Here is a 230686-nt window from a genome sequence, read left to right as displayed (position 1 = left end):
TTGCAACAAATGGCTATACGACAAGGTCCGAATAAGCGTGATATAAAAATAATCTAATGGTTCTAATGGAACTACATCATAAATACCTTTATGAATATAAGCCTGATATTGCTGAGCTTGGTAGTCCTCAGGTTGCAATAACAAAACAGGTAAATGTGGTTGCTCAGATGCTTGAATAAGGGAGAGGGTTTGTTCAATTTTTAGGTCATAAGCACGGCCAAAAATAATAGCATCCCAAGGCGTATTTAACTGTTTTTCGAAACTTTTTAGATCATCAAGTAATAAAGCATGGACTTGATAATTATTCCCCAATAATAAATTTAAAATCTGGTTATAACGTAGCTGGTTGTCATCAATAATGAGTAAACGTGTTTCGGTACGTTTTAACTTTTTAGACAATAAAGAGTTTCTCACTTTAGTGCTTCCCATAAATCTTGACTGCTAGAGTTGCTATTCTTTTTCATCATGAACTGATCAAGCAGATTTTGTTGCTGCTCATTGAGTAGTTCGAAATGAAATTGAATAAAACTTTGAGTAATGAGTTGTGCTTTGAGTAGATACACTTTGATTTCTTCTGTCCCCAATCGTAAATGAATTGTTTGTTGCTCTCTAAAAATTTGTGACCCCGGTAAAATCAGCGTGTTTTGTATTTCTTCTAGGTTTTGTGTTTGTAGTAATAGTGCTGGATGATAATTGCGAGTATGACGCTCAGCTTGAATATGCACTGCACAAGGGAACATGGCCTGTGACAAAATCTCGAGACCTAACTCTAGAGATTTTTCTGTCGACTGTTTAATCCAGCGGATTACGCCACCACGCCATTGTCCATGCAAAGTTTCTTTAACTAAAATATATTCACCGGTTCTAAGGTTTTTCGGTGCTTCCCCAGACCATTTAATACGATATCCATTGACACTAATATCGAGAACAGTAGTTTGATAAATTGTTTTGCTTTCACGACTTAAGCGTTGATAGGAGCTTGTTTGTTGTTCTTTTTTCTCTAAATTTGATAAAACTTTAGACTCACTTTGTAAGTTGTAGTTATTGTTAAGTTGTAGCGTTTCTTCGAAGTTCTTTGCTTTTGAGAGATAGAAATGAGCTGTACTTAAACCAAAACAAATTTGGAGTTCGGCATTATATTCATAACGTTCATGACGACGTTGAGCCGTAGTGCCTAAAATAGTTTGAACATGAAACTTTAAAGCTGGGCTTAAATAAAACTTTTCATTTTTGGAAATATATTGCGCATTTTTATGCATGGTTGCAGTGACATGTTCAAGCAAAGCTTGGGTGCCTATAAAAATGCTTGGGCTAAAGTTAGAGCTGCGTTTAGTGTTATAGACTGGTGGATGGTCTTTACTTGGGTCGACCACATATTTCGTTAATGCTGTATCTTTTGGCAAAATATGAATCATTCTTGCCCAGTCAAAACTACATTGAAATAATGCCTGAATTTCGGACTGGCGAATTTGGTTCGTATTTAAAATATCGAGCAAAATCAGTTGGGCATAAGCTTGAGTAATATTCGCTAGAGGGTGGTGTATCCCCTGAATATGATTAATATTTACCAGATGATATTTATGTTGAACCGCGGTTTCATAGAGGTGATGTGCAATTAACCATTGCCCTTTGACCGGTTCGCTATAAAGCATGTGCTGTTGATATAAGAGACTGGTTAATTGTTGTAGGGCATGAAAAGTCGATAAAGTACGTGCCGTTTGCAAATTCTTTTTTTGTTTATAGGCAAACAGTGAAAACTTTTGATGCTGCAATTGCTCATGGCTATTTTGCGCAATATTTAAATAAATACTGGCGAAATAACAACGGAGCAACATTGCCAATTCAATAATATGTTCGTTGCGGTCTGTACTAATCACACCTTGGTTAAAAAAGTTTTTTTCTAGACTTGCAAGAACATTGTTAATAGTGGGGTGAAGCGTTTGTATAAGATCAAAACGTAAGGTTTCACTACATTTTAATTCATTGAGCTCTAAAATAGCGGTGAATAATGCTTTGGATGTATCGCCAAGTTGCATAATAGAAAGGGTAGTGACCCATTCGTTAAGATCTTTAATATTGGCTTCACAAAAGCTTAACCGTTCACGAGTGAGTGCGGTTTGATTGTGAAAAATGTCCGATAGTGCATTATTCATCATCACTTATTATATAACTCAAAATGTTGTAGCCCCAAAAAGCGGTGTTTTATTCTTTTCGCCCGCAATTTCCCTGACGAGTTTAGGAACCAAATACCCCGGTAGGTTCGCTAACACATCACGATATATATCATCTATCTCAGATGGTATTAAATCAAAATGTTGTGCACCTTTTACTTTATCTAAAACATGTAAGTAATAAGGCATAACGCGAGCTTCAAATAAACGATAACTTAAATCAATTAATGTTTGAGCAGAATCATTAACGCCTTTAAGCAATACCGCCTGATTAAGTACAGTAATGTGCTCGGCAGATAACTGCAACAATTTTGAACAGGTAAAGTCATCGAGTTCAGAAGCGTGGTTTGAGTGTACCACCAGAATAATACGCAGCCTACTGTTTTTTAATAAAGAAATAAGCTGTTCGTCGATACGGTTTGGAATAACAATTGGAACTCGTGAATGAATTCTCAGAATCTTAATTTGTTTGAGAGATGATAAACGTTCTAGCCAAAGTGCTAATTTACGGTTAGAAAGCGTAAGGGGGTCTCCACCACTCAAAATGATTTCATTAATATTGGGATTCGCTTCAATATAATTTTTAATATTTAGCCAATCGTCATTTTTCGGTAAATTTTCTTGATAGGGAAAATGGCGACGGAAGCAATAACGGCAATGTACGGCACAAGCACCCGTCAACGTCAGTAAAAAACGTGATTTATATTTATGTAAAACACCTGGTAATTGATTTGCTGCTTCTTCACCTAAAGGATCGGTTACAAATTCAGGATGTTCTTCGAGTTCTAAGTGATGCGGTAAAACCTGTAGCAAAAGCGGGTCAAACGGGTCTTGAGCGTTCATTTTTCCGACGAACGCGCGAGGAACACGTAATTTAAACTGTTCAGAAGCCAGAATCGCACCTGATAATAGCTGATCGGTGGATAACTCGAGTAGGTTTAGCAACTCCAAAGGATCTGTAATAAGGTCACTCAGTTGCGATTGCCAGTTTTGCTCTTGGTATAAATAGTTTATCATTTGACACGATTAAGATAATGCAACAACGCATTATATCGCATAGTTGACTTGTTAAGTTTGGAGTGTGCCAGTCATGGCCAATTATTCTACAAATGATTTCAAGCCGGGCCTTAAGGTCATGCTTGACAGTAACCCATGTTCAATCATGGAAAATGAATACGTAAAGCCAGGTAAAGGTCAAGCGTTCAACCGCGTAAAATTACGTAACCTTAGAACTGGTAAAGTTTTAGAAAAAACTTTTAAGTCTGGCGATACTGTAGAAGCGGCTGACATCGTAGAAGTAGAAATGGACTACTTATACAATGATGGCGAGCTTTGGAACTTCATGGATCCTGTAACTTTTGAGCAAATCGCTGCAGACAAAACTGCAATGGGCGATGCAGCTAAATGGTTAAAAGATGATTCAAATGAAAAATGTACTATTATGTTGTTCAACGGCGTGCCTTTAACTGTAAGCGCACCGAACTTCGTAGTATTAAAAATTGTTGAAACTGATCCAGGTGTACGCGGTGATACATCTGGCGGTGGCGGTAAACCAGCTAAGCTTGAAACAGGTGCGGTTGTTCGTGTTCCGTTATTTGTTCAGCAAGAAGATAGCGTTCGTGTAGATACTCGTACTGGCGATTATTTAGAGCGTGCATAATAGTTAAAAAATAAACTATTATCGAAGGGATGATGTAAATCATCCCTTTTTTTATGCGAAAGTATAAGAGGAAAAAAATTAAAGGAGGAGTAGAGTCACAAGGATTAGTCGAGAACAGTACATAACAATATAAAAATGCTGTAGTTATTTATTGAGAGGTTAAGAATGGACACAATGCAAGCGAAATCTACGCTTCCCTCCAAGCTGGTCTGGAGCCTAGTGGCAATTATAGGTGCAATTTCTTTTGGGATGCTGGCACTCAGTCGTGGTGAACATGTCAATGCGGTTTGGCTTGTACTGGCTGCAGCATGTGTATATAGCATCGCATATCGATTTTATAGTCTATTTATTGCAACTAAAGTATTTGAATTAAACCCAAGACGTTTAACCCCAGCACATCGTTTAGCCGATGGTCTGGATTATGTTCCCACCAATAAATATGTGCTTTTCGGTCACCACTTTGCGGCAATTGCTGGAGCGGGGCCATTGGTCGGACCAATTTTGGCCGCACAAATGGGTTTTTTACCAGGCACCCTCTGGCTACTGGTCGGTGTGGTTGTCGCTGGTGCAGTACAAGACTTTTTAGTTCTATTTATTTCAACACGCCGAGATGGTCGTTCGCTCGGTGAAATGGCGAAACAGGAACTGGGTTCTTTTGCTGGTATTGTTGTAATGCTTGGCGCGCTTGGGGTAATGATTATTATCCTTGCGGTATTGGCTTTAGTTGTGGTTAAAGCACTTGCCCATAGCCCATGGGGTGTTTTTACTATTGCAGCGACTATTCCAATTGCGCTGTTTATGGGCGTTTACATGCGATTTATTCGCCCGGGACGTATTGCAGAAGTTTCTATCATTGGCTTTGTCTTAATGATGCTTGCAATTGTTTATGGTGGACATGTTGCAGCAGATCCTTACTGGGGTGAGTTTTTCACCTTAACTGGAACACAGCTCACTTGGTGTTTAATTATTTATGGTTTCATTGCTTCAGTATTACCCGTTTGGTTACTGTTAGCACCACGTGATTACCTATCAACTTTCCTTAAAATTGGTGTCATTCTAGGTTTAGCAGTCGGTATTATCATTGCATTACCTGAGTTGAAAATGCCAGCAGTGACTCATTTTATTGATGGTACTGGTCCTGTTTTCTCAGGTAGTTTATTTCCATTCCTATTTATTACCATTGCTTGTGGTGCCATTTCAGGTTTCCATGCCCTTGTATCAAGTGGTACAACGCCAAAACTTATTGATAACGAAGCTGATATTCGCGTGATTGGTTATGGCGGCATGCTCATGGAGTCTTTCGTCGGCATTATGGCGATGATCTGTGCAACTGTCTTAGACCCAGGTGTGTACTTTGCAATTAATGCGCCTGCGGCTGTACTGGGTACAACTGTAGAAACGGCGGCAGAAGCTGTTCGTAATTTAGGCTTTGTGGTTACTCCTGAAATGCTTACATTGTTAGCTCAAGAAGTCGGAGAAACTTCGATTTTATCGCGTACGGGTGGTGCGCCTACCTTTGCGATTGGTATGGCACATATCATTTCGGAAATTTTCAATAGCCGTTCAATGATGGCTTTCTGGTATCACTTTGCTATTTTGTTTGAAGCATTATTCATTTTAACTGCTGTTGATGCGGGAACTCGTGCTTGTCGTTTTATGGTGCAAGACACAGTGGGGATTGTTATTCCTGCGGTTAAAACTTCAGGTTCATTCATTGGTAATTTAGTAGGAACAGCCGTTGCGGTAGGTGGATGGGGCTTCTTCGTCTATCAAGGTGTAATTGACCCATTAGGCGGTGTTAACTCTTTATGGCCTCTGTTTGGTGTTGGTAACCAAATGTTGGCTTCGATGGCACTCATTTTGGGTACAGTCATTTTGTTTAAAATGAAGAAAGAAAAGTATGTTTGGGTGACAATCTTCCCAACAATTTTCTTATTCGTGACTTGTATGACAGCAGGATGGCAAAAGATTTTCCACGAAAATCCAAAGATTGGTTTCTTAGCGCAGGCACATAAGTTTTCTGATGCAATTGCTCGTGGTGAAATTCTTAAACCAGCCAAAACTATTGCTGAGATGCAAAACATTGTGATGTCGAATCAGATCAATGCTGCGCTTTGTGGCTTCTTTATGATTGTATCGATTGTCATGATTATTGCGTCAATTGGTATTGTACGCCGTGCTTTGGCAAGTCCAACACCGACTGCAAACGAAGCACCTGCGGTATATGCTGATCCGGAAGTGGTAACCCCACGAGGAGAGTAAAGATGAATTTTAAATTTGCAAAAAATGGAACGGTCATTATTGCGAAAATCATCAAAATGACAGTGCTTTCGCAAAAAGAGCTATTACTTTCTCCAAAGAATTGGTCTCGTATTGCCACGCTGTGGCAGCGTTTGCAGCAAAGCTTTCGACTCATGGTTGGTGTTCCAGATTATCAAACTTATCTGGAGCACATGAAGGCTCATCATCCTGATTTAACACCAATGGATGCTAAGACTTTCTATCGTTATTGTGTTGATGTGCGTTATCCATCGGCAGGCGGTACTTTGAAGAAATGTCCTTGTTAAGTTGAGAGTTAAATTCAGCTAAACAAAAACGGTATGTGGTTAAACCCTGTACCGTTTTTGTTTTTGGGAAAATGAAAAAAAGTTTGCTTAAAGTCTGCTCATTTGTATTTTTTTCAATTGAAAATCACTTGTTTTGCTTTTGAAAAATGAATATTATGCTCTCCATTCTAGGTGTATAGCTCAGTTGGTTAGAGCGCTACGTTGACATCGTAGAGGTCTCCAGTTCGAGTCTGGATATACCTACCAAGACATTAAAGTCATATAAGCTCGAATAGCTTATATGATTGAAAAAGCCCTAAACTATAATGGTTTAGGGCTTTTTCATTACTTTGTATAAAAGGGTTTGAAATATAGCGATAAATTGAAGCCTATAAATTTACTAATACATTCCTAATTCACAAAACCCCCATACCCCCAAAATTTCCCATCTTTATAAACCCCTCTTAAACAATCACTTATTCATTATTTATTCTTACTTTTTAATGATCTAATTTAAAACAAATGTCATTTTGTGTGCTTGACTGCTAAAGGGCAGAGCACTATCCTTTGCCTGCTGGCCACATTGCCAGTCGGTTTTGACAGACCGTTTCACTCACACATCAGAGCTATTCCATCTGAGGAACAGTTTTGTGTGTACTCTCGTTCCCTCCCGTAGCGGTAGGACGGGAGAGGGACACCTATGGTGTGCTAGTTGAGTGACTAGTCTGTCAACCCTTTTCCGTTCTGCCACCATAATTCTTAATTAATGCTCTGGCAGAACTCCCTATAAAAAGGAGTTGGCTTTGTACATTCTTAATTTCTTGGCAACCTTTGCCAAAAGCTATAACGACACGACTTAAACTTTTAAAGCAGTTTGATCATCTAAAGATTTTCAGGCTTTAAATCATTTCGTCTAAAAACTTAATCAACAATGAAACTTGAGATGTGCCACGCACAGTCTTCACGGGCTTTGCTATGCCTTTTTTTCTCCCAAAAAGAGTAGCGGCTTTTATATCTCATTTATATACAACAAAAATTTAATTTATAACGGTAAAACTATGCCACATTCAGATCTCTCATTTCGTGCTTTAAGCGTGCTTCATACCTCTCGATATCTTTTTAATAAATATGGCTTTCACAAAGTTGGGGTGGACCGAATTATTGAATCTTCAAAAACGCCTAAAGCAACTTTTTATAATTATTTTCACTCAAAAGAACGCCTCATTGAAATGAGTCTAACTTTTCAAAAAGATGGGCTTAAACATGAGGTGCTTTCCATTATTAATGTTCAAAAAAATTTAACCGTAATTGAAAAATTTCGCAAAATTTATTACCTACACGCTGACTTAGAGGGACTTTACCATTTGCCATTTAAAGCTATTTTTGAAATTGCGAAAACACATCCAAAGGCGTATCAGGTGGTCGTTGAATATCGAAACTGGTTTATTAATGAAATCTATAATTTGCTTTTAACCACCAATGTCAATGCTGCAAAACAAGATGCATACATGTTCTTGTTTGTGATTGATGGGGCCATGGTTCAACTTCTAGACCCCAACAAACCAGATGAAAGGGAGAGGTTACTTGAGCATTTTTTGCTGGGGTTTATTTAATCCAAATAAAATTTTATAGAAATAAGAACTATTTAAGTACCTCCGTGTCATAAGGGTTTTAGTTTTTTTCAAATATTCATCTAGTAAAGCTACGTAAAATAAAAATGTTTAATTTTCTACTTTAAAAGTAATTTTTAGGTTGATGGTAATAAAAAAGGGGATATATCCCCCCCCTTTTTTAATCATTGTTTTTACCAAGATGAATCAAATTGAATACCGAAATTAAAATTATGGCTAGTTATTCTTTTGAAAATTGATGGTTATTAGATATTGAACAAATGCAGAATTGTAAATACGAATAAAACTAAATTGTCCTATTGTATACAGTAACTGTCCGAATAAGGAATAAAAAGAAAATATAATCATAATATTTTAAAGTTTTGATTAGGTAGGATTCTCTTGAATAAAAAATTCCATAAAGAAAAAGTTGTATTTAAGTACCCCATTGAAAATAATGCATGTTTTCTTTTTACTTCTTCTTATGAGTTGTTTGGGCTAATACGTAAAGCTACTAAGGAAGAAGAATTATTAGGTACGAGGATGGATGAATTTAAAAATATTGATGAATATTGGTTGGATGAATTTAGAATTAATAAATAATATATACAAGATATAAAGTCATATTTTTGTTCTGAATTTTCATAGAAGTTCAAATTTTTTAAATATTTAGGACGATTTTTATATTTAAATGGACATGTTGTTATTACTAATATAAATGAGATCAGGAGAAATGGTAACTAAAATAAGGGTAGAAATATTAATATTCTTGAATATAACTACTTATTTGTGAGAAATTTCACATAATAGGTGGCATGTACGAATGTTAATTTCTTTGCTACTCTTTTTATCGAGGACATCCCAAGAGCCTCACTTTGATTAGTTCTAGAAATAAGAACAGCACCTAAGAGCTTTCAGGCATTCTTAGGTGTTTTTTTTTATAAAGGTAAGTAATCTTCATCTATTAGTATTTTTAATATTTGTCCTTTTTAAACCTATATTTGTCCACTCTGAATTAAAAATATTGAATATAATTTTATATATTGTTGAATTTTATACATTTTTTAAGTTATATTTTAATGTGGGTGTAGGTTGAATATGAATTTCTATTCTTTTGCAATGTTTTTTTATATTATTATTCTCATAGTATCAGTTGTACTATCGGTAATATGGTTTTTAAGTCAAAAAGATAATCCATATTTAAGTTTATTTGATAAGCTTCTCATTCTAATATTTAGTCCGATTATATCATTAATACTATATTCATTTATACTTGTCATATATAGTTATTTTTTTGAAAGATCTTTTTAATAATTACTGTTTCGATATTTTTGTGGTGAATAACCTGTCCAACTTTTAAATGATTTACTGAAACTAGTACTGCTTTTAAAGCCTAGTTGATAGGCTACCTGTTTGAAATTTAGCTTTGTCATAGTTAGTAAGGTAATTGCCTTTTTTATTTTATACTCAGTAACTAAATTTCTAAATGTTTCCCCTTCAGCTTTTAGCTTTCTTCTAAGTGTACGAGGATGCATATTTAGCTGGTTAGCTAATGTTTCTTCATTAGGAAGATCATTTCCAGATTGATTAAAAATAAAATTAATTTTATTTTTTAGTTCACTGTCTGTTTTTTGAATTGCTTTTGAAAGTTCTAAAAAATGTAAAATTTTTTCTTCAATTATAGAAAAACTTATAGGATCCAATTTTTCCGTAAGTTTAGATCTTGACACCCCAAAAGAAATTCTATTTTCATTTGAATTATAAATTATTTCACAATTGAAATATTCTTTGTAGTAGTTTGGCTCTGCAGGAGGGGCAAATGTTACATAGATTTTTTTAGGATAATCAATAAAAGGAACTAAAGTTTTAACAATATTTAATAGTTGACTTAAGTGATATTCTACAGAAAAAATATAACCATCCTCATTAGTGAATTGGAATAGTAATGGTTCAATGGTAAAATAAAAATGCCGATCAAAGAACATTTCGATCTTTGCAAATGGAAAAGTATGTGTTTGATGGTCTATAATAAACTGTAATGCTAAAAGATAATTAGGTTGTATTAATGCTCCTAGTTCTAGTATCCATAATTGAGATAAATTAACTTCCCCCATATCTAAGGCAAGATTTTTCAATTTAAGTTTTATACAGTAATTAATTAAATATTTTGATAAATTGTTATTAAAGTCTAAGTCAAAATTTAACTCACGACAAATAGAGCCACATATTTTTTCATAATAGTAGTTATCAATAAAATTGTTTTGTAATAGATATTCACAAATTATACATGCATGCTTAGTTCGTGTAACCATAATTAAACTAAATACTACCAAGTCAATATTTAATAATAGTTATATCTTATAGAAAGTTATATGTTCTTTCTTTTTCATTTGATGCTTGATTGGGACATTTTTATGCCTAATATGGTCTGTATATAATATATTTATTGGTTTATTTATTTATAATTTTATGTTTTTTATTATATGTATTGGTATTTTGTATTTTAAAAATGTAAAATATAAAGTAAATTTAATAAAAATAACTAAAATATTTAAAAAATAATATTTATCTTTAATTTATAACTTATTTTTTCAACAAGTATAGATAAATTTTATGTGAAAAATAACATAAATTGTTTTTTGATTTTTATTAAATTGACTGGTAATTTTAAAGCTGAAAGTATCCCCAAGTACTTTCAGGTATTTGGTTTAAGTGGAACTTACCATTAGTTGAGCCACCTAAGGCTATTATAAAATATTCTTAGGTTTTTTAATTTTTTGCTTTTATTTGAGTTTTGTAGATGAATTTGTTTAGTCCTGCTAAAAAGCTTAGAAACGTTTATTTTCGTTTTGGAGAGCATGAGTTTATTTTACTATCAGTTTTTATTTTTTCAGCTTATAAACAAAATTGGAATTCTAATCAAATTAATAAAGTTTTAAAAGAAGCTAGAAAGTCAGATTATAATCATTTGATCAATACACTAAGAACTCATTCACTAAAATGAATTTAAATTTAAAATTTATTTACTCTTAAATTAAATTGGTTGTAGTAATTTAACTAATATATTATTTTTAATATTAATCTAAATAACCGATTTTAAATTTTTTACTTTATTTTAAGAAGTAATCGATATCTTTGAATTTAACAGGCATTTACTAAAAAACTTCTTATTTTGTAGCCTGTAATATTAGCTAGTGCATCTGCTAGTAAATAGTAGTCATGAGTAAAATAATTAATAGTTTTTTGATAGTTATCATAAAAATTAATAATATTATCTAGTCTAAATCTTGTGCAGCATGTTATAAACTCCTATTTAGTATCTTATGTGATCTAAAATAGTAATTTTGATAATAGTATATGAATTTTATGATTGGTATTTTATATTTAAAAATATTTAATCAATTTGGGAAAATTAAGTATTACAGAAAATAACCCTGTATTGAATTGTTGTTATAACCTGGCAATTAATTAGGAATCTTAATGATGCAAATACTCAAGTAATCGGTTTGTTAGTTTTTAAAACTTAATCAAGTTGCATTACATGGAATGTTCAAAACTTCTATTTTTATTTTAAAGGATTTTCTTTCTAAGTCCTCAGGTCCTCACTTAAAAATGCATTAGTAATAAGACCTCTGAAAGATTATAAGTTATCTTTCAGAGGTCTATTTTAAATATTAATTAACGTATTAGACTTACCAAGATGACTCTAGTTGAATACCGAAATTGGAACCATGGCTAGTGTTATAGAAACTACTATCCGGATAAATTGAGTCTCTCAACTTCTGCTCATCATCATTCCAGAAGGCGTAGGTATAGTATAAACGCAACTCAGGTCGGTCATAAAAACCTGTTCCCTTCATTGACCACGTTGGAGCAATCGTCAGTTTGGTTAAGTTACGGTTTTGATTGTTACTATCTATCTGGTCAAATCCAATTTCTGTTGAAATCTTGAAGTGATCCTGCACGACATAAGCAACACGTGAACCTATCGAGAACCATTCACTATCATCCTGATTTTTGAATTGATCCTTTTGGTAGAGGAACTGTGTCTGACCATTAAACTTCTTATTGTCAGTTTCCCAATCCAGAACTTCAATGAATCGTAGTGATGAATTATCACGGTCAAGCTCAGGATTACCGGTATAACTTAACCCCATTCCGGCACCTTCACCATATTGCAGCGCAACTGTATTCTTACCATTGAGAACGTTCGAAGTTACATTCTGAAGGGTTAATGCCCAACCTGTATGATCTCCGTCTACAATCGATAAACCAGTGTTGAGCTTGTTTGTACTGTTAAGCTCGATACCTTTAACAGTGAAGTCATGTCGATTAATGTATTCCTTCTGGAATAAATTATCCTTTCTGGAAAAAACATAACTTAAAGACAGGTCATTCACTTTATAGTCATCAATACCAAATCCTGTTCCACTTTGGTTCCAGTAAAAGAAATCTGACATGTTGATATCATTACGATTGTAATAACGTCGACCTACCCAGAAATTACCACCATTTAGAAAGGAAACATTAGTCCAATCTAAATAAATTTGAGGCAGGCGAGTAAAACCATTTTCACCATTAAATGTTAAGGCTTGACCGTATTGGTTATAAAATGCTGCCATAGCATTAATATTAATTTTGGAGTTGTCTGAAAGGGTCAATAAATTTTGAGAAGCAGCAAGCTCTCCATATTGCTCACATTCATTTCCTAAACGATATTTGGATGGTGCACCAGTGAGTTGAAAACACTCTTGTGTTTTTCCATTGTCAGTTACCCCCATTCCGGTACGGAAGTAGCCGCTAAAATCAGCAGCAGAAGCAATCTGAGATAATACAAAAACTGTTGTTCCAACAATCCATGGGGTTCTTTTCATTTAAAATTCCTTTTTTTAAGCATGTGTTTATCTAACCCCACTTATAAATTAAGTAGGGTTGGATAGAGGGATGACACGGGGTTTACTTAATTCGGATTAGTTCCGTTATAAGCATTCTGTAGCAAATGACGGATCGCATTCTTCTCGATAGGTTCCGGGTTCCAGTATGGGTTTGCTAAAGCAATATCCGTTGCTTTATCCAAATCCGGTTCTGTTAAACCTAATAATGCGAGAGAAGTTGGACCGTCAAGGTCTTTTATAAGATTAAACAAGGCATTTGCTGCCGTACTACCAGCGGGAGCGTTTAAAGCTCTTTTAATACGTTGCATTGCTTCTGGCGTAGCTTTCTCGTTATAAGCAATAGCATGAGGGAGGACTACAGTATGGGTTGGGGCATGTGGCAAGTTAAAGCTTCCACCTAATGTATGGCAAAGCTTATGATGAATAGCCATTCCGACATTACCTAAAACATACCCACATAACCATGCTCCATATAGGCATAAACTTCTTGCCTCAATATCCTGAGCATTATTTTTTAATTTACGTAGGCCTTCGGCTAAAGCGCGTATACCTTCTTCAGCCAAGAGTGACATAATAGGATTACCATTCTGGGCGTATAAACCTTCAGCAGCATGTGCAATCGCATTAATACCACTAGTAATTGACATCTCTAGTGGAAGAGTTAATGTCAACTCAGGGTCATAGATGACTGTTTTAGGAAGGACACGAGGATCTTTCCCTGTTTTCTTGATGCCATTTTCAGTAATTCCATAAACTGGAGTCATTTCTGATCCAGCATAAGTAGTAGGAATTGCTAAAATAGGTAGATCATATTCTAAAGCAATAGCTTTACCTAAACCGGTTGTAGAGCCACCACCAACGGCAATAGCACAGTCAGCCCCTAATTCTTTAGCTACTTCTCGAGCTTCTTTAGCTGATTCAATGGGTACATGCATGACAGCTTTTGAATAAATACCTACTGAAACATCACCTAGAATTGAAGAGATTTTTTCGGCTAATTCAACTTGTTCCGGAGTACATAAAACTAAAGCTTTTTTTGCACCCAGAAGCTCAATCTCTCTTTGCAAAAATTTGATAGAACCAGCACCAAAAATTACTCTGCTCTGAGGAATATCATAGATAAAATCAGTATTCATAATAGGCTCGCTTAAGGTAAAGGGGTAGGCTGGTATGCGTAAAATAGCCATTCGTTATTTTCTTTTTTCCAAATAGCTAGAGATTTATTTCTAAGTGTTTTTTCAACAGTGCCAGCGATAAGTTCTGAATGCATTTCACCAAAAACTAATGCTAGATCACCAAAAACTTTAATTTTACTAACGGGGTGGGTGATCCATTTGTAATCATAAAAACCACCAAATAATTTATTTAGGTATGATTCTCTAGTATCTGTTACACCACTAGTATGTGTATAAGTCATATCTGGGTGAGCCAATTTTGCAAAATCTTCATATCGTTTCTCAACGATAGCTTTGAATCTCTCATCTTCCAGACGTTTAATTAAAATATCGTCCATATCAATTACATTTCGTTATAAAACATAATTTCATCCTAACGATTTTTTTTATTTTAAAAATACTGATTTGGAAAAATATATTTTCATTATTGGAAGAATAAAAATAAGGCAGTTTTTTATTTTAATAAGAGTCCAATATTTAAAATTAAATTTTTAAATCTCATTTAAATAAACATAAGTATCCTATTCCGAATAAATACAGAATAGGATACTTATTTATAAATTATTAACTTACTTTTTCAATAATCAAAGCAATCCCTTGGCCTACACCAATACACATTGAACATAAGGCATAACGACCGCCTGTTTGCTCAAGCTGGTTTAAGGCTGTGGTCACTAGACGTGCACCTGATGCACCCAACGGATGACCCAAAGCAATCGCACCACCGTTTGGATTGACCTTGTCAGAATCATCTGGCAAACCTAAATCACGGGTCACAGCTAAAGCCTGTGCAGCAAAAGCTTCGTTAAGCTCAATCACATCCATCTGATCTAAAGTCAGATTGGCTTGTTTAAGTAATTTTTTAATGGCTGGCGCTGGAGCAAAACCCATAATGCGGGGTTCTACACCCACTGCGGTTGAAGCAATGATCTTGGCACGTGGTTTTAGATTGTAAGCTTGAACAGCCTCATCAGAAGCAATGAGTAGAGCTGCGGCACCATCGTTAATGCCCGAAGCATTACCCGCAGTGACAGAACCATCTGCTTTAACCACTGGTTTAAGTTTGCTTAAAGCTTCAATCGTAGTTGATGCACGTGGATGTTCATCGGTATCAATCACAACAGCATCCCCCTTACGCTGAGGGATTTCAACTGCCACGATTTCTTTAGAAAAAAAGCCTTTGGCTTGCGCGCTTGCGGTGCGTTGTTGGCTCGCCAAGGCAAACTGGTCCTGATCTGCACGATTCACGTTGAACTGTTCAGCTACGTTCTCGGCAGTCTGGGGCATGGTGTCTACACCATATAATTCTTTAAGTTTAGGGTTAATGAAACGCCAGCCCATGGTGGTGTCTTCAATCTTCTGGCTACGACCAAAAGCACTGTCAGACTTACCCATCACATAAGGTGCACGACTCATGCTTTCTACACCACCTGCAATCACCAAGTTAGCTTCGCCTGCTTTAATGGCACGGGCAGCAATGGCAATCGCATCGAGTGATGAACCACACAAACGGTTAATGGTGGTTGCTGGAACCTGATACGGTAAACCAGCAAGCAGTGCTGACATACGGCTGACATTACGGTTGTCTTCACCGGCTTGGTTGGCACAGCCATAGATCACATCATCGACCTGTTCCCAATCTACATTCGGGTTACGTTGCATTAGTGCTTTAATCGGCACAGCACCAAGGTCATCGGCACGGACAGGGGCAAGACCACCGGCATAACGGCCGAATGGAGTACGGATGGCATCGATGATATAAGCGTTTTTCATTCTTACATTTCCATTTTGAAATCTGTTGCTGTCATTGCCACAAATGATGGGTTTATCCATTCTTCCTTTGCATAGGCAATGCCTCACTTTTGACAGGGCAAAAGTGACAAAACCCTTTGTTACTCAGACACAACATCCCTGTTGTGCTGAGCAACAAGGCGACATCCATGTCGCCACCTCGTATCCACTAGCAGTTTGCTATCGTGACAGGTGACATGGATGTCACTCGTTGGACAGGGAGGCAAGGAAGCCTCCTCTGTTCAACATAGATTTTTGTTACTTTTCATCTTTGAAAAGTAAGGTATTGCCTATACAAAAGGCTTTTGAATATCAATGTAATTCAAGGCCGTGATGCTATTTATTAACTGTAGCGATTAGATCATTTACAAACTTAAACCGTTGCATCAATCAAAGTTGCACCCGTTAAATCTTGTAACTCTTCAAAGCTAAGACCTTCCACTTTCTCAAGCACCTTTAAACCATCGGTGGTCACATAAATCACACACAGGTCCGTGTAAATACGGTCCACACAGTGCTTACCCGTTACAGGATAAGTTAGCTCGGCAACAATCTTCGGTTCACCTTGCTTGGTCACGTGGTCCGTGGTAATAAATACTTTCTTGGCACCCACTGCCAAATCCATTGCACCACCCACCGCAGGAATCGCATTTGGCGCACCGGTATGCCAGTTCGCCAAATCACCATTGGCTGCAACCTGAAAAGCACCCAGCACTGCAATATCAAGATGACCGCCACGCATCATCGCAAATGAGTCGCCATGGTGGAAAAAGCTACCGCCTTCAAGCATGGTCACAAACTCTTTACCTGCATTAATCAGCTCAGGGTCTTCTTCACCTGCCGCTGGCGGTGGGCCAAAAGCCAGTAAACCATTTTCAGAATGAAGGAAAATATCTTTGTCATTAGGTAAATAGCTTGCGATCTTGGTTGGTAAGCCAATACCCAAGTTCACATAGGCACCATCTGGAATGTCTTGTGCCACACGTTTTGCAATCTGGTCACGGCTGAGTTTCTGGTAGCTCATGTTATTTCTCCTTATTGCTTATTGTGCGGGCTGTACTTGTACAACATGCTGTACAAAGATACCCGGGGTAATGATGTGCTCTGGATCTAGTCCACCTAACTCAACTACCTCAGAAACCTGAACAATGGTGACATCAGCAGCCATGGCCATGATCGGACCAAAGTTACGTGCAGATTTACGGTAAACCAGATTGCCCCAACGGTCGCCCTTGTAAGCTTTAATCAAGGCAAAGTCAGCCTTGATTGGATATTCGAGTACGTAGTCTTTACCATCAATCTCACGGGTTTCTTTGCCTTCAGCTAAAAGTGTTCCAAAGCCTGTTGGGGTAAACACAGCCCCAAGCCCCATACCGGCTGCCTGAATACGGCAAGCCAGATTACCTTGCGGTACCACTTCAAGCTCGACCTTTCCGGCACGGTACAATTCATCAAACACATAAGAGTCAGACTGACGAGGGAAAGAACAGATTACTTTTTTAACTGAACCAGCTTTAAGCAGTTTAGCCAGACCATAATCGCCATTACCGGCGTTATTGCTGACAATAGTTAGGCCTTTAACACCCAGTTCAATCAGTCCGTCAATGAGTTCAGCGGGTTGTCCTGCGGTACCAAAACCACCAATCAGGATGGTTGCACCATCTTTAATCTGCGATAGGGCACTTTCAATTGATGTACTAATCTTGTTAATCATTCTCTTAGTTAACCTTTTGTTTATTTAGAACAAAGTCAAAATTCAAGGTATAAAATGGTGTGTACTGGAAATTGCCATTTGGGTCTAAGCCTTCTTCATGGCGTACCCATTTTGCAATTAATGAGGAACGAACACCAAAGACAGCATCTGAATCTAAATATTCACCATCTTCTTTAAAAACATGGGTTACTAAACGTTCATAATTAGGTGCAGTAATCATGAAATGAAGATGGGCAGGTCTCCAAGGGTGGCGATTGAGTGCTTCAAGCATTTTTCCTACAGGACCATCATGTGGAATTGGATAGGCTTCAGGAACGATAGTTTGGAAATAATAATGTCCTTGAGTATCTGCTTTTAAAACAGCTCTTCCTTGATATGCCTGTAAATTTTCTTTCTGGACATCATAATATCCATCATCATCGGCCTGCCAAACTTCAATAACGGCATTGGGGATAGGTTCTCCATCTATTCCTTGGATATTTCCACTTACAAACCAAGGAGTACCATTAACACCTTCACTAATATTTGAACCAAGTTCTAATTGAGGAGCATTTTGTACATGGAATGGACCAAATACAGTAGCTTCTGTACAACCTATAGGTTTTTTATGATTTTGAGCTATAACTAGAGTTGATAAACCTAATGTATCTGAAAGCAAGATGAATTCTTGTCGTGTTGAGCTGCAAATTTGACCTACATCAGTTAAAAATTTTATCCCAATTTCCCATTCTTCTTCCGTAAGCTCAACTTCACGGGCAAACGAGTGTAAATGCTTTACAAGTGAATGCATTATGTCTTTCAGACGTTCATTTGATGATGATGAGTTGCGTTCTATGACAGCTTGCGTGATTGTTCTTTCATCTAAATTTTTCATCAACTTTTTTCCATAAGTAAGATAGCTTTTTCCATTTTTCTCATGCTAAGCTGACATAAAATGAAATAAAATATCACGAAGGAAAATCTTTATTTCATTTTAGGAATAATTGAAGGTGAGGATATGGACCGTCTTACAAGTATGGAGTTATTTGTTGCAGTCGCTGAATTAGGCACATTAAATAAGGCAGCAGAAAAACTTGAGATTTCGAATGCTGCTGCAACGCGCCATATTACTGCTTTAGAAACTAGATTGAATGTTCGGCTTATTGAAAGAAGCACAAGACGCCTAGCGTTAACTAATATTGGCATTGAATACTACAAAAAATGTAAATCATTTTTAGCTGAATTAGATCAAAGTGAAGCTGAAATTACATCATCTGCAGTTGAACCAGAAGGTACCGTTACAATTACCTCCTCGGTCTCATTTGCCATTATGCATATAGCTCCTTTAATACCTAAATTCAACAAGTTATATCCAAAAATTAAAATAAATATAATTGGTGCAAATCGATACTATGACATTATTGATAGTAATATTGATATTGCAATTCGTACTCGAGAGTTTGAACCTGATTCTAATTTAACAATAAGAAAACTTGCTACAACGCACCGGATCCTTGCTGCATCATATGACTATATAAAAAAAAGAGGAAAGCCAAAAACCATTGAAGAATTAGCTGATCACGATATTCTTCTCTATAGTCATGCTCATAACCCTAAAAATTTATGTTTTCAAAAGGGGGATGAAGTAAAAACTTTTGCGACAAATCCGCTTCTTGAAACAAATGACGGGCAAATAGTTCGAGCTGCAGCTTTGTGTGGCTCGGGTATTCTAATTCAGCCTCTTTATATTATTTATCAAGATATTGTCGAAGGCCGTTTAATTCCTATTTTGACAGATTGGAAGCTACCTGAGTTAACGGTAAATATAGCCTTCCAAAGTCGCCAATTTATGCCTATCAAAAATCGCTTATTTATTGACTTCTTGATGGAAGACTTTAAGACTAAGGAATATGAAAGATACTGGAATAGTGTTCAGTAAGTATCTGATTAAACTTGTTAATTAATATTTTCTCCTTTAATAGGGAAAAGATTATTTCAAAGATGAAATAATCTTTTCCCGAAAAGCGCTTTATACCTATAAAAGAAAAAGATAACTTGCACTCATTAGGAGTATTAATGATTTTACAGGAGTTAAACCGTGCAAAAAGATAAGTTGAAAGTTGCTCTACTTGGTATTACTCATCCTCATACATCTGGACGCGTCAAAGCTTTACAAAGACGTAGTGACATTGAGATCTATGGAGCAGCTGATCACAGTGAGCTTTTAAAGCCATTTTGTGATGCATTAAACGTTAATATTACTACGAAAGAAGAAATTTTAAATAATCCTGAAATTGATATTGTTTTAGTGCATTCAAAAAGTTATGAGATGGCTGATTTAACTATTGAAGCATTAAAAAAAGGAAAAGCTGTCCTTGTTGAAAAACCAGCAGGTCGTGGTGTTCAAGATACACAGCGCATTGTTGATGCTGTAGATGAATATAATGGTTTTGTTCAGGTTGGTTATTGTTGGAGATTTGCTCCTTCAATCAATGCCATGCAAGAATGTTTATCTCAACAAAAGATTGGTAAAGTTCTACAAGTGCGTGCTCATGCTGGTTGTTCACATAATGAAGCTGAAACAGCACATATGAGACAACCTGGTGATCTTGGTGGTGCTTTCTTTGTGATTGGTTGTCACTTATTTGATCGAGTACTTCACCATTTCGGAATGCCTAAATCTGTGAATGCCCGTATTACCAAATTTAATGGTTTTAAAGGTGATGAATCTAGAGAAGATGCTGCAGGTGCTATCCTCAATTACGATGATAAAATTGTAGTTGTAGATTTTATGTCTTGGGACGTTCTACCTTGGACTGAAAGTTGGGATATGACAGCTTATGGTACGGAAGGTATTATGTCATCACGCTCTCTACCTTCTTCTTATAAGCTTTATCAAACAGGTAAAGTTGAAGGAACGACAGAAGGGTGGACTGAGTGGCATGAAACCAGTTTCCCTGAGATATGGGCTACTAAGAAAACTGAATATTCACCAGACATTGCAGAAATTGGTAACCCAATTTACTTTGATCGTGAATTAAATGCTTTTCTTGATTCTTATCTTAATAAGAAACCTTCACAGGTACCAGCTTCACAAGCTCATAATATTTCGATTCTACTTGCTGCATTATTTGATTCTGCAGGAAAGAGTGGCGTTGAAGTTTTTATCTAAAATAATATCTTTTAAAAAGCAGCTATTTATAGCTGCTTTTTTATTTCATTTATGAAAATCTTATTTTCCAACTTAATAATATAATCTTCAAAAATATTATTCTATATTGAAAGAGAGCTTTAAATGGAATTAAAAGATTTAAATGGAATATATCAATGATTTAGAAAATAGCAGAAATAAACGTCATAAAATAGCAATTTGGTACTCAATTGGATTATCTGCTATTGCTGGTCTCTTATATGGTACAGATTTAGGCGTTATTTCAGGAGCTTTACCTCTATTACATAAAGAATTTCAACTAACTCCTCTTTTGGAAGGTTGGATTGTTGGTTCCTTAATGGGAGGGGCTGTATTAGGTGCTTTAGTTGCTGGACAAATATCAAAAATATATGGCAGAAAAAATGCAATTTTAATCTCAGCGATTATTTTTCTAGCTGGAGTTTTATCTGTTGTTCTTGCCCAGTCTATAAATATTTTGATAATAGGCAGGGTTTTATTAGGAATAGGAGTAGGCATATCCTCTTTCGCAGCTCCACTTTATGTATCTGAAATTGCTCCAAAAGAAACAAGAGGAAAGGCGATTTCTGTATTTGATTTTATGATTTCATTTGGAATTCTAGCTACCTTCTTCTGTAACTGGCTCTTTAGTTATTTAGAAAGTTGGAGAGCTATGTTTGCTGTACTTTTTATACCGGGTATTTTATTACTTTTAGGTACGCTGATAGTACCTAAAAGTCCACGATGGTTGGCTTTACAAGGTCGAGATCAAGATGCTTTGGCTGTACTAAAGAAAATCAGAGCAACCGACCAGGAAGCATTATTAGAACTAAAAGATATTCATGAAAATATTTTAAAATCAGGACGTAGTAAAGGATTTAATTTCTTTCTTAATAACAGGAATTTTAGACGTTCAGTAGGGTTGGGTATTACTTTACAAGCGATGGGACAATTTACAGGCATTAGTATTGTATTAGTTTTTGCACCAAAACTATTTGAATTAGCTGGTTTTGTGGGACTTCAGAACCAGTTGTTATCTACAGTTTTACTTGGGGTTGTGAAAGTAATTTCTAATATTGTCGCTTTTATGATTATTGATAAGTGTGGACGAAAACCCATGCTATATGGCGGTTTTAGCGCAATTGCAGTTGGCTTGGGATTAGTTGCCTATAGTCTATTCAATACAATTCCTATATTTGCGTTACTTGGATTAATTCTATTTATGATCGGATTTTCATTTTCAGGTGGGCCGGTTGTATGGACACTGAGTTCAGAGATACAACCATTACAAGGCCGTGATTTCGGTGTTACCTGTTCAACATTAACGAATTGGTTATTAAATATGTTTTTAGGCACATATTTTTTAGTAGCTGCTGCAAAGTTTGGCGCAGGTGAAACTTTTGCCTTTTTGGCAGTCTTAAACTTTTTATTTCTTATATTCTTTTACTACTTCGTACCAGAAACTAAAAATATTCCTTTGGAATATATTGAGAAAAATTTATTAGAGGGGAAAAAATTAAGAGATTTAGGAAAAAGCGCGGACGGTTCTGTCTGAGTTTATATGATGATCAATAAATATCTCCACCATAGATAAAGGGAAGTTAACTATGTATCAAGAAGTTAGAGTTTTGGCTAAATTGGCTATAGAGCCAGAACAAATTGAGAAAGTAATTCATGCATTTAAATTACTTATGAATGAGACTAGAAAAGAATCGGGTTGTTTACAATATGATTTGCACCAAGAAGTACATGATCCTGCTACTTTGATAATTTTTGAAAGATGGAAAACTGAAGCAGCTCTTGAAGGACATTTAAAAACAGCACATTTCATGTCATGTTTTAATAAGGTAGGTGAGCTTATTAAATATAATGAAACACGGATCATGAAAAAACTTTAATCTTGGAAGTAGAGTTTTGATTTAGATATTTAAGATAATATTTTTGAACTTAAATTTAGAACTAGATGCTTTTAATATTAAAAGCATCTAGTTCAATAAGATGAAAAGAAAAACTATATTTTTGTTTGAGTTTTTTCAACAAAGAAAGCAATAAAAATAATGATTAGACCGCCTAAACTTAAAATAGACCCAATTTGAATTGGTGCCAACCAGCCTAGATTATGAGTTAATACCCAACCTCCTAAATACGCACCTATAGCATTAGCTAAATTAAAAGCAGAATGGTTAAGAGATGCTGCTAAACTTTGAGCCTCACCTGCAACTTCCATCAAACGCATTTGAAGCGTACTTGCTAAGCCAATTACAGTCATGCCTATCAGAAATAAGCCAATAAGTGCGGTATAGATATGATCCATCATAAAGCTTACTAACAGGAAGGTAATTACTGAACTGATTAGAACTCCTATAATTGTTTTATTTAAGTTTTTATCTGCAAAATGTCCTGCTACTAATCCTCCAATAACCATCCCCACGCCCCATACAGCAAGTGCGAACGGAACAACTGTAATATCAGCATGAGTATATTCGGTTAAAATTGGGGAAATGTAGCTATAAACTGAAAACATACCACCAAAGCCAACAGCACCTACTGCAAGCGTTAACCATATATTTATATTCTTAAGACCAGCTAATTCATTTCGTACACTAGCTGTATCATGAACTGGAATATGAGGAACAAAGACGATAATTGCGATTAAAGTTAAGAATGCAATAATTGCAGAAAACTCGAAACCTGAACGCCAGCCAAATTTTTGACCAATCCATGTAGCTAGCGGAACTCCAATAACAGTAGCTATAGTAAGCCCCATCATCATTAAAGCCACTGCTGTAGAGCGACGATTAGGGTTAGCAAGCTGAGCAGCAACTAGTGCTCCTACACCAAAGTAAGCTCCATGAGGAAGTCCTGCAATAAATCGGGATAATAAAACTGTTTCAGGAGTGTTAGCTAAAGCAGTAGCGGCGTTTGCAATACCATAGAACAACATGAGTACTAGTAATATTTTTTTACGAGGAACTTGTGCACAAGAGATAGCTATAATTGGAGCACCAATTACAACACCTAAAGCGTATGCACTAATAAAATTACCCGCATCAGGAATAGATACATGTAAATCTTTAGCAATTTCCTGTATTAAACCCATGGCTACAAACTCAGTTGTACCAATACAGAATCCACCCATTGCTAGCGCTAGGATAACTCCAAATAACGAATAAGTGCGTGATAAACTAGAATTAGATGTCATAATTAAAAAACATAAAGTAGGTTTTATTTTACAGATAAAAAAAGACCTAAGAAGAGAATCTTAGATCTTTTAAAAGCTCAAATTAAATTAACTATAGAAGTCAAAACCAGTTGTTAAACCAGCATCTGCCATAAGATCAGCACCTAGTAATGCGCTTGAACCTGAAGACAATAAGAATAGAATGGTTTTTGCAACATCATCAACTTCTAAAATTTGACCATATGGTTGGCGATTTGCACGTTTAGGGTGGAAAGTTGGATCATTTACAGAGTCAACATGACGTTTAAATAAACCTGCCATCATTGGTCCAGGACTCACGATATTTACTTTTATGCCATCACGAGCATAGTCAAGAGAGGTTGTACGTGCCAATTCGCGTACGGCTGCTTTTGATGCAGAATAAATTGGTAAACCTTGTTCTCCAAATGTTGCACAGATACTACCGATTAAAACGATACTACCTTGTTTATTTGGAAGCATTAAAGGCAATGCTGCTTGAAGGGCTTGGATTGTACCTAAGATATTTACATCGAAAACTTTTTTGATACGGTCTGGTGTCACATCAAGAATACGGTCAACATCTGTAATTGCCGCGCACGGTACTAAACCGACATGTTTAAAATTACCTGCTTTTACTGCTTCGGTAAGTGCAGTCCAAGATTCAGGGTTGGTAATATCCCCTTGGAAATGTTCATAATGATCTAATGCATCCAAAGCTGCTGTTTTTGCTGCAATATCAAGACCAAAAACTTTTACATTAGATTGAGTTAATGCGATTGCCATCGCTTCACCAAGACCTGAAGATGTTCCAGTAAGAATTACTGCTTCAGGTAAATCAAATGCAATTTGTTGGTATAGGCTCATTTATAAAACTCCGTTTTTAATTAGATATAGGCCAGAAAGTTTTTTTATTCCTGTATTTTTATATTAGATAAAAAAAACTATTAATGAAGAACATAAATTAAAAACAGTTTTTCTAAAATAAAATTAAAAGTTTTTATTAAATATATAGATGTTTATAAAATATTTAATATTAAAGTAATTTGATTGTATTTATTATAAAAAACCCCAAAATATTATTTGGGGTTTGATTATATTAAGCAGTTACATCGTTAAATGCATTGATTGTTGTTTCATACGCATTTTTTGCCATTTCATCAAGACTTAAAATACGATGATCTTGTGAAATAAGTTCAACACCATAATAAGGTTGGTTGAACCCAGCCTTTTTGATTTCATTCAAGAAGAGGGGGATATCAAAAGAACCCTGACCACAGAGTTTGCGATGATGAGTAGAGTCGTTAAATAAGTCTCCTTGAACTTCATCAGCAGCATCGTTTAGTTCAACAGATTTAATAAGATGAGCTGGAACTGTTCTGATTTTTTCAAAATCAATATTACCTCGAGCCAGATGCCAGATATCTAAACATAAGCCACCATTAGCATCACCTGTGTCAACAACTTTTAAGCCATCTTCAAGAGTTGCTAAGCGTGAGAAAGGCATAATTTCTAAAGCTACATTTGCATTAACTTGAGCAACTTCTTTACATAATTTTGAAAACTCTTCAGACATTCTTTCTAATGAGTTAGGAGAGTTTTCAAATGGTCGTGCTCCAATTTTAAGGTTGCACATACCTAACTCTGCACCTAGCTCAATCATTTTTGAGCGTTCATAATCAGAAACTTTTCTAGCCTCACCATCAAGATACCAATCAAGTAAAATCTCAAGTTCAAAGTATTTAATATCATTATCTTTAAATAATTGGCGAATAGTTGCTGCACTATTCTTTTCTAAATTTGCTTGAAGATCATTTAAAACTAAGCCAATACCTTTCCATCCTGCTTTAGATGCAGCTTCTACACGTTGTTGTAATGAAAATGGGCTAATTTCTGTTGGAGCACCTGGGTATACGTTTCCAGCCAATGTCCAGTATGCAGCTAGTAAATCTGGTTTGTTCATGAGATTTTCCTTTAATTCATGTGTTGAAAAAGATTATTTAAAATTAACGTGTTTATAACCGGTAAGGTCTTGAGTGACTGCACACCAGCAGATGAGGGCATAACAGATAGCAGGAACAATGAATGCTGTTGAAATACTTGTGATATCTGAGAGATAACCCATAACAAGTGGTAGGATTGCACCGCCTACAAACATCGTAACCATGAGTGATGCTGCCATCTGAGATTTTTTCCCAAGACCACGAACACCCATTGAGAAGATCGTTGGATACAGAGTTGATTTGAATAAGAAGAGACAGATGAGCACAACTACAGAGATATAGTCATAACCCAACATTACGAATAAGCAACCTAGAACACAGACTGAACTATTAAAAATTTGAAGTTTTCTAGGGTCTACACGCTTCATAATGAAGATACCCAAGAAGCGGCCAGACATATAACAGAACATTGCCATTGATAAGAAGTAAGCTGCTTTACTTGGAGTAATTCCGTGCCAATGCTCGATCACATAGTTAATGAAAAAAGCACCGATACCAAAATGGGCTCCGTTATAGCAAAACTGAGAAAGCATAGCTTTACGAACATTCTTAATTTTTAATAAAGGAATATTTTCGTAAACAGTATCTTCAGGACGAGGAGCAATACTGTTCTCATCTTCTTTATTCGTTTCTGGTAACTTGATCGAAATAATATATACAACGACACACAACACTAGAATGGAAAGTACAGCATAAGTCATCGTTGCAGGTTCTACATAGAAGCCTCCAACAGTTCCAGCTGGAATAAAAAATACGGCACCACCTACTAAAGGTCCACACATACCACCCATGCCGCCAAATGCCTGCGCCATAGTTAAACGGCGAGTCGCATCTTTAGGATCACCCAATTTAGTAGCATATAAATTACAAACAATTTCTAAGCAGGCCAAACCAGTTGCTAAAATAAAAATCGCAGTTAAAAAAGCTGAGAATGTTCCAATTTGTGCTGCAGGAACAAAGCCCATACAACCAATTGCGAACAGCAATAATCCCACGATAATTGAGTTTTTATAGCCATATCTCTTCATAAGCAATCCTACTGGAATTGCAGAGAGGAAATAAGCACCTAAATAAGCTGTTTGGACAAATGCAGATTGGCCATGTGAAATGTGGAAAACATCCTGAAAATGCTTATTCAGTACATCTAGTAGAGTATGTGAGAACGCCCACATGAAATTGAAAGCTGTAACGATGATCATCGTTGCTTTTAATGTAATTACTTTCTTTTTCATTGGCGTAACTGTAATTTTACTTAAACTCGCATCCATTGCTAGTTTCCTTGTAAATGATAAATAGCTTCTCAAAGAAGTATGTAGTGAACATACTTCCTGAGCTATTTAAATAAGTCGTTAGGAACCTTATTCTTAAATAAGAAATAACTTATGCAGCAAGCGACTTTGATGGACCTTCTGGATTTACGGTAATAGCTTTATTACTTTCTACTGATTCCATTGCACAAACTGCTAGATAGAGGGCTTGAAGTCCGTCGAATAAATTAGTCGGGAATTCTTTTCTTTCCACAAGACTAGAGACAAAAGCATTAAATTCATTTCTATATGAACTGGTATAGCGTTCTAGAAAGAAATTTAATAAAGGTTTTTGTGAGCTTGTGAATTCTTGAGTATATTTTTTCAGAGTTGAAGGGCGATGATTTTGGGTTTTTAATAACCCTTGAGAACCTAATACTTCAATACGTTGATCGTATCCATAAACTGCTTCACGGCAGTTATTAATAATACATTGCTTACCAGATTTAGTTTTCAAGGTAATACTGCAAGTATCATAGTCATTAATAGTAGCTAATTCTTCGTCTACTAAACGGCTTGCTGTAGCAAAGATCTCAATTGGTTCTTCACCAAGAATATGACGAGCTGTATCGAAGTCATGAATTGTCATATCTTTAAAGATGCCGCCAGATGTCTTCATATATTCAACTGGCTGCATTCCAGGGTCACGACTTGTAATGATAACTTGGCGAATCTCACCGATTTCATTATTCAAAATCGCTTCTTTAATCGCAATTGTATCTTCATCAAAACGGCGGTTAAAAGCTAACATTACTTTGCCATTATAACTTTGGATTTCTTGCACAGCCGCAATTGAGCGTTCAAAATCTAAATCAATTGGCTTTTCGCAAAGAACTGGTTTTTTACGTTTTACTGCATGCAACATTAAGTCGACATGTAAATCTGTTGCGGTTGCAATAACTACGGCGTCAACGTCGTCTCTATCAATTGCTTCATAATAGTCATAACATGCTTCACAGTTAAGTTCATTAACAAGCTTTTCTACACCTTCTTTCCATGGATCTGCAATGAGTTTAAGTTCACATTGCGAATTAAGAAAAGCGCTTTTAGAATGAATTTGAGCAATACGTCCTGCGCCTAAAATAGCAACTCTTAACATTTCTTACTTCCTTTTAGAAAATAGGTAATCATGAAAAAATACCCTTGTTGATAATTAGGGTATACAAGCGGTTTTTGAAAAAGAATAGCTATTTCTAAAAACACTTTTTCATTTTTGAAATTACCAGATGGTGATCCATTAACATTTTTATAGTTAGATTAAAACCCCTTTATTTTTCCAAATAATGCAAAAGACATTTTCCATTTTGACATTTTTTTCCAATTTTGACGCTCCTATACTCCAGATCAATTGATAAGAACCATCCCCAACAAGTAAATGTTGGAAAAAATTGATGAATGAGTAAGTGCGACAGGAAGGTCGTAAGTATAAAGGAGAAATAAATTAGGGAACTTTCTCAAAGATCTAAATGAATATGTAGTTGGTAAAAAAAGTCTTAAAGGATCCATTTGGATACTTCTGACAAACTAATTTCAAGCAGTCATGCAGATTGTTGAATGGAATTCAAAAATATCTGCAGATAAAAATTGTGCTTAAAAGCTAAAGGAAATTTACAATGAATATGTATAAAACTCTAACCACTTCTGTAGCAACTATTGCTTTAGCAGCATTTGCTAATTGTACTTATGCCGCAGGTGAGTTAATTGGTATCGCTATGCCAAACAAAACAGAAGCCCGCTGGATTATGGATGGGAATAATATCGTTAATAATCTTAAAGCTAAAGGCTATAAGACGGATTTACAGTATTCAACTTATGATGTGCCAACTCAGATTTCTCAGATTGAAAATATGATTACGGCAGGCGTTAAAGTCCTGATTATTGCGCCAGTTGATGGTGCGACAGTATCTAATGTGCTACGTAAAGCAAAACAAAAAGGTATCACTGTAATTTCATATGATAAATTGATATTGAAAACCAAGGATGTTGATTATTATGCAACTTTTGATAATTTTCAGGTCGGTGCACTTCAAGGTGTCTCAATTGTCAAGAAACTTGGATTAGACAAAGGTAAAGGACCATTTAATATTGAGCTTTTTGCTGGTTCTCTTGATGACAATAATGCTCATAAATATTATGCAGGTGCGATGTCTGTATTGAATCCATATATCGCCAAAGGCAAGTTGGTGGTACGCAGTAAACAAACTGATATTAACAAAGTCGCAATTCTACAATTTGATGGTGCAAAAGCCCAAGCTCGTATGGATAACTTGCTCAGTGCTTTTTACAGTGGCAATCATGTAGATGCTGTTTTAGCACCCAATGATAATATTGCAACAGGTATTATCTCTTCAGTCAAAGGTGTTGGCTATGGTCGTCCTAATCAGCCAATGCCTGTAATCACAGGACAAGATGCTCAGATTGCGAATATCAAAGCGATTATCCGTGGCGATCAGGCATCAACTGTATTTAAAGATACTCGTCTATTAGCCAAAGCAGCTGCTGATATGGTCGATGCAATTGTCACACGTAAATCTGTTCCTATAAATGATACAAAATCTTATAACAATGGCGCCAAAGTTGTGCCGACTTATTTAGCAAAGCCAGTTCTAGTTGATAAAACTAACTGGAATGCAGCACTTGTAACATCTGGTTATTACAAAGCAAATCAACTGAAATAGGCCTTTAGAGCATTGCTCACTTCAGTTTTTTCATAAAGAAAATAAGTTCTGAATATGGATAAATGCTGGTCAGAATTCTGACCAGTAGAGGATTACTGTATGGAAACAATACTTGAAATGCGAGGCATTAAGAAGTGTTTCGGGCGGGTTCAAGCTCTAAGTCATGTAGATATGATTGTCAAAAAGGGGGAAATTCACGCAATTTGTGGTGAAAATGGAGCAGGTAAATCGACTTTAATGAAGGTACTAAGTGGCGTATACCCTCATGGTTCTTTTGATGGAAAAATTATATATCAAGGTGAAGAGCAAAAGTTTTCGAGTATTCACGATAGTGAGATGAGGGGAATTATTATTATTCACCAGGAACTAGCTCTAGTACCTATGCTATCCATTACAGAAAATATATTTCTAGGTAATGAACAGTCTAAATTGGGTGTTATTGACTGGAACACTTCCTATAAGAAAACCAAACAAGTACTGGCTAAGGTCGGGCTAACAGACTCTCCAGATTGTTTAATTGGTGATCTTGGAGTAGGCAAACAGCAGCTAGTGGAAATAGCAAAAGCTTTATCTAAAGAAGTCAAACTATTGATATTAGATGAGCCAACAGCAAGCTTAAATGACAATGATAGTGATCGTTTATTAACACTTTTATTAGAACTGAAAGCTCAAGGCGTCACTTCAATTATTATCTCTCACAAACTTAATGAAATATCTAGAGTAGCCGATAGTATCACGATCATACGTGATGGTGCCTCTGTAGATTATCTAAATTGCCGTGAAGAAGAAGTAAGTGAGGATCGGATCATCAAGGCAATGGTTGGCCGTGAAATGGAGGACCGTTATCCGAAGAGAACACCAAATATTGGTGAAGTTTTATTTGAAGTTAAGGATTGGCGTGTAGATCATCCAAACCATGCATCACGTGAAGTAATTAAAGGCATCAATATAAAAGCGCGTAGGGGAGAGATTGTCGGAATTGCAGGTTTAATGGGGTCAGGCCGAACTGAGCTAGCAATGAGTATATTTGGAAAATCCTACGGTAAAAATATACGAGGCACAGTTTCTATCCATGGCAAACAAATAGATGCTTCTACTGTACGTAAGGCAATTAATAATGGCTTAGCTTATGTGACCGAAGATCGAAAAGGTTATGGATTATTACTTGAAGAAAGCATTAAGAAAAATACTTCTTTAGCAAACCTTTCCGGAATTTCCGAGCATTTAGTGGTTAATGATCATCAAGAAACCAATATTGCCAAAGAGTTCCGTAACAAACTTCGGATTAGAAGTGCAGATGTAGAACAGCATACAGGTAATTTGTCGGGTGGAAATCAGCAAAAGGTAGTCATTAGCAAGTGGTTGTTTACTGCACCTGACGTTCTAATTTTAGATGAACCTACACGTGGGGTTGATGTAGGTGCGAAGTATGAAATCTATACGATTATTGATCAGGTAGCCCAAGAGGGCAAATGTATTGTCATGATTTCTTCTGAGATGCCTGAGCTTTTAGGTATGTGTGATCGGATATATGTCATGAATGAAGGAAAGATTGTTGGTGAGTTTCTAGCTAAAGATGCAAGTCAAGAAGCCATTATGCGATCTATTATGAAAAATGGAGTTAATTAAAATGAGCAATATCAATAGCGCAGAAATCTCGAATAATACTAATGGCAGTGGAAACAAAAAATTCAACACAAATTTTCTGGCACAAGGATTACGGGAATATGGTCTATTATGTGCCTTAATTATCATTGTGACCTTTTTCCAATTTGCTACAAATAATGTTTTGCTACAACCATTGAACCTAACAAATTTAATCTTGCAGAATAGTTATATTGTCATCATGGCACTTGGTATGTTGATGGTGATTGTAAGTGGACAAATTGATCTTTCGGTGGGTTCAGTCGTTGGATTTATTGGAGCGTTAGCGGCTACCCTAATGGTCACTCGTGGTATGCCGTTTGTACCTGCAATGCTTATTTGTATTCTTGTTGGTGCTGCAATAGGTGCTATTCAAGGGTATTGGGTAGCTTATTGGAAAGTACCTTCATTTATTGTCACACTAGCTGGGATGCTTGTCTTTAGAGGATTAACATTAATTTCTCTTGATGGTCAATCTGTTGGACCATTTGAAGACGGCTTTAATATCATTAGCTCTGGTTTCATTCCTGATTTCTTTGGTATTGAGGGAGTACATGTCACCTCACTTTTATTGGGACTTGTAGTAAGCATAGCCTTTTTTTACATTGAGTTTCGCCAACGTCGTCAAGCTACATTACATGGTATTAATAATGGTTCGATGACTCTTTTTATAGTGAAAAATTTAGTTCTAACTGCTGTTATTATTGCATTTTCTTACTTACTTGCCTTATATCAAGGTATGCCTATTGTTTTGATCATCATGGGGGTTTTAGTAGCACTTTATACCTTTATTATGAATAAAACGACTATCGGCCGTCGTATCTATGCAGTTGGTGGGAATGCAAAAGCAGCTAAACTTTCAGGAATAAACACTGAACGTGTAATTTTCTTTTCCTTTGTAAATATGGGGGTGTTGGCAGCATTTGCAGGGCTTATTTTTGCAGCTCGTTTGAATAGTGCTACCCCATCAGGCGGCTATGGTTTTGAACTAGATGTGATCGCAGCTTGTTTTATTGGTGGAGCTTCTGCTTCTGGCGGTGTCGGTAAAGTTTTTGCTGTGGTAATTGGTGCATTTATCATGGGCGTTATGAACAATGGTATGTCTATTATGGGCATTGGTGTTGATTACCAACAAGTTATTAAAGGCTTAGTTTTATTAGGTGCGGTACTGATCGACGTCTATACAAAGAATAAAGGTTAAGTTGTAACCTCTGAATTATGTAACCTTTCATTCTTTTTGAAAGGTTACGCTCTAAAAGCCTTGCCCCATAAGGCTGTAACCTCAGTAACCTTTGTAACCTCTAAAATTTAGCTAATTCTTAATTAGAGTGGGAAAATAGGTATTGATATAAAGCTACAGCAAAGACAGTAGGAATATTTTTGTATCATGACTTGTATCATTAATATTGTATAATTTTTTAAATATTTAATTATCAGTATCTTGTGATTTTGTTTGGTATTGGATATACCTACCAAGATTTATCAAAGACTTATAAGCGAATCAGCGGCTTGTAGGTCTTTTTTTATGCCTGTTTCTTATTGAATTTCTAATGTAAAATTGGGAAAAAGCTCCAAAAATGCCAAATATGTAGGCAGAGCTGCGACAATTCTGCGACTTAGATCTGATGTAGTATAAGTATTAAATTTATGAGCGTGTTTATATAAATGCGTGAATATTCTTATTCTAATGGACACCAAATTTCACAAACGAACAGAGAGTCGTATCTAACTTGGACACTTTAAATGGGAATAACAACTCAATTTCGTATAAGCGCCATTATGTTAAATAGTAAAGCTACACGAAATGGCACATATGATGTAAATATGAATAGAATTGGAGATTGAATACTGTGTTTGAAAATTTTAATAGAAATATAACTTTTTTAGGTGAAGAGATATATGACCCTAATTCATTTATAGGTTTGTGGCTCGATGACGGTGTTTGGTCTGATCTTGAATACTGGAAATTAGAAAAGGATTTATTAAGTATCAATTTTCATTATCCAAAGAATACAACGATTCCTCGAAATATTTTATGGGGTGTTATGAGGATCACGCAATTAATGATTGTTCCTGATTGGGATAATTTTTCTATTTTTAAAGAACATGAATTATATACACTAGATGAAGATTGGGGAATTCCAACTATTTTTGATAGATATGAAAGATTTAAATATTTATTAGGAATTTTATTTACTGATGAGACAGATCTAGATGACATAAATTTTGGATATAGTTTCAAAGCTAATTAGAAGTATTAACATAATACACGTTATACTTAATACTTTAAATTTTTCTTTAAGTATCAATACTTTAGTAAAATTCGTTCTAGGTTTAGTGCACTGGAACGGCTTTTTAGTGATTTTCATGTTATACGGTCAATAAATAATCAAAGTTCCACGGTGTTATGTAGTCTCATTAAACCCGAAAACAGAAAAAAATATTCAGATGAAATAAGAATAAATGTCCAAGTAGTTATTGATTGTGTAGGGTGGTACTTATTAAGTTTTGAGCACAACTTATTGATAAGCACTCAGAATCCAGAACATCAGCTTTTTATAAATAAAATAAATATATATATTAGAAAACTTGATTAATTTTATTTTTCGTATACAATGAACATAACTAGAAAAAGTCATGTTTGGTAAATCTTCTCTAAGTACCGCAGTATTAGTCATAATCCTTCGTTTTTTTTAGATTTTAAGCTCCATTCTTTATTATTTCGATGTTACTCATAACCAATAAACTGGTTTAAATTTAAAAAAAATAGGATTTATTATGTCTAATTCAAATATCATGAAAGGTACTGTTAAGTGGTTTAACGAAGCTAAAGGTTTCGGTTTTATCCAACCAGAATCAGGACCAGACGTTTTTGCTCATTTTAGCGAAATCACTAGCTCGGGTTTCAAAACTCTTGCTGAAGGTCAACGTGTTGAATTCAGTGTTACACAAGGCCAAAAAGGCCCAAATGCTGTAAATATTGTTGCTCTATAAATAATTATAAGCACTAATAAATAAAAGCACTAATGGGTGCTTTTATTTGGTTTTAAATTAATTTTAAAGTTTTTTAAGATTATAAGTAAGTTTTAATTTAGGATATAAATTGTTAAAAATAAATGATTTAATTGCAAAATCTAAAAATGGTACAGAAATTCTAGTGTCTTTAATTCCTCTAAATAGAATACAAAATACACGTGAAGGTTTTAAAACTGTTGAAGTTGGGAAAAGAGTTCTTCTTTCCTCTGGAATTGAAGTTGATTTAAATTTAGATGGGCGTACCTTTTATGCCTCTATAAATCAACTATTTAAATTAAATGATAAGGTTTGTTAAAAAATCAATTTGCTATTGGATATTTAGGTAGATCCATTATTTCTGCCATAATTTTATTAGGATATCGTAATGCTTAAACAAAATATCAGTGTTAAAGACCAGTTCGGAATTAAATATGCCATTCAGGCAACCGTAGATAATTATTTTGCTAATACTCAATGTTTTTCTAATTTAAAGTACATTACAGTTGAAGGCGAAGACATACGTCCGAGTTTCGAAATGTTTTTCCAAAGTACTTTAAGTGATAAAATTTTTAAAATTGATAAAATAAATTAATGTATCAATGCAGTACATTTAACGCGGCAGGATAGAGTTCTTCTAAGAATTTAATAATAAAGTGTAGGTGGTGAAAGCCACACTACCGCATTTCTATCCCCCAAACCCCACTTTTATAAACCCAAAATTAACAATAACTTATTCGTTAGATATACCTAACAAGACATTAAAGTCATATAAACTCAAATAGTTTTATATGACTGAAAAAGCCCTAAACTCTAATGGTTTAGGGCTTTTTTATTGCTTTATATAACGATATTTGAATAGATATATTTTTTCTTTGGAGCAAATATTAGTATTAGGTAAACACCACTGATGATCAGAATGAAACCAATAAAATAGCTAATACATTACACTCTTATATACATCGTTCATGTGGCATAGCTATCTACCTCATAAGTAGGAGAGGTAAAGTTGATAGAAGTATTCTGAATTCAAATACTATGGGGATAGACTAATTTTTGTGCTTATGGTCCCCCTTATCATAGGGAGTAATATCTTATTGATTATTAATGCTCTTGATTTTTATATTTTGATCAATGATAGTGAGCTATAGGTGTTAGTGCTTCTATATAAGAATAATATTTTCATATCAAGGAGATATGGATGAGTTCACATGAGATTGGTCGTCAAAAAATGTCAGCAATGACATTGGGTGCTTTAGGTGTAGTTTTTGGGGATATTGGTACTAGCCCGCTTTACGCTTTTACCCAATGTTTTCATACATCACATAATGTTCCTATAAATGAGGCGAATGTTCTAGGCATTTTATCATTGATTTTTTGGGCACTGATGATCGTGGTTTCCTTGAAATTTAGTATGTTAATTATGCGTGCTGATAATCATGGTGAGGGTGGCATCTTAGCATTATTAGCTCTTAACATGCACAATAAGCAAATTGGGCCTAAAGTACGCTTTGGATTAATTACAATTGGTTTGTTTGGTGCTTCATTATTTTTCGGTGATGGCATTATTACCCCAGCCATTTCAGTATTGTCAGCAGTAGAGGGATTGTCCGTAGCAACCCCAATTTTTACACCGTATGTGATACCAATTACGATTGTGATTCTAATTGGATTATTTATGATTCAGAAAAAGGGAACTGGATCAGTAGGCCGTTTTTTTGGACCTATCATGCTACTCTGGTTTTTCTCAATAGGTTTTATTGGCCTATCTCACATTATCAAGAACCCTTTTATCTTGAATATGCTTAATCCGTATTGGGCTCTTCCTTTCATTGAAAATAACCCTGTGACTGCATTTGTAGTTATGGGAGCAGTTGTATTGACGATTACAGGTGGAGAGGCGTTATATGCGGATATGGGCCATTTTGGTCGTAAGCCAATTCAATTGGCTTGGTTTTTTGTTGCGTTACCATGCTTGGTATTAAACTATGCTGGACAAGGGGCATTGATTCTGCAAAACCCGCAGGCCATCGATAATACTTTTTTCATGATGGTACCTAAAATAGCATTATATCCTATGATTGCTTTAGCAACTGCTGCGACAGTAATTGCCTCTCAGGCAGTTATTTCAGGTGTATTTTCTATGGCACGTCAAGCTATCCAATTAGGTTATTTACCACGTTTTGCTATTGATCATACTTCTGAATCTGAAATTGGTCAGATTTATATACCAGCATTGAACTGGATGTTGCTTGGTATGATTATTAGTTTAGTACTTATGTTTCAATCTAGTGCTAGTCTAGGCTCTGCTTATGGAATTGCAGTAACTTTGACTATGTTTTGTGACACTATTCTAGTTGCTTTCATCATGTATCACTTATGGAAATGGCCTTCGTGGGTCATGTTATTAATTGCGATACCTTTGCTAATTCCAGATCTCCTCTTTATTGCTTCAACTTCACTAAAAATTGTAGATGGTGGTTGGTTCCCATTAATGATGGGTGCAATCACTTTTATAATTATGACAACATGGCGCCGTGGACGTGAATTGCTACTGAGCAAGTTGCAAAGTGACACTTTGCCATTAGATTTATTTATTCAGAGCTTGCAGTCTAGTGTTTATATGGTGAGTGGAACGGCTGTATTTATGACAAGTAGTCCAAAAGTTGTTCCTCATGCTTTATTACATAATTTAAAACATAATAAAATACTTCATGAACGTAATATTTTGATCACCATGAATACTCGTGACATTCCATATGTAGATGAATCAGAACGTATTGATGTTGAAGTATTAGATGAGCATTTTTTATGTGTCGCTGCTTATTATGGATTTAAAGAGCAGCCAAATGCACCTCAAGCATTAGAGCAGGCTTTAACTAAGTTGAATCAACCATATAACATTATGGACACGAGTTTTTTTGTATCACGTGAACGTGTAATTTATACCGTAGGTGATGGTATTGTTCCATGGCGTGAAAAACTATTCATTTCTATGCAACTTAATACGAGTCCTGCTAGTGATTTCTTCCAGATACCATCTAACCGAGTGGTGGAAATGGGGAGTCAAGTAGAGATTTAGGGATGCCTTGATTGATTTTATATATGCGGAAATAAGAGGCTTTTTAAAGGCTTAAATCTAGAAGATTTAAGCCTTTTGTTTTCATTATTTAAAAAGCCCCAAATTATCAGGGCTTTTTAATTTAGTTTTCAATTTCTAAATCATACATTCTTTTCAATGAAGCCTTTAATTTTTCATCTTTAGTATCGGCAATGTACATTTGCATTTTTTGCTTGTACTCGGGATGACCTCCCTTGTATTTCGCAAATAAGTATGAGAACTCGCCTAGTTTGTAGTTTGGGTCTGTTTTGTTTTCTGGTTTGTCTAGTTCGACTTTTAGAACACCTGCTACATTGTCATAGCACTTATTAATCAAAGTAGCTTCTTTCTTTTGCAGTGTTAGTAATTGGCATCTAAATGTAAGCCTTGCTGTATCATTTGGTCTGTCTGTAAGTTGCTTATCATTTAATGCGTGTGCCTTGTCATAGTCATTCAAAATCATATAAATATTCATTTGAAGTAGTTCACGTTTACGCTTGTCCGTGATTTTATCGACCTCGGGAAGTATTTCCCGCATGTGCTTCTGTAAGACTTTTATATCTGCCATAGAGTATTTTTCAACATACTCATTATGTTTATCAATGATTTTTTGATCTTCGGCAGAAACCTTCTGAACCATATTTTCTTGTGGTGTTTTTGTACTGTCTTTAGTGGAATTTGATGCTTTGCTACAAGCAGTAACTCCAAATACAGAAATGAGAACAATAGTACTGATTAATTTTCTATTCATGATTTATATTTTGAAGCCGAAGTTAATATAAAAGAGAGCTTAGTAAGAAGCATTTGGATTTGAGGGAAATTATTTTAAAAAGCCCTAAATAATTAGGGCTTTTTTATTACTCACTTTCGACAATCGTCTTCACCGAGTTCATCTTTAGTATATCCCTCATTTAGTTTTTTTAACCATGTTGATTGCTTGGCATCCACCCAAGCATAAACTTTCTGATAATCAACTTGAGACTGAGGGGATAAGTCTTTTTTGTAATGCTGAAGAAACTTAGTTGTCCAACAAAGTTTATTTAGTTGAGCTAAGGAAAGGCTTTCTTCAATTACAAAGTTATTTCCAATTTCTTTTTCAAGCTCGCTTAAAAAACCTGCTTTCGTTAAAGTGGTATACAGCAAAGCATTTGTAACTTTATTCTTTTCGGATGCTATAGCATTTTTATAGACTGGTTGATCCATAATCAGCATATTTACTGCGCCACGGGTTGAATTAATAACATCTTCTCTATAATTTTTAACTTGTGTGTTTGCACAACCATTCATGAAAAGCATAAACAGAGGGGTGCAGATAAATTTAATATAAGTTCTGTTTGCTAACATTATTAGGATCTCTATTGTATTGTCTGTTTTTTACATCGAAAGCCCTGAATAATCAGGGCTTTTTTAATCTAGTTTTCAACTTCTACATTATAAATTGTCGTAAAAGACGCCTTTAATTTTTCATCTTTAGTATCTGCAATGTACTTTTGTATTTTTTGCTTATATTCCAGATGACCAGCTTTGTACTTAGCAAGTAGGTATGTAAACTCGCCCTGCTTATAATCAGGATTTGTCTTGTTTTCTGGCTTATCTAGCTCTACTTTTAAAACTTCCGCTGCCTTGTCAAAGCATTGAGAAATTACTTGCTTATCTTTTTGCTGCAACGTAAAAATCTGGCACTTAGAGATATATAAAGCAGGATTATCGGGATGTTCTTTAATTTGATTAGCATTTAATGCAAGAGCTTTATCATAATCTTGCAACGTCATGTAGATATTCATCTGCATAAATTCGCGTTTGTTTTTATCCGAGATTTTGCTAACTTCTGGCAATACTTCTTTCATCTTTTTTTGAAATTCTTCAAAGTTACCTTCACGGTAGTATTTAAAGTAGCTTTCATATTTATCAATGATTTTCTGATCTTCGGCAGAAACCTTCTTGACCACTTTCTGTTGGGGCTCTTTTTTTACATCTTTTGCTGAGTCTGTAGCGTTACCACAAGCGCTAGTAAGTGCCGCAGTACAAATAATGGAAAGTAATAAAATGTTCTTCATGCTTTACGTCTTGATGCCGAGGTTATTGTGAATGTATGGGTTTTATAGGCTGGATTCGGAACCACTTTACCATTGTCAAACTTGCCCTCAAAACTTAGTTGAAGCTCAACGGTTATAACCTCTAAATCGGGGGCAGGTAGCGTAATGTTACAACTCCCGACAGGATGTCTATCATTTTCTGTGTTCCAGAAACCTTTACCAACTTTTAGAGCGATAGGGCTACAGATTGGTTGTTTATTCTTAAACAGTCGTACTGTGCCGCTTGTAAAGATTTGTGCATCTGCTTTTAACGAAGGTGGAAAAAGAGTAGCTGTTATAAAAAGATTTCTTTTTTGAATTTTATATGACACTTCAAAAGAACAAGCCCCTGACATCGCTTGCATCGCAATACCAAATATACTTGCTTTATCTTGGTCATACGGCAATAGAAAGTTTTTAAATTCGACAATCTCGGTCTTCGTATTATCAATATAATAATTTTCGTACTCATCTTTAACAAAGCTGTCTATAGTTTGTTGCTGACTTTGAGCCATTGGTGCCGAACTCGATTTTGCAGATGATCCAGCACCACCGCCATTATCCTGAACAACTAAATTTTGTTGCGGAAGTAGCTTACAGCCACAGGACAGGGAGTCACCAACACGCGCCGCCATTTTGCCAAAAATATTCATGCACGGATCACCCGATACAATAGTGGCTACTAATTTATGCGTAGGGCAGGTGGCTTTATCACCTGTGCAAGCTACAGCTTTCCCATCAATTAGAAATAATGAGTTTCCGCTAATTACTTTGCCGCCGCCTGTAGTCGGGCAACCTATGGTTATATAGGGTGTAGCCAAATTATTATTCCTTGTTATTTTCATGAATTGGGCGAATGATAGCAAAGAAAAATATACAGATCTGTCTATTTTTTAGAAAAAAGTATGTGACCTCTAAAATATTCCTCCTTTATAAACCCCACTTAAACAATCACTTATTTATTATTTAGCCTTACTTTGTTAATGATCTAATTTAAAACAAATGTCATTTTGTGTGCTTGACTGCAACAGAGTTGGGCACTATTCTTTGCCTGCTGGCCACATTGCCAGGCAGTTTTGACAGACTGCTCATGAACTTCCGCATCAGAGTTATTCTTTCTGAGGTATAACTTTGTGTGGTGACTACTCGTCCCTTTCCCGTAGCGGTAGGACGGGAGAGGGACACCCTCGGGTGTGCTAGTCTGAGTTCATGCTAGTCTGTCAACCTTCTTCCGTTCTGCCACCATAATTCTATAAATGTCTGGCAGAACTCCCTATAAAAAGGAGTTGGCTTTGCACATCCATTATTTCTTGGCAGCCTTTGCCAAAAGCTATAACGACACAACTTAAATCATCTTTGAACAGCTTGATAACCTTTAGGGTTTTCAGGCCTTAAGTCATTACGGCTCAAAAACTTAGCATCAACAATAAAACTTGAGATGTGCCAAGCACAGTCTTTATAGGCTTTGCTGTGCCTTTTTTCTCCCAGAAAAGGTACAGGCTTTTTATATCTCTTTTACATACAACAAAAATTTAACTTATAAGGGTAAAACTATGCCAAATTTAATTCTCCCAACGCGTGCCATAGAAGTTGTTAATACATCAATTCATTTGTTTCACCATCACGGATTTCATACCGTTGGAATCGACAGAATTATGAGAGAAACAGCAGTGGCAAAAATGACGTTTTATAACTACTTTCACTCTAAAGAGCGGTTTATTGAAATCTGTTTGATCGTGCAAAAAGAGCGATTGAAAGAAAAGGTAATTTCAATTGCTGAGAACCTCAATCATACGAGCGTAATGGATAAACTGAAGCAACTCTATTTCTTACACACCGATTTAGAAGGGCTGTATTACTTATTATTTAAGGCAATTTTTGAAACGAAACTGACCTATCCAAAAGCCTATACAACCGCTGTGAGGTATCGAACGTGGCTCACCAATGAAATCTATAGTCAGCTTAGATTGCTAAAAACAAATGCTTCCTTTCAAGATGCCAAACTATTTGTATATATGATTGAAGGCGCAATTATTCAGCTTTTAGATTCGAATAAGCCTGACGAGAGGGAAAGGATGCTAGATTGTTTTTTGATAGGGTTAACTTGCAATTCATAAAAACTACATTATATTTAATGGGTTATATGATTTAAAAAGGCCCTAAATTATACTAATTTAGGGCCTTTTTATCGCTTTATAGAAACTCATTAATGAGATCAATTTTAGTATCATTGTATATATGGTGCTCTTTCATTGAGCGCCTTTAATGATAGTTCGAGAAATTTTCTTTTAGTGAGTTTAAAAAAAGCTGTACCTTTTTTGGAATTTTTTCGTTGTAAGGTGTAGTAGCGTAAAAATAAACTTGAGAAGAAAACAGATTATCTGAACAATTGACAATAGTGTGACTCTCTTCATATTTTTTTACTAAAAAATCAGGTGCAAATAAAATACCTTGATTGTTTTTACAGAAATCTAAAAGTATATCGATGTTGTTGCAGATTAACTGCGGTGTTGATTTAATCAAATTGTTTCTTAAATCTTCTTTTGAATATAATAAAATATTATGTTTTTTTAGATCTTCTGGATTTTTGGGTTTGCCATGTTTTTCTAAGTATTTGGTTGTTGCATAGAAATTTATTTTACATGCATTTAAAATAAAAAAGTGATCTTCTTTGATGTCCTCTTTGATTTTTAGAATTAAATCAAATTTATGTTCATTAATATCGCTCAAATTGTCCGAAAATATAAGTTCAATTTCTATATTTGGATATTGTATTAAAAAATTGGAAATAATATCTGAAAAACCCATTTGGATAAAAACATGCGGCACATTAATTTTTAAGATACCTTCGGGGTATTTTTGATCATACATGAAATCATTAGCAGCCAACTCTAGTTCTTTGGTAATCACTTTGCATCGTTGATAAAACTTTTCACCTGAGAGAGTTAGATCCATTTTTCTTGTGTTTCTAACAAATAAAGAGGTACTAAATAGGCTTTCTAAATGGAATATTCTTTTTGAGACTTGATCTCTAGTAATACCTAAATTTCGAGACGCATTACTAAAATTTCCATTTTCTACAACACTGATGAAAGTATTAATACAGTCTAGTTTATCCATTGAACTTTAACGAGGCAAATTGGTGTTTTGCTAAACTATATTAGGATTTTTTAGTTAAGCAATCATTGTATCCTTAGAGAATACAGTTTGTATTTAAATAGGGATCTAGTGATTTACGTTTATTTTTGATTTCATATAAGCAGTCTTCTTCGGTAGGTGTGCTTAATGATTAATAAAAGAGATAATTATTAAAAATATTTCATTTAAAATAATAATTTTAAAATTTAAAGATTTAAAAGTAACTATTTGTACTTGTTTTTAAGTTGTAGGTTTATATTTAATTTTCAATTTTATTAATGCTCAAGTAACCAGACGTTCAAGTATTAAAAATATTGAATATAGTTGAGATAAATAGATGAGCTACTTAATCAATAATAACCCGCAGTGGGTAAGACGAATTTTATCAACTCCTTGGTTACTGCCAGTTTTAAGACTTGCTTTAGTTTCGGCCTATTTAGTGGGTGGTATTAACAAGTTAATAGCGTTTCCTATGGCTGTAGCGGAACAAGCGAGCTTTGGTTTACAACCTGCTTGGCTTTGGGCTGCTACAGCGATTTTTATTGAAATTGCAGGTTCATTTTCTGTGATTTTTAATCGCTTTATGTGGTTAGGCGCGGGCGCATTGGGCTGTCTGACTGCCGTGGCGATGCTTGTTGCAAACGATTTTTGGAATCATACAGGCCCAACATTTTTCAGCACGTTTAATAGCTTCTTTGAACACCTTGGTCTCATCGCTGCTCTAGTTATTGTGACCATCCTTTCTAATCAACAAACGAAGTAACAATAAGCGATAGCATCCAATTTAAACAGGAGCGTTTTATGCGTAAATCATTATCAGCTTTACTTTTAAGCACAATGTTAGTGGGCACCAATGTTGCCTTTGTTCCTCAAGTTTTAGCCAAAACAACAACGAGTATAAAAACTGAAGCACCGGGTGTAGCTGCTCAATACGATACAACACATGTGTATGTTAACCCCGAAGACTTTGATAAATTTACCGATAGCTTGGTCGCAACATTTGGGGGCACCAAATCAAAACAAGGTGTTTTTCAGGTGACTCCAACCCCAAGCCAGACCATGTCTCAGCTTGTATTGACCCCAGTTGGCACAGTGTCTGTATTTGGTTTTAAAACCCCAATTCCATATCCTTTTGGTTTGGAAAGAACAGGTTACTTAGTGAAAGATATGGATGCAGCCATACAGTCTGCTAAAGCCAACGGTGCAGATGTGATTGTTGATGCATTTCCTGATCCGATCGGGCGTGATGCGGTCATCCAGTGGCCAGGTGGCGTGAATATGCAGCTTTATTGGCACACCACTAAACCTAGCTATAACAAATTAGAAACTGTTCCAGAAAATCGTATTTATATTTCAAAACAGAGTGCTGACTCTTTTGTTAAAAAGTTCGTCAATTTCTCTCATGGCAAAGTAGTTTCAGATAATCCGAAGGCGGCTGGTGTGGAAATTGGACGTCCAAATGAAACTTATAGACGTATTCGCATTGAATCTGATTTCGGCAAAATGGCTGTTTTCGTAACTGATGGACATCTTCCTTATCCATATGGGCACGATATGACGGGTTATGAAGTCAAAAACTTATCCGACACTTTAGATAAAGCGACAAAAGCTGGTGCGACAGTTCTGGTCAATGCCTATAAATCAGAGGGACGTGAGGCAGCGATGGTACAGTTCCCTGGTGGTTATATTGCCGAAATTCATGCATCTATAAAGTAATTTATTGCCTTAATTATTGATAGAAACCAACACTCATATTGTCTAGGGGCAATGTGAGTGTAAAAGACTAAGTCTCTGCAATGACCTACTTATTACCACGGATACCAATATGGCCCAGCATATTTCTGTTGATAGAAAATATCGAATTAAGTGCTCAGAAACTTACCTTAAAATAATTAAAATGAGTTTATTAATGACGGGTAGTTTATTTTTTTATGAATTTGCTCATGCAGAAAAAGAAGTTTCAAATACAAATGCATGTCCAACTCGTCCAAAGATTTCAACGAATCGTTGGCAAGAAAATTGGGATGTTTTAAAAAATCCGTGTGTACCAAAGAAAATAGGGGATGATTTTAAATATATTCCTTTTGGGGATCATAATTATTTGTCATTAGGGGCAAATATTCGTGAACGTTTTGAAATCAATAATAATGCGAGATTTGGCAGTGGAAATAATCCAGCAGACAGCTATTTAATTCAACGGCTACAAGTTCATGCCGATGCACGTATTGGCGATCATTTACAATTATTTACTCAGCTAAGTGATGCACGCGCGTTTGATAAAAAGAATATTAGTAGTACAGATCAAAATAGACTAGATGTAGAACAAGCTTTTATTGCGTGGGTAAGTCCTCTAAATAATGGAACTTTTAAATTTAGGGTAGGCCGCCAAGAGATGGCTTTTGACTTACAGCGTTTTATTTCAAATCGCGAAGGTCCGAATGTGCGGCAAGCTTTTGATGGAATCTGGTCGGGTTATGAATATGGTGAATGGAGAGTTTTAGGTTATCTCACAAGACCTGTTCAGATTGAAAAAGATTCAACTTTTAATGACCACTCAAAAAGCAATTTAAGTTTTAGCGGTTTTCGCGTAGATAAGCAAAATGTGTGGGGAGGTGAGTTATCGGGTTACTACTCGCGTTATGAACGGGATAATGCTTCATTTCCAAGCGTGAAGGGTAATGAAGTTCGAGACTTATACGATTTTCGTCATATGGGTAAAAAGAATAATATTGACTGGGATGTTGAGGGGATGCTTCAGCATGGAAGGATTGGAGCGCAATCTATTCAGGCATGGGGGCTTAGTAGCATTACAGGATACACTTTTGCTGAACAGTCATGGTCTCCGCGTTTAGGTGTCCAGTTTGATATTGCCACAGGCGATAAAAACGCCAATGATAATCAACTCAATACCTTTAACCAGCTCTTTGCAAACGGGTCATATTTTACTTTGGCGGGTTACAGTGGCTACAGCAATATTATTCATATAAAAACCTCTCTGACACTTAAGCCTTCAGATAAACTCACCCTATTAAGTGCAATCGGTCTTCAGTGGCGTGAAACCACCAATGATGCAGTTTATTTCCAAGGCAATAACAGCATGGCGAACACAGCAGGGCAAGGTTCAAGCTGGACGGGTGCATATATTCAACTTAGAGCAGACCAAAAAATAAATTCGAATCTGTCTGTGGCTGCCGAAGGGGTTCACTTTGAGGTTGGAGATACCATTAAGAGGGCTGGTGGGAAGGATGCAAATTATCTAGGACTTGAACTTAAATATGGGTGGTAAAATATGAACACAGATCTGATGCAAACTAAAATTGGTCACTATCAAAATTTAAACATTGAAATCGTGACTTGGGACTGTACCACGGCCGAGGTTGAGCTTTCCTGTGCTTGTATTTTTGAACATGAAATGAATAAAAGTTCTTTTTCGGGCGGGTTGGCACATTTAAATGATGCTCTAAATGGCAGACTATGTGAAATACGGAAAAATAACTGGTTTAGTGCGAAACTCAATGACTCTCTTTTAATAAATCAAACGCCTTCAACCATACAGGCAACTAAAGTTCTGCTTATAGGCATGGGAGCGCCAGAAGATTTCACGTTAGAGCGAATCGAGACTGCGATAAAAAGTGTTGTAAGAACAGCGCATCAATTGGAGCTCAAAAGTGTGGCATTTGCACCGAGTCTTTTAGATACAGGTCTGAATCCTCCCACTGGTTTAAATGAACTGATGCTAAGAAGTTTAAGAGAAGAATTAGACAAACATCATCAGCTTTATTTGCAAAAATTAGTCAAAAAATCTGAAATTGAAAAATGGGTATTTGATGCGGGTTTTCAAAATTATGATGCTAAGGCTGAGCAATATATCGCGTCTTTTGCTAAAGTTTTTACTCAAGATTAATTTATGTTTGAAAAAAGAGTTTGGTAAAGTGGCATAAAAATAAACACGTTTTTAATTTAACTGCATCAACCTGAATGATGCAGTTAATTAATAAATATTAAGAAATTTCTAAAATTTTTTGGGCGATATATAAATCTTGGATCGATAACCCTGAACTATCATAAACTGTGATTTGTTCCTGAGACTGTCTACCTTGAGCGTTTGCTAGAAGCACATCACCTATATTGATTAAAGTTGCAGACTCAGGTGCATGTTGAAACTCACCAATGAGTTTAGATTGGACATTCAGGTCACAAAATAAACCGCTATGTGAAAATAACTTTGGTGGAAGTTCTTGCTTGCCTTGTTTATCTGAACCCATAGATGAAATATGAGTGCCAGCTTTGACCCATTCCGCTTTAAAAAGCGGAGTGTGGGAGGAGGTTGCGGTCACAATAATATCAGCGTGTTCACAGGCTTCTTTTGCACTCATAATTTGAAGCTTAACCCCTAATGGTTTGAGGTCTTCTGCCATTTGTTCAGCTTTACTTTGGTTGCGTCCCACTATCAAAATTTGTTCGAGATTTCTAATTCTTACTAAAGCCTCACACTCATATTTGGCCTGATTTCCTGTACCAAATATGGCTAATATTTTTGAATCTTTTCTTGCCAATATATGGGTAGCAACAGCATTAGAAGCTGCTGTACGAAATGCATTAACTTTGCCTGCTTCGATAGCTGCCGCCATTTTTCCATTGGCTTGATTAAATAATAAAATGAGTGCGTTATGCCGAGGTAAACCATGTTTAGGATTATCTTCCCAAAAAGAACCGACTTTAAGACCAGCTAAGTGCTGAGTAGCAGATGATTTAACACTAAACGTATTTTTTGTATCAGATGCTTGACCATGAACCACAGGAAAACTTTTAGTATCTGGTTGAGTTGCAGCAATTAAAGCTTGGTAAATTGCATCATAAGCGAGTTCATGATTGATAAGAGCAGAAGATTCAGACTCAGAAATAAATCTCATCACCATCTCCAAAAGTTTATTTAAATTAAGACACGAACACGTCGAGAGACGAGTAGCATGTAATGCCTATCTATGACGTATTAACTGAACTCATAGATAGGCACTAACTTTTATTAAGCAGATAAAAACTCTACATATTTAGAAATATCGACATTGCCACCACTAATAATGATGCCTATACGTTTGCCTTTTAACTCATGCTTTAAATTACGTGCAGCAGCAAATCCGAGACATCCTGTCGGTTCAACCACCATTTTCATTCTTTCAGCAAAGAACTTCATACAGCTAATGAGTTCTTCGTCTTCTACTGTCAAAATGTCATCTACATTCTTCTGAATAATAGGAAATGTTAATTTGCCTACACTTTGAAGTTGAGCACCATCGGCAATTGTTTTAGGTATATCAATCTGAACAATTTCTCCTTTTCTAAAAGACATTTGTCCATCATTTCCTAGGGCAGGTTCAACACCATATATTTTACAGTTCGGAGAGAGCTGGCGAGCAGACAGGGCAGAACCTGCCAATAAACCACCGCCCCCTAAACATACAAACAGGTAATCTAATTCACCTACTTCTTCAAATAGCTCTTTGGCAACCGTTCCTTGACCTGCAATTACATGAGGATGGTCATAAGATGGAATGAGTGTCAGGCCATTTTTTTCAGCTATTTCTTTTCCAATTTGTTCCCGACTTTCTGTATAACGGTCGTATTCAACAATAGCGGCGCCGTATTCACGCGTTGCTGCCATTTTTGCGGCAGGTGCATCTTGCGGCATAACGATTATGGCTGGAATACCAAGAATCTTTGATGACAGCGCAATAGATTGCGCATGATTTCCCGAAGAGAAAGTGACCACACCCGCTTTTTTTTGAGCTTCACTAAATTGTAAAAGTGCATTCATTGCACCACGAAATTTGAAAGCGCCAACACGCTGAAAATTTTCACATTTAAAGAATACTTCTGCTCCAAATTCATTGTTAACAGTACGTGAAGTTAAAACAGGGGTTTTATTTACAAACTCTTTTATGCGTTCAGCAGCGGCTGCGACATCTTCATAAGTGGGAAGGGTTAAATTTTTCATAATTAAACCTAATTCTATTCAATGTGTTTGGGTGCAAGATTTCGTATTGCTTAAGGAATACACAATATATTGACCTTGTTTAGATAAAATATATATATTTAGATAAAATGTCTAATTTTATTTTCTAATGCGATAACAATGAGATATAAGATTTTGATTTACATTAAGTTTAAAATTAGATAAAAAGTCTAAATTGCTATTTGCATACTTTACTCTAGGGTTTGAAATAGTAAGTAAGTCATTAGGAGGAAATAAATTGGGAAATCGTGATAAACATTTACTCACACAGCTAGATACAATCGCAAAGGGGTTAAGTGAAACGCTATCTCCTTTTTGTGAAGTTGTCGTCCATGACTTAACAAATCCTGAGCATGCCATACTTTCCATACACAATAACTTATCTGGCCGAAAAGTAGGAGATCCAGCAACCGAGTTAGGGCTGGCGAGAATCATGTCTCCAGAATTTCCAAATCTTATTTCAAACTATGCAAACCAGTTTGCGGATGGGCGTCCCGCAAAAAGCACGTCTATTGGTATTAAAGATGAAGAGGGCCAGTATGTGGCCGCTTTATGTATGAATATTGACTTAACCCTATTTAGAGGGATGCAAAGCGCTTTAGAGCATTTTACTAAAATTGAAACGGATAACATTATTGAAAACTTGGAACCAAATGGGACTGAAGCAATCCGAAAATATATTGATCAATTTGCCTCAAAACATGCAACTACACCACGTATGTTAAAACTCAATGAGAGAAAACAATTAATACATGAATTAAAGAATAATGGCTTATTAGAAATTAAAAAGGCTGTAGAGACAGTTGCTCAACATTTAGGTATATCAAGAGCGAGCGCTTATTTGTATGTAAAGGAAACTTAATAGATTTTTTAAAAATTTATAAAATTAGAAAAGTTTGTTTTAAGCTGTATTGAAATGGGTGTTGAGTAACTTTTGTGCTTTCTGGAAGGTTGCTCATCCATTTTTGTTTTGAAAGTTTTATCTTATTTATCAAAAAACAACTTGTTTATTCAGCAGGGTTTATTTAAGTATTTTAAAATTTTAGCTTTTAAAGCTATAAAGTAATTTTTAACTCATAACTTGAGTAATATAAAAAACCCTCCTAAAAGGAGGGTTATAACTTAAATGAAAGGTTTAATATATTTATCTACAACATATATAGAGCCTTTTTTACTTAAATGCCCATAGTCAAGTTGAAGTAAATCATCACCATCATTTGTTTCACAAAAATATTTATTTTCATGAAAATCACACATTTGTTTAATAAGTGATATATATTTAACATCTTTAATGTTAAGTGCTTTAACAGTTTGCTCAGCTTTAATATCATCTTCTATAATTTTTAGATCCAATCCATTGTCATTAATTCTAGAATGTGTATAGAAGTTGGCATCCTTGATCTTAACTTTTGGTAATGATGGATGCCATTGAGGAACAGCACCTACTATAATGATTTTCTCAACACCATAGCTGTTAAGCATTTTTATTATTGAATTCCAATCAGATTTATCATGCTCATTTTGTTGTGCAATTATAACATAATCTGGCTTAAGTGCTTTTATGTTTTCTAAAGCTAACTTATTTGCTTGACTACATGCTTGTTTAAGTTCACCAGTTAATTCCGTTGGTTCAGTTAAGGATGCTTTGCAACCAGATGAACCAATTTGATTGAATGCATAATTTGGAAATGTTGATCTTAAGCCTAAAGATAAAGCTTGAGAGTGTGAATCTCCCCATAAAAATATGGATTTTACGTTATGCTTGGCGCTTAAACATGAAGAATCAATGTTAGTTTTACCACTATTTATGAGGTTAGAATAAACATCACACTGTAACATATATGCTTTATCAATATTTTTATGCTCATTTAAATATTTTTCTACAATTAATGCTTGTGGTGTATTTGCAGCATATCTTATCTTAAGATTAGCTCCCTGTGTTAAAAAAATGAAAGTAGATATCGCAACTATTGATGTACAAGAAGATATAATAATTAAGTTTGGTTTTAGAATTGATTTTCCTTTTAATTTATTCCCAATATATTTTTCAATATATTTTCCAGAAAGATATCCAAGTAAAATTGAGGCAAAAACTCCTAATACTATAAATACTATATTATTTTGTTGACCTTTATGAAACATCCAAAAAACAATTGGCCAATGCCATAAATAGATAGAATAAGATGATGTTCCTAGAAATTGAGCAAATCTATTGTTTGTGAGAATAGATTCTTGGTTCTGTGTATATAAAATTAATGCCGTACCAATAGTTGGTACTAAAGTGTACAAACTTGACCAAGGTGTCTGCGAATTGAATAAATATAAAGATGAAATTACAAGTATAAACCCAGTTATTTCTAAAAGATATTTTGTTGCTTTACTGATATTGGGTTTTGGGATGAAGTATAAAAATCCTCCTAAAACCATCTCCCAAGCTCGCGTTGGCAATAAAAAGAAGGATGCTGAAGGACGACTTCCAGATATATAATATGCCAATGCCAGTGAAATCAAAAACAATCCAATTAATGAGTATATGGTCTTGTTTTTTAATAATTTAAAACTAATGATTAGGAAAATTGGTAATAATAAATAAAACTGCCATTCAACAGATAATGACCAAGTATGCAATAATAATTTTTCATGTGAATCTACGTCAAAGTAGCCCGATTCACGCCAGTAAATTATATTTGAAATAAAAAATAAACTGGCAATTATATGCTTGCTTAATGACCTAAAGTCAGTTGGTATTAATTCTAACCAGCCGATTACAAGTAAAAACGCACACAATACAGCAAGTGCAGGAATAATACGGATAGCTCGATTGGTGTAGAATTGTAAAATAGAGAAGTTATCTTTTTTTAAACCATCCATAATGATTTTTGTCATTAAAAAACCGGATATAACAAAAAAGACATCAACACCTATAAATCCACCAGTAAATCCGAATATACCAAAGTGGAATAGAACTACGAAAGCAACCGCATAGGCACGTAATCCATTTATATCAAATCTAAAATTCATTATTAAAATTTCTTAACTTATTTGGTGTGAATTCTAATCAAGAATCATTTCATTATGCAATAAATTTAGATCACTTCATGAAATAAAATTATGATTAATGAAACTAGCCAATATATAGAGCTGTAGTGTAATTTTTTATTTAAATATATTAATTTAGTAGATTGTTATTAGGCATTATTAGGCATTATTAGGCATTATTAGGCATTATTAGGCATTATAGGCATTATTAGGCATTATTAGGCATTATTAGGCATTATTAGGCATTATTAGGCATTATTAGGCATTATTAGGCATTATTAAGTATCGGACTGTTTTTTTAAATTGCTTTTCTCAACAATCGAAAAAATTATACATCATCTGGCGAGCATGATTATTCATCTTCATCCACTCATCATCTTCAGACTCGAACAGCTATGATAGCGGCGGTGGAGGAGATTAAAAAAGCCCTTCTGTGAAAAGGGCTTTTGATTGATTTAAGGTAAGTCAAACCAAATGAATTGGCTATCTTCAAGTGCTTGAATTATTGCTTTCTCTTCAAATACTAAAGCATCACCCGCTTTGACTTCTTGATCACCAATACGGATCACACCTGAAATAACGTGGACATAGTTCACTTTTTTAACGGTGTCTACATTTAACTCACGCCCTTTTTCTAGTACTGCAGATTTCACTTCTGCATTTTGACGAATGTGCATAGGTGCATTTGCATCAGGACCTGCAATTAAATGCCATTTGTTTGGGTCTTTACGTGGGTCAAGATTAATTTGTTGGTAATTAGGCTCAGCATCTCTTACATTTGGAATAATCCAGATTTGTAATAAATGTACAGGTGTATCAGTGTTGTTGATTTCACTGTGTGCAACACCTGTGCCGGCACTCATGAGTTGCCATTCACCTGCTTTAATCTGGCCTTCATTTCCCATGGTGTCACGGTGTGAAATCGCACCATCTAGCACACAGGTTAAGATTTCCATATTGTCATGTGAGTGTGTACCAAAACCATTATGAGCATCAATTCTGTCGTCATTAATCACACGTAGTGCGCTAACACCCATATATTTAGGATCGTACCAACTACCAAATGAAAAGCTATGATAAGACTCTAACCAACCTGCTTTAACGTGTCCACGATCTTCACTACGATGTACGTAAGCATTCATGATTCTATCTCCCAAATTTTTTATTTATCTCTTGATAAATATATTAGAACTATAGAAGACGTGAAAAAATACGTTAACTGCAACATGTCGTTGCGTAATTGATATGATTGTAGTGTTTTTTTATTTATCTATGCATTTTTGATGATTAAAAAACCTGCCACAAGGGCAGGTTTTTTAAAGAATATATTGATTATTCAAGGAATTTAACAGTCACGCCTGCACGTACTTTATTTCCTAAATCGTTAGCATCCCAGTTAGTTAAACGGATACAACCATGTGATGCTGTTTTAGAAATTAAAGATGGGTTTGGAGTACCGTGAATACCGAATGATTTTTTGCTTAAACCAATCCAGATATTACCGACAGGAGCGTTAGGACCTGGTGGTAAAGAAAGTGGTTTTAAGTTTTTACCTTGTACGAAGTTCGAAGGTGAATAGCTGTACCAAGGGTTACGAGCAACACCAACTACCTTGTAAGTACCGGCCGGAGAAGGCGTATCAGTACTGCCAATTGTTGCAGGAAAGGAGCCTACCATTTGATTACGGCTGTTGAATAAATACAACTGCTTCGCACCTTTATGCGCAATAATCAAGTGAATATCTTCTGGTAAGTCATTGCGCACATTTGGCACAATAATCTTTTCGCCTACTTTTTTAAATGTAGCTTTTGGATTTAATTTTTTTAAGAAAGTTTCATCAATATGGAACTTTTCGCCCAACATTTCGGTAACACGAGTGTAGTACAAACCTTTCATTTTGGCTTGTAATGCATAGTCAGAAGGAATTGACTCGGCATATGGACCTTTTAAGTCAGCATCAGAAATAGTGTATTCAATAAATGCTGGCTTGGTTTGTTTAGCAACTAATGCATCCCAAGTTTCTTTGGTCAGGTCACCAGTAGGTGATAAACCATTCATTTGCTGGAATGATGCAATCGCTTTTAGCGTATTTTTACCACTCATTCCGTCAATTGCGCCTGGTGATGCATGTGCATTATTAAGCATCACATGTGCACGTGCATAGACTGGAAGTTGGCCTTTACCAATATTTTCAGACCATTCTGCCGAGTTTAAGCCATCTAATGTCCATGAAGCAGCAGACACTTGTGCAGTCTTAGACGTTGTTGTGCTTTTAGCAGTTGTTGGTGTAGACGCAGCAATACCAGACTCGGCATTTGGGTCTTCTGTTTTCTGCAAATTCTGTAATGTTGTTGACGCTCGATTTAGATCATTTTGTTCTTGAGCAGTAATTTGTGTTGGAGCTTGAGCTTGTACAGTTGAAGCTGCATCTACTGCTAGAGGATCAATCGGATCTTCTACAGGAGCTGATACCTTTTTAGGGTTCAGGGGTTGCTCAGTTGTTGAAGCAGCAAAAGCAACATTAGCAATAATACAACTTAAACTCATAGCGAGTAATGAGCGAACAAACATGTAATTCAACCTTAAGAATTTTCATATAAGCAATAGGGGGATTGATCTGTTCTTGAAGTGCAAAAAATCACCAATAACTCATTTATATGAGTCCAAGATTGGTAATTTAGTGATTAAAAGAATATCAATGACCCCAATGTAACATGTTGCAAGTATTGCAGAAAACCTCGCAGCTTGCAGTAGACTTTTGTGTAAATATGCATTTTTTAGTAGATTGACAAGTTTTTTGTATGAAATTGAAATTATAAAAATGCCTCTGTTTTTGATATGATGCTGCCACATAAAGAAGATAGAGATTGGTAATGACGACTTTGAAAAATGATCGTTTCCTCCGTGCTTTGTTACGCGAACCTGTAGATACCACGCCGGTATGGATGATGCGTCAAGCAGGGCGTTATTTGCCTGAATATCGTGAAACCCGTTCAAAAGCAGGCGACTTCCTATCTTTATGTAAAAATACAGAGTTTGCCTGTGAAGTAACTTTACAACCTTTGCGTCGCTATGATTTAGATGCAGCAATTTTATTTTCAGATATTTTAACAATTCCAGATGCACTGGGTTTAGGTCTTTATTTTGAAACAGGTGAAGGACCAAAATTCCATAAAACAGTACGTACCGAACAAGATGTTGCTAATTTACCTAAGTTAAATGCAAAAGTAGATCTTGATTATGTGATGAATGCTGTAAGCACGATTCGTTCTGCTTTAGGGGGGCAAGTTCCACTGATTGGTTTCTCTGGTAGCCCTTGGACTTTAGCAACCTATATGGTTGAGGGTGGTTCAAGTAAAGAATTTCGTTTTACCAAGCACATGATGTATGCACAACCTGAAGTTTTGCATGCCTTACTTGACCATTTAGCAGATTCAGTCATTGACTATTTAAACGCTCAAATTGATGCAGGTGCTCAGGCAATCCAGATTTTTGATAGCTGGGGCGGGGCATTGGCTCACCGCGAATATGTCGAATTCTCTTTGAACTACATGAATAAAATCATTGCAGGTTTGCAACGTGAGAAAGATGGCCGACGTATTCCGATTATTGTGTTCACAAAAGGTGGTGGTCAATGGTTAGAGCCAATGATTAGCACTGGTGCAGACGCTTTAGGGTTAGATTGGACTACGCCATTAAATACAGCTCGCACTACGGTGGCTGGGCGTGTAGCTCTACAAGGAAATCTTGATCCTGCTGTTTTATATGGTTCGGCTGCTTCAATTGAAAAAGCAGTGAAAGCGATGTTAGATGATGCTTACGCAAATGGTGAAAAGACAGGTTACATTGCTAACTTGGGCCATGGGATTACTCAGTGGGTAGATCCTGTTCAACCAAAAATCTTTGTAGATACAGTACATGAGTATAGTGCTAAATATCTAGGATGATTTTTGTGCAACATCTAAATTTACCATTTCAATTTATCATTAAGGCTGTTTCGGCAGCCTTGTTTGGTATTTTGCTTTTAATTGCTTTCGCTCTAACAGCGCCGATGGGAAGCCATGAATATATGGGTTTTTATCGTTATGACTATTTACTCATATATGCAGTACTGATCCAGATCTGTTTGCTCTATTTAAAACTGGAGTCGTGGGCTGAAGCCAAAGTGATTGCTTTGTTTCACGTTATGGCGATGGTCATGGAAATCTTTTTGACGCATCCGGGTATTGCTTCATGGCAATACCCGCAGCCTGCTGTATTTAAAATCATTACGGTGCCTTTATTTGCAGGCTTTATGTATTCGGCTGTAGGTAGCTTCTTCGCACGGTCAATACGACTGTTTCAAGTTTCTTTTGAAAAGCTTCCAAGTTTTGGAAGTATGCTTTTATTGGCACTTTTCTCATATATAAACTTTATGAGCAAATTTTTTGTCCCAGATATTCGCTATATTTTATTTGCGATTAGTATTTTAATTTTTTGGAAAACAAAAATTTATTTTCAATTAAATCAACATAAATTTAAAATCCCGATGTTGCCTGTATTATCTACCCTCGCTTTTCTGATCTGGATTGCTGAAAATATAAGTACATTTTATAAAATCTGGCTTTATCCAAGTCAGGTCAATGCTTGGCATATGGTGGGTTGGGGCAAGCTAGGATCATGGTATTTATTATTAATTTTGAGCCTAGTGCTAGTGCTTAAAATATTAGGTAACAGAGATCATAAAGGTAACTGGAATTTAAGATAATTTTTCTTTTGCACTTTTTATCATATTGTTTATTTTTTAATTGCTAAATCACAGCCTTCTCGTTATCTTTAATATGGTGTAATGAGAATTACACATAACAATACAACACATAAGAAACAATCAATAATGATTTTTGGAGATATACAACTATGTTAAAAAAATTAGCTTTAGCTGCTTTATTAGCAGCTGGTTCAAGTGTTGCAATGGCTGACAATGATGTGGGCTGTGGTGCAGGTACACAAGTATGGGCTGGCAAAAAAGGAGTAGCGCCTAAAATTCTTGCTGCAACAACAAATGGTATTTTTACTAACCAATTATTAGGGATCACTTTCGGTACTTTAGGCTGCCGTCAAGGCGGAACAGTAACAGCGCAAGTTGTAACATTCACAAATGAAAATGCAGAAGCTTTAGCACGTGATATGGCAGTAGGCCAAGGTGAAAGCCTGAATGTACTTGCTGAGTTAATGCAAATTAAACCTCAAGATAAAGACCGTTTCTTTAAAGTTTCAAAAGCAAACTTTGGTGAAATCTATTCAGCAAATAACCAAAACACACTTCAAGTTTTAGCATCATTGCAAACTGTAATGGCTAAAGACGACGTTTTAAAAGCTTACGTATAAGTTTGAAACTGAAAACCCTGTCGTATGGCAGGGTTTTTCTTATATTTTAATGATAAAAATTGATGAGCTTAATGAAGTCAGTTGTTTTAGTTTTTGCCTCTTTGGCAGTTAATATTGCGTATTCAGCAGAAATAAATCCATCTATTCAAAAATATCGGTCAATTGCAGAACAAAAAAAATTAGATCAAGACATTACATGGCAACGGCTCATGTATGCCAATAAAAATCAGAGAAGTGATGTAACTTATCCAGGTTATTTCCTATCTGAACATGGAAAAAATAATTTAAAAGAAGAGCTTAAGGCTGACATTTCTGCATTATTTACGCCTGCTCAAGATAATCAATCTATTCGTTGTAAGTTTCCAGCGCGCAGCCAATGGCTCCTACAAAAAGTAGGTATTCAAGAAAATGAATTACCTCAAGTAAAATGTTCAGAATTTGAAAATTGGATTGGGCAAATTAAGCCTTATAAAGCGACATTAATTTATGCGACTGATTTTATGGGCAATCCAAGCTCGATGTTTGGTCATACTTTATTGCGTTTAGATCCAAAAGATCAGCAACAACTAAATTTAGTCTCTTACGCCGTAAACTATGCTGCAACAGTGGCAGGTAATGATAACTGGTCATACGCATGGAAAGGTTTAACAGGGCAATATCCAGGTGAATATTCGCTGATGCCTTATTATCGTAAGGTAAAAGAGTACGGTGATTTTGAAAGTCGAGATTTATGGGAATATGAACTTAATTTATCGCCTGAAGAAACGCGTTTTGTAGTCGCTCATATTTGGGAAATGCAACATGTGAGTTTCCCTTATTATTTTGTGAGTGATAACTGTGCTTATCGATTATTAGGATTAGTCGATTTAGTAAAGCCTAAATCTAACTTACAAGAGAAATTTACTTATGCTTCCATTCCCATGGAAACCATTAAATCGATGCAGCAACAAGGGCTGACCAAAGCTCCTGTATACCGGCCTGCTTTAGAAACCCAGCTATTGGCCCAAGCCCATCAGCATGGTGCCTCGTTAGCAAAAGTGGCTCATCAAATTGCGATGATGCCCATTCAGCAATCTTCTCAGATTTTAAAAACATTTAGTGAGCAAGATCAGGCTAAGATTTTAGAGATGGCTTACGATGATTTATATCTTCAATTTACGAGTCGTAAAATAGAAGAAAGTGTTGCTCAGCCACAGTTACGTCAACTTTTAGCGCTAAGAAGTCAGATTGATTTAGACAAACAACGTCAAGAGCCTAAGCGTCCTCAAAAAGAGCCAACACAAGGTCATAATGCACGTAATATTTCATTGAAAGCAGGTGAGGTTCAAGGAAACAAGTTTATCGAACTTGGTCATCGGCAAGCCTATCATGACTTAATAGATCCTCAAGGGGGGTACCGTGCTGGTACTCAACTACTATTCTTAAATGGTAATGCGCAGTGGCGTAATGATCATTTAAAACTAGAACATCTTGATGTGTTGGAAGTCAATTCCTATAACCCGATACAACCTTTTAAAATCCCTCTGAGTTGGGGATTTAACTTAGGCTGGCGTCAGGAAGCGATTCATGATGGAAATTTTAGCGATGAAAAACAACATGGTGTAGCGAATTTTAATGCTCAGGTCGGCTACAGCCTTGCAGACTATGAGCGCAAACATATTTGCTATGGGCAAGTACAAACCTACGTACAAGCAGGTTCAAATCTAGATAAGGGATGGCGTGTGGGAGTAGGCCCGACTTTAGGGTGTATGAATCAATGGTTTGATCGACTTAACTCTGTGGTGCAAATTGAATTGCCATATTGGGAAGACCAAAATCAATGGAATTTAAGAGTAAATACCCAGTGGCAATATGTGATTAATAGTAATAATGCCATTCGATTAAACTGGGATTATGAACAACAAAATCATCAAGACTGGATGAAATCAAGTCTAGGGTATGTTTGGTTCTTTTAAATAGTCTTTCGAATTAGAAAAAGCGAGAAATGAATGAGAACATTTCTCGCTTTTTTGTTTTAAGAAAAGATTATTTCTTTATTGCATTCAGCACTGCATAAGCTGCTTTAATACGCTCTTCATTTGGAATGCGTTTATTGGTTAGCATGACTAAACCGATATTCTGCTTTGGAATAAAGACAACATACGTTCCAAAACCATTGGTTGAACCCGTTTTGTGATAGATCTTAACGGAAGGTTCTTTTGAAATAGCAGTGACTTTATTTGATTTCATCACAATTTGTTCAGAATTACTGTCTAATAAAGTTTGTAAAGGTGCTGGATAAGAGAATTCTTCCCAACCTAATGCTTGATACATCGTGCCGACTTGGTAGAAACCTTTGTGAGTTTCATTAATTGCGCGTTGGATATCGGTTGGATATTTTTGTGGATTTAAATTGGCGTTAATAAAGCTCAGCATATCTGGTAAGGTGGATTTAACACCGTAAGCAGGGGCATCTAATGGTCCTGGGGTAACTCGAATTGGCTGATTTTCTTGGTTATAACCAAATGCATAGTTTTGCATTTGATTTTTAGGCACATTCACATAACTTTGTTTTAAATGAAGAGCCGGAAAAATTGTATTTTCTAAGACCTGATCAAAAGGTTTATTCATAGACAAAGCTATAACCTTTCCAAACAATCCAATACTTGGGTTTGAGTATTGTCTATATTCACCGATCGGATTTTTAGGTTTCCACTCTTTGAAAAAATTTAAAACTTGTGAGTCTGTTTGCACTTCATCTGGGAATTGTAAGGCGAGGTTCCCACTGGTATAAGTTGCAAGCTGGAGTAAGGTAACTCGGTCTATAGGTGTGTTTTTTAACTCTTTCCAATATTTTCCGGGCGTATCTTCAAAAGAAATTGTTCCTTTTGTTTTCGCATATCCACCTGCTGTAGCAGTAAATAATTTACTGACTGAACCTAGTTCAAAAATCGTATTGCTATTTACTGTTTGCTTGTCTTGAACAGATCTTAAACCATAATACATTTCATACTTTTTATTATTTTGAATGACACCAACGGCCATACCGGGAACATTATATTTTTCTAATAATGGTTTAAAGTTTTGATCTACCAGTTTTTTGATCTCTTGTTCTTTTGGGGTATTTGTATTGTCCGCATAAATTGAGGTATTAAAAATAAAAAGAGAAGGAAGAAGTAAATAGGAAATTTTTTGGAATCGCATGATTAACTCATAAATCATTTTAAAATGAAGATGGGTACTTTTATAACAAAAATCACATGATTTAATTGTTATGTTTTATAGAATTAGTAAAGAATTAAGATATAAAAAAGCCCAATAATTGGGCTTTTTATTTGTCATTAAAGATGACTTAGTAACTCTCAGGTACAGCACTCAAGAACTCACGACGTGCCTCTTTATCAGTTTTAAAATCTCCGATAAATGAAACGGTACGTGTGGTTGACTCTTGTTTACCTACACCGCGCATCATCATACACATATGTGCTGAATCGATAACTACGGCTACACCGCGTGCTCCAGTCACTTCTGACACAGCTTCTGCGATTTGCTGAGTCAAATTTTCCTGAATTTGCAAACGACGTGCAAACATTTCGGTAATACGTGCAAATTTGGATAAGCCAAGAACTTTGCCTTCTGGTAGATAGGCAACATGGACACGGCCATAGAATGGAAGGAGATGATGTTCGCAAAGCGAATAAAATTCAATATTCTTCACCAATACCATTTCATGGTTATCTGATGGGAAAACAGCATTATTGGTGACTTCTTCTAAAGTTTTACTATAGCCAGAAGTTAAATATGAAAAAGCTTTAGCCGCACGCACAGGCGTATCTTTAAGGCCGGGACGATTAAGATCTTCCCCGACGGCAGTCAGAATATTTGCGTACGATTGCTGCATAGACATAAGAATGTTCACTTACACTGGTTGAACAAAACGGCATTCTATCAGAAAACTATAAAAAGTCTGAATTCTGTAGAAAATGCCGATTATTGTTGGTACTTGGGATTTTTTTCTGCGCGTTTAAGCAGTACGAGAACGGCGCCTGTGCCACCTTGATTTTCTGGAGCACTCACAAAAGCCAAAACATCACGATGTTGGCGCAACCACCCGTTAACATAGGTTTTTAAAACTGCTTCAGGACCTTTGCCGTGTACGATCTTGATGACATTTTGATTTTCATCTTTTGCCATCTGGATAATTTGTAAAACTGCGTCACGTGCTTGTTCAATTGTACAGCCGTGCAAATCTACGGCTTCAAACCAACGTATTTTCCCAGCTTTTAAATCTTCAAAAACTTTATGCTGAAGGGTAGCAATGCGATAGCTTAATGTTGCTTGGCTTGCGACAGGATTTAACGCAGCTTGGGTATCTGATAACTCTGCATGTTCGGTATCACGGCCACCTTCGGCAGCTGCGCGTTTAGCTAATGTTTGAGCATCAACTTTTCTGGCGCGAGTTGGTTTGACATCAGCAACATTACTATTATTGATGCGTTTAACACCTGCAACAGCTTGTTGAAACAGATTTGTATCTTCCAATTCTTCAGAAACAGCCTGAGATTGTTTGACCTCAGGCTGATTTGCGATTTTGCTTGAATGAGGATTGGAGATTTGCTTTTTAAATTGCTTCAATAACTTTTGTTGCTCTTTAGAAAGCGTTGAATCTTTATTACTCATATATCTTCATTAAACCGTTTGAGGTTGCCCAAAAAGGGCGGTAAAGGCTTGATCTGGTCTTGGCTGTTTCATAAAACTTTCGCCAACCAAGAATGTGTGAATATCGTGTTCTTGCATCATACGAACATCATCTGGAGTGGCAATACCACTTTCAGTTACAAGTAAACGTGAAGATGGAAGCAAGTTTTTCAAACGAATAGATGTTTTTAAATCTACATCAAAGGTTTTTAAATTACGGTTATTCACACCTAATAAACATTGCTCAGATAACTTTAAAGCGCGTTCCAGTTCTTCTTCGTCATGAACTTCAACCAATACATCAAGTTGATGTTCAAATGCAGTCTTAGACATTTCTTCGAGTTGTTGATCTGACAAAGATGCAACAATCAATAAAATACAGTCAGCATGTAAAGCACGTGCTTCAACTACATTATATGGATCGATCAGAAAGTCTTTACGCAAAGCAGGTAACGCGCAGTGGCTTCGAGCAATGGCAATATTTTCATCTGCACCCTGAAAGAAATCAACATCAGTAAGTACAGATAAACATGCTGCTCCAGCTTGTTCGTATTGTGCGGCAATTTCGGCAGGATTGAAATCTGCACGAATAATACCTTTCGATGGAGACGCTTTTTTAATTTCAGCAATCACGGCAGGGCGCTTGTGCTGTAAAGCATTGGCGAATCCTCGTACTGGCGTCGCAGCTTTAGCAAGTTCTTCAACGTCTTGCAAATTACGTTGTTTTAAACGCGCAGCAAGTTCCTCATGTTTACGGTCAACAATTTTACCTAAAATGGTATTTTGAATATTAATCATGAGAAATCCTTAATCTGCCTGAGACTGTTTTAATGCTTTGGTAAATTCAGCCAAAACACTCATTTTCTCTAAGGCTTGTCCGCCATAGATAATATCTTGCGCGAATGTAACAGCTTGAGCATAAGTTTTGGTAATGCCAGCCACATAAATTCCTGCACCCGCATTGAGTGCAATCATATTTGCTGCTTTTTCGCCAATGTCAGTTTTATTTTTGCCTAATGCATCTTTAATCAGTTTTAAACTGGCAGCAGCATCTGCGACGACCAAACCGTTTAAAGTTTGTGATTCAATACCGACATCTTCAGGGTTGAGTGTCCATTCAGTAACTTCGCCATCTTTCAATTCTGCCACCGCAGTAGGAGCAGCAAGGCTAATTTCATCGAGTCCATCTCTTGAATGAACAACCATGACATGTTCTGCACCCAGTTGTTTCATGACCTCGGCAATAGGGCGGCAAAGTTCATCTGAAAACACACCAATCACAAAACGTTTTACTCCAGCCGGATTGGTCAGTGGGCCGAGTAAATTGAAAATGCTTCGAATGCCAAGCTCACGACGTGGGCCAGCAGCGTATTTCATCGCTTTATGATGGTTTGGTGCAAACAAGAAACCCACACCCATTTCACGGATACAGCGTTCGGTTTGTTGCATATCTAAATCAAGATGAATACCTGCTTGCTCAAGTAGGTCAGATGAACCTGATTTACTTGAAACGCCACGGTTACCATGTTTTGCAATGGTTGCGCCTGCTGCTGCAATTACAAAGCTAGACGCTGTAGACACGTTAAATAAATTTTGACCATCGCCGCCAGTACCCACAATATCAACTAAATGGTTGATATCACTCACATCAATTTTGATCGCAAATTCACGCATGACACGTGCGGCCGCCGTCATTTCGTCAATGCTTTCACCTTTCATGCGTAGGCCCATCATTAAAGCACCAATTTGTGCTTCGGTTGCTTCACCTTGCATGATGCTGCGCATAATTTCTTCCATTTGAGGCTGAGTCAAATGAATGTTCTTGGTAATGTGGTTGAGCGCCTGTTGGATATTCATAGTCATGATTTACAGCATTAATGATTAAAATTTTTAGGTGAAGTTGATCAAGAGTGGGAGGTTCGGCCTATTGCGTTCCATGATTCACTAGCTACAGGGAGCTATGTTAGCAGAAAATAACCAAAGATTTTTGTAGTTCCTTAAGAGTTTTAAAATTTTTGCTAGTTTACTGCGTTGGTTTTATTCATAAATACAATTTATTTAATGAAAAAGGTTTTAGTTTGTTGTGAGTTTTTATGATAAATAATTAACCATTTGGTATATCTTAATCATCAATATATCTAGAAAAAAAGCGTATAAATCAAGCAAATAAAAATGGATATAGTAGGGCGATCTTTATTATATCTATCAATAAATATGTATTTAAATAACTCGAAATATCTAGGAGCTTTAAGAAATAAACGCTCATTTATTTTTGTATTTGTTGCATTGCTTCATCCATTAGAAAGCTACGCAGAAGAAGCTGTTGAACAATCACAAAACCAAACTAAACCAGATAAAGTGGTCCGCGTTGCTGTGACAGGTTCAAGGATTTCAAAAGCACAAAAAGATGGTCCGACCAGTGTGACTGTGATTACCGCAGCTGATATTGAAAAACAAGGTTTTAGTAATGCATTTGATGCACTCAATAACCTGACGCAGAACACAGGTTTTGTACAAGGTGCAGATTATGGAAATACTTTTACACCTGCAGCTAACGCCATTAGTTTACGTGGCTTAGGGCCGAACCACACTTTGACTTTGATTAATGGACATCGAGTTGCAGACTATCCTGTACCGTATGATGGTTCTGTCAACTTCGTTAATTTAGCCAATATTCCAACTGCCATTATTGACCGTATTGAAATATTAAACGGTGGTGCCTCTGCAATTTATGGTTCGGATGCAATTGCGGGCGTTGTAAATATTATTCTGAAAAAGAAAACAGACGGCACACAATTTAATATCAAGGCAGGTGGAACCAAAGAAGGCGGTGAAAATTTACGTTTACAACTGAGTGGCAGTAAAACTTTAGATAAACTCAATCTCGTTTATGGGGTTGAACTCAGTGGCCGTGAGCCGATATGGGCAGCCGATCGAGATTTTATGTCGAGCCGAACACGTTTGGGTGAGAAGCCTGACACAGTTGTAGGCCGAAAAAATGCCAATACGGGTAAATATCTTTCAATTGGAGGGTGTGAGGCCTTTAATGGTTTATTTAAGGGCTCGGTAAATAATATAGGGCAAGCAGGTGCAGACAATTGTGCCAGTGGTTTGGCACGACCAACCTATTGGACTGTTCAAACCCAAAACCGCAGTCAAAATGGTTATCTCGGTTTAGATTATGAGTTAAATGATAAAACTCAATTATTTGCCGATGTTTTAATTGGTGCCAATCAAATCGAAAATAATACCCGTGGTCCGACATGGACTTCTTTAGGTGCATCGAGTGGTTATTTCCTCAATCAAGATTCAGGCAATTATGAAATTTGGAATCGCCGTTTTGCACCTGAAGAATTAGGTGGGGTAGAGCGCGTAAATAAAAAGTGGAAAGAGCTTTCTTCTAACTTAAATTTCGGAATTCGAGGCGATATTGGCGAGACGAGCTGGCGTTATGAGGCGGCCTATAATGGTTCCATTTATACCAGTGACCTAAGCCGCCAAGGCTTATTACGTTCGAGTGTCGATGAATATTTCTTAGGTCAGCAACTTGGTACAGATGCAGATGGTATTCCTATTTATTCGCCTCGCTTAGATCGTTTAAGTCGACCACTCACAGCAAGTGAATTTGAAAGTATTTCGGGCACAACAAAAGAAAAAGATAAGTCGTGGGCGCAAAGTTTAACCTTAAGCGCGAATGGTGACGTATTTAAGTTACCTGCAGGAACGGCCAAACTTGCGACTGTGGCCGAAATTGGGCGTCAAGGCTTTTCGATTAAGCCAGATCAGGCACTTGAAAATGGTGAGTATTACAATGCAAGTTCTAGTGGTGAATATGGGGGAACACGGACCCGCCAAGCACTCGGTGCCGAATTATTCTTACCTTTAGCAAAGCCCTTAAATTTAACGCTGTCAGGGCGTTATGACCGTTATGCTTTGTCAGAAAACAGTATTGATAAGCTAACTTTTGGTTCAGGTCTAGAGTTTAGGCCCCATCCGACTTTATTGGTGCGCGGTAACTACGCGACTAGTTTTCGTGCACCAGATATGAACTATCTGTTTTTAAATAAGCAAAAAGGTTATTTCCCAAGTACTACCGATTATTTACGTTGTAGTCAAACGGGACAAGCTTTAGATAAATGTAGCTTTAAAGATTATTCACCTGGGGCAAACTATACTTTAACTGGAAACAAAGAGCTAAAACCTGAAGAGGGTAAATCTTATGGTGCAGGTTTTGTTTGGTCACCCACCAATAAATTTGATATCAGTGTCGATTACTGGGATATCAAAATTGATAATCTTGTGACAAATTTAAGTGATGACAAAATTCTACGTTTAGAAGCAGATTGTCGTTTAGGCAACCAAGATATTAACTCTGCTGCCTGTATTGATGCCTTGGCTCGCGTAGAGCGTAACCCTGCAAATGCAGTTGTCGATCCGAATGTGATTAAGAATATTAATATTGTTCCGATTAATGCTGCATCAGATCATACCCGTGGGATTGATTTCACTAGCAGATGGCGCTGGAAAACAGAAAGTTTGGGTAACTTCTTATGGACGGTGAACTATAGCCGTGTACTAGAACATGAATATCAACAATCAAAAGACGGTGAGAAAGATGACTATTTAAAAGATTTAACCATTCCTGATTGGCGTGACCGTTTTAATACCAGTCTAAGCTGGAGTTTCGGAGATTGGGCGTCAACAGTATTAGTTAATCGTTATGGCAAAATTCCAAACGGTGACCAAACTGTTTACTTAAGTCCAACGTATTTGGTGAACTGGAGTGGTACTTATCAAATCTCTCCAAAAGCCTCTGCTTCAATCATTATTAATAACTTGTTTGACAAAGTGAAACGAGATGACACAGGTGGTTGGCCGTATTATCCGGTAGGATCATATTCACCATTCGGCCGTCAAGGTTGGTTGGAGTTTAACTATAAATTCTAAGAATGATGTGTGGATGCAGCAAAGTGGTACAGCATTTGCTGCATCTTTTTATTTAAAACTACAGAGGATAAAACCCCTTATGCTGGTCAAGCCTTCATTTAAAAAAAGATTGCTACTTACAACATTATTATCTTTATCAGCAACGCAGATTTTTGCGTCTAATAACAGTGAACAAGTCCCGATTGGTAAATTACCCGAATGGGTCGTACCCGAATCTTATGATTTAGATTTTAAGATTGATCCCTCACAAAAAGGCTATACCGGTAAAACCACTATTCATTTAAAACTGGCTCAAGCTACAGATCACATCTGGATTCATGGTAAATCTTTGACGGTGAAAGATGTGAGTATCACGTCGGCAGAGGGCGTCAAAACCACGGCAAAATATGAGCAAGCCTCCGAGATCGATGGGGTAAGTAAAATTAAATTTGCCAAGACTTTGCCCGCAGGCCAGTATCAACTCGTTCTAGATTTTAATGCGGCATATGACCAACAGCTCGATGGTATTTATAAAATCCAGTTTGAAGGTAAACCCTATGTGATGACTCAAATGGAAGCGATTAGTGCACGCCAGTCATTTCCGTCATTTGATGAGCCACGTTTTAAAACGCCGTTTAATATTCGTTTGACGATTCCAAGCAAATATTCAGGCTTCGCCAATACCCAGCAAACATCTGTGCAAGCAGACAAATCGGGTTGGAAAACGCTAAGCTTTGCACAAACCAAACCACTGCCAACTTATTTACTTGCATTGGCTGTCGGACCGTGGCAATTACAAAAAGGGCCTGATATTGGGTCTACTTCATGGCGTAAGCAGCCGATCCAGTTACGTGGCATTGCACCCGATGCTAAAGCTGAAAAAATGCAGCATGCCTTATCTGAAACACCAGCCATTTTAAAAACTTTAGAAGATTATTTTGCCTTTGGTTATCCATTTGACAAGCTAGATTTACTTGCAGCACCAGACTTCGCAGCGGGAGCCATGGAAAACCCAGGGCTTATTACTTTTAGAGACTATCTAATGTTGTTAGATAAGGACTCACCAGTCTCTTTTGTACAAAATTCATTTAATGTCAATGCACATGAGCTGGCGCATCAATGGTTCGGTGATGTCGTCACGATGCCGTGGTGGGATGATCTGTGGCTCAATGAATCCTTTGCCACATGGATGCAAAGTAAAATCACTCAAAAATTACATCCCGAGTTTAATGCTAACTTAGAACGTATTGCGGATACCGCAGATGCCATGAAAAGTGATAGCTTGGTGAGTGTACGTCGTATTCGTCAGCCCATTTTAAGCAATGCCGATATTCAAACAGCTTTTGATGGCATCACTTATCAAAAAGGTGCGGCTGTTTTAAATATGTTTGAAAGCTATTTAGGCGAAGAAAAATTCAAACAAGGTGTACGCAATTATATTAATAAGCACCAATATGGTAATGCGACAGCCAATGATTTAATTAGTGCTTTAGCAGAGCAGTCTGAGCAAGGTGAACGTTTTGCCAAAGCGATGAAAAGTTTCCTTGACCAACCTGGTGTACCTTTACTCAATACTTCACTACAGCAAGAAGGCAATAAAGTCTTTTTAAATGTGAAACAAAGCCGTTATTTACCTGTGGGTTCAAAAGGAGATGCAAGAAGCTTATGGGGAGTTCCGTTATGTGTGCGTTATGAAGTTCCAAATGCAGGCAGTAAAGTTCAGTGTGAACTGGTAGACCAAGCAGAAGCCAAAATTGAACTCAAAGGTGCCAGCCTTGGCAGTTGGTATATTCCAAATGCAAATGCGGCGGGATATTACCAATTTAGTTTGCCTCAAAAAGAATTTGCTCGTCTGACTGCTGCTACAGAAAAGCTTTCTAATACTGAACAGTTGGCTTATGCCTATGCAATTTCCGCCGCATTTAACCATGGCGATATTAATTTATTGGCTGTAGTAGATGCTGCGAAGAAATTTGCTAATTCGAATAGCCGACAAATTAGTACTGCGTTGTTTTTTCAGTTAAGTGCCATTCATCGTCATGTATTGAAAACAGAAGTTGAACGTGAACATTTTAGAAAAGTTTTGGCAAATTTATATTTACCTAAATTAAATCAGTTGGGTTATGTAAGCAAAACAGGGGAATCAGCCGAAGACAGTTTATGGCGTAGTGAGTTGGTTAAGTTTCTTGCTTTAGATATCCAAGTTCCAGAAGTCCGCACACAACTATTAAAACAATCAGATGCTCTCTTTGCTCAAAAGCAGCTTAACTTTGCGCAAGTAACACCTGAATTATTACCCACCATTTTAGCTGTACGTGTACAAGAAAAAGGCCAACCTGCTTTTGACCGTTTATCTGGAGAGTTACAACGTGTGACTCAACCGACACAGCGTCTTGCGATTCTTACGGCACTAGGTTCAGCAAATCAAGAAGCAACACGCCAACAAGCACGTCAGTTAATTTTGAACCCGCGTGTTAAAGTCGGTGAGGTTCGTACCGTGGTTAACTCGATCAATAAATATGGAGATGAGCAAGGTGGCTTGTGGTCTTGGTTTAAAGTAAATCATGATGCCGTTTTTGATCGTTTAGGTAAATCTTCGGCTGGGCGTTTCCCTGCTATGTTTAGTGGGGCGGCATGTACACAACAACAAGCGACACAGTTAAATGATTTTTTTGCACCACGAACTAAAGAGTTGGTCGGTGTAGAAAGGGGATTGAAACAAACCAAAGAGCGTATTCAACTCTGCGAATCTTTGGTGGCTAAACAAGATGGATCGATTGTGCAACAGTTAAAGCTGTAATTGATTTAGCCATAAAAAAAGCCAACTCATTGCAGTTGGCTTTTTTATTTAGGTTACTTATCAAATCATTCTTAAAACAACTTATTCGAGGCTACCTTATGCGTAGATGTCTAAAAAGTTCTTAAAGATTTGATGGCCATGTTGACTCAAGATTGATTCTGGGTGGAACTGCACACCTTCAACAGGCAATGTCTTATGTTTAACACCCATAATTTCTTCCATTGAGCCATCTGCTTCATTGGTCCAACATGTTACTTCAAGGCAATCAGGCAGTGTTTGCTGATCAATCACCAAAGAGTGATAACGAGTTGCTGAGAATGGGCTAGGAAGATTACTGAAAATACCTTTATTGCTATGGTACATATCAGATAAACGTCCGTGCATAACCGTTTTGGCTCTTACAATGTTTCCGCCAAAAGCTTGCCCAATACTTTGATGCCCTAAACACACGCCAAGCAAAGGAATTTTTCCGGCAAAGTGATTAATTGCAGGAATGGAAATACCTGCTTCACTTGGAGAGCAAGGGCCAGGACCAATCACAAGATATTTCGGTTGCCATCGTTCAATATCCTCTAATGTGACTTGATCATTGCGAACAACTTTTACTTCCTGATTCAACTCGCCAAAATATTGGACGATGTTGTAGGTAAAAGAGTCGTAATTGTCGATCATTAGAAGCATTTTAGATTCAACTCGCTAATAAGTAAGGGAATTTTATTTTGATGTGGTTTTGATACTCAATTTGGTACTCAAGATTGAAAAAGTACTCATGTATAAAATAAAGCCACCTCAATAGGTGGCTACTATATCAGAATTTTTATATTCTTCGACTTTATCTTTTACAGAGGAAGTGCACCCACATACATACTTATAAATTAGTTAGTTGGTTATTAAAATATAGATGAGGTTAAAAGCGAGTTTTCAATATGTAGAGCAAGTCCTTGCCCTGTGTGACACGAATGTAGTTATAGATCAAATGAGATGGTGATCGATTAAAGGTAGTATATGATGTTAAATAAACAAGGTAAGATGACAAAACTTATTGTTAGTTTTTTCATATTCTTAACTGGATGTAACTTATCCGCTAACACTAATTTGTCCCCAAAGAAAATCTATGAGCTAGATTTAACTGATCAGGGAATTAGTCCTGAAGGTGGTGGGATTGAATTGAAAAAAGAGAAAAATTATTGTTCTCTTATATTGAGCCTTTATGAAGAATCTGGACAAGAAAAATATAAGTTCAATTTCAAGAAGGATAGTTTGATTAATACAAATTATCTAAAATACAGATATGAGAATGGCTTAATAGAAGCTAATGATGAATTAGATGATCTCATTGCTGATGATAGTAAAAAATCAAATAAAGGCGTTATGGAATTAATCGCCAATAAATCATTTGTTGGAAACAAAGATAAAAATATTACAAAAGAATTTGAATTTTATAAGAAAAAAATTCCTAAAAGTTTATTGGACAAAGAATGTAATTAAATGGAAAAATAATAAACAGATTAGAATAGATATTTAATATGCTTTCTAATTCTTTACATATCTTAATAGAGCTTAAGTCAAAGCCTTGAATCTTTCAAAGCTTTGACTTGGTTTAACGCTATTAAATATTTAAATAGCTCGAGTGTTATAAATCAGCCAGTCTAAAACTTCTCCAGACAAATGTTCAGCTAGTCTGTCTTGAACAGTTTGATGGTAGTGGTTTAGCCAATCTTTCTCTTCCTTAGTTAGCATATCAACAACGATACAATCTAAATGGATTGGGCAAAGTGTGAGCGTTTCAAACTCTAAAAAATCACCGTAGGTTTTTTCAAATCCAGCATGAAGACAGTTTGCAACGAGGTTCTCAATGCGAATACCGTATTTACCTTCATGATAAAGTCCCGGTTCATTGGAAAGAATCATTCCTTCGCGTAATTTGCTGTAGGCATGAACAGGTGCGTAATAAGAAAGAACTTGCGGACCTTCATGTACATTAAGCGCAAAGCCTACGCCGTGCCCAGTTCCATGACGATAATCTAGACCTTGTTGCCATAAAGTATGTCGACAAATTGAATCGAGCAGAGGTGCTGCTAAACCTTCTGGATAAATGGTTCTAGCTAAAGCAATATGGCATTTTAAAACCAAAGTATAATCACGTTTTTGTTCTATCGTTGGCGTACCCACTGGAACAACACGAGTAATATCAGTTGTTCCATCGGCATACTGACCGCCAGAGTCAATCAGCAATAAACCATCGCCTTCAATAAATGAGTAGTGCTCTTCAGTTGCACGGTAGTGCGGTAATGCTCCATTGGCATTAAAGCCGGCAATTGTTGAAAAACTTGGCCCTATAAAGTTGTCTTGTTGAGCACGGAAGGCTGTAATCTTTTCATCAATTGTCAATTCTGAAATGCATTCACCATGATGAAGTGCTTTGTCTAACCAATGGAAAAAGTGGCAGAGTGCAACCCCATCTTTAAGCATGGCATTTCGTATATGAGCAATTTCGCTGGCATGTTTACGCGATTTTAAAAGTGTACTTGGATTGATGTCATGTACAGTCTGAATATCATTTGCGATGACTTGTTCATGAAAAATCGATACTTTAGCCGGATCTAAAAGTACAGAAGCATCAGAAAGATTGGCTAAAAACTTAGCTGTATCTTCGTAGTGGCATATTTCAATACCATCGGCTGCGAAAGCTTGTTGAGTGTTTCTATCAACTTTGTCAGCATCAATAAAAAGAACAGTTTTTGTTGCACTGACATATAAATGTGAGAGGAACACAGGGTTATATTCTACATCTTTCCCACGTGCATTTAAGATCCAAGCAATATCATCTAAAGATGAAATGAAGTGGCCTTTAATATTTTTACTATTTAAAGCTTCACGAATAGCCTGAATTTTCTCTTTACGAGATAGGGCATTTAATCCATTAGTCATTAAATAGATTTTTTGTGAAGGAAGTTCAGGGCGATCAGCCCAAATAGCGTCAATTAAATCTTGTTGGGTTTCGAGTTTGTAGCTTTTAAGTCTTGCAGTATGCTCAAGAGCTTTAAATTGTTGAATGGATAATGTCTGTCCATTTACCCCAATCACTGATCCCGCTGCCAAGTTCTGTTCAATCCATGCCAAATGTGTTGAAGACTCATCGCTCGTTAGTTTTTGAAGCTCAAAGCCTGTTCCTACAAGTTGTTGTTCGGCTTGTACCCAATAGCGCCCATCGGCCCATAGGCCTGCAAAGCTTTGAGTCACTACTAGTGTTCCAACAGAGCCACTAAACCCGCTGAGCCACTGTCTTGCTTTCCAGTAATCTGGTAAATATTCTGACATGTGAGGATCGGCACTCATGACAACTAATGCATCAATTTGTTGATTGCGCATCATTTCGCGAAGTTTCTCAAGTTTTTCTGGAACAGTTAAAATGCTCATATGGTTTCCAATTCAGGTTGAACTTTACTGGTACTTTTATTCATTAATCTATTGATAGGTTTCTTTAATAAAAATAACACGATTGCGCCAATCACTAACGCTAAAACACATCGCATAAAGAGGGTAGGTAAATGATTAATACCATCTGCCGATACGTGCCCGCCAATTAAACCAGCAATGAGATTACCCAAAGCTGAACCTGTAAACCATAGACCCATAATTTGACTACGGATGACATCAGGTGCAAGTTTAGTCATAGTTGATAAGCCAATTGGGCTTAGACAAAGTTCTCCGATAGTAAGTAGAAATAAAGTACCGACTAACCAGAATGGTGAAACTAATCCACCTGCAATAGCAAAACGGCTTGCAAGTGACATTAATAAGAAACCACCTGCAGCGAATAACAGCGCAATAATAAATTTGCTGATATAGCTTGGGTCTTTATTTACCTTACCTAGTCTAGCCCAAAGCCAAGCTGCAACCGGAGCAAAAACAATAATAAACAGAGCATTGATTGATTCAAACCATACAGTTGGGATCTCAAACCCGAAAACGATACGGTCCGTATAATCTTGTGCAAATAGAGTAAAAGTTGTGGGTTTTTGTTCAAAAGCTGACCAGAATAGGGCAGATGCTGCTAATAAAACGAAGCAAATAATAATTTTGAATTTATCATGCTGCTCTAAATTCAGGAAAAGGAGTAAATATGCAAAGTAAGCAATAATTCCAATGCAAATTACGACTGTTAGATAAGTGGCTACCGCGACCGGATTAATATGGATTACGCCAAAGAAAGTTAATGCAATAACTGCTGCAACAGCGAATAAAAAGCTAAATACAATTTTAGGCGCATTTTTATTTTCTACCATAGGTCTATTGCAGTTATCAGTTTCTTCACGCAATTCATTAAAATTTTGGAGCTGCGGGACAGCCAAAAAGCGGAAAATTAATAAAGCAATTAGCATCCCAATGCCACCAATCCCAAAGCCTAAGTGCCAGCCATAATCGCGAGCTAATAGACCTGTAATAAGCGGGGCAATAAACGAGCCCATATTAATTCCCATATAAAAAATGGAGAAGCCGGCATCTCGTCTACTATCTTGTGCTTTGTATAAAGTTCCTACAATAACTGAAATACAGGTTTTAAATAAACCTGATCCAAGAACAATAAGAACTAGACCGAAATAAAAAAAGAATTGATCAAAAATGGTAGTGAGGGCAATAGATAAATGACCTAGTGCAATAATAATAGAACCGTACCAGACAGAACGTGCTTGACCTAACCAGTTATCAGCAATCCATCCACCTAAAACAGTCATTAAATACATAGAACCAGCAAATAAGCCAACAATTGCTGCTGCGGTTGGTCGATCAAGTGCTAAACCACCGTCATTTACCATTGCGACCATGTAAAGAACAAGTAAAGGCCGAATTCCATAATAAGAAAATCTTTCCCAAAGCTCTGTAAAAAATAAAGTTTTTAATGGTTTTGGATGGCCGAAAAAAGCTTTGTCATATTGTTCGAGTTCATGCTTCATTTCAAATCCTTTGAACATATTTGTAGTTTAAAAAAACAAAACTTTTAGTTTGTTTAGTTATAAAAAAAAGTTATGTTTTATTTTTTAGATTTTTTTAATTTTAAAAGCAAGTTTGTCATGTATAAAAAAGGTATATACCAAAAGGTAAAAAATAAAAAACTAGCAATGATATTGGAAGCAAATTAAAACAATAGAAGGGAGTTGCACCAAAGCTGACCAAAAACCTATGACATAAAGAGACTTCAGTCAGGCAAAATTAGATTTTTTAACAGATTTAAGCGTCTCTTTTGACATAAGTAAAAATAATTTCATAAAACCTCGGTATTTTAATGGATGAGGCATGAGGTGATAGATGACTTAGTTTATTCTTTTCATTCATTGCAATAAGAATGTCAGCTTGCTATATAAGAAAGTATTATGATCATGAATTGCTGTTAGATATTGATGCAGTGAATTATATTGGCGCAACAATTTTGCACTAAATTGGGGCGATTGTGAGCCATTCATATATGCCATAATTTGAAAATGTCTGAATATGGTGCATTTAACTATGCAAACAGTATAATGGGTTCAGGACAAGGGACCTAAATCATCGATAGTTATAAGCAATTCAATGTTTTAGGTAAGTCTTATAAAGTTGGTATGAGAATTGCTTTATATATACCAGCAATTAACACGCACTTAACAAGTGCAACAAAATTTCATTGGAGCAAAATGAGCATGGCGAACAAGGTCCTTCAACTCATACAAGAAAGTGGCGCAAAATGGGTCGATTTTCGCTTTACTGATACTAAGGGTAAAGAACAGCACGTAACTTACCCAGCTGATTCTATTGATGAAGATACTTTTGAAGACGGTAAAATGTTTGATGGTTCTTCAATCGCTGGTTGGAAAGGCATTGAAGCATCTGACATGATTTTACGTCCAGATGCAGAAACTGGTTTTGTTGACCCGTTCTTTGCTGAGCCAACTGTAGTTGTGACTTGTGACGTTATTGAACCTTCAACTGGTCAAGGTTATGAGCGTGACCCACGTTCGATTGCTCGCCGTGCAGAAGAATACTTAAAATCTACAGGTATCGGTGATACTGCATTCTTTGGTCCAGAACCAGAATTCTTTGTATTTGACGAAGTGAAGTGGGACATCGATATGTCTGGCGCTCGTCATACATTAATCGCTGAAGAAGCTGCTTGGTCTACTGGTAAAGACTACGAGTCTGGTAACTCTGGTCACCGTCCACGTGTTAAAGGCGGTTACTTCCCAGTTCCTCCAGTTGATTCTTCACAAGATATGCGTGCAGAAATGTGTGCAAAAATCGAAGACATCATGGGCCCAGGTCGTGTAGAAGTACATCACCACGAAGTTGCATCTTGCCAGTTAGAAATTGGTGTGAGCTTTAATACACTTGTACGTAAAGCTGACGAAGTTCAACAGTTCAAATATGCTGTTTGGAACGTTGCGCACCAATATGCAAAAACTGCTACCTTTATGCCTAAACCAATGGTAGGTGATAACGGTTCTGGTATGCACGTTCATATGTCTATCTCTAAAGATGGCAAGAACTTGTTTGCTGGTGATGAATATGCAGGCCTTTCTGAAATGGCGTTGTACTTCATCGGTGGTGTGATCAAGCACGCTCGGGCATTGAATGCAATTACAAACCCATCTACAAACTCATACAAGCGTTTGGTTCCTCACTTCGAAGCACCAATTATGCTTGCTTACTCAGCGCGTAACCGTTCTGCGTCTATCCGTATTCCATACGTTTCTAGCCCTAAAGGTAAGCGTATCGAAGCTCGTTTCCCAGACCCAATGATGAACCCGTACTTAGGTTTCGCTGCATTGTTAATGGCTGGTATCGACGGTATCCAAAACAAGATCCATCCGGGCGAAGCTGCTGATAAGAACTTGTACGATCTTCCTCCAGAAGAAGAAGCAAAAATCCCAACAGTTGCACATAGCTTAGACATGGCTCTTGAAGCACTTCAAGCAGATCACGAATTCTTGTTAAAAGGCGGCGTGTTCACTAAAGAAATGCTTGATGCATATATCGAACTTAAAACTGAAGATGTACGTCGTCTTAACACGACTACTCACCCAGTTGAGTTTGATATGTACTACAGCTTGTAATACATATTTTCATAAAAAAGCCTGCATAAGCAGGCTTTTTTATTGCTTGGAATGTTGATTGAATTCTCTACGTTTTTTATCAAAAAATTGGGGTAAACTAGGTGCGAGTTTTCATGTGAGCAGATTATGCGTAAACGGCAGCCAGTACTTAAACAGGAAAAGAATTTAAATCCTGAGTTGAAAACATGGTTGTATGCGTCTGGTTCACTGACCCAACAATTAACTGAACTTGGTGGTGGGCAGTTTAGTGTAAAGCCTTTTAAAGAACATTTTCAGCGTTTAACTTTTGCAGATAGCCAATGGATGAAGATGTCTCATGCCCATACCTCATGGGTCAGAGAGACTTATTTGTATGGCAGTGAAGCAGAACCTTGGGTCAAAGCAAAAAGTATTTTTCCAATTCAAAGCTTACAAAAAAAAGCACGTATATTTCAGCACATTGGTTCTACACCCATTGGCTTTTTTTTATTTCAAAGAACAACACCACTTTGTGACCGCCGTGTCATTCGTTTGCCAGAAGGGTGGACGAGACAAAGTTGCTATACTTGGCATGGTTGTAAATTTATTGTTCAGGAAACCTTCCTACCAGCTTTTGAAGCTTTTTTATATCAGCAGCACGACAAGGAATTACGATGACGACTGCAACAAGCATAACATGGCGCCAGCGCTTAGAAGCTTATTATTATCTATGTCGATTTGATAAGCCAATTGGTACTGAACTGGTTTTTTGGCCAACCATGTGGGCGCTTTGGATTGCAGCAGAGGGAATGCCACCTCTACATATTCTTTTGGCGATGGTATTAGGTACAATTTTTATGCGTGCCGCTGGTTGCGCAATTAATGATTTTGCAGACCGTAAAGTAGATGCCCATGTTGAGCGGACAAAAACACGTCCTTTGGCAACAGGGGTAATTAGTCCAAAAGAAGCGGTGTATGTATTTTTAGCACTAGTATTTGCCAGTGCTTGTACGCTGTTCTTTTTACCTATAGCAACATTTTACTGTGCATTAGGAGGGTTGGTTTTAGCATTTGTATATCCTTTCATGAAACGTTATACCCATTTGCCACAAGTGGTTTTAGGTATGGCATTTTCTTGGGGAATTCCAATGTCATTTACTGCAATGGGTAAGCCTTTAGATATGACGTGCTGGCTTCTTTATTTTGGTAATCTGGCCTGGACAGTGGCTTATGATACTCAATATGCAATTACAGACCGTGAATATGATTTAAAGATTGGTGTGAAATCTACCGCTATTCTTTTTGGTCGATATGACATTCAGATTATTGCGCTTTTACAGGCAACCAGCCTTGTTTTGATTGGTGCTGCGCTATATTTAGAAAATATCTTATTTCCATGGGCGATCATCGCTTTAATTATTGTTGCATTCGATTTTATATATCAAACAATTAAAACCAAAGACCGCAACCCTCAGGTTTGTTTCTGGGCATTCCGTCACAATCGCTGGGTTGGATTAATCATTTTTCTAGGAATATTTTTAAATTTCATATAGTAAAAATGACCATGAGGTTGAAAAGTGTTCTATGCAGAGCACTTTTTTTATGTCTTAATATTTGTGCATAAAAATTATGCGGAATAAATAACACATAAAAAGGACATTCTATGAAACGGTCAAAAATTGCTTTAGCTATAACATTATCAGTTTCAGCATTATTTCTTACAGCGTGTAATGATAACAATGACGATTATACTGGGATAGATTCAAATAAAACCTTTTTGTCTGAAAGTAATTACGCTATTGATCAAGTTGATAATGCTTCATCGATCAAAGTCATGACTTATAACATGACAAATGTTCAAGGAAAAACAGCCACTGCTACCGCGATGGTATTGTTTCCAAAAGCAACGCAACCTAAAGATGGTTATCGAGTGGTTGTGTGGGAACATGGAACTGTTGGAGTGGGTGACGGTTGTGCACCAAGTAAAAATACAATTAATCCACGATTTAAAATTCTAGCTGAAAGTTTGTTAGCTGCGGGTTATGTAATTGTGGCACCAGATTATGAGGGTTTAGGTACACCAGGAGTGCATCCTTACTTAAACTTATCAAGTGAAGCAAAATCTGCACTAGCGGCAGTCAAAGCAGCAAAAGACCATTATGGTAACCAATTAAAAGGTGATTGGATGTCAATTGGCCAGTCACAAGGTGGGCATGCATCATTGGGCACTGCTGAATTTGCCAATACGGATGCAAGTTATAAAGGAGCGGTAGCGGGGGCACCGGCATCTAGCTTGGGCACAATCATTCAAATTTATATTGATCCTGCAATGAATCAAGACAGTGGCTATAAGCTTAGTAAATTAGATCAGGCAATTGCAGTACGCAGGCAGATTGATGCAGCGATAGCTGCAGGACAAATGTCTCCAAATGATCCAATGGCGCTTGCTGTACCAACAATTGATAAAACGGCAGATGGTTATGCCGAATTGCTAGCATATGCTGCCTTTGCAAGTGCAGGGATTAAGGCACAACAACCAAATTATGATATGAAGTCAATCTTTACCTCAGGAGCGGCTGACATTGCTGAATTGGCTTATGGTCGTACAGGAGATGATGGTGCATGTTTAAGTTATTCTGCACCTGATACTGCAAATGGCCTACAAGAGAAATTTAAAGCGGGAATCTTAGCTTTCTTGGCAGATCCTACACACCAAATTGCGCAATACGGTATTGATCTGAATAAATTCAAAGCAGATCAAGTTGTTCAAAATTTCTTGACAGCGACTCAACCCGCGACAAATGCTACAGCCGAGAAAGTTATTAAAGCACCTGTATTTATTATTCAAGGTGAAAAAGATCAGGCAGTATTGCCTGTAGTAACGCAAGCCTTATTCGCAAATATGAAAGCGAATGCTTTAAAGTTTTTCCCTCAAGCAGCCTACGATAAGGGTTATAACTTAACAATTGTACCGAATGCGATTCATACACAAGCAATCGTATGTCAAAATGCAAATGCTGTAGATTTTATTCAAACTAATATGTCAGCAGGTACCGGTATTGTGCTAACTGATGCGCAGAAAGATGCTAGCCAAAGTCCTCACTGTACAGGCAAATTCTGAGTTTTATTTACTTAACTAGACGTTATCTTAAGAAAAGAGCCTCTTTATAGTGGCTCTTTTTTTGTTATATTGTTACGCATCTTAAAATTGATACCGTTTGAGTTTAAATCACTTATGAACCAGCAACCTGTTGAGAAAAAATCTATTCCTTGGTTATTAATGGGATTAGGTTTACTTATTCCTTTTCTGATTATTGGAATACTTTTCTTGGCTGCAAAGAGTGATGCTAAGACTAAAAAAAAATATGAGCAGCAACGTATAGAAATGGCAAAACGAATAGCTGAAAAAGAAGCGGCAAATTCTGAAAAAAAAATAAAAGCTGTCTTTAATTAATGAATATCCTTTTGTAGCTGACGTACAGTCGGGATATTTGTATAACGTCTTACTATGTAACCTGCTTCTGTGAGCATTTGATCACGAATACGATCTTCTTCCGCTTTTTCAAGATGGGAAGGGTCATCTAGCTCAATAATGGCAATCACTTCCATCTTTTCGTTAAGCACAACAAAGTCGGTAACTTTTCGGTTGAACTGGCTACGAATTTTGTAGTCCTTACTGGTAATTAAAGCGCTAAAAGCCACTTGTGCTAAAACATGATAACTTGGAAAACTTTGTTTTAAGCGGATAAACATTTGAGTTTCAAAGTTGGTAATGACAGGACGAGCAAAGAATTTTTGTTTTGGAAATAAGTAGGGACGAAAACAAACAAGAAGAAAAATGCAGGTGCTTACGCAACCTAAAACTATAAAAAATAAATGACTCGATTCGAACATGTGAAGGCATCATACAAATAAAAACCCACTCATGATGAGTGGGTTTTTAAGAATCTTGGCTCTCCAACCTGGGCTCGAACCAGGGACCTGCGGATTAACAGTCCGTCGCTCTACCGACTGAGCTATTGGAGAATCTGGAAAAGGATTTTAGGCAGGAAAGGGTGTAAGGTCAAGGGTTAATAAAAGAATTAGTATGAATATCTAATCGTTTGGTTTAAAAATATTCGAAACATTGATTTTATTAAAAATAATAGAAAAGTATTAAATGACGGGAAAAGAAAAAGCCCACAATAGATGTGGGCTTTTAGAATCTTGGCTCTCCCACCTGGGCTCGAACCAGGGACCTGCGGATTAACAGTCCGTCGCTCTACCGACTGAGCTATGGGAGATTAGTAGATGGCTCTCCAACCTGGGCTCGAACCAGGGACCTGCGGATTAACAGTCCGTCGCTCTACCGACTGAGCTATTGGAGAATCTGATGCGCATTTTATGGATGAAATCTAAAAGCGTCAATAAGAATATTAAAGAAAATGAATCGTTTGCTTGATTAATATGCTTTTAAGGTACTAAAAATAAAAAAACCACCCAAAATAGGGTGGTTTTTTTATAAAGAAATAAAATTATTTCTCTACGCCTGCTGGTTGGCCTGCAAGTTTTGCATTTGCATAGTCCCAGTTCACAAGGCTTTCTAAGAAAGTTGCGATGTATTTAGGACGTAAGTTACGGAAATCGATGTAGTAAGCATGTTCCCATACGTCAATTGTTAATACAGCAACTTGACCGTGTGCAAGTGGAGTGTCTGCATTCGAAGTTTTAGTAATAGATAATTTACCGTTTACTTCATCAGCAACTAACCAAGCCCAACCTGAACCGAATTGAGTAGTTGCAGCAGCAGCAAATTCTTCTGCAAATTTTTCGTAGCTACCAAAAGCTTCTTCAATTTTAGCAGCGATTGCGCCAGTAGGCTTGCCACCACCATTTGGTTTCATAGAATTCCAATAGAATGTATGGTTCCAAACTTGAGCAGCATTGTTGAAAATACCAGCTTTAGATGCATCACCAGCTGTTGCTTTAATGATTTCTTCTAAAGTTTTACCTTCAAGGTCAGTTCCTTTGATTAAGTTGTTTAAGTTAACAACATAGGTATTGTGGTGTTTGTCGTGGTGGTATTCTAAAGTTTCTTTACTAATATGTGGCGCTAAATCATCATAGCCATATGGAAGTGCAGGTAAAGTAATGGTTGTCATGTTCCTATTCCTTGCATTTGCTGGGTTATACAATTAAGTGGCTCTATTGTAAATGATTCTGTTCACAATAGGGCATCGTTTTAAAGAACTATACACAATAAAGATCTAATTAATACGCATAACACAGATTGAAAAAAAGACTTAATTAAATCGGATTATTCAATTCAAAATATTCGGTTTCAATTGCAAACTGCTTTGAAATTGCTTGTGCTAAACGTTGAACTCCATAGCGTTCGGTTGCATGATGACCACAAGCAAAATAATGAACCCCTAATTCTTTTGCTTCATAAAAAGTTCGTTCACTGACTTCGCCTGAAATATACGCATCACAGTTTTGCAAAGCTGCTTTAGCAATAAAATCTTGAGCACCACCCGTACAAAATCCTACTTTTTGAATGCTTTCTTTTTCGGCTGGCAAATGAATTACTTTAAAATCAAAACAGTCTTGTAGTTTTGCCTTAAAATCTTCAACAGAAAGAGCTTGTTCTAAATATCCAATATTACCAATTGGATGTTTTTCGGCTAAATCGAGTGGTTCTAAATGTTGCAAGTTTAATTTTTCTGCAATCGCTACATTGTTGCCCAAAGTTGGATGTGCGTCTAAAGGTAGGTGGTAAGCGACTAAAGAAATATTATTTTGAATTAATTTTTTGATGCGGTTGCCGCGCATTCCTGTAATTGGGTAAGGTTCGCCTTTCCAAAAATAACCATGATGTACAAGTAGTAGATCGGCATGCTGCGTAATCGCTGCATCAATCGCATCTTCGGAAGAAGTAACCGCACAAACGATACGTTTTACTTCAGTTGAACCTTCAATTTGCAGGCCATTCGGTGCGTAATCTTTAAACTCTGCTGCTTTTAAGGTTTGGTCGCACCACTGAATAATTTCATGCAAATTCGCCATGATATGTCCTGAATTGAGTAGTAAATAATTGCTAAAGCTATAGAAACATATTTTGTTGTGTAACTAAAGCTAGACAAATCTTTTTTGAGTTTTTTATGTATATCGATATATTTAATTTAAAATGCTTAACTGAAAACTCTTTTTGTTCAATATATTAATTTAATTAAAAACTTCTTTGCGTAGAGGATATGAACGTGCGCCGCACCTTTACATGGTTACCTTGGGTGTTACTTATTATTGTAATTGCCAGTTTTATTGCATGGCAAAAATACCATCAGCCGAAACCAACTGTTGCAGTTGATGGGGTGCAAATGCCTGCCGAAAAAGTTGAACCATTGGTTGATACTTCACGAGCAGGTAGGGTGGTGTCTTATAGTGCTGCGGTAAAAGTTGCAGCACCGGCAGTTGTTAATATTTTTACGACCCAGAAAGTTAAACAAAATCATCCATTGTTAAGTGATCCAGTATTCCGCGAATTTTTTGGAAATCAGGTTCCTGAACAACAACAGCAAAATGAAAATAGTTTAGGCTCAGGGGTTATTGTTCGTGCTGATGGCTATATTCTTACCAATAATCATGTGATTGCTCAGGCCGACCAAATTGTAGTTGCATTACGTGACGGACGCCGTGCGGAAGCAACTATCGTTGGAACTGATCCTGACACAGACTTGGCAGTCATTAAAATCGATTTAGATAAATTACCCGTGTTGCCATTTAAGCTCAGTGGTAATGAAGTGGGGGATGTTGTCTTGGCGATTGGTAATCCATTCGGAGTAGGACAAACGGTAACTCAAGGGATTGTTTCCGCAACAGGTCGCTCAGATTTAGGTATTAATACCTATGAAGATTTCATTCAAACAGATGCTGCAATTAACCCAGGTAACTCAGGTGGGGCATTAATTGATGTTGCTGGTAACCTAATCGGGGTAAACACTGCTATTTTCTCGCAGTCAGGTGGCTCTTTAGGAATTGGTTTTGCAATTCCAGCTAAAATTTGCCAACAAGTATTAAATTCAATTTTGAAAGATGGTCGCGTTGTACGTGGATGGTTGGGCATTAGTTTAGTGCCGCCTAAACAAGAAGATGTATTGGCACCTAAACAACAAATTGGTGTGGTTGTTGCGGATGTTCTGAAAAGTGGACCAGCAGCTTCAGCGGGTATTAAAGTGGGAGATAAAATTGTTCAGGTAAATAATGAACAAATCACTTCGGCATCCCATTTGATTAATTATGTTGCATTACAAGCGCCTAATAGTGAAATTAATGTGCTGGTTGAGCGAGCTGGGAAGCAAGAAAAGTTTGTGGTAACAGTTGGGGAAAGAAAAAACCAAAATACTCAATCTCAATATATACCGCTGCCTAAACAATAAAGATAAAAAAGCCTCGTAATGAGGCTTTTTTGTTGGCTTAAATTAAGAATGAGTGAGGGTTTGATATTGGTGTTTGAATTCAGTTAAGGCATCAATACGATATTGAATTAACATTTCACCAATTTCAGCACCCTTAATGTTCTCAGGTAAATCATGAACTTTAATAGAGCGGACCACTTGCATCGCATCTAGCATGTACTGAGCTTGAGGATAGGGACGATTTTCTAAACCTAGTCTTCCTTTAGCATCGCATTCACATGCCTGTACAAAAGCTTCCACTCTCTCAGGACGACGCAACACATCAAGACGCTGTAATAAACGCCATACAGTTCCGGGTTTTAACGACATAATCTGATGACATTTTAAGTGCTCTTTGCACACCGATAAGGCCAACTGTCGAGTTTGAGTAGGAACTTTTAAACGTTCACATAATGCAGTAACTGGTTTCACGCCACGTTCCTCATGCATGATGTGGCGAGGAAGTTCGTTCACTGGAGTTAATGCTTTACCCAAATCATGTACTAAAACAGCAAACCGAACATCAAGGGAGTAGTTTGACTTACAAGCTTGTTGTAAAGACATTAGGGTATGTATGCCGCAGTCTACTTCCGGATGATATTCAGGTCGCTGTGGTACACCAAACAATGCGTCAATTTCAGGAAAAAGATGTTTTAAAGCACCGCAATCACGTAGTGTCTGAAAATACACATCTGCATGATCTTCTAAAAGTGCACGGGAAGTTTCTTTCCATACCCGCTCTGGTGTTAATGCATCGAGTTCACCTGATTCAGCCATAGTCTGCATGAGCTGTAATGTTTCAGCGGCAATATGAAAGCCATAGCAAGAATAGCGAGCTGCAAAACGAGCGACACGTAAAACACGTAATGGATCTTCAGCAAAGGCATCTGAAACATGGCGTAAGGTTTTATTTTCTAAATCAGCTTGTCCGCCGTATGGGTCATATATATTTCCATCTTGATCCATTGCAATGGCATTGATGGTTAAATCACGGCGAATTAAATCTTCTTCTAAACTGACTGTGGTATCAGTAAAAAATTGAAACCCATGATATCCCTTACCGGACTTTCGTTCAGTTCGCGCAAGTGCATATTCTTCTTTAGTTTCAGGATGAAGAAACACAGGAAAATCTTTCCCTACAGGTTGAAAACCTTGGGCGAGCATATGTTCAGGTGTTGCTCCGACCACAACATAATCTTTTTCTTGATAGGGATGCCCAAGTAGAGAATCTCGGACGGCACCGCCTACTAAATACACTTGCATGAAAAAACCTCTATTCTTCAAGCAATCATGCTACAGAATAGAGGTTTTCTCAAGTCATTAGAGGGGCTTTTCGTAAAAAGCAGTTTCTAAATTAATTTTCTTGTTGTTGGATTTCAGCAACAGTTAAAGCTGTCATATTAATAAGACGGCGAGTAGTCGCAGTCGGAGTTAAAATATGAACAGGTTTAGCAGCACCTAGTAAAATTGGCCCAATAGTAACGTTGTTACCAGAAGTCGCTTTCAACAAGTTAAATGAAATGTTTGCTGCATCAAGATTTGGCATGATAAGCAAGTTTGCAGAACCTTTGAAACGTGAACCTGGGAATGCAAATTGACGAATATTTTCATCTAATGCTGCATCACCATGCATTTCACCTTCAACTTCAAGTTCAGGAGCTTGTTCAGATAAAATGCGGTAAACTTCACGCATTTTTTGAGCGCTTGAATCTGTTTGATCGCTACCAAAACTTGAATGAGAAAGTAATGCTACGCGTGGAGTAATACCAAAACGACGTACTTCTTCAGCAGCTAAAATTGTCATTTCAGCAAGTTGTTCAGCAGTCGGGTTAGTGTTTACATAGGTATCTGCAATAAACAAATTGCGATCTTCAAGCATTAGTGCATTTAGCGTAAAGAAGTTATTCATACCTTCTTTAAGACCGATGACATTGCGTACAAAGTCAAGGTGAATGTTATAGCTACTGTAAGTACCACATAACATACCGTCTGCTTTACCAAATTTAACCAGTAAAGATGCAATTAAAGTTGAACGGCGACGAGCTTCACGTTGAGCATATTCAACAGTAATGCCTTTGCGTTGCATTGTTTGATAGTAATCTTTCCAAAACTCTTCATACATCGGGTTTTGTTCTTGATCAACAATTTCAATATTTACGCCATGTTGTAAACGTAGGCCTAATTTTTTGATGTTTGCCTCAATTACAGCAGTACGACCTACTAAAATTGGTTTCGCTAAATCTTCATCAACAGCAATTTGTACTGCACGTAATACGCGCTCATCTTCACCTTCCGCATATGCAATACGCTTTGGATCAGCTTTTGCTTGAGCAAAAATTGGTTTCATCAAGAACGCAGAGTTATATACAAACTCAGACAATTTTTGACGATATACAGCGAAATCTTCGATAGGACGAGTTGCTACGCCTGAATCCATTGCAGCTTTAGCAACTGCTGGTGCAATTTCTAAAATTAAACGTTGATCAAGAGGGCGTGGAATTAGATAGTCACGACCAAATGAAGCAGATTTTTCACCGTATGTTGCTGCATCAGCTTCTACATGAGCCATACGCGCAATTGCATGTACACATGCAATTTTCATGTCTTCATTAATGGTAGTTGCACCAACGTCAAGTGCACCACGGAAAATGTATGGGAAACATAATGCGTTGTTTACTTGGTTTGGATAGTCAGAACGACCAGTTGCCATAATGACATCAGAGCGTACTTCATGTGCATGTTCAGGTAAAATTTCTGGATCTGGGTTTGCCAAAGCAAAAATAATAGGGTTCTCAGCCATCTGTTTCACCATTTCTTTGGTGAGAATACCAGCAGCAGAAAGACCCAAGAACATATCAGCACCACTCATTACTTCATGAAGCTGAGATGCTGTAATATCTTGAACATAACGTTTTTTAGATTCATCTAAGCCTTCACGCGAAGTCGTTAATAGACCACGAGAATCGGCAACAATAATATTTTCTTTTTTAGCACCAAGCGCACAGAGCAAGTCTAAACATGAAAGTGCTGCTGCACCTGCACCTGAAGCTACGATTTTGATTTCATCAATTTTCTTATTTACAAGTTGCAATGCATTGAGCAAAGCTGAACCTACAATAATACTTGTACCATGTTGATCGTCATGGAATACAGGAATTTTCATGCGTTCACGAAGTTTCTTTTCAATATAGAAACATTCTGGTGCTTTAATGTCTTCGAGGTTGATACCACCGAAAGTTGGCTCAAGAGAGGCTACAATATCTACAATTTTATCTGGATCGTTTTCTGCAATTTCGATGTCAAATACATCTACACCAGCAAACTTCTTGAAGAGAACGCCTTTACCTTCCATTACAGGTTTAGAAGCCAATGGGCCAATATTACCTAAACCAAGAACGGCTGTACCGTTAGTTACTACAGCAACCAAGTTTCCGCGTGCAGTATATTTAGCAGCAGTTGAAGGATCACGTTCAATCTCTAAACATGGCGCAGCAACGCCTGGTGAGTAGGCTAGAGCCAAATCTCGTTGGTTGACAAGTTGCTTACTTGGGGTGACGCTGATTTTCCCTGGATTTGGGTATTCGTGGTAATTTAAAGCGGCCTGTTTTAAAGATTGATCGTCCATCTGAGTCTCTATTTGATACAAAAAAGCAAACTAGTCAAATCACTCATTCAGGGAGAAGGCAACTCTATTCTTTTACTATGCTTAATTTTTTACCAATTAAGAGAATAGTAGACGAATTGCCAATAGCCCTGTAGTGAGCTAAATGCTAAAGAATATAACACTACTTCTTTATTTCTCACAGTCAAAAAAGCTCATTTTTGGAAAAAGCGCTATATGTAAAATAGTCTGTTAGAGCAATTAAGAAATAGGCGGATTGGTTTGTAGATAAGGGATAACCTGTTCAGGAGGGATTGGGCGACTAAAGAAATAGCCTTGTAAAAAATCACATTGCTGTTTTTGTAGGTAGATCACTTGTTCTTTTGTTTCTACACCCTCAGCAACCAATTTGAGCCCCATGCTTTTACCCATGGCGATCATGGCATTTACTATGGCTTCTTGTTTGTGATCACCAATTTTAGAAATAAAGGCACGATCAATTTTTAATACATCAATAGGATATTCTGTTAGATAAGCTAAAGATGAATAGCCTGTGCCAAAGTCATCAAGAGCAATTGAAATATCTCTTTGTTTTATAGCATGCAATAAGGTCTTTACATTGTCTGTATTATCTAAGAGTGCAGACTCAGTAATTTCAAGCTCAAGGTCTGCACCATCTATATGATATTTCTGTAAAATTTCATCAATATCATTGAGTAATAAGCCTCGATGTATTTGCTGGGCAACAATATTTACCGAGACTTGAATATTTGTGTAGTGTTGAGATTTCCACTCTTGGAGTTGTTTCCCTACTTTATCTAAAACGACTTTGCCAATGTCTGAAATTAGGCTACTACGTTCGGCAAAAGGGATAAACATATTTGGCATAACTAATCCCTTTTCAGGGTGTTGCCAACGAATTAATGCTTCAAAACCTATAACTGATTGATCGTTTAGATTAATTTTGGGTTGGTAATAAACTACAAATTCATCATTTTGAATAGCTTTACGTAATTCTTGTTCTAAATCGGCAGTTTTATATGCATGGTCTGTTTTATTAGAATAGTAAGAAATGGTATTGCCTCCTAAGCGTTTTGCTTCTGAAAGTGCTTGTTCAGCATGATTGTTGAGATGATCAATTTGTCGACCATGCTCTGGAAAACATGCTACACCAATAGATGCAGTAATAAAATATTCTTGATTATCAATGTAAAAGGGTGCATTAAGTGCTTGTAAAATATTCTGGCAATATTGTTCAATATTTGGATGAATTGGAGAAATTTCATAAATAATTGCAAAATCATCACCATTTAAATAGGCAACCAACATTGCATTGATATTGATTAAGCGCAATCGCTGCGCAAACTGTTTAAGTAGTTCATCACCACTATCATTATTTAAAAATTCATTAAAAGCTCGAAAACGGTCAATATTAACGCGTATTAGGGCTAAATTTTTAATGTTATATGAGGGGTTTACCAGATATTGATGTAGTTGATTGTAGTAGTAAAGACGATTAGGCAAGTGGGTGAGACTATCGTAATTTTTTAAATAAGATAAGTGTTGCTCTTGGCGTTTTTGTTCAGTGAGATCCCGTGCAAATCCAATATAATTTGTGATCTGATTAAATTCATCTTTGACTACATTGATATGTAGCCATAAATATACGCCTTTGCCTGAAGTAAATTTTTCATCAAATTGACCTATATACTCTCCCGTCTCAAGAAGCTGCTGTGTAATTGAGCTATGAAATTGCTGTTGTTGCTCTTTTTGGTTAATTGCAATGCTAAATAATTCTTTATTTAATAATTCTGGTTTAGAAAAGCCGGTTAATTTTTCATAGTAAGGATTAATATCAATGTAGTTCAGACGGTCATCTAAAATAAATATCCCTTCTGCTGCTTGCTCAAGCACAATTGCCGATAGTCTTAAATGCTCCTGATCTTTTTTTTCTTGATGTATATTTCGGGTCATTCCAACCATACGAAGCGCTTTTTGTGTTTTTGGATCTCGAGTAATAACTCTTCCTACATCGTGAATCCATCGCCATGAACCATCTTGACGTAAAATCCTGAAATTTATATTAAAATGATCTGTAATTCCTTCTAGATGTTGCTTTAAGCGCTCATCAAAAAGTTTTTTATCACTTGGATGTATACGTTCTAAAATGGTATTGAGGTGAATAACTGTTGTTTGAGACTGCTTTTGTTGATCAAAAAAAGTAATTTCTAATTTTTGATTTTCAATGTCCCAGTCCCATGGTCGAATTCCAGCAGTTTCATGAGCAAAAGCTAAATTGTAATGATGGCTTTCGAGTTGCTCATTCATTTTAGTGAGATCATAGGTTCGTTCACGTACCTTTTGTTCCAGTAAGTGATTATTAAACTGAAGCTGAGCTTCGATATCTTTCGACTTATTCACTTCTTGTTGAAGTTGAACACATAATTCTTCAGCCCATTGAGTATGTTGATCTGAAATTTTTACAAGCTGTTTATTTTTAAAGAGAAGTTGTGAAATCTTTTGATAATTACGTTGAGTTGCATATGCACAAAGTATGGTCGCTACAAAGGCAAGGTTATAGGCGAAATAAAATGGTAACTCAGTAATGGGTTGGTGCGTAAATTGAGCGATTAATAGTGGTAACGTGCTGGGAATAAATAAGAGATAAAAATATCGGGGTTGTTGTGTTAAAAAAGTAAGGCCAATGATATGAGCCGAAGTAATAAATAAGGCAATCAAGATATGGGCATCTGGTACGGTTACTAACTCGGGAGGAAGATAAAAATGGATAATAGTAATATTGATTCCAAGTAAAATTCCCGAAATAAGGCAAATAGCTTGAAGGGTAAGATCAGATTTTTTAGCAAAATGAGTCGTGCGATAATGAGTTAAAATATTGGGAATAAACAATAAGCAAATAAGAAAGATAATTGTAAAACCGATAGACCAAGTAAAAGTTGTTATTGAAGTTGAAAAATAATATGAAAAAATGGCATAGGAAATGAGGCATAGCAGTATCAGACTAATCAAATACCAGCGGATATATTGTATTGAAAGTCTTAGCTGTTCAACTTTTGTTTGATGTTGTAGATATTCTTCCTGAAGCCCAGACATAAGATTTTTCTATCCTATTTTTTTACATATATACAGAAAGAATCTGATTTATCAGTGATAAAAAATTTGAAATTTTACTCATACAATAAAAGTAAATTAACTTTAAATAATGATTTAATCAATGTTCAATGAACTTAGGTGGATAAAAATCGATAATTTAAAATAGACAAGGCAACTACAGGTGCAGTTTCTGTACGTAATACACGGTCACCAATACACCAGTTCATAAAACCAGCTTGATTGGCTTGAGTAATTTCATTTTCACTTAAACCGCCTTCTGGTCCAATCAGTAAAGCAAGTTCAGGTTGTATACCTGCTAATACATCTTTTTGTTCTTTTTCTGGTGCTAAAACAAATTTCGATGCCGGAAGTTCCGAAGAACTTAACCATTCACTTAGAGAAATGGGTGCTAAAACTTCCGGAACTAGGTTAAGTCCACATTGCTCACAAGCGGCAATCGCAACAGCTTGCCAATGATCTAATTTTTTTTGATCTCGATCGTATTTTAAGCGCATTTCACAGCGTTCGCTGGTCAATAACTGAATTTTACTTACGCCAAGTTCAGTGGCTTTCTGAATGGCATAATCCATTCGATCACCTTTACTCATGACTTGACCAAGAACAGCTTTAAAAGGGGCACTACGATTAGACGGGTTAAAAGATTCAAGTGTGACAAACGCATTTTTTTTATTAATTTCGGTCAGTGTTGCTATATATTCACCACCTTGACCATTAAAGAGAATAGCTTGTTCTTGTAATTGTGCACGTAAAACACGCACCCAATGATGGAATACCGATTCAGTCAGTTGAATTGTTGAGTCAACTGTAAGTTCAGTTTCGATAAAAAAACGATTCATTGGGTACGCCTTACAAAATTAATTTAAACCAAGATCAACGACGAGTTGACGAGTTGGTTCGACTTGATTCATTGAATAGAAATGTAAGCTTGGTGCACCACCTGCAATCAGGCGTTCACTGAGCTTAACAACAACTTCATGACCAAAAGCTTTGATACTGTTACTGTCATCGCCATAAGCTTGTAACTGCTTACGAATCCAGCGAGGAATTTCAGCACCCGTACCATCTGCAAAGCGAATTAAATTACTTGCATTAGTAATTGGCATGATGCCAGGCGCTACCGGAATATTAACACCAGCTTTTGCCAAACGCTCTATAAAGTAAAAGTATGAATCTGGATTGAAGAAAAATTGAGTAATTCCAGCATTAGCGCCAGCTTGAACTTTTTCAATAAAACGTTGGATATCTGAATCAAGGTTCTCAGCTTGAGGGTGCATTTCTGGATAAGCTGCAACTTCAATATGGAAATGATCACCTGAATGCTCACGAATGAAACGTACTAAATCTTGAGCATAAGGAAGTTCGCCAAGTCCGACTTGACCAGAAGGTAAGTCACCACGTAAAGCGACAATACGGTTAATGCCTTGAGCTTTATATAAATCTAGTAACTCAGCAATACGCGCTTTATCATCACCAATGCACGAAAGGTGAGGTGCAACAGGTGTACCTTTACCATTGAAATCGTCAATAGCAGCAAGAGTACGTTCGCGAGTAGAACCACCAGCACCATAAGTAATCGAGAAGAAATCTGGATTTAATAGTTGTAATTCTTGATGAACAATACGAAGTTTTTCAGCACCTGCATCAGTTTTCGGTGGGAAAAACTCAAAAGAAATGGGTATACGTTTAGTCATGTCAAATCCTTGTAAACAGCGAAACAATATTTTTAGAAAAAAGGGCAGACGGTTCACCGTCTGCCCTTAAGTTCTTAGTATTTGTATGCGTCAGACTTGAATGGTCCCTCAACAGCAACACCTAAATAGCCAGCTTGCTCTTGAGTTAATTGAGTAAGTACACCACCAAAACCTGCAACCATTGCCGCAGCAACTTCTTCGTCAAGTTTCTTAGGAAGAACTTCTACACGAATTTTTGCAGTTTTTTCGTTTGCAGGAAGATCAGCAAATTTCTCTTGGAATAAGTGAATTTGACCTAAAACTTGGTTAGCAAAAGAACCATCCATTACGCGTGATGGGTGACCAGTTGCATTACCTAGGTTTACAAGGCGACCTTCAGAAAGAAGAATGAGGTAGTTATTTTCATCTTCTGAGCGATAAACTTGGTGAACTTGTGGCTTAACTTCAACCCACTTGTAACCGCGTAAATAAGCTGTGTCGATTTCTGTGTCGAAGTGACCGATGTTACATACAACTGCACCAGCTTTTAAGCTATCTAACATTGCAGCATCACATACGTGGTAGTTACCAGTAGTCGTTACAACAAGGTCAGTGTTGCCAAGTAAGTCTTGGTTAATATCTTCTTTTTTGCCTGTTTGTACGCCGTTTTTGTATGGAGATACAACTTCATAGCCGTCCATACATGCTTGCATTGCACAAATTGGGTCAACTTCAGTTACACGAACAATCATGCCTTCTTGACGTAAAGATTGAGCAGAACCTTTACCAACGTCGCCATAACCGATAACAAGCGCACGACGGCCAGACAAAAGCATGTCAGTTGCGCGTTTGATTGCATCATTTAATGAATGACGGCAACCATATTTGTTGTCGTTTTTAGATTTAGTAACTGAGTCATTTACGTTAATAGCAGGAACTTTCAAAGAACCGTCTTTCCACATTTCGATAAGACGCTGAACACCTGTAGTTGTTTCTTCAGTAATACCGTGAATGCGTTCTAAAAGAGCAGGGTATTTTTCATGAACAAGAGCAGTTAAATCACCGCCATCATCCAAGATCATGTTGGCATCCCAAGGCTGGCCATTAACATTAACTTGTTGTTCAAGGCACCATACATATTCTTCTTCAGTTTCGCCTTTCCAAGCAAAAACAGGAATACCGCGAGCAGCAATTGCAGCAGCAGCATGGTCTTGAGTCGAGAAAATGTTACATGAAGTCCAACGAACTTCAGCACCTAATTCAACAAGCGTTTCAATAAGAACCGCTGTTTGAATGGTCATGTGAATACAACCAAGGATTTTTGCACCAGCAAGTGGTTTAGACGCTGCATAACGTTTACGTAAACCAATTAGAGCTGGCATTTCTGCTTCAGCAAGTTTGATTTCTTTACGACCGTAGTCAGCAAGTGAAATGTCAGCAACTTTATAATCTGTAAATGAAGCATTAACCGCGTTCATTACGATCTCCTTAATTAAAAATAAAAATTGATCATTATGTTCGCGGATGCCGTTGTTGGTTAAAACGAGTGTTTAACCGATTGTCGAGCCTGGCAAATTGATCTTTAGTACCGATCATTTGTCGCAGCATCCCTCGACTAGCGCAACATTGTACTTCGAAAAGCTTTTAGTGCCAATCCAGTTTTGTTTATTATCTGCTTAATTATCTTTATAGATTTAAATTATGGCAGTAAATATTCCCCAAGCATTAGCGAACCTCGAAGCAAACTGTGGGGTTTTTGCGGTTTGGATGGTGCTACATCACCATGGGATACAAATTGATATTGCTGAGCTGATCAAAGTTTGTCGATATGATGAAGATGGCACTTATACCATTGCTTTAGCTGTTGCTTTAAAGAAATTTGGTTTTGACGTGTCATTTCATTCAGATGTAGACCCTAATATTAGTACAAGCGAACGAATGAGCTATAAAGAAGCAAAAGTTCTAAAAATACCAACTGGACCAGCGCTGAGCTATCAGGATATTCAAACTGCAATTCAAAATGGAAAAATGGTCATTGTCTATTACGACACATTAGAAAATGTAGGGAATCAGTCGCTCATTTATTCTATAGACTCAAATGAAATTTGCTTTTTTGATAGCTTTGAGCCTATGCCTGTGGCGATTTTTGAAAAGCAACGTCAAGTAGAAGGAATTTGTCGGCAGGCCATTGTGATTGATGATCGGAAGTTTCAAATTCATTCGACCAAATTAAATTAGATTAAAAAGAGCCAGTCCGACTCTGGCTCTTTTAACGTTATTTTTGTTGGTATTCTTGAATCACTTCTAAAGCCGCACGAAAGGCTTCTTGAGTAGCAGGGGCGCCGCAATATGGCAGACTATGCAATAACGTTTCTTGAATTTCTTCAACAGTACAGCCATTGTTGAGCGCACCACGGACATGACCTTTAAGTTCTGTTGGTGACTTAAGTGCGGTTAACATTGCTAAAGTAATTAATGAACGATATTTACGTGGTAACACACCTTCACGTTGCCAAGTCGAACCCCATGCATGTTCATTAATCCAGTCTTGTAAAGGCTGGGTAAATGGAACGGTATTATCCTGAGCACGTTTTACAAAAGCTTCTCCCATTACTTCTGTGCGAACTTTTAATCCATTTTCGTAATCTTGCTTAGACATTAATTTCTCCTAAAAATAAAAGCGTCGTGTGACGCTTTTATGGCTGTTTATTAATTAATGCGAATCAAAGGTGATTGCAATAGTGAATTAGTGGAGCCACCAGTCACTAAATTTGATGAGGATTTGATAAAGGAAGATCTTTATTTAAATGTTCATCAAAAACATCGGTAAGCATGCTGTCGAATCGAATTGCGTTGTATTGCAATAATTGTTGAGCTTCGTTTTCAGAAATAAAACCTTCTTTTGTAGCTTGTTCAATATTCTCTTCGAAAGTAAGTCCTGTAAATTTACCTTTAGATTCAGCTTTCTTAAACTTATCCCAAAGCGGTTCAAGTGTTCGCAGAATTTGGAAGGCATGTTCTAAACGGCCTGTGACATCGTCGGCTTTGGTTGAGTAAAACACATGGTGTTTAAGTTGCTCTCTAAATGGATGTTCTTCCATCATAAGCTCAGCGACTTGCTGTTTTAACTCATCATCGGGTTTTGAAATGACACGACCAAAAGGGAAACAGATCCATTTCACAAATGCTGCAGAAAGCTTGGCTGGGAAGTTCTCAAATAAACCCCAAAATGCTTCCTGAATATTCAAGAAAGCTTTTTGTAGAGCTAATTTAGCATGAAGTTGTTCAGCTTCAGTTTTTTGTCCAGCTTCATAAAACTTTAAAATCGCCGTAGAGATAAATAGATGAGCATGGATGTCGGCCAAACGTCCTGACAACATTTCTTTGCGCTTTAGATCACCTGCAAGTAAGCCAAGCGCCATATCAGAGACAAGCGAGAAGTTGGCACTAAATCGGTTAATGGTTTTATAGTGGGTTGCTGTAAATTGGTCGGCTGATTGTGGAGCATCACTTGAGCCGCCTGTCCAACCATAAGCAAATGATTTTGCTCCACGGTTAAAGGTATAGGCTAAATGTTTAAATAACAGATCATCGAATTTTTTAACTGCATTGGTTTTATCTTCAGATTGAAGGAGTTGTAACTCTTCAAAAAGGTAAGGGTGACAACGCATTGAGCCTTGACCAAAAATCATGAGTGATCGAGTTAAAATATTTGCGCCTTCCACTGTAATTGCGATTGGAATTGCTTGATAGGTAAGCGCAAGGAAGTTGCGAGGGCCAAGTTGAATTGCACGTCCTCCCGCAATATCCATTCCATGATTGACCACTTTGCGCATCGTTTCGGTTGCATAATATTTTGCCATCGCAGTCATCACAGCAGGTGTTCCGCCTTGATTTAGACCACAGGTGACTAAATAACGGAATGCTTCAAGCATATAAGCATCACTGGCAATTTCACTGGTCGCTTCTTGTACACCTTCAAATTTGCCTACTGAAATATTAAATTGTTGGCGAATTTTGGCAAAAGCACCAACGGTTAAATAGCTCATTTCACCTGCTGCTGTTGCTAGAGCTGGAAGGGAGATACCACGGCCCACACCTAAACATTCCATGAGCATCCGCCAGCCTTTACCCGCATTTTCTTGACCGCCAATAATCCAGTCAATTGGAATGAAAACGTCTTCTCCTTCTACGGTTCCATTCATAAATGGAGAGCCAGGATAATGTCGAGCGCCTATTTTTACACCCGCATGACTGGCAGGAATGAGTGCACAAGTAATTCCGTACTCATTTTTGCGTTTATCACCGAGTAAGCCGTCTGGGTCATAAAGTTTAAATGCAAGACCAACGACTGTGGCAATCGGTGCAAGGGTAATCCAACGTTTAGAGAAATTCATGCGCAGACCAAGAACTTGAGCACCTTCATGTTCACCGTAACAAACGACCCCAGAGTCGGGAATTGCACCTGCATCTGAACCTGCTTCTGGACTGGTTAAACCAAAGCATGGAATTTCTTCACCTTTGGCAAGGCCGGGTAGATATTGCTGCTTTTGAGCATCAGTACCGTAGTGCATGAGTAGCTCACCCGGTCCCAACGAGTTTGGAACCATACAACTCACAGCAGTGGTGAGAGAGCGTGAAGCAATTTTGCTCATAATACGGCTTTGTGCAAATGAGCTAAATTCTTTACCACCAAAAGATTTGGGAATAATGAGGCCTAAAAAACCTTTATCTTTAATAAATTGCCAAACTTCAGGAGGAAGGTCTTTTAAGTGATGATGGATTTCCCATTCATCTAACAAGCTACAAAGCAGTTCAACTTCATTGTCAATGAAACTTTGTTCTTCAGCTGACAAGGTCGGGTAGGGATAATTTTCAAACTGAGACCAATCGGGTGCCCCCATGAATAGCTCTTTTTCCCACCAACTGGTACCTGCTTCTAAAGCTTCTTGTTCTGTCGTACTAATGCTTGGCATCGAATTAGCTAAAGTTTTATATGCAGGTTTAGTGATCAGGTTAAATCGTAATGGCTCAACTAAAATAATGATGCTGAGCGCAATCATTGGAATACCTAAAAGCAGTGACCATGGTGTTAGCAAGAATGCCGAAAGTAGGGCAACAATAATCGCTACACTGCTACCAATAACTTTATTTAAGTTAAAGAAGAAAATCGCCCATACTGCAATAAGCTGAATAATAATACTTAATATAAAGAGTAGGAAAATCATACTTGCTCCTTACTAGATAAGCCCTCAAGTGAATGACGTTACAAAAGCGAGGAGATATTTAAGGCTTAACTAGCTGTTTTGTTGCTGTTTAAATTTGAGTTTTTATGTCGCAAATATTGATGTATATGCTAGCGCAGGGATATATCGTACTTTCAGGTATAAGATATTTTTGAGTGAAAGTGTAATGGGTTGTTTTATCGATTTGTCAAGAAATGTTATTGATTTTCTTATACAAATAAAAAGCCCTCTGTGTTAGAGGGCTTTTTATAGATATTTAATTTATTAAGCTTCGACGACCTGAACTGCAATTTTCTTAGCAGGATCTACTTTACGACGAACTTCTGGTACTGGTTCACCGTGGTATTGACGATCAGCAAAGTAACTTGAACGAACCATTGGTGCAGACCAAATATTTCTAAAGCCAAGTTTGCGGCCATGCTCTGCATAACGTTCAAACTCTTCTGGAGTTACAAAGCGGTCAATTGGCGCATGTTGTTTAGAAGGCTGTAAATATTGACCAATAGTGACATAGTCAACATCATGGGCACGTAAGTCATCAAGTAAAGCAATAACTTCTTCTTCTGTTTCACCAATACCGACCATCAAACCACATTTAGTTGGAATGTCTGGGCAATATTCTTTAAACATTTTTAATAAGTTTAAAGAGTGCTGGTAATCTGAACCTGGGCGCATTGCTTTATATAAGCGAGGCACAGTCTCAATGTTATGGTTAAATACGTCTGGTGGACATTCGGTCATAATGCGTAAAGCAATATCCATGCGTCCACGGAAGTCAGGTACTAAAATCTCAAGCAATGTAGTCGGGCTAAGTGCACGTGTTTCTTTAATACAGTCCACAAAATGTTGCGCACCGCCGTCAAGCAAGTCATCACGGTCAACCGAAGTAATTACTGCGTACTTGAGTTTCAGATTGGAAATAGTTTCTGCCATGTGACGAGGTTCGTCAGCATCTAATGCATTAGGACGACCATGTGCTACATCACAGAAAGGGCAACGGCGGGTACAAATGTCACCCATAATCATGAATGTTGCTGTACCACCACCAAAACATTCTGGTAGGTTAGGACAAGCAGCTTCTTCACAAACGGTATGGAGTTTTTGAGCACGTAAAGTCGTTTTAATACGCTGAACTTCTTCTGGTGCCGTCATCTTGACACGAATCCAGTCAGGTTTACGCGGCACTTCAACCGTAGGTACAACTTTTACAGGAATTCTTGCGACTTTTTCTGCGCCACGAAGTTTTACACCCTGTTCAGGTTTACGGTGTTCTGACATATCTAACTTTTCCACTCGTTTATAGAGACATTGACATTGTATTATAGCGAACTTCTACAGTTAATAGCGGAAAATAACTATTCATATAATAAATGTGGCTATTCAGAAATATAGGGTTGAGAAATACATAAAATCACCGCATATTAGTCATAATCTATTATAAAATATGGTCATTCAAGAGAGGAAGGAGCTTTCAATGCCACGTAAAAAAGAGGTCGTTAGTGGGAATTTCGTTAAATACGATGCGGTAGTTCTCGGTTCTGGACCTGCAGGTGAAGGCGCGGCAATGAAGCTTGCAAAAGCTGGTAAGCGTGTTGCAATTGTAGATGTGCGTGATCAACTCGGTGGTAACTGTGCTCACGTAGGCACCATTCCAAGTAAAGCATTACGTCAAACAGTTTCTAGCATTATTCGCTATCAGCGTGATCCAATGTTTCAAAAAGTAGGTGAATGGAAACAGTTCACCATGAAACAGGTTTTGCGTAATGCACATAAGGTTATTCAGCAACAGGTTGATACACATACGCGTTTTTATGACCGTAACAAAATCGGTGTATTTCACGGCCGTGCATATATTCAAGACAAAAATACAGTTTTAGTTTTTAGTCATGAAGGTATTAAAGAAACAATCATCTGTAAGCAAATTGTGATTGCGACAGGTAGTCGTCCATACCACCCGCAAGGGCTAGACTTTGATCATCCTCGCGTATTTGATTCGGACAAAATTCTTGATCTTGATTATTCAATTCAAAAAATCATTATTTACGGCGCAGGCGTTATTGGTTGTGAATATGCCTCAATCTTTATTGGTTTAGACCATAAAGTTGACTTGATTAATACTCAGCAAAAATTATTAAGCTATTTGGACGATGAAATTGCCGATGCTTTGTCTTATCACTTACGCGAACAAGGTGTATTGATTCGTCACAATGAGCAAATGGATCATCTTGAAACGTTTGATGACCATGTCGTTCTGCATTTACAAAGCGGTAAAAAGATTAAAGCCGATGCTATTCTTTGGTGTAATGGTCGTTCAGGTAACACAGAAGGTTTAGGCCTTGAGAACGTTGGACTAGTACCAAACAACCGTGGTCAGCTTTCAGTAAATGATCAATATCAAACTGAAGTTGAAAACATCTATGCTGCTGGTGATGTAATTGGTTGGCCATCACTTGCTTCTGCTGCTTATGACCAAGGGCGCTGTGCTGGCGCAAACATGAGTGGTGAAGATGCGAAGCCAGTACGTGATATTCCAACTGGTATCTACACCATTCCGGAAATCTCATCAATTGGTAAAAATGAACAGGAATTAACGGAAGAAAAAATTCCGTATGAAGTGGGTCAAGCTTCTTTCCGTCATTTAGCTCGTGCACAAATTACTGGTGATACAGTAGGTGAGTTAAAAATTCTTTTCCACCGTGACACTATGGAAATTTTAGGTATTCACTGTTTTGGTAATAACGCTGCCGAAATTATCCACATTGGGCAAGCAGTTATGCACAGCCCCAATAATACCTTAAAATATTTTGTTGAAACGACATTTAATTATCCAACAATGGCTGAAGCATATCGCGTAGCTGCGCTCAATGGTATGAATCGCTTATTTTGATTTTAAATAAGTTTTTAATAAAAAAGCCCGCAAATCTGCGGGCTTTTTTATTTTCATTAGACCATACGATTTTTATATTTTTATGACAGTTTTAAGGGATGATTTACGTGCTTTATATTTTAGTGTGCACAAAATTATTTATTAAAATATTTATATAAATCAGGTGTCTGTTTCCAAAAAAATATGGAAAGAATAAAAATAGTACCTATTAGAAAAGTCATAATTGTTTTCAAAAGTAAGGCATTATGCGTCTGAATGACGCCACCGAGCCAGTCTCCCAAAAAGAACCAACTTGATGGGTGAAAAATACAATATCACTTAGCATCGATATATATTTTACCCCACACATATTTGCCATAATGCCGTTCGTGAGCGGAACTGTAGAGAGCCATGAAAGTCCCATAATGATCCCAAAAGCATATAATAATGATTTGTTGTAGAAGATATATCGATAAATATAAATGTGGGGAATAGCGTTTAATAAAAAAGATAATGTAATTTAAATGGTGAAGTGTTTTATGAGAAAAGAGTAGAAGCAGACATCATTTTGATCTCCGCTTCTTGTTAAAATTAGGCAGCCGAATTACGTTCAAGTAATGCCTGTTTGAAAAGCACTTGTTCTTTTTGTTTGTGTTCAATTGTGAAGCGAATCAAAATTACACTACAGCCAGCGACCATGACTAACCCACCTAAAATAAATAGACAAGTTTGCACATCAAGCAAGCCTTTAAGTAAGAAGCCCGCTGCAACAGCGCCTACATTTCCTCCTGCACCAATAATTCCTGCAACGCCGCCTAATGCATTACGATCAATAAATGGTACGAGTGCATATGTTGCTCCACAGGCCATGTGGGTAAACAATGCAAAAATGGTCATAGAAATAATCGCGAGGGTAACAGCATTCATTTGAGAGAAGAGTATTAAGAATAAGCCTTCACCTAAAATCATAAGTACAAGCACTTTTGTACGGCCATCTAATCCTTTTTTGAGAGCCACTTTGTCAGAAATAATGCCACCCAGTGCGCGTGCAAATAATGCAAGAAGACCAAAGATCCCAGCAGTTAAACCAGCAGTTTTTAAATCCATTTTGAATTGATCAACATAGTACATTGCCGCAACGTTATGGATGAAAATCTCAATACCGAAACTTGCACCATATGCCAAGAATAAAATCCAGACACGATAGTTACGTGCGGCTTGCATTAAAATTGCCGTACCACCTTTTTTACCACTACCGACCTCAATACCATGTGCACGAACTTCTTTAAAGTTCCCTTGAGGGCAATCTTGAGTTAATTTCCAGTAAAGAATGCCAACGATAACCATCATTATGCCAGGTACGATTAATGCCACGCGCCATCCCATGGTTTGTTCAACACCAAACATCACAATTGCACCGAGTAATAAAGGCATTAAAGCTTGTGTTGCTCCACCGCCAGCATTTCCCCAACCTGCGGCAGCTGCATTTGCTGTACCTACTATATTCGGAGCAAACATCACACTTGTATGATATTGAGTAATTACAAAGCTCGCACCAATAGCACCAATAAGTAAGCGAAAGAACAGAAACGATTCATAACTATTGGCGGCAGCTACACCAAATACTGGAATGCTACCTACTAATAAGAGAGTGGTGTACGTAATTCGTGGGCCGTATTTATCGCAGAGTGGTCCGACAATGAGCCGCACTAAAATCGTAATGGCAACAGCAGCAATATTAATATTGGCAATCTGATCTTTCGTTAAGCCAAATTCACCTTTAATCACTGGCATTAATGGAGCACATGCAAACCATGCGAAGAAACACACAAAGAATGCAAGCCAAGTCATATGGAAGGCACGCATTGCTGGAGTAGAAAAACTGAATAATTTAATCGCAGTTGATTTCTTTGCATCTAGATTGATATTTGAAGACATACGCCGTCCCCCTGAACTGAACGAAATTTTAATTTGCATGGCAAGAAGTTGCCTATATGCAGACCGATCAGAGCGGACGTCGTTGGCCGTCTTTGTTTATTCATTGAATCAGCGTTGATTCATCATGCTATGAATAATGCAAATGCTGTGCCAAAAAATGAATTTTACTAAAAAGGAAAAATTAGTATTTAATTTTATTCATTTAGTTTGTGATCAGAAAAACAATTAAAAATGATTATCACAACGAAGAAAGATAATAACAAAAGCGATTTTTAGATTTATCAGTGATTTTTATTAGAAAATGCTCATTTTTTTAGCATTTTGATTTAAAAAGAAGCAATTTGAGGGGGATCGAAAGAAAGCTATAAAAACATGCATAAGTTTTTATAGCTTTATATCTAACCGAATTTAGAAGCGATAACCAACGCCAACATAGGTAATGATTGGGTCAATATCAATTTTAGTATTCGCTTTAATTAGCTCTTTACCTGTATTTTGGTCTGTTACAGAGATTTTTGCTTCACTATTCATTTTTGAATATGAAACTGAACCAACAGCAAACCAGTTCGGATTGAAGTCATAAGTTGCCCCTAAAGTAACAATCGGCGCAAAAGTATCGGTCGCTTCTAGTTTTACGATAGGATTCGCTGAGGATGTCTTACCATCCAGTGCTGCTCCAGCTTTACCATCATGAATATTCTGAATCATATGACCCGCTTTTATCAAATCCGACTCAATGCCCGAATTCATTTCTAATCCGTTGAAATAAGCATACATCACACCTGCACCTACGTATGGGCGGAATTTATTCACCCCAGATTTACCAAACTGATATTGCAGCTCTACAGCAGGTAACCAAGCACGTGCAGTAGCAGCTTTACTACCTTGAGTGAGGTCAGTGATATGAATATCTTCTTTTAAGCCTATTGTGCCAAGAGCTGTATTTGCTGAGCCAGATAATGGTGCATAAATATTACCTTTACCTTGAATATCAACTTTAGGAGGAATCCCAGCTTTAATTTCTAGAGATAAATTATCTGTAAAATTATAATTCGCCATGATCCCTAATGTGTCTACATCCTTTGCTTCCAAACCCGTACCTTGACTCTGCCAATTTGATAAGCCATTTACCGTTGCTGTTCCTGTGAGTATTGAGGGTAGGGTATCTGTTGGTAAAATCTTGATTGCATCATACAAGAGTGGATTAGAGCTTCTGTCAGCAGCGTTTAAAACAGATTGTTTTGACACAGGGCCTACTTTAGAGGTCGTTCCTTCTGCGACACTAGTATTAATGTTGACTGGATTTGCGCTTCCTTGCGGCATGGCATGTAACCAACCTGCAGAGACTGAAAAACGTTTGAAGCCATCACCATCCTTTAAACTAAAATATGGAGAAGTGGCGTAGGTGACTGTTGGCAGAGCAAAAAAGGCAGCTGTCATACAAAATAATGACTTTTTCATCATAAAGGGACTCCATGTCCGACATTTGTTTACTGATTTTTATTGAGCCAACCATACCGCGTTTTATTAAAATGATTGTTTATTAAAAATTAATAATTGTAATTTTTTTGAAATAATTGTTTATATTTGGCAATATTTGTTAATTTTAAATACACAATAAATAATAAAAGGCTACATAAAGTAGCCTTTTATTAAATGTAATTAAATTATTAGTTGAAGCGTGATAGGTCTTCTTCTGGACGCGCAGTTAAAACTTCAATACCAGTTTGAGTCACTAAAATAGTATGTTCAAACTGAGCTGAAAGTTTATGGTCTTTGGTTACTACAGTCCATTTGTCTCCAAGCAATTTAGTCTGCCATACGCCGGCATTTACCATAGGTTCAATGGTAAAAGTCATGCCTGCTTCTAAGCGCATGCCTGTGCCAGCTTGACCATAGTGCAATACTTGAGGTTCATCATGGAAAACAGTTCCAATACCATGGCCACAATATTCACGGACTACACTAAAACGTTCTGATTCGACATATTTTTGGATTGCATGGCCGATATCACCTAAATATGAACCATCTCTAACTGTTGCCATTCCTCGATACATCGCTTCTTGGGCAACCTTACATAGACGGTTAGCTAAAATGGAAGTCTCTCCACCAACGACATACATCATGTTTGTATCGCCGTGATAACCATCTTTAATAACAGTCACATCAATATTAAGAATATCGCCGTTTTTTAAAGTTTTATTTTCAGAAGGAATGCCATGGCAGACAACATGGTTAACCGAAGTACAAATAGAGTGCTGAAAAGCAGGGCGTCCAGGAGCGCCACCATAGCCGACACAGGCAGGAATAGCATGCTGTACATTTTCAATGTGGTTACGGCAAATGGTATCAAGTTCAAGTGTACTTACACCTGCCTTAATATAAGGCTTGATCATCTCTAGAACTTCAGCCGCCAGTCGTCCTGCAATGCGCATTTTTTCAATTTCATCTGGAGTTTTGATTAATCGACGTGGAGCTGTATAAGTACTGTTCATGATCTCTAAAAACTTTTGGTAATTTACAAGTGTCTATGGTATAAATAGCCGCCCATTTTATCAAATGCTTTTCGTGAATATCTTTTACGAACAATTTTGATAGATGGAGTAAAAAATCCGCACATATATCGTCACATTACTCTGGGTGCCTGTAAAAGGGTGGAGAATGCGGATATATGGAGGCCTAACCCAAACTTTAAGGTAAAGAAAATGGCAGATTACAACGTAAGCATGCGCGACCTTCTTCAAGCTGGCGCGCACTTTGGTCACCAAACTCGTTTCTGGAACCCAAAAATGCGTCAATACATTTTTGGCGCGCGCAACAAAATTCACATCATCAACCTTGAGCACACTGTTCCTGCGTTAAATGATGCTTTGAACTTCGCTAACCAATTAGCAAGCAAAAAGAACAAAGTTTTGTTCGTTGGTACAAAACGTGCTGCTTCTAACATCATCCGTGAACAAGCTCAACGCGCTGGTCAACCATATGTAGATCACCGCTGGTTAGGTGGTATGTTGACGAACTGGAAAACACTTCGCCAATCTATCAACCGTTTAAAAGATCTTCAAACTCAATCTCAAGATGGTACTTTTGCTAAGCTTACTAAACGTGAAGCTTTAGAACGTGCTCGTGAGATGGAAAAACTTGAGCGTTCTTTAGGCGGCGTTAAAAACATGGGTGGTTTACCTGACGCGTTATTTGTAATCGACGTTGATCACGAAGCGATTGCAATTAAAGAAGCGAAGAACTTGGGTATTCCTGTTATCGGTATCGTTGATACAAACTCTAACCCAGACAACGTTGATTACGTTATTCCGGGTAACGACGATGCGATCCGTGCAGTAACTCTATATGCTTCTGCTATGGCTGATGCGATTCTTGCTGGTAAAGAATATGCTCAATCACAAGCAAATGCACAAGCTAAAGGCGAAGAAGCTGCTAAAGAAGCTCCAGAGGCTTAATGCATTTTGATGCAAAATTGTCATTTTTGCGACATGTAATGGTGGCAAATTAAGCGTCAAGAAAGCAGAACGGTCCAGAGAACACTTTGGGCCGTTTTTGTTGAACAGATTCATTTTTCTACCGTATTTAGGAGATCAACATGACTGCAGTTACTGCGAGCATGGTAAAAGAATTACGTGACCGTACTGGTCTTGCAATGATGGAATGCAAAAAAGCATTAACAGAATCTAATGGTGATGTTGAATTAGCGATTGATAACCTTCGTAAATCAGGTCAAGCAAAAGCTGCTAAAAAAGCGGGCAACATTGCTGCTGATGGTGCGATCACTATCGTTCAAGAAGGCAATAAAGCGATTCTTTTAGAAGTAAACTGTCAAACTGACTTCGTTGCTAAAGACGAAAACTTTGCTGGTTTCTCTGCTAAAGTTGCTGCTGCTGCACTTGCTGCAAATGAAACTGATGCGACTAAAATTGCTGAATTGAAACTTGAAGATGGTGCTACTGTTGAAGAAGCGCGTATTGCACTTGTTCAAAAAATCGGTGAAAACATCCAAGTTCGTCGCGCGAAAATTGTTGAAGGCGAAAGCTTGGCTATCTACAAACACGGTTTAAAAATCGGTGTTGTAGTTTCTTATACTGGTGATGCTGATACTGGTAAAGGTATTGCAATGCACATTGCTGCATTCAACCCAGTAGCTGTAAATGCTGAAGCTGTTCCTGCTGATCTTATCGCTAAAGAAAAAGAAATTGCTGAAGCGAAAGCGTTAGAATCTGGCAAACCAGCTAACATCGTTGAGAAAATGGTAAGTGGTTCAGTTGATAAATATTTGAACGAAGTTGCTCTTGATCGTCAAATGTACGTAATTGACAACGACAAAAAAGTTGCTGATGTATTAAAAGCAACTGGTACTACTGTTGCTAACTTCGTACGTTTCGAAGTTGGTGAAGGTATCGAGAAGAAAGTAGAACTTAGCTTCGCTGAAGAAGTTGCTGCTGCTCAAGCTGCTGCGAAGTAATTCGTATCACAATAAAAAAAGCCCCATTGGGGCTTTTTTTATCTTAATTAAAATGAGGACATACAATGACAAATAAAAAGAATCTTACTATTGGCGGTGTCATTATTTTATTGATTGCTGCATATTTTGGTCTAAATTTATCTGGTCATAAGCAAAATCAATCTCCATCATCAACTATACCCGCAGCTCAACCTAATGAAACTACACTTTCAAATAATGGGGCGGATACCATAAAAGCTGCTTATGAGCAGAGAAAAAGTAATGTTCAAGTGCAGGGAAGTGGTCGAGTAAAAGCAATTTTAAGAGAGGATAATGTGGGGTCAAGACACCAGAAATTTATTCTTGTATTAAAAAATGGCCTTTCAATTTTAGTTGCACATAATATTGATTTAGCACCTAAAATTCCTGATTTAAAAAAAGGTGACGTGGTAGAGTTTTATGGTGAATATGAATACAACCCTAAAGGCGGAGTATTACACTGGACTCATCGTGATCCACAAAATCGTCATGAAAGCGGTTGGCTCAAACATGATGGGCAAATCTATCAATAAAGCCGAATAAACTAATAAAGAGATTGTTTTTATAGAGCAATTTTATTCTATTCAGTTTCTTAAAACATGCTATGGTTTTTTTATTGAATGGATGAGACGTATCTATGCAGCGGGAGCAAGCCGATTATCTGCATGTGCGAGAGCTAGGCGGTTTAGAGTTACTAAAAGCACATTATCACCAAACACAATTTTCGAAGCATACTCATGAAGGGTACTGTATCGGTGTGATTGAAGAGGGAGCACAGTCTTTTTTTAGGACGGGCCAGCTACATGTGGCTCCCAAAGGTGATATTATTTTGGTCAATGCTGACGAGATTCATACGGGTTCATCTGCTGTTGAATCGGGTTGGCGATATCGGGCGATTTATCCTACACCTGAAATGTTGGCAGAAGTCAGCCAAGATTTTTTTGAAAACTCGCACGGTGCGCCTTGGTTTCCTCAAGCTGTCATTCGTGACCTCGGCTTGGCACAACAGCTTTGCTTGCTTTTTGATTTATTAGAACAAAAAGATAATTTCCTACTTAAAGAAACCATGTATTTGTCTACTTTAGCTTGTTTAATGAAGCGACATGGTAAATCAAATCATACTTTTTGTGAGTTGCCTGAAGCCTATTCAAAAATATTAAGAATTAAAGAATTACTAATAGAAATGCCGGAAACAAATTTTTCTTTACAAGATTTGGCTGACATGGTGGGGTTGAGCGCCTGGCATTTCTTAAGACAATTTAAAAAATACGTGGGTTTACCGCCTCATGCTTGGCTTGTGCAAGCACGCTTACAGAAAGCAAGGCAATTATTAAAACAGGGTGACCAGATTGCGATGGTGGCACAGCAATGTGGTTTTTCTGATCAAAGCCATTTTAATCGTCACTTTAAAAAAGCAATGGGAGTCACGCCTACTCAATATGTAGCTAGTCTAAATAACTAAATTATTAAAAACTTATTTACAGCAATTTTATTCAATATAAATCATGTCTCATTGCGCATTTTATAGAGAGATCTTTTGTATTGAGTTTATATGTATGAATATTCAGTTGCATCAGTGGGTGGGGTTTCCAAAAAATAAACCATCTTCTCTCTTTTTACGCGGTGCAATTGATATTTTACCGTTGTCAATTTCTGTTATTCCATGGGCAATTTTAGCAGGCTCTATGACAATTCATGCAGGGTTATCTTTTTATAAGGCGCTTGCGATGTCCGGAATTATCTTTGCTGGAGCGGCTCAATTAGTTAGCTTAAGCATGGTAATGGAAGGCGCATCCGTTTTTACAATTTATGTGACGATTTTCTTTTTAACGGCTCAGCATTTTATTTATGCATTAACTTTAAGAAATGACATTTCTATTTTGCCTCTTTCGAAACGGTTAAGTTTGGGTTTTTTATTAACAGATGAATTATTTGCGGTATGTGCATCTGGACAAAAAAGACAACCAGAATATCTGCTCGGAGCGGGTCTATCTTTTTATTTATTCTGGGTGGTTTTTAGCTTGGTGGGAATACTTTTAGCAACAGTGATTCCTGATTTACTAAATTATCATTTGGATTTTTCAATTGTGGCAATTTTCATTGCCATGATAGTGCCGCTATGTAAAGGGTTGCCTGTAGTCGCTGGTGTGCTAATGACTTGTTTAAGCGGGTTTTTCTTTAAATTTTATCAGGTTGAAGGAGCGATTTTACTTTCAGGATTAATAGGAATGTTGGTTGCTGTTTTAACTGAAAAAATAGGTAAGGAGTAATAATATGTCTTGGTTCATGATTTTAGGCTTGGCAACAATCGTCTTTTTTAATCGTTATTATTTTTTAGAACCGAATGTTAAAATTAAATTACCTCTTATTATGAATAGGATGCTTAATTATTCTGCACCCTGTTTATTAACAGCAATTTGTATTCCGGTCGTTTTTTTTGATGGTGATAATTTAAAGGGAATTATAGATAATCCTTATATTTATGCAGCAATCTTTTGTATTGTGGTTGCCATATATCTAAAAAGGGTACTTTTAAGTGTTATCGCTAGTTTAGTTTTTTTCTATTTTATAAATTTTCTAATAAATCAGTAAAATGTAAAAAGCTGAATCGAAATGATCCAGCTTTAATTTAATAATTAGGAAATAGCGTGTTTTTGTCTGCTTTTCCATTTAGGTAAGACTTTCCCTAGGTAGGCATCCATACACCAGACTGGACCAATGAGTAGAAATTGTAAATCTTTAAAAAAAGATGGTTTTTTGCCCTCGATTTTATGTCCATAAAACTGTCCAACCCAAGCAATCACAAAAATGGTGATATAAAATCCCACTCCGATAGGTAGGGTGTAAATGAGCCATGCCATCACAACAAGTAAAGCAGCCATTGCAACAGCAAGTACAAGATCTAAACGCGCATAAAATACTAAAGTGAGTACCAGTAATAGAGCGGTGAGTAAAGTGTTGAAATGGGCAATGATTCCAATAATAGAAAATAAAATGGCAGGAACACAGAGCCAGTGAATTTGTTTATTGGTTGGGTTTTGATGGCTTTCGCTATATTCATCAAACCATTCTGTAATGGATTTCATTGAGGGCACACTCCTTGTTTTAACTTTGATTTATTTTTTCTGAGTATACTTTATCCTGTTCTTCAGGTCGGTCACAAGAAACCGATACTATTCAACTGTAGAAAATTGGCAATGAAGTGCTTAAAAAAAGCATGTAAAAACCATAATGCTTTAGTACTAGAAAAAGTACTCAATGTAACCTAGAGAATGAAGCAATTTTTCAGAATATTTTGCATAGGTTGCTAGATGATGAAATCATCAAAAAAATTGTAATTTTGAGATAGGTGGGAAAATTGTATGAAAAAGCTCTACTCATCTACTCTAAAAACGCCATAAATAGCCCTAATTTTGGAAAGATGGTACTAGGGTAGCGCAAATTTAATAAAGTCGCTCTAAGCGTGATTTAGGAGTGAAATAAGTTCAGACAAAATAAACCTAATTTTTTGTGGAAAAAATACGCAAATTTAAGGTTTGAGAGGGGGTAAAAAAGAGGATTTTTTTAACCAAAGTTAGAAATGATTTTCATCGTTTAAAATATAAAAAAGCCGCAGAAAAATTGCGGCTTTTTACATGAACTCGAAAAGCTATAACTTATGAAGTTGGGCCATCAACACGTTCAATATTTACTTTTGCAGTTCCCGCATTGGTAATGCCAAGACGTTTAGCTGCACCGTATGATAGATCAAGTACACGATTACCATGGAAAGGGCCACGGTCATTTACTTTTACAACCACACTTTTACCATTGTCTTTGTTCGTTACTCGAATGTAACAGTTCAATGGTAGGCTACGGTGGGCAGCAGTTAGACCATTCATATCGAATGTGTCACCACTTGCTGTTTTGCGTCCATGGAATTGACGACCATACCATGAAGCCATGCCAGTTTGGCTAAACTTACGAACAGTGTTTGAAGCTACTGTGTTAAGTTTTTCAATCACTGAAGGCTCATCTTCAGGGATTTCAATTTTTGCTGCGATCGCTTGACGACGGATTTGATCGCCAGAACGTTCAGTGATTGAAAGACTGTTAATGTTAGAAAAACGAGAATTAAAATTTTGAGTATCTTTACTCAATACACGAGCTGCTAAATTAGAACCATCTACATCACTATTTAACGATGATGATTGCACCATTTCAGCGTGCAATGGGGCCATGCTTAAACTAGCCGTCAGTGCAAGAACGTATTTCAGCGATAACTGCATTTGTATAAACTCCTGAGAACATGTACTTTTTTCTTTCAGCGATTAACTGAAATTTAAAGTGAACATGTCTGATTATTCACTTTTGCAATTGCTACATTGGGGTGGATAATATTCATCGCTTACGGAGAGTGTCTAGTCTTTAACGAGAAATCGTTACAAAAAGGGCAAAAACTTACAGTTATGGGTTAAAAAATAATCAAAAGTGTAACAAGAAATTAAATTTGTGCATATTGTGATCTGTTTAACAAAAGTATTTATTGACTTTTACATAAACTATAAAAAAGCTAGCCTATCGGCTAGCCACTTCAGTTCCTAATAACCATACTGCAGTCGCATACATACGGCTCTTATTATAGGTCGTAATAACTTGAAAATTCGGGTAAGTTAAATAGTAAATTGGACCATTATTGTCTTGTAATTGAATAACATTCACCATATCCAGATCATCAATTTTAACTAAAGGATTTAATGGTGAAATACCGAGTGTCTTTAATGCACCATAGGGAAAAGGTTGCATTAAATCTTTAGCAATAATACTTTCCGGATTTGAGCCAGTATAACGTGCCATAAACCCGATAGGTTGGTCGCGTTGCCATCCTTGTTTTGCTAAGTAGTTTGCGATTGAACCGATCGCATCTTCTGCAGAGTTTCTTAAATCGATATGTCCATTACCATCATAATCGACCCCATATTTACTAATATTACTTGGCATAAATTGTGGATAGCCAATTGCACCTGCGTAGGAACCTACAATACTATTTGTTGGATAGCCTTCTTTATAAGTCCATGCGATCAAAGCCGCTAGCTCATCACCAAAATATTCAGCACGGCGAGGGTAGCCAAAAGCAAGTGTGGCTAAGGCGTCACGCGTAATAAAAGAACCTTTATTTGCGCCATAACCTGTCTCAACACCTAAAATACCCAAAATGACAGCTTGAGAGACACCATATTGTTGTTCAGCGCGATTTAAAGCATCTGCATATTGGTTTTTAAAGCGAACACCACGTTGAATAGTACCTTCTACTAAAAACATAGAGCGATAATCATACCAAGGTTTACTTTCACCTGGACGAGTCATAATATTTATAATGTTTGGTAAATTTTTTGCACCACTCATCGCAGCATCAACTTGTTCACTGCTTAAACCATAAGTAGTCATGGCTTTTTGTTTAAAATTTAAATAATTAGGATTCGTTACAAAATCATTGGCCTGGGCAAAATGACTTGTGCTGATGAGGCCAGTACACAAGGCGAGTACTTTTAAAGTTTTATTAACAAATTGAGACAACATATCTTTTTTAAATTCCAGATTATCGATGTGTATGAATAGACATGACTAAACCAAAAGTGGCCATTAAAGTAATAATAGCGGTACCGCCATAACTCATAAAAGGTAAAGGAACACCCACTACAGGTAAAATACCACTGACCATTCCCGCGTTTACAAATACATAAACAAAAAAAGACAAACCAAATGCGCCTGCAACTAAACGTCCATAGTTATGGAAGCTCTGTAAACCAATCTGAAAGGTTCTAAAAATAATAGCAAAATAAAGAATAACTAATATAAGTACACCAATGAGCCCAAATTCTTCGGAATACGCTGCAATAATAAAGTCAGTATGACCTTCGGGTAAAAAGTGCAAATGTGATTGAGTTCCTTCAAGAAATCCTTTACCTGAAAAACCACCAGAACCAATAGCAGTTTTAGATTGAATAATATTCCAACCTGTACCGAGTGCATCTGCCTCTGGATTAAGCAACGTTAAAACCCTTTGACGCTGATAGTCGTGTAGAAGAAATTCCCAAGCAATTGGAATGACGATTGCTGCGCAGGCTCCTGCGGCACCAATCATACGCCATGATAATCCACTTAAAAATAAAACAAATATGCCGCTTGCTAGCACTAAAAGCGATGTCCCTAAATCTGGTTGTTCCGCAATCAGTAAAAAAGGAATACCAATTAACATTAATGATAAAACAACTTGTGAAAAGCTAGGGGGGAGAGGTTTTCGTGCTAAAAACCATGCAATCATCATGGGCATGCCGATTTTCATGAACTCACTGGGTTGAACACTTCCAAAACCAGGAATATCAATCCAGCGCTGAGCACCCATTCGGACTTCACCGAACACTTTGACTGCAACGAGCGCAAATAAGCCAAATAAATAAAAATATGGGGAAAAAGCTTGATAGACCTTGGGGGGAATTTGGGCTAGACCAAACATCACTAAAAAGCCAATACCAAAACTCATGGCTTGTTTACTCACTAACCCTACATCTTGTGCAGAAGCACTATATAGTACGGTTAAACCTAATAGCGCATTTAAGAGCAGAAATAGGCATAACCAAGGGTCAACATGGAGTTGTTGCCACTTCGAAGGTTGCATAGCAGTGCTAAGACCATCTCGGGGAGCTTGGCGTAAAAATTTATATTGTGGGCTAGGAGACATGCGGCGTTAACTAAGGTCAATCAGTGCTTGGGGCATGCTAACATAAACTTGGTTAATGGCAATGTATATCAATATTTTGCAATAAAAAAACCTAGCTCTCGCTAGGTTTCCGATAGTCTATTTTTTATTAGTTAAAGAATAAACCATCATGATATTCAGCCATCGCTTTAAGTTCGGTGCGATTTAAACTTGGAATCAGTTTATCGATTGCAATGTGAACAGCTTTTGTTACAGCTGCTGCACCAATATCGGCTGCTTTACGCTTAATCATGCCAAGGTCTAATGTTTTATTAAAATCAGACATGAAGTGTTTGATCATGGCATCGCCAAACTGTTTATATAGTTCAGCTAAAGCAGCTTTATTAATGTCATTGCCTGCTTCAAGCTCAGTAAAGTTATGCTTAAGGTTAGTCACTAAACCTGCATCTAAATTTACGCCTACTTTATATTGACCTTGTGGGTCTTTAAATAAGCTTTTTTCAGAAAACTCTACCGACTGTTTAACGACATCATTTGGTGCTTTGCTTAATAATTGCTTTAAAAGAACAGCAACAGTTGATTTGACATAACCTGCTAGTTTTTCGGCAGTATCGCGTTTTTCACTTGCAGGAAAATGCTGTACTAACTGAATTAAGACATTATTAATAATTTCTTCATTAAGCTGTAAAGCGATCTTATCGCGAAGTGGATATAAAGGTTCACTAGAATTCTTATTCGCAATTCCAGTTTGCATATCGTTCAATAAGCCTTCAGAAGGGGTAAAACCAAAAAACGGCATGGTGTATCCTCAAATTATTCGTTTTATTGTCGTGCCAATCGAATCGGTTTTGGCATCCATGAAAGATCCGATACTCGGCAAGGGTTAATATCAAGTCCGCCGCGACGAGTATAAGTTGCATAAACCATCAGCTTCTCAGGCTCTAGATTTTGCCAAATATCGGCAAAGATCTGCTCGACACACTGTTCGTGAAAGCCGTTATGCTGACGGTACGAGATAATATAAGCTAAAACACTACGATAACAAGGTTTTTTGCCTTTAAAACGGATGAAAACCGTGCCCCAATCTGGTTGTCCCGTGACTGGGCAGTTACTTCTCAAAAGATGAGAATACAGTTCAATTTCAATTTCATCACCAGACTCATCTTGTTTTAAAAGAGTCGCATCAGGATGTTGTTCTAAACGTTCTGGAGTAAGGTCATCAATGCAAATGCCTTGAGGTTTAGAAATATCTAAATCATCAACCTGAAATAGAGTCAGCTCAACTTTTGCGCCTGCCGCAGTTGATAGATCTTTTTCAACTGTTTCAATAAATGACTGTTTAGAGTCAAATTGAGTGAAGTTAAGACTATTGAAGTAAAGTTTTAATGACTTTGATTCAATCAAATTCGGTGAAGAAGCGGGCAGTGTAATTCTGCCAATAGCAACTTGTGGAATACCGTGCGAGTTTAACCAAGATATTTCAAAAACATGCCACCAATCTTTACCTTGCGTAATGCCTTCAATATGCGAGTAGCTTTCACGAGACTGAGCACGGGCAATTGGAAATAAAACATCAGGTTGATAATTAGTTGGATATTGGGTTTCTTTACCCAATAAAGACTGTTCTACACTCATTCACGCATTCCTGAACCACGAGCAAGTAAATAGTAAGCAATTCCATAAAGTACAACACAACATAATGTCACAATGATTAAAGAGAACGTAACGTTCACGTCACTATGACCTAAAATGCCGAAACGGAAAGCATTTACCATATAAACAATAGGATTAATTAAAGAAAGTTTTTGCCAAAAAGGACCAAGTGCACTAATGGCATAAAACACACCGCCTAAATAGGTTAAAGGTGTAAGGACAAACGTTGGAATAATAGAGATATCATCAAATGATTTTGCATAGACTGCATTAATAAAACCACCTAACGAGAAAAGAACCGAAGTAATTAAGACTGTATATATAGTTACAAACCAGTTGTGTATAAAAAGGTGAGTAAAGAACATGCTCATCGCAGTCACAATTGTACCCACTAATACACCACGGCAAATACCACCAATCACATAACCCCACAGAATAATATGTAGTGGCACGGGACTCATGATGAGTTCTTCAATGCTTTTTTGGAATTTTACACTAAAGAAACTTGAAGACACGTTGGCATAACTATTCGTAATGACAGCCATCATAATTAAGCCAGGCACAATAAATTGCATATAGCTCACGCCACCCATTTGTCCAATGCGTGAACCCACCAAATTACCAAAAATGACAAAGTACAAACTCATCGTAATTGCCGGTGGTAATAAGGTTTGTGGCCAAATGCGTAGAAAACGGCGTACTTCTTTACGAACTATGGTCCAGAGAGCAATTTGCAGTTGGCTAAAATTCATTTTGCCTCTCCTTCAAGATTTTTCTCGACCATTTTGACAAATAACTCTTCTAAACGGTTCGATTTATTACGCATACTACGAACACGAATACCTTGAGATTCTAATAGCTGGAATAGGTCATTCAATGTATGCGCTCTATCCATCGTTACTTCTAAAGTATTGCTATCAATTAAGTTGAACTTTACACCAATAATGTTTAACTGAAGCGGCCCAATCGGTTCGGCTAAATCGAAGATAAATGATTCTTCATTGAGCTGATTAAGGAAGCTCTTCATGCTGGTATCTTCTTTAATTACACCGCGGTCAATAATCGCAATTTGACGACACAACATTTCTGCTTCTTCTAAATAGTGGGTCGTTAAAATAATAGAAGTACCGCTTTCGTTCATTTCGGTCAGAAAATCCCACATAGAACGGCGTAATTCAATATCTACACCAGCAGTAGGTTCATCTAAAATAAGAAGTTGCGGTTCATGCATCATGGCACGAGCAATCATCAGACGGCGCTTCATACCACCAGACAGCATACGTGCTTGTATATTGCGTTTTTCCCACAGACCGAGTTTTTCTAAATAATGTTCGGCACGTTTTTCTGCTATCTTTTGATGGATACCGTAATAGCCAGCTTGAGTGACTAAAATATCGAATGTTTTTTCAAACTGTCCAAAGTTAAATTCTTGAGGGACAACACCAAGCTGCTGCTTTGCCAGAGAGGGGTGGGTGTCAAGATTATGTCCAAAAATCTCAACTGTTCCTGAGGTTTTTTTCGTGAGGGAGCTGATAATACCAATGGTTGTTGATTTGCCGGCACCATTTGGGCCTAACAACGCATAAAATTCACCTTCAGGCACAGTGAGGTTAATACCTTTTAACGCCTGAAAACCATTACGATATGTTTTGGACAAATCTCTTAAAACCAAAGCATCAGTCATGAAATTCTCACATTATGAAAGAGGGGTATATTTTGAGCGATAATGATTAATAAACCAAGTAAAATAGTCGGAATTTTATAAAATTAAGATAAATTTAGAAATTATTATATAAAAGCTGGCGCGCTCGGCGGGGATCGAACCCACGACCCCAGGTTTCGGAAACCTGTACTCTATCCAACTGAGCTACGAGCGCATGCGTGGGGCACATCATAGGAAAAAAACACTTGCAGGTAAAGCACGAAATACATGCCAAGTGAATTTAATGCTTAATTAAACAGCAGGTTGTTCATATTTTATATACTTTGTTAAAGAAGCTGAATTGAATAGTTAATTGTACGTAAAGCTCTTGCAAGTTCCTGTGGGGGAATGCGCGATTCTTGTAAACAGGTAATCCATTGCATCTGACATAATTTAAGCTCTTGTATTGTTATAGTTTTCTCTATTTTTTGAACAAGTGGTTTGGTCATTAGTCCACAATAATTGCTAAGTGTGTTCATCATTAACTGCTGTATTTCTTCAAAAGAAAGAGTCTGAGCAGGTGCTGCTGGTTGAGAATATGAAGAACAAGAGGAATCTAGCATTTTTTCTTGAGAAAGCTGGATTTCACTAACAAGATGAGTGGATTGCAGTATAGCGCTAACAACAGTTTCTTTTTGCTTTACTTTTACATTATTTGTTGTTGATGTTTTTAAAGTAATTTCTTCATCAGTAGAGGCTTCGGCAGAGGAAATTGGGGCAATAAGTTTTAAGTCTATAAGTTGTTGAATTAGTTCTGGTGATGCAATACGTTTTTTAAATTCATCATTTAAGTTTTGAAAATCTTCATGGTCTATTAAGAGTAGCAAACGCCTTTGTTTTGCATTTAAAACAATATTGCGTTGTTGAAGTGCAACTCTTCCCAAATTGGTTCTATAAAAACCAGCCATTACTTTTCCCCAATATAAAAAATAAACCAGACTGTTCAATTTTCTCAGTTGAACAGTACTGTTTTTAATAAAATATAAATGGGGTTAACAATAAGTCCTAAAAATGACAGTATGATGAATAATCTATAAATATCATTTGGTTAAATTGTTAAAACGCACTTTCCAATGCTTTTCGAAGATAGGCATCAAGCTCATCTTGGCGTAATAGCCATTGAATATAGTCTTTTGGAAGTTCAGCAATTGGAGTGCCTTTATGCTTACCAAAGTTAATAGTAGTTGGGATACGTGCTTCTTCTGAAACTCGGTAAAGCTCTTCAATATCTTGAATATTTAAATGATAGACAATATGCATCAAAATATTAGCAGTTAAAATAATATCGGCATCGGCACGGTGAGCACCTTTAAGCATTTCCCGAGCTTTGCTGCTGCCTTGAGAAATCATATAGATGAGTGCTGAAATATTGTGGGCTTCGGCATCTGCCCAAACTTTACGTGCTAAAGCTAAAGTACAAATTGGTTTAATATTTGATATATCAATACCGCAACGAGCGATCGCAGCAATATCGTAATCAATGTTATGACCAATAATATAAGTTGTGCTATCAGGTAATTGAAACGTTTTATAGTGGGGCTGGTTTTCTAAATCTGACTCCAATATATGGTGAACTGCCATCGCTGCATAAGAAATAGGAGCACCCACTTGATAGAGCTGATCAAACAATTTGCTTTTATCTAAGGTAAGTTTGCCTTCGTTAAGTTCAATCGGGGCATATGCAATTTCAATAGGTAAACCATTTAGTGTATGAGTTTCTGTATCTAAAATAATGGCTTGCATATTTGGCCCTTTAAACAATCACGAGTAGCTATGAATGGTAACAGTTGGCTATTCACTTTAAAACATGAAGAGAGGTTTGATGCGCAAGAAATTCAATTTATGTTGAAAAGTAGAAGATTTTGGTGCTAATTTTGATCAAATATAACTTGCGAAAAATTAAGTTTAGGCGTAATTCTTTGTAAGACATTTAAAATGTTCATTAAAAACTAAAGCACAACAAAAATTGAATTTAAGGGATATATCAATGAAAATTAAATTGTTAATGACGAGTGTTCTTAGCACAAGCTTATTGTTGACTGCGTGTGGAGGAGGAAGTAGTGATGACAGTTCGCCAAGTACTGATCCATCAGGTACTCCAGCCAATAATATTCAAAACCCCGTTGTTAAGGTAGATGCTTATACGAGTACTAACTTAGGGAGTGTTGCTGCTGAAAGTAGTATTTTGACCTATAAAATGTTAGGCCAAAGTGGGCAAGAGGTACAGGCAACCAGTCTAGTATTTACACCAACTACACCGCCACCAGCTGGCGGTTGGCCAATTGTAGTTTGGGCTCATGGAACGACAGGGGTTGCAGATGCATGTGCGCCAAGTAAATCTGCTTTAGAAGACAGTACAAAAGATTTAATTAGTAAGTTACTTGCAGCAGGCTATGTTGTTGTCGCACCTGACTATGAAGGCTTAGGCACACCAGGCATACATCCATTCTTAAATGTTAAAAGTGAGGCCTTTTCAATTACGGATGCTGTAGTTGCAACGCGTAACTATTTATCTCAACGTAATTTATTAACTTCGAACAAATGGGTAACTGTAGGACATTCTCAGGGTGGGCATGCGGCGTTGGGCGCTGCACAATATGCAAGCCGTGCACAGCTAAACTATAAAGGTACAGTAGCGGTAGCACCTGCTTCTAATCTAAGTTTTATTTTAATTGCAGGTGAACAAGCAGTTGCTAATGCAACTTTGGATAAAAAGATTCCGATGTATGCACAGCTTGATACATATACTGCTTTAGTTACAGCTGGCATTCGAAATACACAGCCAAGTTTTGATTATTCGCAGGTATTTACTCCACAAACTGCAAGTACTGCACAGCAGGCAGAAACGATTTGTGCGGGACCATTAGCGCAAACTTTTGCTGTTAATATGCAAACCTATGCAGAAACACATGGCGGAACACTCGATGGTTATACGCGTACACAAACCAACTTTATGGGTGTGCCAATTGTTAAAACATTCTTAGATAAAGATTCTCAACCTCTACAGGCAAAAGTATCTACACCAATTATCATTTATCAAGGGCAAGCAGATACAACGGTTCCTAAAGTTGCTACTGATATCTTGATATCTAATGCCACTGTCGTAGGCACAAAAATTAATAGTTATGTAACGGGTAACTGGGACCATGAGACGGCGATGAGCAGTAATGTAGATAACATTGTTGGAAATGTTCAGACTTTATTGGCTGGTCAATAGAGTTATTGATATTTAAAGTCTTTTTAACTTTGTTGTAAGATAAAATTAACGATGGGAAGTTTAAAATATAAGCTTTAAAAGAGCTTTTTAATTGATTTATAAACAATGGCTCATTTTTTATAAAACTTGAGCCATTTTTATTTAAAACTGAGCTAACTTGATTCTGTTTAATTATAAAGTTCATGCTACAATATGTCGCAATCTTAGCACGGCTTAAAAGCCCTAATTTATAGGACCCCCGCTAATGTTTGCCAATATTTCCATTTCTGAATTTGATCCAGAATTAGCTCAAGCAATTGCTTCTGAAGGTGAGCGTCAAGAAGCACATATCGAGTTAATTGCATCTGAAAACTATTGCTCTCCTGCTGTGATGGAAGCGCAAGGATCAAAACTTACGAACAAATATGCAGAAGGTTATCCAGGTAAACGCTATTATGGCGGTTGCGAATATGTGGATATCATTGAGCAAATGGCGATTGATCGTGCTAAAGAACTTTTTGGTGCTGATTACGCAAACGTTCAACCACATGCTGGTTCACAAGCTAACTCTGCTGTTTATCTAGCGCTTCTTAACCCAGGCGATACAGTTTTAGGTATGAGCTTGGCTCACGGTGGTCACTTGACTCACGGTGCGAAAGTAAGCTTCTCTGGTAAAACTTATAATGCGGTTCAATACGGTCTAAACTCTGAAACAGGTGAGATCGATTACGAAGAAGTTGAACGTTTAGCATTAGAGCACAAGCCACGTATGATCGTTGCTGGTTTCTCTGCTTATAGCCGTGTTGTAGATTGGCAACGTTTCCGTGACATCGCGGACAAAGTTGGCGCTTACTTGTTTGTTGATATGGCTCACGTTGCAGGTCTTGTTGCTGCGGGTGTATATCCAAACCCAGTTCAAATTGCTGACGTAACAACAACTACGACTCATAAAACACTTCGTGGTCCACGTTCTGGTTTAATCCTTGCAAAAGCGAATGAAGAAATCGAGAAAAAACTTCAATCAGCTGTATTCCCTGGTAACCAAGGTGGTCCATTGATGCATGCGATTGCTGCTAAAGCAATCTGCTTCAAAGAAGCTATGTCTGATGACTTTAAAGCTTACCAACAACAAGTTGTGAAAAATGCTCAAGCTATGGCTGAAGTATTGATTGCACGTGGTTACGATGTTGTTTCTGGCGGTACAGACAACCACTTGTTCTTGTTATCTTTAATCAAACAAGACGTAACTGGTAAAGAAGCAGATGCTTGGTTAGGCGCTGCTCACATTACTGTGAACAAAAACTCAGTTCCAAATGATCCACGTTCTCCATTTGTGACTTCTGGTATCCGTATCGGTACTCCAGCAGTAACAACTCGTGGTTTTGGTGAAGCTGAAGTTCGTGAACTTGCTGGTTGGATCGCTGACGTGATTGACAGCAAAGGTGACGAAAAAGTTATTGCTGATGTAAAAGCGAAAGTTGAAGCTGTTTGTGCAAAATTCCCTGTATATGCACACTAATTTGTGAATATATAAAAAAAGCGCCGTAAGGCGCTTTTTTTATATCAGGTTAATTATGTGAAACAGCCTGCCAGCCACCACCTAATGCACGAATTAAATCTACGCTAGCAATGATTCTACTGCCGTTAAGCTGCGCAGAAAGTTGCTCTTGTTGCAAAATAGTACGATCAGAATCAATGACATCTAGATAACTAATCGCACCTTCGCGATAACGTAAATGTGAGATTTGATTTGCATGACGTGAAGAAGAGAGTGCTTGATTTTGAGCCTGAATTTGCTGATCAAGAATCCTTTGGTCAGATAAACCATTTTCAACTTCGCGAAATGCATTTAGTACAGTTTGGCGATAGTTTGCGACACTTTCTTCATAGGTGGCTCGTGCTTGCGCAACGCCAGCCTTACGTTGTCCACCATCAAATAATGGTAAAGACAAAATGGTGCCTGCGACTGGACCAAGCAAAAATGTACGGCTCGACCATTTACCTAAATCACCTAAAGTTGATGATTCATAACCCAGTGCGCCTGTCATATCCAGTTTTGGGAAGAAAGCAGCACGTGCAATACCAATTCGGGCGTTATCTGCTGCCATTGCACGTTCAGCCGCTGCAATATCTGGTCTGCGCTCAAGTAAAGCAGAGGGTAAGCCTGCTGGGAGACGAATGCTGTTTGTTGCTAAGGGTTGAACGACTAGATTGAAATCAGCTGGTGTTTTCCCTAGCAATACGGCAAGCGCATGTTCAGCATTCGCTCTGTTACGGGCAATGTTCAATGCATTGGTTTGTGCTGTTGCAAGTTCAGTTTGTGCTCTGAACACATCTAACTCACTGACTAAACCATTGCGAAATCGAGTTTGTACCAGATCTCGTGTCTCACCTAGCAATTTAATTGTACGATTATAAATTGCTTGCTCAGCATCAAGTTGTCGAATGAGAAAATAGCCTTGTGCAACATCGGCCTGTAAGGCTAAAAGTGCCGACTGATATAAAGCTTCTTGTTGCTGTACATCAGCCGTTGCTGCATTGACACTGCTGGCAATACGACCAAATAAATCGAGTTCATACGACACATTAGCTTGAGCACGCCATAAGGTTTGCGCAGACGTATGGGCATTGTCATCTAAACCTAATGAAGCAGGGGATGGCTTTTGACGTGTTGGGCCAAAACCTGCACCAATACTTGGTAGGCGTTCGGCCTGTGCTGCCGAACGTAGTGCACGAGATGCCTGAATATTGGCAGCAGCAGCTTTGAGGTTTTGGTTACCCGCAATAGCTTGTTGCTCTAGTTCATTTAACTGCACATCATTAAAAACTCGCCACCATTCGCCACGTGATTGTGCATCGGCAGGTTGGGCGATTTTCCAGTTACTATCTTCAAGTTTAGGGTCTGACTCTTTAAATTTGACTGGAACAATAACCTTGGCTGGTTGATATTCGGGAGCCAAAGAGCAGCCTGCAAGAAGCAGGCTCCCCATGAGTGAGGACAATAACCATTTTTGTTTCAATGCTGTCATCAAATGTCCTCCTTAGTGGTCATGTGGGTTGGCTAGTGGTGCTTCATGTACAGCCGCCGAATGTAATTTATGTTTGCTATTCAATGTACGAATCAGGACATAAAAGGCAGGGGTTAGGAATAAACCAAAGAAAGTTACCCCAATCATGCCGAAGAATACGGCAATACCCATGGCATGGCGCATTTCAGAACCCGCACCTGTAGAAGTCACTAGTGGTATGACACCCATAATGAATGCAATAGAAGTCATTAAAATTGGGCGCAAACGTAGACGACTTGCTTCAACCGCAGCTTTGAATGCCGTTGCTCCTTGCATTTCCAGTTCACGAGCAAATTCGACAATTAATATGGCGTTTTTACAGGCCAGCCCGACCAGTACCATCAGACCAATTTGGGTAAAGATGTTGTTATCTCCGCCTGTCAGCCAAACACCCGTCAGAGCTGCCAAAATCCCCATTGGTACAATTAAAATTACAGCTAAAGGTAAAGTTAGACTTTCATATTGAGCGGCTAAAACTAAGAACACCAGTAATACGCTAATTGGGAATACCCAGAGTCCTGCATTACCAGCCAAGATTTTTTGGTAAGTTAAATCTGTCCATTCGAACTTAATACCACGTGGTAAGGTCTGTGCAGCAATACGTTCAACCGCAGCTTCTGCTTGGCTAGATGAATAACCCGGTGCAGGGCCACCGTTAATATCTGCTGAGGTATAGCCGTTATAACGAACTACCATTTCTGGGCCATAGGTTTGCGTTACATTAACTAATGAAGATAACGGCACCATTTGTCCCGCACTGTTACGGGTTTTAAGCTGCAAAATATCTTCAGGATTAGCACGGAAAGGAGCATCGGCTTGCGCTCGAACCTGATAAACACGTCCAAAGCGGTTAAAGTCATTTACGTATTGAGAACCTAAATAAATCTGCATGGTGTTGAACACATCTGTGACAGCCACACCTTGCTGCTTAGCTTTTACACGGTCTAAATCTACGTTCAGTTGAGGTACATTAATTTGATAACTTGAGAACATTGGACCAAGTTCAGGCGCTGATTTTGCTGCTTTCATAAAGTTTTGTGCAGCATCGTTCAAGGCTGAATAGCCTAAGGCACCTCTGTCTTCAAGTTGTAGTTTAAAGCCGCCCATGGTCCCTAAGCCCATCACTGGTGGCGGTGGGAAAACAGCAATATAGGCATCTTGAATGGCTGAATATTTCTGGTTTAAGGCACCTGCAATTGCATTGGCAGATAAGTCTTTAGCCTTACGCTCATCAAATGGCTTTAAGGTCACAAAGACAATACCTGCGCTTGAGCTGTTGGTAAAACCGTTAATTGATAGGCCAGGGAATGCAACGGCACTTTCTACACCAGGTTGTTTAAGAGCAGTGTCACTCATTTTACGAATGACTGATTCGGTACGATCTAAAGATGCGCCGTTTGGTAATTGAGCAAAGCTAATCAAATATTGTTTGTCTTGAGCGGGAACAAAGCCACCCGGAACAATATAAGAAATACCAACTGTTAAGCCTAGCAGAGCAGCATAGACACCCATTGCTGAAGCTTTATGAGAGATGACACGACTCACGCCTTTACCATAACGGTCTGAGGTGCGTGTAAATACACGGTTAAACAGTCCAAAGAACCGTCCAAACACGCGGTTCATTATGCGTGTTAATACATCAGGTTTAGCATCATGTCCTTTCAGTAACATGGCTGCCAAAGCAGGGGAAAGGGTGAGCGAGTTAAAGGCTGAAATGACTGTTGAAATAGCAATAGTCATGGCAAATTGTTTATAAAATTGGCCCGTTAAACCTGTCATGAAAGCAAGAGGTACAAATACTGCAACGAGAGTAAGAGCAATCGCAATAATAGGCCCACTCACTTCTCGCATGGCGCGATAAGTTGCATCTCTTGGACTTAAACCAGCTTCAATATTCCTCTCGACATTTTCGACGACGACAATCGCGTCATCGACCACAATGCCGATAGCAAGTACCATCCCGAACAGTGACAGTGCATTGATGGAATAACCAAAAGCGAGCATGAGTGCGAACGTACCAATAATAGAAACAGGTACTGCAAGCAATGGAATAATGGAAGCTCGCCATGTTTGTAAGAATAAAATAACAACCACCACAACCAGCGCAATTGCTTCAAGCAGTGTATGAACTACAGCTTTAATACTGGCACGTACGAACTGGGTTGGATCGTAAACAATGTCGTATTTAATTGAAGATGGGAAATCTTTTGAAAGTTCCTTCATTGTGCTACGCACTTGATCCGAAACTTGCAAAGCATTAGCGCCAGGTGCTTGGAAAATTGGAATCGCGACGGCTTGTTTGTTGTCGAGTAATGAGCGTAAGCCATATTGTGAGGCTGCAAGCTCAACACGGGCAACATCACCCAATCGGGTGACCGCGCCATCTGGGGCAGTTTTTAAGATGATATCTGCGAATTCTTGCTCAGTCGTTAAACGACCTTGAGCATTTACTGAAAGTTGTACAGGAGAGTTAGTTGGCGATGCACCAATTGTACCTGCTGCAACCTGAATGTTTTGTTCACGGATTGAATTGACAATTTCAGTTGCTGTGAGATTCCGCTGAGCTACTTTTTGTGGATCAAGCCATACACGCATCGCGTAATCACCAGAACCAAATAAACCGACTTCGCCTACGCCTTGTAAACGTGCCAGACGATCTTTCACGTTCAATACTGCATAGTTACGTAGATAAGTCATGTCATAGCGATTATCTGGTGAAGTCAGATGCACAACCATGGTTAAAGTCGGTGAGCTTTTTAAAGTGGTTACACCCAAACGCTGTACATCTTCAGGCAGGCGAGGCAGGGCCTGAGACACGCGGTTTTGAACCAGTTGTTGTGCTTTGTCTGGGTCAATACCTAGCTTGAAGTTGACAGTAATGGTTAAATTACCATCACTGTTTGCCTGAGATTGCATATACAGCATGTCTTCAACGCCATTGATCGATTCTTCAAGCGGAGAGGCGACAGTTTCTGCAATCACTTTTGGGTTTGCACCCGGATATTGAGCACGTACGACAACAGAGGGTGGAACAACTTCTGGATATTCAGAAATCGGTAATTTGAATACCGAAAGTAGACCCGCGAGCAGCATCAATACGGATAACACACCAGCAAAGATCGGCCGATCAATAAAAAATTTAGAAATATTCATATCTGATTAACCTTTTGCCGGAGTTGATGTTTTATCTGTTGGCTGAGGTTGAGCGGGAGTAGTGTTAGCTGTGATTTGTGCGTTTGGCATAGGAACCAGATGGGGAGTAACAGGATCTCCTGGTCGAATACGTTGTAAACCATTCACCACAATGCGATCACCAACTTGTAATCCACTATTAATAATTTGCAAACCATCTTGTTGTGTGCCGAGTTTCACTTCGCGATAAGCAGTTTGATTTTTAGCATCGACAACCACAACAAAGCGTTTATCTTGATCGACACCAATCGCAGTTGGGCTAACAAGTATGGCTGCACGAGGTTGACCACCGCCTAGACGAATTCGAGCATATAAACCAGGAAGTAAAACCCCATTTGGATTGTCGAAAGTCGCGCGAACACGAATCGTGCCTGAAGTAGTATTTAGGTTGTTATCAATAGAATTAATATTACCTTCACGTGAGAAACCGGATTCATTTGCAAGCCCCATATAGACAGGAACTTGTGCGGAATTACGCTGATTACTGATGTATTTCAGGTAAGTTTGTTCATCAACATCAAAAGATGCATAGAGGCGAGATACAGACACCAAGCTTGTTAAAACTTGTGCTCCACTCCCAGCAGAAACGACATTACCTACTGTCACCTCAGCACGAGAAATTCGGCCACTGACTGGTGCAGTAATGCGAGTGTACTCAAGATTTAAGCGTGCAGACTGAACAGCCGCTCTAGCTGCTTGCAGGTTGGCAGTTGCTGAGCGTGCTTCATTTTCGGCCTGATCCAGCTCTTGACGAGAGACAGCATTACTTTGAATTAGACGTTGAATACGGGAAAGATTAGATGCTGTATATGTAACTTGTGCTTCAGTTGACGCGAGTTGTGCTTGAGCACGATTGAGTTCTGCTTCAAAAGGACGGGGATCAATCTTAAAAAGTAAGTCGCCCTTTTTGACTAGGCTGCCATCTTTAAAATGAACAGCAATGAGTTTGCCAGAAACTTGAGGCCGGATATCGACTTGATCAATCGCTTCTAAGCGTCCGGAATATTCTTGCCAATCGGTAATGGTTTTACTAACCACAGGTGCTACATCAACAGTAGCAGCTTGTTGAGCTGCGGCTGGTGCAGCTTTCGCATCGGCATTTTCATGTAAAAATATAAAACTACCACCTGTTGCTAAGAGAGCAACAAGAACGGCAGACAGTGCGAACTGTTTTCGTGATAATGACATGGGGTGCTCCTACTTATTTGGATACCTGTTTTCAGACTTTTAGTTATGGTCCGTATGGGAGAAACAGGGTTTATGCAATGGACGGAGCATAAAAGTTTGTCAATCACGAATAAATATATTAAATTCGATAACACTATTCGTATTTTTATAACAATTGATGTGTTTGAATTAAAAAATGCATTGATAGGAGTGTGCGTGTGGATCTATTTCATGCCATGAAAGTCTTTAACAAAGTTGTCGAAACAAATAGTTTCAGTTTAGCAGCTGACAGTTTGGGTTTACCGCGTGCTTCTGTGACGACAACCATTCAGGGTTTAGAAAAACATTTACAAGTTCGTTTGCTTAACCGTACAACTCGTAAAATCAGTCTCACACCCGATGGCGCCGTATATTATGACCGGACAGCCCGTATTTTAGCGGATGTTACCGATATTGAATCTTCCTTTCATGATGCAGAGCGTGGTCCACGCGGGCGACTCCGCATTGATGTTAAAGCTTCGATTGGGCGCATGATCTTAATTCCAATGCTCTGTGATTTCCATACACGTTATCCAGATATTGAATTGGTGATTGGCATGAGCGACCGGCCAGTAGATCTGGTACAAGATGCTGTGGACTGCGTGATTCGTATTGGAGAACTAAAAGATTCGAGTCTGGTTGCCCGTCGTATTGGTACCATTCAATGTGTGACGGTTGCTGCACCTCGCTATTTGGCGGAACATGGCGAACCCAAAGTCATTGATGACTTAAAAAAACATCAAGTCGTGCATTACTTTAATAGTCGTACTGGACGTAATATTGACTGGGATTTCATGGTGAACGGTGAAATTCATAGTATTGGTGTGAAAGGGCGTGTCTCTGTCAACGATGGTGATTCATATATCGATTTGGCTGTACAGGGTTTTGGTTTGATTCAATGCCCGTATTATATGGTGGCGAAACAGCTAGAAGAGGGCTCACTTAAGGAAGTGCTGACTGAATGGTTGCCAGCACCTATGCCAATATCAGTCGTATATCTACAAAACCGTCATTTATCGCCTAAAGTTCGCGTATTTGTTGATTGGGTGGCCGAATTATTTGCAGGTTGTCCATTGTTGAGTGGTTGTTCAATGTTATGGGATCAGAAATGTGAGTTTGCCAGTGCCAAAGAAAATAACCATGAATACACCATTCGGACATTAGTTGAAAATGAAAATATGGCAGAAGCCTATACACTCAAGAATTAAGCTTAAAGTTTGAGTGATTTTTCAACATTTAATCAGTTAATACAATCCGCTGTTTTGACATCTTCATAAATCCTTAATTTATGGTATAGAAATTGCAATTCTTTCAGCAGAAGAGTAATTTTGAATACTCAAGTTTTTATCACCTTATTTGGATTTTAAGGAGAAGCTTCAAGATGGCAAGCTTTATGAAAAAAATGTTCGTTTCAACAACTTTAGTTTTGGCTGCTGTTGCGACGAATGTTCAAGCAAAGGATTGGAAGGTGATTCGTTTTGGTACTGAGTCGTCTTATGCGCCGTTTGAATATAAAACACCAGATGGCAAGTTAACTGGTTTTGACGTTGATTTGGGTAATGCAGTTTGTGCAAAACTCAAAGCCAAATGTGTTTGGGTTGAAAACTCTTTTGACGGGATGATTCCAGCACTTAAAGCGAAAAAGTTTGACGGCATTCTTTCATCAATGACAGTCACTGATGAACGTGCGAAACAAATTTTGTTTAGTAGTAAAATCTACAATACGCCAACGCGTATGGTTGCAAAAAAAGGCTCACCGTTATTACCGACAGCTGCATCACTGAAAGGTAAGCGTGTAGGTGTGCAACAGGGCACCATTCAAGAAACTTACGCGAAAACCTATTGGGCGCCAAAAGGTGTGAGCGTTGTTCCTTATCCAACTCAAGATTTGATTTATCAAGACATGATGTCAGGTCGTTTGGATGCAACTTTACAAGATGCAATCATGGTTGATGGTGCTTTCTTAAAACAACCAAAAGGCAAAAACTTTACTTTTGTTGGTAGCAATGTAGTTGATGCAAAAACACTGGGTGTAGGTGCAGCGATTGGTTTACGCAAAGAAGATGCAGATTTGAAAGCGAATATTGACAAAGCACTCGCAGCAATCATTGCGGATGGTACATACAAGAAACTCGAGAAAAAATATTTCTCCTTTAACATTTATTAATGATGTGAAAAATGTCGGCTTATTGCCGACATTTTTAAATCTATTCTCATCTCATCAATATTAGATATTGTTTTTAAGGAGAAGATGAGTCATGTTTTTTTCTGGCTATGGGCCACTCCTTCTCAGCGGAACATGGATGACTATACAGCTTGCGCTGTTGTCACTTTTGCTTTCTGTCATTATTGGCTTAATTGGTGCGAGTTCAAAACTCTCTAATATTAAAGCCTTACGTTATATTGCGACCGCTTATACCACACTCATTCGTAGTGTACCTGACTTAGTGATTATGCTGCTGTTATTTTATAGCTTGCAGTTGGGTTTAAACCAAATTACTGAATCACTGCAAATGGACCAAATTGATATCAACCCATTTGTGGCTGGTGTGATTACTTTAGCGTTCATTTATGGTGCATATTTTACCGAGACCTTTCGTGGTGCATTTCAATCGGTTCCAACAGGGCAAATTGAAGCAGCAATGGCCTATGGCATGACCCCTTGGCAGGTTTTTCGACGTGTTTTATTCCCTCAAATGATGCGTTTTGCATTGCCGGGTATTGGTAACAACTGGCAAGTCTTGATTAAGGCAACCGCACTGGTTTCAATTATTGGCCTGACTGACATTGTAAAAATTACGCAAGATGCGGGTAGAAGTAGCATGCAACTGTTCTTTTTTAGCATCGTGGCTGCTGCAATCTATTTGGCAATTACTACCATATCGAATCTGATTTTAATGTGGCTTGAACGTCGTTATTCTGCTGGTGTGAGGAAGGGACAATTATGATTGAAATCCTTCAACAATATTGGCAATCATACCTTTGGACCGATGGTCTACAGATGACCGGTGTCGCGATGACTGCTTGGTTATTGGTGCTTTCTATTGGCATTGGTTTTGTGCTTGCAGTACCTCTGTCTCTTGCACGAGTATCAGAAAATCTTTGGTTGCGTGGTCCAGTTTGGTTGTTTACCTACGTTTTTCGTGGCACACCACTGTACATCCAATTGTTGATTATTTACTCAGGCATTTACAACTTTAATTATGTGCATGAACATCAGGCACTCGATGCATTTTTTCGAGAGGGCATAAATTGCACCATTTTGGCATTCGCGCTCAATACTGGTGCATATACGACTGAAATTTTTGCTGGAGCGATTCGTTCTATTCCACATGGTGAGATTGAAGCTGCCCAAGCTTTTGGTATGTCAAAATGGAAACTCTACACACGTATTATCATTCCGTCGATGTTGCGCCGTGCTTTGCCATTTTACGGTAATGAAGTCATTTTAATGTTGCACGCGACAACTATTGCATTTACAGCAACTGTTCCAGATATTTTAAAAATTGCGCGCGATGTGAATGCGGCAACCTATGACACTTTTAATGCGTTTGGAATTGCTGCGGTGTTATATGCGATGCTGGCATTTATTTTGATTTGGATATTTCGTAAGTTGGAAAAACGTTGGTTGGCATTTTTAAAGCCATCGAATCATTAGGAGACATAAATGGAACACGTTGCAAAACTAGTGATTCGTGATTTACACAAAACATTCGGCGATCATGAAGTACTAAAAGGGATCTCACTTGACGCAAATGCTGGCGATGTAATTAGTATTATTGGTTCATCCGGTTCAGGTAAAAGTACCTTGCTGCGTTGTATCAACTTTTTAGAACAACCGAGCAATGGCACCATTAAGCTCAATGGTGAAAAATTACGCACAGTCTTTGATAAAAAAGGCAATTTAAAAGTGGTTGACCCAAAGCAACTACAAAAAATGCGTACCCAGCTGATGATGGTATTTCAGCATTTTAATTTATGGTCTCACATGACAGTGCTTGAAAATGTCATTGAAGGGCCAATTCATGTGCTTGGGGTAAAACGTGCTGAAGCAGAAGAGTGTGCACGGAAATATCTACGCAAAGTTGGATTGCCTGAAAGCGTTGAGAGTAAGTATCCAGCATTTTTATCTGGTGGTCAGCAGCAACGTGTAGCGATTGCTCGTGCTTTGGCTATGGAACCAGAAGTTATGTTGTTTGATGAGCCAACCAGTGCGCTTGACCCAGAGTTGGTGGGTGAAGTATTAAAAGTAATGCAGGGTTTGGCTGAAGAAGGACGTACCATGATTGTGGTGACACATGAAATGGGCTTTGCGCGTCATGTGTCTAATCAAGTAATTTTTTTGCATCAAGGGAAGATTGAAGAACAGGGTCATCCTGATGAAGTACTCAATAATCCGAAAAGTGAACGCTTAAAGCAGTTTCTAACGGGCAGTTTAAAGTAAGCTGTCATACCGAGTATGGTGAAATTTTTTATAAAAGATTCTCACCGTACTCGGTTGTTTTTTAATTATATTTTATAGATGAGTATTTTTAGAAAACACATTAATAATGATAATGCCTGCGATCATTAAAGTAAGACCAATGCAGGCTGCCAAGTCTAAATGCTGTTTGTAAAATATCCAGCCAATTGCAGAAATTAAAATAATACCTGCACCCGACCAAATAGCATATGCAATTCCGATCGGAATTGTTTTTAGCGTCAGAGACAATAAATAGAAAGCAATTGCATAACCCACAACAGTAATAATCGACGGAATTGGAACAGTAAAACCTTGAGATGCTTTTAAAGCTGAAGTTGCAATGACTTCACAAGCAATCGCAATTGCTAAATAAAGATAAGACATGGGGAGCTACGCCAGAATGAGTTTTAATCAATCTATATGAAATATTGAAATGGTTAGATCAGTTTTAACGATTGTTCAATTTCTTTGGTACACAAATACAAGTAAATTAAACTGAACTGATCATTTGATTTTATCACTTGCAAAGTGGTCTCAGCTATTTATTCGTTTATTTAATCATTGATCCGTGCAGTCATTTAGAGGATCAGCGCCTTTAGCTTGATCCTCTATAAACTTTTTAAAAGATAGATTAGCCGAGCAAATTTAATCCCTTAAATTTCTCTAATAGTTGATCTTGGGTTTCAATATGTGCTGGATCTTGTTTTATACAATCGATTGGACAAACCGCCTTACATGTTGGCGCATCGTAAAAGCCTACACACTCGGTACAACGAAGTGGATCAATTTCATAAACTTTGCTCCCTTCAAAAATAGCGATGTTCGGGCATTCAGCTAAGCACATATCACAATTGATACATTCACTTGTAATTAAAAGTGCCATTTTTAACTCGCTGAATAAGCTAATGTCGATGCAGTAATACTTTCCTTCGCATGTGGTAAGTTGCGTACGAGTAGTGCATAACTGATATCAACATCTTGGGAGAGTGGAATCTCAACGAAATGGCCTGAACCTTTGGCATCTATAATTGGGTTACCTTTTAAATCGCGCATCTCGGTTAAGCTAAAGGTAATATTGCCTTGCGGTGTCATCAGCTCAAGTGAGTCGCCAACCACAAAACGGTTTTTAACCTCAATGCGAATATAGTCGCATTGACGTTCTAAAACCTCTCCACAAAATTGTTGATAGTCAAAATGTGATGAGCCATCGGCATAGTTTTGATATTCACTGTGCACATGACGTCTTAAAAAGCCTTCGGTATAACCACGGTTTGCCAAACCTTCGAGCTGAGACATTAAGCTTGGGTCAAATGGTTTTCCTGCTAATGCATCATCAATCGCTTTTCGATAAATTTGTGCGGTACGGGCACAATAAAAATAGGATTTAGTACGGCCTTCAATTTTGAGCGAGGCGATGCCCATTTTGGTTAAACGATCTACATGTTGTACAGCACGTAAATCTTTCGAGTTCATAAAATAGGTACCGTGTTCATCTTCTTCGGCAGCAAACATTTCTTCATCATTACGTTGTACTAATAGGGTTTGAGCCGAGGCTGTTTCTGATTGTGCTGATGAGCAGCAAGACTTTTCTGACTCATTGAGCTGAGTGACTGGAATTACATCGCCGTTTGAATCTTCTTGAGCTTCATGCAGCTTATAGTCCCAACGGCAAGCATTGGTACAAGCACCTTGGTTGGCATCACGTTTGTTCATGTATCCAGAAAGTAAGCAGCGACCTGAGTAGGCCATGCATAGTGCGCCATGCACAAAAACTTCAAGTTCAATATCTGGTACATGTTGCTGGATTTCTTCTATCTCTTCTAAAGATAACTCACGTGACAAAATGACTCGGCTTAAACCGTAATCTTTCCAGAATTTAACAGTGGCCCAGTTAATGGCGTTGGCTTGAACCGATAGATGAATTTGTACATCAGGAAAATGCTCTCTCACCATCATAATTAAACCCGGATCAGACATAATGAGTGCGTCTGGTTGCATAGCCACAATCGGTTCAAGATCACGAATAAAGTTTTTTAATTTGCTGTTATGTGGCTGAATATTAACCACAACATAAAACTTTTTACCCAAAGCATGAGCTTCATCAATTCCAATTTTTAAGTTGTCATGATCAAAAGCATTATTACGCACACGTAAACTGTAACGTGGTTGGCCTGCATATACGGCATCTGCACCATAGGCAAATGCATAGCGCATATTTTTGAGTGAACCTGCAGGAGAGAGGAGTTCGGTATTCATAAAATAAAAGGCATAAAAAATTTATGGTTTTATTTTATTAACTCTGCATTTTTGATTCAACCTACTGAATTAGTAGGGATTTGGCCTATATCTTTTTGCGCGGGTAGCATATTTTTTGCTAGCTCTCCTAAGCGCATCAAAGCATTTAACATTTTTGGGTTCAACTCAAAACAAGCTGCTATACGTAAACAATGACTAAAACGTTTATCAGCCGAACATAAAACTCCCGGCATACATAAGATTTTTTCATCCATTGCCTGATGAAACAGTTCTAATGTGTCGATAGATTCGGGTAACTCTAACCATAAAATAAATCCAGCTTGTGGGCGACTGACTCGAGTACCAAGTGGGAAATAACGACAAATATAAGATTTGATAGTGTCAATTTGTTGTTGATAGCGTTTTTTGAGCTGACGTAAATGCAGGTCATAACCACCATTTTCCAAGAAAAGTCCTAAGGTTTCGGTGAGTAAAGCAGGCTCGGCTACCGTTGTTGTAAATTTTAGCTGCTGCACAATATTACGGAAGCGCCCAGCTTCTAACCAACCGATTCGATAGTCCGGCGCTACAGTTTTAGTATAACTGCTACATACCAACACCCATCCATTTTGGTCAAATGCCTTAATGTTGGGTAAGAGAGGTTCGGCTAGTTGCAATTCGGCATACATCGCATCTTCAATAACAGGAACTTGAAAATGATTGGCTAGCTCTGCCAAGCGACGGCGGCTGCTTTCAGGCATGCTGAAACCGAGGGGATTGTGTCCTGTTGGAATCGTTAATATGGCTTGTACACTTTGAGATTTTAAGAGTTCTTCAAGTGTATCTAGACACATGCCTGTATGTGGCGAAGTGGGAATTTCTACAATTTTTCGGCCTAAATTATGCAGGAGCGGGTACAAATTATGAAAAGTCGGGATCTCAAGGGCGATGGTGTCACCCGCTTGAGTTGTTGCCATAATCGCGAGACTTAGAGCCTCCATGGTGCCATGAGTCAGCACAATATCATCTGCTGAAAGAAACATGCCCAGTTGCAAGCTTCGTCTAGCAATTTGTGTGCGTAGTCGTACTGACCCGGGTGGTAAAGTATAGCTTTTAAAAATATCTGGTTGTGTCCGTAAAACTTGAGCAGTTAAGCGTTTTAGACGTTCAATTGGGTAGAAATTTTCTCCTGAGGGGCAAGCTAGGGCCAAATTAATATAGTTTGGGTCCATTTGCTTTTTAACGATTTGAGCGAGGAAGCAGCTAATGCCTGAAAGTGGCACTTTTTCTTCACTCACATAACGTTCTTCGAGTTCTAGCAAGTTTGAAGGTGCATGACAAACATAGTAACCAGATTGAGGACGAACAGAAATCAAACCTTGATCTTCAAGCTGACGATACGCTTCTTTTACGGTGTTAATGCTGACTTGATAATGGTTTGCACAGTCTCGTATTGATGGTAGACGCGAACCAATAGGCTGCCTTCCATTATGGATTTGAAGGGTTAAGTCATCACTCACTTTTTTATATTTGTACATATCAATTCATTAAAAAGCCAAAGCAATGGGTACACTTTATAGTGATCTGTTATTTATCTCAAATATTGTGATGACTTTAGGTTGGTCCATTTAATCGATTTCTGAACTTAAAAACTGTGTCTATTATTTTTAATAAAAACTGATACTGTAACCATTAAAGATATCTCAGTAAGATCAAAAGCATGGTGAGGATTTAAAACCATAATTTTTAATATCAAAATGAGTAGGAGTGGGTCTATGTCCGTTGTAGCATTTAAACAAGTTGATGTTTTTACTTCACAAGCATTTAAGGGAAATCCTGTCGCGGTGATTATGGACGCTAGTACCTTAACATCTGAGCAAATGCAGGCGATTGCCAATTGGACCAATCTCTCTGAAACTACATTTGTACTGCCTACCACAGATTCGCAAGCCGATTATCAGGTTCGAATTTTTACTCCGCAAAATGAATTACCATTTGCAGGCCATCCTACAATCGGCACAGCCCATGCTTTACTTGAAGCTGGTCTAATTACTGCTAAAGAAGGAAAATTGGTACAGCAATGTGGTGCAGGTTTAGTTGCTCTTACGGTAAGTGAATTGAATCATATTTCCTTTGAACTACCACAACCTAAAATTACGCCATTAGATACGACACATACTCAAAAATTGGCAGATATTTTAAAATGTCAGATTGACACTCAATGGAATGCTGCATTGGTTGATGTTGGGGCGCGTTGGGTTGTATTACAAGCGGTTAATGCCGAAGCTGTTTTAGCGACTCAACCAGACTTCGCTGCTTTAAAACAACATGATTTAGAAATGAAAGTTGGTGGAGCGACGGTTTATGGTTTTTATGAAAATAATGATGAGCAAAAACATATAGAAGTTCGTTCATTTGCTCCTTCAATTGGAATAAATGAAGATCCAGTTTGTGGTAGTGGTAATGGTAGCGTAGCGTCTTTTATTCGTTACCATGGTATTTTGCCCGCACAAAATGATCAGGTGCTTTCTTCACAAGGTCGCGTTTTAGGACGTGACGGACAGCTTCAACTAAATTTATATCAAGATAAAATTTTAGTGGGTGGAAGCGCTGTTACCTGTATCGATGGTACGATATAACCTATAAAACAGATATAAAAAAACCGAGGTAAAGCCCTCGGTTTTTTAATTAGAAAAACTTATTTTTCTACGAAAGCACGTTCAATCACGTAGTCGCCCATTACACCCATACGAGGTGATTCAACTAAACCGTGTTGGTCAAGTAACGCAGCAACATCTTTCAAGAAAGCAGGGCTACCGCAAAGCATTGCGCGGTCAGTTTCACGGTTAAATCGTGGTAAACCAACTTTTTCGAATAAAGCACCAGTTTCAATTGCAGTTGTTACACGGCCTTGAGTGTGGAAAGGTTCACGAGTTACAGTAGGGTAGTAAACAAGTTTGTCTTTAATACCTAACTCTTCAAAGAACTCATGGTTTGGTAATTCGTTCAAGATAAGGTCTTGATAAGCTAATTCAGAAATATAACGTGTACCATGAACAACGATTACTTTTTCAAAACGTTCGTAAGTTTCTGGGTCACGAATAATTGATAAGAATGGTGCAAGGCCAGTACCAGAAGATAAAAGGTACAAGTTTTTACCCGGTAAAAGGTCATCATGAACCAATGTACCTGTCGGTTTTTTAGAAATTAAAATTTCATCGCCAACTTGTACTTTTTGCAAAATCGAAGTTAAAGGACCATCTTGTACTTTAATTGAGAAGAATTCTAACTCTTCTTCGTAGTTTGCACTTGCAATCGAATACGCACGCATTAACGGTTTGCCATTCACTTCAAGTCCGATCATTACGAACTGACCATTTTTAAAACGTAAGCTAGTGTCGCGTGTAGTTTTAAAACTGAAAAGGGTGTCATTCCAGTGGTGAACATGAGTAATGCGTTCGACGTTAAAAGCAGCCATTAAAGGTCTCGATCACGATTAAAAGAAAACAGATTGCTATTCTAATCTAAATTCATTCCCGATAAACTGAATATATTTAATTGTGTTTATAAGAAAAAGTGATGATCAATTCTGTCACCCTTCCCATAATCGGCCACATGTGCTCTCCATATCGAGAAAAATTCGGTATTCCACGCCAGCCTAATTTGGTAAATATCGAGTCATATATCGACATGGTAGAACCTTATAATGACTTGTTGGCTTTTGAGGGAATTGAACAATTTAGTCATCTCTGGCTAGTTTGGCAGTTTCATGACAATAAAAATCAGGGTAGTGCAGATAAATTCCGTCCGCAAGTTCGTCCTCCACGTTTAGGGGGTAATGAAAAAATTGGCGTATTTGCTACACGTAGCATGTATCGACCATCTCCAATTGGACTGTCAGTTGTAAAGCTGAATAAAGTGGAAAAAGTCGGTAAGTCAGTACGAGTGTATGTCACAGGAAGTGATTTATTAGATGGAACTCCAATTCTAGATATCAAACCCTATATTCAATATTCTGATGCGATTGCTGATGCACAAAGTGGTTATGCACATGCAGAACCAGAGCGTAAATCAGTCATTTGGTCTGAACCTGCTCTAAATGCTCAAAAATATTTTTTACAAAATAAAGAAATGAATGATCAATATCTTGATGAGCTTGAGCAGGTATTGGCTTTAGACCCTCGGCCTGCCTATCAAGAAGATCCAGACAGAATTTATAAAATGAAATTTTCAAGTTTCGATATTCATTTTAAAGTCGGTCAGATTGAAGTTACTGTAGTGGATATGGTCAAAGCTTCTGCTGTGCAATAAATTATACTTTAGAACCAATGGATGTTGAGCCAAAGTAAAGTAATGAATATAGCCATATGAATCAGCTGGGCGGGAACGAAAGCAAGAGCATAGGGTAGCCCGCCCGAAATTGCAGAGTTTATACTTTTGGCAATAGCATGCACTGCAAAGCCTCCCATAAAAGCAATTAATAAAGGGGACATATGAGCACTATCAGGTTCACCTTGTACAATTACCGCGATAATAGCCGCATGTATTTCAAATAAAGATGCGAGTAGGGTTCCCGCAATTAATCCGGCATCCCCTAAATATAAATTTAAGCCATAGACCCCCGACTGAATGATAGCGAGTGTTGCAGCAATAATAATGGCTTCTTTAAGACTAAACATTCTTGAATCTAATTCTGGAGTCGAAGTGCTAGGTTCGGCTTTTCGTAATAAAATGAAGGCCCAGACGGCTAAAACAACTAATGCAATAAGTGTAGGAAATATAATGAGCTTAAACCAAGCAAAGCTAATACCGATCACAATAATTAAAGTTTGAATAAGCGTTGAAACGCAAGACATCAGGGCTGCACCCGCGTTTGTTGTTGCATTTGCTCGACCAGAGCGTACTTCTAAACCTAAAGTGGCAATGGCCACTGTACTGGAAACAAAACCTGAAGCCAAAGAAGAAAGTAATAGCGCATTTTTAGAAGATAATAATCGTTTAGCAATATGAGCTAGTGCCTGTACAAATAAAATTAAAGTGAGCAATTTTAAAATAACATGAGGATTTAAAACTGGTCCCCAAAAGGGCTTATTCGGGACTAAAGGTAAAGCAATTAAAAGTAGGGCGAGTAGAAAAATTCCATCGCGTAATTCTGCTTCGGTAATCCACTGACTGGCGATACCATGCATAGACTGCTTAGCTATTAAGATAGCGGTCATGATGACTGCTAAACTTGCTGCCAATGAAATATTCCAAATACAGAGTGCTCCAATGAAATAAGTCATGATAAATGCAAGTTCGGTAGTAACGCCCGGATCATTTGGCTGGTTTTTGAGGGAAACGATGCTGATTGCACCGATGATTAAAGCTCCAACAATCCCAATTGAAATGCCGAATAAAAAACAGATCGCGCCTAATAAAGCACTAATTGCAAAAGATCTGAAACCAGCGAAAGTTTTATATTCGTGTTTGAGTTTACTGCGCTCTCGTTCTAAACCAATTAATAAGCCACAGCCAAGGGCAGCAGCAATTATAGTAATGAATTCCTCAAAGGATGCAGTTTGTAATGACATTGTCATTGGAAGTTCCATGTTACTTCCTCTTATGCTTATCGTTATATGTGGATTTTAATCATTTTAAAATCATGTGTTCGTTTCCAGTTTATGCTTTTTATTATAGTCAGCATAGTATCTTTTTTAGGCATAGCAACATACAAAATATTTTTATAAACATGACCTATGACGCAAAAAAATATCAAGTTGAGAATTGGTTTAATTATTTGAAGTTGAAGGATATTTAAATAATGGATTTAACGATTTTGGGGTGAGCTAAATCTAAAACATCTCTGCTATATTATGAAAATATATTGGGGATAACGCATGAATGCACATGTAGAAATAGATACCTATTGGTGTCTAGAACAACTATTACAAGAAGGCCGTATCACAGAACGAGATAAATTACTGGTACAGTCAAGCCACCGCCAAAAAGATCAGTTGAAGTGGCATCCTTTACAGTGGATTGCACATTTTAATTTAAAAGATCAGCAGCACACACAGGCCCATTTAAGTTTAAACCGTTTGTGTTTATGGTTTGCAGATCGGGTTCAGCTACCTTTATTTGTGATTGATCCTTTAAAAGCAGATGTGAGTGCTTTAACACAGGTAATGTCGCAAGAATTTGCCATTCGTAATCATATTTTAGCTGTTGAAATCCATGCCGATCGAATTGTGATTGGAACAGACCAGCCATTTCAAACAGATTGGCTCAATAATCTTGAACGAAGTCTAGCTCCTAAAAAAATTGAGCGGGTATTACTTAATCCCGAACAGTTGCAACGTTATTTACGAGAATATTATCAGGTCAGTCGAGCGGTAAACTCAGCTCAAAAAGATGCAGCTCATGATCGTGATAACAAAAATGTTGAGGCTCTTTTACAACTTGGGGATAGTCAAAATCCTGATGCCAATGATCAGCATATTGTGAAATTAGTCGACTGGATTTTACAGTTCGCTTTTGAACAAAGTGCCAGTGACATTCATATGGAACCGCGTAAGGACAATGGCAAAGTCAGGTTCCGTATCGATGGTGTTTTGCACACCATTTATAACATGCCTTCAAATACGCTAACCGCAGTGATTGCACGTATTAAGATTTTAGGACGTTTAAATGTCGCCGAAAAGCGCAAACCGCAAGATGGTCGATTAAAAACTCGGACACCAAAGGGCCAAGAAACAGAGCTACGTTTATCGACCTTGCCCACTGCATTTGGTGAAAAACTGGTTATGCGTATTTTCGATCCCGATGTCTTGGTACGTTCTTTTCATCAACTGGGTTTTGAAGAGAGCTTATTACAACAGTGGCAACAGTTAACAAAAAATAGCCATGGCATTATTTTAGTCACTGGTCCTACAGGTTCAGGTAAAACGACAACGCTATATTCTTCGTTAAAGCAGCTTGCAACAGATCAGGTCAATGTCTGTACCATTGAAGATCCAATTGAAATGTTAGAGCCTAGTTTTAACCAGATGCAGGTCAACAATGCAGTTGAATTAGGCTTTGCAGATGGTGTTCGTGCGCTCATGCGTCAAGACCCTGACATTATTATGATTGGGGAAATTCGTGATCAAGATACAGCGAATATGGCCATTCAGGCTGCATTAACAGGTCATTTGGTATTATCAACTTTACATACCAATGATGCGCCGTCTAGTTTGACTCGCTTGCATGATTTAGGCGTGCAACCATTCTTGACAGCAGCCACAATTTTGGGTGTTCTCGCACAGCGGTTAGTACGACAGCTTTGTCCCCATTGTAAACAACAAACTCATATTAATGAGGACGAATGGCAACATTTAACATTCGACTACATTATGGAAATGCCAGAAAGAGTGTATCAGGCAGTAGGGTGTGAACAATGTCGTCATACAGGTTATAAGGGACGAATCGGTATTTATGAATTTATGCCAGTAAGTCTTGAGCTGAAGCATCTTATCAGTAGCCATATGACATTAAATGATTTGAGAACACAAACTAAAAAAGAAGGTATAGAACCCTTAAGAATTGCGGGTGCTCGTAAAGTAATTGATGGCCTTACGACATTGGAAGAGGTATTACGAGTTGTGCCATTAAATTAAATTTTTCTTAAGATTCACCTCATTTATACATGATGAACTTATGTTATTCCAAGATGTGATTTTAAAGGTGGTTTGATGAAAATGCTTAAAGCAATGATCCTGACTACAGGTCTAACAGCCTCTGGTGTAGCTATGGCGAATACACCTGTGAATCAGTCAGCAATTGCTCCAGTATCTGTAACAACTATTAAGCATGTATTAACAGTGAAAGATAATACAACGGTAAAAGTACGTGGTCAGGTTGTAAAATCTTTAGGCGATGAAAAATACCAATTTCGTGATAAGACCGGTAGCATTACAATTGATGTAGATGATGAACTTTGGCAAGGTCATCCTATTTCACCAAGTACAAATGTGACTTTAATTGGTGAGGTAGATATCGACTATAAGCCTTTAAAACGTGTAGAAATTGATGTGAATCAAGTTCAGTTCTAAAGTTGGTCTCTAGTCTGCTACTTTTAGCCGCATTTAAATGATGCGGCTTTGCTTTTTTTATAAAGGCTTGGCAAGATCAAATCAGGATATAACAGGAAAAATAGATGAGAATTTTGCTTGCAGAAGATGATCGCTCTCAAGCTGAAAGTATTCAATCATGGTTAGAGTTAGACGGTTATCAGGTCGATTGGGTGGAAAGAGGGGATTATGCGCTTACAGCAATCGAACAGCATGACTATGGCTGTATTTTGCTTGATCGAGGACTGCCGCAATTAGCGGGCGAAAAAGTTTTAACAACGATCCGTCATAAACAAAAAAATGTTCCAGTTATTTTTATTACAGCCCGTGACAGTATTCATGACCGGGTAGAAGGACTAGATTTAGGTGCAAATGATTACTTGGTTAAACCTTTTAGTTTAGAAGAATTATCTGCGCGAATCCGCGCTCAACTACGCAAACAAACTTTGAGTCAGCAATCAATCTTAGTGTGGAGAAATCTGCAACTTGATACACAAGCGAAAGTTGTATTATGTGCTGGAAACTCTATTGATTTAACAGCAAAAGAATTCCAAATATTACGTAAGTTGATGGTGCGGCCTGAACATATTATTACAAGAGATCAATTAGAAGAGGCACTCTATGCATGGGGTGAGGAAATTGAAAGTAATGCAATAGAAGTATTTATTTATCAGCTGCGTAAAAAAATCGGAAGTAACTGTATTAAAACCATACGGGGGTTAGGTTACCGTATGGGAGATTTAAAATGAAATCGAATCGCTCATCCTTGCAGTCGCAACTGGTTAAAACCACGATGTGGAGTAGTATCGTGGTGGGGCTACTGGCTTTAAGCTTACTCACTATATTTTCTATTTATCACAACATGGCAGTGCAAGACGAAATCATGGATGAAATTTCAGATACCTTGCTTGTTTCAGATCTTTCAAAACATCCTATGAGACAATTTGATGAGCTGAGTGATGAATTTGATATCCAGTATGAATTATTAAATGCCGATCAATTACTTACTCATTCTGATACCTATCAGTATGAGCTTTTTGAACAAGGTAATTTGTCAAAAGGTTTTTCATATTTTTGGTTTGATGGCCAATTATGGAGAAGTCTTGCTGCCCAGCAAGTGGACTCACAGTTACATGTCGAAGTCTTTCAGCCCATTAGTACCCGTATTGAAGAGGTTTTTAAAGCGCTTGCAGGCTATAGTGCACTCATGGTGTTATTCTGGCTTTTACAATGGGCAATTGTACGTTGGTGTACCAAGCAGCAATTAGCTGCTCTAAACTTATTATCTAAACGTATTGCTCAAAAAACTGCATCAAATTTAGAACCTATTCAAGACCCAGATGTCATTACAGAAATTCAACCTGTTATAGATGCGATAAACCAGTTACTCGCAAGGCTGCAAAGGGCATTAGTAGCTGAACAGCGTTTTACCGCAGATGCTTCTCATGAGTTACGATCTCCATTATCTGCAATACAAATGCGTCTTCAGGTTTTACAACGTAAATATCAGCAAGTTCCAGAACTTCATCAGGACTTTGAGCGTATACAAGAAGATGTTTCAAAAAGTACAAAAATACTTGAAAACTTACTCCTTCTTGCCCGCTTGGAACCTAATGAAGCAGATCAGCCCGAACTTCCTAAAACTATTATCGATTTAAATTACTTATTAGCCCGAGTCATAGAAAGTGTGAATTTGGATGCGCAAGCTAAACAGATGCTGATAGAGACAAATACCTTATCAATAGAAACTAAAACGTTTGCGAATGAAGAATTACTCTTTATTGCGTTTAGAAATTTATTTGATAACGCCATTCGTTATAGCCCAGCTTTAGGCTCTATTCGTGTTGAGATTAGTCAGGATGAACAGCAAATTAAGGTTTCTATAGAAGATGCAGGAAATGGTGTAGACGATGAGGTGTTGCAACGTTTAGGGCAGCGTTTTTTTCGGGTATTAGGCACTCAGCAGCAAGGTTCAGGGTTAGGAATTTCGATTACACGAAAAATTATTGAATTGCATAATGGTGAATTACATTTTATGCATGCCGAACTGGGTGGTTTGAAGGTGGAGGCTAATCTTCCTTTATAAAAAATAGCATGGTTACCCATGCTATCCATTTTTTGTTTTCCCACGAATGTTATTGAAACGCGAGTGTATTTTTTATTTAGTTAAAATAAGACGATTATTACGAGTGAGGCGTAAACGATATTCCTCGCCAGCATGCATAATGCGGATTTCACGGCCTAATGCAAAGAGGTTATTAGAATGTAACATTGGTAAGGCATGAGCTGTTTCATTGTTACGGGTAAATAGGCTAAAAGGTGCGTTCATTTGTTGTGCTCCGTGGTATGTTCTTGAACGATTTAAATGATAATCATTATCGAATAGGTCTGTCAATGAGATTTTAAAAATTTTATAAAATGATAAAATTTGCTTACACTTGAGAAAAATTTTAGAGAGTAGAAAAATGCCCAAACCGATAGTCGATGTCGCTATAGCAATCTTGATCCATCGTGGAAAAATATTAGTTGGATGGCGTGGGGAGGAGCAGCATCAAGGTGGAAAGCATGAGTTTCCTGGTGGCAAAGTTGAGCAGCGTGAAACACCCGAAGAAGCTTGTCGCCGTGAAATCTATGAAGAAGTCGGTATCGGTTTAAAAGATTGGCATCAATTTGATTATATTCACCATGAGTATGATGACATTATTGTCAATTTACATTTATTCCATAGTTATGTGCCTGATGAACTATTAAATCTTATTCACCAACCATGGGTATGGTACACACGGGAACAGTTACTTCACTTAAACTTTCCAAAAGCGAATAAAGACATTATAAAACGACTCTCTTGGCCCCATCTCATCAAAATCAGCAATATGTTTGCATCGGTAGAAAGTAGTGATGCTTTATTGTATTGGCGTATAGAAGATGAATCTGAACAGCAATTTATAGAGCAATTAAGCACTTTACATGAAAATCAGTTATCAAATTTAATCATTAATATTGATATTTGGCAGCAGTTAAGTCCTGAGTTAAAAAAGCAGATTAAGACCGTTCATTTAAAACAATCTCAGCTCATGAATTTGCATAAGGGCGATTTAAAGGTCGGTTTACGATATATTGCAGCTTGTCACGATGCAGTTTCTTTAAAACAGGCTGAGCAGATTGGCTGTGATGCAGCTTTTATTAGTCCAGTAAAACCAACAGTAACTCATCCAGAAGCCGTGGCGTTAGGCTGGGAGCGTTTCGCTGATCTAGCTCAAAATAGCCAAATTCCAGTTTTTGCATTGGGAGGAGTGCATCCTAATGATTTAGCCACTGCACAGCAGCATGGCGCATATGGCTTAGCAGGCATTCGTAATTTCTAATAAGAAAATAAACAAGCATTAAAAGCTAGAGTGCTTTTAATGCTTGCTCAGCTTCTTGAATAGTTTTTTGATTATTACGTTGCTGTCCAGCTTTTAAAATAGTCAACCAAAGCTGCTTTTTCATTGCCTGACTTTGAGAAAAACTCAAACCACGTCGTGCCAAAGACTCAGCATTAGAATATTGCTGTTTATGATTTGCCGTAAGTGCAAGAAATAAATAAGTCTCAGCCGCTTGTGGTGCTAAACGCTGTGCTTGAAGCGCATAGCGTTCAGCTTCTGACCACTGCTGATTTTTGTAAGCCTGCTGTGTTTTTTGCATTAAGACTTTAAATGCAGGTAACTGACTTCCATCATCATTAAAGCGTTGGACCTTCTTTTGCTGTGGAATAATAACCTGTAAATTTTTGCGTTGAATTTCTGGATGCTCATAAGGTGTAATTTTTACACCTGATGGAGTTTCCGTATTTTTCTTCACAGGTGGAGTTGGTGTTTTCTCTTTGGACTCAGAATGATCAGGCAGAGTTGTACAACCGACCATAAGTACAGCACCAATATAAAAAACACCTTTCTTCAACATATCCTACTTTCCTGTTAACGCTTAGTTGTTATAACTACCACTTGAAATCACATGTGAGTTATTGGACAGATCTTGTTGCATCTGATTTTCACTATCACGAATATAGTTATCGGTATTATCCGGTTGAGAAGCTGGTGTTGTGTTATCACTTTGTGGCGTATATGTTGGATCAACTTGATAATAAGGCGCTGCACATGGCGTAGCACGATGTGGAACTGTATGCGTTAGCATTGGAATATACATAGCACCATCACAAGCCTGCGCAGATAAATCACCTGATGCACGATCAATCCACTGCCATTGTACGGTGTCTGGTTGACGTAAATTTACAGGGGTTTGGCGTAATTGCTTCATTACACTTGTCCACACAGGCAATGCCCCCGATGAACCAGTTAAACCAGTCACTTTATTATCATCTAAACCTAGCCATACCACAGCCACATGATTGCCTGAATAGCCTGCAAACCATGAGTCACGTGTATCGTTCGTCGTACCAGATTTACCTGCTAATTTTAAAGTTGGCGCTAAGCTGCTATATGCTGAACGGCCTGTACCTGAAGACATGACCTGTTGTAGACCATAATTCATGATATAGCCAACAGATGGATCAATCGTTTGTTGTACATTCAGACCGTAACGATCAAGCAAACGACCATTTGCATCTACAACAGAGCGAATTGCGCGAGTTGGATATTTGAAGCCGCCTGTAGCGAAGTTTTCGTAAATTCCAAGTACTTCCATTGGTGACATATTAACTGCACCGAGGAAAATAGAAGGGTAGGCCGGAATTGGTGATTCAACACCAAATTTTCTTAAATTATTGGTAAACGTAGATAAACCGAATTCTTGACCTAAACGTACAGCAGAAAGGTTATATGAATTTGCTAGTGCTTCACTCAAGCTTACAATGCCATGTCCACCACCACTATAGTTTTTCGGTGTCCAGCTTTTACCGCCGTCTACAGGAACACTAATCGGTGCATCTTCAATTTGGCTTGCCCAGTTATATCGTCCAGATTCAATAGCACTTAAATAAATCACGGGTTTCAATAAAGAACCGACTTGACGTTTCGCATCTAAAGCACGGTTAAAACCAGTAAAGTCTTGTGTAGAGCCAACTGCTGCAATTAACTCACCATTTTCAGGATGTGCAATCAGCACTGCACCTTGCAAGTTTTTCAAACGTGAAGGATTGCTACTAGTCAAACGATCTACAGAGGCTTTGAAAGCATCTTGAACTTGAGTCTGAGCAATTGGGTCCAGTGTTGTGAAAATACGCAAGCCTTGATTGGTTAAATCGCTTTCTTGATACTCTGTACGTAATTGACGACGTACAATATCTAAAAAGTCTGGGAATTTTGCAGGGCCTAAACTTGGTTTACTTAATACATTTAAAGGACGTGCAATTTCATTTTCATATTCGGCTTGAGTTAAATAACCCATCACAAGCATGTTATTTAACACGGTATCGCGGCGTTTTTTTGCACCTTCAGGGTTTTTCCAAGGGTTATATAAAGAAGGTCCTTGAACTAAACCCACTAAATAAGCTTGTTGTGCGACACTGAGTTCACGTAGCGGTAGACCGAAATAAAATTGTGAAGCTAGACCGTAACCATTAATTGAGTAGCTACCATTTTGGCCAAGATTCACTTCATTTAAATAGGCTTCCAAAATTTCATCTTTGCTGTAGTGCAACTCAATCAATAACGCCATTAATGCTTCATTAACTTTACGTTTTAATGTGCGTTCAGGTGTGAGATAGAAATTTTTAACTAATTGTTGGGTAAGGGTTGAACCGCCTTGTCGTCTTCCGCCTGTAACATTACTCACCAACGCACGGGCAGTACCACGAATTGAAATGCCATGATGATGGTAGAAGTTACGGTCTTCGGTAGAAATTAAAGCTTCAATGAGTGGTTTAGGAACACTATTGAGTTTAATGAGTACACGGTCTTCATTGTGCTGAGGATAAATTCCTCCAATGAGTAAGGGTTCTAGACGTGCTACCCCAGTTGAGGAGGGTTTAGTGCTTCGGACTTCGACAACCTGATCATTTGCAAAATTTAACTCTAATACTTGTTCTGGTTCAACACTATCACCATAGTCAAAACCACGGGTGTGAACATACATATTGCTGCCTTGAGCAACATAAGTACCAGATTTATCATAACTACTTGAAGTTTTATAACCCAGTAGCTTTAATTCTTGAGCGAAATTTGCTTGGCTAATAGGCGCGTTATTATAAATTTCCAAAGGACGTGCAAAGACTTTGGCAGGAATATCCCATCGCTGTCCTTCAAATTTTTCACGGATAATATTATCTAAACGAATCAGATAGATACTAAGAGCAATAAAAGCACCAATGACCAAAATGGAAAAGATTAGCGCAAAGAAACCGATACCACGTTCAAACTTCATAAAAATGAGATAAAACCCTAACAATGCCTATAATGATGCGATAGCTTGTCATCAATTTGCAATGATAAAACTGTGAATAAATGGAAAACTTATATTGAATTTTACAGTATCTTGTTGTTATGTTTTTTTAAATTAATCGGGTTAATGTTATTATAGGCGCGTATCGCAGCGGAGCTTACTCATTCGTGCAAATTTCACATAAGTCGTTCAGAAACGTCGGGTTAATAGGTCGACCAGATAAATCATCAGTTGTAGAAACATTATGTTTGATTCATGATCATTTGTTGAATTTAGGCTTAAACCCCATTTTTGATCAGGAAACTGCCGAATTAGTGCCCTATGATCATGCACAGGTAGTGAGCCGTCATTTATTAGGTGAAGTTGCTGATTTGGTGATTGTAGTTGGAGGCGATGGTTCGTTACTCCATGCCGCAAGGGCTTTGGTTCGTTACAATACGCCTGTTATTGGAATTAACCGTGGTCGTTTAGGTTTTTTAACCGATATCAAACCTTCTGAAGCTATTTTTAAACTCGATCAAGTGCTGCAAGGGCATTTCCAACTTGATCGCCGTTTCTTACTTGAAATGGAAGTGAGAACGAATGGTGAAGTCATTTATGATGCAATTGCTCTAAATGATGTGGTGCTGCATTCGGGTAAATCGGTACATATGATTGACTTTGAACTCAACATTGATGGTCAATATGTCTATCGCCAACATAGTGATGGTTTAATTGTTTCTACTCCAACCGGATCAACTGCTTATGCTTTATCTGGTGGCGGACCAATTTTACATCCAAGTATGGATGCCATTGCATTAGTTCCAATGCATCCCCACACATTATCATCACGCCCAATCGTAGTCGGCGGGCAAAGTGAAATTAAAATCGTCATTCGCAAAAATCGGGTATTACCGATGGTGAGTGCAGATGGGCAACATAGTGTATCGCTGAATGTTGGAGATAGTTTACACATCCGTAAACATCCATTTAAACTCAGTCTATTGCATCCACCAGGTTATGACTTTTACATGGCTTGCCGTACCAAACTTGGTTGGAACCAAGATTTTGAATCTTTTCAAAGAGATGAATCATGAATATTGAACAAATGCTATCTGTTTTAAATCCTGAGATTGTAGAGCGATTAAAAACAGCAGTAGAAATTGGTAAATGGCCAAACGGTGTTGTTTTAACGAAAGAGCAGCGTGAGACTTGCATGCAAGCTGTAATTGCTTGGGAGTTAAAGAACTTACCGGAAGAACAGCGTACTGGTTATATTGACCGTGGTAAGAAAGAAGAAGGTGAAGTTTGTGAAGATGATCATCACAAGCATGAACCAGAATTTAAACCGATTCGTTTTGTTTAATTTAAGAAGCTCAGTGATTACTGGGCTTTTTTATGTTTATCAAAATATAATAAAGAATCCTATGAAACGTTTAAAACCTGTTTACGTACTATTATTTCTCACATTGTTTAGTGGTGCTGCATTAGCGAAACAACCCATTGAATGTTTACTCAACGTGAAGGTTGTTGCGAGTCAGAAATACACTTCACCTCAAGCTGAATATACAAGTATAAAGAACGACGGTTATCCCATGTTATTGATTGGGATTCAGGTGCTAGAGTCGCAAACATTACGAAGCTCCCAAAAGATCAAAGCGCATCATTTATATTGTAAGACACTTATTGGTCAACAACGAGATGCTTATCTTTCGGGTTCCTACGATTCTAATAAGATTACAATCAAAATAGGTGATCACTTGAAACTAAGAAATATTCATTCTTCAGGTCAGGAATATCCATTTTGGCCAGATTTTTATTATGTTGAACCTTAAAACCAAGGCTATCTGATATAACCTTGGTCATTCGTATACTAGAAACGACTATTCCACAACGCTTTGGCTTTATCCATTGCATCATCATAGCTATTGACTACACCCATGGCATACAGCGCGATTCCCATGGTTTCAACGACCGCCATTTCACCATATTCATGGTGCTGTTGGCCTAACCATACAGCTTTAAAAGTTGCTAAATCTAGTTCTTCTTCAGTTGGACTACGTTCAGGCGTAAGCTTCGGTAACTCATGCTCATAAAGTTCACCGTTTTTAATACCGCAAATTAACGTTTTTGCATCTGGATTTCGCTCAAACTCACCGCCTTCACCCTTAATGACTGCACTATTCTGATAGCCTAAGCGCAGTGCACTATGTTGATGAGAGGTTCTGTAGGCAGGGTGGAATATCGCTTGCAAGGTGGCCTTAGCATTAAAAGGATTAATTAAGCGGGCTAAAGTATGAATAGGTGAGCGTAGGCCCATTACATTTCTTAAAGAAATTAGTTCACTTAAAACCGGTGAAATCACTTCTAGTGGTAAGTAGGCAAAATTTTGCTCTGCTAGATGTGTACGAATTTCTTGTTCTGAATGACAAATTGGGTAATCGAGATATTCTAAAACCTGCTCGGTATAGACGCGGTTAAGCGTATGGCCTGAAGCACCATGCATAACGATTTTATAACCATGTTGGGCAAGGGTAAGAGCTGCTAATAAAAACCATGGGTAATGTTTACGTTTTCCAGCATAAGATGACCAGTCTAAATCGACATCTAAAGGCTTAAAATTAAGTTGATCGCGAGTGGCTTGCACGAATCCTGCGAGTTCATCAATAGATTCTTCTTTAACCCGAAGCAACATTAAAAAAGCGCCTAGCTGTACATCTAACACTTCACCTTTCAAAATCATGGTAAATGCCTGATAAGCTTCTTCATAGCTTAAAGAGCGGGAACCACTTTTTCCTTTCCCTAAAATACGGACATATTGAGCAAAAGGGTGTTCAGCATCTTTATAGATATTACGTTTAGTATTCATCATCGTTCAAAAGCAATAAAAATGTGGGATGTAGGCAGCTCAAAATGAAATGTCCACAAGTGTTTAATCAATATGACATAAAAAACTGCTGAAAAAATGTCAAAAGTGTTTCTTATACTAAAGTCTTAGGGTTGCCTGAGTGTTTTTTATGCGTATTAGCCAAAAAATTAACCGAATTGTTATTTAATTCGAGTAAACTTTCTTGTGCTTTTTTGAGCACTCATATCATAATTTTCTGTGATTCTCCTATATCTTCAGCTTTTTATTAAAAAAGTAAGAGGTTATTTCTAACTACTCAAAGTGGTTAGAAACTTCAGGTATTCTCCTGTTTTAGAAAACAACTTTTTTTGTTTTCATTGAGGTAGTAGGAAGGTTTTTTGTTTACAAAGAACCGTTTCCCTTTTGCGGTGTTCATGTGAAAGGTTAGGGCTGTGTATTCGTAAAGAATAGACGTTTCATTTTGGTATTTCCAACGGACTTGGAAATATAGATTGAAGTAAAGTTATGGCTAAAAAACCGATTTATAAATCACTTTATTTTCAAGTGATTATTGCGATTATTGCGGGTGTTTTGGTAGGGCATTTTTCCCCAAGCACAACGCAAATTGTCAATGGTGTCGAACAACATATCCCAGGTTTAGGTGAGCAACTCAAGCCATTAGGTGATGCCTTTATTCGTTTGATCAAGATGATCATCGCCCCCGTTATTTTCTGTACCGTGGTCAGCGGTATTGCTGGCATGGAAAGCATGAAGTCAGTCGGAAAAACTGGCGGCGTCGCGTTGTTATATTTTGAAGTTGTTTCAACAATTGCACTTCTGATTGGCCTTGTTGTAATTAACATTGCCAAACCGGGTGTAGGGATGAACATTGACCCTACAACTCTAGACACTTCGGGCATTCAAAAATACGTCAGTTCTGGTGAGTCACAATCTACCATTGATTTCTTAATGCACATCATCCCTGATACGGTTGTTGGTGCATTTGCAAATGGTGAAATCTTACAAGTCCTTCTTTTTGCAATTCTCTTTGGTTTCGCTTTACATAAGTTAGGTGATGCGGGACGCCCAGTTCTAAAATTCATTGATCAAGTTGCACATGTGTTCTTTAACATTGTGAACATGGTCATGAAACTGGCTCCGATTGGTGCATTTGGTGCAATGGCCTTTACCATTGGTAAATATGGCGTTGGTTCACTCGTACAGTTAGGGCAATTAATTCTCTGTTTCTATATTACGTGTCTACTCTTTATCTTCCTGATATTAGGAACGATTAGCCGTATGAGTGGATTTAGTATCTTGAAGATGATCCGCCTGATTCGCGAAGAGCTGTTAATTGTACTTGGTACATCTTCTTCTGAATCTGTTCTACCTCGTATGTTGCGTAAACTTGAAATTGCAGGTTGTGAAAAATCAGTCGTCGGTTTGGTTATTCCAACAGGTTATTCATTTAACCTTGATGGAACGTCAATTTATTTGACCATGGCTGCAATCTTTATTGCTCAGGCAACCAATACGCAGCTTGATATTCAACATCAGATCACTTTGTTATTAGTGCTCTTAATTTCATCTAAGGGTGCGGCAGGTGTAACTGGCTCTGGCTTTATTGTTATGGCAGCAACTTTATCTGCTGTAGGACATATTCCAGTTGCAGGTTTGGCATTGATTTTAGGTATTGACCGTTTCATGTCTGAAGCTCGCGCATTAACCAACCTTGTTGGTAACTCATTAGCAACAATTGTGGTTGCAAAATGGGTCGGTGCTTTAGATAAAGATAAGCTCAATGATGCTTTAAATAATCCAGAAGAAGTGGATAGAAAAATGCTTGAGCAGAAAAGTATAACTGCTGAAGCATCTCACTAAAAATAAATATTCATAAAAAGGAAGCTCAGGCTTCCTTTTTTATTCGCTGACTGAAAAGTACAGTATTAATGAGTAGCTAAGCCATGACAGTTGTGAAAAAAATGATTAGCATGCACAGCAATGAGATTCGATAAAACAATAAAGCTGAAGGAAAATATTATGTTGGCATACGATGCAGATTTAGAATTATTCCGTGATAATTTTAAACGTTTTATGAATGAGCATATTGCTCCACATTACGACCAATGGGAACGTGAAGGAATTATGCCACGTTCAGTCTGGAATCAACTGGGCGAAAATGGCTTTTTATGTGTAGATGTTCCTGAAGAATATGGTGGTTACGGTGTTCCTACGCACTATTCATTAATGTTAGTAGAAGAGTCTGCACGTGCTGGTTTTTGTGCATTATCAACAGCTATTTCTTGTCACTCTGAAATTGCTGCGCCGTATATTTTACATATTGCGTCAGAAGAGCAAAAACAATATTGGTTACCGAAAATGGTAACAGGTGAAGTTGTTGGTGCGATCGGTATGACTGAACCAGGAGCAGGTTCGGATTTACAGTCAATGCGTACCAGTGCCATTTTGCAAGACGACCATTATTTATTAAATGGTTCAAAAACATTTATTTCAAATGGACAGCATGCTGATCTTGTTGTACTCGCAGTTAAAACTGATCCTCAAGCCCGTGCTAAAGGTGTGTCGTTATTATTGGCAGATACTCATTTGGAAGGCTTTAAAAAGGGAACCAATCTCGACAAAATTGGTTTACATTCTCAAGATACCTCGGAGCTGTTTTTTGATAATGTGAAAGTACCTAAAAACCAGTTGCTCGGTCAAGCAGGGCAAGGTTTTGCATATTTAATGCAAGAATTACCACGAGAGCGTACTGCAATTGCGGCTACTGCACTTGGAGCAATCCGTGGAGCAATTGACTTGACAACAACTTATGTCAAAGAACGTCAAGCATTTGGTCAACCAATTTCACAGTTCCAAAATACACGTTTTGTTTTAGCGCAAGCGAAAATTGATGAACTGGCAACAGCCGCTTTTTATGACAAAAATCTAGCTTTATATCAAGAAGGCAAACTGGATGTTGAAACAGCTGCCGCATTGAAAAGTTTCAGTAGTGATATGCAAATGAAAGTGGCAGATAATTTACTGCAACTGTTTGGTGGTTATGGCTATATGACAGAATATCCAATTTCACGTTTCTTTGTAGATGCCCGTATTCAACGTATTTACGGTGGAACAAATGAAATTATGAAAGAAATCGTAGCACGTGGATTAATTGGTAAAGCCTAATTAAAGAGGTCTAAAAAAGTCTGCCTTCGAGCAGGCTTTTTTAGTTACTTTGTAGGTCGATGAATTATAGGATAGTTTTCTTGTCTTGGTAATTGCTGTAATGCATGATTGATCTTTCTTAAAAACTCGTCGGCTTCACCTTGACGGAATGAGTCTTCAGTGTATTCACTACGTTTTTGAATAACGACACCACAACCAGTTATTTCCATATTTTTAGGATTAAATGACCAGTCATTTGGATTCTTTAAGTTAATGTTTAAATCACTTTCACAGCTTTTCCATAAACGTGAAAACTCATTTGATAATTCTGTTTTAAATCCTCGTGCTGGATAGACCGAGAAGCCTTTCATTTCAGGATTAGAAAACTGTGTGAACCTGTCTACTGGTATACCACCCCAAATAATTGCTGTATTTGCTGGTAAAGAGATATCTGTTAGATTTTTCTCTTTTAAGGCATCTGTTTGCTCAAATTTCTGCCTGAAATGTTGCGACTGATAGGTCAGCTTGGTTTGGGGTGGGATAGGAATACCACGAACTTGATTACTGGCAGTCGTCATATAGTACGGAGAATTATCAGTACCATTGCATCCTGCAATGATTGGGCAACCGCCACATGCTGTTAGATTGAAACCTATAAAGCCTAGTAAGCTTAAAACAATAATTTTATTCATTCTATTTTACTGTTGTTATGACACCTTTAGGCAGTATAACTAATCTATGCATTGAGACGAGGGTTCTCTCTAAAATAACCAATGTGCTCATTTAAAAATTTGAGTATGTTTTTATTCAGCTATTTGCTGCACTCGCTCATCAAATAAAGATTTACGGCTTTCTAGGTTTTTTGCTGAGGATAACCAACAGCGACAATCATGAGTGGGTCTAGTCCTAATTTTGTAGAACCTGCACCAATCGTTTGAGCAATATATTGGCGGCACTCGGAAATGTAGCATTCCCATCTAATATATAAAGTACTGGATAACCGTATTGTGGTGGTGCAACAGGCGGTTTATAAATTTGAATAAGATAATCATGACCCGTATTTTTAGATTTGAGTTGGAATTGTGCTTGGTTGTTATCTAGAAGGATTTTTGATTAATTTGGTGGATAAGTCTGAGCCAAAACAGAACAACTTATTAAAGAACTCAGAAGAAAAATGTAAGGAAAAAAGAAAAATGATTTATGCATAATAATAGGAAGTTTAAATTATATTATAAATCACAAATGAAAATCATTATCAAATAAAGTGATCTGAGGAATTCGACTAAGATGGTTTAATGAAAAAAGCCAATACAGCCATATTGCCTAACAAATCAAAGCAGACTATTGTTATACTCTCGTTTAAAAGATGATTTTGCTGAGGCTGCCTTCCAATGATCAACGATGATCAAAACAAAACGACTTCTCTTAGTTTAGAACAAATTCGCGAAGATATTGATAGCGTAGATCAACAGATTCAAGAATTATTAAATCGCCGCGCAAGCCTTGCTGAAGCTGTTGCAAAAGCTAAATTTGCTTCCGAAGAGAATCCTTTGTTTTATCGTCCTGAACGTGAAGCGCAGGTCTTACGTAAAGTTATGGAGCGTAACCAAGGTCCTTTGTCTGATGTAACCATGGCGCGTTTGTTCCGTGAAATTATGTCTGCTTGCCTTGCTTTAGAAGCGCCGCAAAGTATTGCATTTTTAGGGCCAGAAGGTACTTTTACTCAATCTGCTGTGCTTAAGCATTTTGGTAAAGATGCGGTTGTACGCCCACTTCCAACGATTGATGAAGTCTTCCGTGAAGTGGAAGCAGGTAGTGCACATTACGGTGTGGTTCCAGTTGAAAACTCATCTGAAGGTGTTGTAAACCATACCTTAGATTGCTTTAAAACATCGAATTTAAATGTGATTGGTGAAGTTGAATTACGTATTCATCATCAATTTCTTGTTTCTGAAAATACACGTAAAGACAGTATTAAGCAGATTTATGCGCATCAGCAAACTTTGGCCCAATGTCGCCAATGGTTAGACGCGCATTATCCGGGTGTTGAGCGTGTTGCTTTAAACTCAAATGCAGAAGCTGCGCGCCGTATTCGCAATGAATGGCATTCGGCAGCCATTGCATCTGATATTGCAGCGGGCATGTATAACCTTGAAATCTTACATAGCAATATTGAAGATAATCCGGAAAATACCACACGTTTCTTAGTGATTGGCCGTGAAAAAATTCCACAAAGCGGTAATGACAAAACATCATTATTGATTTCAGCGCATGACCGTGCAGGTGCTTTATTAGAGATTTTAGCGCCATTCGCAAAACATAATATTAGCTTAACAAGTATTGAAACTCGTCCAGCATTACCTGAAAAGTGGGCATACGTATTCTTTATCGATTTAGAAGGTCATATCGAACAAGAGAATGTTGCTGCTGCGATTAATGATATTCGTCCAATGGTGAAAGAGATCCGTATTTTAGGTTCTTATCCTGCGGCTGTTCTGTAATTACTTATGTTGGAATAATGACATGCATCAAGATGGGCATGTCATTATGCTTAAAAACAAATTGTTCAATGAGTTAAATATTCTTGAGCAAAAGCAAAGTTGAAGTTATGTCACACCCCTTATTTAAAAAAGTTGCATTTATTGGTTTAGGGCTCATTGGGTCAAGTTTAGCTCGTGTTATTGCTGCAGAAAAGTTGGCGACGACTGTTGTGGCATCTACACGTTCACAAAAAACTTTAGAAGATGCAAAATCACTTGGTTTGATACATGAAGGTTTTTCCGATCCTGTAGAAGCCGTGAAAGGGGCAGATTTAGTCGTTTTAGCCTTGCCTGTACGTGCTACACAAAAAGTGCTTGAGCAAATTAAACCTTACTTGTCAGGAACCACCATTTTAACCGATGTGGGTAGTACAAAAGGTAATGTTGTAGATGCTGCAAAAGCTGTATTCGGTGAAGATCTACCAGAAGGTTTTGTTCCCGGACATCCTATTGCGGGTAGTGAACATACAGGTGTTCATGCGGGTAAAGTTGATCTATTTGCCAATCACAAAGTGATTTTAACGCCGTTACCAACAAGCGCAGAATGGGCTGTTGATAAACTGATTCAACTTTGGTCGGCAGCAAAAGCCGAAGTCATTTGTATGGATGTAGCCAAGCATGATGAGGTTTTAGCACATACCAGTCATTTACCGCATTTAATGGCATTTAATCTGGTCGAGCAACTGGCGAACCGTGAAGATAATTTCGATATTTTCCGCTATGCGGCAGGTGGTTTTCGGGATTTCTCCCGCATCGCTGCGAGTGATCCACAAATGTGGCATGACATTTTCTTTGCCAATAAAACAGCAATATTAAATGCCGTGGATGGTTTTGAAAAACAGCTTACCGTACTTAGAAAATTGATTGAAAGCGAAGACTCTCATGCATTGATGGGATTACTCGGTCATGCACAGGCTGCACGTCAGCATTTCAATCACATGTTAGCCAAAAAACCTTTAATGGAGAAAAATAAGGTGACACAGCAATTCAGTATCTTACCGGGAAATAAAACTTTTAAAGGTAAATTTACCGTACCGGGTGACAAATCTGTGTCACATCGCTCCATTATGTTTGGTGCTATTGCCGAAGGAACCACGCATGTAACTGGTTTCCTTGAAGGTGAAGATGCACTGGCAACTCTGCAAGCTTTCCGTGACATGGGTGTAAGCATTGAAGGCCCTAAAAATGGTGAAGTGACCATTCATGGTGTAGGTATGCATGGTTTAAAGGCGCCTGCAAGTGCTTTGTATATGGGGAACTCTGGAACAAGCATGCGTTTGCTTTCAGGTATGTTGTCAGCTCAAAAGTTTGATTCAGTGATGACAGGTGATGCCTCTCTCTCTAAACGTCCAATGGAGCGTATTGCTAAACCATTACGTTTAATGGGTGCGCAAATTCAAACGACAGGTGAAAAAGGTACTCCACCTGTAAGTATTACTGGTGCTCAGCAATTAAAAGGCATTCAATACGATTTACCTATGGCATCTGCTCAAGTCAAATCTGGTATTTTACTTGCTGGTTTATGGGCTGAAGGTGAAACCTCGGTAACAGAACCAGAACCAACACGTGACCATTCAGAACGTATGCTTCGTGCCTTTGGTTATGAGGTAAAAACTGAAGGTAATAAAATTTCCCTTGTGGGTGGTGGCAAATTAGTCGGTACCGACATTCAAGTTCCTTCAGATATTTCATCTGCTGCGTTCTTTATGGTGGGCGCTGCGATTACTGAAGGTGCCGATGTTGTTCTAGAAGCAGTAGGGATTAACCCAACGCGTACGGGTGTAATCGAAATTTTAAAACAGATGGGTGCTGACCTGACTGTTGAAAATGAGCGTATTGCTGGTGGCGAACCTATCGCTGATATTCATATTAAAGGTTCACGTACACTCAAAGGCATTCATATGCCAGAAGATCAAGTACCTTTAGCAATTGATGAGTTCCCAGCATTATTTATTGCTGCTGCTTGTGCCGAAGGTCAGACAGTATTAACTGGTGCGGCTGAGCTTCGAGTGAAAGAGTCTGATCGTATTCAGGTGATGGCAGATGGCTTAAAAATCATGGGTATTGATTGTACGCCTACCGATGATGGCATCATTATTGAAGGTAAGGGTAAGTCAGGTGATTGGTCACCAATCTTTGCGGGTGGTGAAGTTGAATCACACCATGACCATCGTATTGCAATGAGCTTTAGTATGGCAGGTTTGCGTACTTCAGGTCCAATTACGATTCAAGGTACTGAAACGGTTGCTACTAGTTTCCCAACTTTTACTGAGTTGGCGAATCAAGCAGGCTTAACAATCGAAGTTAGCCAATAACTTTTCACCTAATACATTTTATAATTGCTAACACAATAGCAACGGCAGCAGCGGGCTAAAGGCTTGGCTGCTGTTTGTTTATTGCTTATGCTAAGTGCAGATAATGATAAAAGTGTTAGGACAAAGGATGAAAAAATTACAATTTATTGCCAGTTGCCCACAACATGGGGTACTTGATCATCCACCAAATGAATGCCATATCACCCAAGAGTATGTTGCGGCTTTACTGTTTAAACAATTGGGGCATTATGGTTTTGATGCACAGCATATTGTGCATGAACATGAAAAAGTAGAAGTGAGTATTGATAATCATCTTTTACCCTTGTCTATTACTTGTCAAAAAACAGATCATGATGGGCATTTGATGTGTGAAATCTCTGCCAATCCAGATGAAGAACTAGACTGGTTTGAGAAAATTGAAACACAAAGCATTATTCGTCAGCTTGCGCAGGCTGTTGAAAATAGTTTGAAAGCAGATCAGAGTTTTTCAGCATTTGAATGGAAAAACTAAGGAATACTAGTGTTTAGAATTATTCACAAAGGACGGCTTTTTAGAAAAGTCGTACAATCTCTTTAGATTAAATATAAAAATACAAAATCTTTCCCGAAATCCCTACCTATCTTTAATGTATTGTGTATATTGAAATTATTAAGATATTTACATAATTAGAGTGTGGTTTTCATGACACAAGTTGATATTGCAGCATTATCTCCTCAAGTTGTTTGGCAGCATTTTCAAACACTTTGCACAATTCCTCGTCCATCAAAGCATGAACAGCAGCTTCGTAAATTTTTACAAAACTGGGCACAAAGTCGGAATTTGGAAACTTACGTAGATGAAGTCGGTAATTTAATTATCCGTAAGAATGCGACTGCGGGTAAAGAACATGTGTCTGGGGTCATTCTTCAAGGCCATTTAGATATGGTCACACAAGCCAACACTGGCACAGTACATGATTTCTTTAAAGACCCAATTCGCTCAGTTCTTGAAGATGGCTGGTTAATTGCTAAAGATACGACTTTGGGTGCTGATAATGGCATTGGGGTAGCCCTAGCTTTAGCTGTATTAGACTCAAATGATATTGCTCATGGCCCAATTGAGGTTCTTTTAACTGTTGATGAAGAAGCGGGCATGAGTGGTGCACGGCTTTTACAGGCAGGTGTATTAAAAGGGAAATGGCTATTTAATATTGATACTGAAGAGTGGGGTGAGCTATATCTCGGCTGTGCTGGCAGTATTGATGTTGAAGTTGAACAGTCACTTACTTATGAACCAATTCCTGAAAACTTGACCGCTGTGAACATTCAGGTTGCGGGCCTCAAAGGTGGACACTCTGGTGTAGATATTCACTTAGGACGCGGTAATGCCAATGTTATTTTGGCTCGCTTTTTATATCAGCATTTAGCACAACTTGGTGGTCGCCTTGTCGAGTTTACAGGTGGTACAGCTCGTAATGCTTTACCTCGAGAAGTAGTGGCAACCATTGCAATTTCGCCTAACCAGTTACCTGAATTAGAAAAATTACTCGCTGAATATCAAACGACATGGAAAAAACAGCTACAGGGTATTGATGACAATCTACAATTAACTATTCAACCGAATAGCTCTGAAGTGACCGAAGTTATTGCTTTGCAACAGCAAGGCGAATGGCTGCAAGCTTTGGCAACAAGTCCATACGGCGTTGCAAGTATGAGTCAAGCTCTTCCAGATGTGGTTGAGACTTCAAATAATATTGGGGTTGTAAAATTAAGTCGAGAGGGGGGAAAAGCTGTTTTAATGGTCCGCTCAATGGTGAATCAAGAAGCTGAAGATTTTGCAAAGAAAATTCAGGCGCATTTTAGTCAATTTAATATCGCCTCTACACTCACACCATTAGTTTCGGGTTGGACACCAAATCCTGATTCGGCTGCTTTAAAGTGCTTACAACAAGCCTATCAAAAGGCGTTTAACATTGAGCCAAAGCTAAAAGTGATTCACGCAGGCCTAGAGTGCGGCATTATTGCCGAGCACTATCCAGATTTACAGATGGTTTCATTTGGACCTGATATTCAAGGTGCGCATGCACCGGGTGAGCGAGTAAAGGTTGATACTGTAGATAATTGCTGGAAGTTGTTGGTGACGGCTTTGGCATCTGTAGAGTAATTTTTTAGAAATAAGAAGCTCAGTCATGAGCTTCTTAAACTTTGACTTTTACATGGAAATGATCTGGATTTAACTCGATAATTTCGATTTCACAATCAATAAATTTTTCAATCATAGCTGCTTGAGTGCGAGTGTGTTCGCTAATAAATTGAGCCGTGAATTCACCACCTTGGCCTAACGCCAAAGGTAGAAGTAATTGATCTGCCAAATACTCATCTACAACAGCTTGTGAAGATAAATATAGCTTTACATCTTTTGCTAAAAGATCAGCTATTTGTTCTGCACTTTTGCGCATCTCGCCTAAAGCTGTAAACACTTGAGTATGACACTCATGTTCAACTGTCACATAAACTGTATTACCTTGGCTAATCCCATTTAAATGAAATTGTTGTTGAGTATCCAATTTCAGGGTTTTATTTAAAGTCACTAATTCTCGTTGAGCAATTTGTGCTTCTTCTGAAAGGTTCAGAGTGGCTGCAAAAGCCTCCATGCATTGCAAAGCACCACGATTTAATAAATTTAAGCTGTTTCGATGTTGCCATGGCTGAACGGTAATCTGAATTTCACCTGCACCAATTGGAAAAAAGCCAGCTTTGTTTAATTTAAAATCGACGTTAATTCCAATCTTCGCTAGAGCAGGTAAAAAGCAATGTTCAATAAAATCTGCTGTTGGTGCAAGTGGATTATGTGTACCGCCTGAAATGGTGAGTTCGCTGGCTTCACTTTGTAATAACAAAACAGGCAAGAGGGTTTGTAAAACCAGTGTTGTACTACCTGCAGAGCCGATTTGAAATTGATATTTCCCACTTTGAACATGTTGAGGTGCGAAATATAACCGTTGGCTATGTAATTCAGCACCTTTCACATAAGCTTGGCTAATTTGTTGAGATGCCTGCACACAAACCAAATGTTGGCGCATTAAACCTGATTTTTTACGGCCTGCACGAATATTGATTAATTCAAAAGACTGACCTGTAATCATTGAAAGCGCAAGGGCAGTTCTTAAAATCTGTCCACCACCTTCACCTTGTGATCCATCAATTTGAATGGCTTTTGGCATATTTGCCAAAACTGTATTCACTTCTATTTTCCTTGTTTTTTAATTTAATGAACATACTGTCAGTACATGGTAATGCGAAGTAACGTGTAACTTTGCTTTAGACAAAGGTTTGCTAGGTGCATGGTGCTGAACCTGATAAGTGAATATCGATGCACGGCTCACATGCTGCCATAGCCGCCTGAATTATTTTCAATCCCTCAGATCGGTGAAAAGCAGGATCTTGTACTCGCCCAGTATGCCCAAACTGTGATTGTGAAAATGATTTCACAAAATCTAGTGTTTATTTGATTAAATCAATTTGCCAGTTGGCGGCTTGAATTTTGATATTTAAGTCGCGGAGTTTTGCACTGATATCATCAGCCTGCTTTTGTAAGCTGGAAACAGGAATAACTTTCTTCCACTTAATTTCACGTGAACTATAACGATCAGGCTCACGATTTGTATTGGCAATCGCATCGATTAAAACTTTATGCTGTTCGGCATAGTTATCTCTTAAGCTCAATAGTGATAATAGCGTTTTCCCATCTTCTAGCTTTGCTTGTGCATTGGTTAGATGAATACAATAAATTAATTCATTGCTTTCTTGGGTTAGGGCAAATACCTGTTTGATCAGTTCATTTGGATCTTCACTAGGTTCATCACCATCTTGTACCAATACATTAGTGTTGATTCGTTGTTTTAAAGAAGCGAGCTTTTTTTGTTGATCGCTTCGAAGTAAAAGTGCTTCAGCGAGTTTCATTTTATTTACCTTTTATTCAATATGTACAATAACTAATTTCGAAATATCTTCTAATTGCATACTAAATTTTGCACATTCAGTAATGTGTTCTAAAGTTTCATCTTCATGCCAAGTGGTCATGAAGCAGTGATCGACTGGTGGTTGATAGTTATAAAAAGCTAGATACGTTTCATCTAAAACATCATCCCAAATAGAACTCTCATGTCCTGTAACCATTGCTTGAATACAGTGTTTGGAATAGACAATCTGCTTACAAATCCAATTACGCCATTCAGGCAAAATTTGATCAGTATTGACAGCTAGGATGATGTAATAAGATTGCTCAGGTAGAGCAAGATGCTTTTCTTCATTTGCCCTGATTCTATAGCTTCGAATATCTAAACAATCTTTTTCCATATTTAACCCTTAACACACACCACTTGTCTTAATGTATAAACCACTTCAACCAAATCGCTTTGTGCTTTCATTACATCTTCAATTGGTTTATAAGCCGATGGAATTTCATCAATAACAGCGGCATCTTTACGGCATTCTACACCTTCAGTTTGTGCAATCTGATCTTCAACAGTAAAACGTCGTTTTGCTTCAGTACGGCTCATCACACGACCTGCGCCATGTGAACATGAACAGAAAGATTCTTGATTTCCAAGCCCACGCACAATAAATGACTTCGCACCCATTGAACCCGGAATGATTCCATATTCACCTAAGCGCGCACGGACTGCACCTTTACGAGTGACCATCACTTCTTCACCGTAGTGTTCTTCCTTTTCTACATAGTTATGGTGACAATTCACTGCTTCCAAACGTGCCTGAAAAGGCTTTGGTACAATGGTAGCCAAGGCTTTAATTGCAGATTGCATCATGATCTCACGGTTCTTCATGGCAAAGCGTTGAGCCCAACCTACCGCAAACCAATAATCATCAAAATGTTCAGTGCCTTCAACTAAGTATGCTAAATCTTTATTCGGCAAGTTAATGAAATGCTTCTGCATATCTTTACGTGCAAGCTCAATAAAATGATTACCGATGGCATTTCCTACACCACGGGATCCTGAGTGCAACATAATCCACACATGATCATGCTCATCTAAACAGATTTCGACAAAGTGGTTTCCTGTACCTAATGTTCCCAAATGCTTGCGGTTGTTGGTATTTTTCAAACGTTGGTGTTTTGCGCAAATGTATTCAAAATCTGCAACCAGATCGGCCCAAGCTTGATCTACCATTTCTGGTGGAGTTTCCCATGAGCCGCGATCACGTCCGCGCTTCGTCATTCCATGTGGAATTAAACGTTCAAGTTCAGTACGTAAAGCATGTAAGTTATCTGGTAAATCTGAGGCAGTTAAACTGGTACGGGTTGCCATCATTCCGCAGCCAATATCTACACCTACTGCAGCAGGAATAATTGCGCCTTTGGTTGGAATCACGCTACCAATAGTTGCTCCTAAACCGAAGTGTACATCTGGCATTACAGCCATCCACTTATAAATAAAAGGCATTTGTGCCGTTTGCAATAATTGTTGTTTTGAGTTGTCATCAACAAGCACGCCTTTAGTCCACATTTTGACTGGCACACTTTTTTCATTTTGCAGAACTTGATAAGAGCGTTGTTGCTGCTTTTGTTCAAATTGAGCTTGTTGGTTAATTTCTTCAACGACAGACATTTTCTTTTCCTTTCAAAGCCTGCCTGCCAAGCGTTTACAGGCAGGTGTTATTCATAACATCCAAATGATGTTGTGTGCTTGTACTATTGCACTGAGTGTGCCAACTTTTTAAAAAGTATTTAATTTAAATATAAGAGTTTGAAATTTATATAAAAAATAATTTAAGGTTGTTAAAAATAAATTTGGATATTAATTATTAATATTTAAAAAATATCTAAAAATATATTTAAGTATCTTTTTAGATATATTAGGTTGGCTCTAAAATTTCTTTTCGACTTTTAAAAGCTGTCCAGCTTCATTTAAAGTAAATTCATCAAAATCATTGGCTAAATAAAAATGACCGTTATAAAACTGGCGAACTTCTTCAGTAATAGCTTGCTGTCCAGCTTTATCCTGATGGCGAGGGCTAAAATGCGTCAGAATTAAATTATCCAAAGATTGCTGTTCTGCAAATTCAGCCACCATTTTTGCTGAGCTATGCATTGGACCTTTGCCGACTTTATCTAAAACCGTTTGTAAATAAGTCGATTCGTGAATAAGGAGTTGGGCATCTTTGCAAGCGTCAGTTAATAGTTCAGGTTGGTCATTATCTCCACCTATAATTGCATGAACTTGCTGAGTTTGAATTTGGATAAAGTCTTGAGCCTTTAAAGTTTGTCCCTCAAATTCAACATTGTAGCCTCGCTTTAAATGGCCCCACATATCGCCTTGAGGTACGCCAAGCTGAGTTAATGCTTGAATATCTAATTTTTTCTGGCTAGATTTTATGTAAATGCTAAATGCAAAACTTGGAACACGATGGCTTAGGGGATGTGCTTGAATGATGAACTCATTGGTGATCTGTTGTGGCTGCATTGCTTCATTCACATCAATAAAATGCAGTGAATAGGGTAAGTGTAAGTCTGTAAGTTGGGCTGTGATTTCAAACCATTGCTGAATTTCTTTCGGAGCTATAACGGTTAATGGTTTAGTGCGGGCATTCATACCAGCACTTGCCAGTAAACCTACTAGACCATAACAATGGTCGCCATGAACGTGTGTAATACAAATGGCAACTAGGTTTTGTAGAGAAAGTTTGGCTTGTTGAAGGCGGTGCTGAGTACCTTCACCCGCATCAATTAAAATCCAGTCCTTATTTTTACTGTTGCGAACAGCTAATCCCGAAACATTACGTGTCAGGGTGGGCACACCTGAAGATGTGCCTAAAAAAGTAAAATGAAGCATATTCTTGGAATTTTTTGGTCAAATGCGTATTGTATATTATAGACACTTATAAAATTTTATAGAAATTATGGCGGATGTAAAGAAAACAGTCGTTATTGGCTTTGTTGGTTCTACCCTTGATCAAGGGAGAAAGCCAGATCGTTGGCAACGTTGGCGTCCCACGATTAGTCTGTTAATGCATGAAGATTTACTTGTAGATGAATTGGTATTGTTACATGACCGACAACATCATAATTTAGTTAAATCTATAGCCTTAGACGCAAAAGAAATTTCTCCACAAACACAGGTTGCTGGACATAAGGTCAGTATTAAAGACCCTTGGGATTTTGCCGAGGTATATGGAGCGCTTTATGACTTTGTAAAAACCTATCCGTTTGATGTGGAAAAAAATAACTATTTATTGCATATCACAACGGGAACACATGTTGCCCAAATTTGTTGGTATTTATTGGTAGATGCGCATTATTTACCAGCTCAACTCATTCAAAGTTCACCTAATCAACCAAAGACACCAGAGGGTGAATACAGAATTATTGATTTGGACTTGTCTCGATACGATGTTTTAAAACAGCGATTCGATGATGAACAAAAGCAAAATTGGCAACAGCTTAAAGCGAATATTTCTACTCATAATAAAGCGTTTAACCAACTTATTGAGGAAGTTGAATTAGTTGCAACCCGTTCTAGTGCGCCTATCTTAATCATGGGTGCAACAGGTGTTGGTAAGTCTCATTTGGCAAAACAGATTTTTCAGTTAAAGAAAGATAAATTCCAGTTCAGCGGTCGCTTTATCGATGTTAACTGTGCAACCTTACGTGGCGATAGTGCCATGTCAACCTTATTTGGTCACATAAAAGGTGCATTTACAGGAGCGGCTGCTTCTCGTGCTGGTTTATTAAAAAGTGCTGATCAAGGAATTTTATTTTTAGATGAAATTGGTGAGTTAGGGCTTGATGAGCAAGCAATGTTACTAAAAGCACTAGAAGATAAAAGCTTTTTTCCTGTTGGGAGTGATAAGGAAATTCAGGCAGATTTTCAACTAATTGCAGGTACTAACCGTGATTTGCGTGATGAAGTCCAAGCTGGCCGTTTTCGTGAAGATTTATGGGCTCGTTTAAATACGTGGACGTTCTTTTTACCAAATTTAAAAGACCGAGTAGAAGATATTGCACCAAACATTGAGTTTGAGCTACAGCGCTTTGCGGCAATTCATCAAAGACAATTACGTTTTCAACGTGATGCTTTAGAAATGTATTTGAAATTTGCTAAATCAGCAGATGCAACTTGGCAAGGTAATTTTAGAGATTTAGCAGCGAGCGTAACTCGTTTGGCAACTTTATCGCAAGGTGAGTTAATTCACAGTGAAACAGTAAAAAGAGAAATTCAACGCCTAAAGCAACTTTGGCTCATTCAGACAGCATCTTGCAACGGTGGAGATGCAGACATTTTGTTGAATTATTTGAGTTCTGAACAACTAGAGCAAATAGACGAGTTTGATCAGATTCAATTACGTGGCGTGCTTAAGGTTTGTGAAAATTCAAAATCAATGGCAGAGGCCGGAAGACAGCTCTTTTCGGTGTCTCGTAAACAACGTAATACAACCAACGATAGCGACCGGGTGAAAAAATATTTGGCCCGCTTTGGGCTAAGTTGGAATAGTTTTTAGTAGTTACAGGGCTTATGAAATGATGGACATAGATTTGATCTATGTCCATCAAACTAAATTATTTCATGATAATAAAACGTGTAATGATTTGACGAAGCTGTTTTAAATAGCCTGTAAAGAAGTGATTGGCGCCTGGTAAAATCGTAATTGGATGCTTCTGCGGTTTTGCCCATGCAATTGCATCTGAAAGCAATGTAATGTCATCTTGCTCACCATGAATGAGTAGAATATCACCTTGAATTTCTGGTGTTTTATAGTGGCGTAAACCCACTACAGTAGCCGTTGGTAAACCGCACAAAATTAACTGTATAGGTCGTAATTCAGGGGGCAGCTGTGCAAAGCATTTTGCCAGAACATGTGAGCCGAAACTAAAGCCACCTGCATAAAATGGCAGGCCTTCATGAAGCTGACGAACATGTTCAATTACAGCCAAGATATCTTCAGTTTCACCATGGCCTTCATCATGAATACCTTCACTGCCGCCTAAGCCACGGAAACTAGGACGATAAACAATGCAACCATATTCATTAAAGATTTGGGTTAAAAGGGCAGGGACTTTATGTTGAGGGGTTCCACCTTGCAATGGGTGCGGATGACAAACAACCGCAAAGCCTTTGATTTCACCTTCAGGGCGGTCAACGAAAAGTTCAATTTTACCTACTGGACCCTGGATGAAAGTTTGCTCAGACATATAAGAACCGCTAAATAACAATACGTGATACTATTTTACCGATAGTCGCCATTGAAAACACGAGTTAGCATTAAAAAATATCTACTGTTATAGTTGGTATTAAGAATAATTTTTTCAGGTTGTCTATGCTTGCTTTAATTTCTCCTGCAAAAACTTTGGATTATGAAACAGCGTTACCTACAGATGAGTTTACTCAGCCTCGCTTGCTAGATCATTCAGCGCAATTAATCGATGTTTGCCGTAAACTTTCTGCTTCACAAATTGCGAGCTTAATGAGTGTTAGTGAGAAAATTTCTACCCTGAATGCGAACCGATTTAGAGATTGGAAATCGGAATTCGATTTTTCAAACGCGCGTCAGGCGATTTACGCATTTAAAGGCGATGTGTATACAGGTTTAGATGCATACCACTTAAAAGACAAAGATATTGCTTTTGCACAGCAGCATTTACGTATGCTGTCTGGATTATATGGTTTATTGCGTCCTTTAGATTTGATGATGCCTTATCGTCTTGAGATGGGCACTAAATTAAAAAATACGCGTGGACATAATTTGTATGAATTCTGGGGTGACATTATCACGAACCAGATTAATGAAGACTTGGCAGCAATTAAATCTGAATTGCTCGTAAACCTAGCTTCAGATGAATATTACAAATCTGTCAATGAGAAGAAAATTAAGGCTGAAATTGTTAAGCCTGTTTTTCTTGATCAGAAAAATGGTAAATATAAAGTCATTAGTTTTTATGCGAAAAAAGCGCGCGGTTTAATGGCTCGTTTTATTGTTGAAAACCAATTAAATAAAGCTGAAGATATTCAAGCGTTTAATACAGATGGTTACTACTTTGATGCTGATAACTCATCGGCAAAAGAGTTGGTATTTAAAAGGGATGAGCAATAATCCTAAGAGTGAAAAATATATGATGATGCAGCTTTATTTATCAAAATTGAAACATGTTTGGTTTGAGCTGCATCAGCATTATCATTTTTCTGAGCCAGACAAAAGCTTCAATATACTTATCGCTGCTTATAGTGAAAAGCAGCGATCCTATCATACAGTTCAACATTTATATGAATGTTTAAGTCTGTTCGAATCAGTTCAATCTAAATTAAATGATGTACATGCAGTTGCATTGGCACTTTGGTTTCATGATGTTATCTATGACCCGCAAGCTAAAGATAATGAGCTTAGAAGTGCTGAGTTATTTGAACAATATATGGCTCAAGATTTATCAGTAAATATAGTTCATAAAGTAAAGCGTTGGATTCTTGCCACGCAAAAACATGTACCGACTAATGAGTTAGATTTACAATTTTTGTTGGATATTGATTTAGGTATTTTAGCTGCTACTCCAGAGCGTTTTCTACAATATGAACAGCAAATTCAGCAGGAATATTCTTGGGTTGATCCAGACGTATATTCCATTAAAAGAAAAGAAGTTTTAGCGCATTTTTATCAGTCTGAGCCACTTTATCAAACAGAGTATTTTCAACAGAATTTTGAGCGGAGAGCGAAAGAGAATTTAAGGGAACTACTAGATGGAAAATAGTTTAAACACTCCTAAATTCCCAAACATAAGTGCTAGGATGGCATTGGCAGAAAGATTGAAATTATTTTATCACGATGAAATGCAAGATTGGGAGTACGAAGTTGCTGATGTAGAGCATATAGATGATTTTTTGAGTGTGTATGGTCTAAATGATATTACAGAAGATGAGCGATTTCTGTTGATTGAAATGCTTTTTCAATCTTTTGAAGAAGTGGATGATTTAGAGGGGGATATTCGTTGGTATCATACATTATCTCTTGTTGAAAATAATCTTGATTTGCATACACAAACAGTGCTTTATTGGGCAAATGGGACAGAACCATTTGAGGATAGTTGGAAGATAACACCTTTTATTAGGAAACTGAGAGATCAATATAATTTGAACTGAATAAATATTAGATTTGAATGATAAGGAGTGATTTAAGAATGGATTTAAAGCTCTAAAATGCTCAGTAGATCAGCTTTAGTCACTTGTCAATTTGATATGCCTTCTATAAGGTCAGATAAATATAGGTAAAATATAAAAATAACTTTAGAAAAATATTTAAATTGAACTAATAACTATTGGGTTAGGAATAATATTTTATCTCTTTAATGAAGATAGTTTCCCCTTGATTAAATAAATAAGATGAGTAATTGTCATTATGTTTAATTTAATGTTTGCGTATGTAGCGGGCGAACTGTGTTCGCCCTAGAACATGCAGAGTTAACTTATTTAAAGAAATAACCTGTCTCTGGTGAACTTGCATTTGCCATACGTTTGCGTGGCATACGTCCAGCTAAAAATGCTTCACGTCCAGCTTCAACTGCTTTTTTCATTGCAGAAGCCATCAATATAGGATTTTGAGCAGCAGCAATCGCTGTATTCATGAGTACGCCGTCACAACCAAGTTCCATAGCAATAGCTGCATCACTTGCTGTACCAACACCTGCATCTACCAAAACTGGTACTTTTGCATTTTCTTTAATAATTGAAATAGTGTGCGGGTTTAAAATACCCAAACCTGAACCAATGAGACTACCTAAAGGCATAATCGCAACACAGCCCATACTTTCAAGTTCTTGAGCAATGATCGGATCATCAGATGTGTAGACCATAATCTCAAAACCGTCGTCAATCAAAGTGCGAGCCGCTTTTAAAGTCTCAGTTACATTTGGATATAAGGTCTTTTCGTCGCCCAAAACTTCAAGTTTAACTAAATTGTGACCGTCTAGAAGCTCACGCGCTAACATGCAAGTACGCACTGCGCTATCAGCATCAAAACAACCTGCCGTATTGGGCAAAATTGTATATTTCTCCGGTGGAATAACAGAGAGTAAATTTGGCTGATCTGGGTTTTGTCCAATATTCACACGGCGGATTGCGACAGTTACGATTTCAGCACCACTCGCTTGAATGGCTAAATCTGTTTCATGTAGGTCTTTATATTTGCCAGTTCCTACCAATAAACGAGATTGAAAAGAACGTGAACCAATAATGAGAGGGGTGTCTTGCATGGATAACTCCGACTTAGCCGCCGCCAACAGCGTGAATAATTTCGATACGGTCATGTTGAGCAATAGTGATTTGCTCTAATTTGCTTTTTGGAATAATTTGCTGGTTATATTCGACAGCAAATCTTTTTCCTTCAAGTGTTAAAGCCTGAATAAGTTGCATGAGGTTTTGACAAGGCGTGTCCGTTATTTCGCCATTTAAATAAATTTGCATGATCACATTCCAATTATTTTGCGTATTTGAAAGCATTCCAAGCCAAAACGAGCCATCCAGCTATCATAAATGCTCCACCAATTGGGGTAATTGCCCCTAAAATTCTCGGTAATCCAAGTGCCATGATATAGAGTGAACCACAGAAGAATAAAATACCGATCTGAATCAATATAAATGGTAATTTAATGGGGAACGTAAGGATGACTTTGCTTAAAATACCAAGTGCTAAGAGACCTAAAGCATGGTAGAAAAAATAGTCGGTTGCAGTATGCCACCAAACAAGTTGCTCAGGACTCGCGTGAGCTTTAAGACCATGTGCTCCAAACGCACCCAACATGACTGCAAAGGCAAGATTAAGGGCTGAAATGGCAATCCACATAACAAAAACGCAAATGAATAATGAAGGGCAACGTTATCATAGATTGGGTTGGCTAAACATAGCCAGATAAAACAAAAGGGCTAATCGCCCTTTTATTTTTAAACTTATTTTAGCTTGCAGACATAGCAATTTTAATTTTTTCCATTGCATTCTTTTCAAGCTGGCGAATACGCTCTGCTGATACATTATATTCGGCCGCTAACTCGTGGAGAGTAGACTTGTCATCATCTAACCAACGACGTTGTAAAATATTACGCGAACGATCATCTAACTGATCCATTGCATCATGTAAAGCAGATGTACTTTGCTCTTCCCAGTCTTCATTTTCAACTAAACGAGCTGGATCATAGCGGTTATCTTCAAGATACAATGCAGGTGCAGTATGTGGAGTGTCATCGTCGTCGTCGCCTTGAGCTTCAAAAGCAGCGTCATAAGCAGTTAAACGACCTTCCATCTCCAGAACTTGTTCTGCAGTAACATTTAAGTCATTCGCAATCGATTGAGCTTCTTCGAGCGTTAATTTTTTACTCGATTTTTTTAAACTACGTAAATTGAAAAATAATTTACGCTGTGCTTTAGTCGTTGCAATTTTGACAATACGCCAGTTGCGAATAACGTATTCGTGAATTTCTGCCTTAATCCAGTGGACGGCAAAAGATACAAGACGCACGCCCATATTTGGGTCGAAACGCTTCACGGCTTTCATTAAGCCTAAATTACCTTCTTGAATAAGGTCGCCTTGTGGTAGGCCATAACCTGCATAGCTGCGCGCAATGTGAACGACGAAACGTAAATGCGACATTACCAGCATTTTTGCGGCATCAAGATCTTGGTCATAATAATAACGTTCAGCAAGTTCTTTTTCTTGCTCGGCCGTTAAAATAGGAATCTGATTGACAGTACTGATATATGCACCAAGGTTTACACCGGGCGCAGACAATGACAGGGGCATCAATTGATTGCTGCTGTCACTCATGATTTCTCCTTGTAGGATCGGATGGGATAACCAATAAATTCATCTTAATTTGAATCAGCTTCATAATTAAGGAAAATTGGGTAGAGAAATGTAAAATTTTATGCAATTTCTAATCTTTTAGTTTAGCAAAGAATTATTGAGTTTCAATTAAATAGTGAAATTCTCTTTCAGATATATGTGTAGTCTGACACATAAAATGGTGTAAACCACAGTAACGAGTTACATCTATTTCACTATGAGGGTCAGAAGATTTTAATAAGAATAGCTGTTTACCCGATACTTTTTTGAGTTCGCGTTTCAACATTAATAAAGGCATCGGACAAGGTTGGCCCAAGGCATTAATTTCAATGGGTGCTGTAGTAGAAGAAGTATCGGTCATTCATCATCAAAACAACTAAAAAAGACTATTCTAACAAATTTTTTTATAAACGCTGCACATTTTATAAAAGAAGAAACAAGCAATTACCTATAAAAAATATTGTAATAAGCTGTTTAAAAAAAGGACTAAAAATACGGGGAATAATTGAAAAAAATTCTATTAATTGTCATAAACCCGTGGTAAGCTCGAACCGTTTTAGGATTTACCGCACACTTAAATTGGTTTAAAAATCTTATAACAAATGGATGTAACCGGAAATTGTTGATAGTTTTACAGAATGATTACAAGCTTTAAGATTATAAATATTTTAAACACTTGTTTGCTCTGCTGTTTGCAACACCGGAAGGTCCTTTTTTCAACATCTGAGGATTGACTTATGACAGCTCGCGAACAAGGCGTAGTAAAGTGGTTTAACGACACTAAAGGTTTTGGCTTTATTCAACGTAACGGCGGTGACGACGTATTCGTTCATTTCCGCGCAATCGTAGGTGATGGCCACCGTTCTTTACGTGACGGCCAACGCGTAGAATTTAGTGTGGTACAAGGTCAAAAAGGTTTTCAAGCTGAAAACGTTCAGCCTTTAGACTAATTCATCTTTTGATGAATCATGGACGCTCCAATTTTTGAATTGGGGCGTTTTTGTTTATAATGATCTTCTCATTAGAGAGATTGTTTGTTAGAGCACGTATTTATGACATCTGGTTTTGAAACCTTGAATTTACATCCGCAACTTAAAAAGGCGATTGATGCTTTAGGGTTTAAGCAAATGACCCCGATTCAGCAAAAGGTTTTAAAATATACGTTGGGCGGACATGATGCAATTGGTAGAGCGCAAACAGGAACGGGTAAAACTGCTGCTTTCCTTATTAGTGTAATTAATGACTTGTTACATAACCCAATTCAAGAGCAGCGTTTTCGTGGTGAGCCACGTGCCTTGATTTTGGCACCTACCCGTGAATTGGCATTGCAAATCGAAAGCGATGCAAAGTTACTCACAAAATTTTCAGATTTACACATCGTGACACTGTTAGGTGGCGTAGATTTTGATAAGCAAAAGAAACAGCTAGATGCTAATTTTGTCGATATCATAGTTGCCACTCCTGGGCGTCTCATTGATTTTGTAGAACAAAAAGAAGTTTGGCTCGATCAAATTGAATTCCTAGTCATCGATGAAGCAGACCGCTTATTGGACATGGGTTTTATTCCTTCTGTAAAACGTATCGTGCGTTATTCCCCGCGTAAGGAACAACGTCAAACCCTCATGTTCTCAGCTACATTTAGTTATGATGTGCTTAATTTAGCGAGACAATGGTTGTTTGAACCAATCACTGTTGAAATTGAGCCTGAGCAAAAAACCAATAACGATGTTGAGCAACGCGTGTATGTCGTTGCTAAACAAGATAAATATCGTTTGCTACAAGATATTTTGCGCGAAGAGCCTATCGATAAAGTAATGATTTTTGCTAATCGCCGTGATCAAGTACGTCGTCTTTATGATCATTTAAAGAGAGATGGATATCGGGTCGGGATGCTTTCAGGTGAAATTGCTCAAGATAAACGTTTAAAAATGTTAGATCAGTTTAAGCAGGGTAAAAATAACATCATGATCGCAACGGATGTTGCGGGCCGTGGTATTCATGTTGATGGCGTATCTCATGTGATCAACTATACTTTGCCTGAGCAATCAGATGATTATGTGCACCGCATTGGTCGTACAGGCCGTGCTGGATCACAAGGTGTAAGTATCAGTTTTCTTTCAGAAGATGATGCTTTTTACTTGCCAGAAATTGAAAAAGCAATTGGTAAGAAATTGCCATTAACCCGTCTGGATGGGTATTGCTAATAAAAAAATCCCAATCATTTGATTGGGATTTTTTTTGATTAATTAATTTTACAATAGAAGGTGAGCGTGGTTTGGTAATCATCATCTTTAGCGAGTGATGCATTTTTACCAGTTAATGTGCCAATAACACCAGCTGCGGCTTCAACCATTTGACCAGTTTTCTCGCTTACTACATCTTTTAATACACCGTGATATGTTGTTTTTTCATCTACAACAACAGGTGTAGTATTTTTTGAACAAGTTTTTTGAGCAGCACTAATCGCGTTATTTTTCGCAATTAAATTTGTTTTACCAATGCCAGTTACCTCAAATTGATTATTTTCTTTTTGAACCGCTAAAGTGTTTTTAGGGGTGGTGGCACAAGCGCCAAGTAATAAAACAACACTGCTTAAAGCACTTGCTAAAATTATTTTTTTCATGATTCACCTAATATCGCTAATCGCCAAAATAATTATATATTTGAACACAGCTTTTCTAATTGTTTTTGAAGACGTTGTATGAGTTTTGATGTTTTGTATTAAAAAATGTCAAAGCATGAGCTGATTGTTTTTATGTTTTAGATACGATGGTGGATTATCTGTAGATTATGCTAATCTATTTTGAATTTTTTGAGTTAGATCAATATTAATGACGGATTCAGCAACACAGATAATTCATCAGAATATTCACCAACGTCAATCTATTGGTCAATTGATTGAGCCTGCACCAAATGCAGATCAATTAGAGTTGGCTTTTCAAGCTGCCTTAACTGCTCCTGACCATCATAGACTTAAACCAACACGTTTTGTTGTCATTGAAGCTGAACAACGTGCTGCTTTTGGTGAGGTTTTAGCGAAAGCATTGGCTGATTTAGGGGAAACTGACTCAGCGCAACTTGAGCGGGTTAAGCATCATCCTTTTCGTGCGCCGTTACTTATTTTAGCGCTTACGCAATTGCAAGACCATCCAAAGGTTCCGCATTTTGAACAGATTTTAAGTACGGGGGCTGCTGTACAAAACCTTTTGTTGTCTTTACAAGCTCAAGGTTTTTCTACCATGTGGCGTAGTGGCGCTGTTGTCGAATCAAATTGGTTAAAACAGTATTTAGGATTGCAACCACATGATTTAATTTCAGGTATTATCTATGTGGGCACAGCAGCTAAAGCGATTGCACCACGTGCAGATATTGAAAGTAAAGAATTCGTAAAAGTTTGGCAGGCGTAACAGTCTGTAGAAGTAAGAAATAGGATAATAAAGCATGACTGAATTTAAGTTTACAGATTTAGTGGAACCTGTTGCGGTCGATAAAAAAACGGCATTACGTATTACTGTTTTAGGTGGAGGCAGCTTTGGTACGGCAATGGCGAATTTAGCTGCACGTAATGGTTGTGACACCATGATCTGGATTCGTGATGCTGCTACAGCAGAAGAAATCAATAAAACTCATATTAATAAACGTTATTTGCCAGACTTTGTTTTAGAGTCATCATTACGTGCTGTGTCTGACCTAGAACAAGCGGTGTGTGATCGAGATATTATTTTGGTGGCCATTCCTAGCCATTCATTTCGTGATGTATTAAAGCAAATTGCGCCTTTTATTACTGCACAGGCGGTTGTCTCTTTAACGAAGGGTGTCGAGGCTAAAACTTTTAGCTTCATGAGCGATATTATCCGTGAAGAATTGCCGGAAGTTCCTTATGGGGTGTTATCTGGCCCAAATCTCGCTAAGGAGATTATGGCAGGTATGCCATCAGGTACGGTTATCGCCAGTGATTCTGAATTAGTTCGTTATGCGGTGCAGCACGCGCTTCATAGTGCTTTATTCCGAGTTTTTGGTAGTGATGATGTGCATGGTGTGGAATTAGGTGGTGCACTTAAAAATATTTATGCCGTTGCAATGGGAATTGGTGCTGCTTACAAGATTGGTGAAAATACCAAGAGTATGATCTTAACGCGTGCTTTGGCCGAGATGAGCCGTTTTGCAGTTAAGCAAGGGGCAAATCCGTTAACGTTCTTGGGTTTATCTGGCGTTGGTGATTTATTTGCAACTTGTAATAGTCCATTAAGCCGTAATTATCAGATTGGTTATGCTTTGGGCTCGGGGAAAACACTTGATCAAGCGAGTAAAGAGTTAGGGCAAACAGCGGAAGGGATTAATACTATTGTTCAGGTGCGTGGTAAAGCTGAAGAACTAGATGTATATATGCCTATCACAAATGCCTTATATGAAGTTATTTTCGAAGGCGCACCCCCTTTAAATATTGCTTTATCTCTTATGAAAAATGGACATCGTAGTGATGTTGAGTTTGTTTTACCTCATCATGAAGTCTGAAGAAGAAATGTCATAAATTGCGGTTATAATGCAAGAATTATTAACAAGGAATATTTATGCAACTGACATTGGTTCGTCATGGGGAAGCCGCTCCTCCAGTGAATGGTAATGACACTAAACGTCCACTTACTGCTCGTGGGCATGCTCAAGCTGAGCAGACAGCAACATTTTTAAAAGATATTGTTAAGCCTGATATTTTTGTAGTGAGTCCTTTATTGCGTGCTCAAGAGACTTTGGCGCATATTCAAACTTATTTTAAAGATGTACCTGTGTTGTTATGCGATAAAATTAAACCAGATGATAATGCCAAAGAAGCTGTAGAGTGGTTGTCTCAGGTTCCCTATGAGTCAATTGTAGTCGTGTGTCATATGAATGTAGTGGGGCATATTGCCGAATTACTGACGCATGAAAACTTTAATCCATTTGCACTTGCCGAAGCTCGAATTTATGATCAGGCTGTTATTGCAACTGGTTTATCAACACAAAAAAATAGTTTTATACCCACAATATAATTAAAAAGGTCATTTAGCCCATTATGCTGTATTTATGGATGCCTGAAACCAATGGAATATGGCATTGGTCTAACGGAGAAAACTGGTTGCAGGCAGCAAGTCTTGATCAATTAATACAAGACCTGCAATTACATCAAGGAAGAGAAGCTGTCATCTTTTTCCCTAGTCGCCATGCTCAGGTACTCCAGCAGCACATGGCAAAGTCTCATTACAAGCAACTCGGGGCAGATGGTGTTAAATATTTGCTTGAAGAATTTGTAACTTTGCCTATTGATCATATGAAGGTAGTTCATCATTTTCATGCTGATCAACTCACCGTATTGGGAGTGGCAAAAACAACAGTTGAAACATGGCAACATGCAATGGCTTTGCTGCCTATTAAACTTGTTGCTTTGTTGCCAGATTTTCTGATTTTACCTGAACCTCAAGAACAGCAAGTGGTCTTATGTAATGTTGATCAGAAGTTACTTGTACGTGAAAGTAAGTGGGTGGGTAATTCACTTGATGATTTAGCATTATTTTTAGAGTTTCAGTCAGTCGAAACACATTATCAGTATAGTGGTTTGACAACAGAGCAACTCGAAAGCCTAATTGCAGCTTCAAGTGCTGAGCAGCGTTCAGAATTTATTTATCAATTTAAGGGTTTAGATAAACCTAAACAGCATCCTTTTAATGTTCTGCCTAAAGCGAAAGGGCAAGAGCAAGCGGTTTCTGTTTATTGGAAAGCATGTGCTGCTGTTGTTTTAGCAATTATAGTGGTTCAGTTTAGCTATGATTTGCTGCGCTGGGTAAAGTTAAGAAATGTGGCTAATCAAACCGCCGAGCAGACGGTTGAACAATATAAACATTGGTTTGGTGCGTCTAGTCGTGTAAATGAACAAAATATAAAAAGTCAGTTTGAAAGTCATTTACGCATGAGTAAGCAAGGTGATGCACAAGCACTGTCTTTATTGAGTCGTGTTGGCCCTATTTTAATGCAAAAACAAATTTTAGCTCAGCAGTTAACTTATGATGCATCAACACTAACTATGGCATTAAAAGCAAAGTCAGCCGATAATTTACAAGCTTTAACACAGCAACTTAACCAGCAGGGATTCAAAGCTGAATTAGGTAATGTTCAGGCTGATGGTGGTGGGGCAATTGGGGTGGTGAAAATACAATAATGAAAATGTTAGCTCAATTGCAAAACCGCTTTGATCAGTGGATTGAACAAATCACTCAATATTTAGATCGTTTAACTGTGCGTGAGCGGGTTATGGTGGTCTTTACTACAATCTTTGTTGTTGTAGCCATTATAGGGGCTTCTCTTTGGAAAATGCATTCCTTGGCAGAGCAACAACAACAACGCTTAAATGATTTAAAAGATTTGATGGTCTGGATGCAGAGTAATGCAGTGACCATGAAGCCAGCGAATGAACTTGAGTTGGCTCAATCGGAAAAAATACAACGAGTAGCTCAGCAGCAAGGCTTAACGGTCACTTCTCAACAAAATGGTGAGCAGTTACAAATTATTGTTACTCATCAGAATTATGCAATTTTAGCGAACTTTTTAACCCAACTTGCACAAATGGGGTTAAGTATTCAAAAAATGGAAATGGTTTCAAGTGACGGACAGATTAAATTAACAGCGACGGTTCAATAACATATTAAAATATGCTGTTCTTAAGCATGGTGTTTTGTGCTACCTGTGCCTATAATATGCCTACCTAAAATCAGTAGATTGTGATTGGTATGTTATATTCACTTGCTCGCCCGATGTTGTTTAGTTTAGCACCAGAGCGTGCCCATGAATTAACATTATCTATGCTTGATAAAGCACATAAGTTTGGCCTGCTACGTCAGAGCGTAGAATCAAAACCAACAACCTGTATGGGAATTGAATTTCCAAATCCGGTAGGTTTGGCGGCTGGGCTTGATAAAAATGGTGCACATATTGATTCTTTAGCCGGACTAGGTTTCGGCTTTATTGAAATTGGAACAATTACACCTCGTCCTCAGTCGGGTAATCCGCAGCCACGATTGTTCCGTATTCCAGAAGCGAAAGCCATTATTAACCGCATGGGTTTTAATAATGATGGTGTTGATAAACTTGTTGAGAATGTCAAAGCTTCAAAATTTAAAGGAATTCTAGGCATCAATATTGGTAAAAATGCAGATACACCTGTAGAAAATGCTGTTGATGATTACTTGATTTGCCTTGAGAAAGTTTATAATTACGCTTCCTATATTACCGTTAATATCTCATCTCCAAATACTAAGAACTTAAGAAGTTTACAAAGTGGTGATGCATTAACTGAATTATTGCAAACATTAAAAGAAAGACAACTCGAGCTTGCCGAGCAATTTAATCATTATGTTCCTTTGGTTTTAAAAGTTGCACCTGATTTAACATCAGAAGATGTTGAGTTTATTGCAGCACAATTATTGCAATTTAAAATTGATGGTTTAATCGTTACTAATACGACCTTATCTAGAGAAGGTGTAGAAAATCTTCCTTATGGTAATGAGTCGGGTGGTTTATCCGGTGCGCCTGTTTTTGAAAAAAGTACCGAATGCTTACGTTTGTTTGCCCAAACGTTAAAAGGACAAATCCCATTAATTGGCGTGGGTGGAATTTTGTCGGGTGAACAAGCAGCAGTCAAACAACAAGCTGGAGCAACATTAGTACAGATCTATAGCGGACTTATTTACACTGGCCCTATATTAGTAAAACAATGTGTTGCAGCCATGATTTAAATGAATATGAACACAATTGATATCATTATTCTGATACTTTTGCTCATTGGGGGGCTAAACGGTTTGCGACAAGGATTTATCAAAGCCTTTGCGAACTTGGTAGGATGGGTCATTGCATTAATTATGGGTGCAAAATATGCTGTCCTCCTTGCGCCGTCCATGTCGGGTTTGAGTCATGATCCGGTTGTTCAAAAAATTGCAGCTTTCGCATTTATAGCACTTATGATCATTGTTTTAACATGGATCGTCACTGCATTTTTAAATGGTCTCTTGAAAAGTCTGAAATTGGGGCCATTAAATCGTTTAGCAGGTGGTGCTTTTGGTTCCTTAAAAGGCTTGTTGGTTGTGTTGATTACAATGCAGGGCGTAGGGCCTTGGGTTGAAAGTTCACCAAACTGGAAGCAGTCCATACTTATACAATTTTTACTGCCTTATGCACCTTTAGCGACCGAGTTGTCTAAAGACGCAGCAAGTGAGGCATTCCATCAAATAACATCTGGAGGTAGTGCATCAAGCACCCCTTCAAAAACAATGGACGAATCGGATAAGTTAGAAAACCGATCCGACCATTCGACAAAGAATCCTTTTTATTAATTCCTAGCTTGTCTGCGAGGTTGCTATGTGTGGAGTTGTTGGTATAGCCGGTAAATCGCCAGTGAACCAAATGTTGTTTGATGCTTTAACGATGTTGCAACATCGTGGGCAAGATGCAGCTGGAATAGTAACCTGCCATGAAGGCCGTCTTTTCCTTCGTAAGGATAACGGTATGGTCCGTGATGTTTTTCATACTCGTCATATGAGAGCATTACTTGGTAATTATGGTATTGGCCATGTACGTTACCCAACTGCTGGTTCTGCTAGCAGTGCTGAAGCACAGCCATTTTATGTGAACTCACCTTACGGCATTACGCTTGCGCATAATGGTAATTTAACCAATGCCGAAGATATTCATGATGACCTGTTTAAAACAGATTTACGTCATATGAATACTGATTCTGACTCAGAAGTTCTTTTGAACGTATTCGCGCATGAGTTGCAGAAGAACGGTACTTTAAACCCTACACCAGATGATATTTTTCACACAGTTACTCGTGTACACGAGCGCTGTCTAGGTGCATATGGCGTAGTGGCGATGATTACTGGTCATGGTTTGGTTGGTTTCCGTGATCCAAACGGTATTCGCCCACTAATCTATGGTTCACGCATGACTGAACAAGGCGAGATGGAATACATCATCGCTTCCGAATCAGTTGCTATTACAGCTCTTGGTTTCAAAATTGAGCGTGACATTGAACCAGGTGAGGCAATTTTTATCACTGCTGATGGTGAATTGTACTCAAGACAATGTGCAGCTAATCCAAAATACCGCCCATGTATTTTTGAATATGTTTATTTTGCGCGTCCTGATGCCATTATTGACGGAATTTCAGTTTATAAAGCCCGTTTAAAAATGGGTGAAAAGCTTGCTCATAAAATCTTACGTGACTGGGGTGAGGACCATGATATTGATGTGGTTATTCCAATCCCTGATACGAGCCGTACTTCAGCATTAGAACTTGCAAATATTCTAGGTGTTAAGTTCCGTGAAGGTTTTATGAAAAACCGTTATATCGGTCGTACCTTCATTATGCCGGGTCAGCAACAACGAAAAAAATCAGTACGCCAGAAATTAAACCCTGTAGAACTTGAGTTTAAAGGTAAAAATGTTTTACTGGTTGATGACTCAATTGTTCGTGGTACTACCTGTAACGAAATCATCCAGATGGCACGTGATTCTGGTGCAAAAAAAGTATACTTTGCATCAGCCGCACCTCAGGTTATGTATCCAAACGTTTACGGTATTGATATGCCTGCTAAAACTGAGCTAATTGCTTCAGAACGCAGTGTAGAAGAGATCCAAGAAATTATTGGTGCTGATCGTTTAGTTTTTCAAGAATTGGAAGACTTAAAAAATGCTGTACGTACTAGTAAAGTACCTGATCTAACTGAGTTTGATTGCTCTGTATTTGATGGAATCTATGTCACAGGTGATATTGATGGTGCTTATCTAAATAATTTGGAGCAGAAGCGTAATGATTCTGCAAAAAAGAAAAAAGATGGTTACATTGATGTTAATGTTGATGCTGCTTCTGTAGATTTAACAGGCATTAAAGAAGAATAGAAATAGCTGAAAAAAGCGGGTGTTTCCCGCTTTTTTCTTTTATGATGAAAAATAACAATGTAATTGGGAATATTTACATTGAAAGAAGTAAGCCACTATCTAATCGAAAATAAGAATATGGCATGGTCCATCACTATGTGTTTGGTTGCTGTGCTGCTTACTATTTTTATCTTAAATTTAATTTTAGGTTTGCTCGTCCATTTTTTTGATTATAGTCAACCCATTTGGTGGCACACTTTAAGTCCTTATTTTGTCGCGCTATTACTTTTTATCATGGTTTGGTCGGTAGTTACTGAACTTTATATCCTGCGCAAAGGTGGACACTCTTTAGCAAAACAACTTAAAGCACGTCGTTTAGTGAAAGAAGAAAGTACTCCCGAAGAACTTGCAGCCTTAAAACTTACTGAACAATTGGCGCAAAACTTTTCACTTAAAGTTCCAACCTTATATGTTTTACCTGATGAAGTGGGCGTAAATGCGCTTACGGCAGGTTTCCATCCTAAGGATATTGTGATTATTTTGACATGGGGAGCTCTGCAAAATCTGGATAAACTTGAACTATATGGCTTGTTGGGTCATGAGTTTAATCAGATTTTATCGGGTGAAGCTGTTGAAAATACAAAGTTAAAGATTTTATATAGTGGATTAACAACATTTAGCCAATGGGGCAGTAAATTAGCGAAACAAGGTTTTAAGCGCTATAGCCCGGGCTATAAACATAAGTTTGAAACCGTTTTTGTTGCGGTGGGTGGTGTTATTTGGTTGGCTGGAAGCCTAGGCGTACTGATCACCCGATTTATTAAATATTTAACGCTGAGTGGTCGTACATTTCGTAATGACCAAAAAACGGTACGCTTATTGCAAAATAGTGCTAATACTCAGACTTTGTTGCGTATTTATGTACACCATTCTGGTTCTCAAATTCATAGCGCTTATTCTGAGTCAATCGCGCATATGTGTTTTGCTAACTCACTTAGCCCTCAAAGCTGGATGAATATCCATCCGAGCATTCGTGAACGTATTTATGAATTAAACCCGACTTTGCTACAAGATTTACAATTAGAAAATTTAAAAAAACTCCGTAATCGTCCATTATTTAGTTTATTTCATTTTTTAGAAGAATCTGAGAAAGAAATATATATTCCGTGGTCATCTCCACAGCCTCTGCCTTTATTAAGGCTATCGCCGATTAGTTTTGCATTAAATGATGCCATTAAACCTCTTAGTAGTGATGTGCGCCGCAATAAAAAGCGCCCTGAGTTAATTCAGCGTGCGCTACAAACTGCTACGGGTTCACGTGAGGTAATGGTCGCTATTTTGATGATTCGTCAATATCGAGAATTTATCCCTAAAGATGCACCAGTGAGTCATGCCATTATTGATGCCTTATTAAATCTTGATGGTCGTATTCATATTCAAATATTTCATGATGCGTGTAAAAACATTGGGCATATGCCAGCTAGCATTGCGCGGCAATTTCTTACTAAGCTAGCGCTCATTATTCAAGAAGATGGTGAGATTGGTTTGCTAGATGCACTTTTGTTGGAACGGGTTAAATATGAATTGAATTTGATGCCGTTACATTTACCAACTGCGTTTGAAGAAGTAAAACCCCAGATTGTCCGTTTGATTGATGCCTTGCTTCACGTTCAGCAGATTAATAGTCCAAATCAGTTAGAAGTGCGTGACCGTATTTTACGTTCACTACTCAATCCAGATGAAATGTATGTCTATGATGAGATTTCGGATGAGCCCTTAGATTTGGCCGAAATTCTAAATGATATTGCAGGGTTATTGTTGCGTGACCGTCTTAGTATTTTGGCGATTGCAGAAATGTGCTTGTGGAGTGATAGGATTATCACACAAGATGAACTGGATGTACTTGAATTGCTTTATTGGCGTTTTGGCTTTGAGACAGAAGAAATTGTAGATCAAATGCAAAAAAGAAATAGTGTTATGATTATTTAAAAGACATCTACGATTATAAAAACAACTGAATGAAATAAAACACTGAAAAAAAAACTCAAGCCCGTTAGAATGTAGCTTGAGTAGAGCTATTGATTCAAACATGATTGGGCAGCAAAGAAATATACTGGCAACTTTAGGAATTGATTTATGGATTCCTAAGACACAAGTGTGCCAAAAAAATAATGCTCAAAGTCTTTGGCGAGATCATGTAGTTGAAGAACCTGAGCCGATTATATTGCCTTCAGTAGAACCAGTAGTTCTTGAGCAACCCACAAAGCCACAAATCAACGATATTCCAAAAGTTGAACCTGAAATTGAGGCACCAGTTTCAATACAGGCTCAACCCGTTGTAACTCCTAACAATGAAGTACAAGCACCTGTAATTAAGATTGCATCATTTGAGTTGCAGGCTTTTTCTCTTGAAAAATGTGTTATTTTTTTAGATGTTACGAATTTAAGTGAAGAAGAAAAACAGCTTTGGAGTAACATACAAAAAGCAAAAATTGGGCAGTATGCTGAATTGAAATGGCCTTTCCCGTTGGCTACTTATCAAGATCAGCGGGGTGCTGGTTCATATATACAAGGCTTTTTAGATGCTGTCGCAGCAGAGAAGAAGATATTGTGTCTTGGTGAGTGTTCTTATATTCAACATGCCAATATTATTCATTTAGCGAGTTTAAAAGAAATGCTGGAGAAACCACTCCTTAAAAAAAGGTTATGGAAATTAATGCAAGATAACAACGAGTAGTAGGGATTTACATGAAAAAAGTTGTAGTTTTTAGCCAAATTGATGAAGAAATTTTGTCTCGATTACAACAGAATTATCATGTTGTAGTTCTTAACCCAAAAATGGGTGACATTAATGAACAAATACGACAACACATTGTAGATGCTGACGGGATGATTGGTGCAGGACGGTTACTCAATGAAAGTAATCTTGCACCAGCCCAAAAATTAAAAATTATTTCATCTGTAACCGTGGGCTATGACAATTATGATCTAGCTTACTTAAATAAAAGAAAAATCTGGTTATCAAATACGCCTCATGTCTTAACTGAAACAACAGCTGATCTTGCATTTACATTGTTATTAAGCGCTGCTAGAAAAGTTCCTTTTCTTGATCATTGGACTAAACAAGGTGAGTGGAAAAGAACTGTAGGGTCTCAGCAATTCGGTTTAGATGTTTTTGGAAAGACATTAGGAATTATTGGACTCGGCAATATTGGTGCTGCAATTGCACGACGTGGTTTTTATGGATTTAACATGAATATTGTTTACCATAATCGTCGTGAAAAGCCCGAATTAGCTGAACCATTAAACGCAGAATATCTTGGTTTAGATCAATTACTACAGCGGTCCGATTTTGTAGTAACCGCAGTTGATTTAAATAATGAATCTAAAGCCCTAATGGGTAAAGCTCAGTTTGAACTTATGCAAAAACACGCTATTTTTATTAATATTGCGCGTGGTTCTGTGGTTGATGAGCAAGCTTTAATTGAGGCTTTGCAGCAAAATCAGATCTTTGCTGCTGGCTTAGATGTGTATGAAAAAGAACCTTTACAAGATTCGGCACTTTTTAAATTGCCGAACGTAGTCACTTTACCTCATGTGGGTTCAGCTACTGCTGAAACCCGTAAAAAAATGGCAAATCTTGCCTATAGAAATCTGGTTGAGGCTTTGGAAGATAAAACTCCTAGATATTTGGTAAACCAAAACTTTATATAAGTGATTAATAACACTTCATTGCAAAACTAGTCAATTTCGAGTGATATAGTAAAAGTCTATTGATTGAGCATAATTTTTTATGGTTCATATCAGTAGGCTTTTTTTATGGTTTAATTTTAATAGAGAAAAACTTTTGAGATTTTTGCCAGTTATTTTAAGTGCGACTTTTATAGCAAATGCTTCGTATGCGCAGTCTTTCGACCCTCAGCCATCTGCGAATCAGGTGGAAATTCCAAATATTGGAAGTGGGATAGGCTTGCTTGATCAACAAAAAGAAAAATTTATTGGCGAAAAAGTTTTCCGTGAAGTTCATAAGCAGATGCCAGTTATTCAAGATATCTGGCTCGAAGACCAATTTTTTCAAGTATTTTCAAATATTTTGAGTGAGACCCAACTTGGTCAGCCTATTGGTCTAGTTGTTATTAAAGATCCACAAATTAATGCTTTTGCTGTTCCTGGTGGCCTATTCGCGCTCAATACTGGGCTTATTGCTTCAGCTCGCAATATTGATGAAATTGCTGGGGTTATGGCACATGAGATTGCACACGTATCACAAAGACATTTTAGTCGTTCAGAAGAAGCCTTCAAGGGGCAAACTTTATTGAGTTTAGCAGGGCTTTTAGCAGGTGTGGCAATAGCTGCACAGGGCGGTGGAGATGCAGGAGCGGCAGTGATGTTGGGAACACAAGCTGCATTAATGGATAGCCAGTTAACATATAGTCGAAACCAAGAACGTGAAGCAGACCGTATTGGTATGCAATATATGTATGCAGCGGGTTATAACCCTCAAAGTATGGCAGATTATTTTGAAACAATGCATCGTACGACTAGTCAGGTAAGTTTTTTACCAGATTTTTGGCTGACCCACCCATTGACGACTGAGCGTATGAGTGAAGCTCGACTTCGTGCAAACCAAATGCCTAAAGTCAAAAATCGTATATATGATGTCGATTTTGAAATTTTAAAATGGTACACAATGGTGGTTTCAGATCAAGCTACTGAAAATCAGCTACAAAGTTTGGCTTCACAAAAAAATATTGCTGGTCTTATTGGTTTGGCAGCTTTTTATGTAAAACAAGGGGATTATGCACAGGCACAGTCTACCTTAGATCAAGCAAAATCTAGTGGGAAACCTCTTGTTACGTTATTGCAGACAGATATTTATCTGGGGCAAAACAAGCTTGATCAAGCGTATTCTTCAATTGCCTCTACACAAATGACTATGCCTGAGAATAGAGCTTTTAGTTATAAAATGGCTGAAGTATTGTTACGTCAAGGAAAATTTGCACAAGTTCAAACTCTTGTTCAACGATTTATTAATAAAAACCCAAGAGATATACAAGGTTGGCAATTTTTACAGCAAGCCGCTAATTTGGACAAAGCAGGGCCATTGAGAGCAGTCAACGTTCTACGCTATCGAGCCGAAGCTGAATATTGGTCGGGGAGTGAGGAAAATGCAATTAAATCAATGTTACATGCCCAGCGATTAGCAAAAGATAATCATGCAATGTTAGCTAGAATAGACAGTAGATTGAAACAAATGCAAGATGAGCGAAGAATGAAAATTTAAATATATATTTTTCAAAATTTTCAGATATGCAAATGCGTACAAACTAAAAGAACTTTTAGCTTGAAGGAAAGAATTTAAGAGAGGAAATTAAGCTAATTTAGCTTTAATTTTTGCTGAAACTTGAGAAGGATCGGCACGCCCGGCTATGATCGGACGTAGAGAATTCATCACCTTACCCATATCTTTCATGCTAGTTGCTTCTTGAGCAGAAATCGTTTGCTCAATGAGAGAATCAAGCTCTTCCTCAGTCATAGCTTCTGGTAGAAACTGAGATAAAATCTCAGCTTCGGCTTGTTCTTTACTAGCTAAATCATCACGACCAGCACCTTCAAAGGCTTTGATCGATTCTTTACGTTGTTTAATTTGCTTTTCAATGACCGCAAGAACTTGAGCGTCGTCAAGCTCTTTGCGCTCATCGACTTCGATTTGCTTAATTGCTGCTTGTAGACCACGCAAAACCGTCACTGTTGCCATATCTTTGGCACGCATAGAAGTTTTTAATGCATCAGTAATTTGGTTTTTTAAAGTAGTCATAATTTAGCAGTCAATCACAAATTAATTAGTAAAGGCGAGTAGTACGTACAGATTCGCGAGCCAATTTCTTTTGGTAGCGTTTAACTGCAGCAGCTTTTTTGCGCTTACGTTCTTGAGTTGGTTTTTCGTAGAATTCGCGTTTACGAACGTCAGCTAAAACACCAGCTTTTTCGCATGAACGCTTGAAGCGACGGATAGCTACGTCAACTGGTTCGCCTTCTTTCAACTTAACTTGTGGCATGTAAAATCCTCTAGATTATGGATAAGATCAAGCACACTATTGTGCCGGATCACAAGTGAAGGTCAGTATTTTACTCATTTACAACTCATATCACAAGTCTATAATAGCGATTGCAATATTTTGACTCATATAAAAGGCAGTTTTGATGATTGTTTTAGGCTTGGAAACTTCTTGTGATGAAACAGGGTTGGCACTTTATGATAGCGAACTCGGCTTGCGGGGACAGGTTCTTTATAGCCAGATTAAACTTCATGCCGAATATGGTGGGGTAGTTCCTGAACTTGCTTCTCGTGACCACGTTCGTAAATTAATTCCTTTAATGAATCAACTGCTTGAGCAAAGCGGAATAAAAAAACAAGAGATTGATGCGGTTGCTTATACGCGCGGTCCTGGTCTAATGGGAGCCTTAATGACAGGGGCTTTATTTGGAAGAACGTTAGCTTTTTCTTTAAATAAACCTGCAATTGGTGTTCATCATATGGAGGGGCACATGTTGGCACCTCTACTCTCAAGTCAACCACCCGAATTTCCATTTGTTGCGTTATTAGTTTCAGGTGGACATACACAATTAATGGCAGCTCACGGTATTGGTCAATATGAACTCTTGGGTGAGTCTATCGATGACGCAGCTGGTGAAGCTTTTGATAAAGTTGCAAAAATGATGAGCCTGCCATATCCAGGTGGCCCCAATATTGCGAAATTGGCTTTAAGTGGTAATCCGTCAGCGTTTGAATTTCCACGACCAATGCTTCATCAAGGCTTAGATTTTTCTTTTAGTGGTTTAAAAACAGCAGTTTCTGTGCAATTGAAAAAATTGAATGGTGAAAACCATGACGCCGATATTGCTGCTTCATTTCAAGAAGCAATTGTAGATACGCTTGTAAAAAAATCAGTAAAAGCCTTAAAGCAAACTGGACTAAAGCGTTTAGTTATTGCTGGTGGTGTGAGTGCAAATTTACGTTTACGTGAGCAATTAGAAGCTTCATTGGCGAAAATTAAAGCGCAAGTTTATTATGCAGAGCCTGCTTTATGTACTGATAATGGAGCAATGATTGCATTTGCAGGGTATCAGCGTTTAAAAGCTGGTCAACATGATGGTTTGGCTGTAACCACAACCCCACGTTGGCCAATGACTGAATTGTCTATTCCTGAATAAAATTACTCATCTTCAAAGACAGCTTGGTTTTCGATATCAATGTATTCGATATAGCCACGCCCTTGAACTTCATTGCCGAAATAATTGCCAGTGAAGATATAGCCACTGGCATAACCTCGCCCATGTCCATAGCGGAATGGGCAATCAATTTCAGCCTGTATATTCAATATAATTTGTTTGGCCTCATTGCGAGTAATCCAAGAAAAGAGTTTTGGAAGGCGCATTTTTTGACCGCTTGGTGAGACGTACTCATCTGCTTGATGGGAAATAATATCAAAGCTGACATCTGTATAAATTTCTGCGGGGCGATCAAGATATCTAATATGTAGGGTATAAGCTGCCGCCTGTCCTGCAATATCAGCTTTGGTTAGAAGAAGCTGTGTATTTTTATCTAAATTAATAATTTGATAAGTAAAAAAATCAAGCGGTAGTTTATAAGCTTGTGGAAGAAGTTCTTTCACAATCCCATGTGGGCCAACAGCTCGGGCATATTCATAAGTACAAAGTCCTTGGCTTTCAATATGTTGGTCTTGATAGTTTAAAAAGCCTTTAAATGTTGCTAATAGACTAAAATGATCATAGATAGGTGTTTTTATAAACCAAGAAATATGTGAAGTGATATCGATATCAAAGTCGAAATCAAGCCCCTCATAATGTCCATTAATATGAATTTTTGGGAATTTTCCTTGTATTGAAACTTCCTGACCAAGTTCTATTAAACTTCCATCTTTATTAATTTTTGTCTCTTTGGGAATGATATAAGCCTTAAGCAAAGCTTGCTCAAGAGCGGCGGTACTTGAAAAGAATGTGGTAGTTTGTCTAGGGTTTCCAGTAATGATGTCATCATGGTCAAAGGCGAGAGCACCTGGTGTACCCAACAAAATCATAATGTTGAGATAACGATGTGGTTCAGGTAGAAGTGGAAAAAAGATGCCGTAATGTGTCCAGCTATAATATTTTTCATCAATTCGAGGCTGAATAATCTGAGGTTTGTTAAAAGGAAGAGTTGAATATTTTTCTGCTTGATCTAAAGCACCTTGTGCGAGCAATAAGCTTTTACCAAGAAGCTTGCTTCCTATAGAAATTTTTGGCAATTGTTTTTTCATATTTAAACCTAAATGAGGATAGGACTATCTCTGTTTTAGGTTATGAAAAACAACTGCCAAATCTAAGCTGTTTTCAGGCCAAAGCTAAGGCTTTGCGGGACAATTGTGGTTTAATTGTTGGACAATTCTTTTAAGCCATTTAAACCAATCCAGTGCTTTGAGAACTGGTAGGCAGCGCGTCCAGAGCGTTGCCCACGCATTTGACACCAACGTAAACTTTCCGCACGTACTTCATCTGTAAAAGCTATGTTTGCCTTATCAATATAATGCTCTACGATTTCTAAATATAAACTCTGGTCCATTGGGTAAAAAGATAGCCATAAACCAAAACGGTCTGATAAAGAGATTTTTTCTTCAATCGCTTCTTGAGGGTGGAGTTCCGTATATTGGGGAACATCAACCTTGGTTACTGGTGTATTTTCATGCATAAACTCGGGTAACAGGTGGCGACGGTTACTGGTTGCATAAATAATAAAATTACTTGAACCTGACTGTAACGAGCCATCTAATACACTTTTTAAACTACGATAATTTTCATCTTCAGCATTAAAAGCTAAGTCATCGCAATAAACGATGTATTTTTCAGGGCGGTTTTGAATAATTTTTTGAATTTTAGGTAAGTCTGCTAAATCATTACGCTCAATTTCAATTAACCGTAATCCTTGAGATGCATATTCAGTGAGTAAAGCACGAACAATAGATGATTTACCTGTACCACGTGAACCTGTTAAGAGCACATCATTTGCTGGTAAACCATTTAGAAATTGCAAAGTATTTTGAATAATTTTTTCTTTTTGACGCTCTATGCCTTTTAGGTCATCAAGATAAATATCTTTCGGCGTATAAATGGCTTTAAGTTGCTGATTTTCCCATCTAAAAGCAGATGCTGTAAAGTCTGTCTCTTGTTTAGGTTCAGGTAAGACCTGCTGTAGCTGATTTAATACAAGTGATAATGTTTGAACTAAATTGTCTGGTAAATCAATGGTAGCCATGGTTAATCAATCATGTTAAACAGTAATTTATTAGGATACTAACACCGAAATTCACAGGCTGACAAAAAAGTTATTGCCTATACAGTTTATCGGTTTTGCAATTGATTGAAATGTTCAGACCGCGCATAGTGTTGTCATGTCTATTCAGTAAAATCATCTGTGAAGATGAGGACGAAATATGTTTGAAAAAATACGAAGTGATATGAATCCGCATCAGGCTTACCGTATCAAAAAATTACAACGTCAGTTAGACATGGCCGAATCTTATGAAGAGTGGAAGTCTTTTGCATTAAAACTAGATGAAGAAACTGGTGTGCAAGAGTGGAAATTTGATAATAGTTCGCCTTACTTCGATGCAGAGCTAATTTCTTATAGATACACTTTACTGAAAAGATACCGTCAGCAACATCGAACCTTAGACCTCATTTATTTACTCAAAGAAGGACTAACCTACGATATTGCAAATATTGGTCACCCGATGCTTTTTGCTGCAACGCATGTGGGAACAAAAAAGTTAATTGAAGATTATATTGAAGAAGTGAGCCAAAGCTTGGCCTATATTGCTTCAAGTGAATGTATTACTTTCCAGCGAAAAGAAAAAATCGAGTTTTTTGAAAATTGTGAAAAAGCATATGGACAACCAGCCCTTATGTTCTCGGGTGGTGCGACTTTAGGTCTTTTTCATACCGGAGTATGTAAAGCACTCATTGAACAAGATTTAATGCCTAAAGTGCTGTCTGGCTCAAGTGCAGGGGCAATTATGACAGGCATGCTCGGAACTTCTGCCAGTGAAGATGTCCAAAATTTATTAAATGGAGAACAATTCTTTAGTGATGCTTTTCATTTTAGAAAACTTCGTGAACTCATTAAGGGTAATGGTGGTATTGCGGATGTTCACTATTTGAAAAAGTTCCTTGTTGAAAACTTAGGTGATCTTACTTTTGAGGAAGCTTTCAAAAAATCTGGTTTAAACATTAACGTTGCGGTTGCACCTTATGATGCAACAGAAAACCCGCGAATCATGAATGCTATTATGACGCCAAATGTTTTAGTGTGGAGTGCAGTATTGGCTTCATGTGCTGTACCTGTGTTATTTCCACCCGTGCGTTTAACCAGTAAACGTTATGACGGTGAACACACGCCTTATATGGCAAACACAAAATGGGTAGATGGCAGTGTAAGAAATGATTTTCCGCAAGAAAGAATGGCGCGTCTATATAATTTAAATTACACCATTGCTAGTCAGGTTAACCCACATATTGTTCCATTTATGCAAAATGATGCAGACCGTTTTCGTAAAGACGTTTTAAGTTGGCCTGAACGGATTTTAAGACGTCAAGGTAAAGTGTTATCGATGGGAATAATGGATTTTACCCGTCAAAGACTTGGCTCTATTTCTCCAATTAGACGGTTACTCGATCATGGATATGGCGTAATGGGGCAGCGTTATTATGGCGATGTTAATATTATTGCTAAATATGGCTTGAGTCACTATACCTATACTTTACAAAACCCACGGCCACATTTGTTTAAACGTTTGCAACGAGAAGGGGAACGCGCGACTTGGCCAAAAATTTCTTCAATTGAGACGCATGCTCGTATTGGTAAGACGATTCAGCATTGTTTAGAAGTTTTGCGTTTTGAAGAAAAGCAACAACAACCAGAGTCGTATTATGCTGAAGCATGATTTTGCTTCGCATATAGAAAACTTAAAAAGTGTAACAAAGCCTGAGAGTGCCGCTTTAGGGCGGTATCTATGGGTGTGTAGCATAGATAAAAAAGACTATTGGTTAAAATATCATTCGCCTGAAACTCATGCTCAAAGTGAGCAAGATTTTTTGCATGAACTACAATTTTATGAAGATATTCATCACAAGAGGGCGAAGTGGCTTTTACCGCATACAATTATTGAAGCCACTACGATTTCTCAATTGCAACAGACTTTGGGCAGGGTTCTAATTTTACCTGATACAGAGGTGTGGTTTGGCCCTTTACCTTATAAATATGATTTAACTGATATTTATCAAACTATTTTGTTGGCATTGGAGAGGCTTGCAGAACTTCATGAGTTGGGTTGGATTCATGGAGATATTAAAAAAGAACACTTTCGAGGTTTTGAACAAAAACCTTACTTAATTGATTTTGAGAAAATACGGTTCATATCAGCCCCTGATTCTGTAATTGATGCTACACCGCGCTATATGGCACCAGAACTATTTCATGGTTTTCATAAGAGTGTACAAAGCGATTTATATGCATTTGGTATAGTCTTATATGAATGGCTAACCCAAACTCGCTTAAAAGCAGGCAGTTACTATGATTGGGCAGTGTTGCATTGCCAAAATTTAACCATTCAATTACCAACACAATTTATGAATTTTTATTCTTTACTCTATGGCTTATTGCAAAAACAACAACAAAATCGATTCTTAAATGCTGCTGAAGCGATAAATTGCCTAAAAGCAGTTTCAATCTGATAAAAATCATTGATCTAGTTTCTGTATACTATTTACTCGGTCAGGAATTTTTGAAAAAAAAACACTTGTCACTGCAAGTTCTTATCGCTAATATACACAGCCATCGGGGGGCGTGGCGAAATTGGTAGACGCACTGGATTTAGGTTCCAGCGCCGCAAGGTGTAAGAGTTCGAGTCTCTTCGCCCCCACCACTTTAAGTTTAGACTTAAAGTTCGATGTAGATGTTAAGTCATCTAAATCTTGGAAGAGGATTGGTGTAATGGTAGCATGACGGTCTCCAAAACCGTTCGTCAAGGTTCGAGTCCTTGATCCTCTGCCATATTTATTTTAAATAAATGTCCCAGATGGGGGCGTGGCGAAATTGGTAGACGCACTGGATTTAGGTTCCAGCGCCGCAAGGTGTAAGAGTTCGAGTCTCTTCGCCCCCACCACTAAAAGAAGCAAGACGATGTTCTTGCTTTTTTTATGATTAAATGATTAGTTGTTTAATCATAAATATAGAGGATTGGTGTAATGGTAGCATGACGGTCTCCAAAACCGTTCGTCAAGGTTCGAGTCCTTGATCCTCTGCCAATGATTTAAAATGAAGCTCCTTTTTGGAGTTTTTTTATTGGCTGGATTTTGATAACAGAATTTCATTCTAATTTTAGTATCTTAAATTTATTCGTATTTTAGACAACCATTCTAAATATCCTTTTATCAATTTTTTATAAATCTTATTTTGTGAAATAAATAAATTTGTTCTAAAGCTCAACAAAAGCTGTTCATTAACTTTTTATTATTATATTTTTAGTTTTATATACCTATTTAAATGAATTGCCCCATACCGAAAAGTATTGGGCAATCAAACTATAATTTCAGACATTATGGTTATTTATTTTTCCAAGATAATTGTACCTGATCGGCAATAGCGGGGTAGTCCATGATAAAGCGAATATGCGACTCTACACCGGTTTTTAAAGTTGCATCATCTACAATAAATTCGGGACTATGGTTAGGGGCAGCTTTAGTCATATCTTGATTTGGGGGAGTTGCACCAAGAGAGATATAAAGGGAAGGCATCAGCTTTCCATAGTGAGCAAAGTCGTCACTCGCACTCGCATTATTATCCATCACATGCAATTGTTTTTTTCCGACAGTATTTTCTAAGCTTGGTACAATTAATCGAGTGAGTGTTTTATCGTTGTACGTTACAGGTGCATAAGGGGAGAGTTCAATATCGGCTTTAACATTGTTTGCTAGCGCCGTATGAGTCACCATTTCTGGTAATTCCTTAAGAATATTTTGACGAATATCTTCCTGATTTGTGCGGATTGTTCCTTCCATATCAACTTCTTTAGGAATAATGTTTCCAGCGGTTCCACCAGAAATATGCCCTACTGTAATAACAGCCATACCCTTTGTCAGATCAGAACGACGACTAATCATCGTTTGTATGTTGTTGATTACAGCAGCAGAAGCAACAATTGGATCTTTTCCAGCCCATGGCATCGATGCATGAACTTGTTGCCCCGTTAATTTAATACGAAACTCATCCGCACTATTTAACATAGCTGCATCTTTGTAAAAAATATTGCCGCTTGGTATGCCTGAAACTACATGAATACCAAACATGACTTCTGGTTTTGGATTTTTTAAGGCTCCATCAGTAATCATTTTGCGCGAGCCAATTTGATCAGCTTGACTAAAACCAGCTAAATCAGCGGCTCCTTCTTCGGAGGGTTGAAATACAAAAACAACGGTGCCAGCAAGTTTATTTTTGTTCTCTGCTAGTATTTTTGCTGCTGTTAATAGCATTGCCGTATGAGCATCATGTCCACAGGCATGCATAACTGGTTGTAGCTCTCCTTGATATTTTGCTTTCACTTTACTTGCATAACTTAAATTTGTTTTCTCTTCAATTGGTAAGGCATCCATTTCAGCTCTTAATGCCATAACAGGCCCTGGTAAATCACCTTTGAGGATTCCAATCACACCTGTTTTGGCAAAACCTGTTTTAACCTCAATCCCATAAGATTTAAGTTCACTTTGAACCAACTTAGAAGTTTTAAACTCCATATTACCAAGCTCAGGGTTTTGGTGAATTTGGTGGCGGAGCTGAATGGTTTTAGATTCATTTTTAGAAACAGAGTCTTTTATCCAATCTGCAAAACTTATTTGAGCTGCCAAAAGTAATGGTGTAGCTAAAAGTAATTTATGAGATCCTTTCATAATTTTCTCAAAATAGTTATAAGATAAATAATCCATGAGTTATGCACCTGTCCTTAAAAGTAATAATTAAAAATTAAATTAAACAAATTATTCGTTGAGCCTGTATCGCCATATGAAAGAGCATCATAGCTTCCACCGATAAGGGGATCATTTTTGCCCATAATATATTCAGCAACGAGACTTAAGTTCTTATATTCAAAAGCGGTTCCAACTACATTTCGAGAGGAGTCTTTAAAATCTTGCTTATCTTTTTGATAAAGGCTAAACATCAAGTAGGGAGTGATATTTAAGTTTGGATAGACATTTTTAAAAGTATAACTAAGGTCCGCGGTATAAAATGTGCCTTGATTTGCAACAGTATAGATATCATCAAATGCGCCCATAGTTGATATATCTGGGTTTACTATATCTCCTGTTGAAACCTTATTTTGTCCGCCAATTAAGAGAAATTGCAGATTATCGTAAGCAATTTGACTAAAGGCAGACCATGCTTCTCTGTGTCCGTTATTTCCATTTCGCTTATTTTCTATATCCGAATACCAATACGAAGCTCCCACAGAAGTTTTTAAGTGATCGTTTTTTAAAATGTTTAAGTCTTGATTAATTCGACCCACCCACATTTTCTTTTCTTCAAGGCTCGTTAGTTGGGTGTTATCAGTTCTAATATAATTTGCAGTGTAGCGCGATGCTTCAGCATTTGAGCCATGATATGTGCCTGCATCGGACGGGAAGTAAGCGAGGTCTATGGTTGTGTGGTTTAGAGGCTTAAATTGATAGTTAATGCCTAAATTATGAATATCTTCAATACCGACTTGGGTGTTAATTCCACCAATATAATTGCTTTCCCAGTAGCGAGATGGGCCAAACGGTAAAGTTTGAATTCCAACTGTTAGATTCTGCTTAGAATTGACTTCATAGTTTAACCAACCATCAACTAAAGATGAGAAATCGCATAGTTTGTTAAATTGATAACAGCGATATTCCATATGCCCAGTTAGTAAGAGAGACTTATAATCGAGATTAATTTTTGCAGAATTAAAATTAATATGGTGGTCGTCCTCTGAATAATCTTTACTTTGGAATTTGGCTCTTAAATAGCCTGATAGTTCTAGTGAACCCAGCGTTGAGGCTGGATTTCCAATGGTTAAATCAGAGGCGTGAGTTGAGGCTGCAATGATGCTTGAGCAGATCACTGCAAGTTTAGTAAACTTCACTTTTAATAGTCCTTTATGTTTTAGAAGCCATCTCTGTAAAGAGGGGGCTTTACGCTGTGCGAATTACATTTCTTTATGACAGCCAATCTCTACGATATCCCATCGTCTATATTTACTATTCAGATTGAACTGTTCATCCATGTCAGTTTTTTAAGAAGAGATAAAATCAAAATTTACATGATTGCTAACGCTCCATGGGTGGAGGAAGTCGATTGAACATTCTTTATAAATTTAATTTTGTGAAGATGTTTCGCAACTACATCTTGCTCCATACTAACTTCCTGTTCTGAGTTTAAAGTTTTAGGTAAAACGGTCAGTTTTATGACATATACAATTCAAAAAATAGATAAATTGAATATATGAATGTATATTCATAGCTTTACATGTATATACAACTTTGTGTATTTAAAATAACCTGTGCATCGAAGGGAATGCAATACTCTCAAGGTGTAAATATGATTAAATTACCTTAAGTTATTGAAATTTAATTTCTTTATTCTGTTTTTTTGTATGTTTGGAGCTTTGAGAAATTTTCACTTTTATTTTTTAGTTATAGCTGCTTGTTTTACAGCACTATATTTTAGATTTTTTATTTTAAATTATAAAAAAAATTGTATAAAACTCTTGAATAGAAATTTATTTGGTGTATCATGCTCTTAACTAGAAAAAAGTCTTGTTAGTAAATCTTCTTTAAAGTATCGTAGTTTTAGTCATAATCCTTCGTTTTTTAAGATCTTAAGCTCAATTTGTTATTCTTTTTTCAAAGTTATGTTAGTGTCATTAACCAATGGCTCTAAAATATTAGAAATCAGTAGGATATATCATGTCTAATACAGTAAGTGGTACAGTAAAATGGTTTAACGAAACTAAAGGTTTCGGTTTCATTCAACAAGATAATGGTCCAGATGTGTTCGCTCACTTCAAAGAAATTTCTGGCTCAGGCTTCAAAACTTTGCATGAAGGTCAACGTGTAACGTTTACCGTTACTCAAGGGCAAAAAGGCCCAAATGCTGTAAATATTATTCCACAATAATATTTCAGTAAGAAAAAAAGCACTATTTAGTGCTTTTTTTTATTGCGGTTTTTAAAAGAAATACAATTGCTCTTTTAAAAGCTATAAAAGCCCTCGATAAGAGGGCTTTTTATTTTATAACTAATAGTTTGTAAGTCTAATAAGTTTTTGCCATCACTAATGAGTGTCTATTTAGGGCATATGTTTAGTGTGGGGGCGAAATATGAATTATCAGGAAGAGATATATGTTAGATTGGAAAATCTTTAGATAAAGAAATTTATATTTCACGGAATTGTTAATGAACGTTCGACTGTGTTATGCCAGCCAACGAAATGAAAAAAATGAAGATTTATTACAAGATTTACGTGATATTTTGACAGAAGCTAGAGATTTTAATGATTTAAATCAGATTTGTGGCGTACTCTATTATGCAGACAATGCTTTTTTTCAATGCTTGGAAGGCGAGCAAGATGTAGTAGAAAGATTATTTGAAAAAATTAAAAATGATCAAAGACACTACAATATTAAATGGCTGTGTACATATTCCATTGAGGAGAACTCGTTTCAGCGTTGGTCAATGAAATATGTACAGCGTAATACAAATATTGAATCTTTCTTTGTAAATATGGGAGAAAATAGCTTTAATCCTATTCGGCTCGATCAGGAAAACCTCAAAATTTTCTTAAATGAATTACTGATTGCTGAGCAAAGCAAGATTAATACATTTAGGAAAGTTGGGATGGTCAATCGAGGTGTGAATCCATTTTAGCTATTTGAATGCCATACTAATATGGATGGTCTTGAACTTGGGAATTATTTTAGTCATGACTAAATATACGATTACCGAAGTCGAGAACATCCATATCACTTCTAAGCTTTGGCTAATGACAAACATTGCCCAATAAAAAAAGCTAAACAGAGCAAGACATAGGCCATTACCTTTGTAATACCAAGTAATAAATATGCCAAAGAGTGCCGAAGAAATAAATAGATTAGTCGTTTCATTCATGCCTAAATGGTTGAATAAAATAATCAGTAAGCATAAAGCTAACATTGATAGTAAATATACAAATATATTTTTTGCAATAAACATTTTCTATACCCTATCTGATGATTAAAAAAATATCTTTCCTCTGTTTCCAGAGGAAAGATAGTACATATTAATTTTTTGAGATTCTTTTTCTATTATTGAGAGTTTTTATATTAATAAAGATTGCTTTATCATTTTCTCCAGATCTCTTTATTAATATTAAGCTTTCTATTTAATAGTGAAGAGTGCCTATATGTACTGAAATTAATTATAATAAAAACAATTAGTTGCAACATAAGCTTTGGCTTACATGATTGTAAGAAATTGCCTACAAATGTATAAAAAATGATCAAATTTTACAAAGTTAATTTTAATAAAAATTTATATTTTACAAATTCTTATGTTTATTTGAGGTTGTAGTGAACTTTACATTAATAACAAAAATTAACATCGAATTTGATCGGTAAATTTATCTAAATAAGAAATTGAATACAAAAATTATCTCTTTTGAAAAATAATTTTTATCGATTGATAAAAATAGATATTAAGTAAAGTTTAATTTAATAATTAAAAGTTATATATCTGAGGAAATATGATGATTAAAAAATATGGATTTTCTCATTTGTTTTTTTTAAGAACTTTTAATTACTAATAATGAAAAGGCGGTGAGATTTTCAATTTCGACTACTTTGGGGGAAAGGGACTATAAGATGCAATAATTGGTTTTTTAATTTTGAAGATAGGCATGACCAGTAAAATGGGCATGGATTGTTTCAATAACCGTATTGGTATCTTTTGAAATATCAACCTAGTTAGTCATAACCAGCCCATAGTTTTTGAAGTTTAGCCCTGAAACGGTACGAAATAGATGAAATCAGTTCTAGAAGATTTGTGCAAAAATTTAAAAAATTAAGATGCTAAAAACCAGCCTTATGTTTTACTAGGCTGGTTTTCATTACTATCTAAAACGATTAACTTGAGCGTTCAACTAACCACTGACTAATTTCAGGCCAGACGGTGGCAGGTGCTTGGCTTCCAGAAACTACACCCATATGGCCACCTGGTACGACCTTAAATGTTTTATCTCGGCTACTAATTAAATCCATGAGCGGCTTAACTGCATCAGCAGTCACAATAATGTCTGTAGCACCACCAACTGCTAACACCGAACATTCGATATCTTTTAGATTTGCCGTAAGTTCGCCGAAGTTAATTACACCATTTGATAACTCGTTATCAATCCAGAAACGAAGGATAATGTCGCGCATAACCCCACCAGGATAGGCCAACATGTTATCGATAAATGAACTTGCGGTTGCATGATCAATAATAAATTGTCGGTTATCAAGATTTTTAAAAAGTTCCCAATATGTTTTTAAATTTCCAATCGGGTCAGTGAGTTTAAACCCCAGCGTATTTAACCATCCATGAATATGAAACACTTCACTTGGTACGTGTTCACGAATACGAAAAGGGGTATGTTTGCGGACCCATTGAGCTGGTTTTGTTAAGCTGCCATAAACTTTACCCATGTAACCTGCTTTATGAGTATCAATAGGCGAAGCCAAAATAATCAGGTTTTTAATATCTTTATCTTTAAATAGGGCGGTATAGCAGAGTGACAGTGCGCCACCCAAACTCCAGCCATGTAAAGAAAGTTGTTGTTGTCCACTATGGATGCGGACTTGGTTCAACATCTCAGGCATGAAAACCTTAACATAGGTGCCGAAATTATATTTTGCCTGATTGAGCGTAGGAACACCCCAGTCAATTAAATAGACGTCAAAACCTTGTGCTAAAAAGAAACGTATGAGACTGCGAGTCGGGAACAAATCATAAATTAGCATGTTAACTGCTAATGGCGGAATGATAACTAATGGTACACGTTGCTTATGCGTAGAAACCTCAGTTTCATTTCGATAATGTCTTAAACTAATGATTTCATGCTTGTAGATGACATCGAAAGGTGTTTTTCCAGATAAGGCAATTTGAGGGGTTCTAAAAAATAGATCTGATGCATTCGTTAGCATGTGAGGTAATTTTTTACCTGCATGTTCGTTAATGGATCTTTTAATAGATTGTACCTGCGGAAGGTTTTGTCGAACTTTAAGCAATAAACTCATTGGATATAGAACCTATAAAGATGTTGCCCAGAGCAATGATGAGCTGTTCTTCTGTGGATGTTAAAGGGAATGAAGGCTAAGTTCAGTGGCTTAAAAGACAGTATTTTATGCTTAAGGTATCAAGGAGTAATTATTCATAATTAAGAATAATTTTTATTAATTATTTGAAATTAATAAATAAATTTATTTTTCTGACTATTTTTGTATAAAAATCTTAAAAAATTAAGATTTTTTTAAGAATAGTGAAAATTAATTGGTAGGGTAATTTTGTAAAGTTTATTTGTGTTTTTTTTACAGATTAAAAAATAAAATATAATTATTTTACAATCTCTTAGGAATGTAATTAGAAAGTAGTATATATGGAATTTGTTTTTAATGGTTTTTATACGCTAATTTCCGCGGTCATTGTCCTTTTGTTAGGCCGCTTTCTTGTTAATCGAATTGATTTTTTAAAACGCTACAATATTCCCGAACCAGTTGCGGGTGGTTTGGTGGCTGCGGTAATTTCTTTACTTGTTCACACATTGTGGGGATACAGTATTGTTTTTAGTAGCGAATTACAGACTAGCTTTATGCTCGTATTCTTTGCTTCAATTGGCTTAAGCGCCAATTTTATGAAGCTTAAAGAAGGTGGTATGGCTTTAGTCATCTTCTTAATTTGTGTTGCATCATTCATTGTTGTTCAAAATGCTGTAGGTATGAGTCTTGCGACTTTACTTGGTCTTGATCCACTTATTGGATTAATTGCAGGTTCAATTACTCTAACCGGTGGTCATGGTACAGCAGGGGCATGGGGTGAAATTTTAGAAACTCAGCATGGTATTCAAGGTGCGTTGGCACTTGGTATGGCGAGTGCGACTTTTGGTTTGATTATTGGTGGTGTGATTGGTGGCCCGTTAGCAAAATTGCTGATTAACCGCTATAGCCTTGCACAACCGAAAACCAATGCTGAAATCCAACATCGTGATGGCCATGTTGAGCAAAATTCGGATGACCTTGCGCCGTTTGAAAATCCTCATCAAGTTCGTTTAATTACTGCTGACAATGCAATTACCACATTAGGTATGTTTGCTGCTTGTTTGGCATTTGCTGAATTTATGACAGGCTTTAGTAAGGGAACTTGGTTTGAGTTACCAACCTTCGTTTGGGCACTCGGCGGCGGTGTAATCTTAAGAAATATTTTAGAAAGCGTATTAAAGGTTGATATTTTTGATCGCGCGATTGATGTTTTTGGTAATGCCTCATTGTCACTTTATTTAGCAATGGCTTTGCTTTCACTAAAATTATGGCAGCTTGCTGACTTAGCTGGACCACTTGTTGTTATTTTAGGTGCTCAAACCATTACCATGGCGTTATATGCGGCATTTGTGACGTTCCGTGTGATGGGCAAAAACTATGATGCTGCGGTTTTATCGGCAGGGCATTGTGGTTTTGGTATGGGTGCAACGCCAACAGCGGTTGCAAATATGCAGGCCATTACCAATATGTATGGTCCATCGCATAAGGCATTTTTAATTGTTCCGCTTTGTGGTGCATTTTTTGTCGACTTAATTAATGCGACAGTCATTCAGCTCATGTTGAAATTTGTTGTTTAATAAAAAAAGCCCGTAAGGGCTTTTTTTATGACTACTTAATTACGAACATGAAAATAAAGACATTTCTTGTTCATAGGGATACTCTAAATTTTTATTTTCGCGTGATTTAAGTCATTTTGTTTTTAGGATGCTTCTTCTCAAAACTAATAATCGCCCTTAAACATAGTTTCACATAGAATAAATTGCAGATAACTAAAATGAGAAATGTATGAGCTCAGAAGCACATTCAATTAGCTTGGTTGGCCCCGTGGTTTTATTGGCGGCTGCTGTAATTGCAGTTCCGATTTTTAAACGAATTGGTTTAGGTTCGGTATTAGGTTATTTAATTGCAGGTCTCATTATTGGGCCATTCGGTTTTGCTTTTTTTCAAGATTCCGCCGCAATTTTACATATTGCCGAGTTAGGCATTGTGATGTACTTATTTGTGATTGGTTTGGAAATGCAACCATCACATTTATGGAGCCTTAGACGCGAAATTTTTGGTCTTGGCACACTACAGATCATAAGTTGTGGCTTGGCTTTGACTGGCGTAGGTTTGCTATTTGGTTTTACGTGGCAAGTGGCTTTTATTGGGGCCGCAGGGTTCGTATTAACTTCGACCGCTATTGTGATGCAGTTATTAGGCGATCGCGGTGATTTGACGCAGCCTCGTGGGCAAAAAATTGTAGCAATCTTACTATTTGAAGATTTACTGATTGTTCCATTGCTGGCTATTGTTGCTTTTATGGCGCCAAATCATGTGGTCGAAAGCACATCTGTACGTTTAGAAAATATAGGAATTGGTTTAATCGCAATTGCAGGTCTTATAGCGGCAGGTTATTGGTTACTTAATCCGTTATTTAGACTCTTGGCTGCTGCTAAAGCACGAGAAGTGATGACTGCTGCTGCATTATTGGTTGTGTTGGGGGCGGCATTACTCATGCAAGTGAGCGGGTTGTCTATGGCAATGGGAGCTTTTTTAGCGGGTGTGCTTTTATCTGAATCAACCTTTAGACATCAAATTGAAGCGGATATTGAACCATTCCGAGGAATCTTGCTGGGCCTCTTTTTCCTTGGCGTCGGTATGTCATTGGATTTATCAGTTGTTGCTCAAAACTGGCAGCTCATTGTAAGCGGTGTAATTGCCCTCATGTTTGCCAAGGCTCTCATGATTTATATTGTTGCTCGCATAACTAAAAGCCCTCATACAGAAGCGTTGGATCGTGCCTTACTCATGGCGCAAGGCGGAGAGTTTGCCTTTGTACTTTTTTCTGCTGCGCTAAGTGCACAAGTCATTGACAGTACCATTAAGTCTAATCTTACCGCTATTGTTGTACTTTCAATGGTTTTGACTCCAATTGTAGGTATTATTTTTAAACGGTTTACTCAAGCTAAAGCGAATGTTTCATTAGAAAACGTCAATATTGCCGAGGGCTTAAGCGGTAGTGTTTTAATGATTGGATTTGGGCGTTTTGGACAGGTAACAAGTCAATTACTATTGGCGAGAGGGGTAGATGTCACCATTATTGATAATAATATTGACATGATTCAAAACGCGGAAAAATTTGGTTTTAAAATTTATTATGGCGATGGTTGCCGCTTAGATATTTTACATACTTCTGGTGCTGCAACAGCACAGGCGATTGTGGTGTGTGTAGACAGTAAAGACACCACCAATAGAATTGTAGAATTAGTTACCCATGAATTTCCTTTAGCGAAACTATTGGTCCGTTCGTATGACCGTGAGCACTCACTACATTTAGTTAAACACAAAGTAGACTTTATGATTCGTGAAACGTTTGAATCTGCGATTAAGTTTGGGGAAGTTATTTTACAAGAACTTGGTGTAGATGAAGACGAAGTCGTAAGAATTAGCGAGGAAATTCGAGATCTTGATAATGAGCGTTTTGAAACTGAAATTGCAGCAGATGATGTATATGCTGGCGTTGGTTTGCAATATACACATGCTCATCATCCAAGACCAACTGCACCATTAATTCGACCAAAACGAGAAGGGCAGATTTTAAATAAAGAAGATACCTCGGACAACGAGTCTTGATGCGTGTGAAGTTTAGTAAGAGTTCTCTTTAGCAGAACTTTTACTAAACAATAAATGCGATGCACCTATCAACCAAACCTCCTTACCCATTATAAGGCCGACTATAAATGCTCTAATGCTGTTCCTTTAACTGGGTTTCTGCGCCAGTAATAGGGCTGCAAAAATCTAAGAAAAAGTTTCCACGGTGTGATCCAAGCAATGCGTCGGTTGGCTTTTTTATTTTGAATCATTTGTTTTGCTAAATACGCACAAACAATTTCTGGTGGGTCAATCACAAAGAAAAATAATCGCTTCATCTTTCTCCAGTTTTGGATGTTTCCATTGGTCCAAGACGAAACTAAAAGGTCAGTTGCAACCATGCCCGGACTAAGCGTGCCCGTTAAAATCGGAGTCGATTTTGTTTCTTTATAAAGTGCTTTACTAAAATAACTTACGGCTCGTTTGGTGGTTGCATAGGGCGTCATTCCTGCACTCCATTCGCCGTTGCTACCCCAACCCTCCATGTTAAAGATTTGACCATAACCTTGTTTTAGCATTCCCTTTAGAGCCACTTGTGAGCCAAGCATGGTGCCTAAAATATTGGTTGAAACGGCCATGTTTAATTCTTCAGGTTGAAGGTCAACAAAGTCTTTTGTTGGGTGGCAGCTTCCTGCGTTATTGACCCAGACGTTTACTTGCCCGAAATGGCTTATGGCAAAATCCCAAAGCTTTTGTACATCGCTTATTTGGGTGACATCACAGCACACACCACTCACTTTTTCTTTATTAAAATGTGTTTCTAAATGGGCAAGAGCATGGTTTAAGTGCTCTGGATTTCGTCCAGCAATGACAACAGAACATCCAAGATCTAAAAAAGCATGGGAAAGGGCTAAACCAATACCTTTAGTACTGCCTGTAATAACCACACTGCAAACTTCAGTTTTGGGTAAACTCATTGAACTCTCTATATAAAATCTTTAAAAATAGTTAAATGACTGGATGCTAGTTAATTTTTTGCTCATTTAATAAGAATAGATAGACAATAGATAAACTTATCATCGAAATATTCATCACGATAGGGTTGTAAGGCAAAATAAGCGTAGAAGGTATTAAAAAACCAATTAAAAGGAGCAGGCCGAGTAAACCTAAAATACTTAAATAATGAATATATTTATGGGCAGAAAAGAGAAAACATAAACCAAAAATCATTTCGGCAATACCACTCGCATGGCCTGCTACTTTTGCATTTTCAAGAGATAGTCCGACCCATTGCCATACAAAGATTTCATCAGAATTAAGAAAAAGAAATTTGGGAACCAGTCCTTGATAAATCCATAAGAAAGCAAGCACAAAGTTTATAAATTTTAATGCTTTAGAATTTTTCATTAATGTTCTCTAAGAGTTCGAAATTTCAATTGTCATGGCTGTGGCTATTATCTTTTTATTTAATTTATTCTTCAATAGAAATGAGATAAATCTGCTCCCTACATCCATTTTATTATTGATTTTAAGAATGATGTGAGCATTATATACAAATAATATATTTTGATTTTATATTAAAAACATAGGAGAAGTAGCTCCTATGTTTTTACATTTATGGTTCACTGACTAATCTCGATATATTTTTTAGAAGTATATTTCTTAGAAACTCTTTATAACAATCATTTGTATTTTTGTTTGAATGTTGAACTAAATATCCATTAAGTTGTGTGATTATAATAAGAGCTCTTTCTTTATATTCTTCTGATGAAATTTCATTATGAATAGGGAGGATGATTTTATATATGAGTTCAAAATTATACTTTTGTATGATTGACAAAGAGTCATATACGTAGGGTAGGTGATCTGAAATAGAAAAGAACTCTTTAAATGTGTTGGTGATGATGGGTTGTTCTATTTCATATATTATGTTGGTAATAATATTCATAAACCGATGTAAAGGCGGCTCATTTGCATTTACGTTGATTAAAATTTCAATTCGTTGTGTATAGTCCAAAATTAATTTATTAAGTAAAGCTTTTAGTAAGATATCTTTATTTTTGAAATAATGCTGTAAGGTACTTAAACTAATGTTTGATTGAGTTGCAACTCCTCTCATACTAAAACCAGAATAACCTTTCGTAAGGAAAACTATTTCAGCATTTCTTAAGATTTGCTTTATTCTTTCTTGTCCTTTTAGTGTGGTAAAGGACTTCTTTATTTGCATAGTATCAAAGGTATCAATTTTGATCATTATCCAGCCTGTAAGTACTATTTAAAAAAAGGCATTCTAAACCATGAAAATAGAAAAATATAAATAAAATATTTAAATTCTATTAAACTAAATATAGGTCATGTGACCTATATTAAAGAACTATAGGTCATATGACTTAATTAAAACTCAAAAAATAGGTCGTATGACTTAATCTTGTTTGTATAGTAATAGTTAAAATAGGTCGGCCTACCTATTTTAATTGATGGAAATCGTATTAAATTTTGTTAAATTTATAAACGATTGTATTTGAAAGGATATTTTGGGTTTTCAATTAAAAGAAAGATATTTATTTTTTCTATTTTTTTGCCTTTTTTCTAAAGTGTAGATGGGTATTTAATCACATGTTTTTATAAGCTTTTAAAAAATGATTTTAAATAACTCAACATAGTCTTTTTGTAATATGTATATACAAGTTAAATAATTGTTATTAAATTGTGAAAAGAATCACACAATAGTAAAAGATAGTTTGTTTTATGTATAAAACAAATTGGATGTATTTTATTTATCATGTTTGATTCATTTTGTTCTACAAATCTAATCATTATATATGTAGGTTATGAATATGAGAAAAATTCAGAAATCACTTCTTGCAGCATTAATAGTTGCTGGTTATGCGGTAAATACTCAAGCAGCTGTTACTGGACAGGTTGACGTTAAATTAAATATCTCGACAGGCTGTACTGTAGGTGGTAGTCAAGCTGAAGGAAATATGAACAAGTTTGGTACTTTAGATTTTGGTAAAACTTCTGGTACTTGGAACAACGTATTAACTGCTGAAGTTGCTTCAGCAGCATCAGGCGGCAATATTTCTGTAACTTGTGACGGTACGGATCCTGTTGATTTTACAGTCGCAATTGATGGTGGTGAACGTACAGACCGTACTTTAAAAAATACTGCTTCTACTGATCTAGTTGCATATAACGTTTACCGCGATGCTGCTCGTACCAACCTTTATGTTGTAAACCAACCACAACAGTTCACTACAGCGACTGGTCAAGCTACAGCGGTGCCAATTTTCGGTGCAATCGCTCCAAACACTGGCACAGCAAAAGTTCAAGGTGATTATAAAGATACTCTATTAGTCACTGTAAATTTCTAAATATAAAAAGAAATAATTAATTGAGTAGCAGGTTTACTCAAAGATGAGTGAACCTGTTTTAAATGGAGGGGAGATGATATTAAATCGCGGTTCAGTATTTATAATTTTATATTTTCTAATTTGTTCGGTAAATGCAGGTGAAATTGGAGCTAAATTAACTAGCCAAATTGAATTACTACCTTCTTGTTCTATTAATAATAAAGTAGTTGAAAATAATACAGCAAATTTAAATTTTGGAACTGTTGATTTTGGAGAAGCTACTTCCGCTTTTAATGGAGTATTGGAAACAAGTTTAATTAATAATGGAAACTCTGGTTTACAGATACAATGTGTTGGTATTTCAACTGTAAAACTAATATTTGGAGCTGGAAATAATGATAGTAAAGTTCCTACTGTATTTTCACAAAATTATTATCATGCATTAAGTAATGGGAAAGATTTTGTTGCTTATAATTTGCTCTATGGTTTGAATAAGCAAGTCACTAGGGTAAACGATGCTTTTATTCTTAATGATATGAGTAATAAAAAAAATATCGATATTTTTGGTCAAGTAACCCATGACGGTAGTGGTATATCTAAGGGTGAATACATAGATATAGTGCCAATTACGATTGAGTTTTAAGGAAATGAAATATTTTTATTTTAAAGCAATATTATTGCTATCTGTTAGTCAATTTATATATGCAGCAGACCCTCAATTAAATTCGAGTTTTAAAGTTCAGGCTAAAATTGAAAATGGTTGCTCAATAGATAATATCGAACAAAAAATGGATTTTGGTCAATACTCGGCTTTATCAAAAGATAAAGTAATTGCCAATGTTATAAATAGTAAAGGTTCTTGGAATATCCGTTGTACGGAAAGTTTACCCGTGAGTATTTCTATAGATAGCGGTGAAAATTCACAAAACAATATAAGACGTATGAAAAATGGCTCATCTTCGGATTATTTAACTTACAGACTATATAACTCTAGCAGTTTATCTACTGAATATGTTGTAGGTAATAAATATTTATTGCCTGCAACTACTCCTGAAAACCGTCTGGCAAATTTTGAAATATATGGTGTCGTTGATTTAGAAAATAATAATGAACCACATACGGCCGGAATTTATAAAGATACTGTTTCAATAATGATTACATGGTGATTTGTATGAAAAATTCTGCATTTATTAAAAATGGCATTTTAAAATCTTTTTTATTTGCAAGTACATTATCACTTGTTACACCTGTGATGGCGCAAGCAACTTTTTTGATTTGGCCGATTTATCCGAAAATTGAAGCCAATGAAAAGGCAACGGCGGTTTGGCTGCAAAATACGGGCAAGACCGATGCGATGGTACAAATTCGGGTGTTTAAATGGAATCAAGATGGCTTAAAAGATAACTATAGTGAACAACCAGAAATTATACCAAGCCCACCTGTAGCCAAAATTAAAGCAGGCGAGAAGCACATGCTTCGTCTAACCAAAAGTACCAATTTGCCAGATGGCAAAGAACAATCATATCGCTTGATTGTAGATGAGTTACCAATTCGCCTTTCTGATGGAAACGAGCAAGATGCTTCTAAAGTGAGTTTCCAAATGCGTTACTCAATTCCATTGTTTGCCTATGGAAAAGGGATTGGCAGTGGTTTAACTGAAGAAAGCCAAAAAGCGAATGCAAAAAATCCTTTAGCCAAACCAGTTTTACAGTGGTCAATTCGCAACAATGAACAAGGTCAGCCTGAGTTATATTTGAAAAATAATGGGCAAAAATTTGCTCGTCTTTCTGCACTTAAAACTTCAAAAACTGGCAATGATATTTCTTTAGGGAAAGCTGCTTTTGGCTATGTTTTATCGAATAGCACTATGAAGTTTGCCCTTGATAAATCGATTGCAAATGAGTTGTTAAAAACTTCTAAAATTTATGGTGTTGATAGCTCAGGCATAAAACAAGAGTTGATCGAAATCACCAAAATGGAGGATCCAACATGATCCTTCGGCATAATAATTTATGCAAAAGTATTTTGCTGATTTTGTTGTCGGGTGGGTGCTTAAATATTACTCTTGCTGGCGATTTGCCTCCACCACCAAAAGATATTAACGAAATTAATCAATTGTTTAAGCTGTACCTAGACTTGGTTGTAAACCAATATTCAGTTCAGCAAGTTGTACCTGTTATTGTTAAAAATGATGAGTACTTTATACAAAAAAATAAGCTGATTGATGAGTTAGAAATTCAAATTCCTCAAGAATTACTAGCAAACAACGAGACCACTTTAACCAATCAAGATGTCTTAACTTTGGGGTTAAGTGGCGATGCGAGTGATTGGATATCTTTAGATAAATTGAAAGATGTAAGCTATGAATATCAATCATCAAACCAATATTTTAAGCTTAACTTTCCACCTGCTTGGATGCCGACTCAAGTTTTGGGTAAAGACTCATGGTATAAGCCTGTCGTTGCTCAGTCTGGTATAGGGCTGCTCAACAACTATGATTTTTATACTTATAGACCGCATCAGGGTGGTTCAACCAGTAGTTTATTTACAGAGCAGCGTTTTTTCTCTCCGTTAGGGGTCATTAAAAACTCTGGTGTCTATGTCAAAAACCAATATAAAAACGAAGGTAATGCCGAGTCTTTAGACAATGATGGCTACCGTCGTTATGACACTTCTTGGCAGTTTGATAGTCAAAAGAGCGCTACATCTTTTCTATTGGGTGACATTATTACCGGTAGTAAAACGACTTGGGGAAGTTCTGTTCGTCTGGGTGGTTTTCAGGTACAGAGAAACTATTCAACCCGACCAGATTTAATTACCTATCCCTTGCCGCAGTTTATTGGACAAGCCGCTTTGCCAAGCACAGTCGATTTAATTATTAATGGGCAAAAGACTAGCTCAACTGAAGTCCAGTCTGGCCCATTCATATTAAACAATGTTCCCTTTATTAATGGTAAAGGGGAAGCCGTTGTGGTTACGACCGATGCGGTCGGGCGACAGGTTACGACTGCCGTACCGTTTTATATTTCCAATACTTTGCTAAAGCCCGGACTATTTGACTACTCATTGTCTTTAGGGAAAATTCGTGAAGACTACGGACTGAAAAATTTTTCTTATGGAAAGTTTGCAAGTGCCGCCGATGCCCGATATGGGGTAAATGACTGGTTAACTATAGAAGGGCGTACCGAGCTTTCTTCAGACCTACAGTTATTCGGTGCAGGGTCTGTACTCAAGCTTGCAAACTTAGGGGTACTCAGTGCCTCTTTTACCCAAAGTAAAGCTGATAAGTCTATGTTTGATGATCGGACGAAAGACTTACAGGGTAAGCAATATACCGTTGGATACAGCTATAACCGCAATCGGTTTGGTTTTAGCATTAACCATAACCAGCGCGATGATGAATACACCGACCTTTCACGGCTGCAATATAGCAATTTAATTTCGGTCAATAGTAATGAAAGCTTAACCGCCAATACTTACTTTGCGACCAAAAACTCAGGAACCTTTGGTGTCGGTTATATCGATACTAAGGCAAATGATTTTAAAAACCGTTTCTTGAACTTGTCATGGGCGCCAGTTTTACCGACTTATATGAATGGCGTAACCGTTTCACTCAGTGCAAACCGTGATTTTATTGAAAAAGAATGGAGCGCTGCACTTCAGCTTTCGATCCCACTGTTCCAGCGAAACGCTACTGTAAACTCGGGTTATGCATTTAATAAACAGGGCGATACGGGCTACGTTAACTTCAACCGTTCTGTACCATCCGAAGGCGGTTTCGGTGTCGATTTAACCAGACGTTATAACGAAAATAGTGAAGATTTAAATCAGGCACGAGTTAACTACCGCAACGGTTATATTAATACCGACTTTGGTCTGTCTGGAAATCATGACTACAACTACTGGTTTGGGTTATCTGGTTCCCTCATTTATATGGCAGGCGAAGTATTTGCTTCAAACCGTTTAGGTGATTCTTTTGCATTGGTCGATACCAATCAAGTACCTGATGTTTTGGTCAGATACGAAAACAGTTTAATTGGCCGTAGTAATAAAAAAGGCCATATTTTTGTGCCGTCGGTGACGCCTTATTATTCGGGTAAATACAGCGTCGACCCAATCGATTTACCTTCAAACTTTACCATCACGCAAGTTGAACAACGTATTGCTGCTAAACGCGGTTCGGGCGTTGTGATTAAGTTCCCAGTTCATCAGTCTATTGCTGCCAACGTTTATTTGACTCAAGCAGACGGCAAACCTATGCCTGTCGGTTCAGTGGTGCATAGAGCTGACCAAGAGTCGTCTTATGTGGGAATGGATGGCATTGCCTATTTAGAAAACTTAAAACCAAACAATACCGTGACTGTTCAACGTTCTGATCAGAGTGTGTGTAAGGCAGATTTTTCTGTAGATGTAGAACAAGCCAAGCAACAGATTGTGGTGGTTAAGCCTGTTACGTGTCATGAGGTATCTTTACCATGAATATAAAAACAAAAAAATTACTCAGCCATTTATGTATGTTTTCTGGATTGATGCTGGCTGGAAATTTGGCTCATGCTGCATGTAGCGTAAATGCTTCTGGCTCATCTTCCATTTCGGTTCCATCTATTTATTTAATGGAAAACGGTGAAAACTCTTCACAGTTTAATTCGGGTTTGTCGTGTACGGGTTTTAGTTTGGCTTTAGCGAACATGACTTATTTAAAATATCGGGTTGAGCAAATGTCGAATACGTTTACCAATGCTCAAACCGGAGAAAAACTCAATGCTGTTATTTTAGACAGTAATAATGAAATTATTAGCTTAGGCCAAGAAAAAGACTTGAGTAGCTTTACACTGGTCAATCTTTTTAGTGGGCCAGATGGTAATTTACCTTTCTATATACGTCTTCCGGCTGGGCAAAGCGTCTCACCGGGTGTGTATCAGGCCGATGTACCATTACAAGTAAAATGGTTTTATTCCGTACCCGCGGTTGCGATTGTGGGAATCGGGGTGTTCTTTGAAAGTCCTGGGTTTAAACGGGGAGTATTGGGAATTGGTTTTAACTGGGGAAGTGGAGTGGACTCGCTTGGTTCACTCTCAATTACCGTACTTCCAGACTGTCGAATTTTAACTCAAGACGTAAACTTTGGTACGGCTGCTTTTGCTTCTAAGCTTGAGCCTGTTCAGTCGTCTATGGGAATACGTTGCTCTGTAAATACACCGTATTATGTGAGTTTAAATGATGGACTTTCCCCACAAAATGGCAACCAACGTGCCATGAAGTCACAAACGGGAAATACATTTTTAAAATACGATATTTTTAAAAACTCCTCGAATGACCGATGGGGAAGTGGTAACGAACGTTGGTCGAGTTTAAATGCGACCATTAACCCCGGTGTACATAATGGGGTAACGCAGCAGAGTTATGTGTTCACCACAAAAATTGTCGATGAAAATGCAGACACCACACCAGCGGGAACGTACCAAGACACAGTCACGGTACAAGTCGAGTTTTAAAAGTTGTGTTATGTGAAAGATAAAAGCTCAGTTCATGGGCTTTTTATCTTGGAAAATAGTTTACAATCAAATAATTAATTTAGGATTTAACTTTAAATCAATAAGGACACAGTATGTTAGTTATGTCTGATAAGCAACAGCCTAAACATATGTTGACTAGCATAGACTCATACATTCCTTTTTCTATTGAGTTCTCTGAAAATAGACTAGCTGATATATACTGGCGGTGTGGAAATGGAAAAACTTGTTTATTTGAATTAGGTTTAAGTAACACTGGCGAAGTAATTAATATTACTCTTGTATCAATAAATTATAGTAACATTCTGAAAAATAACAGTAAGTATGAAATTCCATTTCCTATGGAAAATTTCTTACCTAAATTTGATGTCTCAGGTTGGAATACAATATCTGAGGATCATTCAAGCTTATTTAAAGACAATTTTAATTATGAACTACAATTAACTGTAGGTTTAGATTACTTAGCATTAAATTTTTTAAATATTGAAAAATCAAACTATTACTTTAAAAATGATGAATTATATTTTGGTTTTAACTCTAATAAGGAACTATCATCAATACAGTTAACTAATATTGCTGCTGAAGAAATAGAAATCATAAAAAGAAATTTTTAAAGTAAATACAAATTAAAATATCTAATTCACTTAAATTGTGACCAAGTTGGCTAAAACCTCTATTTTTTGTATCAAGTTTATTTTTATATAGATGTGGAATGTTTTTTAACCGAACTGTCATAATGAAAAGTTAAGTTAAGCCCATAACAAGAAAAGATGAAGATTGTTGCGAACAATAAAATCAAAAAGCAATTTTTAAGTAAAGCTGGTCTGTTGTAATTAAGCTAATTCGAAAGAATTGGCTTTTTTATTTTCAACGATATTTTGCTTATAAAAGGTATTCTGATTTTAACTATTCAGTTTGTTTTAGATTACTTTTAGAGATTGTTTAGAATTAATATCTAATTGAATTTTAATACTAATTAATGAGCTAATTTCTATTCAAAACTAGATTGATCTTCCAAACTATACACATTATTCTCTTTTCTTTTTATGGTAGAGCGAAAGAAGGACACTTTAGGGTGTGCTGGGGTCTAACCAGTCTGTCAACCTTCTTTCGTTTTGCCGCCATCATTTAATGGTATCGTTAAATTTAAGTTAAATTAACATTTAGCTTAACTATCTAATTAAATGAAAAACAATAATTATTTAACCAATTTCTAGCCAATATCACATTGACACTCTAAACCTTGCCGATTATCCTTTGCCTGCTGGCCTACATTGCCAGTCGGTCGTCGCAGACCGAACTTCAAGAGCATTAAAAGATTCTTCTTTTAGTGTGTACACCCTCGCGCCCCCTCTATGGTGGAACGGAGGGGGACACCTTCGGGTGTGCTGGGTCTCTTGAAGCCAGTCTGCGAACCCCTTTCGTTCTGCCACCATAATTCTATAAATGTCTGGCAGAACTCCCAATAAAAAGGAGTTGGCTTTGCACATTCTTAATTTCTTGGCTCTCGATGCCAAAAGCTATAACGACACAACTTAAAAATTTAAAGCAGCTTGATAACCTTTAGGGTTTTCAGGCTTTAAGTCATTACGGCTCAAAAAACTTGCATCAACAATAAAACTTGAGATGTGCCAAGCACAGTCTTTACGGCTTTGCTGTGCCTTTTTTTCTCCCAGAAAGGGCACAGTTTTTTATCTCATTTAGAAACAACAAGAATTTATAACGGAATAACTATGCCACATTTAGAAATCTCTTCCAAAAAATTACAGGTTATCCATACCGCCATAGATCTATTCAATATCTATGGGTTCCACAATACGGGTGTGGACCTCATTGTTAAAAAATCCAAAATTCCTAAGGCTACTTTTTATAACTACTTTCACTCTAAAGAACGCTTCATTGAAACGTGTGTGACCTTTCAAAAAAGCCGACTCAAAGAAGAAGTGCTTGCCATTATTTATTCAAATCGTTATCGAACCTCAAGTGATAAACTCAAAGAGATTATTGTTTTACATGTTAATTTTAATAGCCAGTATTACCTTTTACTTAAAGCCTTTTTTGAAACTAAAGCAGTTTATCCACTAGCTTACCGTATGGCGATTGAGTATAGAAAATGGCTGACTCGGGAGATTTTTGAACTCATTTTTAGCCTAGAAACCCATGCATTAAAACCAGATGCCGACATCGTTTTAAACTTAATTGATGGCTTAATGTTCGAGTTTTTAAGTACAAACAGCTTGGAGGATAGAGATGTGGTTTTAGAATATTTTTTTAAGCCAAAGGGTTAAGCTCAATGAATTAAATAATAGAAATATAGAATACCTATAATCATGCTTGTTTTAAGGATAAAGGTAATTGAGTACTCTTTTGGGCTTTACAATACAATGCTCAGAAAAAGTTGGTAAGTTATGATGAATAAAGTAGAACTACTATTAGATTCATCTAACCAAAAACTATTTGGTTGTCAGAACAAAGAGATTTAAAAGCCAAAATAATTATGTATTTTTATATGGATACTAAAAAAGTTAAGCCAAAGACACTTAGTATTCCAAATATGGCCACAAAAGTAGGGAGAGCCTTAGCATATTTTTTTAAAAGAATAGATAGAGTAATCAAACAAGCGAAATAGATGAATGGGGATACAATTATAAATAACCATATCCAAATATAACCGCTTCTTCCTTCAAAAAAGGATATGTTAATTGTCAGAAGTTGGGCAATTAAGCTACCAATGGCCAAGCTGGCTGGTAAACCCAATATGAGATAACAGATAATAAGCCCAATGGGGGTACGTTGCTTGACGGATGAATTTAGTAAGTTCTTATTTGTTTTCATAAAGTATTACTCTTAAAGTTAATGTATTTTTTACCGTCCTTTAAATATATGCATGTTATTGTAATAAATGATGACAGTCTCATTTTAATCTGAAACCATCCATCATGAACGTAAATTTATTTTTTAGAAATATAGCGTTTGATTTACATTTAGCTAGTCTCTAGCTCAATTAATGTATTGATATAGTTCCACGTTTTCTGAGGTCGGATCGGGCCTGTTTCACAGACAGAACTATTGATTATTCCATCCAGAAGTGAGAGAAATAGATGGGTTAGAGCTATAGGGTCCTTTAGTTCTAATTGGTTCACAATCGAACTTGTCGTGTCGAATAACCAATCTCGGTATTCATTTAGTACGACTTGAATGGATGGATATAAGTCTCCTACATCCATGCGTGCTTTATGAAATGGGCATCCTCTGGCACCATTTTGATTCACCCAGTCGATATGCCACATATAGAGTTGTTTTAGTTTCTCTAAAGGAGTTCGTCCTTCCGAGATATGCTCTTCTACAGCAAGCTGAATATCGAGTTTTAATTCCTTTAAGCAAGCGAATACTAGTTCTTCTTTAGATGGGAAATTCTTATAAAAAGTCATTTTGGCTACATGAGATTCCGCAATAATACGGTCTATACCAACACCGATATAACTTTCCTGAATAAAGAGCTGGGTTGCAGTGTTCAGTATAATTTCTCGTTTTGATTGTTTTTTAAATTTTATTTCTGCATTCATAATAGGTTAGTGTAATTTGCTGAAGTATTAAGCTTTTTATTTTAATGTATAGACGGGTTATTAAACTAGTCACTAGAGGTGAGATTGATATAAGAAAATAGACAGAATTGTATGTATTTAATAAAATATGTTCGATTTTGACTCAAATTTATAAAAATGTAAGGATGCGCGTAGGGGCATTTTTATAAAGAACAATAAAATATCCTTCTTTGAAAAAGAAAAAATTAAAATAGCAATACGAAGAGTTTTGCTCGTCAACAAAGTTGCGAAAATAAGTCATTAAATATGGAGTTGCAATTCAGGTGAGCAAAATGAAAAATCAGTGGATAACAGACGAAGATAGAGAATTAAGCGATAGCTAATAAAAAGTGAGGCTGCTCGAGCCTCACTTTTTCTTTATGGCCTGCTGTACGGGCTGGTATTGGAATCAGCTTGAGATCATGTTTTCAAATTCCCACTGACATTCAACCCATAAAAAGCGATGTGTTACCGCAACTTAGGCCTTTGACTTATGGTCTCTATTTCAATTCAACCACAGAATCTGTACATATTATTCAGCAGTTTCAACAATATATTGAACAACATCTATAGTGGTTTTACCGCAAAATTTATATTGACTGAGATCGATTTTAGATTGATTTATATTTTAATTTATCTTAGTAATAAAAGAGTTTTGTGTGACGCAGTAAAAATTATAAATTTCAGAGTATAACTATGCAGCTTAATGAATTAGCAGGTTGTGAGGAGTGCGATACAGTCTATCGTAGGACTCCGCTTGCTTACGGGAAACGAGCTTATTGTGTTTGCTGTGGTGCTGAACTCTATCGACATACAAAGTCTTTTACTTCGTTACTTGCTTTGATTTTAACTGCCATCATTGTATTTATTCTTGCCAATAGCTTTCCCATCGTAAAAATTGAATTACAAGGAAATACTTCCGAAACCACTCTACTTGGCGCCGTATGGGTCATGTTTCACTATGATCGCGCTTTTGTTGGTGTACTCATTTTAATCACTACTTTTATTGTGCCACTTGCCTATCTTTTATTACTTGGATATGTGTTTACATCGGTGGGCGTATTTAAAAAAAGGCCTCAATTTCTAGTGATTGCATTGCGTACACTTTTCTTTATGAGAGTGTGGGGAATGGTTGAGGTCTTCTTAATTGGAATTTTAGTCACACTTGTGAAATTAATAGGAATGGTTTTGGTGATTCCTGAAGTTGCTTTATGGGCTTTCGCGGTTTTAAGCGTATTGTTGGTCTATATTACTTCAATCAAGGTGAGTGATATATGGAACGAAATTGATAGGTCACTGCCATGAAAACAATCAAACATGTGATTCATCAAAAAAGCTCGCCGCACAGTATGGTTCTTAAAAAATATCCAAGAGCCAAAGATCTTTCATTAATTTTATGTCATTGCTGTGGGTTATTAAATTCTTCTCAGGTTGAAAACAAACGACGAGCTAAAAGCCATCAAGTCTTACGCTGTGTTAGATGTAAGAGTGTGCTGCATTCACGTAAGCCAGCAAGTGTAAACCGAACCTTTGCCTTGGTGGTGGCTGCAACTATTCTTTATATTCCAGCCAATGTCCTTCCAATGACGGTGACTGACTCACTTTTAGGTCAGCAAAAAGATACGATCATAAGTGGGGTAATCTACTTTTGGCAAAATGGAGACTATTTAGTTTCTGTTGTTATTTTTATGGCCAGCATTTTCATTCCTATGTTGAAACTGCTGATTTTGTATTTTTTATTAATCGCGGTATATCTACAGAGATCGGCCGGCTGGAAATTTTTACCCGAGCAATGCGTTAAGTTATACCGAATTGTGGAATTTATTGGGCGTTGGTCAATGATTGATGTTTTTGTGGTGGCATTATTAACAGCCCTCATTCAGATTCAATCACTTGCTACTATTTTAGCAGGGCCGGGTTCTATTGCTTTTGGCGCAGTTGTGGTTTTAACGATGTTTGCATCACTGAGCTTCGATCCGCGTATTATTTGGGATAATGCTTACACATCTCAAGATAAAAACGGACCAACATCTTTTTCTTCTGAAAAAACAACAATTATTCAGGCAGCACATCCGCCACTGAATAATGATTCTATTAATCCCAGTCAATAAAAGAACAATGAGTATGTCTGAAAATGAAATAACCACTGGTAACTCAGATCATCACAATGCCGATGTTGAACTGGATAGCATGAATGATTTACCAGAACCCCAAGAAAAGAGAAGCCGATGGAAGCCTCTATTAATCTGGCTCATTCCATTAATAGCGCTTTTAATTGCACTTTCTTTAGCAGTAAAAACGTTGCTGTCTCATGGACCAACAATTGAAGTGTCTTTTAGAACGGCTGAGGGGCTTGTCGCGGGTAAAACGACGGTCCGTTATAAACAGGTCGATATTGGTTTGGTACGCCAGATTGATCTGTCAGATGACCGTTCGCACATTATTGCTAAAATTGATCTTCGCAAAAATGCGAGTAACTTTGCTGCTAAAGATTCGCGGTTTTGGGTGGTTCGACCACGTATTGGGACGAGTGGTATTTCAGGAATAGACACATTATTGTCAGGTTCTTATATTGAAGTGGATGGTGGTAAATCACCCGAAGAAAAGAGTGAATTTACTGGGTTAGAAATACCGCCTGTCATATCTTCGGATGTTCCGGGGAAAGTATTTTTCTTAAAAGCGGAGGATTTAGGGTCTTTAGATATCGGGTCTCCAATTTATTATCGTCGAATTAATGTGGGGCAAATTACTGCCTATAAACTGTCAGATGATGGTAAGAACGTTGAACTGCAAACCTTTATTCGCGCGCCGTATGATAAGTTCGTGACTACAGATGCACGTTTTTGGCAGGCCAGTGGTATAGATGTGACCTTAAATGCTTCAGGCTTTAATTTAAATACTCAATCGCTTGCAAGTATTGTTGCAGGTGGTATTGCTTTTGGTTTCCCTGAAACCTCGCATGCCACTATGGCGGCGAATAATAGTCGCTTTAGTCTTTGGGATTCAAAAGGTGAAGCATTCAAAGAGCCAGATGGTCAACCACGTGGCGTGATTATGTACTTTGACCATTCACTACGTGGATTATCTGTCGGGGCACCAATCGATTTCATGGGTATTGAAATTGGTAATGTTAAATCAATTAATGCGGAGTTTTATAACAACTATAAGCAGATTCGTATGCGTGTTGAGGCTGTTATCTATCCTTCGCGTGTTGAAAATGGTCAAGCGCTTAATCCAAACAGCAACATTTTCAAAGATTTTGTTGAACATGGATGGCGTGCTCAAATGAGAACAGGTAACCTGCTCACGGGTCAAAACTATATTGCCCTCGATAAGTTCCCTAAAGCGAAACCAGCCACATTACAAATTTTGAGCGATGATCGTGTGGTGATTCCAACTACACCAACTGAACTGAGTGGCTTACAAGCACAAGTTTCTCAAATTGCTGACAAGTTAACTAAATTCCCATTAGTTGAGATTGGGCAAGATGTGCGTAAAACGCTCAACAATATGAACACCGCTATCGCTTCTACCGACAAACTGATTAAACAATTAGATGGAAAAGTTGCACCTGGTTTACAAGCAACCTTAGACGATGTTCGTAAAACTGTCAGATCATCTGAGTCTATTTTGTCGAGCGATGCGCCATTACAACAAGATGTACGCAAAGCATTGCAGCAAATGACACGTGCGGCAGCTTCTTTACAGTTAATGTCAGATTATATTGAACAACATCCTGAATCTATTATTCGTGGTAAGCGACCAGAGGCCAACGATGAAAAATAAAAAGAATCACTCCTTACACTCTAAAGCAGCCAAATGGCTGCTTGGAAGTGGCCTGTTTTTAACAGGAGCTGCTATAACAGCCTGTTCGAGTTCACCAACTCCCAATTATTATACGATTAGCCCGAAAGTTACTCCGGCGGTCAACTCAACGATTCGAGTGATTGAAGTTTTACCAGTTGGACTTCCAGACCGTTTAGACCGTGCTCCTTTGGTGCTACAAGACAGCAATGGTAAGTCTACCGTCTTGGATAATGAGCGTTGGACTTCGACCATGAGTACGCAATTACGCGATACTTTATCTGCGGGTTTACAACAAAAATTAGGCGCAATTGACAGTTATAGCAGTGGTCTTGCTGGAAACAATCAACCGTTATATCGAGTTTCTACAGACTTTTCTCATTTTGATATTGTAGATAAAAGCAATATTAACGTTGCTGTGTCTTGGGTGGTGAAACGTCAAATACCACCAACTCAATTAGAGTCAAATAATGCGAAAGTCATCACGAATGCAGGATCTCAGCTCAATTGTCGAATTGCTTTTAAGCAGCCACTCGATCAAAAAGCTAAAAAACTCGAAGCCATTGTGAGTGCGTCAAGTGAGGCAATGACCCAAATTATTAATACGGTTTCTGCTTCAATTGTGGCGTTAGATTCGAATAAGAAAACGATAGGTAATGGGGTAACGTGTTCATAACTATACTTTCTTACGATTTTTAGAATTACTTCAATTTATAGCTCCTTATCTTTAAGGGGCTTTTTTTGTATTTAAATGGGATTTTTTTGCTATAAACAGAGCAATTTTATTCTAGCTAGGCTTCTTTAAAAAAAGATATAGATAAGTTTTGCATAAATAGAAGGACTGAAAAAATGAAAACAATTGGTTTATTAGGTGGAATGAGTTGGGAATCTACGGTTCTGTATTATCAGCAAATAAACAAAATGATTCATAGTAAATTAGGAAAATTGCATTCAGCTAAAGTCATTATTAATAGCGTCGATTTTGAAGAAATTGCAGCGCTGCAATCTAAAGGGTTATGGCAAGAGGCAGGAGCGTATTTAGCCGAGCAAGCGCTAAATTTAGAAAAAGCAGGGGGCAGATTGTATTTTGGTCTGTACCAATACTATGCATAAAATTGCGCCTCAAATTGAAGAAGCTATTACCGTTCCATTCATACACATTGCCGATGCGACAGCAAAAGAAATTTTGAGTCAAAACATTGGTAAAGTCGCACTTTTAGGAACGGCCTTTACGATGGAACAGGATTTTTATAAAGATCGTTTGGCAGAGTCAGGAATAGAAGTAATGATTCCTAGTGAGGAAAATAGAAAAATTGTTCACAAGGTAATTTATGAGGAGTTATGTTTAGGCATCATCAATCCAGATTCAAGACAAAAATATATGGCAATTGTTGATGAGCTTATAGCAGAAGGCGCCCAAGGAATTATTTTAGGCTGTACTGAAATTTGTATGTTGATTGGTGAGCTTAAATTTTCGGTTCCTTTATTTGATACGACGGCCATTCATGCAAAAGAAGCGGTCAGTTTTAGCTTAAATGAAAATAAAAACGCTCATAGCCTCCTCAACCTACGGATGTCTGCTGCGAACATTATTTAGCAATATTTTAAATATTGTCCTTGTCATTAATCGTTAAGCCTGTGTCGTCAAATGTAAAGTGGTGCATATCCTAACTATTGTAATTTTGGTTATTGCTTTTAAAGGCAGTTAATAAAAAACCAAAAGATGGAATAGGACATGACGTTGAATAAAGCTATACGTTTCTATGGAACAGGAACGCCCGAAGTTATGCGCTATGAAGAAGTGGAAGTAGGCGAACCAAAAAAAGGAGAGGTTTGTCTACGCCATGTAGCGGTTGGTTTAAATTATGCCGATACATATTTTCGTAATGGAACTTATAAAATTCCAATGCCTAATGGCATGGGTGTCGAAGCTTCAGGTGTAGTAGAGGCCGTCGGTGAAGGCGTTTCCCAATTTGCTGTAGGTGATCGAGTTACTTATACAGGTTTTTTAAATACTTTAGGTGCATATAGCACTAAACGCCTCATTTCAGCCGATACTTTAATTAAGTTACCCGAAGAAATTTCTTGTGAAACCGCAGCCGCTATGACAATGAGAGGGCTGACCGCCGCTTATTTAATGCGACGTATTTATGACTTTAAAGCTGGTGACTCAATTTTATTACATGCAGCCGCTGGTGGTGTTGGGCTGATTGTTTCTCAGTGGGCTAAATTACTTGGTTTAACTGTTATTGGTACAACATCTTCAGAAGAAAAAGCGGCCGTAGCACGAGCGCATGGTTGCGATCATGTCATTAACTATAGCCATGAAAATGTTGCTGAGCGTGTACGCGAGTTAACAGGTGGCGTGGGTGTAAATGTCGTTTTCGATAGCGTTGGCCAAGCTACTTTTATGAGTTCATTAGACTCACTCAAACGCCGTGGTTTGCTGGTGTGCGTGGGCACTGCATCTGGACCAATTCCTGCTTTTGATCCAGTATTACTTGCCGTGAAAGGTTCACTGTTTATGACACGTCCAGCGTTGGCCGATTACATTGCAGATCCTGCCGAGAAAAAAGAACTGGCAAATGAACTATTTGATCATGTTCGACATGGACGAATCAAAATCGAAATTAATCAGCGTTATGAGCTAAAGGATGCCGTGCAAGCTCATCGTGACTTAGAAGCACGTAAAACGACAGGTTCATCAATCTTTGTAATTTGAAGGGATTTCTTATGCAAATTGAACAGTTAACTTGCAATATTGGGGCGGAGTTAAGCGGTGTAAAACTCGCTGATGCAATTCATGATAATGATTTATTTTCTGAAATTCGTACCCAATTGCTTAAACATCGTGTTTTATTCTTACGAGACCAGCATTTAACACGTCAAGATCATGTGGCATTTGCAGAAAAATTTGGACAGCTAGAAGATCACCCTGCTGTAGGAAGTCATCCTGATCATCCGGGTTTAGTGCAAATTTATAAAAACCCGGAAAGCCCAGTCGATCGTTATGAAAATGCTTGGCACAGTGATGCGAGTTGGCGCAAGGTCCCACCAATGGGATGTGTACTGCATTGTGTCGAATGCCCACCTGTAGGCGGCGATACAATGTGGACGAATATGGTTATGGCCTATGCGTCTTTACCTGATGATATTAAAGACAAGATTGCAGACTTACGTGCTTACCATAGTATCGAGGCCAGTTTTGGTGCTGCAATGCCGCTTGAAAAACGCTTGGACTTAAAAGCAAAGTTTCCCGACGCTGAGCACCCTGTAGTACGTACTCATCCTGAAACGGGCGAGAAAATTTTGTATGTCAACGCTTTTACTACACATTTCAGTAACTATCACACCAAAGAACGTGTTCGGTTTGGACAAGATGCCAATCCGGGTGCAGCTGAGCTATTACGTTATTTAGTTTCTCAAGCATATATTCCAGAGTTTCAAGTGCGTTGGCGTTGGAGGCCTAACAGTATTGCAATTTGGGATAACCGCAGTACACAACACTATGCCGTTATGGACTATCCGCCTTGTCACCGAAAAATGGAGCGGGCAGGCATTATTGGTAACGCAACCTATTAAGCGTGTAGGTTAAATAATTTTATCTAATTGAAAATTCTAAAAATATATAAGGAGATGAACATGCAATTCTTTGACGACTCATTGCACCCAGAAAATATGGAAAAAGTGGTCATTACCGTTGCACCGTATGGACCGGAATGGATGCCAGAAGATTTTCCCGAAGATATTCCTGTAACAATGGAAGAGCAAATACAAAAAGCGGTCGATTGTTATGAGGCTGGCGCTACCGTGCTGCACTTGCATGTACGCGAACTCGATGGAAAAGGCTCTAAAAGACTCTCAAAGTTTAATGAACTCATTGCTGGCGTACGTGAAGCTGTGCCAGACATGATTATTCAGGTGGGTGGCTCGATTTCATTTGCACCAGAAAGTGAAGGTGAGGCAGCACTATGGTTAAGTGACGACACTCGACATATGTTAGCTGAACTTACACCAAAACCTGATCAAGTCACGGTGGCTATTAACACCACACAAATGAATATTATGGAATTGCTCTATCCTGAATATTTAGAAGGGACGTCATTGGCACATCCAGCGATTCAGGCAGCCTATGCAGAGATGACTGTGCCAGCAGGCCCTGCATGGCTGACTGAACATATTAAGCGCTTATGTAAAAACAATATTCAACCGCACTTTCAATTAACCGGCATGCATGGACTTGAAACTCTGGAGCGTATGGTACGTAAAGGGTTGTATATGGGGCCGCTCAATTTAACTTGGATTGGAATTGGTGGTGGTTTTGATGGTCCAAACCCATTTAATTTCTTTAATTTTATTCATCGCGTACCTGATGGATGTACTTTGACTTCTGAATCACTGCTCAAAAACGTATTGCCTTTTAACACCATGTCGATGGCAATGGGTTTACATGCTCGTGTTGGGAATGAAGACACGATTATTGATCATCACGGACGCCGTTTTTCATCTGTAGAACAGGTTAAGCAAACGGTTCGGATTGCACATGAATTAGGCCGTGAAATTGCATCAGGTAAGGAAGCCCGTGAAATTTATCGTATTGGAGTGCAATACAACAGTGTTGAAGAAACGCTAATCGCAAATGGTATGTCACCTAACCGCCAAGCAGGGCAAAAAGGTGTTCCTCAACGTAATTAACATGATGAGGTCTAATGGAATTTAGACCTCATTTGTAGTGCACAGTACTCGCGTTAATTCTTAAAACGCGATGCTGCACTGGCTAAATAGAAATTATAAAAAATACAAGGAGGTCGTATGAATGCACATCAGTATTCAGATCCGGTGAGTAGTGTTGATACATCAATCGGTATTCCTCGTCGTTATGCGTGGCTCGTTTTTGCTTTGACTTTTGGCTTGCTCATTTCAGATTACATGTCACGACAAGTATTAAATGCAGTTTTTCCCTTACTTAAAAGTGAGTGGTTACTGAGCGATAGCCAGTTAGGTTTACTCAGTGGCATTGTTGCTTTAATGGTGGGTTTATTAACGCTACCGCTATCTTTAGTGGCAGACCGTTTTGGACGAGTTAAAAGCTTGGCCATCATGGCGACACTATGGAGTCTAGCGACTTTAGGGTGTGCACTTGCAGAAAATTATGAGCAAATGTTTATTGCCCGTTTTATGGTTGGTGTGGGTGAAGCTGCCTATGGCAGTGTTGGGATAGCCGTTGTTGTTGCTGTCTTTCCTAGAGAAATGCGCGCAACGCTAGCAAGTGCTTTTATGGCTGGCGGTGTATTTGGTTCATTTTTAGGGATGGCTTTAGGCGGTGTTATGGCACAACACTTTGGCTGGCGTTGGGCTTTTGGGGGTATTGCTTTATTTGGATTAATTTTAGCTTTTATATATCCGGTTTTGGTCAAAGAAAAAAGAATAGTTTCATCTCAGCCAAAACAAAGAAAGCAAAGCAACGTATTAAAAAATCAGAACCCTTTAAGAAGCTTGTATTCAAGTCGTTCAGTTATTGCAACTTACATTGGCAGCGGACTGCAATTGTTTGTTGGCGGTACAGTTATTGTCTGGATGCCGAGTTATCTCAATCGCTATTACGGCATGAGTACCGATAGAGCAGGAGTGATGGCTGCTCTCATTGTACTTTGCAGTGCGGTGGGTACTATTTTATGCGGCATGTTGTGTGATTATTTAGGTCGTAATCGTCCTGCTCGTAAGGTCAGTTTAGCAATTACATACTGCTTGGTGGGTTGCCTAATCCTATCCATAGCATTTGCTTTGTCAGCTGGGCGTAGTCAGCTCATTTTAATTTGCCTTGGTATGTTTATCGCTTTAGGAACCAATGGGCCATCAAGTGCCATGGTGGCTAATCTCACCCATAACTCAGTTCATGGTTCAGCTTTTGCAACGCTCACTTTGGCTAACAATTTTCTTGGTTTAGCACTTGGTCCTCTGGTCGTTGGCAAAATATCTGATGTGATTGGTTTACAAAATGCATTTCAACTTATGCCATTGGTCAGTATTGCCGCCGCTGCCGTATTCTTTTATGCCAAGCGCCACTATCACAAAGATATGGCTCGTTTTAGCGCTCAAGAAATGAATCAATCTATCGCCCAGTCGGGTAAACAAATAAAACAATGCGGGATGAATAACAAATGATGATTCGGCAATTACATATTGATGTATTTTTTGACTTTATTTGTCCTTGGTGTTTGATCGGAAAACGTCAGTTGCTGATCGCTATCAATAGATTTTATCAGCTTAACCCTCGAGTGAAAGTTGTAGTGCGTTGGCGTGGTGTTCAGCTTATCCCTGACTTGCCGATTGAAGGTGTACCTTTTCAAGCTTTTTATTTGAAAAGGTTAGGGAGCTTGACCACGGTTCACATGAGACAAGAGCAAGTCAATAAAGCCGCCAATCAGGTAGGACTCAAAATTGATTTTGAACGAATTAAGCGTATGCCAAATACAGCGAAAGCCCATCGACTATTCGAAAAAGCACTCAATATAGGCAGTCCTGAACAGTGCAATATGCTTCTAGAACAACTATTTTCTGCATATTTTTATGATGGGTTAGACATTGGAAACACAATCACTTTATCCAGAATAGCAAAACAGTGTGGTTTTTCATCTGAGCTTATAAAAAGTGCGCTTATTCAAGATCATGAAGATTTTATATCTGCAAGTACGGGAGGCAATGGCGTGCCTTACTTTATTTTTGATAGCGGTTCCGCGTTAGTCGGAGCACAGTCAGCAGATGCACTTTATCAGGTAATGCGTGAGGCATTGGTTGTACAAGGAGAGTTGATATGATCAATCGATTTGAAGTGCCGATAGAGAAAATACCGAACGCTGGTGAGCGGGCGTTTCTTAAAGTGGGGAGTAAAACCCTCGCGCTATTTAATATTGCGACTCAGTTTTATGCAATCGATGACAGTTGTCCTCATCAGGGCGCCTCACTATTTAGTGGACGTTTAGAAGGTCGAGTCATTCAGTGTTGTGCCCATGGTCTACGCTTTGATTTAGCAAATGGCTGTTTACTTAATTCTTCTCAGCTCAAAGTTGCAACTTATCCCGTAGAAGTGAGTGGGGAAAAGATATTTATTGTGATGGGTTCTGGGGAAAATCATGGCTAGTTTAGTTTTGAAAAATTTTACCCAGCGTACACGAGAATTAGCACCTGGTTTTATTGTAAGTTCGGTTGTTGCAGCGGCTGCCTGTTTTTTATCTGAGCACTATGGTGCCCCAGTCATGTTATTTGCCTTGCTGTTGGGAATGAGTCTGAATTTTTTAGCAGCTGAAAGTAAATGTAAGGCGGGCATAGAGTTTACTGCGCGTACTGTGCTTCGGATGGGAATTGCTTTACTCGGCATGCGTATAACTTTGGGGCAAATTACTGCACTAGGGTGGCAACCTATCGCTTTAGTCATAACGCTTGTTATTGTCACAATCTCGGTTTCAGTGATTACTGCCAAAATTTTAGGGTTTAAAAAATTATTTGGTATGTTAACGGGTGGGTCGACAGCAATTTGTGGTGCTTCGGCTGCTTTGGCTCTTTCTGCTGCATTTCCTAACCATCCGCAAAAAGAAAAAGCGACCTTATTTACCGTCATTGGTGTGTCAGCACTCTCAACCTTTGCAATGATTGTATATCCCATGATTGCCAAGTGGTTAGAGTTATCACCCCAAGCTGCTGGTATTTTTCTTGGTGCTACCATTCATGATGTCGCACAAGTGGTCGGAGCCGGTTATAGCATGTCAACCGAAACAGGGGATATTGCTACTGTCGTTAAACTCATGCGTGTTGCAATGCTACTTCCGGTTATTGTTTGTGCCGCAATGATTACCCGCATGCAAGGTGCAGATTCAACAGGAGAGCGGCCACCATT

Annotated in this window: 210 protein-coding genes, 9 tRNA genes and 4 pseudogenes (2 of these 223 only partly in view); 118 read left to right on the top strand and 105 right to left on the bottom strand. The window is 37.6% G+C overall.

From position 1 onward, the window contains the following. The 3 genes in view from I5515_RS02740 to epmB are tightly spaced (at most 15 nt apart) and all read right to left on the bottom strand, a layout consistent with a single transcriptional unit that may run on beyond the window. Positions 1-414 carry the beginning of an EAL domain-containing protein gene (locus I5515_RS02740; protein ID WP_199964627.1) on the bottom strand. Its footprint begins 1698 nt before the window's first position, so the window shows 414 of its 2112 coding nt (coding positions 1-414); its start codon is at positions 412-414; its stop codon lies beyond the left edge, outside the window. Then, entirely contained in the window at positions 411-2156 is a 1746-nt protein-coding gene (locus I5515_RS02735) for a GTPase (RefSeq protein WP_199964860.1), read from the bottom strand. The genes I5515_RS02740 and I5515_RS02735 overlap by 4 nt, the downstream gene beginning before the upstream one ends. 15 nt (positions 2157-2171) lie before the next feature. Next, positions 2172-3188, bottom strand: a complete 1017-nt coding sequence (epmB, locus tag I5515_RS02730) for an EF-P beta-lysylation protein EpmB (protein WP_199964626.1) — start codon at positions 3186-3188, stop codon at positions 2172-2174. Between the two features lie 73 nt (positions 3189-3261). Here epmB and efp point away from each other — a divergent pair, with 73 nt between their 5' ends. The 6 genes from efp to I5515_RS02700 all read left to right on the top strand — a co-directional run bounded on the left by efp (position 3262) and on the right by I5515_RS02700 (position 8590). Continuing rightward, positions 3262-3831, top strand: coding sequence for an elongation factor P (efp, locus tag I5515_RS02725; RefSeq protein ID WP_004643557.1), 570 nt, complete (start codon positions 3262-3264; stop codon positions 3829-3831). 165 nt (positions 3832-3996) lie between these two features. Then, positions 3997-6093 carry a carbon starvation CstA family protein gene (locus I5515_RS02720; RefSeq protein ID WP_199964625.1) on the top strand — a complete coding sequence of 699 codons (2097 nt, stop codon included), beginning with the start codon at positions 3997-3999 and terminating at the stop codon, positions 6091-6093. A 2-nt stretch (positions 6094-6095) separates the two neighbouring features. Then, a complete protein-coding gene (locus I5515_RS02715; RefSeq protein ID WP_199964624.1) occupies positions 6096-6398 on the top strand; it encodes a YbdD/YjiX family protein in 303 nt (100 codons plus the stop codon). Between the two features lie 169 nt (positions 6399-6567). Further along, positions 6568-6644 (top strand) — tRNA-Val (locus I5515_RS02710). Between the two features lie 791 nt (positions 6645-7435). Continuing rightward, positions 7436-7990 (top strand): TetR/AcrR family transcriptional regulator, encoded by a 555-nt coding sequence (locus I5515_RS02705; RefSeq protein WP_199964623.1) that lies wholly within the window; start codon positions 7436-7438, stop codon positions 7988-7990. Between the two features lie 399 nt (positions 7991-8389). Further along, complete coding sequence (locus I5515_RS02700) at positions 8390-8590, top strand: hypothetical protein (RefSeq protein ID WP_199964622.1); 201 nt, start codon at positions 8390-8392, stop codon at positions 8588-8590. Between the two features lie 704 nt (positions 8591-9294). Here I5515_RS02700 and I5515_RS02695 read toward each other — a convergent pair. From I5515_RS02695 to I5515_RS02660, 8 genes are all read right to left on the bottom strand, one after another. Next, positions 9295-10299, bottom strand: a complete 1005-nt coding sequence (locus I5515_RS02695; protein ID WP_199964621.1) for a helix-turn-helix transcriptional regulator — start codon at positions 10297-10299, stop codon at positions 9295-9297. Positions 10300-11679: 1380 nt separating this feature from the next. Further along, positions 11680-12861 (bottom strand): maltoporin, encoded by a 1182-nt coding sequence (locus I5515_RS02690; protein ID WP_199964620.1) that lies wholly within the window; start codon positions 12859-12861, stop codon positions 11680-11682. Positions 12862-12947: 86 nt separating this feature from the next. Beyond that, the gene (locus I5515_RS02685; protein WP_199964619.1) at positions 12948-14018 is read right to left on the bottom strand and encodes a maleylacetate reductase; all 1071 of its coding nucleotides are present in this window, start codon (positions 14016-14018) and stop codon (positions 12948-12950) included. An 11-nt stretch (positions 14019-14029) separates the two neighbouring features. Then, complete coding sequence (locus I5515_RS02680) at positions 14030-14395, bottom strand: nuclear transport factor 2 family protein (protein WP_199964618.1); 366 nt, start codon at positions 14393-14395, stop codon at positions 14030-14032. A gap of 226 nt (positions 14396-14621) precedes the next feature. Then, complete coding sequence (gene pcaF, locus I5515_RS02675) at positions 14622-15830, bottom strand: 3-oxoadipyl-CoA thiolase (RefSeq protein WP_199964617.1); 1209 nt, start codon at positions 15828-15830, stop codon at positions 14622-14624. A 391-nt stretch (positions 15831-16221) separates the two neighbouring features. Continuing rightward, positions 16222-16872: a 3-oxoacid CoA-transferase subunit B gene (locus I5515_RS02670; protein ID WP_199964616.1), complete on the bottom strand. Its 651-nt coding sequence runs from the start codon at positions 16870-16872 to the stop codon at positions 16222-16224. 18 nt (positions 16873-16890) lie between these two features. Further along, positions 16891-17562: a 3-oxoacid CoA-transferase subunit A gene (locus I5515_RS02665; RefSeq protein ID WP_199964615.1), complete on the bottom strand. Its 672-nt coding sequence runs from the start codon at positions 17560-17562 to the stop codon at positions 16891-16893. Positions 17563-17566: 4 nt separating this feature from the next. Beyond that, positions 17567-18436: a dioxygenase gene (locus I5515_RS02660; protein WP_199964614.1), complete on the bottom strand. Its 870-nt coding sequence runs from the start codon at positions 18434-18436 to the stop codon at positions 17567-17569. A gap of 123 nt (positions 18437-18559) precedes the next feature. On the opposite strand from I5515_RS02660, the gene I5515_RS02655 reads away from it, so the two are divergent. From I5515_RS02655 to I5515_RS02640, 4 genes are all read left to right on the top strand, one after another. Beyond that, positions 18560-19480, top strand: coding sequence for a LysR family transcriptional regulator (locus I5515_RS02655; protein ID WP_199964613.1), 921 nt, complete (start codon positions 18560-18562; stop codon positions 19478-19480). A 159-nt stretch (positions 19481-19639) separates the two neighbouring features. After that, positions 19640-20713: a Gfo/Idh/MocA family protein gene (locus I5515_RS02650; RefSeq protein ID WP_199964612.1), complete on the top strand. Its 1074-nt coding sequence runs from the start codon at positions 19640-19642 to the stop codon at positions 20711-20713. A 142-nt stretch (positions 20714-20855) separates the two neighbouring features. Then, positions 20856-22265 (top strand): sugar porter family MFS transporter, encoded by a 1410-nt coding sequence (locus tag I5515_RS02645; RefSeq protein WP_199964611.1) that lies wholly within the window; start codon positions 20856-20858, stop codon positions 22263-22265. A gap of 52 nt (positions 22266-22317) precedes the next feature. Then, entirely contained in the window at positions 22318-22608 is a 291-nt protein-coding gene (locus I5515_RS02640; RefSeq protein ID WP_199964610.1) for a putative quinol monooxygenase, read from the top strand. Positions 22609-22721: 113 nt separating this feature from the next. Here the strand turns inward: I5515_RS02640 and I5515_RS02635 are convergent, their stop codons facing one another. From I5515_RS02635 to iolG, 5 genes are all read right to left on the bottom strand, one after another. Then, positions 22722-23912: an MFS transporter gene (locus I5515_RS02635; protein WP_199964609.1), complete on the bottom strand. Its 1191-nt coding sequence runs from the start codon at positions 23910-23912 to the stop codon at positions 22722-22724. 87 nt (positions 23913-23999) lie between these two features. Continuing rightward, positions 24000-24776, bottom strand: a complete 777-nt coding sequence (locus I5515_RS02630) for an SDR family NAD(P)-dependent oxidoreductase (RefSeq protein WP_199964608.1) — start codon at positions 24774-24776, stop codon at positions 24000-24002. A gap of 232 nt (positions 24777-25008) precedes the next feature. Beyond that, on the bottom strand, positions 25009-25872 hold the full coding sequence (locus I5515_RS02625; protein WP_199964607.1) for a sugar phosphate isomerase/epimerase family protein: 864 nt from the start codon (positions 25870-25872) through the stop codon (positions 25009-25011). Positions 25873-25905: 33 nt separating this feature from the next. Further along, positions 25906-27180, bottom strand: coding sequence for a sugar MFS transporter (locus I5515_RS02620; protein ID WP_199964606.1), 1275 nt, complete (start codon positions 27178-27180; stop codon positions 25906-25908). A 112-nt stretch (positions 27181-27292) separates the two neighbouring features. Beyond that, the gene (gene iolG, locus I5515_RS02615) at positions 27293-28318 is read right to left on the bottom strand and encodes an inositol 2-dehydrogenase (protein ID WP_199964605.1); all 1026 of its coding nucleotides are present in this window, start codon (positions 28316-28318) and stop codon (positions 27293-27295) included. 514 nt (positions 28319-28832) lie between these two features. Here iolG and chvE point away from each other — a divergent pair. The 9 genes from chvE (at position 28833) to I5515_RS02570 (ending at position 37635) form a co-directional block, all read left to right on the top strand. Continuing rightward, complete coding sequence (chvE, locus tag I5515_RS02610; protein ID WP_320159793.1) at positions 28833-29897, top strand: multiple monosaccharide ABC transporter substrate-binding protein; 1065 nt, start codon at positions 28833-28835, stop codon at positions 29895-29897. Between the two features lie 99 nt (positions 29898-29996). Then, on the top strand, positions 29997-31526 hold the full coding sequence (gene mmsA / locus I5515_RS02605; protein WP_199964604.1) for a multiple monosaccharide ABC transporter ATP-binding protein: 1530 nt from the start codon (positions 29997-29999) through the stop codon (positions 31524-31526). 1 nt (position 31527) lies between these two features. Beyond that, the gene (gene mmsB / locus I5515_RS02600) at positions 31528-32742 is read left to right on the top strand and encodes a multiple monosaccharide ABC transporter permease (protein ID WP_227562607.1); all 1215 of its coding nucleotides are present in this window, start codon (positions 31528-31530) and stop codon (positions 32740-32742) included. A gap of 542 nt (positions 32743-33284) precedes the next feature. Then, a complete protein-coding gene (locus tag I5515_RS17660) occupies positions 33285-33386 on the top strand; it encodes a toxin C-terminal domain-containing protein (RefSeq protein WP_199964603.1) in 102 nt (33 codons plus the stop codon). Between the two features lie 5 nt (positions 33387-33391). Continuing rightward, complete coding sequence (locus I5515_RS02590) at positions 33392-33793, top strand: Imm41 family immunity protein (protein ID WP_199964602.1); 402 nt, start codon at positions 33392-33394, stop codon at positions 33791-33793. A gap of 526 nt (positions 33794-34319) precedes the next feature. Further along, complete coding sequence (locus I5515_RS02585) at positions 34320-34535, top strand: cold-shock protein (RefSeq protein WP_107882791.1); 216 nt, start codon at positions 34320-34322, stop codon at positions 34533-34535. Positions 34536-34644: 109 nt separating this feature from the next. After that, on the top strand, positions 34645-34872 hold the full coding sequence (locus I5515_RS02580; protein WP_199964601.1) for a hypothetical protein: 228 nt from the start codon (positions 34645-34647) through the stop codon (positions 34870-34872). A gap of 69 nt (positions 34873-34941) precedes the next feature. Then, positions 34942-35148, top strand: a complete 207-nt coding sequence (locus tag I5515_RS02575) for a hypothetical protein (RefSeq protein ID WP_199964600.1) — start codon at positions 34942-34944, stop codon at positions 35146-35148. A gap of 606 nt (positions 35149-35754) precedes the next feature. Continuing rightward, entirely contained in the window at positions 35755-37635 is a 1881-nt protein-coding gene (locus I5515_RS02570) for a potassium transporter Kup (protein WP_199964599.1), read from the top strand. A gap of 121 nt (positions 37636-37756) precedes the next feature. Here I5515_RS02570 and I5515_RS02565 read toward each other — a convergent pair whose 3' ends face one another. The 4 genes from I5515_RS02565 to I5515_RS02550 all read right to left on the bottom strand — a co-directional run bounded on the left by I5515_RS02565 (position 37757) and on the right by I5515_RS02550 (position 40549). Then, a complete protein-coding gene (locus I5515_RS02565) occupies positions 37757-38404 on the bottom strand; it encodes a hypothetical protein (RefSeq protein ID WP_199964598.1) in 648 nt (215 codons plus the stop codon). Between the two features lie 110 nt (positions 38405-38514). After that, positions 38515-38997 (bottom strand): hypothetical protein, encoded by a 483-nt coding sequence (locus I5515_RS02560; protein WP_199964597.1) that lies wholly within the window; start codon positions 38995-38997, stop codon positions 38515-38517. Between the two features lie 68 nt (positions 38998-39065). Further along, complete coding sequence (locus I5515_RS02555; RefSeq protein WP_199964596.1) at positions 39066-39710, bottom strand: tetratricopeptide repeat protein; 645 nt, start codon at positions 39708-39710, stop codon at positions 39066-39068. Further along, positions 39707-40549 (bottom strand): PAAR domain-containing protein, encoded by an 843-nt coding sequence (locus I5515_RS02550; RefSeq protein ID WP_199964595.1) that lies wholly within the window; start codon positions 40547-40549, stop codon positions 39707-39709. Before I5515_RS02550 ends, I5515_RS02555 begins: the two co-directional genes overlap by 4 nt. 732 nt (positions 40550-41281) lie before the next feature. Here I5515_RS02550 and I5515_RS02545 point away from each other — a divergent pair. After that, positions 41282-41845, top strand: a complete 564-nt coding sequence (locus I5515_RS02545) for a TetR/AcrR family transcriptional regulator (protein WP_199964594.1) — start codon at positions 41282-41284, stop codon at positions 41843-41845. Between the two features lie 145 nt (positions 41846-41990). On the opposite strand, the gene I5515_RS02540 is transcribed toward I5515_RS02545, so the two are convergent. Continuing rightward, positions 41991-42848, bottom strand: a complete 858-nt coding sequence (locus tag I5515_RS02540; protein WP_199964593.1) for a LysR family transcriptional regulator — start codon at positions 42846-42848, stop codon at positions 41991-41993. A gap of 355 nt (positions 42849-43203) precedes the next feature. On the opposite strand from I5515_RS02540, the gene I5515_RS02535 reads away from it, so the two are divergent. From I5515_RS02535 to I5515_RS02520, 4 genes are all read left to right on the top strand, one after another. Continuing rightward, a complete protein-coding gene (locus I5515_RS02535; RefSeq protein ID WP_199964592.1) occupies positions 43204-43629 on the top strand; it encodes a DoxX family protein in 426 nt (141 codons plus the stop codon). Positions 43630-43667: 38 nt separating this feature from the next. Next, positions 43668-44582 carry a glyoxalase gene (locus I5515_RS02530; RefSeq protein WP_199964591.1) on the top strand — a complete coding sequence of 305 codons (915 nt, stop codon included), beginning with the start codon at positions 43668-43670 and terminating at the stop codon, positions 44580-44582. Positions 44583-44691: 109 nt separating this feature from the next. After that, entirely contained in the window at positions 44692-46152 is a 1461-nt protein-coding gene (locus tag I5515_RS02525) for an alginate export family protein (RefSeq protein WP_199964590.1), read from the top strand. A 3-nt stretch (positions 46153-46155) separates the two neighbouring features. Continuing rightward, a complete protein-coding gene (locus I5515_RS02520; protein ID WP_199964589.1) occupies positions 46156-46770 on the top strand; it encodes a M17 family peptidase N-terminal domain-containing protein in 615 nt (204 codons plus the stop codon). 97 nt (positions 46771-46867) lie between these two features. Here the strand turns inward: I5515_RS02520 and I5515_RS02515 are convergent, their stop codons facing one another. Next, positions 46868-47779: an ornithine cyclodeaminase family protein gene (locus tag I5515_RS02515; protein WP_199964588.1), complete on the bottom strand. Its 912-nt coding sequence runs from the start codon at positions 47777-47779 to the stop codon at positions 46868-46870. Between the two features lie 113 nt (positions 47780-47892). Then, positions 47893-48861: a threo-3-hydroxy-L-aspartate ammonia-lyase gene (locus I5515_RS02510; protein WP_199964587.1), complete on the bottom strand. Its 969-nt coding sequence runs from the start codon at positions 48859-48861 to the stop codon at positions 47893-47895. Between the two features lie 256 nt (positions 48862-49117). Between I5515_RS02510 and I5515_RS02505 the strand changes: the two genes are divergently transcribed. Then, entirely contained in the window at positions 49118-49741 is a 624-nt protein-coding gene (locus tag I5515_RS02505) for a transcriptional regulator (RefSeq protein WP_199964586.1), read from the top strand. Between the two features lie 260 nt (positions 49742-50001). Here the strand turns inward: I5515_RS02505 and I5515_RS02500 are convergent, their stop codons facing one another. From I5515_RS02500 to I5515_RS02490, 3 genes are all read right to left on the bottom strand, one after another. Further along, the gene (locus I5515_RS02500; RefSeq protein WP_199964585.1) at positions 50002-51900 is read right to left on the bottom strand and encodes an acyltransferase family protein; all 1899 of its coding nucleotides are present in this window, start codon (positions 51898-51900) and stop codon (positions 50002-50004) included. Between the two features lie 473 nt (positions 51901-52373). Beyond that, entirely contained in the window at positions 52374-53060 is a 687-nt protein-coding gene (locus I5515_RS02495) for a pirin family protein (protein ID WP_199964584.1), read from the bottom strand. A 190-nt stretch (positions 53061-53250) separates the two neighbouring features. Further along, the gene (locus I5515_RS02490) at positions 53251-54489 is read right to left on the bottom strand and encodes a L,D-transpeptidase family protein (protein ID WP_199964583.1); all 1239 of its coding nucleotides are present in this window, start codon (positions 54487-54489) and stop codon (positions 53251-53253) included. A gap of 302 nt (positions 54490-54791) precedes the next feature. On the opposite strand from I5515_RS02490, the gene hemE reads away from it, so the two are divergent. The 4 genes from hemE to I5515_RS02470 all read left to right on the top strand — a co-directional run bounded on the left by hemE (position 54792) and on the right by I5515_RS02470 (position 59240). Beyond that, positions 54792-55865 (top strand): uroporphyrinogen decarboxylase, encoded by a 1074-nt coding sequence (hemE, locus tag I5515_RS02485; protein ID WP_199964582.1) that lies wholly within the window; start codon positions 54792-54794, stop codon positions 55863-55865. Positions 55866-55870: 5 nt separating this feature from the next. After that, positions 55871-56665 carry a DUF817 domain-containing protein gene (locus I5515_RS02480; protein ID WP_199964581.1) on the top strand — a complete coding sequence of 265 codons (795 nt, stop codon included), beginning with the start codon at positions 55871-55873 and terminating at the stop codon, positions 56663-56665. A 149-nt stretch (positions 56666-56814) separates the two neighbouring features. Then, positions 56815-57285: a DUF3015 family protein gene (locus tag I5515_RS02475; RefSeq protein WP_199964580.1), complete on the top strand. Its 471-nt coding sequence runs from the start codon at positions 56815-56817 to the stop codon at positions 57283-57285. Between the two features lie 62 nt (positions 57286-57347). Next, positions 57348-59240 carry a DUF4105 domain-containing protein gene (locus tag I5515_RS02470; RefSeq protein ID WP_199964579.1) on the top strand — a complete coding sequence of 631 codons (1893 nt, stop codon included), beginning with the start codon at positions 57348-57350 and terminating at the stop codon, positions 59238-59240. 70 nt (positions 59241-59310) lie between these two features. Here I5515_RS02470 and blaADC read toward each other — a convergent pair whose 3' ends face one another. The 5 genes from blaADC to trpD form a co-directional block, all read right to left on the bottom strand. Further along, complete coding sequence (gene blaADC / locus I5515_RS02465) at positions 59311-60468, bottom strand: ADC family extended-spectrum class C beta-lactamase (protein WP_199964578.1); 1158 nt, start codon at positions 60466-60468, stop codon at positions 59311-59313. Between the two features lie 148 nt (positions 60469-60616). Then, positions 60617-61165: a GTP cyclohydrolase I FolE gene (gene folE / locus I5515_RS02460; protein ID WP_199964857.1), complete on the bottom strand. Its 549-nt coding sequence runs from the start codon at positions 61163-61165 to the stop codon at positions 60617-60619. 89 nt (positions 61166-61254) lie between these two features. Then, complete coding sequence (locus tag I5515_RS02455; protein ID WP_199964577.1) at positions 61255-61944, bottom strand: Smr/MutS family protein; 690 nt, start codon at positions 61942-61944, stop codon at positions 61255-61257. A gap of 9 nt (positions 61945-61953) precedes the next feature. Next, positions 61954-62760, bottom strand: coding sequence for an indole-3-glycerol phosphate synthase TrpC (gene trpC, locus I5515_RS02450; protein ID WP_199964576.1), 807 nt, complete (start codon positions 62758-62760; stop codon positions 61954-61956). A 9-nt stretch (positions 62761-62769) separates the two neighbouring features. Then, positions 62770-63819, bottom strand: coding sequence for an anthranilate phosphoribosyltransferase (trpD, locus tag I5515_RS02445; RefSeq protein WP_199964856.1), 1050 nt, complete (start codon positions 63817-63819; stop codon positions 62770-62772). Positions 63820-64176: 357 nt separating this feature from the next. On the opposite strand from trpD, the gene I5515_RS02440 reads away from it, so the two are divergent. Both I5515_RS02440 and I5515_RS02435 read left to right on the top strand, forming a co-directional pair. Next, the gene (locus tag I5515_RS02440; protein ID WP_199964575.1) at positions 64177-66909 is read left to right on the top strand and encodes a TonB-dependent receptor plug domain-containing protein; all 2733 of its coding nucleotides are present in this window, start codon (positions 64177-64179) and stop codon (positions 66907-66909) included. A gap of 7 nt (positions 66910-66916) precedes the next feature. After that, a complete protein-coding gene (locus tag I5515_RS02435; RefSeq protein ID WP_199964574.1) occupies positions 66917-69688 on the top strand; it encodes a M1 family metallopeptidase in 2772 nt (923 codons plus the stop codon). Positions 69689-69784: 96 nt separating this feature from the next. On the opposite strand, the gene I5515_RS02430 is transcribed toward I5515_RS02435, so the two are convergent. Next, positions 69785-70369, bottom strand: coding sequence for an anthranilate synthase component II (locus tag I5515_RS02430; protein ID WP_039250772.1), 585 nt, complete (start codon positions 70367-70369; stop codon positions 69785-69787). Between the two features lie 327 nt (positions 70370-70696). Here I5515_RS02430 and I5515_RS02425 point away from each other — a divergent pair, with 327 nt between their 5' ends. Then, positions 70697-71176: a hypothetical protein gene (locus tag I5515_RS02425; RefSeq protein WP_199964573.1), complete on the top strand. Its 480-nt coding sequence runs from the start codon at positions 70697-70699 to the stop codon at positions 71174-71176. Positions 71177-71305: 129 nt separating this feature from the next. On the opposite strand, the gene I5515_RS02420 is transcribed toward I5515_RS02425, so the two are convergent. Together I5515_RS02420 and I5515_RS02415 are read right to left on the bottom strand one after the other, a co-directional pair. After that, the gene (locus tag I5515_RS02420) at positions 71306-73108 is read right to left on the bottom strand and encodes an aminopeptidase P family protein (RefSeq protein ID WP_199964572.1); all 1803 of its coding nucleotides are present in this window, start codon (positions 73106-73108) and stop codon (positions 71306-71308) included. Beyond that, positions 73105-74664 (bottom strand): peptide MFS transporter, encoded by a 1560-nt coding sequence (locus I5515_RS02415; protein WP_199964571.1) that lies wholly within the window; start codon positions 74662-74664, stop codon positions 73105-73107. Before I5515_RS02415 ends, I5515_RS02420 begins: the two co-directional genes overlap by 4 nt. Before the next feature lie 696 nt (positions 74665-75360). On the opposite strand from I5515_RS02415, the gene glnA reads away from it, so the two are divergent. The 5 genes from glnA to I5515_RS02390 all read left to right on the top strand — a co-directional run bounded on the left by glnA (position 75361) and on the right by I5515_RS02390 (position 80188). Then, positions 75361-76776 (top strand): type I glutamate--ammonia ligase, encoded by a 1416-nt coding sequence (glnA, locus tag I5515_RS02410; protein WP_003650573.1) that lies wholly within the window; start codon positions 75361-75363, stop codon positions 76774-76776. A 126-nt stretch (positions 76777-76902) separates the two neighbouring features. Next, the gene (locus I5515_RS02405) at positions 76903-77412 is read left to right on the top strand and encodes a chorismate--pyruvate lyase family protein (protein ID WP_199964570.1); all 510 of its coding nucleotides are present in this window, start codon (positions 76903-76905) and stop codon (positions 77410-77412) included. Continuing rightward, on the top strand, positions 77409-78287 hold the full coding sequence (ubiA, locus tag I5515_RS02400) for a 4-hydroxybenzoate octaprenyltransferase (protein WP_199964569.1): 879 nt from the start codon (positions 77409-77411) through the stop codon (positions 78285-78287). Before I5515_RS02405 ends, ubiA begins: the two co-directional genes overlap by 4 nt. Before the next feature lie 110 nt (positions 78288-78397). Next, positions 78398-79855 (top strand): alpha/beta hydrolase family protein, encoded by a 1458-nt coding sequence (locus tag I5515_RS02395; protein WP_199964568.1) that lies wholly within the window; start codon positions 78398-78400, stop codon positions 79853-79855. Positions 79856-79969: 114 nt separating this feature from the next. Next, positions 79970-80188, top strand: a complete 219-nt coding sequence (locus tag I5515_RS02390; RefSeq protein WP_199964567.1) for a hypothetical protein — start codon at positions 79970-79972, stop codon at positions 80186-80188. On the opposite strand, the gene I5515_RS02385 is transcribed toward I5515_RS02390, so the two are convergent. The 6 genes from I5515_RS02385 to I5515_RS02360 form a co-directional block, all read right to left on the bottom strand. Continuing rightward, entirely contained in the window at positions 80185-80628 is a 444-nt protein-coding gene (locus I5515_RS02385; RefSeq protein ID WP_199964566.1) for a DUF2726 domain-containing protein, read from the bottom strand. The genes I5515_RS02390 and I5515_RS02385 overlap by 4 nt on opposite strands. A 56-nt stretch (positions 80629-80684) precedes the next feature. After that, positions 80685-80760: transfer RNA gene (locus I5515_RS02380), tRNA-Asn, on the bottom strand. A 181-nt stretch (positions 80761-80941) separates the two neighbouring features. After that, positions 80942-81017 (bottom strand) — tRNA-Asn (locus I5515_RS02375). Positions 81018-81025: 8 nt separating this feature from the next. Continuing rightward, positions 81026-81101 (bottom strand) — tRNA-Asn (locus tag I5515_RS02370). Positions 81102-81248: 147 nt separating this feature from the next. Then, complete coding sequence (locus I5515_RS02365; protein WP_199964565.1) at positions 81249-81875, bottom strand: superoxide dismutase; 627 nt, start codon at positions 81873-81875, stop codon at positions 81249-81251. A gap of 145 nt (positions 81876-82020) precedes the next feature. Continuing rightward, entirely contained in the window at positions 82021-82779 is a 759-nt protein-coding gene (locus I5515_RS02360) for a Nif3-like dinuclear metal center hexameric protein (protein WP_199964564.1), read from the bottom strand. Positions 82780-82973: 194 nt separating this feature from the next. Here I5515_RS02360 and I5515_RS02355 point away from each other — a divergent pair, with 194 nt between their 5' ends. After that, complete coding sequence (locus I5515_RS02355; protein ID WP_199964563.1) at positions 82974-84149, top strand: S1C family serine protease; 1176 nt, start codon at positions 82974-82976, stop codon at positions 84147-84149. A gap of 42 nt (positions 84150-84191) precedes the next feature. Here I5515_RS02355 and I5515_RS02350 read toward each other — a convergent pair whose 3' ends face one another. The 6 genes from I5515_RS02350 to ahcY form a co-directional block, all read right to left on the bottom strand. Then, positions 84192-85430, bottom strand: a complete 1239-nt coding sequence (locus tag I5515_RS02350; protein WP_199964562.1) for a multifunctional CCA addition/repair protein — start codon at positions 85428-85430, stop codon at positions 84192-84194. A gap of 91 nt (positions 85431-85521) precedes the next feature. Then, positions 85522-87792 carry an NADP-dependent malic enzyme gene (locus tag I5515_RS02345; protein WP_199964561.1) on the bottom strand — a complete coding sequence of 757 codons (2271 nt, stop codon included), beginning with the start codon at positions 87790-87792 and terminating at the stop codon, positions 85522-85524. Positions 87793-88029: 237 nt separating this feature from the next. Beyond that, positions 88030-90882 (bottom strand): putative bifunctional diguanylate cyclase/phosphodiesterase, encoded by a 2853-nt coding sequence (locus tag I5515_RS02340; RefSeq protein ID WP_199964560.1) that lies wholly within the window; start codon positions 90880-90882, stop codon positions 88030-88032. 134 nt (positions 90883-91016) lie between these two features. Beyond that, positions 91017-91739, bottom strand: a complete 723-nt coding sequence (locus tag I5515_RS02335) for a 16S rRNA (uracil(1498)-N(3))-methyltransferase (RefSeq protein ID WP_199964559.1) — start codon at positions 91737-91739, stop codon at positions 91017-91019. Positions 91740-91757: 18 nt separating this feature from the next. Then, a complete protein-coding gene (gene metF / locus I5515_RS02330; protein ID WP_199964558.1) occupies positions 91758-92594 on the bottom strand; it encodes a methylenetetrahydrofolate reductase [NAD(P)H] in 837 nt (278 codons plus the stop codon). Between the two features lie 74 nt (positions 92595-92668). Beyond that, complete coding sequence (gene ahcY, locus I5515_RS02325; protein ID WP_174759003.1) at positions 92669-94051, bottom strand: adenosylhomocysteinase; 1383 nt, start codon at positions 94049-94051, stop codon at positions 92669-92671. Positions 94052-94274: 223 nt separating this feature from the next. On the opposite strand from ahcY, the gene I5515_RS02320 reads away from it, so the two are divergent. Next, on the top strand, positions 94275-94811 hold the full coding sequence (locus I5515_RS02320) for a cysteine peptidase family C39 domain-containing protein (RefSeq protein ID WP_199964557.1): 537 nt from the start codon (positions 94275-94277) through the stop codon (positions 94809-94811). A gap of 37 nt (positions 94812-94848) precedes the next feature. On the opposite strand, the gene I5515_RS02315 is transcribed toward I5515_RS02320, so the two are convergent. The 3 genes from I5515_RS02315 to lipA all read right to left on the bottom strand — a co-directional run bounded on the left by I5515_RS02315 (position 94849) and on the right by lipA (position 99097). Beyond that, positions 94849-95232: a carboxymuconolactone decarboxylase family protein gene (locus tag I5515_RS02315; protein WP_042897233.1), complete on the bottom strand. Its 384-nt coding sequence runs from the start codon at positions 95230-95232 to the stop codon at positions 94849-94851. Between the two features lie 106 nt (positions 95233-95338). Next, positions 95339-97801, bottom strand: a complete 2463-nt coding sequence (locus I5515_RS02310) for an acyl-CoA dehydrogenase (RefSeq protein ID WP_199964556.1) — start codon at positions 97799-97801, stop codon at positions 95339-95341. A 282-nt stretch (positions 97802-98083) separates the two neighbouring features. Beyond that, on the bottom strand, positions 98084-99097 hold the full coding sequence (gene lipA, locus I5515_RS02305; protein WP_199964555.1) for a lipoyl synthase: 1014 nt from the start codon (positions 99095-99097) through the stop codon (positions 98084-98086). Between the two features lie 196 nt (positions 99098-99293). Between lipA and sthA the strand changes: the two genes are divergently transcribed. After that, on the top strand, positions 99294-100706 hold the full coding sequence (gene sthA / locus I5515_RS02300; protein WP_002118117.1) for a Si-specific NAD(P)(+) transhydrogenase: 1413 nt from the start codon (positions 99294-99296) through the stop codon (positions 100704-100706). 257 nt (positions 100707-100963) lie between these two features. On the opposite strand, the pseudogene I5515_RS17655 reads toward sthA, so the two are convergent. The 4 genes and pseudogenes from I5515_RS17655 to map all read right to left on the bottom strand — a co-directional run. Further along, positions 100964-101130: pseudogene (locus I5515_RS17655) on the bottom strand (MFS transporter); the annotation flags it as partial. 146 nt (positions 101131-101276) lie between these two features. Continuing rightward, complete coding sequence (locus I5515_RS02295; protein ID WP_199964554.1) at positions 101277-102623, bottom strand: MFS transporter; 1347 nt, start codon at positions 102621-102623, stop codon at positions 101277-101279. A gap of 408 nt (positions 102624-103031) precedes the next feature. Continuing rightward, a complete protein-coding gene (locus I5515_RS02290) occupies positions 103032-104087 on the bottom strand; it encodes an OmpW/AlkL family protein (RefSeq protein WP_199964553.1) in 1056 nt (351 codons plus the stop codon). Between the two features lie 206 nt (positions 104088-104293). Beyond that, complete coding sequence (map, locus tag I5515_RS02285; RefSeq protein ID WP_199964552.1) at positions 104294-105118, bottom strand: type I methionyl aminopeptidase; 825 nt, start codon at positions 105116-105118, stop codon at positions 104294-104296. A 210-nt stretch (positions 105119-105328) separates the two neighbouring features. Here map and rpsB point away from each other — a divergent pair, with 210 nt between their 5' ends. The 6 genes from rpsB (at position 105329) to I5515_RS02255 (ending at position 109707) form a co-directional block, all read left to right on the top strand. Further along, on the top strand, positions 105329-106081 hold the full coding sequence (gene rpsB, locus I5515_RS02280) for a 30S ribosomal protein S2 (RefSeq protein WP_092706280.1): 753 nt from the start codon (positions 105329-105331) through the stop codon (positions 106079-106081). A 140-nt stretch (positions 106082-106221) separates the two neighbouring features. After that, the gene (gene tsf / locus I5515_RS02275) at positions 106222-107097 is read left to right on the top strand and encodes a translation elongation factor Ts (RefSeq protein ID WP_199964551.1); all 876 of its coding nucleotides are present in this window, start codon (positions 106222-106224) and stop codon (positions 107095-107097) included. A 65-nt stretch (positions 107098-107162) separates the two neighbouring features. Further along, complete coding sequence (locus tag I5515_RS02270; RefSeq protein WP_199964550.1) at positions 107163-107648, top strand: DUF3465 domain-containing protein; 486 nt, start codon at positions 107163-107165, stop codon at positions 107646-107648. A gap of 104 nt (positions 107649-107752) precedes the next feature. Further along, entirely contained in the window at positions 107753-108577 is an 825-nt protein-coding gene (locus I5515_RS02265; protein ID WP_199964549.1) for a helix-turn-helix transcriptional regulator, read from the top strand. 94 nt (positions 108578-108671) lie between these two features. After that, positions 108672-109385, top strand: a complete 714-nt coding sequence (locus tag I5515_RS02260; protein WP_199964548.1) for an AzlC family ABC transporter permease — start codon at positions 108672-108674, stop codon at positions 109383-109385. A 4-nt stretch (positions 109386-109389) separates the two neighbouring features. Further along, complete coding sequence (locus I5515_RS02255) at positions 109390-109707, top strand: AzlD domain-containing protein (RefSeq protein ID WP_199964547.1); 318 nt, start codon at positions 109390-109392, stop codon at positions 109705-109707. Positions 109708-109751: 44 nt separating this feature from the next. On the opposite strand, the gene I5515_RS02250 is transcribed toward I5515_RS02255, so the two are convergent. The 11 genes from I5515_RS02250 to I5515_RS02200 all read right to left on the bottom strand — a co-directional run bounded on the left by I5515_RS02250 (position 109752) and on the right by I5515_RS02200 (position 118913). Further along, on the bottom strand, positions 109752-110201 hold the full coding sequence (locus I5515_RS02250; protein WP_199964546.1) for a DUF962 domain-containing protein: 450 nt from the start codon (positions 110199-110201) through the stop codon (positions 109752-109754). 570 nt (positions 110202-110771) lie between these two features. Continuing rightward, positions 110772-111383: a septal ring lytic transglycosylase RlpA family protein gene (locus I5515_RS02245; RefSeq protein WP_199964545.1), complete on the bottom strand. Its 612-nt coding sequence runs from the start codon at positions 111381-111383 to the stop codon at positions 110772-110774. 289 nt (positions 111384-111672) lie between these two features. Then, positions 111673-112674: a lytic murein transglycosylase B gene (mltB, locus tag I5515_RS02240; RefSeq protein WP_199964544.1), complete on the bottom strand. Its 1002-nt coding sequence runs from the start codon at positions 112672-112674 to the stop codon at positions 111673-111675. A 19-nt stretch (positions 112675-112693) separates the two neighbouring features. After that, on the bottom strand, positions 112694-113836 hold the full coding sequence (rodA, locus tag I5515_RS02235; RefSeq protein ID WP_199964543.1) for a rod shape-determining protein RodA: 1143 nt from the start codon (positions 113834-113836) through the stop codon (positions 112694-112696). A 127-nt stretch (positions 113837-113963) separates the two neighbouring features. Then, positions 113964-114614, bottom strand: a complete 651-nt coding sequence (locus I5515_RS02230; protein ID WP_199964542.1) for a hypothetical protein — start codon at positions 114612-114614, stop codon at positions 113964-113966. Positions 114615-114637: 23 nt separating this feature from the next. Further along, positions 114638-115450 carry an NADPH-dependent 7-cyano-7-deazaguanine reductase QueF gene (gene queF / locus I5515_RS02225; RefSeq protein ID WP_199964541.1) on the bottom strand — a complete coding sequence of 271 codons (813 nt, stop codon included), beginning with the start codon at positions 115448-115450 and terminating at the stop codon, positions 114638-114640. Next, entirely contained in the window at positions 115447-116220 is a 774-nt protein-coding gene (locus tag I5515_RS02220; protein ID WP_199964540.1) for an ABC transporter permease, read from the bottom strand. The genes queF and I5515_RS02220 overlap by 4 nt, the downstream gene beginning before the upstream one ends. Next, positions 116217-117152, bottom strand: a complete 936-nt coding sequence (locus tag I5515_RS02215; protein WP_199964539.1) for an ABC transporter ATP-binding protein — start codon at positions 117150-117152, stop codon at positions 116217-116219. Before I5515_RS02215 ends, I5515_RS02220 begins: the two co-directional genes overlap by 4 nt. A gap of 116 nt (positions 117153-117268) precedes the next feature. Next, positions 117269-117345 (bottom strand) — tRNA-Arg (locus I5515_RS02210). 112 nt (positions 117346-117457) lie between these two features. Next, positions 117458-118078, bottom strand: coding sequence for a hypothetical protein (locus I5515_RS02205; RefSeq protein WP_199964538.1), 621 nt, complete (start codon positions 118076-118078; stop codon positions 117458-117460). Between the two features lie 148 nt (positions 118079-118226). After that, positions 118227-118913 carry a 3'-5' exonuclease gene (locus I5515_RS02200; protein WP_199964537.1) on the bottom strand — a complete coding sequence of 229 codons (687 nt, stop codon included), beginning with the start codon at positions 118911-118913 and terminating at the stop codon, positions 118227-118229. 244 nt (positions 118914-119157) lie between these two features. On the opposite strand from I5515_RS02200, the gene I5515_RS02195 reads away from it, so the two are divergent. Continuing rightward, complete coding sequence (locus I5515_RS02195; RefSeq protein WP_199964536.1) at positions 119158-120387, top strand: alpha/beta hydrolase; 1230 nt, start codon at positions 119158-119160, stop codon at positions 120385-120387. A 23-nt stretch (positions 120388-120410) separates the two neighbouring features. Here the strand turns inward: I5515_RS02195 and I5515_RS02190 are convergent. Next, positions 120411-120571, bottom strand: a pseudogene (locus tag I5515_RS02190) (hypothetical protein). 60 nt (positions 120572-120631) lie between these two features. Between I5515_RS02190 and glyA the strand changes: the two are divergent. Then, positions 120632-121885, top strand: a complete 1254-nt coding sequence (gene glyA / locus I5515_RS02185) for a serine hydroxymethyltransferase (protein WP_199964535.1) — start codon at positions 120632-120634, stop codon at positions 121883-121885. 49 nt (positions 121886-121934) lie between these two features. Here glyA and I5515_RS02180 read toward each other — a convergent pair whose 3' ends face one another. Genes I5515_RS02180 through I5515_RS02170 form a run of 3 tightly spaced genes read right to left on the bottom strand, consistent with a single transcriptional unit; the run spans position 121935 to position 127814 of the window. Continuing rightward, positions 121935-123395, bottom strand: a complete 1461-nt coding sequence (locus tag I5515_RS02180) for an efflux transporter outer membrane subunit (RefSeq protein ID WP_199964534.1) — start codon at positions 123393-123395, stop codon at positions 121935-121937. A 12-nt stretch (positions 123396-123407) separates the two neighbouring features. Continuing rightward, a complete protein-coding gene (gene adeG / locus I5515_RS02175; RefSeq protein WP_199964533.1) occupies positions 123408-126587 on the bottom strand; it encodes a multidrug efflux RND transporter permease subunit AdeG in 3180 nt (1059 codons plus the stop codon). A 6-nt stretch (positions 126588-126593) separates the two neighbouring features. After that, positions 126594-127814 carry an efflux RND transporter periplasmic adaptor subunit gene (locus I5515_RS02170; protein ID WP_199964532.1) on the bottom strand — a complete coding sequence of 407 codons (1221 nt, stop codon included), beginning with the start codon at positions 127812-127814 and terminating at the stop codon, positions 126594-126596. A gap of 197 nt (positions 127815-128011) precedes the next feature. Between I5515_RS02170 and I5515_RS02165 the strand changes: the two genes are divergently transcribed. The 5 genes from I5515_RS02165 to I5515_RS02145 all read left to right on the top strand — a co-directional run bounded on the left by I5515_RS02165 (position 128012) and on the right by I5515_RS02145 (position 132276). Next, complete coding sequence (locus tag I5515_RS02165) at positions 128012-129040, top strand: LysR substrate-binding domain-containing protein (protein ID WP_199964531.1); 1029 nt, start codon at positions 128012-128014, stop codon at positions 129038-129040. Positions 129041-129213: 173 nt separating this feature from the next. Continuing rightward, a complete protein-coding gene (locus I5515_RS02160; RefSeq protein WP_199964530.1) occupies positions 129214-129999 on the top strand; it encodes an ABC transporter substrate-binding protein in 786 nt (261 codons plus the stop codon). Between the two features lie 91 nt (positions 130000-130090). After that, entirely contained in the window at positions 130091-130780 is a 690-nt protein-coding gene (locus tag I5515_RS02155) for an ABC transporter permease (RefSeq protein ID WP_199964529.1), read from the top strand. Next, positions 130777-131490, top strand: a complete 714-nt coding sequence (locus I5515_RS02150) for an ABC transporter permease (protein WP_199964528.1) — start codon at positions 130777-130779, stop codon at positions 131488-131490. Before I5515_RS02155 ends, I5515_RS02150 begins: the two co-directional genes overlap by 4 nt. Positions 131491-131499: 9 nt before the next feature. Then, positions 131500-132276, top strand: coding sequence for an ABC transporter ATP-binding protein (locus I5515_RS02145; protein WP_199964527.1), 777 nt, complete (start codon positions 131500-131502; stop codon positions 132274-132276). A gap of 72 nt (positions 132277-132348) precedes the next feature. Here the strand turns inward: I5515_RS02145 and abeS are convergent, their stop codons facing one another. The 4 genes from abeS to I5515_RS02125 form a co-directional block, all read right to left on the bottom strand. Beyond that, entirely contained in the window at positions 132349-132678 is a 330-nt protein-coding gene (gene abeS / locus I5515_RS02140) for a multidrug efflux SMR transporter AbeS (RefSeq protein ID WP_003650669.1), read from the bottom strand. Between the two features lie 247 nt (positions 132679-132925). Further along, the gene (locus tag I5515_RS02135; RefSeq protein WP_151743280.1) at positions 132926-133177 is read right to left on the bottom strand and encodes a YfhL family 4Fe-4S dicluster ferredoxin; all 252 of its coding nucleotides are present in this window, start codon (positions 133175-133177) and stop codon (positions 132926-132928) included. A gap of 2 nt (positions 133178-133179) precedes the next feature. Next, entirely contained in the window at positions 133180-134550 is a 1371-nt protein-coding gene (yegQ, locus tag I5515_RS02130) for a tRNA 5-hydroxyuridine modification protein YegQ (protein WP_199964526.1), read from the bottom strand. A 56-nt stretch (positions 134551-134606) separates the two neighbouring features. Continuing rightward, complete coding sequence (locus tag I5515_RS02125; RefSeq protein WP_199964855.1) at positions 134607-136073, bottom strand: PLP-dependent aminotransferase family protein; 1467 nt, start codon at positions 136071-136073, stop codon at positions 134607-134609. A gap of 231 nt (positions 136074-136304) precedes the next feature. Between I5515_RS02125 and I5515_RS02120 the strand changes: the two genes are divergently transcribed. After that, positions 136305-137168, top strand: coding sequence for a PhzF family phenazine biosynthesis protein (locus tag I5515_RS02120; RefSeq protein ID WP_199964525.1), 864 nt, complete (start codon positions 136305-136307; stop codon positions 137166-137168). A 59-nt stretch (positions 137169-137227) separates the two neighbouring features. Here I5515_RS02120 and I5515_RS02115 read toward each other — a convergent pair whose 3' ends face one another. Continuing rightward, entirely contained in the window at positions 137228-138007 is a 780-nt protein-coding gene (locus I5515_RS02115) for a ferredoxin--NADP reductase (protein WP_080027497.1), read from the bottom strand. A gap of 101 nt (positions 138008-138108) precedes the next feature. Between I5515_RS02115 and tsaA the strand changes: the two genes are divergently transcribed. Beyond that, positions 138109-138840 carry a tRNA (N6-threonylcarbamoyladenosine(37)-N6)-methyltransferase TrmO gene (gene tsaA / locus I5515_RS02110; protein WP_199964524.1) on the top strand — a complete coding sequence of 244 codons (732 nt, stop codon included), beginning with the start codon at positions 138109-138111 and terminating at the stop codon, positions 138838-138840. A gap of 8 nt (positions 138841-138848) precedes the next feature. Here the strand turns inward: tsaA and I5515_RS02105 are convergent, their stop codons facing one another. Beyond that, the gene (locus I5515_RS02105) at positions 138849-140120 is read right to left on the bottom strand and encodes an MgtC/SapB family protein (RefSeq protein WP_151826461.1); all 1272 of its coding nucleotides are present in this window, start codon (positions 140118-140120) and stop codon (positions 138849-138851) included. A 288-nt stretch (positions 140121-140408) separates the two neighbouring features. Between I5515_RS02105 and I5515_RS02100 the strand changes: the two genes are divergently transcribed. The 4 genes from I5515_RS02100 to I5515_RS02085 all read left to right on the top strand — a co-directional run bounded on the left by I5515_RS02100 (position 140409) and on the right by I5515_RS02085 (position 144705). After that, complete coding sequence (locus tag I5515_RS02100; RefSeq protein WP_199964523.1) at positions 140409-142166, top strand: GspE/PulE family protein; 1758 nt, start codon at positions 140409-140411, stop codon at positions 142164-142166. 75 nt (positions 142167-142241) lie between these two features. Then, positions 142242-142601, top strand: a complete 360-nt coding sequence (locus I5515_RS02095) for a NirD/YgiW/YdeI family stress tolerance protein (protein ID WP_199964522.1) — start codon at positions 142242-142244, stop codon at positions 142599-142601. Positions 142602-142705: 104 nt separating this feature from the next. Continuing rightward, on the top strand, positions 142706-143368 hold the full coding sequence (locus I5515_RS02090) for a response regulator transcription factor (RefSeq protein WP_199964521.1): 663 nt from the start codon (positions 142706-142708) through the stop codon (positions 143366-143368). After that, positions 143365-144705, top strand: a complete 1341-nt coding sequence (locus I5515_RS02085) for a sensor histidine kinase (RefSeq protein ID WP_199964520.1) — start codon at positions 143365-143367, stop codon at positions 144703-144705. Before I5515_RS02090 ends, I5515_RS02085 begins: the two co-directional genes overlap by 4 nt. A 72-nt stretch (positions 144706-144777) precedes the next feature. Here the strand turns inward: I5515_RS02085 and hemP are convergent, their stop codons facing one another. Then, positions 144778-144948, bottom strand: coding sequence for a hemin uptake protein HemP (gene hemP, locus I5515_RS02080; protein WP_004643472.1), 171 nt, complete (start codon positions 144946-144948; stop codon positions 144778-144780). 136 nt (positions 144949-145084) lie between these two features. Here hemP and I5515_RS02075 point away from each other — a divergent pair, with 136 nt between their 5' ends. Continuing rightward, positions 145085-145984, top strand: coding sequence for an NUDIX domain-containing protein (locus I5515_RS02075; protein ID WP_199964519.1), 900 nt, complete (start codon positions 145085-145087; stop codon positions 145982-145984). A 25-nt stretch (positions 145985-146009) separates the two neighbouring features. Here the strand turns inward: I5515_RS02075 and I5515_RS02070 are convergent, their stop codons facing one another. After that, positions 146010-146561, bottom strand: a complete 552-nt coding sequence (locus I5515_RS02070; RefSeq protein WP_199964518.1) for a tetratricopeptide repeat protein — start codon at positions 146559-146561, stop codon at positions 146010-146012. 21 nt (positions 146562-146582) lie between these two features. Beyond that, positions 146583-148979 (bottom strand): penicillin-binding protein 1B, encoded by a 2397-nt coding sequence (gene mrcB / locus I5515_RS02065; RefSeq protein ID WP_199964517.1) that lies wholly within the window; start codon positions 148977-148979, stop codon positions 146583-146585. A 185-nt stretch (positions 148980-149164) separates the two neighbouring features. Between mrcB and I5515_RS02060 the strand changes: the two genes are divergently transcribed. The 3 genes from I5515_RS02060 (at position 149165) to I5515_RS02050 (ending at position 150811) form a co-directional block, all read left to right on the top strand. Continuing rightward, positions 149165-150073 carry an NAD(+) kinase gene (locus I5515_RS02060; protein WP_199964516.1) on the top strand — a complete coding sequence of 303 codons (909 nt, stop codon included), beginning with the start codon at positions 149165-149167 and terminating at the stop codon, positions 150071-150073. Continuing rightward, positions 150070-150342: a YeaC family protein gene (locus I5515_RS02055; RefSeq protein ID WP_199964515.1), complete on the top strand. Its 273-nt coding sequence runs from the start codon at positions 150070-150072 to the stop codon at positions 150340-150342. The genes I5515_RS02060 and I5515_RS02055 overlap by 4 nt, the downstream gene beginning before the upstream one ends. 61 nt (positions 150343-150403) lie before the next feature. Next, entirely contained in the window at positions 150404-150811 is a 408-nt protein-coding gene (locus I5515_RS02050; RefSeq protein WP_199964514.1) for a hypothetical protein, read from the top strand. Between the two features lie 38 nt (positions 150812-150849). On the opposite strand, the gene I5515_RS02045 is transcribed toward I5515_RS02050, so the two are convergent. Further along, positions 150850-151845, bottom strand: coding sequence for a glycosyl transferase family protein (locus I5515_RS02045; protein WP_199964513.1), 996 nt, complete (start codon positions 151843-151845; stop codon positions 150850-150852). 504 nt (positions 151846-152349) lie between these two features. Between I5515_RS02045 and I5515_RS02040 the strand changes: the two genes are divergently transcribed. Together I5515_RS02040 and I5515_RS02035 are read left to right on the top strand one after the other, a co-directional pair. Continuing rightward, the gene (locus tag I5515_RS02040; protein ID WP_199964512.1) at positions 152350-153705 is read left to right on the top strand and encodes a dicarboxylate/amino acid:cation symporter; all 1356 of its coding nucleotides are present in this window, start codon (positions 152350-152352) and stop codon (positions 153703-153705) included. Positions 153706-153864: 159 nt separating this feature from the next. Continuing rightward, positions 153865-155010 carry an acyl-CoA dehydrogenase family protein gene (locus I5515_RS02035; protein WP_199964511.1) on the top strand — a complete coding sequence of 382 codons (1146 nt, stop codon included), beginning with the start codon at positions 153865-153867 and terminating at the stop codon, positions 155008-155010. A 44-nt stretch (positions 155011-155054) separates the two neighbouring features. Here the strand turns inward: I5515_RS02035 and I5515_RS02030 are convergent, their stop codons facing one another. After that, positions 155055-155681, bottom strand: a complete 627-nt coding sequence (locus tag I5515_RS02030; RefSeq protein ID WP_199964510.1) for a hypothetical protein — start codon at positions 155679-155681, stop codon at positions 155055-155057. Between the two features lie 164 nt (positions 155682-155845). Continuing rightward, a pseudogene (locus I5515_RS02025) lies at positions 155846-156195 on the bottom strand (alpha/beta hydrolase-fold protein); the annotation flags it as partial. A 185-nt stretch (positions 156196-156380) separates the two neighbouring features. Here I5515_RS02025 and pheA point away from each other — a divergent pair. The 4 genes from pheA (at position 156381) to I5515_RS02005 (ending at position 161987) form a co-directional block, all read left to right on the top strand. Continuing rightward, the gene (gene pheA, locus I5515_RS02020) at positions 156381-157490 is read left to right on the top strand and encodes a prephenate dehydratase (RefSeq protein WP_003650703.1); all 1110 of its coding nucleotides are present in this window, start codon (positions 156381-156383) and stop codon (positions 157488-157490) included. Positions 157491-157597: 107 nt separating this feature from the next. Then, complete coding sequence (locus I5515_RS02015; RefSeq protein WP_199964509.1) at positions 157598-159844, top strand: bifunctional prephenate dehydrogenase/3-phosphoshikimate 1-carboxyvinyltransferase; 2247 nt, start codon at positions 157598-157600, stop codon at positions 159842-159844. Between the two features lie 127 nt (positions 159845-159971). Next, the gene (locus I5515_RS02010) at positions 159972-160355 is read left to right on the top strand and encodes a hypothetical protein (RefSeq protein ID WP_199964508.1); all 384 of its coding nucleotides are present in this window, start codon (positions 159972-159974) and stop codon (positions 160353-160355) included. Positions 160356-160526: 171 nt separating this feature from the next. Continuing rightward, entirely contained in the window at positions 160527-161987 is a 1461-nt protein-coding gene (locus I5515_RS02005; RefSeq protein ID WP_199964507.1) for an aminoacyl-histidine dipeptidase, read from the top strand. A gap of 34 nt (positions 161988-162021) precedes the next feature. Here I5515_RS02005 and rtcA read toward each other — a convergent pair whose 3' ends face one another. From rtcA to I5515_RS01980, 5 genes are all read right to left on the bottom strand, one after another. Next, positions 162022-163068: an RNA 3'-terminal phosphate cyclase gene (gene rtcA / locus I5515_RS02000; protein ID WP_199964506.1), complete on the bottom strand. Its 1047-nt coding sequence runs from the start codon at positions 163066-163068 to the stop codon at positions 162022-162024. Positions 163069-163327: 259 nt separating this feature from the next. Beyond that, entirely contained in the window at positions 163328-163786 is a 459-nt protein-coding gene (locus I5515_RS01995) for a DIP1984 family protein (RefSeq protein WP_199964505.1), read from the bottom strand. A gap of 12 nt (positions 163787-163798) precedes the next feature. Then, a complete protein-coding gene (locus I5515_RS01990; RefSeq protein WP_199964504.1) occupies positions 163799-164182 on the bottom strand; it encodes a hypothetical protein in 384 nt (127 codons plus the stop codon). A 2-nt stretch (positions 164183-164184) separates the two neighbouring features. Further along, entirely contained in the window at positions 164185-165453 is a 1269-nt protein-coding gene (locus I5515_RS01985) for an RtcB family protein (protein WP_199964503.1), read from the bottom strand. A gap of 258 nt (positions 165454-165711) precedes the next feature. Further along, the gene (locus tag I5515_RS01980; RefSeq protein WP_199964502.1) at positions 165712-166677 is read right to left on the bottom strand and encodes a ribonuclease Z; all 966 of its coding nucleotides are present in this window, start codon (positions 166675-166677) and stop codon (positions 165712-165714) included. 67 nt (positions 166678-166744) lie between these two features. On the opposite strand from I5515_RS01980, the gene rtcR reads away from it, so the two are divergent. Beyond that, a complete protein-coding gene (gene rtcR, locus I5515_RS01975; RefSeq protein WP_199964501.1) occupies positions 166745-168343 on the top strand; it encodes an RNA repair transcriptional activator RtcR in 1599 nt (532 codons plus the stop codon). Positions 168344-168401: 58 nt separating this feature from the next. Here rtcR and I5515_RS01970 read toward each other — a convergent pair whose 3' ends face one another. After that, positions 168402-169034 (bottom strand): alpha/beta hydrolase, encoded by a 633-nt coding sequence (locus tag I5515_RS01970; RefSeq protein WP_199964500.1) that lies wholly within the window; start codon positions 169032-169034, stop codon positions 168402-168404. Positions 169035-169159: 125 nt separating this feature from the next. Between I5515_RS01970 and yaaA the strand changes: the two genes are divergently transcribed. The 3 genes from yaaA to I5515_RS01955 are packed head-to-tail and all read left to right on the top strand — an operon-like array spanning position 169160 to position 170970. Further along, on the top strand, positions 169160-169933 hold the full coding sequence (gene yaaA, locus I5515_RS01965) for a peroxide stress protein YaaA (RefSeq protein ID WP_199964499.1): 774 nt from the start codon (positions 169160-169162) through the stop codon (positions 169931-169933). A gap of 19 nt (positions 169934-169952) precedes the next feature. Next, a complete protein-coding gene (locus I5515_RS01960; protein WP_199964854.1) occupies positions 169953-170582 on the top strand; it encodes a metal-dependent hydrolase in 630 nt (209 codons plus the stop codon). Then, positions 170572-170970, top strand: coding sequence for a hypothetical protein (locus I5515_RS01955; RefSeq protein ID WP_199964498.1), 399 nt, complete (start codon positions 170572-170574; stop codon positions 170968-170970). Before I5515_RS01960 ends, I5515_RS01955 begins: the two co-directional genes overlap by 11 nt. A 323-nt stretch (positions 170971-171293) precedes the next feature. Here the strand turns inward: I5515_RS01955 and I5515_RS01950 are convergent, their stop codons facing one another. The 5 genes from I5515_RS01950 to I5515_RS01930 all read right to left on the bottom strand — a co-directional run bounded on the left by I5515_RS01950 (position 171294) and on the right by I5515_RS01930 (position 174024). Then, a complete protein-coding gene (locus I5515_RS01950; RefSeq protein ID WP_199964497.1) occupies positions 171294-172079 on the bottom strand; it encodes a thiazole synthase in 786 nt (261 codons plus the stop codon). 13 nt (positions 172080-172092) lie between these two features. Continuing rightward, on the bottom strand, positions 172093-172290 hold the full coding sequence (gene thiS, locus I5515_RS01945; RefSeq protein ID WP_199964496.1) for a sulfur carrier protein ThiS: 198 nt from the start codon (positions 172288-172290) through the stop codon (positions 172093-172095). A 13-nt stretch (positions 172291-172303) separates the two neighbouring features. Beyond that, on the bottom strand, positions 172304-172669 hold the full coding sequence (locus tag I5515_RS01940; protein ID WP_199964495.1) for a DUF423 domain-containing protein: 366 nt from the start codon (positions 172667-172669) through the stop codon (positions 172304-172306). Between the two features lie 109 nt (positions 172670-172778). Further along, positions 172779-173645, bottom strand: coding sequence for an RNA polymerase sigma factor RpoH (rpoH, locus tag I5515_RS01935; RefSeq protein ID WP_004791254.1), 867 nt, complete (start codon positions 173643-173645; stop codon positions 172779-172781). 133 nt (positions 173646-173778) lie between these two features. After that, positions 173779-174024 carry a sulfurtransferase TusA family protein gene (locus I5515_RS01930; RefSeq protein WP_199964494.1) on the bottom strand — a complete coding sequence of 82 codons (246 nt, stop codon included), beginning with the start codon at positions 174022-174024 and terminating at the stop codon, positions 173779-173781. 376 nt (positions 174025-174400) lie between these two features. On the opposite strand from I5515_RS01930, the gene I5515_RS01925 reads away from it, so the two are divergent. Both I5515_RS01925 and rhlB read left to right on the top strand, forming a co-directional pair. Continuing rightward, positions 174401-174613, top strand: coding sequence for a cold-shock protein (locus I5515_RS01925; RefSeq protein ID WP_000126912.1), 213 nt, complete (start codon positions 174401-174403; stop codon positions 174611-174613). A 102-nt stretch (positions 174614-174715) separates the two neighbouring features. Next, positions 174716-175867 (top strand): ATP-dependent RNA helicase RhlB, encoded by a 1152-nt coding sequence (gene rhlB, locus I5515_RS01920; RefSeq protein WP_199964493.1) that lies wholly within the window; start codon positions 174716-174718, stop codon positions 175865-175867. A gap of 38 nt (positions 175868-175905) precedes the next feature. Here the strand turns inward: rhlB and I5515_RS01915 are convergent, their stop codons facing one another. After that, complete coding sequence (locus I5515_RS01915; RefSeq protein WP_199964492.1) at positions 175906-176286, bottom strand: hypothetical protein; 381 nt, start codon at positions 176284-176286, stop codon at positions 175906-175908. 208 nt (positions 176287-176494) lie between these two features. Between I5515_RS01915 and I5515_RS01910 the strand changes: the two genes are divergently transcribed. From I5515_RS01910 to I5515_RS01855, 12 genes are all read left to right on the top strand, one after another. After that, positions 176495-177070: a nitroreductase gene (locus I5515_RS01910; protein ID WP_199964491.1), complete on the top strand. Its 576-nt coding sequence runs from the start codon at positions 176495-176497 to the stop codon at positions 177068-177070. Between the two features lie 34 nt (positions 177071-177104). Beyond that, positions 177105-178178 (top strand): NAD(P)H-dependent glycerol-3-phosphate dehydrogenase, encoded by a 1074-nt coding sequence (locus I5515_RS01905; protein ID WP_199964490.1) that lies wholly within the window; start codon positions 177105-177107, stop codon positions 178176-178178. A 56-nt stretch (positions 178179-178234) separates the two neighbouring features. Further along, on the top strand, positions 178235-178690 hold the full coding sequence (locus I5515_RS01900; protein WP_042897139.1) for a SixA phosphatase family protein: 456 nt from the start codon (positions 178235-178237) through the stop codon (positions 178688-178690). 23 nt (positions 178691-178713) lie between these two features. Next, positions 178714-179853 (top strand): type II secretion system protein GspL, encoded by a 1140-nt coding sequence (gene gspL, locus I5515_RS01895; RefSeq protein WP_199964489.1) that lies wholly within the window; start codon positions 178714-178716, stop codon positions 179851-179853. Then, positions 179853-180332, top strand: coding sequence for a type II secretion system protein GspM (gene gspM / locus I5515_RS01890; protein ID WP_199964488.1), 480 nt, complete (start codon positions 179853-179855; stop codon positions 180330-180332). The genes gspL and gspM overlap by 1 nt, the downstream gene beginning before the upstream one ends. Positions 180333-180421: 89 nt before the next feature. Beyond that, positions 180422-181426, top strand: coding sequence for a quinone-dependent dihydroorotate dehydrogenase (locus tag I5515_RS01885; protein WP_199964487.1), 1005 nt, complete (start codon positions 180422-180424; stop codon positions 181424-181426). Between the two features lie 6 nt (positions 181427-181432). Then, positions 181433-182020 carry a CvpA family protein gene (locus I5515_RS01880; RefSeq protein ID WP_199964486.1) on the top strand — a complete coding sequence of 196 codons (588 nt, stop codon included), beginning with the start codon at positions 181433-181435 and terminating at the stop codon, positions 182018-182020. Positions 182021-182045: 25 nt separating this feature from the next. Next, positions 182046-183587 (top strand): amidophosphoribosyltransferase, encoded by a 1542-nt coding sequence (gene purF, locus I5515_RS01875; protein ID WP_199964485.1) that lies wholly within the window; start codon positions 182046-182048, stop codon positions 183585-183587. A 78-nt stretch (positions 183588-183665) separates the two neighbouring features. After that, positions 183666-185555 (top strand): M48 family metalloprotease, encoded by a 1890-nt coding sequence (locus tag I5515_RS01870; protein ID WP_199964484.1) that lies wholly within the window; start codon positions 183666-183668, stop codon positions 185553-185555. A gap of 100 nt (positions 185556-185655) precedes the next feature. Continuing rightward, positions 185656-186303, top strand: coding sequence for a hypothetical protein (locus I5515_RS01865; protein WP_199964853.1), 648 nt, complete (start codon positions 185656-185658; stop codon positions 186301-186303). Between the two features lie 11 nt (positions 186304-186314). Beyond that, a complete protein-coding gene (locus I5515_RS01860) occupies positions 186315-187280 on the top strand; it encodes a 2-hydroxyacid dehydrogenase (RefSeq protein ID WP_199964483.1) in 966 nt (321 codons plus the stop codon). Between the two features lie 142 nt (positions 187281-187422). Continuing rightward, on the top strand, positions 187423-188850 hold the full coding sequence (locus tag I5515_RS01855) for a M48 family metalloprotease (RefSeq protein WP_199964482.1): 1428 nt from the start codon (positions 187423-187425) through the stop codon (positions 188848-188850). Between the two features lie 87 nt (positions 188851-188937). Here I5515_RS01855 and I5515_RS01850 read toward each other — a convergent pair whose 3' ends face one another. Beyond that, entirely contained in the window at positions 188938-189384 is a 447-nt protein-coding gene (locus I5515_RS01850) for a GatB/YqeY domain-containing protein (RefSeq protein ID WP_199964481.1), read from the bottom strand. A gap of 25 nt (positions 189385-189409) precedes the next feature. Next, positions 189410-189625 carry a 30S ribosomal protein S21 gene (rpsU, locus tag I5515_RS01845; protein ID WP_001136722.1) on the bottom strand — a complete coding sequence of 72 codons (216 nt, stop codon included), beginning with the start codon at positions 189623-189625 and terminating at the stop codon, positions 189410-189412. A 145-nt stretch (positions 189626-189770) separates the two neighbouring features. On the opposite strand from rpsU, the gene tsaD reads away from it, so the two are divergent. Next, positions 189771-190781 (top strand): tRNA (adenosine(37)-N6)-threonylcarbamoyltransferase complex transferase subunit TsaD, encoded by a 1011-nt coding sequence (gene tsaD, locus I5515_RS01840; protein WP_199964480.1) that lies wholly within the window; start codon positions 189771-189773, stop codon positions 190779-190781. 2 nt (positions 190782-190783) lie between these two features. Here tsaD and I5515_RS01835 read toward each other — a convergent pair whose 3' ends face one another. Both I5515_RS01835 and I5515_RS01830 read right to left on the bottom strand, forming a co-directional pair. Then, on the bottom strand, positions 190784-191887 hold the full coding sequence (locus I5515_RS01835; protein WP_199964479.1) for a DUF6670 family protein: 1104 nt from the start codon (positions 191885-191887) through the stop codon (positions 190784-190786). A 110-nt stretch (positions 191888-191997) separates the two neighbouring features. Continuing rightward, positions 191998-192879: an ATP-binding protein gene (locus I5515_RS01830; protein WP_199964478.1), complete on the bottom strand. Its 882-nt coding sequence runs from the start codon at positions 192877-192879 to the stop codon at positions 191998-192000. A 178-nt stretch (positions 192880-193057) separates the two neighbouring features. On the opposite strand from I5515_RS01830, the gene I5515_RS01825 reads away from it, so the two are divergent. The 6 genes from I5515_RS01825 (at position 193058) to I5515_RS01800 (ending at position 195929) form a co-directional block, all read left to right on the top strand. Continuing rightward, on the top strand, positions 193058-194566 hold the full coding sequence (locus I5515_RS01825) for a DUF3336 domain-containing protein (RefSeq protein WP_004643431.1): 1509 nt from the start codon (positions 193058-193060) through the stop codon (positions 194564-194566). Continuing rightward, positions 194553-195356 carry a protein kinase domain-containing protein gene (locus I5515_RS01820; protein WP_199964477.1) on the top strand — a complete coding sequence of 268 codons (804 nt, stop codon included), beginning with the start codon at positions 194553-194555 and terminating at the stop codon, positions 195354-195356. The genes I5515_RS01825 and I5515_RS01820 overlap by 14 nt, the downstream gene beginning before the upstream one ends. A 106-nt stretch (positions 195357-195462) precedes the next feature. Beyond that, positions 195463-195547 (top strand) — tRNA-Leu (locus tag I5515_RS01815). 54 nt (positions 195548-195601) lie between these two features. Continuing rightward, positions 195602-195675, top strand: a tRNA-Trp gene (locus tag I5515_RS01810). Between the two features lie 27 nt (positions 195676-195702). Next, positions 195703-195787: transfer RNA gene (locus I5515_RS01805), tRNA-Leu, on the top strand. Between the two features lie 68 nt (positions 195788-195855). Continuing rightward, positions 195856-195929 (top strand) — tRNA-Trp (locus I5515_RS01800). 297 nt (positions 195930-196226) lie between these two features. On the opposite strand, the gene I5515_RS01795 is transcribed toward I5515_RS01800, so the two are convergent. Together I5515_RS01795 and I5515_RS01790 are read right to left on the bottom strand one after the other, a co-directional pair. After that, the gene (locus I5515_RS01795; RefSeq protein WP_199964476.1) at positions 196227-197567 is read right to left on the bottom strand and encodes an amidohydrolase; all 1341 of its coding nucleotides are present in this window, start codon (positions 197565-197567) and stop codon (positions 196227-196229) included. Positions 197568-197620: 53 nt separating this feature from the next. Beyond that, positions 197621-198781: a hypothetical protein gene (locus tag I5515_RS01790; RefSeq protein WP_199964475.1), complete on the bottom strand. Its 1161-nt coding sequence runs from the start codon at positions 198779-198781 to the stop codon at positions 197621-197623. Positions 198782-199604: 823 nt separating this feature from the next. Between I5515_RS01790 and I5515_RS01785 the strand changes: the two genes are divergently transcribed. Then, positions 199605-199814 carry a cold-shock protein gene (locus I5515_RS01785; RefSeq protein ID WP_003650775.1) on the top strand — a complete coding sequence of 70 codons (210 nt, stop codon included), beginning with the start codon at positions 199605-199607 and terminating at the stop codon, positions 199812-199814. 278 nt (positions 199815-200092) lie between these two features. Continuing rightward, a complete protein-coding gene (locus I5515_RS01780) occupies positions 200093-200563 on the top strand; it encodes an AnBLUF65 family BLUF photoreceptors (RefSeq protein ID WP_199964474.1) in 471 nt (156 codons plus the stop codon). On the opposite strand, the gene I5515_RS01775 is transcribed toward I5515_RS01780, so the two are convergent. Continuing rightward, positions 200564-200887: a hypothetical protein gene (locus tag I5515_RS01775; RefSeq protein ID WP_199964473.1), complete on the bottom strand. Its 324-nt coding sequence runs from the start codon at positions 200885-200887 to the stop codon at positions 200564-200566. Between the two features lie 908 nt (positions 200888-201795). Beyond that, positions 201796-202947: an alpha/beta fold hydrolase gene (locus I5515_RS01770; RefSeq protein WP_199964472.1), complete on the bottom strand. Its 1152-nt coding sequence runs from the start codon at positions 202945-202947 to the stop codon at positions 201796-201798. 359 nt (positions 202948-203306) lie between these two features. Between I5515_RS01770 and gltS the strand changes: the two genes are divergently transcribed. Next, positions 203307-204542, top strand: a complete 1236-nt coding sequence (gene gltS / locus I5515_RS01765; RefSeq protein ID WP_199964471.1) for a sodium/glutamate symporter — start codon at positions 203307-203309, stop codon at positions 204540-204542. Between the two features lie 208 nt (positions 204543-204750). After that, positions 204751-206580 (top strand): monovalent cation:proton antiporter-2 (CPA2) family protein, encoded by a 1830-nt coding sequence (locus I5515_RS01760; protein ID WP_199964470.1) that lies wholly within the window; start codon positions 204751-204753, stop codon positions 206578-206580. A gap of 101 nt (positions 206581-206681) precedes the next feature. Here I5515_RS01760 and I5515_RS01755 read toward each other — a convergent pair whose 3' ends face one another. From I5515_RS01755 to I5515_RS01745, 3 genes are all read right to left on the bottom strand, one after another. Beyond that, positions 206682-207515 carry an SDR family NAD(P)-dependent oxidoreductase gene (locus I5515_RS01755; protein ID WP_199964469.1) on the bottom strand — a complete coding sequence of 278 codons (834 nt, stop codon included), beginning with the start codon at positions 207513-207515 and terminating at the stop codon, positions 206682-206684. A gap of 46 nt (positions 207516-207561) precedes the next feature. Next, on the bottom strand, positions 207562-207945 hold the full coding sequence (locus I5515_RS01750; protein WP_199964468.1) for a DoxX-like family protein: 384 nt from the start codon (positions 207943-207945) through the stop codon (positions 207562-207564). Between the two features lie 208 nt (positions 207946-208153). Then, positions 208154-208792: a TetR/AcrR family transcriptional regulator gene (locus I5515_RS01745; RefSeq protein WP_199964467.1), complete on the bottom strand. Its 639-nt coding sequence runs from the start codon at positions 208790-208792 to the stop codon at positions 208154-208156. A 583-nt stretch (positions 208793-209375) separates the two neighbouring features. Here I5515_RS01745 and csuAB point away from each other — a divergent pair. The 7 genes from csuAB to I5515_RS01710 all read left to right on the top strand — a co-directional run bounded on the left by csuAB (position 209376) and on the right by I5515_RS01710 (position 216018). After that, on the top strand, positions 209376-209912 hold the full coding sequence (gene csuAB, locus I5515_RS01740) for a Csu fimbrial major subunit CsuAB (RefSeq protein WP_199964466.1): 537 nt from the start codon (positions 209376-209378) through the stop codon (positions 209910-209912). Positions 209913-209985: 73 nt separating this feature from the next. Further along, positions 209986-210534 (top strand): spore coat protein U domain-containing protein, encoded by a 549-nt coding sequence (locus tag I5515_RS01735; protein WP_199964852.1) that lies wholly within the window; start codon positions 209986-209988, stop codon positions 210532-210534. Between the two features lie 4 nt (positions 210535-210538). Beyond that, positions 210539-211057, top strand: a complete 519-nt coding sequence (locus I5515_RS01730; protein ID WP_199964465.1) for a spore coat U domain-containing protein — start codon at positions 210539-210541, stop codon at positions 211055-211057. Beyond that, positions 211051-211884 (top strand): Csu fimbrial biogenesis chaperone CsuC, encoded by an 834-nt coding sequence (gene csuC / locus I5515_RS01725; protein ID WP_199964464.1) that lies wholly within the window; start codon positions 211051-211053, stop codon positions 211882-211884. The genes I5515_RS01730 and csuC overlap by 7 nt, the downstream gene beginning before the upstream one ends. Continuing rightward, entirely contained in the window at positions 211881-214370 is a 2490-nt protein-coding gene (csuD, locus tag I5515_RS01720; protein WP_199964463.1) for a Csu fimbrial usher CsuD, read from the top strand. The genes csuC and csuD overlap by 4 nt, the downstream gene beginning before the upstream one ends. Continuing rightward, on the top strand, positions 214367-215386 hold the full coding sequence (csuE, locus tag I5515_RS01715) for a Csu fimbrial tip adhesin CsuE (protein WP_199964462.1): 1020 nt from the start codon (positions 214367-214369) through the stop codon (positions 215384-215386). Before csuD ends, csuE begins: the two co-directional genes overlap by 4 nt. Positions 215387-215499: 113 nt before the next feature. Next, a complete protein-coding gene (locus I5515_RS01710; RefSeq protein WP_199964461.1) occupies positions 215500-216018 on the top strand; it encodes an acetyltransferase in 519 nt (172 codons plus the stop codon). 921 nt (positions 216019-216939) lie between these two features. Here I5515_RS01710 and I5515_RS01705 read toward each other — a convergent pair. Continuing rightward, positions 216940-217089: a hypothetical protein gene (locus tag I5515_RS01705; RefSeq protein ID WP_199964863.1), complete on the bottom strand. Its 150-nt coding sequence runs from the start codon at positions 217087-217089 to the stop codon at positions 216940-216942. Positions 217090-217137: 48 nt separating this feature from the next. On the opposite strand from I5515_RS01705, the gene I5515_RS01700 reads away from it, so the two are divergent. Next, positions 217138-217692 (top strand): TetR/AcrR family transcriptional regulator, encoded by a 555-nt coding sequence (locus I5515_RS01700; protein WP_199964460.1) that lies wholly within the window; start codon positions 217138-217140, stop codon positions 217690-217692. Between the two features lie 696 nt (positions 217693-218388). Here I5515_RS01700 and I5515_RS01695 read toward each other — a convergent pair. Further along, positions 218389-218970: a TetR/AcrR family transcriptional regulator gene (locus I5515_RS01695; RefSeq protein WP_199964459.1), complete on the bottom strand. Its 582-nt coding sequence runs from the start codon at positions 218968-218970 to the stop codon at positions 218389-218391. A 714-nt stretch (positions 218971-219684) separates the two neighbouring features. Here I5515_RS01695 and I5515_RS01690 point away from each other — a divergent pair. The 12 genes and pseudogenes from I5515_RS01690 to I5515_RS01635 all read left to right on the top strand — a co-directional run. Then, a complete protein-coding gene (locus tag I5515_RS01690) occupies positions 219685-220293 on the top strand; it encodes a paraquat-inducible protein A (protein ID WP_199964458.1) in 609 nt (202 codons plus the stop codon). Then, positions 220290-221099: a paraquat-inducible protein A gene (locus I5515_RS01685; protein WP_199964457.1), complete on the top strand. Its 810-nt coding sequence runs from the start codon at positions 220290-220292 to the stop codon at positions 221097-221099. The genes I5515_RS01690 and I5515_RS01685 overlap by 4 nt, the downstream gene beginning before the upstream one ends. A 7-nt stretch (positions 221100-221106) precedes the next feature. Then, positions 221107-222774 carry an intermembrane transport protein PqiB gene (locus I5515_RS01680; RefSeq protein WP_199964456.1) on the top strand — a complete coding sequence of 556 codons (1668 nt, stop codon included), beginning with the start codon at positions 221107-221109 and terminating at the stop codon, positions 222772-222774. Next, positions 222764-223468, top strand: coding sequence for a membrane integrity-associated transporter subunit PqiC (locus tag I5515_RS01675; RefSeq protein ID WP_199964455.1), 705 nt, complete (start codon positions 222764-222766; stop codon positions 223466-223468). The genes I5515_RS01680 and I5515_RS01675 overlap by 11 nt, the downstream gene beginning before the upstream one ends. 173 nt (positions 223469-223641) lie before the next feature. After that, positions 223642-224389: pseudogene (locus I5515_RS01670) on the top strand (aspartate/glutamate racemase family protein). Between the two features lie 138 nt (positions 224390-224527). After that, complete coding sequence (locus I5515_RS01665; RefSeq protein ID WP_199964454.1) at positions 224528-225514, top strand: quinone oxidoreductase family protein; 987 nt, start codon at positions 224528-224530, stop codon at positions 225512-225514. Between the two features lie 11 nt (positions 225515-225525). Next, positions 225526-226374: a TauD/TfdA dioxygenase family protein gene (locus I5515_RS01660; RefSeq protein WP_199964453.1), complete on the top strand. Its 849-nt coding sequence runs from the start codon at positions 225526-225528 to the stop codon at positions 226372-226374. A gap of 60 nt (positions 226375-226434) precedes the next feature. Beyond that, a complete protein-coding gene (locus I5515_RS01655) occupies positions 226435-227487 on the top strand; it encodes a 3-keto-5-aminohexanoate cleavage protein (RefSeq protein WP_199964452.1) in 1053 nt (350 codons plus the stop codon). A gap of 117 nt (positions 227488-227604) precedes the next feature. Then, positions 227605-228957, top strand: a complete 1353-nt coding sequence (locus I5515_RS01650; RefSeq protein WP_199964451.1) for an MFS transporter — start codon at positions 227605-227607, stop codon at positions 228955-228957. Beyond that, complete coding sequence (locus I5515_RS01645) at positions 228954-229610, top strand: DsbA family oxidoreductase (protein ID WP_199964450.1); 657 nt, start codon at positions 228954-228956, stop codon at positions 229608-229610. Before I5515_RS01650 ends, I5515_RS01645 begins: the two co-directional genes overlap by 4 nt. Positions 229611-229624: 14 nt before the next feature. Beyond that, on the top strand, positions 229625-229933 hold the full coding sequence (locus I5515_RS01640) for a Rieske (2Fe-2S) protein (RefSeq protein ID WP_199964851.1): 309 nt from the start codon (positions 229625-229627) through the stop codon (positions 229931-229933). Next, a protein-coding gene (locus I5515_RS01635; protein WP_199964449.1) for a YeiH family protein crosses the window boundary here: on the top strand, positions 229926-230686 show its 5' portion. It continues 250 nt past the right edge of the window; the window shows 761 of its 1011 coding nt (coding positions 1-761); its start codon is at positions 229926-229928; its stop codon lies off the right edge, out of view. Before I5515_RS01640 ends, I5515_RS01635 begins: the two co-directional genes overlap by 8 nt.

This window comes from Acinetobacter calcoaceticus, from assembly GCF_016508255.1.
Taxonomy (GTDB): domain Bacteria; phylum Pseudomonadota; class Gammaproteobacteria; order Pseudomonadales; family Moraxellaceae; genus Acinetobacter; species Acinetobacter calcoaceticus_E.
Note: the sequence above shows the minus strand (reverse complement) of the source record. Positions and strands in the feature narration are given on the sequence as shown.

What these genes read in the sequence shown, in the direction of transcription:
- I5515_RS02735 (WP_199964860.1), bottom strand. Translation starts at nt 2,156, where the DNA reads ATGATGAATAATGCACTATCGGACATTTTTCACAATCAAACCGCACTC.
- epmB (WP_199964626.1), bottom strand. Translation starts at nt 3,188, where the DNA reads ATGATAAACTATTTATACCAAGAGCAAAACTGGCAATCGCAACTGAGT.
- efp (WP_004643557.1), top strand. Translation starts at nt 3,262, where the DNA reads ATGGCCAATTATTCTACAAATGATTTCAAGCCGGGCCTTAAGGTCATG.
- I5515_RS02720 (WP_199964625.1), top strand. Translation starts at nt 3,997, where the DNA reads ATGGACACAATGCAAGCGAAATCTACGCTTCCCTCCAAGCTGGTCTGG.
- I5515_RS02715 (WP_199964624.1), top strand. Translation starts at nt 6,096, where the DNA reads ATGAATTTTAAATTTGCAAAAAATGGAACGGTCATTATTGCGAAAATC.
- I5515_RS02705 (WP_199964623.1), top strand. Translation starts at nt 7,436, where the DNA reads ATGCCACATTCAGATCTCTCATTTCGTGCTTTAAGCGTGCTTCATACC.
- I5515_RS02695 (WP_199964621.1), bottom strand. Translation starts at nt 10,299, where the DNA reads ATGGTTACACGAACTAAGCATGCATGTATAATTTGTGAATATCTATTA.
- I5515_RS02690 (WP_199964620.1), bottom strand. Translation starts at nt 12,861, where the DNA reads ATGAAAAGAACCCCATGGATTGTTGGAACAACAGTTTTTGTATTATCT.
- I5515_RS02685 (WP_199964619.1), bottom strand. Translation starts at nt 14,018, where the DNA reads ATGAATACTGATTTTATCTATGATATTCCTCAGAGCAGAGTAATTTTT.
- I5515_RS02680 (WP_199964618.1), bottom strand. Translation starts at nt 14,395, where the DNA reads ATGGACGATATTTTAATTAAACGTCTGGAAGATGAGAGATTCAAAGCT.
- pcaF (WP_199964617.1), bottom strand. Translation starts at nt 15,830, where the DNA reads ATGAAAAACGCTTATATCATCGATGCCATCCGTACTCCATTCGGCCGT.
- I5515_RS02670 (WP_199964616.1), bottom strand. Translation starts at nt 16,872, where the DNA reads ATGAGCTACCAGAAACTCAGCCGTGACCAGATTGCAAAACGTGTGGCA.
- I5515_RS02665 (WP_199964615.1), bottom strand. Translation starts at nt 17,562, where the DNA reads ATGATTAACAAGATTAGTACATCAATTGAAAGTGCCCTATCGCAGATT.
- I5515_RS02660 (WP_199964614.1), bottom strand. Translation starts at nt 18,436, where the DNA reads ATGAAAAATTTAGATGAAAGAACAATCACGCAAGCTGTCATAGAACGC.
- I5515_RS02655 (WP_199964613.1), top strand. Translation starts at nt 18,560, where the DNA reads ATGGACCGTCTTACAAGTATGGAGTTATTTGTTGCAGTCGCTGAATTA.
- I5515_RS02645 (WP_199964611.1), top strand. Translation starts at nt 20,856, where the DNA reads ATGGAATATATCAATGATTTAGAAAATAGCAGAAATAAACGTCATAAA.
- I5515_RS02640 (WP_199964610.1), top strand. Translation starts at nt 22,318, where the DNA reads ATGTATCAAGAAGTTAGAGTTTTGGCTAAATTGGCTATAGAGCCAGAA.
- I5515_RS02635 (WP_199964609.1), bottom strand. Translation starts at nt 23,912, where the DNA reads ATGACATCTAATTCTAGTTTATCACGCACTTATTCGTTATTTGGAGTT.
- I5515_RS02630 (WP_199964608.1), bottom strand. Translation starts at nt 24,776, where the DNA reads ATGAGCCTATACCAACAAATTGCATTTGATTTACCTGAAGCAGTAATT.
- I5515_RS02625 (WP_199964607.1), bottom strand. Translation starts at nt 25,872, where the DNA reads ATGAACAAACCAGATTTACTAGCTGCATACTGGACATTGGCTGGAAAC.
- I5515_RS02620 (WP_199964606.1), bottom strand. Translation starts at nt 27,180, where the DNA reads ATGGATGCGAGTTTAAGTAAAATTACAGTTACGCCAATGAAAAAGAAA.
- iolG (WP_199964605.1), bottom strand. Translation starts at nt 28,318, where the DNA reads ATGTTAAGAGTTGCTATTTTAGGCGCAGGACGTATTGCTCAAATTCAT.
- chvE (WP_320159793.1), top strand. Translation starts at nt 28,833, where the DNA reads ATGAATATGTATAAAACTCTAACCACTTCTGTAGCAACTATTGCTTTA.
- mmsA (WP_199964604.1), top strand. Translation starts at nt 29,997, where the DNA reads ATGGAAACAATACTTGAAATGCGAGGCATTAAGAAGTGTTTCGGGCGG.
- mmsB (WP_227562607.1), top strand. Translation starts at nt 31,528, where the DNA reads ATGAGCAATATCAATAGCGCAGAAATCTCGAATAATACTAATGGCAGT.
- I5515_RS17660 (WP_199964603.1), top strand. Translation starts at nt 33,285, where the DNA reads ATGGGAATAACAACTCAATTTCGTATAAGCGCCATTATGTTAAATAGT.
- I5515_RS02585 (WP_107882791.1), top strand. Translation starts at nt 34,320, where the DNA reads ATGTCTAATTCAAATATCATGAAAGGTACTGTTAAGTGGTTTAACGAA.
- I5515_RS02575 (WP_199964600.1), top strand. Translation starts at nt 34,942, where the DNA reads ATGCTTAAACAAAATATCAGTGTTAAAGACCAGTTCGGAATTAAATAT.
- I5515_RS02570 (WP_199964599.1), top strand. Translation starts at nt 35,755, where the DNA reads ATGAGTTCACATGAGATTGGTCGTCAAAAAATGTCAGCAATGACATTG.
- I5515_RS02565 (WP_199964598.1), bottom strand. Translation starts at nt 38,404, where the DNA reads ATGAATAGAAAATTAATCAGTACTATTGTTCTCATTTCTGTATTTGGA.
- I5515_RS02560 (WP_199964597.1), bottom strand. Translation starts at nt 38,997, where the DNA reads ATGTTAGCAAACAGAACTTATATTAAATTTATCTGCACCCCTCTGTTT.
- I5515_RS02555 (WP_199964596.1), bottom strand. Translation starts at nt 39,710, where the DNA reads ATGAAGAACATTTTATTACTTTCCATTATTTGTACTGCGGCACTTACT.
- I5515_RS02545 (WP_199964594.1), top strand. Translation starts at nt 41,282, where the DNA reads ATGCCAAATTTAATTCTCCCAACGCGTGCCATAGAAGTTGTTAATACA.
- I5515_RS02540 (WP_199964593.1), bottom strand. Translation starts at nt 42,848, where the DNA reads ATGGATAAACTAGACTGTATTAATACTTTCATCAGTGTTGTAGAAAAT.
- I5515_RS02535 (WP_199964592.1), top strand. Translation starts at nt 43,204, where the DNA reads ATGAGCTACTTAATCAATAATAACCCGCAGTGGGTAAGACGAATTTTA.
- I5515_RS02530 (WP_199964591.1), top strand. Translation starts at nt 43,668, where the DNA reads ATGCGTAAATCATTATCAGCTTTACTTTTAAGCACAATGTTAGTGGGC.
- I5515_RS02525 (WP_199964590.1), top strand. Translation starts at nt 44,692, where the DNA reads ATGGCCCAGCATATTTCTGTTGATAGAAAATATCGAATTAAGTGCTCA.
- I5515_RS02520 (WP_199964589.1), top strand. Translation starts at nt 46,156, where the DNA reads ATGAACACAGATCTGATGCAAACTAAAATTGGTCACTATCAAAATTTA.
- I5515_RS02515 (WP_199964588.1), bottom strand. Translation starts at nt 47,779, where the DNA reads ATGAGATTTATTTCTGAGTCTGAATCTTCTGCTCTTATCAATCATGAA.
- I5515_RS02510 (WP_199964587.1), bottom strand. Translation starts at nt 48,861, where the DNA reads ATGAAAAATTTAACCCTTCCCACTTATGAAGATGTCGCAGCCGCTGCT.
- I5515_RS02500 (WP_199964585.1), bottom strand. Translation starts at nt 51,900, where the DNA reads ATGAATTTTAGATTTGATATAAATGGATTACGTGCCTATGCGGTTGCT.
- I5515_RS02495 (WP_199964584.1), bottom strand. Translation starts at nt 53,060, where the DNA reads ATGAATGCTTACGTACATCGTAGTGAAGATCGTGGACACGTTAAAGCA.
- I5515_RS02490 (WP_199964583.1), bottom strand. Translation starts at nt 54,489, where the DNA reads ATGTTTGTTCGCTCATTACTCGCTATGAGTTTAAGTTGTATTATTGCT.
- hemE (WP_199964582.1), top strand. Translation starts at nt 54,792, where the DNA reads ATGACGACTTTGAAAAATGATCGTTTCCTCCGTGCTTTGTTACGCGAA.
- I5515_RS02475 (WP_199964580.1), top strand. Translation starts at nt 56,815, where the DNA reads ATGTTAAAAAAATTAGCTTTAGCTGCTTTATTAGCAGCTGGTTCAAGT.
- I5515_RS02470 (WP_199964579.1), top strand. Translation starts at nt 57,348, where the DNA reads ATGAGCTTAATGAAGTCAGTTGTTTTAGTTTTTGCCTCTTTGGCAGTT.
- blaADC (WP_199964578.1), bottom strand. Translation starts at nt 60,468, where the DNA reads ATGCGATTCCAAAAAATTTCCTATTTACTTCTTCCTTCTCTTTTTATT.
- folE (WP_199964857.1), bottom strand. Translation starts at nt 61,165, where the DNA reads ATGCAGCAATCGTACGCAAATATTCTGACTGCCGTCGGGGAAGATCTT.
- I5515_RS02455 (WP_199964577.1), bottom strand. Translation starts at nt 61,944, where the DNA reads ATGAGTAATAAAGATTCAACGCTTTCTAAAGAGCAACAAAAGTTATTG.
- trpC (WP_199964576.1), bottom strand. Translation starts at nt 62,760, where the DNA reads ATGATTAATATTCAAAATACCATTTTAGGTAAAATTGTTGACCGTAAA.
- trpD (WP_199964856.1), bottom strand. Translation starts at nt 63,819, where the DNA reads ATGAATATCCAACAGGCGCTCAACCACATTACCAAGAACATTCATTTG.
- I5515_RS02440 (WP_199964575.1), top strand. Translation starts at nt 64,177, where the DNA reads ATGTATTTAAATAACTCGAAATATCTAGGAGCTTTAAGAAATAAACGC.
- I5515_RS02430 (WP_039250772.1), bottom strand. Translation starts at nt 70,369, where the DNA reads ATGCTTCTAATGATCGACAATTACGACTCTTTTACCTACAACATCGTC.
- I5515_RS02425 (WP_199964573.1), top strand. Translation starts at nt 70,697, where the DNA reads ATGTTAAATAAACAAGGTAAGATGACAAAACTTATTGTTAGTTTTTTC.
- I5515_RS02420 (WP_199964572.1), bottom strand. Translation starts at nt 73,108, where the DNA reads ATGAGCATTTTAACTGTTCCAGAAAAACTTGAGAAACTTCGCGAAATG.
- I5515_RS02415 (WP_199964571.1), bottom strand. Translation starts at nt 74,664, where the DNA reads ATGTTCAAAGGATTTGAAATGAAGCATGAACTCGAACAATATGACAAA.
- glnA (WP_003650573.1), top strand. Translation starts at nt 75,361, where the DNA reads ATGAGCATGGCGAACAAGGTCCTTCAACTCATACAAGAAAGTGGCGCA.
- I5515_RS02405 (WP_199964570.1), top strand. Translation starts at nt 76,903, where the DNA reads ATGCGTAAACGGCAGCCAGTACTTAAACAGGAAAAGAATTTAAATCCT.
- ubiA (WP_199964569.1), top strand. Translation starts at nt 77,409, where the DNA reads ATGACGACTGCAACAAGCATAACATGGCGCCAGCGCTTAGAAGCTTAT.
- I5515_RS02395 (WP_199964568.1), top strand. Translation starts at nt 78,398, where the DNA reads ATGAAACGGTCAAAAATTGCTTTAGCTATAACATTATCAGTTTCAGCA.
- I5515_RS02390 (WP_199964567.1), top strand. Translation starts at nt 79,970, where the DNA reads ATGAACCAGCAACCTGTTGAGAAAAAATCTATTCCTTGGTTATTAATG.
- I5515_RS02385 (WP_199964566.1), bottom strand. Translation starts at nt 80,628, where the DNA reads ATGTTCGAATCGAGTCATTTATTTTTTATAGTTTTAGGTTGCGTAAGC.
- I5515_RS02365 (WP_199964565.1), bottom strand. Translation starts at nt 81,875, where the DNA reads ATGACAACCATTACTTTACCTGCACTTCCATATGGCTATGATGATTTA.
- I5515_RS02360 (WP_199964564.1), bottom strand. Translation starts at nt 82,779, where the DNA reads ATGGCGAATTTGCATGAAATTATTCAGTGGTGCGACCAAACCTTAAAA.
- I5515_RS02350 (WP_199964562.1), bottom strand. Translation starts at nt 85,430, where the DNA reads ATGCAAGTGTATTTAGTAGGCGGTGCCGTCCGAGATTCTCTACTTGGG.
- I5515_RS02345 (WP_199964561.1), bottom strand. Translation starts at nt 87,792, where the DNA reads ATGGACGATCAATCTTTAAAACAGGCCGCTTTAAATTACCACGAATAC.
- I5515_RS02340 (WP_199964560.1), bottom strand. Translation starts at nt 90,882, where the DNA reads ATGTCTGGGCTTCAGGAAGAATATCTACAACATCAAACAAAAGTTGAA.
- I5515_RS02335 (WP_199964559.1), bottom strand. Translation starts at nt 91,739, where the DNA reads ATGAATCGTTTTTTTATCGAAACTGAACTTACAGTTGACTCAACAATT.
- metF (WP_199964558.1), bottom strand. Translation starts at nt 92,594, where the DNA reads ATGACTAAACGTATACCCATTTCTTTTGAGTTTTTCCCACCGAAAACT.
- ahcY (WP_174759003.1), bottom strand. Translation starts at nt 94,051, where the DNA reads ATGAACGCGGTTAATGCTTCATTTACAGATTATAAAGTTGCTGACATT.
- I5515_RS02320 (WP_199964557.1), top strand. Translation starts at nt 94,275, where the DNA reads ATGGCAGTAAATATTCCCCAAGCATTAGCGAACCTCGAAGCAAACTGT.
- I5515_RS02315 (WP_042897233.1), bottom strand. Translation starts at nt 95,232, where the DNA reads ATGTCTAAGCAAGATTACGAAAATGGATTAAAAGTTCGCACAGAAGTA.
- I5515_RS02310 (WP_199964556.1), bottom strand. Translation starts at nt 97,801, where the DNA reads ATGATTTTCCTACTCTTTATATTAAGTATTATTATTCAGCTTATTGCA.
- lipA (WP_199964555.1), bottom strand. Translation starts at nt 99,097, where the DNA reads ATGTCAGAACACCGTAAACCTGAACAGGGTGTAAAACTTCGTGGCGCA.
- sthA (WP_002118117.1), top strand. Translation starts at nt 99,294, where the DNA reads ATGCCACGTAAAAAAGAGGTCGTTAGTGGGAATTTCGTTAAATACGAT.
- I5515_RS02295 (WP_199964554.1), bottom strand. Translation starts at nt 102,623, where the DNA reads ATGTCTTCAAATATCAATCTAGATGCAAAGAAATCAACTGCGATTAAA.
- I5515_RS02290 (WP_199964553.1), bottom strand. Translation starts at nt 104,087, where the DNA reads ATGATGAAAAAGTCATTATTTTGTATGACAGCTGCCTTTTTTGCTCTG.
- map (WP_199964552.1), bottom strand. Translation starts at nt 105,118, where the DNA reads ATGAACAGTACTTATACAGCTCCACGTCGATTAATCAAAACTCCAGAT.
- rpsB (WP_092706280.1), top strand. Translation starts at nt 105,329, where the DNA reads ATGGCAGATTACAACGTAAGCATGCGCGACCTTCTTCAAGCTGGCGCG.
- tsf (WP_199964551.1), top strand. Translation starts at nt 106,222, where the DNA reads ATGACTGCAGTTACTGCGAGCATGGTAAAAGAATTACGTGACCGTACT.
- I5515_RS02270 (WP_199964550.1), top strand. Translation starts at nt 107,163, where the DNA reads ATGACAAATAAAAAGAATCTTACTATTGGCGGTGTCATTATTTTATTG.
- I5515_RS02265 (WP_199964549.1), top strand. Translation starts at nt 107,753, where the DNA reads ATGCAGCGGGAGCAAGCCGATTATCTGCATGTGCGAGAGCTAGGCGGT.
- I5515_RS02260 (WP_199964548.1), top strand. Translation starts at nt 108,672, where the DNA reads ATGAATATTCAGTTGCATCAGTGGGTGGGGTTTCCAAAAAATAAACCA.
- I5515_RS02255 (WP_199964547.1), top strand. Translation starts at nt 109,390, where the DNA reads ATGTCTTGGTTCATGATTTTAGGCTTGGCAACAATCGTCTTTTTTAAT.
- I5515_RS02250 (WP_199964546.1), bottom strand. Translation starts at nt 110,201, where the DNA reads ATGAAATCCATTACAGAATGGTTTGATGAATATAGCGAAAGCCATCAA.
- I5515_RS02245 (WP_199964545.1), bottom strand. Translation starts at nt 111,383, where the DNA reads ATGCAGTTATCGCTGAAATACGTTCTTGCACTGACGGCTAGTTTAAGC.
- mltB (WP_199964544.1), bottom strand. Translation starts at nt 112,674, where the DNA reads ATGTTGTCTCAATTTGTTAATAAAACTTTAAAAGTACTCGCCTTGTGT.
- rodA (WP_199964543.1), bottom strand. Translation starts at nt 113,836, where the DNA reads ATGTCTCCTAGCCCACAATATAAATTTTTACGCCAAGCTCCCCGAGAT.
- I5515_RS02230 (WP_199964542.1), bottom strand. Translation starts at nt 114,614, where the DNA reads ATGCCGTTTTTTGGTTTTACCCCTTCTGAAGGCTTATTGAACGATATG.
- queF (WP_199964541.1), bottom strand. Translation starts at nt 115,450, where the DNA reads ATGAGTGTAGAACAGTCTTTATTGGGTAAAGAAACCCAATATCCAACT.
- I5515_RS02220 (WP_199964540.1), bottom strand. Translation starts at nt 116,220, where the DNA reads ATGAATTTTAGCCAACTGCAAATTGCTCTCTGGACCATAGTTCGTAAA.
- I5515_RS02215 (WP_199964539.1), bottom strand. Translation starts at nt 117,152, where the DNA reads ATGACTGATGCTTTGGTTTTAAGAGATTTGTCCAAAACATATCGTAAT.
- I5515_RS02205 (WP_199964538.1), bottom strand. Translation starts at nt 118,078, where the DNA reads ATGGCTGGTTTTTATAGAACCAATTTGGGAAGAGTTGCACTTCAACAA.
- I5515_RS02200 (WP_199964537.1), bottom strand. Translation starts at nt 118,913, where the DNA reads ATGCAAGCCATTATTTTAGATACAGAAACTCATACACTAAATGGTTTA.
- I5515_RS02195 (WP_199964536.1), top strand. Translation starts at nt 119,158, where the DNA reads ATGAAAATTAAATTGTTAATGACGAGTGTTCTTAGCACAAGCTTATTG.
- glyA (WP_199964535.1), top strand. Translation starts at nt 120,632, where the DNA reads ATGTTTGCCAATATTTCCATTTCTGAATTTGATCCAGAATTAGCTCAA.
- I5515_RS02180 (WP_199964534.1), bottom strand. Translation starts at nt 123,395, where the DNA reads ATGACAGCATTGAAACAAAAATGGTTATTGTCCTCACTCATGGGGAGC.
- adeG (WP_199964533.1), bottom strand. Translation starts at nt 126,587, where the DNA reads ATGAATATTTCTAAATTTTTTATTGATCGGCCGATCTTTGCTGGTGTG.
- I5515_RS02170 (WP_199964532.1), bottom strand. Translation starts at nt 127,814, where the DNA reads ATGTCATTATCACGAAAACAGTTCGCACTGTCTGCCGTTCTTGTTGCT.
- I5515_RS02160 (WP_199964530.1), top strand. Translation starts at nt 129,214, where the DNA reads ATGGCAAGCTTTATGAAAAAAATGTTCGTTTCAACAACTTTAGTTTTG.
- I5515_RS02155 (WP_199964529.1), top strand. Translation starts at nt 130,091, where the DNA reads ATGTTTTTTTCTGGCTATGGGCCACTCCTTCTCAGCGGAACATGGATG.
- I5515_RS02150 (WP_199964528.1), top strand. Translation starts at nt 130,777, where the DNA reads ATGATTGAAATCCTTCAACAATATTGGCAATCATACCTTTGGACCGAT.
- I5515_RS02145 (WP_199964527.1), top strand. Translation starts at nt 131,500, where the DNA reads ATGGAACACGTTGCAAAACTAGTGATTCGTGATTTACACAAAACATTC.
- abeS (WP_003650669.1), bottom strand. Translation starts at nt 132,678, where the DNA reads ATGTCTTATCTTTATTTAGCAATTGCGATTGCTTGTGAAGTCATTGCA.
- I5515_RS02135 (WP_151743280.1), bottom strand. Translation starts at nt 133,177, where the DNA reads ATGGCACTTTTAATTACAAGTGAATGTATCAATTGTGATATGTGCTTA.
- yegQ (WP_199964526.1), bottom strand. Translation starts at nt 134,550, where the DNA reads ATGAATACCGAACTCCTCTCTCCTGCAGGTTCACTCAAAAATATGCGC.
- I5515_RS02120 (WP_199964525.1), top strand. Translation starts at nt 136,305, where the DNA reads ATGTCCGTTGTAGCATTTAAACAAGTTGATGTTTTTACTTCACAAGCA.
- I5515_RS02115 (WP_080027497.1), bottom strand. Translation starts at nt 138,007, where the DNA reads ATGGCTGCTTTTAACGTCGAACGCATTACTCATGTTCACCACTGGAAT.
- tsaA (WP_199964524.1), top strand. Translation starts at nt 138,109, where the DNA reads ATGATCAATTCTGTCACCCTTCCCATAATCGGCCACATGTGCTCTCCA.
- I5515_RS02105 (WP_151826461.1), bottom strand. Translation starts at nt 140,120, where the DNA reads ATGGAACTTCCAATGACAATGTCATTACAAACTGCATCCTTTGAGGAA.
- I5515_RS02100 (WP_199964523.1), top strand. Translation starts at nt 140,409, where the DNA reads ATGAATGCACATGTAGAAATAGATACCTATTGGTGTCTAGAACAACTA.
- I5515_RS02095 (WP_199964522.1), top strand. Translation starts at nt 142,242, where the DNA reads ATGAAAATGCTTAAAGCAATGATCCTGACTACAGGTCTAACAGCCTCT.
- I5515_RS02090 (WP_199964521.1), top strand. Translation starts at nt 142,706, where the DNA reads ATGAGAATTTTGCTTGCAGAAGATGATCGCTCTCAAGCTGAAAGTATT.
- I5515_RS02085 (WP_199964520.1), top strand. Translation starts at nt 143,365, where the DNA reads ATGAAATCGAATCGCTCATCCTTGCAGTCGCAACTGGTTAAAACCACG.
- hemP (WP_004643472.1), bottom strand. Translation starts at nt 144,948, where the DNA reads ATGAACGCACCTTTTAGCCTATTTACCCGTAACAATGAAACAGCTCAT.
- I5515_RS02075 (WP_199964519.1), top strand. Translation starts at nt 145,085, where the DNA reads ATGCCCAAACCGATAGTCGATGTCGCTATAGCAATCTTGATCCATCGT.
- I5515_RS02070 (WP_199964518.1), bottom strand. Translation starts at nt 146,561, where the DNA reads ATGTTGAAGAAAGGTGTTTTTTATATTGGTGCTGTACTTATGGTCGGT.
- mrcB (WP_199964517.1), bottom strand. Translation starts at nt 148,979, where the DNA reads ATGAAGTTTGAACGTGGTATCGGTTTCTTTGCGCTAATCTTTTCCATT.
- I5515_RS02055 (WP_199964515.1), top strand. Translation starts at nt 150,070, where the DNA reads ATGAATATTGAACAAATGCTATCTGTTTTAAATCCTGAGATTGTAGAG.
- I5515_RS02050 (WP_199964514.1), top strand. Translation starts at nt 150,404, where the DNA reads ATGAAACGTTTAAAACCTGTTTACGTACTATTATTTCTCACATTGTTT.
- I5515_RS02045 (WP_199964513.1), bottom strand. Translation starts at nt 151,845, where the DNA reads ATGAATACTAAACGTAATATCTATAAAGATGCTGAACACCCTTTTGCT.
- I5515_RS02040 (WP_199964512.1), top strand. Translation starts at nt 152,350, where the DNA reads ATGGCTAAAAAACCGATTTATAAATCACTTTATTTTCAAGTGATTATT.
- I5515_RS02035 (WP_199964511.1), top strand. Translation starts at nt 153,865, where the DNA reads ATGTTGGCATACGATGCAGATTTAGAATTATTCCGTGATAATTTTAAA.
- I5515_RS02030 (WP_199964510.1), bottom strand. Translation starts at nt 155,681, where the DNA reads ATGAATAAAATTATTGTTTTAAGCTTACTAGGCTTTATAGGTTTCAAT.
- pheA (WP_003650703.1), top strand. Translation starts at nt 156,381, where the DNA reads ATGATCAACGATGATCAAAACAAAACGACTTCTCTTAGTTTAGAACAA.
- I5515_RS02015 (WP_199964509.1), top strand. Translation starts at nt 157,598, where the DNA reads ATGTCACACCCCTTATTTAAAAAAGTTGCATTTATTGGTTTAGGGCTC.
- I5515_RS02010 (WP_199964508.1), top strand. Translation starts at nt 159,972, where the DNA reads ATGAAAAAATTACAATTTATTGCCAGTTGCCCACAACATGGGGTACTT.
- I5515_RS02005 (WP_199964507.1), top strand. Translation starts at nt 160,527, where the DNA reads ATGACACAAGTTGATATTGCAGCATTATCTCCTCAAGTTGTTTGGCAG.
- I5515_RS01995 (WP_199964505.1), bottom strand. Translation starts at nt 163,786, where the DNA reads ATGAAACTCGCTGAAGCACTTTTACTTCGAAGCGATCAACAAAAAAAG.
- I5515_RS01990 (WP_199964504.1), bottom strand. Translation starts at nt 164,182, where the DNA reads ATGGAAAAAGATTGTTTAGATATTCGAAGCTATAGAATCAGGGCAAAT.
- I5515_RS01985 (WP_199964503.1), bottom strand. Translation starts at nt 165,453, where the DNA reads ATGTCTGTCGTTGAAGAAATTAACCAACAAGCTCAATTTGAACAAAAG.
- I5515_RS01980 (WP_199964502.1), bottom strand. Translation starts at nt 166,677, where the DNA reads ATGCTTCATTTTACTTTTTTAGGCACATCTTCAGGTGTGCCCACCCTG.
- rtcR (WP_199964501.1), top strand. Translation starts at nt 166,745, where the DNA reads ATGGCGGATGTAAAGAAAACAGTCGTTATTGGCTTTGTTGGTTCTACC.
- I5515_RS01970 (WP_199964500.1), bottom strand. Translation starts at nt 169,034, where the DNA reads ATGTCTGAGCAAACTTTCATCCAGGGTCCAGTAGGTAAAATTGAACTT.
- yaaA (WP_199964499.1), top strand. Translation starts at nt 169,160, where the DNA reads ATGCTTGCTTTAATTTCTCCTGCAAAAACTTTGGATTATGAAACAGCG.
- I5515_RS01960 (WP_199964854.1), top strand. Translation starts at nt 169,953, where the DNA reads ATGATGATGCAGCTTTATTTATCAAAATTGAAACATGTTTGGTTTGAG.
- I5515_RS01955 (WP_199964498.1), top strand. Translation starts at nt 170,572, where the DNA reads ATGGAAAATAGTTTAAACACTCCTAAATTCCCAAACATAAGTGCTAGG.
- I5515_RS01950 (WP_199964497.1), bottom strand. Translation starts at nt 172,079, where the DNA reads ATGCAAGACACCCCTCTCATTATTGGTTCACGTTCTTTTCAATCTCGT.
- thiS (WP_199964496.1), bottom strand. Translation starts at nt 172,290, where the DNA reads ATGCAAATTTATTTAAATGGCGAAATAACGGACACGCCTTGTCAAAAC.
- I5515_RS01940 (WP_199964495.1), bottom strand. Translation starts at nt 172,669, where the DNA reads ATGTGGATTGCCATTTCAGCCCTTAATCTTGCCTTTGCAGTCATGTTG.
- rpoH (WP_004791254.1), bottom strand. Translation starts at nt 173,645, where the DNA reads ATGAGTGACAGCAGCAATCAATTGATGCCCCTGTCATTGTCTGCGCCC.
- I5515_RS01930 (WP_199964494.1), bottom strand. Translation starts at nt 174,024, where the DNA reads ATGACCGATACTTCTTCTACTACAGCACCCATTGAAATTAATGCCTTG.
- I5515_RS01925 (WP_000126912.1), top strand. Translation starts at nt 174,401, where the DNA reads ATGACAGCTCGCGAACAAGGCGTAGTAAAGTGGTTTAACGACACTAAA.
- rhlB (WP_199964493.1), top strand. Translation starts at nt 174,716, where the DNA reads ATGACATCTGGTTTTGAAACCTTGAATTTACATCCGCAACTTAAAAAG.
- I5515_RS01915 (WP_199964492.1), bottom strand. Translation starts at nt 176,286, where the DNA reads ATGAAAAAAATAATTTTAGCAAGTGCTTTAAGCAGTGTTGTTTTATTA.
- I5515_RS01910 (WP_199964491.1), top strand. Translation starts at nt 176,495, where the DNA reads ATGACGGATTCAGCAACACAGATAATTCATCAGAATATTCACCAACGT.
- I5515_RS01905 (WP_199964490.1), top strand. Translation starts at nt 177,105, where the DNA reads ATGACTGAATTTAAGTTTACAGATTTAGTGGAACCTGTTGCGGTCGAT.
- I5515_RS01900 (WP_042897139.1), top strand. Translation starts at nt 178,235, where the DNA reads ATGCAACTGACATTGGTTCGTCATGGGGAAGCCGCTCCTCCAGTGAAT.
- gspL (WP_199964489.1), top strand. Translation starts at nt 178,714, where the DNA reads ATGCTGTATTTATGGATGCCTGAAACCAATGGAATATGGCATTGGTCT.
- gspM (WP_199964488.1), top strand. Translation starts at nt 179,853, where the DNA reads ATGAAAATGTTAGCTCAATTGCAAAACCGCTTTGATCAGTGGATTGAA.
- I5515_RS01885 (WP_199964487.1), top strand. Translation starts at nt 180,422, where the DNA reads ATGTTATATTCACTTGCTCGCCCGATGTTGTTTAGTTTAGCACCAGAG.
- I5515_RS01880 (WP_199964486.1), top strand. Translation starts at nt 181,433, where the DNA reads ATGAACACAATTGATATCATTATTCTGATACTTTTGCTCATTGGGGGG.
- purF (WP_199964485.1), top strand. Translation starts at nt 182,046, where the DNA reads ATGTGTGGAGTTGTTGGTATAGCCGGTAAATCGCCAGTGAACCAAATG.
- I5515_RS01865 (WP_199964853.1), top strand. Translation starts at nt 185,656, where the DNA reads ATGATTGGGCAGCAAAGAAATATACTGGCAACTTTAGGAATTGATTTA.
- I5515_RS01860 (WP_199964483.1), top strand. Translation starts at nt 186,315, where the DNA reads ATGAAAAAAGTTGTAGTTTTTAGCCAAATTGATGAAGAAATTTTGTCT.
- I5515_RS01850 (WP_199964481.1), bottom strand. Translation starts at nt 189,384, where the DNA reads ATGACTACTTTAAAAAACCAAATTACTGATGCATTAAAAACTTCTATG.
- rpsU (WP_001136722.1), bottom strand. Translation starts at nt 189,625, where the DNA reads ATGCCACAAGTTAAGTTGAAAGAAGGCGAACCAGTTGACGTAGCTATC.
- tsaD (WP_199964480.1), top strand. Translation starts at nt 189,771, where the DNA reads ATGATTGTTTTAGGCTTGGAAACTTCTTGTGATGAAACAGGGTTGGCA.
- I5515_RS01835 (WP_199964479.1), bottom strand. Translation starts at nt 191,887, where the DNA reads ATGAAAAAACAATTGCCAAAAATTTCTATAGGAAGCAAGCTTCTTGGT.
- I5515_RS01830 (WP_199964478.1), bottom strand. Translation starts at nt 192,879, where the DNA reads ATGGCTACCATTGATTTACCAGACAATTTAGTTCAAACATTATCACTT.
- I5515_RS01825 (WP_004643431.1), top strand. Translation starts at nt 193,058, where the DNA reads ATGTTTGAAAAAATACGAAGTGATATGAATCCGCATCAGGCTTACCGT.
- I5515_RS01820 (WP_199964477.1), top strand. Translation starts at nt 194,553, where the DNA reads ATGCTGAAGCATGATTTTGCTTCGCATATAGAAAACTTAAAAAGTGTA.
- I5515_RS01795 (WP_199964476.1), bottom strand. Translation starts at nt 197,567, where the DNA reads ATGAAAGGATCTCATAAATTACTTTTAGCTACACCATTACTTTTGGCA.
- I5515_RS01785 (WP_003650775.1), top strand. Translation starts at nt 199,605, where the DNA reads ATGTCTAATACAGTAAGTGGTACAGTAAAATGGTTTAACGAAACTAAA.
- I5515_RS01780 (WP_199964474.1), top strand. Translation starts at nt 200,093, where the DNA reads ATGAACGTTCGACTGTGTTATGCCAGCCAACGAAATGAAAAAAATGAA.
- I5515_RS01775 (WP_199964473.1), bottom strand. Translation starts at nt 200,887, where the DNA reads ATGTTTATTGCAAAAAATATATTTGTATATTTACTATCAATGTTAGCT.
- I5515_RS01770 (WP_199964472.1), bottom strand. Translation starts at nt 202,947, where the DNA reads ATGAGTTTATTGCTTAAAGTTCGACAAAACCTTCCGCAGGTACAATCT.
- gltS (WP_199964471.1), top strand. Translation starts at nt 203,307, where the DNA reads ATGGAATTTGTTTTTAATGGTTTTTATACGCTAATTTCCGCGGTCATT.
- I5515_RS01760 (WP_199964470.1), top strand. Translation starts at nt 204,751, where the DNA reads ATGAGCTCAGAAGCACATTCAATTAGCTTGGTTGGCCCCGTGGTTTTA.
- I5515_RS01755 (WP_199964469.1), bottom strand. Translation starts at nt 207,515, where the DNA reads ATGAGTTTACCCAAAACTGAAGTTTGCAGTGTGGTTATTACAGGCAGT.
- I5515_RS01750 (WP_199964468.1), bottom strand. Translation starts at nt 207,945, where the DNA reads ATGAAAAATTCTAAAGCATTAAAATTTATAAACTTTGTGCTTGCTTTC.
- I5515_RS01745 (WP_199964467.1), bottom strand. Translation starts at nt 208,792, where the DNA reads ATGATCAAAATTGATACCTTTGATACTATGCAAATAAAGAAGTCCTTT.
- csuAB (WP_199964466.1), top strand. Translation starts at nt 209,376, where the DNA reads ATGAGAAAAATTCAGAAATCACTTCTTGCAGCATTAATAGTTGCTGGT.
- I5515_RS01735 (WP_199964852.1), top strand. Translation starts at nt 209,986, where the DNA reads ATGATATTAAATCGCGGTTCAGTATTTATAATTTTATATTTTCTAATT.
- I5515_RS01730 (WP_199964465.1), top strand. Translation starts at nt 210,539, where the DNA reads ATGAAATATTTTTATTTTAAAGCAATATTATTGCTATCTGTTAGTCAA.
- csuC (WP_199964464.1), top strand. Translation starts at nt 211,051, where the DNA reads ATGGTGATTTGTATGAAAAATTCTGCATTTATTAAAAATGGCATTTTA.
- csuD (WP_199964463.1), top strand. Translation starts at nt 211,881, where the DNA reads ATGATCCTTCGGCATAATAATTTATGCAAAAGTATTTTGCTGATTTTG.
- csuE (WP_199964462.1), top strand. Translation starts at nt 214,367, where the DNA reads ATGAATATAAAAACAAAAAAATTACTCAGCCATTTATGTATGTTTTCT.
- I5515_RS01710 (WP_199964461.1), top strand. Translation starts at nt 215,500, where the DNA reads ATGTTAGTTATGTCTGATAAGCAACAGCCTAAACATATGTTGACTAGC.
- I5515_RS01700 (WP_199964460.1), top strand. Translation starts at nt 217,138, where the DNA reads ATGCCACATTTAGAAATCTCTTCCAAAAAATTACAGGTTATCCATACC.
- I5515_RS01695 (WP_199964459.1), bottom strand. Translation starts at nt 218,970, where the DNA reads ATGAATGCAGAAATAAAATTTAAAAAACAATCAAAACGAGAAATTATA.
- I5515_RS01690 (WP_199964458.1), top strand. Translation starts at nt 219,685, where the DNA reads ATGCAGCTTAATGAATTAGCAGGTTGTGAGGAGTGCGATACAGTCTAT.
- I5515_RS01685 (WP_199964457.1), top strand. Translation starts at nt 220,290, where the DNA reads ATGAAAACAATCAAACATGTGATTCATCAAAAAAGCTCGCCGCACAGT.
- I5515_RS01680 (WP_199964456.1), top strand. Translation starts at nt 221,107, where the DNA reads ATGAGTATGTCTGAAAATGAAATAACCACTGGTAACTCAGATCATCAC.
- I5515_RS01675 (WP_199964455.1), top strand. Translation starts at nt 222,764, where the DNA reads ATGAAAAATAAAAAGAATCACTCCTTACACTCTAAAGCAGCCAAATGG.
- I5515_RS01665 (WP_199964454.1), top strand. Translation starts at nt 224,528, where the DNA reads ATGACGTTGAATAAAGCTATACGTTTCTATGGAACAGGAACGCCCGAA.
- I5515_RS01660 (WP_199964453.1), top strand. Translation starts at nt 225,526, where the DNA reads ATGCAAATTGAACAGTTAACTTGCAATATTGGGGCGGAGTTAAGCGGT.
- I5515_RS01655 (WP_199964452.1), top strand. Translation starts at nt 226,435, where the DNA reads ATGCAATTCTTTGACGACTCATTGCACCCAGAAAATATGGAAAAAGTG.
- I5515_RS01650 (WP_199964451.1), top strand. Translation starts at nt 227,605, where the DNA reads ATGAATGCACATCAGTATTCAGATCCGGTGAGTAGTGTTGATACATCA.
- I5515_RS01645 (WP_199964450.1), top strand. Translation starts at nt 228,954, where the DNA reads ATGATGATTCGGCAATTACATATTGATGTATTTTTTGACTTTATTTGT.